This is a genomic window from Allobosea sp. NPDC055332 (genome assembly GCF_053645455.1).
Genome location: NZ_JBSHMO010000002.1, coordinates 1,311,005 through 1,531,346 on the forward strand (window position 1 = coordinate 1,311,005; position 220,342 = coordinate 1,531,346).

Consider the following 220,342-nt stretch of genomic DNA (forward strand, 5'->3'; position numbering starts at 1 on the left):
ATCAGCGCGAGCTTGCCGTTGCGGCGCGGTTCATAGGCGAGGCGGTCGAGCAGCCAGGCGAAGCGGTTCATGGCGAGATCTCCGCCGGCTTTGCGTCCGGCTCGGCCTCACCCTCGTCGCCATAGCCGACGAGATGGAGCGGCATGCCCTTGAGGCCAACCGTGCCACACCAATGCGCCAGCGCCTCGGCCTCGCCATGGGTGATCCAGATCTCGTTCGCCTCGACCTCGCGGATCGTCGCCTGCAGGTCGTCCCAGTCGGCATGGTCGGAGATGATAAGCGGCAGCTCGACGCCCTTCTGGCGGGCCCGTGCCCTGACCCGCATCCAGCCCGAGGCGAAGGCAGTGACCGGATCAGGGAAGCGGCGCGACCAGAGGTCCTGGATCGCGCTCGGCGGGCAGATGACGATCTCGCCGGCCAGTGCCTTGCGTTCCTCGGCCTTGCGCTCGCCCGGCTCGACCTTACGAATCTCGCCGAGCGGGATGCCTTCGGCCTGATAGAGCTCCGTGATCTTCTCGACCGCGCCATGGATGAAGATCGGCCGCTCGTAACCGGCCTCGCGGATCAGCGCCATCAATCGCTGCGCCTTCCCCAGCGAATAGGCGCCGACGATATGGGTGCGGTCGGGGAAGAGCCGGACGGAATCGATGAGCTTCGCGGTCTCGGCATGAGCCGGCGGATGGCGGAACACCGGCAGGCCGAAGGTCGCCTCGGTGATGAAGACATCGCAGATGACCGGCTCGAAGGGCGCGCAGGTCGGGTCGCGCTCGCGCTTGTAGTCGCCGGAGACGACGATGCGCAGCCCCCGGTGCTCGACCACGATCTGGGCGGAGCCGAGGACATGGCCGGCCGGGACGAAGCGGAAATCGACAGCACCGATGCGAACCACCTCACCGGGAGCGGCCACCTGCTGCGAGCCGGTGAAGGCCTCGCCATAGCGCAGCGCCATGATCGCCAGCGTCTCACGCGTCGCCAGAACGGCGCCATGGCCGGCGCGCGCATGGTCGGAATGGCCGTGGGTGATCAGCGCCCGCGCCACCGGGCGGACCGGGTCGATGTAGATGTCGGCCGGCGGGCAGTAGAGCCCAGCCGGGGTCGGCGTCAGCAGATCGGAAGGCTTCATCGTCTGGCCAGTGTCATCTGCCTTCGTTAAACCCGCAGCATGATCGAAAAGGGCAGCAGCGTGTACTCCGCCAGTTCCGGGGATGAACGTCTCGACCGTCGCTATGCCTGGGCCGAGGCGGCGCTCAAGGATGGCGATCCGCAGGCGGCGATCGACATCCTCGATCAAACGCTCGCCGAGAACTACGGTTTCACCGCCGCTTGGCATCTCTATGGGCTGGCCCAGGAAGCGCTCGGGCACAATGAGGAGGCCGCGACCGCCTGGCGGCAATATCTCGACCTCGACCCGAACGACCATATGGGCGCCAAGCTCGACCTCGCCCGCATCGGCGCGCTCGCAGCCGAGCAGGCGACCTCGGAGAATTTTTCGGGTGCGCTGTTCGACGGCTATGCCGAGCGTTTCGACAGCCACCTCGTCGGCACCTTGCAATACCAGGCGCCGGCGCTGCTGAAGGACGCGCTGGCGCGCCATTGCGAGAAGGCAGGCAGGCCATTCCACTTCGAGACGGTCCTAGACCTCGGCTGCGGCACCGGGTTGATGGGCGAGGCGATCCGGGCAGAGACCGAGTTCCTCGCCGGCTGCGATCTCTCGCCGCGCATGATCGCCAAGGCGCAGGCCAAGACGCGTGAGGGCGGCCGCCCGCTCTACGACAAGCTCGCTACCGCCGGCCTCACCGCCTTCCTGGCAAGCCGGCCCGACGCCTCGGCCGATCTCGTCATCGCCGCCGATGTCTTCGTCTATCTCGGCGACCTCGCCCCGTGCTTCCATCAGAGCGCGCGGGTGCTCAAGGCGGGTGGCCTCCTCGCCTTCACCGTGCAGAGCCATCAGGGCGAGGGCATCACCGTCGGCCAGGACCGGCGCTTCGCCCATGCCGAAGGCTGGGTCAGAGAGAGGCTCGTCGAGGCCGGGCTGACGCCCGTGCTGGTCGAGCCGCAGAGCACCCGCATCGATCGCGGTCAGCCAGTGCCGGGGCTGCTGATCATCGCCGAGCGTCACTGACACGCGAAGCGCGGCAGGCCCTCAGGCAGCCTCCGAACGCATGTCCCCGGCATCGACGCCGTCCACAGCCCGCAAGGCCGGGATGGCAAAATCGGTGAAGGCGCGCACGACCGGGCGCATGAAGCGCACCGAGGGAAAGGTCCAGAAGGCCTCCGTCGGCTTGACCTCGTAACCCGGCAGGATGCGGACGAGCTGCCCTGCGGCAAGTTCATCCGAAACGAGCAGCTGCTGCACCGGCCCGGCGGCGCGCCCCGACAGCAAAGTCGCGACGATCGTCTCGGCCGCATTCGTGCGCATGATCGGCCGCACCGGCACGTCGATGCTCTCGTTTCCGCGACGCAGCACCAGCACATCCCGCGGCGAGAGCAGCGTCGGCGTGGTCACGATGTCGATTTCGGAGAGGCGTGCCGACGTCTCGATCGGCCCTGACCGAGCGAGAAATTTCGGAGCGGCGACGAGGATGCGGCGCACCAGGCCGAGTCGCCTGACGATCAGCTCCTGTCCCTCTGGGCGGCCATAGCGGAGCGCGAGGTCGAAGCCTTCATGGATCAGGTCGACTGCGCGGTTCTCCAGCACCAGATCGATCGTCACGCCGGGATAGCGCTCCTGAAAGGCGAGCGCGATCGGATGCAGGTGCCTAGCGCCAATGCAGGACGGCGCCTGCACGCGCAGCAATCCTTCGATCGCCCCCATCTCGTGGCGAACGCCTTCCAGCGCCGCATCGATGGTGGAAAGCGCGCTGCGGCTGGCCTCATAGAGCGCCTTGCCCTGCACTGTGGGTCGGACCATGCGAGTCGAGCGCTCCAGCAGCCGCGCGCCGACATGCCGCTCGAGATTGCGCAGATGCTTGGTGACGGCCGGCTGCGACACCGAGAGATCGCGCGCCGCAGCGGTGACCGAACCGCGTTCGACCGTGTGCACGAAAGCCCTCAGGGCAGCGGCGATATCCATGCATAGCCATTGGTTATGAGATTTATGATCTCATAACGGATCGACGCTATCGCCGCAAATTGCTCTATCGCCTCACCTGCCCCGTCATGCGAGCCGATAGCCTGAAATGCCCATAGACCGACGCCGCCTCCTGCTCGGCAGCCCGTTCCTTTTGTCCGGCTGCGTGACGAGACCCGCCCCCCCCAACTTTCGGGCCAAGCAGCGATCAATCGCCCCGACATGGTCGAGGCCGACTACGCTTCGATCTACGCGGCCGTCGATGGCGAGCCCTTTCCGGTGCCGGCCGTCGACCTCAGCGAGATCGAACCCGAATTCCTGCGGCGTGAGGTCAGCTATCACACAGCCGAGCGCCCTGGCACGGTGGTCGTCGATCCCGGCGAACGCCACGCCTATCTCGTCGGCGAAGGCGGCCGCGCGATCCGCTACGGCATCGGCGTCGGCAAGGAAGAGGGCTTCAATTTCCACGGCGCGGCGACGATCGCGCGCAAGGCGCAATGGCCGCGCTGGACGCCGACGCCGGACATGATCCGCCGCGAGCCACAGCGCTATGGCCGCTATGCCGGCGGCCTCGCGGGTGGTGCCGGCAACCCACTCGGTCCGCGCGCACTCTATCTCTATCGCGACGGGCGCGACACGCTCTACCGGCTGCACGGCACCGTCGAGCCGTGGACGATCGGCACGATGGTCTCGTCCGGCTGCGTCCGTCTGCTCAACCAGAACATCATGGACCTCTATCGGCGCGTACCCGTCGGCAGCAGGGTCGTGGTGCTGGGATCAGGCGGCGGCACGGCCGTCTGAAAGGCAAGAGACCACTGTTCCCTTTTCGTTCGACAGAGCCTATCTCTGTCGCTCGATGGATGCGCTCTCGCCTCTTCCCCTCGCCTTCTCCGCCTGGTTCGCCAGCCGCGGCTGGAGCGTCAGGGCGCATCAGCTCGCTTTGCTGGAAGAGGCCCGGGCCGGACGCTCGACCTTGCTGGTCGCGCCGACCGGCGCCGGCAAGACGCTCGCCGGCTTCCTGCCCTCGCTGGTCGAACTGACCCAGCGCGGCGGCGAGCGCGACGGCTTGCACACGCTCTATGTCTCGCCGCTGAAGGCGCTCGCCGTCGACATCGCCCGCAATCTCGAGACGCCGATCAGGGAAATGGGGCTCGGCGTAAAGGTCGAGACCCGCACTGGCGACACCTCCCCGGCCAAGCGCGCGCGCCAGATCGAGCGGCCGCCGGATATCCTTTTGACGACGCCGGAGCAGCTCGCGCTGCTGGTCTCGCATCGCGATGCCAAGCCGTTCTTCGCTGGCTTGCGTCGTGTCGTGCTCGACGAATTGCATGCGCTCGTCACCTCCAAGCGCGGCGACTTGCTCTCGCTCGACCTCGCCCGCCTGCGTGAACTCGCTCCGCAGATGAGCGCGGTCGGCCTCTCGGCAACGGTGCGCGAGCCGGCCGACCTGCAGGCCTATCTCGGCGGTGCCGGCACGCCGTCCGGCCTCGTCACCGTCAAGGGCGGCGCGCAGGCGCAGATCGGCATCATGCACACTAAGCGGCGGCTGCCGCTGGCGGGCCATATCACCGCCCATGCCGTCGACGACATCTACGCCGCGATCCGAGCGCACAAATTGACCCTCGTCTTCGTCAACACCCGCATGCAGGCCGAGTTCATGTTCCAGGCGCTGTGGAGCGTGAACGAGGAGACGCTGCCGATCGCATTGCATCACGGCTCGCTCGATGTCGGCCAGCGCCGCAAGGTCGAAGCGGCGATGGCGGCGGGCAAGCTGAAAGCCGTGGTCTGCACGGCGACGCTCGATCTCGGCATCGACTGGGGCGATGTCGACCTCGTCATCAATGTCGGCGCGCCCAAGGGTGCAAGCCGACTGATGCAGCGCATCGGCCGCTCCAATCACCGCATGGACGAGCCCTCGCAGGCGCTGCTGGTGCCGTCGAACCGGTTCGAACTGCTGGAATGCCGCGCCGCGCTCGATGCGGTGGCGGAAGCGGCGCAGGACACGCCACCGCCTCGGATCGGCGCACTCGATGTGCTCGCCCAGCATGTGCTGGGGGTCGCTTGCTCCGACGGTTTCGAGCCCAATGCGCTCTATGAGGAGGTCCTGACAGCCTCGCCCTATGCCGATCTCGCCCGTGCCGATTTCGACGCCGTGGTCGATTTCGTCGCGACCGGCGGCTATGCGCTGAAGAGCTATGAGCGCTTCGCCAAGCTCCGGCAGAGCAAGGACGGGCTCTATCGCGCCAGCAATGCCCGCGTGATCCAGCAATACCGGATGAATGTCGGCACCATCGTCGAGTCGACCATGCTGAAGGTCCGGCTCGGGCGGGCCCGGCCGGCAAGGCCCGGCAGCCAGCCCATGCTCAGCCGCGGCGGGCGCATGCTCGGCGAGCTGGAGGAATATTTCGCCGAGACGATGACGCCGGGCGACACCTTCATCTTCGCCGGTGAGGTGCTGCGCTTCGAGGGCATCGTCGAAAACGAAGTGGTCTGCTCGCGCACCAGCGCCGGCACCGATCCGAAGATTCCCTCCTACAACGGCGGCAAGTTCCCGCTCTCGACCTTCCTCGCCGCGCGCGTGCGCGCCATCCTCGCCTCGCCGAAGGAATGGGCGAAGCTGCCGGACGAGGTCTCCTCCTGGCTACATGCGCAAAGGCTAAAATCGCGCCTGCCCAAGCCCGGTGAGCTCCTGGTCGAGACCTTTCCGCGGGCCGGTCGCTTCTTCCTCGTCGCCTACCCATTCGAGGGCCGCCTCGCCCACCAGACGCTCGGCATGCTGCTGACGCGGCGGCTGGAGCGGGCGCGCCTGAAACCGCTCGGCTTCGTCTGCAACGACTATGGCATCGCCGTCTGGACGCTCGGCGATATGGCGGCTGCGATCGCGCGCGGGGCGCTCTCGCTCGACGATCTCTTCGCGCAGGACATGCTCGGCGACGATCTCGAGGATTGGCTGGCCGAATCGGCGCTGATGAAGCGGACCTTCCGCTCCTGCGCCGTGATCGGCGGCCTGATCGAGCGCCGCTTCCCCGGCCAGGAGAAGAGCGGGCGGCAGGTGACGATCTCGACCGACCTCGTCTACGACGTATTGCGCCGGCACCAGCCCGACCATGTGCTGCTCCGCGCCGCACGCGCCGATGCCGCGACCGGCTTGCTCGACATCGGCCGCCTGGGTCAGATGCTGACACGGATCAGCGGGCGAATCGTGCATCAGCCGCTCGATCACGTCTCGCCGCTCTCAGTCTCGGTCATGCTGGAGATCGGACGGGAGGCGGTCAGTGGCGAAGCGGCCGACGAGATCCTGGCCGAGGCGGAAGCGCAGATGCTCGAAGAGGCGATGGCGTGAACCTGGCGGCGAAGGAGACGGAAGACGTGGCGGCCGAGGCGTTCATGCTCGGCCGGCTGGCTGTCGTGCCCGACCTCTCCGGCGCGCTCTATCTGCCGGACGAGCGCACGCTCGTCGTCGCCGACCTGCATCTGGAGAAGGGCTCGGCCTATGCCGCCCGCGGCGTGCTGCTGCCGCCCTATGATTCCACTGCTACGCTGCGGCTGCTCGGCGCCGCCATCCTGCGCTACCAGCCGGCGCGCGTGATCGCGCTGGGCGATTCCTTCCATGATCGCGGCGCCGAGGCGCGGATCGACGAAAGCTGCTTGGCGACTCTGCGGGCTTTCCAGGCCGGCCGCGACTGGCTCTGGATCAGCGGCAACCACGACCCCCAGATCTCGGCCGCGATGGGCGGCACGGTGCTCGACGAGCTCGATCTCCGCGGCGTCAGGCTGCGGCACGAGCCGAGTCCCTCGGGTGCGCTGCCGGAGATCGCCGGCCATCTGCATCCCGCCGCCAAGGTGCGGATGCGCGGCCGGGCGCTGCGCCGGCGCTGCTTTGCGCTGTCATCGGCGCGCTGCGTCATGCCGGCGATGGGCGCCTATGCCGGCGGGCTCAATGTCCGCGACGTTGCCTTCCGCCCGCTGTTCGGCCTCGGCTTTTGCGCCCATCTCCTCGGCGATGGCAGGCTCTTCCGCATCGACCAGCGCCTGCTGCTGCCGGATTGAAGGGCACAGATCGAACCTGTGCCCCCTCCCCGTGAAGGGAGTGCTCGACAGCCCTTCATTTTCATGTGCAGGGATATGTGCGTAACAGGTTGCGTCGGGGCGGGGCTTGTGGCATCAGGACGCCGCTTCGGAACGGCACGGCGCCTTCCGGGTCCTCGATCGACCCGAAACGCCAGCATAAGCACGGTCCTGCTGCGGTAGCTCAGTGGTAGAGCACTCCATTGGTAATGGAGAGGTCGAGAGTTCAATCCTCTCTCGCAGCACCAGCCTTTCTCATGACACCGTTATTGCTGTCCGGTAGCGCCAACCTGTCATTGGCGCTGCAAGATGGCTGCCGTTCTCAGCCGCCATACTGGGCGTCGGAGACCTTCTCCAGCCAGTCGACCACTTTGCCATCCTGCGCTTCCTGCACGGCGATATGGGTCATCGCCGTCTCAGGCCCAGCGCCATGCCAGTGTTTCTCGCCCGGCGGGAACCAGACGACATCGCCCGGCCTGATCTCCTCGACCGGCCCGCCCCAGCGCTGCACCCGGCCAAAGCCCGCGGTGACGATCAGCGTCTGGCCGAGCGGATGGGTGTGCCAGGCCGTGCGTGCCCCGGGCTCGAAGGTGACAGCGGCGCCCTGCACGCGCTCGGGCGCATGCGGATTGAACAGCGGATCGATGCGGACGGTGCCGCTGAACCAGTCGCCCGGCCCTTTCGCCGATGGCCGTGTCCCGGCGCGGATGATGTCCATGGCTGTCTCCTTCGGCCTGCAGTCGCACTGAAAGCGAGACCGACAATCTAGTCACGCCCTTGCCTGGATTGAATGGGCGGCCAGCCTCAATGGAAATCGCGGGATTTCGGCAGGATCCGGACATTGCGGGGATGGCGCGCCCGCGGGATCTGCGGGTGCTGGAACTCGTCGGCGCGGGTCAGCACGATCTCGGCGCGATGCGTCTCGGACAGGCTGAGCAGCTCGGCCGAGCGATCGACGACGCGCTTCGCCATCAGATGAACGACGCCCTCCGGGCTCTTCTGCACCCTGCCCTCGACCAGGAGCAGCCGCGCCGCCATGACCTCGCGGCGGAAGCGCTCGAAATCGCGAGCCCAGAGCACGACATTGGTGATGCCGGTCTCATCCTCCAGCGTGATGAAGATCGCATTGCCCTTGCCGGGACGCTGGCGCACCAGCACGACGCCGGCGACGCTGGCCCAGGTTCCATCGCGCGCCGCCGATATCTGCGCGCAGCTGGCGACGCGCTCGCGGGCGAAACGAGACCGCAGCAGGCCCATCGGATGGCCCTTCAGCGAGAGCCGCGCGGTCTGGTAGTCGGCGACGACATGCTCGGCGAGCGGCATCGCCGGCAGCGCCATCGCCCGCTCCGCTCCTAGCTCGCGCGCCTGTGCCGCCTCGAACAATGGCAGGGCTTCGTCGTCCGGCAGGCGGCGCACCGCCCAGAGCGCCTCGCGCCGATCCAAGCCCATTGAACGGAAGGCGTCGGCATCGGCGAGCAGGCGCATGGCGCGAGCCGGCAAGCGGGCGCGGCGAGAGAGTTCCTCGACATCGCGATAGCCTTCACTGCGGGCCTCGACGAGACGCTTCGCCCAGTCTTCCTTGAAGCCGTCGAGCTGACGCAGGCCGAGACGCAGGGCCCAGGGGCTTTTCCAGCCTGGCCTTCCCGGCTCCAGCAGATTGTCCCAGGCGCTGAAGTTCACATCGATCGGCCGCGGCTCGACGCCGCCATTCTCCTGCGCCTCCCGGACGATCTGGGCCGGGGCGTAGAAGCCCATGGGCTGCGAGTTCAGCAGCGCGGCGGCGAAGATCGCCGGGTGATGGCATTTCAGCCAGGAGGAGACATAGACCAGCTTGGCGAAGGAGGCGGCATGGCTCTCGGGGAAGCCGTAGCTGCCGAAACCCTTGATCTGCTCGAAGCAGCGCTGGGCGAATTCGCGCTCATAGCCACGCTCGACCATGCGTTCGACCATCATCGCCTCGTATTGGCCGATGGTGCCGACATTGCGGAAGGTCGCCATGGCGCGGCGCAGGCCGTTGGCCTCGGGGTCGGTGAACTCGGCTGCAGTCATCGCAAGCTGCATCGCCTGCTCCTGGAAGAGCGGCACGCCGAGGGTACGTTTCAGGACATGGTAAAGCTCGCTCCGGTCATGCGGTGGCGACGGCGAGGGGTAGCTGACCTTCTCGACCCCGGAACGCCGCTTCAGATAGGGGTGGACCATATTGCCCTGGATCGGGCCGGGGCGGACGATCGCGACCTGGATGACGAGATCGTAGAATTCCCTCGGCTTCAGCCGCGGCAGCATATTGATCTGCGCCCGGCTCTCGACCTGGAAGACGCCGAGCGACTTGCCCTCGCAGAGCATATCGTAGGTCTTCCCGTTCTTCTGCGGAATCTCGGCTAGCCCGTAATCCTCCCCCTCCTTGTCGCGCAGCAGGTCGAAAGCCTTGCGAATGCAGGTCAGCATGCCCAAAGCGAGGACATCGACCTTCATCAGCCGCAACGCATCGATATCGTCACGATCCCATTCGATGAAGGTGCGGTCCTCCATCGCGGCATTGCCGATCGGCACGGTCTCGTCGAGGCGGCCACGCATCAGCACGAAGCCGCCGACATGCTGCGAGAGATGACGGGGGAAGCCGAGCAGGCGCACGGCGAACCGCACGGCCTGCGCGATCACCGGATTATCGGGATCGAGCCCGGCCTGGCGGATCTGGTTGCGGGTGATGTCCGAGCCCCAGCTACCCCATTGCGTCGAGGCGAGGCGAGCGGTGACGTCCTCGGTCAACCCCAGCGCCTTGCCGGCCTCGCGCATGGCGCTGCGCGGCCGATAATGGATCACGGTCGCGGCGATGCCAGCGCGGTGGCGCCCGTATTTCTCATAGATCCACTGGATCACCTCCTCGCGCCGCTCATGCTCGAAATCGACGTCGATATCGGGCGGCTCACGCCGCTCTTCCGAGATGAAGCGAGCGAAGAGCAGAGTGTGCTCGTCCGGATCGACGGCGGTGATGCCGAGCGCGTAGCAGACGGCTGAATTGGCGGCCGAACCTCGTCCTTGGCAGAGGATGGCGCGGCTTTCGGCGAATTCGACGATCTGGCGGATGGTCAGGAAATAGCGGGCATAGTCGAGCTTGCCGATCAGGACGAGCTCGTCATCGACCTGCTTCTGAACCTTCTCTGGAATGCCAGTGGGGTAGCGCATCGGCAGGCGCCGGCGCACCAGCTCCTCCAGCCAGCCTTGCGGCGTCCAGCCGGGCGGAACCGGCTCGTCCGGATATTCGTATTTCAGCTCGCCAAGATCGAACGCGATGCGGCCGAAGAGATGCTGCGTCTCCTCGATCGCTTCCGGCGCTTCCTTGAAGAGCCTGGCCATCTCCTGCGGTGGCTTGAGATGGCGCTCGGCATTGGCTTCGAGCAGACGGCCGGCCTTGTCGATCGTCGTGCCCTCACGGATGCAGGTCAGCAGATCCTGCAGATCGCGCTGCTCGGGTGCATCGTAAAGCACGTCGTTGGTCGCGATCAGCGGGGTGCGGGTCGGCGCCGCGATCGTCTTCAGACGGGCGAGGCGGCGGCGATCGTCGCCACGGCGCGACATGCCGGCGGCGAGCCAGGTCGCGCCGGGCGCAGCGGCATCGAGCCGGGCGAGTATCTCGGGCAGGCCTTCGAGCCGGCGCTCGGGCATGACGATCAGCAGGAGGTCGCGAGCGTCGTTCAGGAGGCCGTCGAGGCTGAGGATGCACTCGCCCTTGGCGCCACGCAGATTGCCAGATGTCAGCAGGCGGCAGAGCCGACCCCAGCCGGCGCGGTTGGCGGGGTAGGCGACGATGTCGGGCGTGCCGTCGGCGAAGACGAGGCGGCTGCCGGTGGCGAGCTTGAAGCGCTTCGCCATCGCCTGGAGCTGAGGCAAGGTGAAGGGCAGATCGGCGAAAGACGGGTTCTCGACCCAGATATATTCGCCGGGGCTGCCGCCCTCGCGGACCTTCTCCGGGGACGGCAGGCCAACCTCACGCAGATCACGCAGCGCGCTCCAGGCCCGCACCACGCCGGCGACGGTGTTGCGGTCGGCGATGCCGAGGCCGGCCTGGCCGAGCAGCAGCGCGGTCATCACCAGGTTTGGCCCGGGCGAGGCGCCGCGCAGAAAGGAGAAGTTCGTCGCGGCGACGGGTTCGGCGTAGCTGATCATGCGAACAACCCGTGCAGATACCAGCGCGGCGCCGTCGTCTCGCGGCCATAGAGGCCGGCGCGGAAGAGCCAGAAGCGGCGTCCCTGCGCATCCTCGACGCGGTAATAATCGCGCGTATGTTCGCCGGGCCCGTCGCGCCACCAGTCCGGCGCGATCCGCTCCGGCCCCTCGGCACGAGCGATCTCGTGCAGCACGCGCCGCCAGCGGAAGCGCAAGGGCGGACCATCCGGCACCTCGGCCAGGGTCTCGACCGGCTGGGGTGGCTCGAAGAGCTGGAGCGGCCGGGCCGGCGGCTCATCCGGCTGGGCGGCGGGCCAGGGCACCTCTTCCGACTTTGCTGCGGCCGGGATCAGCGCAGCTTCGCGCTCGGGCTGATGGCTGTCCTGCGCGACGAAGCGCAGCACGCGCTCGCGCCCGAAGCGGGCGACCAGCCGGTCGACGAGATCGGCGACCGCCTCCTCCTCGACGGCGCGCCCGTCGAGGCTCGCCTGCGGCGTGCCGAGCGGCTCGCAGACCGGCACGGCGAGCCTGATCGCATCATAGCCGAAGCCGGGATCGAGCGGGTCGGCCAGGCTGTCGATGCGCTCGCGATAGAGGCGCAAAATCGCGGCGACGTCGCGCGAAGGCCGGCCGGTCTCCAGCTGAAGCCGGCGCACGGCGCCATCGCTGCGGAAGAAGCTGACCTCGAAGGCGCGCCCGCCCTCGCCGCGCGCCTCGAGCAGGCGCCCGGCCTCGCCGAGCAGGCGGGCGACGATCTCCTCAAGCCCTTCGGTATCCTGCAGCGGATCGGGGAAATGCCGCTCGACCACGCAATCGGGCGGCGGCCGCAGGGGCGTGATGCGGGCATCCTCGTGGCCGAGGATACGGCGCAGCTTCGTGACGAGCGCCTCGCCAAAACGGGCAGCAAGCGTATGCGAAGGCCGCCCGGCGAGATCGCCCAATGTCTTCAGTCCGGCACGCGACAAAGCGATCACCGTTTCGGCCGAAGCCTCCAATGCCGAGACCAGTAGCGGCAACGTCCGCTGCTCATCCTCGCCGGGGAGCGAGATGGCGCAGCGGCCGAAGCGGGAGAGGGCGCGGGCCGCTTCGGGCGTTCCGGCGATGCTGGCGAAGACGGTGAGGCCGAGCCAATCCATGCTGCGGCCGACGCGCTGGCGCAGGGCCGCCTCGCCGCCGAAGAGATGGGCGCAGCCGGTGATGTCGAGCACGAGCCCATGCGGTGGGTCGAGCGCGACGAGCGGGGTGAAGCGATCACAGAGCGCGGCGAGCCATTCGATCAGGCGCTGGTCGGCGGCCGGATCGGCTTCGACAACGGTCAACTCCGGGATGCGGGCGCGGGCATCGGCCAGGGTCAGGCCGCGGGTCAGGCCGAGCGCGACGGCGCGCGTGTCGCAATCGGCGAGGCGCAGCGCACCGCGGTCCTTCTCGACCAGGACGAGCGGGCGCTCACCCGGCCCGGCGGAGCCCCGTCGGCGCAGGCGCTCGCTCGCCAGATAGGGAAACCAGAGGGCGAGATAGCGGCGCTGCATCCCTTCTGCCTCCCTCTCTCCCGATCCTGTCCTGGAAACATCGTTCGTCACGGTTCCACTCCACACGCCACTCACGCTCACCAAGGCCGCCGCGATGGCGCAGCAGCCGTAATCCGAAGGCGGGATCGCCCGGCGCCTCCGCCTCCCGCGCCCGCGACGGCAAAGCGCGCACCTGCCAGCGCGTGCTGGCGGCGCTCGGCTGCGGCTCCGCCGCCACCCGCAGCAACAGGGTCAGGACACCGGAGGTCTCCGCCGCCAGCGCCAGGCGGCGGCTGGCGGTCAGGTCGAACTGGCGCGGCGCGCCCCAGGGCTCGATCAGGGTCGCCCCGAGCGCGGCGCAACGTGCCGCTTCCGCGCCAGCCCGCAGCGCGCCCTCGCCGTCGCGGACCCTGACCAGCAGGATCTGCGCGGGATCGAGCCCGAGTTCGGCCAGGCCCGGTGGGTGCAGGCGGCCGGCCTCGGCATCGAGGAAATCCTGCCGGACCCAGAGCACCGGCCGGGATCCGGCGGCGCGCAGGGCCAGGGCTGCGGCGAAGCCCGTGGCTGCTGGAAGATCGGCTCCGGCCGAAGCGTAGATCTCATGCAGGGCCGCGCGCGCAATGCCACCACCGAGCGGCTCGTCGAGCGAGGGCGATCCGAAGGCGACCCGCTCCACCGGCGCAAGCTCGCGCGCCAGCCCCGCCAGAGCGAGGCTCTGCCGCAAGGCAGCCAGAGAACGGGTGGGTGCATCGGCCATCGAGCATATGTTCACTTTTTGTTCCAAGCATAAAGCGACTCCAAACAGCTCTGGAGTCAAGCCCGTATCCGCTCCCGCTTGCCTGCGGGCGGCTCGCTGCTGTCATATCGGGGCAAACCGGATCACCTATCCGCTGTGCGCCGCCCGCTCCGCGGCCTCGCCTGGAGACCGCCATGAGTTCGGGACTGTTCGCCCTTCTCGACGACGTCGCCGCTTTGGCCAAGGTCGCCGCGGCCGCGCTCGACGATGCCGCCGCGCAGGCGACCAAGGCCGGCGCCAAGGCGGCTGGCATCGTCATCGACGATGCGGCGGTGACGCCACGCTATGCCGTCGGCTTCGCGGCAGAGCGCGAATTGCCGATCATCTGGAAGATCGCGCTCGGCTCGCTGAAGAACAAGCTGCTCTTCCTGCTGCCAGCGGCGCTGGTGCTGACGCTCGTCGCGCCCTGGGCGATCACACCGCTGCTGATGATCGGCGGCGCCTATCTCTGCTTCGAGGGCTTCGAGAAGGTCTACGAGCTCGTGGTGCCGCATGCGCATCACGACGAGCTCGCCGGCGAAGGCGGCACCGACATTCTCGACGCCAGGCAGCTCGAGGAGCAGAAGATCGCCGGCGCGATCAAGACCGACTTCATCCTCTCGGCCGAGATCATGGCGATCACGCTCTCCACCATCACCGCCTCCTCCTTCTGGATGCAGGCGCTGGTGCTGGCCGTGGTCGGGCTCGGCATGACCGTTCTGGTCTATGGCGTCGTCGCCCTGATCGTGAAGGCGGACGATGCTGGCGTCGCGCTGGCGCGCAGCAGCCTTCTGCCGGTCCGGCTCATCGGCCGCGGCCTCGTCACCGGCATGCCGCCCTTCCTCAAGGTGCTGAGCGCGGTCGGCACGGCGGCGATGCTCTGGGTCGGCGGCGGCATCATCATCCATGGCCTCGCCGGCTATGGGCTCGCCGGGATCGAGCATGTCATTCACGATCTCGCCATCGCGATCGGAAAGGCATGGCCGGCGCTCACGGGCCTGCTCGAATGGCTGACCACAGCCGCGGCGTCTGCTGTGGCCGGGCTCGTCATCGGCGGACTCTGCCTCGTCGGCATGCACTTCGTCGTCGAGCCGATACTGAAGGCCCGGCGCGGCAGCGGCGTGAAGCCGACTGCCCTGCCGGAAAAGCAGGGCCACTAGGCAGCAACGGGACCGCACAGCGGCGCGAAATCTGCTAGCGCTGGCAACCGGTCCGGCTCGCGGGCCGCGGTGCCCTCATGCTGCAATTCCTCGCCACCAGCACGCCTTTCTTCGCGGTGATCGCGCTCGGCGCCTTCACCGCCTGGCGCGGCCTGTTCACGGCCGATGCGGTCAGGGTGTTCAACACCTTCGCCTTCATGGTGGCGACGCCGGCGATGGTGTTGCGGGTGATGTCGCGCCAGCCGATCGCGGAGTTGTGGAACGGCGTCTTCTTCGCAGCGTTGGCGCTGATCGGAGTTGGGGTGCTCGCCCTCGCCATCTTGCTGCAGCGGCGCCTGCTCGGCCTGCCTTTTCCCAACGCCGTATCGCGAGGGCAGGCGCTGGTCGGCGGCAATTTCGCCTTTCTCGGCATCCCGCTGATGCTCGCCTTCCTCGGCGACAGCGCCGCGGCACCGATCGCGATCGGCCTGATCTGCGACACCGCCCTGATCGTGCCGCTCTCGATCGGGCTGATCGAGGCCGGGCGCGGCAAGGGCTCGCCGCTTGCGATCACGGCCAGGCTCGTCCGCGGCACGATCGTCAACCCGTTCATGCTCTCGATCATGGCCGGGATCGGCCTGTCGCTGAGCGGAATGGCGCTGCCGGAGCCGGTCGACCGGTTCCTGCTCTTCCTCGGCGCCTCGGCCGCCCCGGTCGGCGTCTTCGCGCTCGGCATCGCTGCCTTCCAATGGAGCCGTGAAGGCAAGCTGCCCTTGCGCGGCGTGCTGCCGCTGGTCGCCGGCAAGCTCATCCTGCATCCCTTGCTGACCTGGGTCGTGCTGGCGCTGGTCCTGAAGCTCGATCCGTTCTGGGTGCAGGCCGGCGTGCTCTATGCGGCACTGCCGATCGCGGCCAATGTCTTCGTCATTTCCGAACGCTTCGACACCGGCAGCCGCCCGATCGCGGCGGCGATCGTGATCTCGACAGCCGCAGCCGCCCTCACCTTTCCCCTCGCGATCTGGCTGATCTCGCCCTGATCGCCTGCCCGGAGCACCCAATGCCCAGCCAGCTCTTCCAGCCCTTCGATCTCGGCGGCTTGCACCTGTCCAACCGGATCGTGATCGCGCCGATGTGCCAGTACTCGGCCGAAGAGGGCTCGGCCACCGACTGGCACCTGATCCATCTCGGCAACCTCTCCTTGTCGGGTGCCGGGCTCCTGATCATCGAGGCGACTGCGGTCGAGGCGGAAGGGCGGATCAGCCCGGACGATCTCGGCCTGTGGAGCGATGCGAACGAAGCGGCGCTGGCACGCGTGCTCGAAGCGGTTCGCCGCCATTCCGACATGCCGATCGGCATCCAGCTCGGCCATGCCGGTCGCAAGGCCTCGGTCCATTCACCCTGGACCGGCGGCGGGCAGCGCCCGCTCGATGATCGCGGCTGGCAGACGCTCGCCCCCTCCGCCTTGCCGATGCAGGCCAAGGACCGGCCGCCGCTGCCGCTCGACGCAGCCGGGCTGAAGCGGATCCGCGAGGCCTTCGTCGCGACGGCGCGCCGGGCGGTGCGACTCGGCCTGCAGGCGATCGAGCTGCACTGCGCCCATGGCTATCTGCTGCACCAGTTCCTGTCGCCGCTGGCGAACCAGCGCGACGACGCCTATGGCGGCTCGCTGGAGAACCGGATGCGCTTCCCGCTCGAGGTCTTCGACGCCGTGCGCGAGGCGGTGCCGGCCGCGATCCCGGTCGGCGTGCGCGTCTCCGGGACCGACTGGGTCGAGGGCGGCTGGGACATCGGCCAGACCGTCACCTTCTCGGAGGCGCTGAAGGCGCGCGGCGTCAGCTTCATCCACGTCTCCAGTGGCGGCGTCTCGGCCGCGCAGACAATCGCGCTCGCGCCGGGGTATCAGGTGCCGCTGGCAAGGGCGGTGAAGGCGGCGACGGGCGTGCCGACCATCGCCGTCGGCCTGATCACCGATTACGAGCACGCCGAGGCGGTCGTCGCCGGCGGCGATGCCGACATGGTCGCGCTGGCGCGCGGCATCCTCTATGAGCCGCGCTGGCCCTGGCACGCCGCCGCCTATCTCGGCGCCAGCGTCAAGGCACCGAAACAGTATCTGCGTTCGCAGCCGAGCCGGTTCCGGACACTGTTCGAGAGCTAAGCCGGGCTCACGCCGTCATTCCGGGGCGTCGCATAGCGGCGAGCCCGGAACCCATGAACACGACGCTGTTCCAGTTCGTCATGCTCGCCCTTGTGGCGAGCATCCACGTCTTGAACCCCACCTTCGACCAGCGAAGGTGTGGATGGTCGGGACAAGCCCGACCATGACGGAGAGAGGCCTCAATCGCCCGGCTGCGCGCCCTCGTAACCCTCGATGATGACGAGATCGACCGGGCCGACCTTGGCGAGGTGCTGCACCGCCGCCTGGTACTCCGGCGACTCGTAGCAGGCGCGCGCCGTCTCGATGTCCTTGAACTCGATGACGACATTGTGCTTGCGGCCCTCGCCGCGAGCGAGCTTGTACTCGCCGCCGCGGACGATGAACTTGGCGCCGTATTTGGCGAAGGCGATCGCGTTGAGCGAGCGATAGGTGGCGTATTCCGACTCGTTCTGCACGTCGAGGCGGGCGATCCAGTAGCCTTTGGCCATAGTCAGGCCCCCTCGACCGCGATCAGGTCGATCTCGCCGGCGCCCTCGCGCAGCTTGCGCGCCTCGGCATACTCGGCCGAAAACAGATAGGCCTTGGCCGTGGCGTAGTCGGGGAATTCGAGGACGACATTGCGGGCCACGCCCACGCCCTCGCCGACCGTCATCTGGCCGCCGCGCACCAGCGGCGTGCCGCCATACTGCTTGATCGCCTCGGAGGCCTTTGCGGCGTAGACCGCCCATTGCGTCGCATTGGTCACCTTGGCGCGACCGATCACATATCCCTTGGGCATTGCCGTATCCGTATCCGATGGAAAGGAGGCGGGAGATTAGGCGGCGCCCGCGATCTCGTCCATGACCGCCGCCGCCGCTGCACGCGGGTCTGCCGCGCGGATGATGGGACGCCCGACGACGAGATGGTCGGCGCCGGCGCGGATCGCCTCGGCCGGAGTGAGCGTGCGCTTCTGGTCGCCGACGGCGCTGCCGGCAGGCCGGATGCCTGGTGTCACGATGGCCATGTCGGGGCCGATCACGCCGCGGACAATCTCGGTCTCGGCGGCAGAGCAGACGATGCCGTCGACACCGGCGGTGCGGGCCTGCTGGGCGCGCATGCGCACGAGATCGCGCACCGCGAGGCCGTAGCCTGCGTCCTTCAGGTCGCCATCGTCATAGGAAGTCAAAGCGGTGACGGCGAGCAGCTTCAGCGCCGCCTCGCCACGCCCCTCGACCGCGCCGCGCATGGTCTGCGGATAGGCGTGCACTGTGAGGAAGGTGACGCCGAGCTTGGTCAGCGATTCCACGCCCTCGGTGACGGTGTTGCCGATATCGTGCAGCTTGAGGTCGAGGAAGACCTTCTTGCCTTCGGTGACGAGCTGACGGGCAAGATCGAGCCCGCCGGCGAAGGCGAGCCGATAGCCGATCTTGTAGAAGCTCGCCCCGTCGCCCAGCGTAGAGACGATGCGGTAGGCATCCCAGACCGTCGGCACGTCGAGCGCGACGATCATGCGGTCCCGGAGATCATTGATCTTCTGCGTCATCGCCCTGCCCTCCACCTGCTATCGGGTGAAAGGCACGATTCGAGCGACCGCGCAAGGATTATCTCATTTTTGAGATAAGTCTTCTTTTCGATCTGAGTAAAAATGTGCGCCGCGGAACGCGTCACTCATCCTCGTCATGAGGCTTCGCCGCCAGGACCTGCGCAAAAACCTGAGTCCAGACCTCCGGCGGCTGGGCGCCCGACACCGCCAGCTTGCCGTCGACGATGAAGAAGGGCACCCCAGTGACGCCGACCTTCTGGGCATGCGCCTCCAGCCCGATGATCGTCTCACGCAATTCGTCATTGGCGAGCTCGTCGCGGGCCGCCTGCTCGTCGAAGCCCTGCTCGACGGCGATGGCGACCAGCGTCTCGAGGTCGCCGATATCGCGCCCGTCCTGCCAATAAGCCTTGAACAGCGCCGCGGTCATCTCGCCGCCGCGCTGCACGGTCGCGGCGGCAGCGACCAGCATATGCGCCATGCGGGTGTTGACGCTCTTCGTGACCTTCGCCCAGTTGAAGGTGACGCCGCTCTCCAGCGCCGCCTCGGACAGGCGCAGCTCGATCTCGCGGCGCTTGCCGGGGCCGAACTTGCCGTCGAGATAGGCGGTGCGATCCATACCTTCCGCCGGCATCTCCGGGTTGAGCTCATAGGGCAGCCAGGTGATGGCGACGCGCTCGGTGAGATTATGATTGGCGAGCGCCGTCTCCAATCGGGTCTTGCCGATGAAGCACCAGGGGCAGGCGATGTCGGAGACGATCGCGAGCGGCAGCTTGTCGGGAGCGGCAGGATTCAACATGGCTCAGTCCTTCGCGGATCGCCGCGACAAGGGCGTCTTCAGACCGGCGGGTAGGCGTGGAGGTCGCCATGGCGATCCTCCGCGAAGCCCTGTGCGCCGGGCGTCTCGCAGCCCGAAAGGAAGGCGGGTCCGACCGGAATCTTGCCGGCCCCGCCGGGGATGTCGAGGATATAGGTCGGCTGGCACAGGCCGGAAAGGTTGCCGCGCAGGCTTTTGACCAGCGCCTGCCCTTCGGCCAGCGACAGCCGGAAATGGCTGGTGCCCGGCGCAAGATCGGGATGGTGCAGATAATACGGCTTGACCCGGTTCTCGACGAAGGCGCGCATGAGCGCCGACAGCGTCTCGACATCGGCATTGACGCCCTTGAGCAGCACGCTCTGGCTGATCAGCACATGGTCGGCATCGGCGAGGCGCGCCAGAGCCGCCTTCGACTCCGCGGTGAACTCGCGCGGATGGTTGGCGTGGACGGCGATGTAGCTCGCCTTGCCCTGGATGCGCAGCGCGCGGGCATAATCCTCGGTGATGCACTCGGGCTGGACCATCGGCACACGCGTATGCCAGCGCACGACCTTGATGTGGGGGATCGCGGCGAGACGCTTCGCGACCTCACGCACCCGCCTTGCCGAGAGGATCAGCGGGTCGCCGCCGGTCATGATCACCTCCCAGATCTCCGGGCGGGAGGTCAGATAGGCGAGCGCCGCATCGAGCTTGTCGCCGGTCAGGGCATCGCCGCCGGGGCCGACCATCTCGCGGCGGAAGCAGAAGCGGCAATAGACCGGGCAGGCATGGACCAGCTTGAGCAGGGCCCGGTCCGGGTAGCGATGGACAACGCCCTCGACCGGCGAGTGCGCCTCGTCGCCGATCGGATCGGCGAGCTCTTCCGGCAGAGTCGTCAGCTCGGCGGGAGCGGGGATGAACTGGCGGGCGATCGGATCGGCTTCGTCAGCGGGATCGATCAGCGCTGCGATCGCCGGCGTCACCGAGACGGCATAGCGCTTCGCGACCTCGGCCAGCGCCTGCCGCCTTTCGGGCGCGACGAGACCACGCTCGACGAGGGCGTCGACCGTCTTCAGCGGCTGGCCGGGCGGCTGGTGGATCGTCATCGCCCTCCCCTGCCCGGTTCCGCGACCGGCGTCCAGAGCACATCCTCGATCCGGCGCGCGCCGGTGGCGAGCATGACGAGGCGATCGAAGCCGAGCGCGATGCCGGAGGCCGGCGGCATCTGGCCGAGCGCAGCGAGGAAATCCTCGTCGATCGGATAGCGCTCGCCATAGATGCGCTGCTTCTCGTCCATGTCGGCCTCGAAACGCCGACGCTGCTCCGCCGGGTCGGTCAGTTCGCCGAAGGCATTGGCGAGTTCGACGCCGCAGGCATAGAGCTCGAAGCGTTCGGCGACGCGGGGATCGCCGGGCTTGGGCCGGGCCAGCGCCGCTTCCGAGATCGGGTATTCGCACAGGATGGTGGCGCGGCCGCGGCCGAGCTCAGGCTCGATCTTCTCGGAGAGAATGCGGCTGAAGATGTCGGACCAGCTGTCGTCCCCGGCGAGACGGATGCCGGCAGCCTGCGCCTGCGCGGCCAGCGCCGCACGATCGGTTACACCGTCACCGGCAATGGTCGCCATCAGGTCGATGCCGGCATGGCGGGCGAAGGCCTCGTGCAAGGTCACGCGCTCGGGCTCGGCGAAGGGATCGACCTCGCTGCCGCGCCAGCGCAGCACCGTCGTGCCGGCGGCACGCGCGGCCTCGGCCAGGAGCGCCGCGCAGTCCCGCATCAACGCCTCGTAATCCTCTCTGGCGCGATACCATTCCAGCATGGTGAACTCGGGATGGTGCAGCGCCGTGCGCTCGCGATTCCGGAAGACGCGGGCGAAATCGAACAGGCGCGGCTCGCCGGCCGCCAGCAGCTTCTTAGCAGCGAATTCCGGCGAGGTGTGCAAATAATAGGGATGGCCAGCGCCGGCATCGTCGATCAGCGTCGTGGAAAAGCCGTGCAGATGCGTCTCGTTGCCAGGCGAGACTTGCAGGATCGCGGCTTCGACCTCGATGAAATCGCGCGCCTCGAACCAGCGCCGCAGTGCCGCCTTGATCCGCCCCCGCGCCAGAAGCGCAGGGCGCCGGTCGGCGTGGACGTCCGGCCGCCAGAAGGGCGGGTGGGTCTGGCTCATCACATCTCTCTGCGGCGAAAGCCGTGCAAACCGGCCTGCGCGCTTCCGTTTACGTCCCGAATGCGGTAGTGGCGCGGCACAGGAATTCGCATAGCGCGCGGATGCAGCCCGCGCCAGCCAAGGAAAATCCACGTGGTCAAGGTCATCGCCTCCTCCGTCCGCAAGGGCAACGTCCTCGAGCTCGACGGGCATCTCTGCACGGTCATCTCGGCCGAGAGCTTCTTCCCGGGCAAGGGCACGCCGACGACGCAGATCGACATGCGCCGCATCGCCGACGGGGTGAAGATGACCCAGCGCTACAAGACGACCGAGCAGGTCGAGCGCGCCTATGTCGAGGATCGCGACTTCACCTATCTCTACCAGGACGGCGAGCAATACGTCTTCATGAACCCCGAGACCTACGACCAGATCCCGGTCGACGGCGACGTGGTCGGCGACATGGCGCCCTATCTCCAGGAAGGCATGAAGGTCACGCTCTCGGTGTTCGAGGACCGGGCCGTCGCGATCGAACTGCCGCAGCGCGTCACGGTCGAGGTCGCCGAGACCGAGCCGGTGACCAAGGGCCAAACCGCCTCCTCCTCCTACAAGCCGGCGATCCTTACCAATGGCGTGCGCACCGCCGTGCCGCCGCATATCGGCGCTGGCACCCGCATCGTGGTGATGACCGCCGACGGCTCCTATGTCGAGCGCGCCAAGGACTGACGCGGACGGCCGCTGACATCGGCGGCAAAAGGCTTATATCGACGAACGCAGCGGGCCCTTTCCGGGCCCGTTTTCGTTGGTGAGGATCAGAAGACCATGCCGCTTTCCGCTTATGACGCCGTCTTTCCCGGTTTCGTGCAGACCCTGAAGGCGCTCGACGCCATCCTCGACAAGGCGGTCACCGAGGCGTCCGAGCGCAGGATCCAGGCCGAGGTGCTGCTGTCGAGCCGGCTCGCCCCGGACATGCTGTCATTCACTCGCCAAATCCAATTGATGTCGGATTTCGCCAAGAACGCTGCGGCGCGAGTGAGCGGGACCGAGAATCCGCGCTTCCCCGATGAAGAGAAGAGCTTCGAGGAGCTGAAGGCGCGCATCGCGAAAACCCTCGACTTCATCGCCTCGGTCGACAGAGAGGCGCTCGATGCCGGGCTCGCCAAGGATGTGACCTTCCCGCGCGGCCCCTCGGCCACTGTGACGATGAAGGGCGCCGACTACCTCATCCGCTTCGCCGTGCCGAACTTCTACTTCCACGCCACGACCGCCTACGACATCCTGCGCGAGAACGGCTTCCAGGTTGGCAAGCAGGATTTCCTCAAGGGCGTCTTCGACGCCTGAGGCCGACAGCGTCATGCTCGCCCTGAGGCGAGCATCTGCGTCTTGAACGCCGCTCTGCCCGAACGAAGACGTGGGTGGTCGGGACAAGCCCGACCATGACGGCAAGGAGCCTGCCCCGGAAAGTCGCCAGCCTCACAGATAGGGCGAGCAGAGCCAGAGCATCCGGTCTAGCAGGCGCAAAGGGAAGGGCCGCGAGCGCAGCCCCTTCAGCGTGACCGGGCGCGCCCGCGCGATCGCGGCATCGATGCGCTCTTCGATGCCGCGAGCGAAGCTTTCGTCGAGCACTTCGAGATCGATCTCGAAGTTCAGCCTGAGCGAGCGCGCATCAAGATTGGATGAGCCGACATAGGCCCAGGCGCCGTCGATCGCGAGCAGCTTGGAGTGGTCGAAAGAGCCGGTGGCGCGCCAGATCCTGCAGCCATCCTTCAGCACCTGGTCGAACTGCGCCCGCATGGCGCGGTCGACCAGGACGAGGTTGTTGACGTCGGGCACGACGATGTCGATGGCGACGCCGCGCCGTGCCGCCGTGACCAGCGCGCTGATCAATTCGCGATCCGGCAGGAAATAGGGCGACATGATCCGGATCGAGGTCCGCGCCACCGAGAAGGCGCCGATCAGCAGCTTGTGGTTGGTCTCCAGGCTGGCATCCGGCCCCGAGGCCACTGCGCGCATCAGGACGTGCGGTCCATTTGACGCTGCTTGAGGCGTGACCGCCCAGGCATCGCCGGCGAGCTCCTCGCCCGAGGCGAAACGCCAATCCTCGGCTGCGACGCCGAACAGATCCTCGACGACCGGGCCCTCGACGCGGAAATGCGTGTCGTGCGCAGCAGCTTCGCCGGCGAATTCGGTGGTGAAGCCCTGGCGGATGTTCATGCCGCCAGCGAAGGCGATACGCCCGTCGACGATCAGCAGCTTGCGGTGCGTGCGCAGGTTCGCATAGGGCAATCTCAGGCCGATGATGATGTTGCCATTGAAGACATCGACCGGCACGCCGCCCCTCTGCAGGTGGCCAACGATGCTCGGCACCGAATAGCGCGCGCCGACGGCATCGATCAGCACGCGCACCGCGACGCCACGCCCGTGTGCCGCGATCAGCGCATCGGCAACGCGCAGGCCGAGCGGGTCGCGATCGAAAATGTAGGTTTCGAGAATGATCGAGCGCTCAGCCGCCGCGATCGCCGCGATCATCGCGGCATAGGCCTCGTCACCGGTCCTGAGCACCGCAATGGCGTTGCCGGTCTTGAGATGGCGGAGCGTCGCCTTGTCGCCCAGGGTCTTCAGCGCGGCAAAGCGCCGGCCGACATCGCCGGCGACCTCGGCATCCGAGATCTCGAATGTCTGCGCGAGCGGATAGGCGCCGAGCTTCTGCCTGCGCTGCGAGACGATCGAGGCGCGGCGGATGCGGTTGATGCCGCCGACCGCATAGACCAGCGGACCGATGATCGGCGAGAGCACGATGACGCCGACCCAGCCAATGGCGGCGCGGACCTCGTCCTTGGTCATCGCGGCATGGCTGGCCGCGACGACCGTCAGCGCCAGCGAGACGACGCCGAGGATATGCGGCCAATAAGCCGAGAGAATCTCCCACATGGCCGCGACTATCGCATGGGTCGCGAAACCGGCAACGCGGTCAGGCGCCTAAGGACACGATCCGGTTTTCATGGAACAGCCCCTTGCAATGGCAGGATCATAATCCCATATCCGGCTCACGCGGATGTTGAGGGCGTTCCACTGCCCTCCGTCCCGTTGAAGACGGCCATGAGCCCGAAGGCAGCGACGCCGGATGTACGCGCGCCCTTCCGGACATGGCCGTTAGCGTTTCTGGGCCATCACAAGCACGCCGTGAACCCCTCTCCTGGAAGGAGAGGGGCAGGGGTGAGGTGTTCGGACTGAAAATGTTGGCGTCAGCCTGACCGCGCGGTGAGCACGCACGGCACTGGTCCAGCTGCCTACACCTCACCCTACCCTCTCCTTACAGGAGAGGGTTCCCCGCGCCTCTTTTGGCAAAGCAGCCTATCCCTGCAAGAACGGATTGGTCTTGCGCTCCTCGCCGAGCGTGCTGGCCGAACCATGGCCCGGCAGGAACTGGACGTCGTCGCCGAGCGGCAGCAGCTTGCCCTTGATCCCGCCGATCAGGTCCTTGTGGTTGCCATAGGCGAAATCGGTGCGCCCGACCGAGCCGGCGAAGATCGTGTCACCGGCGAGCAGGAAGCGCAGATCCTTCTGGAACAGCGTGACATGTCCGGGCGTATGCCCCGGCACATGCTGGACGGAAAATTCGATATCGCCAACCGAGACGGCGTCGCCCTCGGCAAGCCAGCGCGTCGGCGTCACCGCCTGCACACCGCGCATCTCGAACATCAGCCCCTGCTGCGGCAGCGCGTCGAGCAGGAACTTGTCGGCCTCGTGCGGGCCGATGATCGGCAGATTCAGGACGCCGGCGAGCTCGGTCGCGCCGCCGGCATGGTCGATATGGCCATGGGTCAGCCAGATCGCGACCGGCGTGACGCCGAGCTCCTTCAGCGCGCCGCGAATGCGCTCGACATCGCCGCCGGGATCGACGATCGCGGCTTCCTTGGTGCGTGTGCACCAGACGATCGAGCAGTTCTGCTGGAACGGCGTCACCGGCACGACGGCGATGCCGAGCGGGCTTTCGGTCTGGTCGGTCATCGCATGCCTTTCGTCAGGAGAGCCGCAGCTGTCTATCGGCGCCCGCAGCGATTGGCGAGCAGTACGCGGTAGTCGGCGAGCGACTGGTCCATCTGCGCGACGTTCTCCTCGCGCTCGCGACCGGTCTGACAGGTGGCGAAGACGGAACGCGCCTTCTGCACGAAGGCGACATGGTCACGCCAGGCGGCGCATTGCGTCGCCTGGTCGGCCGTGGCGACCTGCTGCATGCGATATTGCCGCTGGCGCATCGCCGCTTCGTTCTGGAACAGATCGCGCGTGCACGTCGCCGGAACGGGACGAGGTTGCGCCAAAACGAGCGTCGGAACCAGGGTCAGCAGGATGGCGGCAGCAGCACGAACGATCATCCGAGGTTCAGCTCCTTGAAGAAGTCGTTGCCCTTGTCGTCGATGACGATGAAGGCGGGGAAATCCTCGACCTCGATGCGCCAGACCGCCTCCATGCCGAGCTCGGGATATTCGAGCACCTCGACCTTGCGGATGCAGTCCTGGGCGAGGCGCGCCGCGGGGCCGCCGATCGAGCCGAGATAGAAGCCACCATGGGCCTTGCAGGCCTCGCGGACCTGGGCCGAGCGGTTGCCCTTGGCCAGCATCACCATCGAGCCGCCGAAGGACTGGAACTGGTCGACGAAGGAATCCATCCGGCCGGCCGTGGTCGGGCCGAAGGAGCCGGACGCGAAGCCCTCGGGCGTCTTGGCCGGGCCGGCGTAATAGACCGGGTGGTTCTTCAGATAGTCCGGCATGCCCTGGCCGTTCTCCAGCCGCTCGCGGATCTTGGCGTGGGCCGAGTCGCGGGCGACGATGATCGTCCCGGTCAGGGAGAGCCGGGTCTTCACCGGGTATTTCGTCAATGTGGCGAGAATCTCGCTCATCGGCCGGTTGAGGTCGACCTTGACGACATCGCCGCCGAGCTTGGCCTCGTCGATCTCGGGCAGGTACTTCGACGGATCGGTCTCCAGCGCCTCCAGGAAGATGCCGTCCCTGGTGATCTTGCCCTTGGCCTGACGGTCGGCCGAGCAGGAGACACCGAGCCCGATCGGCAGCGAGGCGCCATGGCGCGGCAGGCGGATGATGCGCACGTCATGGCAGAAATATTTGCCGCCGAACTGTGCGCCGACGCCGAGCGCCTGCGTCAGCTTGTGGACCTCCTCCTCCATCTCGAGGTCACGGAAGGCGTGGCCGCTGGCTGAGCCCTTCGTCGGCAGCGCGTCGAGATACTTGGTCGAGGCGAGCTTGACGGTCTTGAGGTTCTGCTCGGCCGAGGTGCCGCCGATGACGATGGCGAGGTGATAGGGCGGGCAGGCGGCGGTGCCGAGCGTCAGGATCTTCTCCTTCAGGAAGGCCATCATCCGGTCCCTGGTCAGGAGCGAGGGCGTTGCCTGGAAGAGGAAGGTCTTGTTGGCCGAGCCGCCGCCCTTGGCGACGAAGAGGAATTTGTAGGCGTCCTCGCCCTCGGCATAGATGTCGATCTGCGCCGGCAGGTTGGTCGCTGTGTTCTTCTCCTCGAACATGGAGAGCGGCGCGACCTGGGAATAGCGCAGATTGCGTTTGAGATAGGCGTCGTAGACGCCTTCGCCGAGCGCTGACTCGTCGTCGCCGTCGGTCCAGACCTTGCGGCCCTTCTTGCCCATGATGATCGCGGTGCCGGTGTCCTGGCACATCGGCAGCACGCCGCCGGCGGCGATGCCGGCGTTCTTGAGCAGGTCATAGGCGACGAAGCGATCGTTCGACGTCGCCTCGGGATCGTCGAGGATCTTGGCGAGCTGAGCGAGATGGCCCGGACGAAGCAGATGGTTGATGTCGATGAAGGCCTGCTCGGAGAGCCGCTTGATCGCCTCGCGCGAGACGCTCAGGACCTCGCGCCCAGCGACCGTCTCGACGCTGACACCCTCGCTGCCCAGCGAGCGGTAGGGCGTCTTGTCTTCGCCGAGGGGGAAGAGATCGACATGGGTATAGGCCATCGGCGGCGCTCCGCGGTTCGACGGCGCCGTGCGGGGCGCCTCTTTCGCCGCGTCATAGCCCCTCGGGGCAACGCCTCCAAGCCCAGACTGAAATCATTCCAAGTCGCGACGGCGACGCGGCCCGTTCAGGCTGCCTTGGCAGCAGTCTCCGCCAGAATGGCGTAGATCGCCGCCGGATCATGCGCGTGGCGCACCTGCTCCAGAACCGCCTGGTTGCGCAGCACGCGGGCGACGCGGGCCAGTGCCTTGAGATGGTCGGCCCCCGCCCCTTCCGGCGCGATCAGCACGAAGATGATGTCGACCGGCTGGCCGTCGAGCGCCTCAAAATCGATCGCCTTCTCGGCGCGGGCGAACAGCCCGACGAGACGGTCGATCCCGGCCATGCGGCCATGCGGGATCGCGATGCCATCACCGATGCCGGTCGAGCCGAGGCGCTCGCGCTGGAGCAGGGCTTCGAACAGCTCGCGCTCCGGCAGGCCGGTGAGGAGGGCAGCGTGCTGCGCCAGTTCCTGGAGGGCTTGTTTCTTGCTGTTGGCGCGCAACGGCGAGATCACCGCATCGGGCCGGAGAAGATCGGTCAGCGTCATAGGCCAATCCATGCATGTCCCGTGCCGGAACGCGGGCGCCGCCCGTATCCCGGCCGGCACCCGAACTCCATCAGCGGCGGGACTTCAAGAAAGAGAAGCCGGCGGATCGATCCAGCCGATATTGCCGTCGCGGCGGCGGTATACGACGTTCATGCGGCCATTGCCAGCATGGCGGAAGATAACCACAGGCGCGCCGGTCAGATCGAGCTCGGCGACCGCATCGACGACCGTCATCTGATGCAGGGATTTGGTCGATTCCGCCACGATTACCGGATTCTCGCCAGCGTGATCGGCCTCGTGCTCCTCAAGGTCGTCGTCCGGAGCGGCGATCACATAGCTGGGGATTTCCATCAGCGGCTCACGCCCATTGGCCGCAGCGGCGCGATCCTTCAGGCGGCGCTTGTAGCGGCGCAGGCGCTTCTCGATGCGCTCGGCCATCTTGTCGAGGCTGGCATAGGGATCATGCGCGGTGGCGGAGGCTTCGAGCGTGATGCCGGAGGACAGGTGCAGGACGCCATCGGTCTTGAAGGCGGTACCGTCCTTGCCGACGGTGATGTGACCTTGATAGCCGCCCTCGTAGTATTTGCTCAGCGCTGCGGCGACCCTGGTCTCGGCTTGCCCACGCAGGGCTGCGCCCACGTCGAGATTCTTGCCGGAGATTCGCAAGCTCATGGAGTGCTTCCCCTTCTTGTCGCCATGGCCAGTAGCCGACCATCCCAAGGAGGTAAGAACGGCCTCATGGGGTTGTCAATGTGCGGAACGGCGCAGTTGCACGACGGACAGGACGAGGCTGCGAGCGGCTCATGGCCCGATGGCCGTTTCACGCTGCAGCGCAAAATCGACCTGACGGAGCGCGTTCGTCAGCGCCCGGCCAGCGCCATCGCCGCCTTCTCGCGACGGCGCTCCATCGAGGAGGGAATGCGCAGCGATTCCCGGTACTTCGCCACAGTGCGGCGGGCGATGTCGATGCCGCTCTCCTTCAACCTGGTGACGATCGCGTCATCCGAGAGCACATCCTTTGGCGGCTCGTCGTCGATCATCTGCTTGATGCGGTAACGCACGGCCTCGGCCGAATGTGCCTCGCCGTAACCGGTCGCGGCGATCGCGGCGGAAAAGAAGTATTTCATCTCGAAGACCCCGCGCGAGCAGGCGAGGTATTTGTTCGAGGTGACGCGCGAGACGGTCGACTCATGCATGCCGATGGCATCCGCGACGGTCTTCAGATTGAGCGGACGCAGATGCTCGACGCCATAAGCGAAGAAGCCGTCCTGCTGACGCACGATCTCGCTGGCGACCTTGAGGATGGTGCGGGCGCGCTGCTCGAGCGAGCGCGTCAGCCAGTTCGCGGTCTGCAGGCATTCGGCGATGAAAGCCTTCTCCGTATCGCTGCGGGCCGCCTTCGAGACACGGGCGTGATAGGTCTGGTTGATCAGCACCCGCGGCAGCGTGTCGGGGTTGAGATCGACCAGCCAGGAGCCGTCCGGCGCAGCACGGATGAAGACGTCCGGCACCACCGTCTCGGCGGCCGAGCCGCCGAAGGCACGCCCGGGCTTGGGATCGAGCCGCCGGATCTCGGCGACCATGTCGGCGATATCCTCGTCATCGACGCCGCAGACGCGCTTAAGGGCAGCGTAATCGCGCCTGGCGAGGAGTGGCAGGTTGGCTACCAGGACCTGCATGGCCGGATCGTAGCGATTGCGATCGCGCAACTGGATCGCCAGGCACTCGCCGACATCGCGGGCGGCGACACCGCTGGGATCGAAGCCCTGGACGATGGCAAGGACCTGCTCGACCCTGGCGAGATCGACGCCGAGGCGCTCGGCGATATCGGGCAGCGGCTCGGTCAGATAGCCGGAATCGTCGACGCCATCGATAATGTGGCTGCCGATCAGCCGCTCCGCCGGCGCGGTGACGGCCAGATCGAGCTGGGTGCTGAGATGATCGTGCAGCGAGAGCTCGCTGGTCAGCCCGCTTTCGAAGCCCTCCGGGCCTTCATCGAAGGAGCCGCCGGAGCCGCCATAGGCGCCGCCGATGATCGGCAGGCTATCGGCTCCTTGCGTCTCCAGCCGCGCCGCCTGCGGCTGCTCGTTCTGGAAGACGTTGTCGAGCCCGGTGCCGAGCCGGCCTTCCATGCCCTCCTGAGTGTTGAGGCTCTCGGCGCGAGCATAGGTCTCTGCGTCAACGGCGAGCGGGCTTTCACCCGCACCGTTCAGTGAACCCGGCTCCGGAGCCTCGTCACTGCGCTCGAGCAGCGGGTTGCGCTCCAGTTCGCCCTCGACGAAGCTCTGCAATTCGAGATGGGAGAGCTGGAGCAGCTTGATCGCCTGCAGCAATTGCGGCGTCATCACCAGGGACTGGCCCTGGCGCAGCTCCATGCGTGGCATCATCGCCATCGCGATCCCGACTCCTTAACCTGCGGCACTTCGGCACAGTTCTTGCCTGTAGGACAGACTAGCTGTGCGGTGCAGCGGCGTCAAAGCCCGATGCGGGCTTTCGCCTCGGGAAGTTAATGCACTGCAGCATCCGTAATCCGGAACAGCTGCAGCGCCACCCCTCAGAGTCGGAAATCCTCGCCGAGATAGACACGGCGGACATCGGCATTGGCGATGATCTCGGCCGGCGAGCCCTCGGTCAGCACACGGCCGGAGTGGATGATGTAGGCGCGGTCGACCAGGCCCAGCGTCTCACGGACGTTATGGTCGGTGATCAGCACGCCGATGCCGCGATCGGTCAATTGCCGAACCAGCTCCTGGATGTCGCCGACTGCGATCGGATCGATACCGGCGAAGGGCTCGTCGAGCAGGATGAAGGAGGGCCGGCCGGCGAGCGCGCGGGCGATCTCGCAGCGGCGACGCTCGCCGCCCGAGAGCGCGATCGAGGGCGCCTTGCGCAGACGGCTGATGTTGAACTCGTCGAGCAGCTTGTCGAGCTCGCGCTCGCGCTTCTTGCGGTTAGGCTCGACCACTTCGAGCACAGCGCGGATATTGTCCTCGACCGAGAGGCCGCGGAAGATCGAGGCCTCCTGCGGCAGGTAGCCGATGCCGAGCCGGGCGCGCTGGTACATCGGCAGATTGGTGATGTCGTTCCCTTCGAGCGAGATCACGCCCAGATCGGCGCTGACCAGCCCGGTGATCATGTAGAAGATCGTGGTCTTGCCCGCGCCGTTCGGCCCAAGCAGGCCGACAGCCTCGCCATTGCGGACATAGAGCGAGGCCTCGCTGACGACGTTGCGGGCGCCATAGGTCTTGCGTAGGCCACTGACGGCAAGGATGCCGGCGCCACCGACGGCGCTCGCGATAGGACCGGGCTGCTCGTCGTCCTCGACCGCCTGCTTGCCCTTGCCGAAGAGCCCGCCAAGCCTGCTGAACAGCCCGGGACGCGCCGCGGGCGCCCTGGCCGGCCGCGTCGGATTGGGCTGCGCCTGCTGGGCAGCCTCAGGAGGAGGAGAGATGGATACCGTCACAGGAGAAAGCGCGCGCTGCTGACGTTCGACATGGGTCCGCTCTGGTATGCGAGGCGCGCCGAACTGGCAACGCCTTCTTGCAGCCGCCCCTGCCGCAAGGGAAAGCTCAATTGGTCGGCGTGGCCGCCGGCTTGGCGCCCGCCTTGTTGTCCTTGCCGTCCTTCTTGTCTTTGCCTTCCTCACCCTGGTTCGGCACGAAGAAGCCCTGGACGCGCCCTTTCGAGGTCACGTTGGCGACGCCGGTCTGGGTGTCGTAGACGAGCTGATCGCCGCGGGTGATGTTCGGGCCGTCGTTCAGGGCGACGTTGCCGGTCATGATCACTTTGTTGTTGGCGCGGTCGAAGACGGCGTTGTCCGAGGTCGCAGCCTGGGTCTTCGAGACGACGGTGACCGGGCCGGTGCATTCGATCCGCTTGATCGCACCGTCATTGCCCCCCTGCCCCTGAGCAGCAGCCGGTTGCGCGGGCTTCGGCGTGCCGCCCTGGCCACGGCCCTCGTAGAACACGGTCATCACCGAGCAACGCACGGTCGTCTCGCCTTGCACGGCGACGACGTTGCCGGAGAAGATCGCCTTGTTGTCCTTGTCGAGCACGTCGAGCTTGTTCGCGTCGATCTTGATCGGTTCCTTGCTGTCGCCGCCCATGCCGCCGAACGGCGAGCCTGGAGCGCCGCCGCGGGGCTTGGCCGGCTTGGCCGGCGCCGCGCTCGCAGCGGCTGGCGCAGCGGCAGGGGTCGAGCCGGAGCGCGCAGGCTGTTGCTGCGCCAGCGTGGCGACTGACAGGGCCGGCACGACCAGGACAGCAAGAGCGAGAGCGAAGGGTTTCATCGGTGACCTGTGGCTGACCTGCATGACTGGGTACGATGATCTCACGGCTTGGCGGCCGGGCGAAGGGCTTCGAGATTGGGCGTGCTGCCCTCGCGCTCCGGCCCGGCCAGGCTGCGCGCCGGCGCATTCTCGATCAGGACGTGGACGCGCCCCTCGAAAGTGATCAGCGCACCATTGTCCTTCACGTCGAGCGTGTCGGCGTCGATCGTGGTCGTGCCGAGATTGACCTTAACCGGCTCGCGCGAGTTGACGGTCCCGCCCTTGAAGTCGACATCGGCCGTGCGCATGCTGACATCATAGCCCGACTCGGTGCGAATCTTCACATCGTCGACCAGCTTCAGCTTTTCCTTCTGCTGGTCGAAAAGGCCGCTCCGGGCGTTGATGTTGATCCAGCCCTCCGACTTCATCAGCACGCGCGCCGTCATTTTGACCAGCTCGATCTGCGTCGGGTTGCGCACGTCCTGCAGAGCCGAGTCGGCCGTCACCTCATAAGGACTATTGTCCTTGCGATAGCCTGCGAGCTTCGGCGCTTCCATCACCACCTTGCCGCCGGACAGGCTGATCCCGCCCAGCGAGAAATTGCCGGCATGGCGCAGCGGATTGAGAAAGGGGACGATGATCAAGCCCACCACCGCGACGATCGCTCCGACCGGAATCAGGCGCCGCAACAGACGCACGAGCGCGGAATGCCGGCGAGCTGCCTGGAAGGCGCTCTGCCGCATCTGCGCCCGAATCGCCGTCGGACTGCGCGTTTCAGGAGATGTGATCGCCAAGCTCATGCCCGCCCATTGCCAGCCACCAGCGGCTTTTTCATGTCGAACCGGCGCATGTCGACAGGCAACAGCGACCGGTCCGGCGACCGCCAGACGGATGACCTAGCTCAAATACATCAACTTTATGTATGCGCGAAGATGTCGACTTCGGGCCAGCCCGCGAGATCGAGTTCGGCGCGCGTCGGCAGGAAGTCGAAACAGGCCTTGGCGAGATGCATGCGCCCCTCGCGCTCCAGCAGCACGTCGAGCTTCGCCTTCAGTGCGTGCAGATGCAGCACGTCGGAGGCGGCATAGCCGAGCTGGGCCTCGGTCAGCGTGTCGGCGCCCCAGTCCGAGGATTGCTGCTGCTTCGAGAGCTCGACGCCGAGGAGCTCGCGGACGAGATCCTTCAGCCCGTGCCGGTCGGTATAGGTGCGCACCAGCTTGGAGGCGATCTTGGTGCAGTAGACCGGCGTGGTGACGACGCCGAAGGCGTTCTCCAGCGCGGCGATGTCGAAGCGGGCGAAGTGGAAGAGCTTCAGCACACCCGCATCGGCGAGGATGCGGCAGAGATTGGCCGGCGCCGGGCCGCCCTTCGGGATCTGCACGACGTCGGCGGTGCCGTCGCCGCGGGAGAGCTGCACCACGCAGAGCCGGTCGCGCTGCGGATTGAGGCCCAGCGTCTCGGTGTCGATCGCCAGGACCGGCCCCGGCTCGAACCCATCCGGCAGATCGCCGCGGTGCAGACGAATTGTCATACCCAAAACCTCGCTCGGCAGCGCAGCTACGCCGCTCAGTCAATCTGCCACCCGCCGATCAAGCCGAATGGCCTACCTGAAAATCCGGAGAACGCTTCGCAGCTAGCGGCGCGCCCGGCCGCATTCAAGCATTTTTTCTGCAAGCATTTTCTCTGGCACTCCAACCGGTTCCGGCGCATTAACCTTTTATTCACCATAAGCTTCATTCCGGCACCCAGGCGTGCAAGGATGCGGACTCGGAGCCTGAGCATGTCCGCAATCCGTCTGTTCACCGATCTCGATGGCCGTATCGGCCTGCGCCAGTTCTGGCTCGGCAGCATCGCGCTCGCACTCTGCCTGCTGGCGATCCAATGGGGCGCGCCGCGTCTCGTGGACCGGCAGTCAGCGGCAATGGTCGTCGCCTTCGCCAACGCCTTCGCCCTGTTCCCCTGGGCAGCGCTGGCGGCCAAGCGCGCCACCGACCGGGGCGGCTCCTCGGTTTTCGGCATCATGCTGGTCTGCGCGATCGTGCTGCCGCGCGAAGTGCAGCCATTGCTCGGCTATGCCTGGGCGCCGTCGCTGATCGCGATCTCGACCATGGCCTGGCTGGTCGCTCTGGTCGATCTTGGATTGATGCCGGGCACGGGCCGCGACGCGCCGCTTGCGGAGCAAACCGGGACTGCTAAACCGGCTCGATGAGCCAGAACACGTCCGCCCCCCTCGACTTCGATCCCGCCGATCCGATCGCCCTCACCCAGGTCCTGGTGCGCTGTCCCTCGGTGACGCCCGCCGAAGGCGGCGCGCTTTCGCTGCTCGGCGCCGTGCTGAACGCCGAGGGTTTCAGTGTCGAGCGGCCAGTGTTCTCCGAGCCCGGCATGCCGGATATCGAGAACCTCTATGCCCGCATCGGCCGGGAGGGGCCGGTCCTCGTCATCGCCGGCCATACCGACGTGGTGCCGCCCGGCGACCTCGCTGCCTGGACGCGTGATCCGTTCGCGGCGAACATCGTCGACGGCGTGCTCTATGGCCGCGGCGCCTGCGACATGAAGGGCGGGCTCGCCGCCATGGCGTCAGCCGCGATCCGTTACCGCCGCGAGAACCCGGATGCGCCGGGCTCAATCGCCTTCCTGGTCACCGGGGACGAGGAAGGCCCGGCGATCAACGGCACCGTCAAGCTCCTGGCCTGGGCCGACCAGCGGGGCGAGCGCTTCGACCATTGCCTGCTCGGCGAGCCGACCAACCCGGCGGCGATGAGCGACATGATCAAGATCGGCCGGCGCGGCTCGCTGACCGGCAAGCTCACGGTCCAGGGCGTGCAGGGCCATGTCGGCTATCCGCATCTCGCCCAGAATCCGATCCGCGGCATGGTCCGGCTGCTCGCCGGGCTCGAGGCAAGCCCGCTCGACGCCGGCACCGAGCATTTCGACCCGAGCAATCTCGAGGTGACGACGCTCGATGTCGGCAACCCCGCGACAAACGTGATCCCGGCGCAGGCCAGGGCCGTATTCAACATCCGCTTCAACGATCTCTGGACGCCGGAGACGCTCGCCGCCGAGATCGAGCGCCGCCTGCGCGAGGCGGCCGGCAATGCCGTGCGCTACGAGATCAGCTTCGAGCCGACCAATGCAGTCGCCTTCCTGACCCAGCCCGGACCGTTCGTCGCGATGGTCGCGGACGCCGTCGAAGCCGAGACCGGCAAGCGCCCGGCGCTGTCGACGACCGGCGGCACCTCGGACGCCCGCTTCATCAAGAACTATTGCCCTGTGGTCGAATACGGCGTCGTCGGCCAGACCATGCACCAGATCGACGAGCGCGTCGCCACGGTTGACCTGATGATGCTGGAGCGGATCACGCATCGTTTACTGACGGATTATTTTGCCGCGGCGCAGCACGCTTGACGGAACCGGCCCCGATGCCCACAGTTTAGACGAAAGTCTAATACCGTGACGTCCGGAGGGTTGGGCCATGAGGCTTGCTGCCGACGATGTAACGCGATCGCTCGCCGCCTCCTGGCGCCTGCTGCGGGCCGACGCGAAAGCCCTGCCTGATCTCGATCTCAGCCGCGACGGGTTCTGGCGCTCCTATCTCGCGCTGGTGCTGGTCGTGCCCTCGATGATCCCGGCGCTGGCGGCGCAGCGCACGCTCGCCGGCCTCCCGAACAGCGGCGGACTGTTCGACGCTCCCGGCCTGATCGCCGCCATCGTCACGGCCGAGATCCTGGCGATCCTCGCCGTACCCGCGCTACTGGTCGGGCTCGCGCCGGGTCTTACCCGCAACCCGCGCTTCACCAGCTTCGTCATTGCCTGGAACTGGGCCGGCATCCTCTCGGCGGCTCTGATGGCGGTGCCGGCGACGGTGTTCGCGCTGGGCTGGTCGAACCCGGGCATAGCCGGCTTCCAGAGCCTCGCCTTCGCGGCGATCGTGCTCAGGCTGCGCTATTGCGTCGCCAGGGCCGCCTTCGGTGCGCAGAGCGGCGTCGCCGGCGCGATCGCCTGCGCCAGCATACTCGCTGACTACACGGTGCTGAAGACCTTCGGGCTGGCCGGGTTCTGACTTCGCCTCTGCAATCTGGCCTCAGTAATCCACGCCTGCCAGATAGAGCCCGCAGGGCGGCGCCAGCGCGGCGCATTGCGAGCGGTCGCGCGCCGCCAGCACCTTGCCGACCTTGTTCTCCGGCCAGCGCCCCATCCCGACCATCTTCAGGCAGCCGACCATGGAGCGGACCTGATGATGCAGGAAGGAGCGGGCATGGACATAGGCGACGATCTCCGCTCCCTCGCGCCGGCAGTCGAACCGGTCGAGCGTCCGCAGCGGGCTATTGGCCTGGCATTCGGCGGCGCGGAAGGTGGTGAAGTCGTGATGGCCGACCAGCGCCTTGGCGGCGCGGTCCATCGCCTCGTGGTCGAGCTTGACCGGGACATGCCAGACCCGGTTCTTGTCGAGCGCCGGCTGCGCCCGCCGGTCGAGGATGCGGTAGATGTAGTAGCGCCGCGTCGCCGAGATGCGGGCATCGAACGTATCCGGCACCGCCTCGGCGCTCAGCACCGCCACCGGCAGGCGCTTCAGCCGGGCATTGCTGGCGTCGCGCACGACATCGGTGCGCCACTCCTTGTCGAGATCGACATGGACAACCTGATGGGTGGCATGGACGCCGGCATCGGTACGCCCGGCGCAGTGCAGGCGCACGGCATGGCCGCAGAAGGCCTCGATCGCCTCCTCGACGCTCTGCTGCACCGACGGCCCGTTGAGCTGGCGCTGCCAGCCCGAGAAGGGCGTGCCGTCATATTCGATGACGAGCTTATACCGGGGCATCGCTACAGTTTCGCGCCAGCAGACAGCCTCGCGCCACGCAGGAACTCCTGAGCGCTCATCGGCCCCTTGCCGGCACGCTGGACCTGGAGCAGCTTCACCGCCCCGACCGCGCAGGCGATGGTGCCCTCGTCGTCGAGCAGCGTGCCCGGCTCGGCGGCGCCGCCGGCGCGGGCAGTGCGCAAAAGCTTCAGCCGCTCCGGCCCCTTGCCGAGGTCGACCTCGACGAAGGCACCGGGAAATGGCGAGAGCCCGCGCACCACGTCATGGACCTGCTGTGCCGGCCGGTTCCAGCTCAGCTTGGCCTCGTCATTGCCGATCTTGCTGGCATAGGTGACGCCCTCCTCCGCCTGCGGCGTGAAGCGCAGGCCGCCGCGGCCAAGCGCGGCGAGCGCCCGGACCATCAGGTCGGCGCCGAGGCCGGCGAGCCGGTCATGCATGTCGCCGGCGGTGGCGTTGCCGTCGATCGCCAGCATCTCGACCATGGCGACCGGGCCGGTATCGAGCCCCTCCTCCATCTTCATCACGCAGACGCCGGTCTCGGCATCGCCCGCCATGATGGCGCGCTGGATCGGCGCGGCGCCACGCCAGCGCGGCAGCAGTGAGGCATGCAGGTTGAGGCAGCCGAGCTCCGGCACCTCCAGGATCGCCTTGGGCAGGATCAAGCCATAGGCGACGACGACGGCGACATCAGCCTCGTGCGAGGCCATGATCTCGGCCGCCTCGGCGTTCTTCAGCGTCTTCGGCGAGAACACCGGAATGCCGAAGCGCTCGGCCGTGACCTGGACGGGAGAGGGCCGCAGTTCCATGCCGCGTCCGGCCGGCGCCGGGGCGCGGGTGTAGACGGAGACGACCTCGTGGCCTTGGCCGATGATCTCGGTCAGGGTCGGCACGGCGAAATCCGGCGTGCCCATGAAGATGACGCGCAAGCTCATACTGTAACGCCTCAGCCGTTCAGGCCGCGCTGTCCCGCTTCGCCGCCTTGGCGAAGCGCTTGGTGACGCGCTCACGCTTCAGCCGCGACAGGTAATCGATGAAGAGCACGCCGTTGAGATGGTCGATCTCGTGCTGCAGGCAGGTGGCGAGCAGGCCGTCGGCCTCGATCTCATGCGCCTTGCCGTCGAGATCGCGGTAGACGACCTTGACCCGCGCCGGCCGCTCGACCTCCTCGTAATATTCGGGGATGGAGAGGCAGCCTTCCTCGTAGACGCTGAGTTCGTCCGAGCGCCAGGTCACCTCGGGATTGATGAAGACCATCGGCTCGCGCGCCTGCTCCTCGCCTTCCTCCGCCTTCTTCGAGACGTCGAGCGTGACGAGGCGGACCGGCTCGCCAATCTGGATCGCGGCGAGGCCGATTCCCGGCGCGTCGTACATCGTCTCGAGCATGTCCTCGGCGAGCTTGCGAATCTCCGGCGTGATGTCGCCGATCGGTGCGGAAACCTTGCGCAGCATCGAGTCGGGCAGGATGACGAGGGGGCGAATGGCCATAGGGCGCTCTGGGACGGGGTTCAGGAGTTGCCGCGACATAAAGCACTTGTGTGGAAGCGGTCAAACTGTTCCGCTTTCGTTCTGGAAATGCCATCCGAATCGTGTAGGCTCGTGGGCATGAACCAGATCGCCTTCGTCCTGCTGGAGCGCCCCGTGAGCTGGGCCGAAGCTGCCTTCGGCTTCGCCGGGCTGACGCTGGTCCTGCTGATAATGGCGCTGCTCTCGTCCTGGCGCGGCTCGCGCCGGCGCGAGATGGAGGCTGCGATAGCGGCCGAGCGCGCCCGCGAAATGGACGACAAGGTCGCCGAGATGAACCGGCAGCAGGCCGAGCTCAACGGCCGGATGCAGACCATGGCCGAGATCCTCTCGACCCGGCAGGGCGACCTTGCCCGCATCATGGCCGAGCGGATGGACGGCCTGCGCCAGCAGGTCGGCGCCGGGCTGGAGCAGAACGTTCGCCAGACCAATGAAAGCCTCGGCAAGCTGCAGGAGCGCCTCGCCGTCATCGACAGCGCCCAGAAGAACCTGACCGAGCTCACCGGCGAGGTGGTGACGCTGAAGGACGTGCTCGCCAACAAGCAGGCGCGCGGCGCCTATGGCCAGGGCCGGATGGAGGCGATCATCCGCGACGGCCTACCCGCGGCGTTCTTCAGCTTCCAGCCGACGCTCTCGACCGGCAAGCGCCCGGACTGCCTGGTCACCCTGCCGGGCGACGGGCGCGGCCTCGTCATCGACGCCAAGTTCCCGCTGGAGAGCTTCACCATGCTGCGCGAGGCGCGCGGCGACGACGCCAAGAAGCAGGCCTCGGCCCGGGTCCGCGCCGATGTCGGCCAGCACGTCAAGGACATCGCCGAGCGCTATTTCCTGCCGGGCGAGACACAGGACATGGCACTGCTCTTCGTGCCGTCGGAGGCTATCTATGCCGACTTGCATGAGCATTTCGATGACGTCATCCAGAAGGCGCACCGGGCGCGCGTGATGATCGTCTCGCCCTCGCTGCTGGCGCTGGCGATTCAGCTGATGCAGTCGCTGGTGCGCGATGCCCGCATGCGCGAGGAAGCGCAGGTCATCCAGTCGGAGGTCGGCAAGCTGCTCGACGATGTCCGCCGTCTCGGCGAACGCGTCGACAAGCTCGACAATCATTTCCGCCAGGCGCAGGACGATGTCGCCCAGATCAAGACCTCGGCCGGCAAGGTCACTGGCAGGGCCGAGAGGATCGGCGCGCTTGAGTTCGACGATGCCCGCCCGAACGAACCAGCGCTGCCCTTCGCCAAAGAGGTGAGACTGAAGGCGGCGGAGTAAGAGCCGCAACCAATCTCAGCGCGGCCGGGGCAATTGCCGCTCGGCCTCGGCGATCAGGCTGTCCTGGCTGTCGGTCGGCCCTCCATGCAGCGCAGCGACGCGGCGCAGCATCCCGAACAGCTCCTCGAACTCGGCCCGGGTCAGATGAGGCCGCAGCAGGTCGCGCAGGTCGATCAGCGCGATCGTCTTCGAGGGAGACGCCTTGACGGCGTGCCGCGCCAGGACGAGGCGCTCCTCGAGGTCGGCGCCATATTCGAGCATGACGCGCATCTCGCTGCGGATCAGGTCGAGCTGCTCGGTCGTCGGCTCACCGCGCTCATGGGCGACGAGGCACATCAGCGCGACGGCGCCGTCGCGGCTTTCCGGCAGCGTCTTCAAGGCGGTGCGCCGCGCTTCGGCTTCCGACTCGGCCCGGCGCCGAGCCAACAATTCACGGCGCTTCTGCTCGCTGCCGGCACTGAGGCGCTGGCTGACATATTCCATGCCGCCGCCCCAGATCATCCAGTAGATCACGCCGGTGGTGATGGCGCCGACGATGGCTGCGAGAACCGGCATGCAAATCTCCCATTGCGGCGCCTGCAATCGGGGCGAGCAATGCAGGCCGGCTCGGTCTTGGCCCGATCAGGGCGTGTATCGCAGTTGCGGAGCCCCTTTTGTGACGAAGCCCGCCGATCCCAGCCTCGTATCGCTGCGGGCGCGGCCTATTGTCCAAATCGGGCCCGCCGCCATGGCGAGATCACATTCCGGGGTTGAGTTGCGGTCTTCCCAGACTGCGCCGGAGGCCGTGAACCTTGCTCGTTCAGATCGGAACGCTCATCGCCGCGACGAGCCTCGTGCAGCTCGCCAACGGCTTCTTCAACACGTTCCTGTCGCTGCGGCTGACAAACGAGGGCTTCGGCGCGACGCTGACCGGCCTGATACTCAGCGCCTATTTCATCGGCTTCACCATCGGCGCCGTCGGCTGCGGGCGGGTGATCCAGCGCATCGGCCATATCCGCGCCTATGCCGCCTTCGCCGGCATGGTCGTGGTCGGGACGGCGGCGATGCCGCTCTTCGTCTCGCCGCTCGGCTGGATCTTGTGCCGGATGGCGATCGGCATCGGCTGCGTCGGCCTGTTCATCACCACCGAGAGCTGGCTCAACGCCAAGGCGCCGCCCGAGCAACGCGGCCGCATCTTCTCGATCTATATGGTCGGCACGTTTCTCGCGCTGGCGGCCGGGCAGTTGCTGATAGGCAAGCTCCCGGTCGAGACCGCCGTCCCGTTCAACATCATCGTCGCGCTGTTCGCGCTGGCGCTGGTGATGGTCAGCACGACCCGCGCGGAAGCACCGGCGCTGCCGCCCGAGGCCTCGCTCCCCTATGGCGAGCTGACGCGGCAGGCGCCGATCTCGGTGATCGGCTGCGCCATAGCTGGCATGATCAGCAGCGCCTTCTATGCACTGTTCCCGGCCTGGATGGCGCGCAACGCCATTCCCCAGGAGACGATCGCGCTGTTCATGCTGGTCGCGGTGCTCGGCGGCTTCGCCTTCCAGGTTCCGGTCGGCCGTTTCTCCGATCGCGGCGATCGCCGGATCGTGCTGGCGGGGCTGGCACTCGGCTTCTCTGTGGCAGCCGTCGCGCTCGACCTCGTACCGCGCCATCTCGGCGCGGTGCTGCCGGTCGCCGCGCTGCTCGGCGGCTTCATGTCGACGCTCTACCCGGTCTGCGTCGCGCATGCGCTCGACCGCATGCCGCAGGACCGCGTCGTCGCCGTCAGCGGCCGCCTGATCCTGGTCAGCGGCATCGGTTCGGCGCTCGGCCCGATCCTCGGCGCCCAGGTGATGGCGCGGCTCGACATCAACGGCCTGCTCTATTTCATGGCCGCGATCAGCGCCCTGCTCGCCGCCCTCGCCGCGCTGCGCATACGCCAGCGCGCCGCGCCCGAACAGATGTCGGAGCGCCCCTTCGCGGTCCTCGACCCGATGACGGCGCCGATCTCGCAGGAACCCGAAGCGACGGAGGCGGATGGATCGCCGCGCCCGCTGCCGGCCTGAACCGATCGATCAGGCCCGCGTGAGATTGGCCGAGAGCTCGGGCTTCACGTTCAGCGTCTGGAAGACGACGCAATAGCGCTCGGTCAGCTTGAGGAGCGTGTCGAGCTTCTCCTGCGGCGCATCGGTCTCGACGTCGAAGGAGAGCCGGATCGCCTTGAAGCCGACGGCGGCATCCTTGGCGACGCCGAGCGTGCCGCGGAAGTCGAGATCGCCCTCGGCCCGGACCGTACCCTTCTTCAATTCGATTTCAAGCGCGGTCGCGACAGCCTTCAGCGTCACGCCGGCGCAGGCGACGAGCGCCTCGAGCAGCATGTCGCCGGAGCAGAGCTCGGCACCGGAGCCGCCAGTCGCGGGATGCAGGCCGGCAAGCGCGATCGCCCGGCCGGTCTCGACCTTGCAGGCGATGTGCTGATCATCGAGCTCGCCCCTGGCCTTGAGCGTGATCACCGCCGCATCGGGCGCCTCACGATACCTGTCCTTGAGCGGGGCCTGCAAAGCACGCAGCGCGGTGACGTCCATGATCGTGATCCTCGGGCAGAAACGGGTCGCGGCCTGTCTAGCCGCTTCAGGCCGCCGCCTCCACCTCCGGCGGGACATGCCGGCTTTCCTTTTCGAGCGCCCGGCGCAATTCGCGGCGCAGGGCGACGAAGCCGACGGATCGCTCGTCGCGCGGGCGGGCGAGCAGATTATCGAGGCTGAAGGCGACCGGGCCCGGCTGCTGCGGCAGAACGAGGATGCGGTCGGCCAGGCGCACGGCCTCCTCGACCGAGCCTGTGGCGATGACGACGGCGGGGCGCCCCTGCGTGCAGAGTTCGGGCAGGAAGGCGGCGAGCCGGCCCCGAGCCTCGGCATCGAGCGCGGCGAAAGGTTCTTCGATCAGCAGCAGACGCGGCCTGACCAGTAGCAGGCGGGCGATGGCGAGCCGCAGCAGCCCTTCGGGCAAGAGCGCTTCCGGCCGCTGCGCCGCCTGCGCAGCGAGGCCAACGCGGACCAGCACATTGGCGATCAGGCCCTCGCGCTCGAACGGCGTCGCCTTCGGCAAAGCGAAGGCGAGGTTCTCGGTGAGGCTGAGCCATGGGAAGAAGCGCGGCCGGGCGCAGAGCAGGCCGAGCTCAGCCGTCGGCACCGTCCCCTCCTCGCCTGCGAGGCCGACGAATGCGCGCAGCGCCGCCTGCCGCGTCTCGGCGGTGCCGAGCAAAGCAACGACCTGGCCAGCCGCCGGGCGCGGCAGAAAGTCGTCGGAAGAGCGGGAGAGATCGCGAAGAACGGCCGACATAACTGGCTCCTTCCATAACAAGGCGGAGGGAGCGCCGACGGCATCAAGCCATCTCGTCGTCCCGCGCTTTAGCTGCATTTGTTTCGCGCCCGCAAGCTGAGGCTCAAATCGGCGCGTGTCCTTTCATAAGGTCTGCGCGTCCGTTTTGTCAAACAGACGATCGCATTCGGCGAACTCGCCTCGTGTAAGCCGATAGCGGCATTGCAGGATGGTCGCCCCGCGCGATCGAGAAGATCGCTCGACCTGGTCGAGCAAGCGGAAACCCAGCTTGGTCAGGATACGCCCCGAGGCGGTATTGTCGGCGGCGTGGCTCGACCGAAGCGCCGACAGGCCTGCTTCTGCGAACGCGAACCGGGCGACCGCCCGCGCCGCCTCGGAGGCGAAGCCCTGCCCCCAAGCGACCTGCTCGAACCAATAGCCGAGCTCGCCCTCGCCATCAGCGATCTCGTCGATATCGACGAGCCCGATCATCCGGCCGCCCAGCATCACAGCGAAGCGATAGGCCTCCCTCGCTGCCCATTCGCGTGGGTGATCGGCGAACCAAGCCGCGATCTCGATGCGGTCAGGCGGGAACGAGGCCATCCGCAGCATGCGGGTGACGGCCCAGTCGGACTGGATCTCGAAAGCGCGCGGCGCATCCTGTGCCGTCGATGGCCGCAGTTGAAGACGCTTGGTGGTGATCATTGCGAGGCGGGAACTCGGTAAGTTCAGCGCAGGCTGGCACGAAGCACGCGCTTGCGGAACTACGTGATCACCGCCCCGCGGAGCCGCGCACGCAAGCCTCGATATTGTTGCCGTCGGGATCGAGCACGAAGGCGCCGTAGTAGTCGCCGGCGCCCTCGCGCGGGCCGGGCGGGCCGTTGTCGCGGCCGCCGGCCGAAAGCGCCGCTTGGTAGAACGCATCGACCGCTGCCTTGTCCGGCGCGATGAAGGCGATATGGGCCTGGTTCAGCCCGGCGCGCGAGCCCTCCACCCAATAGGATGGGCGGATCGTGCCGATCCAGAGATAGGGGATCGGCTCCTGCGCACTGCGACCAAACAGGAAGGATTCCGGGCCGTTGGAGGCAGTGGCGAGGCCAAGCGGCCGGGCGATCGCATCATAGAAGCGGCGCGCCTTGGCGAGGTTGGTGACGACGATGCCGGTGTGGTCGATCATGCAGGTTGAACCCGGCGCAGGCAGGCTTGTTCCTCAGCCGCGGATCACCACCACATGCCGGCGCTCTCGGCGGTCTTGTGCTGGCGCGGCTCGCTGTCGGTGAGCGAGCGGTCGAGCGTACGCAAGGCCTCGCGCTTGATCGCCTCGAAAGCGGGCGAGAGCCGGTCGCGTGGGCGGGTCAGCGGATTGTCGAGCTCGTCGAAGATGCGCCCTGGCCGCGGCTGCATCACGACGATGCGGTCGGCCAGCGTCACCGCTTCCTCGACATCGTGGGTGACCATCACCACGGTAGGCCGGCTCTCCTCCCAGAGCGCGAGGAGATGGCCATGCAGGCTGGCGCGCGTGGTGGCGTCGAGCGCCGAGAAGGGCTCGTCCATCAGCAGGAGCTTGGGCCGGGTGACCAAGGCACGGGCGATCGCGACACGCTGCTGCTGGCCGCCGGAAAGCTCGCGCGGCCAGCGCGCCTCGTAGCCGGCGAGGCCAACACGGGCGAGCGCCCCGGTGACGAGGCGCGCGCGCTCCGCCGCGGGCAGATGGCTGAGGCCGAAGCCGGCATTGTCGGCGACCGAAAGCCAGGGCAGCAAACGCGGCTCCTGGAAGATCACGCCGACATCGGCGCGCGGCTCGGTGATGGCGGCGGCGTCGAGCAGAGTGCGGCCCTCGCTCGGCCGGTCGAGCCCGGCGACGAGGCGCAGCAGCGTGGTCTTGCCGCAGCCGGAGCCGCCGACCAGCGCCAGGATCTCGCCGGCAGCAACGGAGATGTCGATGCCGGACAGCGCGCGGGTGCCGTCGGCATAGGTCTTGGAGAGATTGTCGAAGGTCAGCATCCCGCGCCCTCAGAGCCTGTCCCTGGCGGTGTCCTGCCAGGCGAGGAAGGGGCGCGTCAGTGCGAGCAGCAGGCCGTCGGCGAGCTTGCCGAGCACGGCGAAGGCAATGATCGCGGCGATGATGGTGTCGGGCCGGCCGAGTTGCTGACCGTCGACCAGAAGATAGCCGAGGCCCTCGCTCGCGCCCATGATCTCGGCGGCGACGACGAACATGAAGCCGAGGCCGAGGCCGCCACGCAGCGCCGTGAACCAGTCGGGCAGGATCGCCGGCAGCAGCACGCGCCGGACCATGGCGAGCCGGCCAAGGCGGAAGACGCGGCCGACCTCGACGATCTTGCGGTCGATCGAGAGGATCGCGGCGGCGACGCCGAGATAGACCGGGAAGAAGACGCCGACCGCGATCAGCGCCACCTTCGAGGCCTCGAAGATGCCGAACCAGAGGATGAAGAGCGGCACCCAGGCGATCGATGGGATGGCGCGCAGGGCCTGCAGCGTCGGATCGAGCAGGCCGCGCGCCAGCGGCAGCGCGCCGGTCAGGGCGCCGAGCGCGGTGCCGACGGCGGCGCCGATGCCGAACCCAGCACCGACGCGCCAGAGCGTCGCCAAGGCATGGGTCCAGAGCTCGCCGCTGACGGCGAGCTGCCAGAGCGTTTTGCCGACCACGCTGGGCGGCGGCATCAGCCGGCCATTGGCGAGACCAGCCCGGACCAGGATTTCCCAGATGATCGCGAGGACAATGGGCAGCAGGAAGCCGGCGAGGCGCAAGCCGACGCGAGAAGCCGGCCGCGCAGGCGGCGCGGCCGGCTTCTCGTCGATGGCGTCTGCAATCTCGATCGAACTCATTACGACGGGATCATGCCCGCTCAGTTGGTCGCGGCAAAGCGCTTGTCGATCAGCGCGTCGACCGTCGCCTTGACGTCGGCAGTGGCGGGCAGGACGCCGGCCTGCTGCAAGGCCAGGCCCGCGGCGAGAATGGTCTGCGCCTGCTCGGCACCGATCGTGCTGTGGGTCAGCTCGGTCCGGGTGAGCTGCCGCTCGATCACCGCGTCGGAGAGCTTGGTCGCCTCGACCAGCGCCTTCCTGACCTCGGCCGGGTTGGCGAGGGCGATGGCGCGCGCCTCCTCATAGGCCTTGAGAACCTTGCGGACGAGCTCGGGGTTCTTCTCGGAGAACTCCTCGCGGACATTCAGCACGCCCCAGGTGTTGTCGGCGGCCTTGCGGTGGAAGAGCTTGGCGCCGGCCTCAACCTCGGCGGCGGCCATCATCGGGTCGAGCCCGGCCCAGGCCTCGACATCGCCACGCTCCAGAGCGAGCCGGCCATCGGCATGCTGCAGCAGCACGAGCTTGACGTCCTTCTCCGTCAGGCCGGCCTCGGCCAGCGAACGGACGAGGAAAATATGCGGATCGGTGCCACGGGTGACGGCGACGCGCTTGCCCCTGAGATCGGCAACCTTGGTGATCTCGGTCTTGGCACCGGTGACCAAAGCGGTCCATTCCGGGCGCGAATAGACATAGATCGACTTGATCGGATTGCCGTTGATCTTGGCGATCAGCGCCGCGGCGCCGGCGGTCGAGCCGAAATCGAGCGAGCCGGCATTGAGGAATTCGAGGGCCTTGTTCGAGCCGGCCGAGAACACCCAGCGCACCTTGATGCCGTCGGCCTCCAGCGCCTTCTCGAGGATGCCGCGCTCCTTCAGCAGGAGGCTGACCGGATTGTAGGTGGCGTAGTCGACGCGGATCTCCTTCGGCGCCTGCGCCTGCGCACTGCCAAAGGCGAGCGAAGCTGCGGCAAGGCCGGCGAGCACGGCGCGGCGGGTCAGAGCTGGGATGGTCAGCATGGCGTTCCCCTTCGATCGACTTATGCGAAGGGGTGGAGGACATCAGCCTCCGGCGCCCCCGCTTTAGCTGCACTTGTTTCGCGCCCGCAAGCTGCTGGCTCAAATCGGCGCGTGTCCGATTGATAGGTTCGATCGTTCTCTTTGTCAAACAAGACGTCTATTGCTGTGAGATGCTAATTTTCACACTTTACATATGTTGAATTATGTTTCCGCGCTTGGCCCCGTTCGTGCTAGGGATCGCTGATCGCCGCGTCTGCCGAAAGTCTCGAAGAGCCTCGTTCAGTGCCGCCCTCCCCTGACAAGCCAGCACCACGCCTCACCGAGTTCATCGACAATCCCGCGGCTGCGGTTGGCAAATTGGCACGGCCGTTCGGCAAAGGGGATCGCGACGGCCTACGAAGCGCCCTGGTCAGTGCCCTGCGCGACAATCTCGAGGAAGGCCGCCAGTCGGCACGGGAGATCCTGGCCCGCACCCGCAACGGCTTGTCTTGCGCCAAGCGGTTATCCGGCGTGATGGACAGCGTGGTCGCCAGCCTGCATGCGGCGGCGACGCGGCACTTCTACCCGGTCGACAACCCGTCCGCGGGGGAGCGCATCGCCGTCGTCGCGGTCGGCGGCTATGGCCGCGGCACGCTGGCCCCGGGCTCCGACGTCGACCTGCTCTTCCTCTTCCCCGACAAGCAGACCGCCTGGGGCGAGAGCGTGGTCGAGGCGATGCTCTATCCGCTCTGGGACCTGAAGCTCAAGGTCGGCCATTCCGTGCGCTCGGTCGACGACTGCATCCGCGAGGGCCGGGCGGACATGACGATCCGCACCGCATTGCTGGAGGCACGCCTGATCTGCGGCGACGCGGCGCTGTTCGCAGAACTTCAGCGGCGCTACGGCGCCGAGATCGCCGAAGGCACCGCGCCCGCCTTCACCGAGGCCAAGCTCGCAGAGCGTGAAACCCGCGTCGCCCGCGCCGGCTCGTCGCGCTATCTGGTCGAGCCCAATGTCAAGGACGGCAAGGGCGGCCTGCGCGACCTCAACACGCTGTTCTGGATCGCCAAATACTCCTATCGCGTCGACGATTCCGCCGAGCTGGTCGAGGCCGGCCTGTTCGACGCGCGCGAATTCGCGATGTTCCAGCGCTCGGAGGAATTCCTCTGGCGGGTGCGCTGCTGGATGCATTTCATCACCGGCCGGGCCGAGGAGCGGCTCTCCTTCGACCTGCAGCGCCAGGTCGCGGCCGCGATCGGCTATGCCGGCCGCAGCGGCCAGGCGCCGGTCGAGCGCTTCATGAAGGCCTATTTCCTCGTCGCCAAGGATGTCGGCGACCTCACCGCGATCGTCTGTGCCGCGCTGGAGGCGCGCCAGCAGAAGCCGCGCGCCAGCCTGACCAGCCTGATCGGCACCTTTACCAAGCGCCGGCGCGTGCGGGCGCTCGGCCATCCCGATTTCACCCTGCAGGGCCAGCGTCTCGCCGTGATCGACGACGAGGCCTTCAAGCGCGACCCGGTCAACCTGCTGCGGCTCTACGAGATCGCCAGCCGCGACGATCTTGCCATCCATCCCGACACCAGCCGGCTGGTGACGCAGTCGCTGCGGCTCGTCACGCCGCAATTGCGGCAGGACCGCGAGGCCAACCGCATCTTCCTGGAGATCCTGACGGCACGGCGCTCGCCGGAAGCGGTGCTGCGCCGGATGAACGAATCCGGATTGCTCGGTCGCTTCATCCCGGATTTCGGCCGCGTCGTCGCGATGATGCAGTTCAACATGTATCATCACTACACGGTCGACGAGCACCTGCTCCGCTCGATCGGAATCCTCGCCGAAATCGACGGCGGCAAGCTGGAAGCCGAGCATCCCCTCGCGAATTCGATCTTCGCAACGATCACCAATCGGCGCGCGCTCTATGTCGCGCTCTTCCTGCACGACATCGCCAAGGGCCGTCCGGAAGACCATTCGATCGCCGGCGCGCGCATCGCCCGCAAGCTCTGCCCGCGGCTCGGTCTCACCGAGGCGCAGACCGAGACGGTGGTCTGGCTGATCGAGAACCATCTGGTGATGTCGACCGTCGCCCAGAGCCGCGATCTCGGCGACCCCAAGACGATCGAGAGCTTCGCAGCGATCGTGCAGACGCTGGAGCGGCTGAAGCTCTTGCTGGTGCTCACCGTCGCCGACATCAAGGCGGTCGGCCCCGGCGTCTGGAACGGCTGGAAGGGGCAATTGCTGCGCACGCTCTATTACGAGACCGAGGTCGTGCTCGCCGGCGGCCATTCCGGCATCGAGCGCAAGGCCAGGGTCGAGCGCAAGCAGGAGGCGCTGGAAGCACGCCTCGGAGACTGGACCGAGGGCGAACGGGCTGCCTATCTCGCCCGGCACTATCCCGCCTACTGGCTCAAGGTCGAGCCCGAGCGGCAGGAGCAGCATGCCCGCTTCCTGCGCGAAGCCGAGATCGCCGGCCGCACCACAGCGACGCGGGTCGAGACCGACCAGTTCCGCGGCGTGACCGAACTCACCGTGCTGGCGCCCGACCATCCGCGCCTGCTCGCCATCGTCACCGGCGCCTGTGCCGCCGCCGGCGGCAACATCGTCGACGCGCAGATCTTCACCACCACCGACGGGCTGGTGCTCGACACCATCTTCGTCTCGCGCGCCTTCGAGCGCGACGACGACGAATTGCGCCGCGCCGAGCGGATCGCCGCCGCGATCGAGCGTGCGCTCAAGGGCGAGATCAAGATCGCCGATCTCGTCGCCCAGCGCCGCGCCCCGCCGCCGCGCGGCGGAACTTTCCAGGTCGCGCCCGAGGTCATCATCGACAATGTGCTGTCGTCGCGGCACACGGTGCTGGAGGTCTCGGGTCTCGATCGGCCCGGCCTGCTCTACGATCTCACCACCGCGATCGGGAAGCTCAACCTCAACATCGCCTCGGCCCATATCGCGACCTTCGGCGAGAAGGCGGTCGACGTCTTCTACGTCACCGACCTCACCGGAGCCAAGATCACCTCGACCGGGCGGCAGCTGCTGGTCCGCCAGGCGCTGCTCGCCGTGTTCAATCTGGAGCTCGACAAGCCCGCCTCCGGCAAGACCAAAGCCTTGGCTCGTGCTTGATTTCGCCCCGCCGAAGCCCGATATCGGCGGCGAAGCCGGTGTGCCCCAGAGGTGACGCCGCAATGATGCATGACGATCAACGATTGGGATGATGGAATGACGCAGAACCCTGCGAAGGACGATCCGAAGCCGGAAACCGAGAATCAGGACGTGGCCGAGACGACTGCGAGCGAGACGCAGGCGCCCGATCCGCTCGCCCTGGTCGAAGCCGAGCGCGACGACCTCAAGGACAAGCTGCTGCGCACCCTCGCCGAGATGGAGAATCTGCGCCGGCGCACCGAGCGCGAGATCGCCGACGCCAAAGCCTATGCCGTGACCAGCTTCGCCCGCGACCTGCTCGGCTCGGCCGATAATCTGCGCCGTGCGCTCGAAAGCGTGCCGGAGACGGCCCGCGCCACCGCCGACACTGCTCTGAAGGCGGTGGTCGAGGGCGTCGAGCTGACCGAGCGCGAGCTGCTGAAGACGCTGGAGCGTCACGGCGTGCGCAAGATCGACCCGCAGGGCGAGAAGTTCGATCCGAACCTGCATCAGGCGATGTTCGAGGCGCCGGATGCTGCGATCGCCAAGGGGCTCGTCTCCAAGGTGGTGCAGACCGGCTACAAGATCGGCGAGCGCGTGCTGCGCCCGGCGCTGGTCGGCGTCTCGGCCGGCGCGCCCAAGCCCGCCACCAACGGCTCGGAGAACCCGGCCGCGGATGCCGGCGACAAGCCGGCGAACTGACCGGTGCTCGAAGCTGCGGGCGTCGTCGTCTTCGCCCTGACCGGGGCGCTCGTCGCCGCCCGCAAGCGGATGGATCCGTTCGGCTTCATCCTGCTCGCCATCGTCACTGGTGTCGGTGGCGGCACCTTGCGCGATCTCCTGCTCGACCGGCGCGTCTTCTGGATCGAGGCGCCGTCCGACGTGATGCTGTGCACGGCCGTCGCCGTGGTTGCCTGGGCGATCGCCTATGCCAAGCCCGGCATGCTCGACGGCTGGGGCGCCAAAAGCCTGCTGATCTGGGCCGACGCCGCCGGGCTTGCGCTCTTCGCCGTGGTCGGGGCGCAGAAGGGCCTGGCCGCAGGCGTTCCAATCCCCTCCGCGATCGCCTTCGGCGCGATGACCGCGACCTTTGGCGGCATCATCCGCGACCTCATCGCCGGCGACCGGCCGATGGTGCTGTGGAGCCGCGACTTCTACGTCACCGCCGCAGCCGCCGGCGCCGGGGCGACGGTCGGCCTCGCACAGATGGGCGCCGACCCACGGCTCGTCATGCTCGGTGGTATCGCCGTCGGTTTCGGCCTGCGCGCCGGCTCGATCCTGTTCGGCTGGTCGTTCCCGAGGCTGCCGGGCGACGACCCGCCCACGCCTTCAAGCTGACGGTTTGGTCACCCGCCGCAAGGTCAGGTTGATCCGCCCGGCCTGCGGCAGCAGGCTCGACGAGCCCGCGAGGATGCGGTCGATGCCGTGAAAAGCGAGCCGCGCCTCGCCGCCGAAGGCGAGCGCATCGCCCGAGGCCAGCTTCAGCGAGGCCGTCTTGCCGCCGCGGCTGGTGCCGCCGATGCGGAAAACGGCGGTGTCGCCGAGCGAGAGCGACAGCACCGGCGCATCGAACTCCTGTTCGTCGCGGTCCTGGTGCAGGCCCATCTTCGCGGTCGGCTCGTAGAAATTGACCAGGCAGGCTTCAGGCGGGTGCGGATAGCCCGCGAGCTCCTCCCAGGCGCGCAACAGCCGGGCGGGGATCGGCGGCCAGGGCGCGCCGGTCTCGGGGTGCAGCGGCTGGTAGCGATAGCCGCGCTCGTCCGAGACCCAGCCGAGGGCGCCGCAGTTCGTCATTTTGACGGAGAATAGTTTTCCGGTCTTCGGCATGCGCGGCACATAGAACGGTGCCTGCCGCGCCGCCTCGCGCAATGCGATGACCAGCGCCGCCTGCTCGGCCGGATCGAGATAACCCGGCCAATGCGTCACGCCCGGGGCGACGGCGAGCGCGGCCATCGCCGTGCTCAGAACTTGTCGAGGCCAAGCACGTCGGCCATCGAATAGAGGCCAGGTTTGCGGCCGCGGCCCCAGAGCGCGGCCTTGACCGCCCCCTGCGCGAACAGGCTGCGATCCTCGGCGACATGGGCGAGTTCGAGCCGCTCGCCGGCCCCGGCGAAGATCACCTTGTGGTCGCCGATGACGGTGCCGCCACGCAAGGCTGCGAAACCGATCGTGCCGGGCTGGCGGGCGCCGACCTGGCCGTCGCGCACCGCGACGCGGGATTCCGCGAGATCGACGGCACGCCCCTGCGCAGCCACCTCGCCGAGCAGGACGGCGGTGCCGGAGGGCGCGTCGACCTTCATGCGATGGTGCATCTCGACGATCTCGATGTCCCAGTCGGTGCCGAGCGTCGCCGCGACCTTGCGCACCAGCGCTGCCAGCAGGTTGACGCCGAGACTCATATTGCCGGAGCGAATGATCGCGGCATGGCGCGAGGCGGCTTCGAGCTTGGCCAGATGCTGCGGCTCCATGCCGGTGGTACCGGCGACATGGACGATGCGGGCCTGGGCGGCGAGGCCGGCGAAGGCGACCGTGGCCTCGGGCGTGGTGAAGTCGAGCACGCCCTCGGCCTCGACGAAGGCGGCGAGCGCATCGTCGCTGACCAGAATACCGCTGGCGGGCAGGCCGGCGAGCACAGCAGCATCCTGGCCGAGCGCAGGCGAGCCCGGCCGCTCGATCGCCGCGCAGAGCACGCAGCCCGGCGTATCGTTGATCGCTTTGACCAGCGTGCGGCCCATCCGGCCGGCAGCGCCGACGACGACGAGACGCATGTCGCTCATGGTGAAGCTCCAGATAGCCAAGGCAGGCGCCGGACGCCGACGCTAGAGATGCCTATAGGGCGCTTCTAAGCCGGCCGAAACGAAAAACGGCCGGGCAAAGCCCGGCCGCGCAGATTTCGGGTGTCGTCGCTGGCTCAGTCGACCGGCTGGATCGCCGCGACCTTCCACTCGCCGCCGCGCGAACGCACGAACGTCCAGTGCTCGGTGACCTCGCGCGGGATGGTGGCGTGGCCTTCCACGACCTTGCCGCCATTGCGCTCGACCATGGCAGTGAGCAGGCTGAAGCGCATCGCGACAGTGGCGTAGTCGTAGCCGTCCTCGCGCCAGGATTCGGCGAGGTCGCCCTGCAGCAGCTTGACGTCGGCAGCCTTCTCGATCAGCCCCTTGCGAGCGTTGTCGGCGAACTCGTCCTCGAGCGCGCCCGAAATCTCCGGCGTGGTGATCTGGCGCAGGCGCGCGACGTTCTCGTCGGAGATCGCGGCCTGAACCTCGGAGAGCAGGCGCTCGAAGGTGCCGTAATCGGCTCCCTGCAGCTCGAACTCGACCGGCTTGGTGGCAGCAGCCGCGGCAGCACCGCCACCGAGACCGCCCATGGCCGGAGCAGCCGGCTGCGGCTGATAAGCCTCACGGCCGAGCGGGCCACCGGCGCTGGCGAGCTGCGGCTCGCTGCGGCGACGGAACAGGCGCAGCGCCAGCCAGATCAGGCCACCGATCAGCGCGACCTGGAAGAGCAGGCCGAGCATGCCGGCGAGACCGCCGAAACCGGCGCCCGAGAGCAGGCCGAACAGGCCGGCGCCAAGCAGACCACCGGCGACGCCCATCATCAGGCTGCGCGCCATGGACGGGCGGGCCGCCTGCGCGGCGGCACCCGCCGCAGCGCCAGCGGCCGGCGTGGCGGCCGACGGGCCGGGCGCCTGCGTCGGGCTACGCTGGAACGAGGAGCCGGGCGCGGTCGGCGTCGGCGCGACCTGCGACTGGCTGCGCGAACCGCGGCTACCCATGCTGCGGCCGCCCGGGGCGGCCTCGGCGATGATCGGCACCAGCAGAAGAGCGCCGGCGATGAGGGCGATTGCACGGCCACGACGGGCGAGCGAAATCAGTGACATGGTTCCTCCCGGAGCCGGGATCGGCTCACTGGACCCGGAATATGGTCGGGTCGTACGACTTTCGCAAGGAGGGGGCAGCCTCCAACCTTCGGCGAACACGCCCTGACAATATTGGGTTGCCGGCTTCAATATGCTATCGTTTCCGCATCGTTACGCTGATCAGGCGAACGACAGGAGCGAGCCATGGTCCGACCCCCTCGGAGGCTACCCTGCTCTGGTGCCGCAACGCTGCTGTTGTCGGTTCTCTCTGCGACGATGCTATTACTGTCTTCGCCCCCCGCCCTGGCGCAGGAGCGGGCTGTCGCATTCGACAAGCCGCGTCTGGCGCAGGCGCCCGAGCCCTATTGCTTCTGCTGGAACGACGGCAAGAAGATCGCGGAGGGCAGCATGGCCTGCATCCGCACCACGATGGGACGACGCCTCGCCACCTGCGGCCGGGTGATCAACATGATGTCCTGGGAAGTGACCGAGAACCCCTGCCCTGAAAGCTGAGCGGTTCTGACGGCTCCAAAGGAAAAGCGCCGCAGGGCCTCTCCCGCGACGCTTCCCAATTGGCTTGTGGTCCTTCGACTTGAGACTGACTTCCCCGTCAGAACGCTCCGATCACGATCGCCAGAACCAGCGCAAATGCCGCACCCATGGCCAACCGGTCGAGACTTAGCGCGAGGTTCATGTGAACCCTCCTTTGTCATTGACCTGACATGGAAGCTAGCAGAAACAGCGGCCGCCGCAAGTGGCTGCGTCGCCGCAGCCAAGGCCACACCAGAGAAGCGTACTTAATCAGCGGTTAAAGCATTGAACTGCTTTGTGGATAGTCCCGAACAAGACCTTCTCGACAGAGGTTATTAGTATTCCAAAGTGCAGTATAAATCCTTTCCGCCACAATCAAGCCGGAGTTGTTGCAGCGCAATATTGTCCCACGCGGGACCAGCGCCCAGATCTTGCCGAGTTGTCGTCATGCCGGCATCAGGATCAGGCGTTCGAGCGCACGCGCCACGGCGATGACGCGGGCATCGTCCCCGAAACGCCCGACCAACTGGAAGGAGACCGGCAGCCCGCGCGGACCACGCATCAACGGCACGGTCAGACAGGGCGTGCCGAGCAGCGTCCAGAGCCGGTTGAACTTGGAATCGCCAGTGGAAGCGAGCGTCTCCGGCGCCTCGCCCGGAGCGGCATAGGTCAGCACCAGATCGACCTCGCCGAGCCAGCGCTCTGCGACCTGCCGTCCACGCCGGGCATTGGCGCGGGCTGCGTCGTAGTCCTGCGGCGTGGTGGCGCGGGCCTCGTCGAGATAGGCGCGCAGTTTCGGCGGCAGGTCGTCACGATGACGGGCATATTCCCAGGCGAGCGCCTGCGTCGCCTCCCAGTTCTGCAGTGGCCCATGAGCGTGAAAGGTCTCGGCGAGCTCGGCCGGCGCCGCAACGTCCAGAACGGTCGCTCCGCCCTTGCGGGCGAAATCGGCGATACGCTGCAGCGCTCCCTCGCAGGACGGCTCCGGCTTGTCGGTGAACTCCTGCCGGCAAAGGCCGAGCCTGAGCCCCTCCAGCGCAGCCTCGGGCGCGTCGAGATCGGCGCGCCCGGTCAAGGCCGCCAGAGCGAAGCCGAGATCGTCGGCGCTGGCGGCCATCAGGCCGAGCGTGTCGAGCGACCAGGAGAAGGGCTTCACTCCGACCGTCGGCAGCAGCCCATAGGACGGCTTGATCGCGGCGACCCCGCAATAGGCGGCTGGACGGATCACCGAGCCGCCGGTCTGTGTCCCTATCGCGAGCGGGACGAGACTGGCTGCAACCGCCGCCGCCGAGCCGGCGGAGGAGCCGCCTGGGCTGGCCGAGGGATCGTGCGGGTTACGGGTCGGCGCAGGATCGAGGAAGGCGAAGGCTGTGGTCTGGGTCTTGCCCGCGACGGTCGCGCCCGCCGCCTTCAGCGCCATGACGACCGGCGCATCGGCCCTGGATTGATAATCGTCATAGATTGCCGAGCCCATGCCGGTCGGCAGATCGGCGGTGTCGATGATGTCCTTGACGCCGACCGCAACGCCGGAGAGCGGCCCTTCACCTGCGGACAGTCTTTCGGGACGAGCCGCGAAGGCCCTGAGGTCGCTATCCCGCTCGTCGATTCGCCGCTCGCTGTCGGCGAGGGCTGCCTGGGCCGAGATCTCGCCATTGGCGACGCGGCGAGCGATATCACGAACCGAAAGCATGAACCTGCCCCTGGAATCCTGCGGCCGGACGACCGATGCGGCCATGCTGGCACAGGCCCCGCGCATGAAGGAAGCCAGGAACAAGCCCTTGCAAGCGGGGTATGCAGCCGGCGCGCCGCGACGGCGCGCGGCTCAATAGGTCGCGCGGCCGCCCGAAAGGTCGAAGATGCCGCCGGTCGAGAAGGAGCAGTCGTCGGAGGACAGCCAGAGCACCAGCCGGGCCAACTCCGGCACCTCGACGAAGCGCCCCATCGGGATACGCGACAGTATATCGGCGCGCCGCTCAGCCGAAATTTCTCTCGCCATCGCCGTCTCGGCAGCGGCCGGCGTCACCGCGGTGACGATGATGCCCTCCTTCGCCGTCTCCTTGGCGACGCTCTTGGTCAGCGCGATCAGCCCGGCCTTCGAGGCGGAATAGGCTGCGGCCATCGCCATGCCTTCCTTGCCCTGGATCGAGGCGATGTTGACGACATGGCCGCGCAGCGGGTGGCCATCCGGCGAGCGACGCGGCTCCTGGCGCAGCATCCGGCCTATGACGGCCCGCGTGACCAGATAGGCGCCGAACAGGTTGACCTGCAGCACGCGCTGGAAGTTCTCCGGCGTCGTCTCCCAGATCGGCCTGACCTCGCCGAGCACGCCGGCATTGTTGATCAGGATGTCGATGCGGCCATGGACCGAGATCGCGGCATCGGCCGCCGCCTCGACGGCGTTGAGATCGCGGATGTCGAGCTGGCGCTGGCTGGCCCGGCGCCCGAGCTCGGCCACGGCCTGCGCCAGGCCATCGGCATCCTGGTCCCAGAGCTCGACACTCGCGCCGGCCCCGATCAACGCATTGGCGATGCCGCGGCCGAGACCACCGGCGCCACCGGTGATCACCGCATGGCGGCCAGAGAGATCGTAACGCGCGCTCATCAGCCGGCACTCCAGGCGGTCTTGGTCCGGGTGACCTGGTGGCGGTAAAGGCCGAGCGAGAACGGACCCTCCCCGCCGAGAGCCTTGAGCTCCTCGGCGCCGAGCTCCGCCTTGGCCAGGGTGATGAAGTCCGCCTCGTCGCCCCAGCCTTCGACCAGCAGCACCCAGCGCGGCACGGCGTTGGCGACGCCGCGCACCTTCTGCTCGGCGGTCGCGACGCCGCTCGCCTGCGGATCCGACACCAGCAGATGGACGCCGGCGACGCCACGCATGGCGAGCAGATCCGGCACCAGCCCGCGCAGCAGCGCCGCCTTGTGGGCCGAAGCGATATTGTCGGGCACATCATAGCGCAGGGTCGCGATCAGCCCGCCCTGGGCCGGCCCGCTGGTGTGGCCGACACGGCAGATCGCGCGCGCCACCGAGCGGAAATGCTTCACGGCCGAGACCGTCCAGGGCGTCGGCGCGTTGACCCTGGTCGTGTAGTCCTGCCCCTTCAGCACCTCGACGGTCTGCGCCTCGTACAGATTGAAGAACTCGAGATCGGCGTCGATCGCGACATAACGACGCCCGCGCAGGAAGCCGGGGATACCGACCCGCTCCGGCATGTGCTCCTCGCCATGCCAGGCATAGAATTCCGCCCTGCCTTCCGGCGCGATGTCGTGCCAGATCGCGACCGCACCCTCACCTGCCAGGCTCATCGTCCCCTCCACCGGGCTCATCCAGCGCGGCGCGTTGACTCGGCCTCGCCTCCTCTCTATACGAAAATGAAATCCAAATTGGAAACGATTTCCAATTCTAATCGAGACAGGGTGGGAACGAGTGACGATCGCGGCGGTCGAGCGTGCATTCAAGCTGCTGGAGGCGCTGGCCGGCGAGGCCGACGGCGCCGACCTGACCGTGCTCGCCGAGCGGCTCGACCTACCGGTCAGCGCGACCCATCGGCTGCTCGCAAGCCTCGCCGAGCGCGGCTTCGTCACGCAGGACCCGCAATCGGGTGCCTATGGGCTGACGCTGAAGCTGTCGCAGCTCGCCTTCCGCAATCTCGATTTGCGCGGCCTGCCCGATGCCGGCCAGATCGTCCTCGACGCGCTCGCCCGCGCCACCCGCGAATATTGCCGCCTCGCCGTGGTCGAGGGCGAGAGCCTGACCTGGATCGCCCGTGCCCAGGGCGCCACCGCCGGGCTGCGCTACGAGCCGCCGATGGGGATGGGCATCGTCCTGCACGCCACCGCCACCGGCAAGGCCTGGCTCGCTTCGCTGCCGGAGCAGGAGGCGTTGCGCATCGTCTGCGCGCGCGGCTTCAACGCGGATGGGCGGACCGGCCCGAACGCACTGGGCGACGTCGACGCCCTGCGCCGGCACCTTGGCGAGACCCGTAGCCGGGGCTACGCGCTGGCGGTCGAGGAGGGTGAGATCGGCACCGTCGCCATGGCGACGACCTTCCGCGCCGGGCCGGATGCTAGCGCACCGGTCGCCGGCACGCTCAGCGTCGCCGGGCCATTGCCGCGCATGCACGAGGCGCGCCGGGGCGAGGTTGCGGCGGCGCTCGCCACCGCCGCACGGGAGATGGCGGCAATCTGGCCACTCAGGCGGCGGCAGATCGGCGCGCTTCCCACCGTATCGAGCGAAGCGCCCGCACGGGCGACGCCGACAGAGACATCAGCATGAGCAGCGACACCGCGACCACCACGGCCACGCCGTCAGCCTCCGGCAAAGCCGCGGCTTGGCTCTCGGCCATCGCCTGGCCGCTGGCGAGCTTTGCTGTGCTGCTCGTCGCCTGGCAGCTTCTGGTGCCGATGGCCGGCATTCCCGAATACATCCTGCCGGTGCCGAGCGCCTTCTTCGAGCGGCTCTGGCTCGATCGCGCCGACATCTTCCGCCACACGCTGGTTACGGCGAACGAGATCGTGCTCGGCTTCCTGATGGCGGCGGTGATCTCGATCCCGCTCGGTTACATCATCGTCTCGGTGAAACTGCTCGAGAAGGCGATCTATCCGGTCATCGTCTTCTTCCAGCTCGTGCCGAAGATCGCGATCGCACCGCTCTTCGTCGTCTGGTTCGGCTTCGGCCTGTTCCCGAAAGTGCTGCTGACCTTCCTGCTCTGCTTCTTCCCGACGCTGGTCGCGAGCATGACGGGCTTCAGGGCGCTGGACGAGCGCGTACTCTATCTGACCCGCTCGATGGGCGCCTCGGCCTGGCAGACCTTCCGCTATGTCCGGGTGCCGGCGGCGCTGACCTATATCTTCTCCGGGCTCAAGGTCTCGGCCGTGTTCGCGGCGACGGGCGCGATCGTCGGCGAGTTCGTCGGCGCCAATGCCGGCCTCGGCTATCTCCTGCTGCGCGGCACGAGCTTCCTCGACATGCCCTTGATCTTCGCCTGCCTGGTGGCGCTTTCGGCCGTCGGCATCCTGTTCAGCTACCTCGTCGACTGGCTCGAAATGCTGCTGATGCCCTGGCAGCGCAAAGGCTGAAGACCAAAGACGCGACCGACAATCCGGGCGAACCGGAACAACAGGGAGAACGACCATGCTGAGAAGGACATTGCTCACCGCAGCCGCGATACTGGCACTCGGTACGAGTGGCGCGCTCGCCCAGGCCGGCGGCAAGCCGATGAAGATCACCCTGAACTTCCTCGCCGCCGCGCCCAATGCCGGTTTCATGATGGCCAAGCAGATGGGCCTCTACGAGAAGGCCGGGATCAACCTGACGATCGAGGAAGGCAAGGGCTCGGGCACGACCGCGCAGATGGTCGCGACGGGCCAGACCGATGTCGGCTTCGCCGACGCGCCCGCCGCGATGCAATTGCGGACCAAGGGCGCGCCGGTGAAGATCGTCGCCCCAGTGCTGCAGACCAATGGCTTCGCCATCATAGCGCTGGAGGACAGCGGCATCGCCTCGCCCAAGGATCTCGTCGGCAAGAAGCTCGCGGTCCAGCCCGGCACGGCCCAGACGACGCTGCTCGACGCCATCCTCGCCAGCAACGGCATCGACAAGGGCAAGGTCGACGTCATCAACATCGACCCTGGCGCCTTCGTCGGTGCGCTCCTGGAGAAGAAGGTCGACGCCATCCTCGGTGGCGCCGATTTCCACTCGGTGCAGATCCGCGAGCGCGGCTTCAAGGTGCGCGACATCTTCTATCGCGATGTCGGCGTGCCGACCGTCGGGCTCTCGATCATCGCCCGCGACGACAAGATCAAGGCCGATGCCGACCTCTACAAGAAGTTCATCGAGGCAAGCCTGCAGGGCTGGGATGCCGCCCGCAAGAACCCGGACGGCGCCGCCGACGCCGTCGTCGCGCAGTTCCCCTCGGTGAAGAAGGCGCAGGTGCTGGCGCAGTTCGACGTCGTCAACAAGCTGCTCTGCGCGCCCGGCGCGACCTCGCTCGGCAAGGTGCCGGAGAAGAACTGGAGCGTGAGCTTCGACCTGCTGACGCAGTATCTCGGCCTGCCCAAGGACAAGCCGATCAGCGACTACTACACGACCGAGCTGCTGCCGGCTTCGGCACCGGCCTGCTCGTGAGCGCCATGGCCGCCAGTGCCGCCGCCTCGATCGAGGGGCGCGGCATCGTCAAGACCTTCGGCGGCTTCACCGCCGTCGACGGCCTGACGCTCGACATCAGGAGCGGCGAGTTCGTCAGCCTGATCGGCCCCTCCGGCTGCGGCAAGAGCACGTTCATGCTGATGGCGGCCGGGCTGATCCCGACCAGCGGCGGCGAGCTCCTGGTCAACGGCAGGAAGCTGACCGAGCCCTTGACCGATATCGGCATCGTCTTCCAGGACCATTTGCTGCTGGAGTTCCGGACGGCGCTCGAAAACGTCATGCTGCAGGCCGAGATCCGCAGCCTGCCACTGGCGCCGGCCAGGGAACGCGCGCTCGAGCTCTTCGCCAAGCTCGGCATCAGCCATGCCGCCGACCGCTATCCGAAGCAGCTCTCCGGCGGCATGCGCCAGCGCGTCTCGATCGCCCGCGCGCTGATCCACAATCCCTCGGTGCTGATGATGGACGAGCCTTTCGGAGCGCTCGATGCGATCACCCGCACGCAAATCCGGCACGATCTCGAAATGCTCTGGCTGGAAACGGCCAAGACCGTCGTCTTCATCACTCACTCGATCGAAGAGGCGATCGGCCTCTCCGACCGGGTGCTGGTGATGTCGCCGACACCCGGCCGGGTCGTCGACGAGATCAAGATCGAACTGCCGCGGCCGCGCCCGGCCCATCTCGGCGACTATCCGAGCTTCAACGCCTATGCGGATCGCATCCATGACGCGTTCCGGCGGTTCGGCGTGATCAAGTACTAGAGGGCAGCGCCGCCGCGCGCGGTCGCTACTGCGCCGTCATGCTCGCCCTTGTGGCGAGCATCCACGTCTTGAACACCGCATTGCTCGAACGACGACGTGGATGGTCGGGACAAGCCCGACCATGACGGAGAGGGCACTTCAACCCGGCCGCTTCGGAATCTCCAGCCCACGCTGCACCGCCGGACGCGCCAGCCCGCGCTCCAGCCATTTCGGGACGAGCTTGAGCTTGTCGTACTCGACGAGTTCACCGGCGCCGTAGAAGCCGACGAGATTGCGGACCCAGCCGAGCGTCGCGATGTCGGCGATGGTGTACTCGTCGCCCATCAGCCAGTCGCCGCCAGCGAGCCGGGTCTCGAGCACGCCGAGCAGGCGCTTGCTCTCATTGGCGTAGCGGTCGCGTGGGCGCTTGTCCTCGTATTCGCGGCCGGCGAACTTATGGAAGAAACCGACCTGACCAAACATCGGGCCGATCGCCGCCATCTGGAAGAAGACCCATTGCAGGGTCTCGTAGCGGCGCGCCGGGTCGGTAGGCAGGAACTTGCCGGCCTTGTCGGCGAGATAGACCAGGATCGCACCCGATTCGAACAGGCCGAACGGCTTTCCGCCGGGGCCGTTGGGATCGATGATCGCCGGGATCTTGCCGTTCGGGTTGAGCGAGAGGAATTCCGGCGTCCAGCTCTCGTTCTTGCCGATGTCGACCAAATGCGGCTCATAGGGGATGCCGGTCTCCTCCAGCATGATCGAGACTTTCACGCCATTGGGCGTTGGCAGCGAATAGAGCTGCAGCCGGTCGGGATGCTGGGCCGGCCAGCGCTGCGTGATCGCGAAAGCGGAGAGATCGGACATCGAGAGACTTCCTCGGATGGCGGGCGAGGCGCCGGCGTTGCCTGGCGTGCCCTGTCGGCGGGACGCCGATGGCGCGGAGCCATGACGTTGCGTCGTAAGTTGGAGTGCAGCTCCCATCGGCGCAACCGCGCGGACCTTGCGCAAACGCCAACTGGCTTACGCAGGATTCACATCTCGACGCTATGCTCGACATCGTAGTCCCCCGCGAGGACATCGCGATGACGCTCGCCCCGCTGCTTGCCGCGCCGCCCATCATGCAACTGCACGCGCTGGCAGCGCTGGTCTCGCTGGCGGCGGGCCTCACTGTCCTCGCCATGCGCAAGGGCACGGCGCGCCATCGTCTCATCGGCTGGATCTTCGTGGTCGGGATGGCTGTGACAGCGGCGAGCTCGGCTTTCATCACCAGCAATGGCCGCTACAGCGCGATCCATCTGCTCAGCGTGCTGACGATCGTGAACCTGCCCTATGCGATCATCATGCGCCGCCGAGGCAACATCGTTGCCCACCGCTCCGCCATGCTCTGGCTCTTCGCCGGACTGGTCGTGGCCGGCGCCTTCACCCTGATGCCGGGCCGCGTGATGAACAAGGTCGCCTTCGGCACCGTCGCGGCGGCAACACCTTAACGCCGCCCCGGCAGCGTTAACCCCGGCTTAACGCCGTCGGCAAAGTTAATCCCGTCGTGGCTTCCGGGACGCAGCCGGTCAACAAACCGTTCACCCAACGCCTCGTATTTGATCTGTCATGCGTCGCGTTCATCTCACTCTCATCGCGCTCGGCGTCATCGGCGCCGGCCTTGCCGGCTGCGGCAAGTTCCAGAAGCCGCAGCGCGCCGCCTGGCGTGACCAGGCCGAAGCCCAGTGCCTGGCCTCGCGCCAGGTGCAGCTCTCGGCCTATGTCAGCCTGCGCGAGAAGGCGATCGACGGCCCCGGCACCTGCGGCATGGAGAAGCCGCTGCGCGTCGCGGCCTTCGCCAATGGCAGCGTCGCCCTGACCAGCAATGCGACGCTGGCCTGCCCGGTGGTCGCGACCACCGACAAATGGTTCACCGAGGTGGTACAGCCGGCAGCGATGAACGTGCTGGGCGCGCAGGTGATCGAGATCCGCGCCGGCTCCTATTCCTGCCGCGCCATGAACAACGGCACCGGCACCAGCCGCACCTCCGAACACGCCTTCGGCAACGCCGTCGACGTGTTCTCCTTCCGGCTGAACGATAACCGCGTCGTCACCGTCAAGGATGGCTGGCGCGGCTCGCCCGAAGAGCAGGCCTTCCTGCGCGAGATCTTCGTCGGCGCCTGCGAGCATTTCTCGACGGTGCTCGGCCCCGGTGCCGACGCCTTCCACTACGACCATTTCCACATCGACCTGGCGCGCCACTCGAAAGGCCGGCACATCTGCAAGCCGGTGATCAAATACGAGCCCAACTACAACCTGCCGCCGCCGGACCCGGCGCGGCCAAACAGCATGGCGCTGCAACAGCACGAGCCGGCGACGCGCCAGGGCCTGCCGCCGCCGATGGTGGCGGGCGGGTCGGGCGGGCTGCTGCGCCAGCCGAGCGGCGGCCTGCGTCCGCCGGGCGCCGTCGATGGCGGCTACTCCGTCGCCCATCGCGCCGGCCAGGGCGGGCTGGAAAACCAGCGGCGCTATCTCGAGGAGGCGCCGCAGCAAACAAGCCCGCGCTATCAGCCGCAGCCGATGCCGAGCGACATGCGCGGGCCGTTGCAGCTGCCGGGCTCGGTGCCGCCGACCGAGGAGCTGATCGTCGGCGACGAGGAAGGCAACGGCATCCTCGACGGCGCGCAACCGGGTGAGGAGCCGCCGATCAACCCGCGCAACGACCCGTTCGCCTATCGGCCGCAAGGCCAGCAGACCGGGTCGATCCGGCGGTAAGAAAATGGCGGGGATCCGCAGAGGAACCCCGCCATCGCCTTTCAAGCTGCTTGCCTCTCAGGCCTTGGCGACCTCCCGGGCAGCCTCGTCGATCAGCCCGGCCACTTCTCCCGCCCGCGAGGCCAGGGAAGCGTGGCTGGCATCGAGCGTCAGGATGCGCCGCGGCTTCATCCGCTCGGACATGCGGTACTGGTTGTCCGGATGGATCATCCGGTCGTCGGTGGAGAGCTGGTACCAGCAAGGCTTCTTCTTCCAGGCCGGGGCCGTGATCGCATCGCCGAAGGTGCTGGCCAGCGGCGCCTTCTGGGCGACGGACATGGCGAGGGCCTCGTCGGCGCTCAGGTCCTGGCAGAAGCTCTCGTGGAACTTGTCGTAGTTGATCCAGAGATAGCCATCGCTGTCCGGCGCCAGATTGGCGATCGCAGCCGGCGGAGTCTGCTGGCTGATACCGCCGGGGCTCTCTCCGGCATCCGGCGCAAAGGCGGCGATATAGACGAGACCCGCGACATTCGGCAGGTCGCCTGCTTCGGTGATGACGGCGCCGCCATAGGAGTGGCCGACGAGCAGGACCGGCCCAGCCTGCTGCTTCACCATCTTGCGGGTGCGCTCGGCATCATCGGCGAGCGAGGTCAGCGGCATCTCGACGGCGCGCAAATCGGCATGGCCCTTGCGGACCAGTTCAACGATGACCTTGCTCCAATGAGCGGCCCCACCCCAGAAACCATGAACGAGAACGATCGTCGGCTTGGCACTCATCGCATTCTCCTCTGATCAGCCGGAGCTATGGCCCCGGGAGAAGCGCCCCATGCTACCAAAGTAGAATGCTCGGGAGAGAGCAAGCGAATCCTGAAAAGTGCCCCTGTCAGCGTGACACCAGCACTTGCCGGCACTCCGCCGGCAAGGCGTCGAGCGACATGGGCGGCTTGGGTTTCGGCTTCGGGCCGGGCTTCGGCTTGGGCGGGTTGAAGATCGCCTGGTGCTGGCGCTCGATCCAGCCGGAGAGCTCCTCGCCGCAGCCATCGCCGAAATTGGGAGGCTCCTGGCCGGCGCACCCTTCGACGCCGGGCGGGCAGCTCATCCTGATGTGGAAATGATAGTTGTGCCCCCACATCGGCCGGACCTTGCCGAGCCAGCTCCGGTCGGAGCCGGCCTCGCGGCAGAGCGCGACCTTGAGTGCCGGATTGACGAAGATGCGCTCGACGCGCGGCTCGCTCGCCGCTGCCTTGATCAGGCGGGTATGGGCCGGCGTCCAGCTCTTCGGGTCGACGTCGCGCCAGTCGGCGCGAGCCATGTTGGTCGCAGCCATGTTCTCGCGGTCGTCGCTGTCGACGCGCTTGCGCGGCATCGGGGTCAGCCAGACATCGGCGTCGAGGCCGATCTGATGCGAGGCGTGACCGGTCAGCATCGGGCCGCCGCGCGGCTGCGAGAGATCGCCGACGAGCAACCCGCTCCAGCCGGTGATCTTGGGCACCTCGCGGGCGAAGCGCTCGAGGAAGGCGATCAGCTCGGGATGGCCCCAGTTGCGGTTGCGGGCGAGGCGCATGACCTGCCAGTTCTCGCCATCGACCGGCAGAGCGGTCGCGCCCGCCAGGCAGCCCTTCGCATAAGAGCCGATGGCGCGGGCTTTCAAGGCTGAAGGCGTGGCCTTCTGGCCGAACAACGCGCGAGCCGCATCGGGGTAGGCTGCGATATTGGCGGAGCGGGTCTTCGCCTCCGCCTCGGCAGTGGACTGCGCATGCGCAGCCCCGGCTGCGGCCAGCATCGACAGGAGAATCAGGGGGACGAAGCGGCGAAGCAACTGCATGGAGGAAGAATCGCAGGCAGCCCGCCGGCAGGTCAAGCCGGAGCGCAGCGGCCGGGCTGGACGGGAACAGGCTCAGCCGGCATGTTGCAGCGCAAAGAACGGGCAGAAAGCCAGACGGATAGCGAGGAGACACCGGATGATGAACCGTTTTACCCTTGATCGCCGCACGCTGCTCGGCGGTCTCGGTGCCTCGCTCGCGCTGCCGGCCGCCGGTCACGCGCAAGGCGCCTGGCCGCAGGGGCGCACGCCGAAGCTGGTCGTGCCGTTCACGCCCGGTGGCGCCACCGACATCCTCGGCCGGCTGGTCGCCGACAAGGTCGGGCAGGCGCTGGGTGCGACCTTCGTGGTCGAGAACCGGGCCGGCGCCGGCGGCAATATCGGCGTCGAGGCGGTGGCGCGCTCCGAGCCGAACGGCGACACGCTGTTGATCGTCTCGGTCGGACTCGTCGCCAATCCGGCGCTCTACGCCAAGGTCAACTACGATCCGCTGACCGACTTCGCCCCGATCACCATGGTGGCGCTGGTGCCGAACCTGCTCGTCGTCAGCCCGACGCTGAAGGTCAAGGACACCGCCGAGCTGATCGCCTATGGCAAGGCCAATCCAGGCAAACTGACCTATGCCTCCTCCGGCGTCGGCACCTCGATCCACCTCGCCGGCGAGCTCTTCCAGAAGCTGACTGGCATCAAGATGGTGCATGTGCCCTATCGCGGCTCGGCGCAGGCGATGCAGGACCTGATCGGCGGGCGCGTCGACCTGATGTTCGACAACATCACGCCCGCGCTGCCGCAGGTCCGCGCCGGCACGGTACGCGCCTTCGGCGTCACCACGGCGCAGCGGGCGCCGACTGCCTCCGAATTCCCGCCGATCAACGATCTGGTGCCAGGCTTCGACGTCTCGTCCTGGTTCGCCCTGTTCGCGCCGGCGAAGACGCCGCAGGCGATCATCGACCGGATGCAGGCCGAGACCAAGGCCGCGATCGCCGACCCCGTCGTGCGCGGCAAGATGGACCAGCTCGCGGCCCAGCCTGTCGGCAACACGCCGGCTGAGCTCGCCGCCTTCGTCCGCTCCGAGCAGACGAAATGGGTCAGCCTGATCCGCGAGGTCGGCATCAAGGCGGAGTGACCTCAGGGAACTTACCTTTCGCGCCCGACGTTCTTGGAACGCCCGCTCGCCGATGAGTGGCGAGGCGGGCGGACGGAAGAAGGGGCGCGAGCCATGTCCACCCTGCTCATCATCATCCTGCTCATCATCCTGCTCGGCGGCGGCGGATATTATGGCCACCGCAGCTATGGCGGCGCCGGGCTCGGCGGCGTGGTCGGCCTCGTGCTGATGATCGTGATCGTCCTATGGCTGCTCGGGGCGCTCGGCGGACCCGTGGTCAGGGTCTAATGTCGCAGCCAGCGCAAGGTTAGCGCTGCGCTTCAGTTCGCCAGCTTCCAGACCAGCATGGCGGCGGCGAGATCCTCGAGCGCGGTGCCAACCGACTTGAACAAGGTGACGTCGTCGCGCTCGACTGCCGGGTCGTATTGCCCGCGGCAAAGGCCGGCCAGCGTTCCGCAAACCTGTTCCGCCGTGTAGGCGCCCGCCTTGATCGCGACGGCGACATCGCCGCCTTCGTGCAGCGCGGCTTCGGTGTCGACAAAGACGTGGGCGCGCTGCAGCGCCTCGTCATCCGCCTCGCGCATCGACAGGTTGAAGGCTCCGACCAGATCGAGATGAGCGGTGCGCTTCAGCCAGCGGCCATGGATCAGCGGCTCGCGCGACAGCGTCGCGCAGGAGATGAGATCGGCCTGCCGCGCCTCGGCTTCCAGGTTCTCCGCGACGCGCGCCTCGATGCCCTCACGCGCCAGTTCGGCGACCACTTCGGCGGCGGCATCGGGCCGGCGCGCCCAGATCGCGATGTCCTCGAAGCTGCGCACGCTGCGATGCGCCTTGATCAGGAAAGGCGAGAGCGCGCCGGCTCCGACCATCAGCATCCGCTTGGTGTCCGGACGTTCCAGCATGCGCGAGGCAAGCGCAGAAGCGGCCGCGGTACGCCACAGCGTCAGGCGCGCCCCGTCCAGCGCAGCGAGCGGCGCGCCGGTGGCACCGTCCATCAGCAGATAGGTGCCCATCACGCTCGGCAGACTGACCGCAGCGTTGCCGGGGAACACCGTAACGACCTTGGTGCCTAGGAAGGCGGGCTTCGCCTCCAGCGCGGTCCAAGCCGGCATCAGCAGCAAGGTCGCGGCCGCATCCGGGCGCTCGATCTCATGGTGATGACGCACCGGCGTGACGATGTCGCCGCGGAAGGCGGCGCCGAGCGCATCGATCAGCGCGGGGAAATTCAGCAGGCCGTCGATCTCGGCCGCGGAGAAGAAACGCATGGCGGGATCTTCAGACGCGGTTGGTCAGGGCGGGCAGCGCCGAATCCGGCACGGCGGCACGCAGCGACTGCGCCTCGTTGCGCAGCTTGTCGGCCTCGCGGCGGTTGACCCTCGCGGCCTTGCGATGCTTGCCCTGCGCCAGCCAGGAAGCGAAGCCGCCGATCAGGATGCCGACGGCGATGGCAGCGAGGATCACGGCGAAGAGCGGCAGGTCGAGCGTGAACGCCGGCGCATCGCGGCTGATCGGATCGAGCGAGACCCGGACCGGCGCGCGATTCGCCACCGAGAACAGCACCACGAGCAGTGCGACCGGAACGAGCACCAGCGCCTTGAAGAAAGCCTTCATCCCGCTCCTCCGGCCCGCTCAGGCCTTGCCGTTCAGCCGCATGCGCAGCTCCTTGCCGGTCTTGAAGACCGGCACGAACTTCTGCTCGACCTTGACGGAATCGCCCGTGCGCGGGTTGCGGCCGACGCGAGCGGCACGCTCCTTGGTCGAGAAGGCACCGAAACCGCGCAGCTCGACACGATCGCCCCGCGCCAGCGCCTTGACGACCTCATCGAGGATCGAGCCGACGATGTTCTCGATATCCCGCTGGTAGAGATGGGTGTTGCGCTCGGCGATGCGCTGGACGAGTTCTGATTTTATCATGGGCCCAATATAACCGCTTGTAACATCGTCACTTTTCGACGGCAGGCTGCCAGAGCGCCAAGGGCGCGTCAAGCCGCAGCCCGACCGGCACTTCGGCCGCGCGCGCAAGCAGCGCCGCGAGCGCCTCGAGGCCGGCGGCGCGAGCCATCGCCTCGCCCGCACTCCACAGGCCATAGGATGAGGATTCACTGCGACGGCGCCAGTCGCGAACCGGCAGATCTTTGCCGACCCCCTTCTCGCGCTCAAGCCAGGCAATCGCCTCCTGCTCGCTGCCGACCTCATCGATGAGCTTGAGCTTGACCGCCTGGCGGCCGGAGTGGACACGGCCATCGGATACGGTCGCAACCTCGGGATCGGCGAGCTTGCGGCGCTCGCCGACCAGCCGCTTGAACCAGTCGTAATTGTCGGCGATGACGCGCGCCGTTTCGGCCGCCGCCTCGGGCGAGGTCGGCTCCAGTCCACTCGGGGCGGCCTTGAGCGGGCTCGAGCGAGTAATCTCGAACTTGACGCCGATCGTGTCGAGGAGCCTCGCGACATTGGGAATCTGGGCGATCACGCCGATCGAGCCGACCATCGAAGTCTGGCGCGCGACGATGCGCTCGCTGCCGAGCGCGACGATGTAGCCGCCGGAGGCGGCCATGCCGTCCACGACCGCGACGACGGGCTTCTTGGCGGCGAGGCGGCGGACCGCATCGTAGACCGCCTCCGAGCCGGTTACCGTGCCACCAGGGCTATCAATGCTGAGCAGCACGGCGCTGGCGCGGCTCTCCTCCAGCGACTTGATCAATTCGAGCGTGCGGCGGTCACCGGAGATGAAGCCGGAAATGGTGACGCGGGCGATATGTGCCTGCGAGGTGCTACCCGGCAGGCGTCCGCTCCAGGCGAGCGCGCCGGCGAGGATCAGGGCCACGACGCCGACCAGGGCGAGCAGCCGCCACAGCGACAGCTTTCGCCGCAGGCTGCGACGATCGGCGAGCAGATCGGCATCGGACGACATGTCGGCAGCTCCGTTGGCGGGGCCCTGTGATGTAGCTCCGCGGTGTCAGAGGGGCAAGGCGGCAGTTGCCACTGCGTGAGACCGCCGCAGGTCCTGCACGATCGTTCAAGACGCCGGCGGCGATCGCTCGCAACCATCGCGCCATTGGATCGGAGAAATGTCGAGATGCCCGAGAAAGCCTATAGCGCCATCAACTTCGCCGAGAAGCTCGGCCGCATTCACAACCAGTGGCAACCGCGCGTCCTTGCCGAACTCAACGACTACCAGATCAAGATCGTGAGGATCGAGGGCGACTTCATCTGGCACGACCATCCCGAGACCGACGAGGCCTTCCTCGTGCTGGACGGCTCACTCAGGATCGAATTCCGCGACGGCTCGGTCACCGTCGGCCCCGGCGAGATGTTCGTCGTGCCCAAGGGCCAGGAGCACAAGCCCTACGCCGAAAAGGAGGTCTGCATGCTGCTCATCGAGCCGCGCGGCACGCTCAACACCGGCCATGAGGGTGGCGAGCGCACTGCGCCGAACGACCGCTGGGTCTGAGCCGGCTCAGGCCTCGGCCAGCGCCCGCTGCCGGTCGAGCGCGAGCAGGGCAAGCCCGCTCGCCACCGAACGGAAGGCATCGCCGATATGGATGCGCTGCGGGCTGAAGCGGCGATCGAACAGCGCGCGCACCGCCGGCACATAGGAGGTTCCGCCGGTCATGAACACCGCCTCGATCTTGTCGCCGTCGACGCCGGCGGCGGCGAGCGCCTCGTCGAGCGCGCCCTCGATCGCCGCGACATCCTCGGCGATCCAGCGCTCGAACAGGGGCCGCGTCACCGTACGATCGATGCGCACGCCCATCTGGTCGAAGCTGAGCTGCGCCTCCTCCTGCGAGGACAAGGCGATCTTGGTCGCCGAGACCGCGCGGTAGAGCTCGTAGCCGAGATCGTATTCGATCACCGTCATCAGATCCTCGAGCCTGCCAGGCTCGACTGCGTCGCGGATCAACGCCTTGAGCTCGGTCATGGTCTCCCTGCTCTTCATCAGCGAGAGCCGGTGCCATTGCGCGAAGGCGGCATGATAGTGCGCCGGGATCGGCAGGCGCTTGCCGAAGGAAAGATAGTCCGAGCCCTTGCCGAGCAGCGGCGAGACCGCATGCTCGATGATGCGGTAGTCGAAGGTGTCGCCGGCGACACCGACACCGGCATGGGAGAGCGGAACGGCCTGCAAGGTCCCGTTCGCACCGGGCTCGAAGCGCATGACCGAAAAGTCACTGGTGCCGCCGCCGAAATCGGCGACCAGCATGGTCTGCGGTGTCTTGAGCTCGCGCGCATACCAGTAGGCGGCGCCGAGCGGCTCATAGGCGAAGTCGACCTTGGTCATGCCGGCCTTGCCGTAGGCGGCGGAAAGGCGCGAGAGCGCCAGCGTCTCGTCCGGCCGGTCACCGGCAAAGACGACCGGGCGGCCGGAGAGGACGGCGCGCTCGCCGAGATCGTCGAGGCCGGCGGAGAGGTCGCTCAGGAAGACCGCGATCAGGTCCTCTAGGCGGAAGAGCTTGCCGAACAGCCGCGTCTCCTGGAAGGCACGGCTCGACAGATGAGTCTTCAGCGATTGCAGGAAGCGATGCTCGGTGGTCATGCCGAGCGCCATGTCGAGCGCGTCGGGGCCGCTGACATGGGTGACACGGGCATGGGGCGGCCGGCCCTCGCGCCAGAACATCAAAGCGGAGCGATACGCGTCGACGGCGCCCTGCCTGGTGGCGAAGCTGCGGGTCGTCACCGAACCATCAGGACGTGCGAGCGCGACCACGCTGTTCGTGGTGCCGAAATCGATCCCGATCGCTGCGTCCTGCATCTTCACCTCCTTCAGCCGAAACAAAAGCCCGCGCGGATTTCTCCGCGCGGGCCGATGGATTGGTCAGGCCGCAAGACGCGGCCTGATGATCACTTCTTGTCGGTCGTCGCCTTCTTGAGGGCGGCGCCCAGGATGTCGCCGAGCGAAGCACCCGAGTCGGCCGAGCCGTACTGGGCCATCGCCTCGCGCTCCTCGAACACTTCCAGGGCCTTGATCGAGACCTGGATCTTGCGGGCCTTCTTGTCGAAGAGGATGACGCGGGCATCGACCTTCTCGCCGGCCGCGAAGCGCTCGGGGCGCTGCTCGGCACGATCGCGCGCGATTTCGGCGCGCTTGATGAAGGTCGTCATGTCGGTGCCGGCGATCTTGACGTCGAGACCGCCTTCCTTGACGTCGATGATCTCGCAGGTCACGACCTGACCCTTCTTGAACTCGCCGGCATCCACGAAGGGATCGCCGCCGAGCTGCTTCAGGCCGAGCGAGATGCGCTCCTTCTCGACGTCGACATCGAGAACGACCGCCTGGAGCATGTCGCCCTTCTTGTATTCCTCGATCACCTGCTCGCCCGGACGGTTCCAGTCCAGATCCGACAGATGGATCATGCCGTCGATGTCGCCCTCGAGGCCGAGGAACAGACCGAACTCGGTCTTGTTCTTGACCTCGCCCTCGACCACCGAACCGCTCGGATGCTGCTCGGCGAAGACCTCCCACGGGTTGCGGAGGGTCTGCTTGAGGCCGAGCGAGATGCGGCGCTTGACCTGATCGACCTCGAGGATCGCGACGTCGACTTCCTGCGAGGTCGAGACGATCTTGCCGGGGTGGACGTTCTTCTTGGTCCAGGACATCTCGGAGACGTGGATCAGGCCTTCGATGCCCGGCTCCACTTCGACGAACGCGCCGTAGTCCGTGATGTTGGTGACGCGACCCTTCAGGCGGGTACCGACCGGGTAGCGGGCGGCGATGCCATCCCACGGATCGGCCAGCAGCTGCTTGATGCCCAGCGAGATGCGATGCGTCTCCTGGTTGATCTTGATGATCTTGACCTTGACCGTCTGGCCGATGGTCACGACCTCGGACGGATGGTTGACGCGGCGCCAGGCCATGTCGGTCACGTGCAGCAGGCCGTCAATGCCGCCGAGGTCGACGAACGCGCCGTACTCGGTGATGTTCTTGACGACGCCGTCGATGACCTGGCCCTCTTCGAGCGAGGCGACGAGCTCGGAGCGAGCCTCGGCGCGGGTCTCTTCGAGCACGGTGCGGCGCGAGACGACGATGTTGCCGCGGCGACGATCCATCTTGAGGATCTCGAAGGGCTGCGGCTGCCCCATCAGCGGGCCGACGTCGCGGATCGGGCGGATGTCCACCTGCGAACGCGGCAGGAAGGCGACGGCGCCGTCGAGATCGACGGTGTAGCCACCCTTGACCGTGTTGAAGATGTTGCCCATGACCTTCTCGCGGGCCTCGAACGCCTTCTCGAGCTTGACCCAGCTCTCTTCACGGCGGGCCTTGTCGCGCGAGATGACTGCTTCGCCGAGCGCGTTCTCGATCCGGTCGAGATAGACCTCGACCTCGTCGCCGACCTTGAGCTCTTCTTCCCGGCCCGGGCCGGTGAATTCCTTGAGGGCGACGCGACCTTCGGTCTTAAGACCGACGTCGATGATCGCCATGTCCTTCTCAATGGCAACGACCTTGCCCTTGATGACGGTACCTTCGAGGGCCTCGTTCCGGGTGAACGATTCCTCGAGAAGGGCGGCGAAATCCTCGCGACCCGCGCTATAGCTTTCGACAGCTGACATATGTGCTCCTGAACGCCGGCCGCGTATCCCGCGGATGTCCGGCATGGCGCCGATTGGGTTGGTGTTGCACGCCGGATCGATCCTCAGCGGTGCTCCGCTCACGGAGCTTGCCATCCCTTAAGGACGGCGGCGCCTGGCCGCAGGGGCCGATCCGCATCCGATAGACCGTTTTCCAAACACGAAACGGGAGCCGGCCATTTCGGCCGCCCCCGGCTGTGATCGATCACGGCCCTTCGGACGAGGCTGACCTAGCGATTATCGCGCCGTTCTGCAAGCGGATTGCGGCGCGAAATGCCGGTCGCGCATGCGCGCAGGGGCCTTGCGACACGTGGGAAGGCTGCCGATCTTTCGCGGCGAAGCCCGGCGCCAAGCCGGAGCGATGCAAGGGAAAAGCCCGATGTTCCCGCTTTCCATCCTCGACCTCGCCTTCATTGCCGAGGGTTCGACCGCAGCAGACGCCCTCCACAACAGCCGTGATCTCGCCCGCCACGCCGAAAGGCTCGGCTACACCCGCTTCTGGCTGGCCGAGCACCACAACATGACCGGCATCGCCAGCGCTGCGACCTCGGTCGCGATCGGCTATGTCGCCGAAGGCACCAAATCGATCCGCGTCGGCGCCGGCGGGATCATGCTGCCGAACCATTCGCCGATCGTGATCGCCGAGCAGTTCGGCACGCTGGAGACACTCTATCCCGGCCGGATCGACCTCGGGCTCGGCCGCGCGCCCGGCACCGACCAGCGCACCTGGCGCGCGCTGCGGCGCGAGGCCGACGCCTCGGAGCGCTTCCCGCAGGACGTGCTGGAATTGCAGGCGCTGCTTGGACCATTGCAGCCGGACCAGGTGATCCAGGCGGTGCCGGGCACCAACACCAATGTCCCGCTCTGGATTCTCGGCTCCAGCCTGTTCGGCTCGCAGCTCGCCGCCGTGCTCGGCCTTCCCTATGCCTTCGCCTCGCATTTCTCGCCGGACGCGCTGATGGACGCGCTTGCCGTCTATCGCGAGCGCTTCCAGTCCTCGGCCCAGCTCGACAGGCCCTATGCCATGGTCGGCTGCAACGTCATCGCGGCCGAGACCGACGCCGAGGCGCAATACCTCTTCACCTCGGTGCAGCAGCGCTTCGCCGACATGCTGCGCAACCGGCGCGGCCTCCTGCCGAAGCCGATCGACGATATCGAGACCTATTGGTCCGGACCTGAGAAGGCACAGGCGCAGCGCATGCTGGCCTGCTCCTTCGTCGGCTCGCGCGAGAGCGTGCGGGCGCAATTGCAGGCCTTCATCGAGAAGACCAAGGCGGACGAGCTGATCGTCGCCTCGGCGATCTTCGACCATGCCGCCCGCAAGCGCTCCTACGAGATCCTGGCCGAGATCCAGCCGGCGCTGGGATTGGCGGCGGTCGCCGCCTGACCGAGCCGCCGTTCAGGAGCGGCCTTCATGTTCGGCTGCGGTGAGGTTTGCCCGCAGCCGGACCATCTGCTCGCGCAAATGGCGCTGCTCTTCGGGAGCCAGCCTCGTTGCGCGCTGCATGCTGACCCGGACCGCCCTGCCTCGCTCGCGGAGCGCGCGGCCCTGAGCCGTCAGATTGAGGCGGACCTGCCGCTCGTCCTGCGGGTCGCGCTGGCGCGTCACCGCGCCCATCGCCTCCAGCCGCTTCAGCAGCGGCGTCAGCGTACTGGAATCGAGGAAGAGTTTTTCGCCGAGCTGGCCGACGGTCTGGTCGGCCAGCTCATAGAGCGCGACCAGCGCAATATATTGCGGATAGGTGATCCCGAGCTCGTCGAGCAGCGGCTTGTAGACACGGTTGAAGGCGAGATTGGTCGAGTAGACCGCGAAGCACAGGAACTCGTCGAGCCCCGGCAGCCTGTCGACGCCGGCCTGCTCAGCCGCCTGTCCTGTCTCACCAGCCATTGCACTCCTCCCGAAAAAGGATCGCTCACAGGTATTTGATGCGCGATTTGTTTTCAAGCGATTGAGCGGCGAGGCTCAATAATTTACATGTCGAGCGATTAAATCGTTCGACAAATAAATGATTGGAGCATGACATGGCCCGCATCGTTCCGTTGACCGCCGCGGCGGGCGCCCAAACTCAGGCGGAACCGACTTCGACGCTGCGCCGCCTGCTGGCTGCTGCGATGCTGGCCGCGACCGCGAGCTTTGCGATGACCTGCAGCGCCTTCACTGGCCCACGCAGCTACGGCCCCAGCCCGATCACGACATCGAACGCCCCGCCACGGCGCGGCGCGGCTCGTTCCTGACGCTCCCTCCGAGGAGATGACACGATGAACTTCGTTCTCGCCTATCTCGCCGGCGCCCTGACCATTGCCAGCCCCTGCATCCTGCCGGTCCTGCCTTTCGTGCTGACGCGCGCCGGCCAGCCTTTCCGCAGCAGCACCTTGCCGATGCTGCTCGGCATGGCGCTGGCGTTCGCAGGGGTCGCGAGCCTCGCCGCCGTCGCCGGCAATTGGGCGATTGCGCTCAATAGCCATGGCCGCAGCGTCGCCCTCGGCCTTATCGCCCTGTTCGGGCTCGCTTTGCTGTTTCCGGCGCTGGCGGCACGCCTCGCCGCGCCGCTGACCGCGCTCGGCGAGAAGCTGGCGCGTGTTGCGGGCGCCGACGGCCGCACCGATCTGCGGCCGGCCTCCTCCGCTTTGCTCGGCGTCGCCACTGGCCTGTTGTGGACGCCGTGCGCCGGGCCGGTGCTCGGCCTGATCCTCGCCGGCGCCGCTCTCGGCGGGCCGAGCCTGACCACCGCGCTCCTGCTCTTCGCCTATGCTGCCGGCGCGGCAACGGCGCTGGCTGCCGTTCTCCTGCTGGGCAACCGGCTGCTGGCAAGGGCCCGGCGCCCCGCCGCTCTCCTCGAACCCGTGAGGCGGGGCCTCGGCGTCGCGGTTGTCGCGAGCACCTTCGCCATCGCCCTGGGCTTCGACACTAGCGTCCTCACCCGCCTGTCGGCATCGACCACCGCCGCCATCGAGCAGCGCCTCCTTGAGATCGCCATGCCAGCCGCTCCAAGCCTCGTTACGACCGCGCAGGCGCAGCCGGCCGCCAAGCCGTTGTTCGGCGCCAAGCAATGGCTCGATCGCGAGCCGCTCACGGCCGAGAGCGTGCGCGGCAAGGTCGTGCTGGTGAATTTCTGGACCTATTCCTGCATCAACTGCCTACGCACGCTGCCTTACGTCCGGGCCTGGGCCGAGAAGTACCGGGATCGCGGCCTCGTCGTGGTCGGCGTGCACACGCCGGAATTCGCCTTCGAGAAGGACCCCGCCAATGTGCGCAAGGCGGTCGCGGCGCTCGGCGTGACCTATCCGGTCGCGATCGACAACGACTATGCGGTCTGGCGCGCCTTCGGCAACCAGGCCTGGCCGGCGCGCTACTTCATCGACGCGCAGGGCCGCACCCGCCATCACGAGTTCGGCGAGGGCGACTATGCCGCCTCCGAGCGGCTGATCCAGTCGCTGCTCGCCGAGGCCGGTGGCAAGGTCGAACCCGGCATCGCCAAGGTTTCGGGCGAGGGCGCGCAAGGAGCGCCCGATTTCGCCAATCTGCGTTCGCCCGAGACCTATCTCGGCCATGCCCGCAGCAGCGGCTTCGCCTCGCCGGGCGGCATCAGGGCCGACGCGCCCGCGACCTATGAAGCTGCGACCTCCCCGCGCCTGAACCAGTGGAGTCTCGCCGGCAGCTGGACCGTCGCCGGCGAGTTCGCGGCATCGCAACAGGCTGGCGGGCGAATCAACCATCGCTTCCATGCCCGCGATCTGCATCTGGTGATGGGACGCCTGCCCGGCGGCCCGCCGGTCCGCTTCCGCGTCACCATCGATGGCGCCGCGCCCGGAAGCGCCCATGGCGCCGATATCGACGCCGAGGGCTACGGCACGATCAGCGACGAGCGACTCTACCAGCTGGTCCGCCAGGACGGGCCGGTGAAGCCTCGAGACTTCAGCATCGAGTTCCTCGATCCCGGCGCCCGCGCCTACGCCTTCACCTTCGGCTGACCGGCCGCCAATCCAAAAAAAACGGGAGGAAACCATGAAGCTCTATCTCAACGAAGTCTCGTCCGCGACCGCACGGGTGCGCATCGCGCTCGCCCTGAAGGGTCTCAAGGTGGAGGAAGAACGCGTCACCATCTTCGGCGATGACGCCGCCAGCCGGACGCCGGAGTATCGCACACTCAATCCGCAAGGGCTGGTGCCGGCCCTCCTCACCGACAGTGGCTGGCTGATCACGCAGTCATTGGCGATCATCGACTATCTCGACCAGATCGCCCCGGAGCCGCCGCTGCTGCCTGCGGAGCCTGAGCAGCGAGCCTTCGCCCGCTCGGTCGCGCTCGCCATCGCCGCCGAGATTCACGCATTGCTGCCGCCACGCGTCGGCGCCCGCCTGAGGAGCCTTCCCGGTGTCGGGCCCGAGGAGATCGCGAGCTGGAACCGGCACTGGGTCAGCGAGGGGCTCTCTGCCGTCGAGGCGCTGATCGCAAGACGGCGCACCGGCTGCTTCGTCGTCGGCGACCGACCGTCCATCGCCGATATCGTGCTGTTCCCGCAGACGGTCGGCGCCATCCGCATCGGGCTCGATATCGCGCAATGGCCCAACATTGCCGAGATCGCCGGCCATTGCCGCGCCATTCCCGCTTTCGCCGAGAATGCACCGGCCTCGCCGAAGTAGCGGGCGTCAGCCGGCCCGCACCTGCGAGGGCGAGCGGCCGAAGCGCTTGCGGAAGCTGCGGTTGAAATAGGAGAGATCGCCGAAGCCGACCTCGAAGGCGACGCCGCTGATCGTGATCGCGTCGTCCTCGGCCGACATCAGCTTGAGCCAGGCGCGCTCGAGCCGGCGCTCCAGCACATAATCGGAGAAGGTGCGCCCTTCGGCGCCGAAGGCCTTCTGGATGGCGCGCGGGGTCACGCCGTAGAGCCCGGCGATCATGTCGATCGAGAGCTCGCGCCGCTCCAGCCTGGTCTCGATATCGGCCTTGATCGCGGCGAGCCGGCCGCCGCGCCGCGGCGTCGCGGTCACCGGCGGAGCACTGCGATCGGCCAGCATCACGCCGATCAGATCATGGACATGGCCGATGGCGAGATCGCGCAGCGGCGCCGAGTTGAGCGGGAAGAGGCCGCGCAGCAGCAGCGCGCCGTAATGCGCCAGCACCTGCAGGCCGCGATTGCCGCGCGGAACCGCCTGCATCAGTTCGTCAGGAGAAAGCTGTGTCAGCGCCGGCAAACGCATCGGATCGAGCGCGATCAGGTCGATGCGGCCGAGCTCGACCAGAGTGAAGCGCGTCTCCTGCGCGAGATCGACGACAGCGGCATCGCGAGCCCGCAGCGAGATGCGGCGGCCCGCCTGTTCGATCACGCAACGGCCATCGGAGGGGCGCACGAGAATATAGCGCGACTCCTGCCCGTCCCGGTGCGGCGGCCAGGTCCAGGGCGTCACCGGCGAGAAGCAGGACATCAAACCGATATCGGGTTTCGTCGTCAGCGCACTGCGGGCCGCGAAAGGCAGGGCCGTGTCGGCGCGGATATCATCGCCTTCGGGCGCGCGCCCGAAAACCTTGTGCGCCATCGCCTGGACCTCCTCGGGCGCGGCTTCGCCCGAGACCAGCCAGACCGGCGCGAAGCTCTCGGCCTCGCTGGCCTTGGCCTTCACAGACCGTGGCAGCGCGGCCACAGCCGCCTCGTCCCGCATTGGAGTTCGCTTTTGTCCTATAGCGCGTTCGCGCACGTCCAAGATGATGTTTTCGATATAACTTTAGAGATCGCTAGAACACAACGCATAGCGACCCATTCGCCGCAGAGATCAATGAATAAAACTAGTTTATTCTAGTTCTAAACTAAGATCGAAACGGCACCACAACTTCAGATCGAGTGATGTCGAGCGATACTCTCGCGCTTCGGCACCGCCCCGAGCCGACGACGACAGGTGTCTTCATGAGCAAGCGCGCTTCCCTCGCCATCAGCCTGCCGGCTCTGCTTTGCGCCTCGGCGGCGATGGCGCAGTCGACGCCCTCGCCCGTGATCGATCTCGATACGATCACCGTCACGGCGGCCCGCACCGAACGGAGCACGGCCGAGACGCCGCAATCGATCCAGGTGCTCGACCGGGCGCAGATCGAGGAGCAACTGAAGTTCAGCCCGAACGCCGCGGCCGCACTCGGCAAGCTGGTGCCCGGCTATTCGATGTCGACGCAGACGGTGTCGAGCGCCTCGGAGAATTATCGCGGCCGCGATCTTCTGGTGCTGATCGACGGCGTGCCGATGAACACGCCGCTGCGCGATGTCTCGCGCATCCTTTCGCTGATCGACCTCAACACGGTCGAGCGCATCGAGGTCGTCGCCGGCGCCTCCAGCCTGTATGGCGCCGGCGCGACCGGCGGCACGGTCAACTTCATCACCAAGACGCCGGCGGACGGCAAGCCGCGGGTGACGGTCAACACCGCCGTGCGCGGCTTCACCCAGGCGCTTGGCCGCTCGCTGGCGCCGGAAGCCTCGGTCACCGTCTCCGGCAAGATCCCGAACGGTTTCGACTACCTGATCTCCGGCAGTGCCCGCGGCGCTGGCCGCACCTATGACGGCGCCGGACGCGAATTGCCCTCGGACGGCCTGCTCGGCCAGGGCGGCGGCGACCGCTACAAGGCCGGGAACCTCCTGGCCAAGCTCGGCTATGATTTCGACGCCAGCAAGCGCATCGAACTGCAGGGCTCGCTGATCGCCTTCGACCAGGACCCGAAATACCTGACCAACTACGCCGCGCCCTTCGCCCGGCCGGACCGGACCCAGCTCTATACCGGCCAGAACGTGATCGAGGACACCAAATCGGTCTCGCTGCGCTACAGCGACAGCGACTTCGCCCTCGGCAAGCTCAGCCTGCTCGGCTACTACAACGACATCAAGAAGCGCTTCAATTACTCGACCTTCTCCTACCCCTATAACAGCCAAGTCTACTACTCCTTCAACCCGGCCTCGCCGACGAGCCCGGACAACCAGACCACGCTCTATTCGCAGCGCGGTGGCTTGAACCTAACGATCGACACGCCGCTCGATCGCATCCTACCCGGCGCCAAGTTCACCTGGGGCGGCGACCTCAGCCAGGAGAAGACCTGGCAGACCCTGACCAATGGCCAGGACGTGTTCACGCCGCTGAAGCAGACGACGAGCGCCGCCTTCGGCCAATTGCAGATTCCGATCGGCGAGCGGATCACCCTGCGCGGCGGCCTGCGCTACGAGTACTTCTCGCTGGATGTCAGCGACTATGTCCGCCCGGCCGCCTATGCGGCGGTCGCCGCCAACAACGCGCAGGGCTTCCAGAGCTTCGTGCTGCCGGCGCTCAACGTCACCGGCGGCAAGTTCGACTACAAGGCCTGGACCGGCAATCTCGGCGCGACGGTGAAGCTCTCCGAGAGCAGCGAGATCTTCGGCGGCTTCTCGCAGGGCTTCGCGCTGCCGGATGTCGGCGCCTTCACCCGCCGGGCCGGCATCTCCACCGCCTTCGCCTGCCCGGTCGCGACCCCGAACTGCCTGCCGGCGAACCGGCGCAGCATCAGCTATGCCTCGATCGCGCCGGAAGCCCAGATCGTCAACAACTACGAACTTGGCATCCGCGGCAGCCACGGCATCTTCAAGGGCTCGCTGACCGGCTTCATCAGCACCTCCAGCAAGGGCGTGACCTTCGACCAGGCCAGCAACACGATCTCGCAACAGCGGGAGCGGATCTGGGGCGTCGAGGCGACCGGCGACGTCGCGGTGACCGAGCAGCTCACCCTTGGCACCGTCCTCTCCTATCGCGAGGGCCGCTACGACACCAATGGCGACCGCAAGCTCGACAGCGCCCTGCCGAACAACCGCATCGGCTCGCCCTATCGCGGCATGCTCTATGGCAGCTATCGCTTCAGCAACGGCATGCAGCTGCGGCTCGAGGGCGAGGCCTTCTCGGATCGCGACGTCGCGACCGACCTGCGCGGCACCCGCAACAGGCTGAAGGGCGCGGCGACGATGAACGTCGCCTTCACCGCCCCGGTGCTGGAGGGCGAGGCCTATGTCGCGGTCAACAACCTGTTCGACCGCAACTACCAGAACCCGACCGCGACCTCGGTGCGCAACCTCGCCAATTATGCCTGGGGCCGCACCGTGACGCTCGGCTTCCGCAAGACCTTCTGACCATGGTCAGCCTCGACAGCGACGCCGACGGCATCGTCACCCTGCGCTTCGCGCCGCCTTATGCCGACAATGACGAGCGCGCCTATCTCGACGCGCTCGCCGAACTCGGCCGGCGGCAGGAGCCCTTCTTACTGCTCACCGTGTTTGGCGGCGGCCGCAAGCTCTCGCAGGCCGGCGAGCGCGAGCAGGCGATCTGGTTCAAGCGGACGCGGGCGCAATTCGGCACGCTCTGCGGCGCCTGCGCCATCGTGCGGCCGGGCGCGACCGAGGCGATGGCCGATGTCTTCCGCCGGCTCTGGCCCTTCCCGATCAGCCTGGAGACCGACGAGGCGGCGGCGCGCGCCTTCCTGCTGAAGCACAGGAGAGCGGCATGAGCACGAGCGAAGCGAGCATCGGCGCTGCGCCAACCAATGCGGCGCGCTACCGGCTCTTCGCCGTGCTCGGGGGCCTGTATCTCGCGCAGGCGATCCCGTCCTATCTCTTCGTCGCGGCGCTGCCGCCGATCATGCGCGAGGCCGGCGTCTCGCGCACCGCCATCGGTTACATGAGCATCCTGCTGCTGCCGCTGGTGCTTAAATTCGTCTGGGCGCCGTGGATCGACCGGATCAGGCCGTTCGCACGGGCGCACCGGGCCGGCTGGGTCTTCATCACCCAGACCGGCACGATCCTGTGCATCCTGGCGCTGATCGCGGTCGGGCCGCTCGATGTCGGCAAGATCATCGCGATCGGCTTCGTCGCGTCGCTGCTGATCTCGACGCAGGACATCGCCACCGACGGCTATGCCGCGAAATACCTGCCGGAGGCCGACCGCGCGATCGGCAACGCCATCCAGGGCGGCTCGATCGCCTTCGGCGTCGTCATCGGCGGCACGCTCGGCCTCGTCCTCCACCATTACATCGGCTGGACCGGCATGCTCGTCACCATCGCTGCGATCTCGCTCTTGCCGCTCGTCGCGGCGGCGATGATGCGCGAGGGCGATCCTACACCGGCCGAAGCCGCCAAGCGTCCCTCGATCCGCGCCTTCCTGCGCCGTCCGGAGGCGCGCCAGATTCTCTGGATCGCGCTGATCTACCGGGCGAGCGAGGGGCTGGTGAAGGCGATGGAGGGCTCCTACCTCGTCGATGCCGGCGTGCCGCTCAATCAGATCGGCTATCTCTCAGGGATATCGGCGACGACGGCGGGCCTCGCTGGTTCGGCGATCGCGGCCTGGCTGGTCAAGCGCCGGGGCATCGCCTTCGTGCTCGCGCTGCTCGGCGCGGCGCGCACGCTCTGCTTCCTGCTCTTCGCCTGCCATGCGCTCGGCGCCGTCGTCGGCGCCTGGCCGCTGTTCGGCGCGGCCGGCTTCCAGACACTGATCCGCTATATGGAGATCGTCGCGCTCTATTCGCTGTTCATGGCGGTGACGACTTCGGAGCAGCCGGGAACGGACTTCACCATCCTCGCCTGCGCGCAATTGCTGGTCTACCTCGCCGGCTCGATGCTGGCCGGCAAGCTCGCCGATACGCTGGGCTATGGCGCCCTGTTCTCCCTGGCGACCGCAATCTCGGCGGTCGCGGTGATCGCGACCGTCAGGATGATCGCAACGGCCGGAGCCATAGCACCGGAAAAGGCCGCCTGAACGCGGCTGCGGGCGCGAGCCTCACACGCCGGCCTTGGCCAGGGTCGCACGGAAGACCTTCGCCACCTTCTTGAAGCCGGCATCGGTCGGGTGAATCTCATCCGCCCAATCGGGGAGCTTCAATGTGTTCCTGACATCGGCGACGTGGACGAACGTCTTCGTGGAGTCGCCAGCGACGCGCAGCAGCATGTCGTAAAGCGCATCGATCAGGATACGGATGATCTCGCGCTGCAGGTCGACGTCGAGGATCTTCTTCGCCTTCATGGCGCTGCCGAGCCATTTGTCCTGCTTCGCCCAGATCGGATCGCGCTTGTCGCCGTCGAAGCCACCCGGGATCGCATAGTCGTAGCCGTGGATGATGATCGGCAGTGTCGCGAAATCGGCATCCTTGCGCACGGTCGCGACGACAGAGCGATAGGCCTGCTCGAGGAACTGCAGGATCTTTGACAGGCGCGCCTGGTCGATGTGCCAGGCAGCACCCTGCCCCTTCTTGTACGGCTTCAGCAGCGTCGCCAGCACCGGATTGCCCAGCTCGTCCTCTCCGATCACATCATTGCCGGCGGCGGAGAACAGGAAAGCCCGGACCTTGCGCTTCTTCATGCGCAGAAGACCGTTCTTCATGTACTCGGCATCGCCATAGACCATGTTCTGGGCGGTATCGCCGGCCGCATCCAGGCTCCAGATCAGATGGTCGCTGCCGAGCTGGTCGATGACATCCGCGAGCAGGAACGGAAATTGGAACCAGCTGTCACCCTCGGACACCAGGACCGGCAGCTTCTCGGTCTCGACCCTTTGCCGGAAGGTCTGCTCGCGCCGCCAGCGGGCGACACCGTTGGCCCAGTTCATGGCGCTCTCGATCTCGAAGCGCGCCTCGGGACCAAGCTCCACGGCCGCCGGATTGGGCCTGATGGCCGGATCGAACGGGCCGCTGTCGGCGGGCACGGCCTTGAGATAGCGGGCGATTTCATGATCCGGAACAGCCGGATCCATCAACTTGGCGCGAAACTCCTCATACGAGATTTTGGCCATGGCGCTCTTCCTTCCCCTGCGTCATATATATATCATTAATTGCACATCCTAATATCGCATAAGAATAATTGCAGAAGCATGCTTGGCCGGAAGCTGGGCTTCCCAAGCAGGGAGGGGCGCCAAATGCTGTCGAAACAGGAGCAGAAGTCCGCGCTGGAGGCTGCCTCGCGCTGGCGCGAGCGCGCAACGCCCCGCAAACGTCAGATCGAGGCGGCCGAGAAGGGCGAGTATACCAAGGCGGACACGGCCGAGCGCCTGAAGCGACGGATGGAGCGGCTGAAGGCGCTCGTCGCAGCTCGCATGCAGCGCGGCGCCGCCGCCGACGAGAGCGCTCGCGAGGCGATCTCGGTGCCGGCGCTGACGGCAGCCGATGTCACCGACGAAGCCGTGGAGCGCGTGATCGGCGAAACGCGCGACTTCCTGTCGATCGAATACTTCGAACGCGGCCTGCAAGCCGCTGCCTGCGTCGGGCGGATCATGACCAACGGCGCGATCAACGGGACCGGCTTTCTCGTCGGCCCGGGGATGGTGCTCACCAATCAGCACGTGCTCTGGGACATCGAGACGGCGAAGAGCAGCTATTTCGAGCTCGACTACGAAGCCAACACCTTTGGCACGCCGAAGATCGCGCAGGGCTATGAGCTCGATCCGGACAGCTTCTTCATGACGGACAACGACCATGACTTCGCACTCTGCGCGGTCAAAGGCACCTCGCAGAACGGCAAGGCTCTGGCCGACTATGGCCACCTCGCGCTGATCGCCGAGGAGGGCAAGATCACGATCGGCGAACCCGTCAATGTGATCCAGCATCCAAAGGGCCGCTTCAAGCAGATCGCCATCCGCAATTCACGGCTGCTCGACCTGTTCGAGGGCGCCGCCGACACGCGCTTCTTCCACTATGATGCCGACACCGAGAAGGGCTCGTCGGGCAGCCCGGTGTTCAACGATCAATGGGAGGTCGTGGCCCTGCATCACCAGTCCGTGCCGAAGACCAATCCCGACGGCAAGCTCATCGACGAGAAGGGCAAGGTGCTCAGCGCCAACGACGAGGACAGGATCGTCTGGATCGGCAATGAGGGGATCAGAACCTCCCGCCTGGTCAAGACGATCGGTGCGCTCCCGGTCGCCAACGCACGGCAGGATCAACAGCGCAAGGACCTGCTGGCGCTTTGGCTGGCGCAGAGCCCGCCGGGCTCGGAGTCGGGGGCGGCGGAATCGGCGCCGCCTCCGCCGCCGAACCCGCCGCCGGTTCCGCCATCCACGGCATCGGTCGCGTCCCGCCGCCCGCCACCGCCCGAGCCCCCGCCAGCTTCACGCGAAACGCCCACGACCGTGGCGGCCTCGATCGTGCTGCCGCTCAGGATCGATATCTCGATCGACGGCTATGCGAAGGACACATCGTCGACCGTCGGTCCCGCCGCCAATTTCATGGAATCGGCGCGCCCTGACCCGGGCGATCCGGATTATCGCCACCGGCCGGGCTATATCCGCGACTTCCTCGGCTTCAAGGCACCGCTGCCGCAGCTCGTCGACGCCCGGCACGGGCCTCTGCTTGCCGTCGGCAACGATCCGACCGGCGAGTTGAGATACCATCACTTCAGCGTGCTGATGAATGCACGGCGGCGCCTGGCCTATGTCTCCGCCTGCAATCTCGACGCCTCGGCACCATTCCAGCACAAGCGCGAAAAAGGCTCGGAAAACTGGTTCTTCGACCCACGCATCCAGCAACGGCTGCAGGCGGGCGGCGTCTATTACGCCTCCAACCCCCTCGACAGAGGCCATCTCGTCCGCCGCGACGACGCAGCCTGGGGTGCCGACGCCGCCGAGGCGAAGCTCGCCAACGACGATACCTTCCACTGGACCAATTGCTCGCCACAGCACGAGATCTTCAATCAGTCGTCGCTTGCGAAGAGCCGCGGGCTGAAGCTGTGGGGAACCCTCGAGAATGCGGTCAGCGCGCTCGCCCCCGGCTACGGCTCCAAACTGAACGTCTTCAACGGCCCGATCTTCGACGATGGCGACAAGCCGTTTGGGCAGGACTTCTTCATCCCGGCTGCGTTCTGGAAGGTGATCATCGTCAAGGGCGATGACGAGCAGCCGCACGCCCTCGCCTTCATGCTGAGCCAGGCCGAGCAGCTGAGCACGCTGGTGACCGAACGCTTCGCCCCGGCCGAGCTTGCGGACTTCGAGACCGCCCAGGTGCCCATTGCCCGGTTGACGACGTTGACGGGCCTGGATTTCGGAACCGTGGCGACATGGGACCCCTTGCGCTCCTCAGCCGGAGCGGCAGCCCCGGAATCGAATCTCCGCGCGCCGTCCGCCATCCTGCTCAAACACGAGGGATCGATCCGGTTCTGATCGCAGGCGCAAAGCGCGCCCGGCCCAAACAGACGGCGTCGGGCGCCTTCCCTACCGTCGCCCTTCATGCGAGGCTGCCGGCGAAATCGCCTGTGCCGCAAGATCGCCTGTGCCGAAGGAGAACACCATGGGTTGGGTCGTCCTTGGACTGATCGTCGTCGTCGTGGTCTGGCTGATCATGACCTATAACGGCCTGGTCGCGATGCGCCAGCGCGTCAACCAAGCCTTTGCCGACATCGACGTGCAATTGAAGCAGCGCCACGACCTGATCCCGAACCTGGTCGAGACCGTGAAAGGCTATGCCAGCCACGAGAAGGAAACCTTCGACGCGGTGATCAAGGCGCGCAACCAGGCGCAGGCCGCGAGTGGGCCGCACGACCAGGCCGTGGCCGAGCAGCAGCTCACCGGCGCGGTCGGCCGCCTGCTGGCGCTGGGCGAGGCCTATCCCGACCTGAAGGCGAGCGCGAACTTCCAGCAGCTCCAGCAGGACCTTGGCAATGTCGAGGACAAGCTGGCGGCGGCGCGGCGCTTCTTCAACAACGCCGTCAGCGAGTTCAACGCGGCGATCCAGGCCTTCCCGGCGGTATTCTTCGCGCCGCAAATGGGCTTCAGCCCGCGCGAATTCTTCGATGTCGGCGAAGAGACGCGCAAGCAGATCGAAGTCGCACCGACCGTAAAGTTCTGATCGCGCCTGTCGTAGGCGTCACAGCGGAGCTGCGGCGATGCCGGGGGAAGCCTTCGGGCTCTACACCCATCAGCGCAACAACCGGACCCGATCGATCGCCCTGATCATCGGGCTGTTCCTGATGGTCTACCTGACCGTCTGGGGCGTGATGCTGGTCGGCTACGGCTATGTCGGCGTGCCGCGCGGGCGCACGGTGCTGAACTTCGTCGGCCAGCGCTTCTGGTCCTGGCTGCCCTTCATCACGCTCGCCACCGGCGCCTGGGTCTTCATCGGCTTCAGGATCAACGTGAAGCTGATCGAGGCGGTCTCGGGCGCCGAAGGCGTGACACGCGAGGCCCAGCCAAAACTCTACCGGATGCTGGAGAACCTCTGCATCTCGCGCGGCATGGTGACGCCGAAGCTCGCCATCATCCAGAGCGACGCGCTCAACGCTTTCGCCAGCGGCGTCAACGACAAGCAGTTCACGGTGACGCTGACCACCGGCCTGATCGAGCAGCTCAACGACGCCGAGATCGAGGCGGTGATCGCCCACGAGCTGACGCATATCCGCAATGGCGACGTCAGGCTGATGGTCATCGCCGTGGTGATCGCCGGCATCATCTCCTTCGTCGGCGAGGTGCTGTTCCGCAATCTCGGGCGGGTGCGCATCTCCTCGGACGGCGACAAGAAGGGCAGCGGCTTTGCGATCATCCTCGGCTTCGCCGTGATCGCCGTCGCCTGGCTCCTCGCCGTGCTGATCCGGCTGTCGCTCTCGCGGGCCCGCGAATATCTCGCCGATGCCGGGGCGGTGGAGCTGACCAAGAACCCGGATGCGATGATCTCGGCGCTGCTCAAAATCTCCGGGCGCGCAGACATCGACAATGTCCCGTCCGGCGTCATGGACATGTGCTTCGAGAACGATCCCGACGATTTCGCCGATCTGTTCTCGACCCACCCCTCCGTCACCAAGCGGGTGCAGGCGCTGGTGCAGACAGCCGGCGGGCGCCTGCCGCCGCAGGCACCGCCCGGCCCGCCGAAGATCAGCGAAAGGCAGACCCTGCCGGAGATCGCCGAGACCTCGGCCGCACATGGACCGTGGTCGCGCCCGGCACCGCCGGCGGGCGGCTAGCGCCCGTCCTTCGCCCAGCCGAGCGCCTCTTCCAGCCGGTCGTCGCCCCAGAACAGTTCGCCGTCGCCGGTGACGAAGGTCGGCGCGCCGAAGATGCCGAGCGATTTCGCAAGCTCGGTCTCGGCCTTGAGCCGGCCCTTGACCTCCTCGCTGCGTGAGGCGGGAAACGCGGCGGCAGGATCGGCCCCGGCTTCGCGCAGGGCCGCGCTCAGCACCGCCTCCTCGGCGATATTGCGCCCTTCGCAGAATTGCGCACGGAACAGCGCCCTGGAAAAGGCCGGCAGCCAGCCGGCCTCGCGACCGGCCAGGGCGAGCCGCGCCGCGACGAGCGAATTCTGCGGGAAGACTTCGGGGCGGACGATGGCGAAGCCGTTGCGGCCGGCACGTCGCGCCACGTCGCGCCACATATAACGGCCCTTGTTCGGGTAGAGATTGAAGGGGGAGCTGGTCCAGCCCTGGGCCGCGAAGATCGGGCCCAGCAGGAACGGCCGCCAGCGCACCGCCACGCCGGCGGTATCCGCCATCTCTTCGATCCGCAGGGCGCTGAGGCAGGAATAGGTCGACGCGAACTCGTACCAGAAATCCAGAACAGGACGATTCGGCATCTGACCCCCAACCAGCAACGCATCACTCCGCCCGCATTGCGGGCGGCAACCCATCAGCGGAAGACGCCAGATCGATCAGAAGGTTCCGATTGCGTCGCCCCGAACCCTGCGATAGTGCCCGGTTACGTCCGAAATGCGGCCGGCCAGGTCGCATTCTCTACACCAGGTACGAGCCCTCGTGCCGCCATTGCAGGAAGACCAGTCATGGCCGACAAGCGCGTGAACAAGGTCGTGCTCGCCTATTCCGGCGGGCTCGACACCTCGATCATCCTGAAGTGGCTGCAGACCACCTATAATTGCGAAGTCGTGACCTTCACCGCCGATCTCGGCCAGGGCGAAGAGCTGGAGCCGGCCCGCCAGAAGGCGCTGCTGCTCGGCATCAAGCCGGAGAACATCTTCATCGAGGACCTGCGCGAGGAATTCGTGCGCGACTACGTCTTCCCGATGTTCCGGGCGAACGCCGTCTATGAGGGTGTCTATCTGCTGGGCACCTCGATCGCCCGTCCGCTGATCGCCAAGAAGCTGATAGAGATCGCCGAGAAGGTCGGCGGCGACGCGGTCTCGCATGGCGCCACCGGCAAGGGCAACGACCAGGTCCGCTTCGAATTGACCGCCTATGCGCTGAAGCCCGACGTGCACGTGATCGCGCCCTGGCGCGAATGGGATCTGCGCTCGCGCGAGCAATTGATCGCCTTCGCCGAGCAGCACCAGATTCCGATCGCCAAGGACAAGCGCGGCGAAGCGCCGTTCTCGATCGACGCCAATCTGCTGCACGTCTCCTCCGAGGGGAAGGTGCTGGAGGATCCGGCGCAGGAGGTTCCGGACTACGTCTTCTCGCGCACCGTCTCGCCGGAAGAGGCTCCGGATACCCCGACCGTGATCTCGATCGATTTCGCCAAGGGCGATGCGGTCGCGATCGACGGCGTGCAGCTTTCGCCGGCCAAGCTGCTCACCAGGCTCAACGAGCTCGGCCGCGACAACGGCATCGGCCGGCTCGACCTGGTCGAGAACCGTTTCGTCGGCATGAAGAGCCGCGGCATGTACGAGACGCCCGGCGGCACGATCCTGGCCGTCGCGCACCGCGCCATCGAATCGATCACGCTCGACCGCGGCGCCGCGCATCTCAAGGACCAGCTCATGCCGCAATATGCCGAGCTGATCTATAACGGCTTCTGGTTCTCGCCCGAGCGCGAGATGCTGCAGGCGCTGATCGACAAGAGCCAAGAGTTCGTCGCCGGCCAGGTGCGGCTGAAGCTCTACAAGGGCGGCGTCCACGTCATCGGCCGCTCCAGCCCGTATTCGCTCTACGACCAGGACCTCGTCACCTTCGAGGAAGGCGCCGTCGCCTACGATCACCGCGACGCCGCCGGCTTCATCAAGCTCAACGCGCTGCGCCTGCGCACGCTCGGCCAGCGCAAGAAGAAGCTCGGGCTCTGAGAGACCGATTTTCCGACATCACCTCGTCGTTCCGGTACTCAGGCCGAAACGGCTAGATGACTGAATGGAGATCTGATCGCGCAGGCGATCAGATCTCGATCTCCACGCCGACCTCGACAACCTGCTTGGCCGGGATATGGAAATGCGCGGCGGAACGCTCGGCGTTGCGCTGCATGAAGGCGAAGAGCGCTTCGCGCCACATCGCCATGCCCGCGATCTCCTCGCGCGGAATGACGGTCTCTCGGCCGATATAATAGGACATCCCGCCAAGATCGACGCCGGACAGAAGGCCGTGCTCGACGCCGCAGCGCAAGCCGTCGGGGATATGCGGCGTCTCCATGAAGCCGAAATGCAGGATCACACGCGTGACGCTGGGCGCGAGTTCGATCAGCTCGATCCGGTTTTCGTCGGAGACGCGCGGAATTTCCTCGAGCTTGCCGGTCACGAGCAGAATGCGCTCGTGCAGAGCGTGATTGTGGCGGACGAAGTGGGTGAGCGAGAGCGGCAGCCCGCGCGCGGCCGAGGCGAGGAAGGCGGCCGTCCCGGGCAGGCGTAGCGGCGGGTTGGTCGCCAGCATCTCCAGGAAGGCCTTTTCCGGTTCCCGCTGGCGGGCCCGCGCCGCCTCCACCAGGGCAAGGCCGCGCCGCCAGGTCAGCATGATCATCGTCAGCACCAGGGCCAGAAGCAGCGGGTACCAGCCGCCCTCATGCAGCTTCGGCAGGTTCGCCGAGAAGAAGGCGAGGTCGATCAGCAGGAAGAAGCCGTTGACCGCGATAACCAGGATCGGGTTGTAGCCCCATTTCAGCGCGATCAGCGCCGCCAGCCCGGTGGTGATCGCCATCAGCAGGGAGACCGCGATGCCGTAGGCGCCGGCGAGCGCGTCGGAAGAGCGGAACATGAAGACCGAGGTCAGCGTCGCCAGGCAGATCATCCAGTTGACGATCGGAATGTAGATCTGCCCCTTCTGGTCGTCCGCGGTGTGCTTGATGTGGATCGCCGGGAAGAGGCCGAGCTGCACGGCCTGCCGGGTCAGCGAGAACGCGCCGGTGATCACCGCCTGCGAGGCGATGACGGCGGCGGCCGTCGCGAAGAACACCATCGGATAATGCGCCCAGTCCGGCGCGAGTTGGTAGAACGGGTTGGCGATCGCCTCGGCATGGCTGAGCAGCAAGCCGCCTTGGCCGAAGTAGTTCAGCATCAGCGCCGGGAGCACCACGGTCAGCCAGGCGATGCGGATCGGCAACGGGCCGAAATGGCCCATATCCGCATACATCGCCTCACCGCCGGTCACCGCCAGGAAGGTCGCGCCCAGCACGGCGAAGCCGACAATCGGGGCGGTGTGGGTGATGAAGTAGAGCGCGTTGAACGGATTGATCGCGGAGAGGATCTCCGGCGCCATCAGAATGCCCCGGATACCGAGCAAGGCGAGAGCGATGAACCAGAGCAGCATGATCGGCCCGAACAGCTTGCCGATGAAGCCGGTGCCCTTGCTCTGCACCAGGAAGACGCCGATCAGGATCATCGCGGTCAGCGGAACGATCGCTGGCGCAAGGAACGGCGCATCGACCTTGAGGCCCTCGATCGCGCTGAGCACGGAAATCGCCGGCGTGATGGCGCCGTCGCCATAGAGCAGCGCAGCGCCGACGAGCCCGATCACGAGGACATAGGCCCGGGCCGTGCCCGGCTTGGCATGGCGCGCCTTGAGCAGTGCCAGCATCGCCATGATGCCGCCCTCGCCGCGATTGTCGGCGCGCATGATCAGCAGCGAATATTTGAGCGAGATGATCAGGATCAACGCCCACAGGATCATCGAGACACAACCGACGACGGCTCCCGGCTGCAAGGTGCCGCCGGCACTCGCGGCGCGGGCGGCCTCCTTGAGCGCATAGAGCGGGCTCGTACCGATGTCGCCGTAGACGACGCCGAGGGCGCCGAGCGTCAGGGCGGGGATGGAGCCATGGTGCTCGCCATGAGAGGGCGAACTGCTCTGTGACAGAACCCCTTGGGTCATGCGCCGCCTCCCCTTTTGCAGGAGTAGGGCATGCACCGGCAGCGACAGCAAGGCTGGAGCAGGGATTGCGATGCGGGGAAAGCCCCCGAAGAGCTCGGCAGGCCGGCGAGAAGGACTCGCCGGCCGCTTGTTATGTCGTCTTATTTCGCAAGCTTCCCGAAGGCGAAGAACTGGGTCTCGCCGGAGGAGTCGTCGACGCCGTCATTATCGGTGACGACGAAGAGGCTGCCTTCCTTGTCGACCGCCATGCCCTCGACCTTGTCGAGCCCGTAGCCGCCGAGCTTCATCAGCTCCGGCGTCAGGTCGCGCAGCAGCTTCTTCTCGACGGTCGGGATCTCCGAGGAGCCGAACGGCGCCGGCTTCAGCCCCTTCACCGAGAAGGTCGCGAGCGTCTTCACCGCCTTGGCGCCGAAGAGGTTGTCGCGCTCGATCACGGCGAAGCTGTCGTCGCCGAGATAGGTCAGTTCGGAGAGGCCCATCCAGGCGCCGGCGCCGGGCGTCGTCAGCGGGTAGTAGAGGATGCCCCAGCTCTTGGTGAAGGGCTTGTAGGAGAGGATCTTGACCTTGCCCTTGGGATCGTCCTTCCACTCGCGCTGGACGGCGATCCAGACTGTCTCGTCCTGGCCTGTGCCGGTGACGGCGACGCCCTCATAGCCCTGGTTGATCGCCTTGGCGGCGAACTCCTCCGGCAGGGCGATCTCCTCCTCGATCTCGCCCTTGGCCGAGGCGCGCAGCAAGAGGTTCTGCGTCGGCTTCTCCTTGCGCTCCGGCGCGCCTTCCGAAGCGAGCCAGAAGCCGCCGCCGGGGCGCGTCGCGATCCCCTCGAGATCATAGGAGGCCGGCTTGCCGTCCTTGGTCACGGTGATGGCGCCGGTGATCATTGCCGGCTTCTTCGTGGCGTCGATCTCGAGGATGCGCGAGGGCGTATAGGCGCTGTCGGTGACGCTGAAGAGCCGGCCCGGCAATTCGGGATGGGCGGCGAGACCCGAGAGTGCACCCCAGCCGAGCGGGGCGCCGTCGACATCGGCCGAGACGATGGTCGGGTAGGTGGCCGGGCCCTCGCTGCGCTCGTAGATCGTCACGGCCGAGCGCGGCCCGCCCTTCTCGCCAAGGTCAGCCTCGGAGGCGCTGACGAAGAGATTGCGCTGCGGGATGGCGAGCAGCCCCTCCGGCGCGATGCCGCTCGGCAAGGCCTGCAGGAAGCGCGGAGCCTTGCCCGACCCCTCGTCCTTGAAGACGAGGACGAGCGAGGCGCGCTCGAGCCCGACGAAGAACAGGCGCTCGCCATGATAGGTGCCGACCTCGATCCCCTCCGGCTCGCTGCCCTTGGCGGCCGAGCGGCGCTCGGGATAATGGCCGAGGCGGATGGCGATGTGGTCGACCATGTTGCCGGAATCGAACTCGACCGTGCCGTCCTTGCGGAAGATCGTGAAGCCGCGCGAGCCGCCCTTCCAGTCACCCTCATTGGCGGTGACGAAGCGGTCATTATCGAGCCAGCGCACCGCATCGGGCTCGCGCGGAACGCCCTTCAACTCCTCGGTCGGCTTGATCTGGCCGTCGCGGGTCTTGTCGATGGCCTTGAGGTCGACGGTGCCGGCCGGGAAATGCGCGACGAGCTTGCCGGTCTTCGTATCGACCACGGCAAGATGGTTGTTCTCCTGCAGCGTCACCACGGCGAGGCCGTCCTGGTTGACGTCGACGAATTCCGGCTCCGGATCGGTCGGCTCGACCGCGGCGATGCCGGTGAGATCGACGATCTGCCTTGTGGCGCAGTCAGCCTCGCCGTCCTTGATGCCGATGAGGGTGAGATTACCGGCTGGGAGCTGCGGCAGGTCGCCCTTGTTCAGCTTTTCATCGCGCTCGTTCTCGATGACGATGGCGAGCTTGCCCTTGTCCTTGGTCAGCGTGATCGAATCCGGCTGGCCGCCGAGCTCGCATTTGGCCGAGACCTGCTTCGTCCTGAGGTCGATGGTGGCGAGATGGCCGGCCGGTTCCTTGAAGTTGTCGCCGGAGCTGACGACGACGGCGAAGGCGCGCTCGCCGAGGATGACGACCGAGGTCGGCTCACCGCCAACCGGGATGAAGCCGGCAGGCTTGGGCGCATTGGCGGTGGTGATGTTGATCAGACCGATCGCCTTCTGCTCGGCGTCGGTATAGGCGAGCAAGGTGCCGGCCTCGTTGGCGGCGATGATCTCGGACACCGTCTTCTTCGACGGATCGCGATCAGCTGGCAGGTTCAGCGGCACCTGGAAGGTGGCGATGCGGTTGAAGTTCGGCTCGGCCAGCGCCGTGCCGCCGGCGAGGAGCGTCGCGAGAGCCGCAAGGACAAGGGGTTTGCGCATTGGGACGGTCCTGTTCCGCAGGGTGGGGAGGCAGGCCTTCCGGCTAGTGAGCACAGACGACAGTTTCGTGACAAGCCGTCGCAAAGCAAACGCCGCCGCGGGGGAGCCGCAGCGGCGTGATTGGGGAAAGAGGCTGGTCAGCGCAGCGTGGCTTCGGCTCCGGCGATATCGGAAACCGACTTCTTCAGGCCGATCACTTCGAGCTCGGTAACGACGGCGACCGCCACGGCCTGGGCCAGGACGAAGGCGATGCCGAGCGTGGTCGGCGCGAACCAGCCGGCGACCAGGATCAGCACGCTGTCGGCGACCCAGAGGATGTTGACGCCGATCACGGCGTAGATTGCGAGTCGCGGCAGGCGCGTCCGGCTGGCGAAGAACGCCAGCGCGGCAGCGCAAGGCAGCAGCACGAGGCCGGCGCCGCGCAGGAATTCCGCCGGGAAGCCGAGAAGCCCGGAGAGCGCGCCGGCGCCAACACTGAGCAGCAGGCCGGTCGCGGCGCAAGCGGCAGCGTCGAGGGCGAGGGCATTGCGCAGGAAACGCGAGGACTGGATGAAGGCCATGGCTGTTCTCCGATCGGCCGCCCTGTCGTCGGGCAGCGGTTGCTGATGGAGGCCATGCTGACGAAAGCCCGGCGGCCGGTCGATTAAGCCAGAGGTAATTGGACGACAGCCCGTCCGCGGCTAGCTTGCCTGCCATGAACAAGCACCAGCAGCCCACGATCGGGCATCTCATCCGCGACTGGCGCCAGCTGCGCCGTCTCAGCCAACTCGACCTCGCGCTCGAAGCCGAGATCTCGCAGAAGCATCTCAGCTTCGTCGAGAGCGGCCGCTCGGTCCCGAGCCGTGACATGGTCCTGCTGCTCGCCGAGCATCTCGGCGTGCCGCTGCGCGAGCGCAACGCGCTCCTGCTCGCCGCCGGTTACGCACCGGTCTATCTCGAACGCTCGCTGGAGGATCCGAGCCTCCAGGCAGCGCGCGGCGCGATCGACCTCCTGCTCAAAGGGCACGAGCCCTACCCCGCCGTCGCCGTCGACCGGCACTGGACCCTGCTCGCGGCAAACAGGATGATCGCACCGATGCTCGCGGTCGTCGAGGATGCCGACCTTCTGCGCCCCCCCGTTAACGTGCTTCGGCTCAGCCTGCATCCGCGCGGGCTCGCCCCGGCGATTGTCAATCTTACGGAGTGGCGCGGCCACCTGATCGCAAGGCTACGCCAGCAGATTCGTGCCACTGCCGATCCGCTGCTCGCCGAGCTCCTGACCGAATTGCTGAGCTATCCCGTTCCGGCTGCGCCTACGGGCAGGGGCAAAGCGCAGGAGGAGGCGGAGCCGCCGATCGTCGTGCCCCTGAAGCTGCGGCTGGGCGAGACCGTGCTGTCGCTGATCTCGACCACGACCGTGTTCGGCACGCCGGTCGACGTCACCTTGTCCGAGCTGGCGCTGGAGACCTTCTTTCCGGCCGACGAAGCGACAGGTCAGGCGCTACGGGCGATCGCGGCGAGCGTTGCGCCCGCCTCCTGATGGACGGAACCAAAGCCGGGCCGTGACGTTCTCCCATCCGAACCGGCGCCGAGGCGCCGATCACGGATCACTCTGAAAGGAAAACGTCCATGGGCAGCACGACCGACAAGATCAAGGGCATGGCCAATGAAGCCGCCGGCAACGTCAAGCAGGCCGCCGGCAAGGCGCTGAACAAGCCCGGGCTGCAGGCCGAGGGCATCGCGCAGGAGCGCAAGGGCGAGGCCCAGCAGGCTGTCGGCAAGGCCAAGGACGCGGTCAAGAAAGTGGTCGACAAGGCCTGACCTGCGGGTCGGCCTCCGATCAAACGGGACGGGCGCCGTGAGGCGCCCGTTTTTCGTCTCAGGCGGACCCGCCGAGGCCGCCGAGGAAATCCTTGACCCGGCCGAAGAAGCCGGCGGTCTCGGGATGGGTTGCGCCCGAGCTCTCGCGCTCGAACTCCATCAGCAGTTCGCGCTGGCGGGCGGTCAGCTTCTGCGGCGTCTCGACCAGGACCTGGATGTAGAGATCGCCCATCTCGCGCGAGCGCAGCACGCTCATGCCCTTGGCCTTGAGGCGGAACTGCTTGCCGGTCTGGGTGCCCTCGGGGATTTTCACCCGGGCCTTTTCACCGTTCAGCGTCGGCACCTCGATCTCGCCGCCGAGCGCAGCCGAGGTCAGGCCGATCGGCACGCGGCAGAATAGGTCGGCACCGTCGCGCTGGAAGATGGCGTGCGGCTTGATCGAGAGGAATATGTAGAGATCGCCCGCCGGGCCGCCACGCAGACCGGCCTCGCCCTCGCCGGCGAGGCGAATGCGGGTACCGTCCTCGACCCCGGCCGGGATGTTGACCGAGAGCGTGCGCTCGCGGGTGACGCGGCCAGCGCCCTGGCAGCCGGCGCAGGGATCGTCGATGATCTCGCCGCGGCCGCCGCAGGTCGGGCAGGTGCGCTCGACCGAGAAGAAGCCCTGGCTGGCGCGGACGCGGCCATGGCCACCGCAGGTCGGGCACTGTCGCGACTTCGAGCCTGCCTTGGCACCGGTGCCAGAGCAGACCTCGCAGGTCACCGACGTCGGGACGCGGATGGTCTCGTTCTTGCCGGCATAGGCCTCTTCGAGGCCGATCTCGAGATTGTAGCGCAGATCGGCGCCGCGCTCGCGCGAGTTCGCGCCGCGCGGGCCACGGCCCCGGCCTTCGCCGAAGAAGGATTCGAAGATGTCGGACATGAAGTCCGACATGTCGGCCGGTCCGCCGCCTCCGCCGCCATTGTCGAAGGCCTGGTGGCCATAGCGGTCATAGGCAGCGCGCTTCTGGCCGTCGGAGAGGACCTGATAGGCCTCGTTGATTTCCTTGAACTTGATCTCCGCCTGCTTATCGCCCGGATTCTTGTCCGGGTGATGCTGCATGGCGAGCTTGCGGAAGGAGCCCTTGAGCTCGACTTCCGTCACGGTCCGGGAGACCCCGAGGATCTCGTAATAGTCGCGCTTCGACATTCAACCAGCTGCCCCTGCGCCGCCCCGCGCTTCCTGCGCGGGCCAGCGAGTCATGTCCTGCCGACGCCATCGCCTTAATGGAATGGCCGGGTCAAGCCCGGCCATCCCGTCACGACCGATGACGAGCGCGCTTTACGCGCTCTTCTTCTTGTCGCCCTTGTCGTCGCTGACGTCCTTGAAGTCGGCGTCGATGACGTCGTCCTTCTTCGGCTCTTCGGCAGCGGCGCCTTCCGGAGCATTCGCTTCGGCCTGGCTGGCGGCATACATCGCCTCGCCGAGCTTCATCGACGCCTGCATCAGCTCGTTGGTGCGCGAGGAGATCGCCTCGGCATCCTCGCCGGTCAGCGCGGTCCGAAGCGCCTCGAGCGCGGTCTCGATCGCGCCCTTGTCGGCGGCCGAAACCTTGTCGCCATAGTCCTTCAGCGACTTCTCGGTCGAGTGCACGAGGCTCTCGCCCTGATTCTTGGCCTCGACGAGCTCGCGACGCTTCTTGTCCTCGGCTGCGTTCGCCTCGGCATCCTTGACCATCTTCTGGATCTCGGCCTCGGAGAGGCCGCCAGACGCCTGGATGCGGATCTGCTGCTCCTTGTTGGTGGCCTTGTCCTTCGCCGTCACCGAGACGATGCCGTTGGCGTCGATGTCGAAGGTCACCTCGATCTGCGGCATGCCGCGCGGGGCCGGCGGAATGCCCATCAGGTCGAACTGGCCGAGCAGCTTGTTGTCGGCCGCCATCTCGCGCTCACCCTGGAAGACCCGGATCGTCACCGCGCCCTGGTTATCCTCGGCGGTGGAGAAGACCTGGCTCTTCTTGGTCGGGATCGTGGTGTTGCGGTCGATCAGACGCGTGAACACGCCGCCCAGCGTCTCGATGCCGAGCGACAGCGGGGTCACGTCGAGCAGCAGCACGTCCTTGACGTCGCCCTGCAGCACGCCGGCCTGGATCGCGGCGCCGATGGCGACGACCTCGTCAGGGTTGACGCCCTTGTGCGGCTCCTTGCCGAAGAACTGCTTCACCACCTCCTGGACCTTCGGCATGCGGGTCATGCCGCCGACGAGGACGACCTCGTCGATCTGGCCCGCGGAAAGGCCGGCATCCTTGAGCGCCTTGCGGCAGGGCTCGATGGTGCGCTGGATCAGGTCGTCGACCAGGCTCTCGAACTTGGCGCGCGAGAGCTTGATGGCGAGGTGCTTCGGACCCGAGGCATCCGCCGTGATGTAGGGCAGGTTGATCTCGGTCTGCGCGGTGGTCGAGAGCTCGATCTTGGCCTTCTCGGCAGCTTCCTTGAGGCGCTGGAGAGCGAGCTTGTCCTTCTTCAGGTCGATGCCCTGCTCGCGCTTGAACTCATCCGCCAGGTACTCGACCAGGCGCATGTCGAAGTCCTCGCCGCCGAGGAAGGTGTCGCCATTGGTCGACTTCACCTCGAAGACGCCGTCGCCGATCTCAAGGACCGAGACGTCGAAGGTGCCGCCGCCGAGGTCATAGACCGCGATGGTGCCGGTCGACTTCTTGTCGAGGCCATAGGCGAGCGCGGCCGCGGTCGGCTCGTTGATGATGCGCAGCACCTCGAGGCCGGCGATGCGGCCGGCATCCTTGGTGGCCTGGCGCTGGGCGTCGTTGAAATAGGCGGGAACGGTGATGACCGCCTGCGTGACCGGCTGGCCGAGATAGGCCTCCGCGGTCTCCTTCATCTTCGTCAGGGTGAAGGCGGAGATCTGCGAGGGCGAGTAGTCCTTGCCGTCGGCCTCGACCCAGGCGTCGCCCGACGGAGCCTTCTTGATCTTGTAGGGGACGAGATCGATGTCCTTCTTGGTCATCGGATCGTCGAAGGTGCGCCCGATCAGGCGCTTGATGGCGAAGAAGGTGCGCTCCGGATTGGTGACCGCCTGGCGCTTCGCCGGCTGGCCAACCAGACGCTCGCCGTCATCGGTGATGGCGACGATCGAAGGCGTGGTGCGGGCGCCCTCGGAATTCTCGATGACCTTCGGCGTCGACCCTTCCATCACTGCAACGCAGGAATTGGTGGTTCCGAGGTCGATACCAATAACTTTACCCATGGATGGGATCCCTTTCGATTTAGCAGATCGCCGGAAGGCCGCGTCCAGGACGCCGTCCTCCGGCCCATGGCCCCGGATCGCCCCCACCTACCGCGGCGAGCGAACCCGGGATCTCCACGTCTGGCGGGCAAGTGACGGAACGGAGCCTTGGCTCCGGTCCGGCTTCGTCCACCGGTTACAACTAAAGATCGACCGGCCCTGCGTTTCAGCGTTCGCACATCAGTGCTCGCGCCTGGCGCAATCCGGTCCCGATGGCCTGCAAAAACCACCGCTTCGCGGCGTATATAGGGAGGGTGACGCCCTGCTTGCAAGGCGCGGAGCCGGATTAAGAATCGGCTTTGAGCGGTGTCCTGCACAGAATTCGCCGGGGCTGACCATTCCGGATAAGTGTTGCGCGCATGCTCTTGCGCAGCCGGCGTAGCCATTCCATTCAGGAAGACCTTGCGCCAACAGGAAACAGCCGTGACGACGCTTCGCCGCCCGACTGCCCATCGCCTTGCCGCCGGCACAGCGCTGGCCTGGCTCGGCCTTGTGGGCGCGGCGCTGGCGCAGCCGCTGCAACTCCCCGGCGCGCAACCCTTCAACCAGCCGGGCGCCCAGCAATCGGCGCCGGCCTCGATGGGCAGCCCGGCGACGCCGCGTCCGCGCACCATGCCGGCCATCAAGATTCCCGGCGAAGATTCGATCCTCGGCAAGACCTTGCGCCGCAATGGCGGCTTCGGCGAAGCAACGCTGGAGAAGACCGGCAGCGGTTATGGCCTGAAGCTGCGCGCCGAGGGCTTCCAGTCCGGCAACCTGGTAGAGCCCTGCGCCATCTCCTTCGGTGACGCGGCCGTGCCGGTGACATCGCTCGGCAAGCCGGCGGGGCTGGCGCGCTACAAGCTCGAAGCGCCGGCCTGCCCGATCGTCTTCGACGTGCTCGACGGTGCCTTCCTGGTAGTGGAACCGGAGCAGCCCTGCGTGATCGAAGCTGCCGCCTGCCGCATCGACCCGCGCGGCGTGTGGGGGCCGGATGCGCGCAGCCTGCCCGCTCACGCCAAGGAGATCGAAGGCGAACGCAGCAAGGCGGAGACGGCAGTCCGCGATGGCTTCCGGGCGCTTTCGGCCAAGGCAGACCTGCCGGAGCAGCGCGCCATCGCCCGCGAGCAGGCCGGATTCTCCTCGGAGCGCGAGCAGATCTGTCGCGAGTTCCAGCGCGAGGGCTCGCACGGTTTCTGCGGCGCCCGTATCACCGAGGCGCGCGCCGCATCGATCCGCTCCCGCCTCGGCCTGCCCGAGCCGAAGCCCGAGACGGCAAAACCGCGTCCGGCCACGGCGAAACGGACGTCCCCGCCCGCGGCGGCGCCCGCTCCGGCCATCCAATAGGCTCTGCTTTCAGGCAGCTTCTCCGCCTGAGACCTGCCCGGCTTCCCAGCCGAGGATGGCGCGCTTGCGCGTCAGCCCCCAATGATAGCCGGTGAGCGCACCGGACTTGCCGATGACACGGTGGCAGGGAACGACGAAGGAGATCGGGTTCTTGCCGACCGCCGCGCCGACCGCGCGGGCCGCCGAGGGCTTGCCGATATGACCGGCGACGTCGCCATAGGTGGTGGCGCAGCCGACCGGGATGCGCAGCAGCGTCTCCCAGACGCGGACCTCGAAATCGGTGCCGATCAGCACAACACGCAAGGGCGTCTGCGGCGACCAGCTGCCCGGCTCGAAGACGCGGCTGGCATAAGGCGCCGTCGCCTGCGGATCGAAGCGGTAATCCGCATGCGGCCAGCGCCGCATCATGTCGGCCAGCGCCTCGGCCCGGCCGCCGATGACCTTGCCGCCGTCGAGGCTGTTCGAAACCCAGCCGAGGCCGGCAAGGCCGCGCTCGGTCACGACGACCAGCGCCTCGCCGAAGGGCGACTGGTGGAAGCCATAGGACATGCGCAGACCCTCGCCGCCGGTCTTCCATTCACCCGGCGACATCGCCTCATGGGTGACGAAGAGGTCGTGCAGGCGGCCGGGGCCGGAGAGGCCGACCTCGAAGGAGGTGTCGAGGATGCTGGCGGAGGAGGCCAGCAGGCCCTTGGCGTTGTCGAGGGTGATCGCCTGAAGAAAGGCCTTTGGCGTCAGCCCGCACCAGCGCCGGAACAGGTGATGCACGTCGGTCGGTGTCGCGCCGGCCGCGTCGGCGATCGCCTCGATCGTCGGCTGCTGGCGCCAGTTGTTGGTGATGTAGGAGAGGATGCGACGCACCGTGTCGTAATCCGAACCGGGCGCCGCGGCCGGGAAATCGGCCTCGGAAGGCATGGCCTCGGCGGCGCGGGCGAGCACGGCGTTGGAGACGGTGATCGGTTTCATCGCAGTTCTGACGTGAGCGTTCATCTTTCCATCCTCGCGCTCTGATCTTTCATGCTCACGAAGCTAGTGATGTCAGCATGCGTCTCCCACCCGAAAGCTGACAAGCTCGTCTTCGCCGCCAGGGGTGCTTAGAACTCCACATATGACCGATTCCGCCGACGCCATCGTCTCGCTCTACCAGCGCCATGCTGCCGCCTATGATCAACAGCGCGGCCGCAGGCTGCTGGAGGCGCACTGGCTCGACCGCTTCCTGTCGCTGCTGCCGGCCAATCCCTCGGTCCTCGATATCGGCTGCGGCATGGGCGAGCCGATCGCCCGGCATCTGATCGAGCGCGGCTGCGCCGTCACCGGCATCGATTCCTCGGAATCACTGATCGCGCTGTGCCGCGGGCGCTTTCCGCAGCAGTCCTGGCAGGTCGCCGACATGCGCGAACTCGCGCTCGACCTGCGCTTCGACGGGCTGATCGCCTGGGACAGCTTCTTCCACCTGCGCCCTGACGATCAGCGGCGGATGTTCCCGCTGTTCCGAGAGCATGCAAACAACGGGGCGGCGCTGCTCTTCACCAGCGGGCCGGGCCATGGCGAGGCAATCGGCCGTTTAGAGGGCGAGCCACTCTACCATGCCAGTCTCGACCCGGCCGAGTATCGTGTGCTGCTGGCCGCGAACGGCTTTGCCGTTGTCGAGCATGTCGTCGAAGACGAGGACTGCGGCGGCCATACGATCTGGCTGGCACAGCAAGGTCGCTAAAGCCTCTCAGGCAAAGCGGCGCAGCTTCTCGCGGGTGAGACGCTGGTTGTTGCGGTACCATTCGTCGTCGGTGAAGAAGACCGGCGAGGTCTCGTCCCAGCCGCTGCAGCTATAATCGGACTGCTCGGCGAAAAAGGCGACGAACTCGTCGCGCGAGTGCCATTCGGCGATCGCCTTACCCGGATAATGGCCATCCTGGATGTCGCAGAGTTTGACCCCGCCTTCCGTGCGGATCAGCCCGTGGCCGCAGAAGTCGCGGTGGAATTCGTGGATCAGCCCCTCGCCCGGCTTGCAGCCCATCAGGCGGTCCCAGACCCGTCCCGCCAGCACCGGACCGAACAAGGCGCGATCGAGCTTGTCGCGCAGGGCAAGGCCATAGGCCCGAACCGACTCCTCGCCGCCGTTCCGGCTGGGCAAAGGGCCACGCGGACCACGGTTCGCCCGCACCGCTGCGACGATCACGACGATGATCACCGCCCATGCGATCAGAGGGATGATCGTCGCGGCCATGCTCAGGCCGGTTCGAAATCCGGGCCGCGCTTGGCCTTGGCCAGCGCCGTGCCGAGCGCCTGCGCAAAGCCCTCGCGCTCCTGCGGCGAGAGCGCGGAAGCGACCACCGTGCGCTGGCCGCGCGAAACCAAGGAGAGCTCGAGCAGGCCGTAATCCTCGTCATCCTCGCGCTCGAGCTTCGTCCAAGCGGGATTGGAACGCCAGATCCTCTCGCGGCCATGATGCGAGACTTTGCGCAGCAAGACTTCGAGCGGCGTCACGACGATGCGCTCGAAGGCGCGGGCCGCATTGAAGTTGACCTTGAAGGCGATGAAGATCGCGATGATGTCGAGGCCGAAGAAACCGGCGACCGGCCAGGCGCCGAGCACCATGAAGGGGATGGAGGCGGCGACGCTGATCAGGCAGACCAGGGTCATGACGATGCGGAAGCCGTCCTGGCCGAGCGAGCGATACGGCGTGATCGTCGCGTCGAAGACCGGCTTCTCGGCCGCTTCGGGGACGTCATCTGAATTGGGCTTGCCCAAGGTCATCCGCGAATTATAACGCCGCGATGCCCGTGCCGAACAGTCCGAAACGCCGCAGCCCGCCGCCGAAGCGGATCACGTCTCCGAAGCCGCGCAGCGCTGCCGAGGTCTACGAGATCTTCAGCCGCTTTCGGCAGGAAAGGCCCGAGCCGAAGGGCGAGCTCGACTATGTCAACGCCTTCACGCTGCTGGTCGCCGTCGTGCTCTCGGCGCAAGCCACCGACGCCGGCGTCAACAAGGCGACGAAGAAGCTGTTCGAGCTCGCCAACACGCCAGAAAAGATGCTCGCCCTCGGCGAGGATCAGGTGCGCGAGCTGATCAAGACGATCGGGCTCTACCGCAATAAGGCCAAGAACGTCATCGCTCTCTCGGAGAAGCTGATCGCCGAATTCGGCAGCGAAGTGCCGACCGCGCGCGAGGCGCTGGAGAGCCTGCCCGGCGTCGGTCGCAAGACCGCGAATGTCGTGCTCAACATCGCCTTCGGCGAGATCACCCATGCGGTCGACACCCATGTCTTCCGCGTCGCCAACCGCCTGCGCATCGCGCCCGGCAAGAACGTGCTGCAGGTCGAGCTCGGCTTGGAAAAGGCGGTGCCGGCCGAGTTCGGTCGGCACGCGCATCACTGGCTGATCCTGCACGGACGCTACACCTGCAAGGCACTGCGTCCGGCCTGCGAGACCTGCGTCGTCGCCGATCTCTGCGATTCCGCCGACAAGCGGATCGCCTGAGCCTCAGTTGATCGCGAGGCGGGCCTGCTTGATGATTCCGGCCCAGCGGCGCGACTCCGCCTCCATCATCGCCGCGAACTCCTCGGGCTTGTTGCCGATCGGCTCGGCGCCTTCGTTCTGCAGTCGCTCGCGGATGAGCGGGCTGTTGATGGTCTCGACCGTCGCCTGGCGCAGCTTCGCCGCGACCTCCTTCGGCGTGCCCTTGGGCACGACGAAGCCGTACCAGGCCGTCGCCTCATAGTCCGGCCAGCCGCTCTCGGCGACCGAAGGCACCTCCGGGAAGAGCTTGGCGCGCGCCTTGCCGGTCACTGCCAGCGCCCTGACCTTGCCGCCCTCGATCAGGCCGAGCACGGAGGGCACGGTGGTGACCATGAAGTCGCTGTTGCCGGCGAGCAGGTCGGTCAGCGCCGGTCCGGCGCCGCGATAAGGCACATGCACCGCCTCGAACTGCGCGGTCTGCGCCAGCAGGATCGTCGCGAGATGGCTGGCCGAGCCGTTGCCGGCCGAGCCATAGGTCAGCTTGCCCGGGTTCTTCTGAGCCTGGCCGACGAGCTCGGCCAGCGTCTTGTGCGGCGAATTCGGCGCGACCACCACGACGAGCGGCGCCGCCGAAATCAGCGTCAGCGGGTCGAAGGCGGTGAGCGGGTCGACCCGGACGTTCTTGAACAGATGCGGATTGACCACCATCGGGCCCTGATTGGCCATCAACACGGTGTAGCCATCCGGCGAGGCTGCGGCCGCCTGGGCGGTGGCGAGATTGCCGCCGGCCGAACCGTTGTTCTCGACCACCAGCGATTGGCCGAGTCGCTCGCCGACGCCCTGCGCGACCAGGCGCGCGATCGCGTCCGTACCGCCGCCGGCGGCATAGGGCACGAGCAGCTTCATCGGCTTGTCGGGGAAGGCAGCCTGGGCTTGCGCGAATTCAGGCAGGCAGGTGCTGGCCGCGGCGGCCGTGATCAGGCTGCAGAGATGGCGGCGCGTGATCGTCATGGGTCAGTTCTCCTCCCGTTTCCGCCCTCTCTGCAAGCGCGAGGATCGCGCTGGCGGGGACGATGACGTTTCCTTCGAAAATGCGGCGCGCGGTGCGCACCAGGCTGGCGCGGGTGACCTGACCGGACGCGTCGAGCGAAAGATCGACCTGGATGGCGCCGCTCGGATGCTCGATCGTGACCAGCGAGCCGGTCTGCGGCGAGAGCACCTCCGCTGCGACGCTGCCCGCGATGCGGCTCGCCGCGGCGACGCAGAGCGCACCCGTGACGGCATGGCTGCGATGGCAGCGATCCGGCGTGAAATAGCGCGAGGTCAGGCTGCCGCAGCGACGCGCCGGTGAGAGCACGCCGACCTTGGGGATGACGCGGCCGCTGACATCGCCAAGCCCCATGCGGCGGCCGGCCTCGCGGCGCAGCTCTTCCAGGCGCGCCAGCAGGGCGGCATTCGCATCGAGTTCGGCCGGCGTCTCATCGCCGGTAAGGCCGAGATCGCCTGCCCGCAGCAACAGCATCGGCGTGGCGTAGTCGATCAGCGTCACCGGGACGCCGTCGATCTCCTCGCGGGCAAAGGCGGTCGGCAGCAATGCGCCGGTCTTCGAGCCGATCGCTTCGAGGAACCCCAGCCTGATCGGGGCGGCCGTGCCGGCGACGCCGTCGATCGCGGTCGTTCCGTCATAGGCGACGACGCCGCCGGGCGTCTGCACGGCCGCCTCGATCAGCGCGCCGGTGTTGCGGTTGTGGATGCGCACGATCGTCTCGCCGTCGAGCGCCGGCACCAGGCCGGCCTCGATCGCAAAGGGGCCGACGGCGGAAAGCATGTTGCCACAGTTCGGGCTGAGATCGACATGAGCGCGCTCGACCGCGACCTGGGCGAAGAGATAGTCGACATCGGCATCCGGCCGGCTGGAGCGGCTGACGATCGCGACCTTGCTGGTCAGCGAATTGCCGCCACCGAGGCCATCGAGCTGGAGCATATGCGGCGAGCCCATCGCGGCGAGCAGGACGCGATCGCGCGCCGCTGGATCGCTTGGCAGGTCGCGCTCCAGGAAGAACGGGCCGCGCGAGGTTCCGCCGCGCATCAGCACGCAGGGGATGCGCAGGGCCTGAGCATGCGGAAGCTGGAAGGGAGCGGACAAGGGCGTCACCGGCGATTGCGATACCCTCTCCTCTCAAATTCGATATTCGCTGTGAAATGCAGAGATCGGCGCTATTAATGTGCCATGAGCATCAATTTCGAAGCCCTCGACCTGCGCGCCTTCATCTCGGTGGTCGAGCTCGGCGGCTTCCATCGCGCCGCGGAGGCGCTCAACATGTCGCAGCCAGCGCTGAGCCGGCGCATCCAGCGGCTGGAAAGTGCGGTCGGGGCGGCCTTGCTGGAGCGGACGACGCGCCGGGTCGCGCTGACCATGGTCGGGCGCGAGATGCTGCCGCTGGTCCGGCGCATGCTGGACGAGTTCGACACCTCGATCTTCGCGATGCGCGATCTCGGCAGCCGCCGGGCCGGGCTGATCGCGCTCGCCTGCGTGCCGACAGCCGCCTTCTACTTTCTGCCCTCGGTGATCGCGCGCTTCCAGACGCAGTACCCGAACATCCGCTTTCGCATCCTCGACCTCTCAGCCAATGACGGCTTGGAAGCGGTGGCGCGCGGCGAGGTCGAGTTCGGCATCAACCTGATCGGCGGCTCCGATGGCGAGCTCAGCTTCGAGCCGCTGATCGACGACCCCTTTGTGCTCGCCTGTCGGCATGATCATGCGCTGGCCCAGAAATCATCACTGGGCTGGGCTGATCTCGAAGGCCATCCGCTGGTCACCGTCAGCCGCAGCAGCGGCAACCGCGCCATCCTCGATGCGGCTCTGGTCAAGATCGGCGTCCGGCTCGACTGGTCCTTCGAGGTGACGCATCTGTCGACCTCGCTCGGCCTGGTCGAGGCGGGCCTCGGCATATCCGTGCTGCCGAAGCTGGCGACGCCGGGCGAGAACCATCCGATCATCGTCACGCGGCCGATCCGCGACCCGGAAGTCTCGCGCACCATCGGCGTGGTCAGGCGCCGCGGCGTCAAGCTGGCGCCGGCGGCGGAGCGCTTCCTGGAAATGCTGCTCGGAACCTGGCGCGGGCCCCTGCCCGCTCCGGGCTGAGGTCAGCCGAAGACCCAGAGGCCGGCGAGGCCGGCCGAGCCGACGATGATCCGCCACCAGGCGAAGGGTGTGAAGCCACGCTTCGAAACGAAATCGAGGAAGCTGCGCACCACGATCAGCGCCGAGATGAAGGCGGTGACGAAGCCGATGCCGATCAGGGTGAGATCGTTCGTCGTCAGCTCCTTGTAGTTTTTCAGGAGATCGTAGGCGAAGGCGCCGGCCATGGTCGGCATCGCCAGGAAGAAGGAGAACTCGGCCGCCGCCCGCTTGTCGGCACCGAGCAGCATCGCGCCGACGATGGTCGAGCCCGAGCGCGAGACGCCGGGCACCATGGCGAGGCACTGGATGAAGCCGATCTTGAGATACATCGCCAGCGGGAATTTGGTGGCGTCGTGATGCTTCACCTCGAGCTCCAGCTCGTCGACGACGAGCAGGACGAGGCCGCCGGCGATCAGCGTGCAGCAGACCAGGAAGGGGTTGAACAGCACGCCCTTGATGAAGCCGTGCGCCAGCGCGCCGATCACCGCCGCCGGCAGGAAGGCGACGAGCACGCCGAGGACGAAGCGCCGCGCAGAAGGGTCGGTCGGCAGGCGCAAGGCGATGTCGAGCAGGCGGCGGAAATAGACCAGCAGGATCGCCAGGATCGCCCCGAGCTGGACCAGGATCTCGAAGGCCTTGCCCTTGGATTCGAAGCCGAGGAAGTGCCCGAGCAGCAGCAGATGGCCGGTCGAGGACACCGGCAGGAATTCGGTCAGCCCCTCGACCACGCCGAGCACGGCGGCGACAAGAAGGTCATGCATGGGAGGGTCCTTCCGAGCCTTGCTGGTGCGACGCAACAAAGCTGCGCCGAACGCGTTAAAGCTATGGCGCAGGGTCTTTGCAAATTGGTTACCAGATCGGCAAGGATTTCCGCGCAATCCGCCACTTCACCCGGTCCCGGGTTGTTAGGCTTAGCCGGCAGGCCTATACGGGGGCGCTCTATCGCGCTGCATCACGCGCCGGCCTACCTCATCCGAACCTTCATCTGTTCCAGTAATCGATGGCCACGCTTCACCATTATTCGCTTTGCCCGCATTCGCGCTTCATCCGGCTCGCGCTCGGCGAGTTCGGCCTCGACGCCACGCTGGTCGAAGAGCGCGTCTGGGAACGGCGGCGCGAGTTCCTCGAGCTCAATCCGGCCGGGACGACGCCGGTCCTGCACGAGGATAGCGGGCTCGTCATTCCCGGCCCGGGGCCGATCGCCGAATATCTCGACGAGACCCGCGGGCTGGCGCTGGCCGAGCGGAGGCTGCTGCCGGAAGGCCCCGGCGGGCGGATCGAGGTGCGCCGGCTGCTCGACTGGTTCAACATCAAGTTCAACGAGGAAATCACCGCTCCGCTCGTGCTGGAGAAGGTGATGAAGCGCTTCATGAGCCGGGACGAGGGTGGCGGCCCGCCGGAAATGAGCGCGATCCGCGCAGCGCGCGGCAATGTGCGCTATCATCTGCGCTACATCGCCTGGCTGACGGCGAAACGGAACTGGCTCGCCGGCGACAATCTGAGCTATGCCGATCTCGCCGCGGCGGCGCATCTCTCTTGCGTCGACTATCTCGGCGACGTGCCCTGGGACGAGGATGAGGCAGCCCGCGCATGGTATGCGAGGATCAAGTCCAGACCGAGCTTCCGGCCGCTGCTGAGCGACCGGATTCCCGGAATGGCACCCTCAGCCCATTACGACGACCTGGACTTCTGAACGGCGCCAAGCTCAAGGCCGCGATCGCCGCGCGTGCACAGGCCGAAGGCTTTGCGGTGATGCGCGTCGCCAGCGTCGATGCCATCCCCGAAGCGCCGGGGCGTCTCGCCGGCTGGCTGGAGGCCGGCCATCACGGCGACATGACCTGGCTGACCGAGCGCACGGCGGAGCGCGCGGATCCTGCGATCCTGTGGCCGGCGGCACGTTCGGTCGTCATGCTCGGCATGAGCTATGCCGGCGAAGGCGACCCGCTCGCCGTGCTAGAGCAGCGTGATCGCGGCGCGATCTCGCTCTATGCCCGCCGACGCGACTATCACGACGTGATCAAGGGCAAGTTGAAGAGCATCGCCGGCGTGCTGGCGGCGCGGGCTCAGGCCGAGGTCAAGGTCTTCGTCGACACCGCCCCGGTAATGGAAAAGCCGCTGGCGCAGGCCGCCGGGCTCGGCTGGCAGGGCAAGCAGACCGTGCTGGTCTCGCGTCAGCATGGCGCCTGGCTCTTCCTCGGGGCGATCTACACCTCCGCGGAGCTGCCGCCGGACGAGCCCGAGCGCGATCATTGCGGCTCCTGCACGCGCTGCCTCGACATCTGCCCGACCAAGGCTTTTCCGGCACCCTACCAGCTCGATTCGCGCCGCTGCATCGCCTATCTCACCATCGAGCATCAGGGCCATATCGACGCCGAGTTCCGCGCGGGCATCGGCAACCGCGTCTTCGGCTGCGACGACTGTCTCGCCGTCTGCCCCTGGAACAAGTTCGCCGAAGCCTCGCACGAGACGCGCCTGGCGCTGAAGGGCGAGCTCGATGCGTTGCCGCTGGCCGACCTCGCCGCACTTGATGACGCCGCCTTCCGGACGCTGTTCACGGGGACGCCGGTCAAGCGCACCGGCCGCGACCGCTTCATCCGCAATGTCTTGATCGCAATCGGCAACAGCGATGATCCGGCACTGGCCGCAAGCGCCGAAGCCCTGCTCGACGATCCCTCGCCCCTGGTTAGGGCGATGGCGGCCTGGGCACTTTGGCAGCTCATGCCCAGCCGCGCTGCTGAACTCGCGCCGGCACGCCTCGCGCGGGAAACCGACCCCGAGGTCAGGGCCGAATGGGCTCAGCCTTCTCCGAACCAACTGGAACCTGCATGAAGCTCGTCATCTTCGGCCTCGGCTATTCCGCCGGGTTCTTCGCGCGCGCCGCTCTGGCGAAAGGCTGGGAGGTCACCGGCACGGTGCGCTCGGCCGAGAAGGCCGGTGAGCTCAGCAAGCAAGGGCTGCATACGCTGGTCTTCGGCGGCTTTGCGGTGTCGACGCCCCTGGCAAAGCTCGTCGCGGATGCAGACGCGGTACTGGTCTCGGCCCAGCCCGACGAAAACGGCGATCCGGTGCTCGGCGCGCTCGCCGACAAGCTCGCGGCGGCCGAGAAGCTTGGCTGGATCGGCTATCTCTCGACCATCGGCGTCTATGGCGACCATGGCGGCGCCTGGATCGACGAGGAGGCTGAATGCCGTCCGACCAGCAAGCGCTCGCGGCAGCGGCTGGAGATCGAGCAGGACTGGCTCGCCTTCGGCGAACGCAGCGGCAAACCGGTCCGGATCTTCCGCCTCTCCGGCATCTACGGCCCCGGCCGCAATCCCATCACCAAATTGCGGGGCGGCACCGCCAACCGGCTGATCAAACCCGGTCAGGTCTTCAACCGCATCCATGTCGACGACATCGCCGGCGTGCTGATGGCCTCGATCGAGGCGCCGCGCGCCGGCGCGATCTACAACGTCACCGATGACGAGCCGGCGCCGCCGCAGGATGTCGTCAGCTTCGCGGCGGAGGTCACCGGGCTCACCCCGCCGCCGGAAACCCCGTTCGACCCGGCAAAGCTTTCACCGATGGCAGCGAGCTTCTACGGCGAGAACAAGCGGGTCTCGAACGCACTGGTGAAGCGCGAGCTCGGCTATACCTTCCGCTATCCGGACTACCGGCAGGCGCTGCGCGACCTCGCCGCCGCGGGCGAGTGATCGCGCTCAGGCGGCGTAACGTCCGGCGTCGCCGTCGAGATAGTCGAGATAGCGCCGGTCGATCGCGGAAACCGGGAGGATGACGAGGATATCGGTGGTGCCGAACTGCTTGTCGATTACCGCACCGGAGCCGAAGCGGGCACCCAGGCGCAGATAGCCCTTCACCAGCGGCGGCAGGCATTTCAGCGCGAGCTTGGCATCGACCATGCCGGCTGGCAGCCGGTCCATCGCCACATGCCGCTGCGGCTGGGCCACGACGCGCCATTCGCCCTGGGCGGTGGCGTGGTGGTGGATGAAGCTCAAGGGCAGCGCCAGCAAGTCGGGATCGATACCGTCGAAGCTGGCGCAGCCGAACATCGCGTCGATCCGGTGATGCCGGCAATAGGCCCAGATGCCGTGCCAGAGCAGCTCGACCGTCTTCTTGGTGCGGTAGGGCTTCAGCACGCAGGAACGGCCGAGCTCCAGGAAGCGCAGATCGGGGTGGCGCGCCAGCAGCGGGGCAATGTCGAATTCGGACTGGGTATAGAAACCGCCGAGCTTGGCCACGGCCTGCTCGCGCATCAGCCGGTAGGTGCCGACGACCTTCGGCTTGATCCCGCCGAAACGGCCGCGTGCGGCATGATCTATGACGAGGAGATGATCGCAGACGGCGTCGAAGCGGTCGGCATCGCGGCGGAACATGCGCGAGATGACATCGGGCTTGGCCGACATCTCCTGATAGAAGACGCGGTAGCGCAGGCGCTGCGCCCTCCAGATCTCGCGTGGGCCACGGGCCAGCCTGACCTCGAGCGTGCCGGAGCGGCCGAGCGTGCCCGACAGGGCATCCGGCCCGGGGAAAGCGAAGCCGCCGAGCTGCTTGCCGGCCGCCAGCAGATTGGATGGCGAGAAGCGCTGCAACAGGGCCTGGCCGACCAGCTTCTGCTTTGCCGGCTGACGGAAACCCTCGAAAACATCGCGCGTCATAGACGGTCTGGCCTCTGCGATCTCGGATCGGCGCATGACAGCTCTGCGCCGACCGTCTTACGGGATCGCGACAAAACTACGTCAGTGCGATGACGAAGCCAACCGCCTGTGGATCGAAGCGCGGCTCAGGCCGACAGAATTTCGGCCGTTTGCTGCTGCGAAAGCCGATCGATCCAGCCGCGCAAGTGCTCTCGCGAGAGCGGCTTAGCCAGGCAATCATCCATGCCCGCGGCGAGCGCCTCGCGCCGGTCCTCCGCCGCCGTATTGGCGGTGACTGCAACGATCGGCAGCCGATCCAGGCCAAGCGCCTTCTCGGCCGCGCGGATTCTTCGGGCGACGGACAGCCCGTCCAGCACCGGCATACGGACATCGAGCAAGGCGAGATCGAACTCTTGCGACCGGCCGGAACGCGCCTCCTCGATCAGGCGGATGGCCTCGCCGCCATCACGCGCCCAGATCGCAATGCAGCCAAACCGCTCCAGGGTGCGGGTCAGCAGCAGCGCATTGATCTCGTTGTCTTCGGCGACGAGGACCCGCAGACCGGAGACAGGCTGTTCTGCCGACGCGCCTCCGACGGGCGTTGCCTCGGCTGCGTGCTGCAACCGCTCGACCGGGTCGAGCCGCACCTGCAGCGAACGCGCCCGAACCGGCTTGACGAGGAAGCCGCTGAAGCCGGCAGCATAAGGCGAGCCGAAGCTTCGGCGCTCGGCCGGCGCCAGCATGATCACGATATCGGCGACGCCGGCGCGACGCGCCGCAGCTGCCACCGCCTCGACCTCACCGCCCGGAAGATTGCGGTCGACCAGCACGGCGGACAGGGCCGAATCGCCGGCGAGCGCCGCCAGGGCCTGTGCGTGATCGCCGACCCGCAGAACCTGCGCACCCTTCCGTTCGAGGCAGGCGGCAATGTGGGGTCCACTGAACGGCGCCGACGACGCCACGAGGATGCGCCGACCTTGCCAATTCGGTGATGCTGGCGGCTCGATTTCGGCTGTGCCGGCTCGCAATGGCAGGGCCAGCCGGAACAATGCGCCGCCATCGGCGCGATTACCGGCTTCGATCTCACCGTCCATGGCGCGGGCGAGCCGACGTGCGATGGCGAGGCCGAGACCGGTGCCGGCCTGGTCGCGATGGCCGGCCATGCCGCCCTGCTCGAACTCCTCGAAGATCGTCGCCAGACGCTCGGCCGGAATGCCCGGCCCGGTATCGGCGATGGCGACGACGAACTGACCGGCGACAGCATCCACCTCGATGCCGACGCCGCCCGCTTGCGTGAACTTCACGGCATTGCCGACGAGATTGAGCAGGATCTGGCGCAGGCGCTCTGCATCGCCGACGAGCCGCCCCGGCAGGTCGAGCCCGAGTAAGGTGGAGATCTCGATGCCCTTGGCCTGGGCGCGCGGCGCCATCAGCTCGGTGACGTCCTCGATCAGCGCGGCGGGATCGAACGGCACGTCGGCGAGTTCGAGCTTGCCGGCCTCGACCTTGGCGAAATCGAGGATGTCGTCGACGAGCCCGAGCAGCGCCTCGCCCGAACTTCTGAGCGCCTTGACGTAGGTCGCCTGCTCCGGGTCGAGCCTGGTATCGCCGAGCAGGTCGGCCATCCCCAGGATGCCGTTGAGCGGAGTGCGGAATTCATGGCTTACGGTCGCCAGGAAGCGCGATTTGGCGGCGCTTGCCTCCTCGGCCCGGCTGCGCGCTTCCTCCAGTGCTGTTTCAGCTGCGATTCGCCCGCTGATCTCGCGGCCGACCCGCTGCAGCACGGTCTGCCCGGCAGCGACAGGGACGATCGTCTCGACCCAGGAGAGCCAGCGCTCGCCCTCTTGCGTCTCGATGCATTCGTCGACGACGCGAGCTCCCCCCGGCAGGACCTGCACTGGCCGAGCGCTGCGAACGCGCGGCTGCTCGACGCTGCCGATGGCTTCGATCTCGCTCTTGCCGATCAGCGCCGCATAGGCGGCGTTGGCGTAGATGATCCGGCCCTCGCTGCGGCGCACGATCAGATCGCCCTGCGCCTCGATCAGGCTACGATAGCGTTCCTCGCTGTCGGCAAGCACCCAGAGCCGGTCGCTCAGCTTCTCGACATCGGCCGTCAGCGCCCTCGCCTGCCGGGTCACCTGCCGACGCTCCTGCAGCAGCCGGACCGCGACGATGGCACAGGCGATCGCCGCGGCGATGGCGGTGCCGGTCAACAGGATGAGAGAGGGCGGCAACTCGATCATGCCATCCCATCTATCACGCTCCCTCTTGAGAAAGGGTTCGCCCTACCGGCGAGGATGCCGGATGGTTTGAATGGTTTCGTTAACCTTTCATCAGGCGGCAGCCCTTCATCAGGCAGCCTGCGCTGCCTGATCGATCCGCGAGCGATAGGACAGCGCCTCGGCGAGATGGATGCGCCCGAGTTGATCTTCGCCGTCGAGATCGGCGAGCGTGCGGGCGACCTTGAGCACACGATGATAGCCGCGCGCCGTCAGCCGCATCGCCTCGGCGGCACTGCGCAGGAGCGCTAGCCCGGCTGCATCCGGCCGCGCCACCTCGTCGAGCAATGCGGATGGGCAGCGGGCATTGGTCGTGCCGCCCGGCAGGCCGAGTGCCGCATAACGCGCCGATTGACGGGTACGGGCCGCAGCGACACGCGCGGCGACCTCAACCGAGCCCTCTGCCGCGGCCGGCAGGATGAGGTCGGCCGCCGTCAGCGCCGGCACGTCGATGGTGATGTCGATCCGGTCGAGCATCGGGCCGGAGATCCTGGCCTGATAGCCCGCCATGCAGCGCTCGTTCGGCTGGCGGCGGCAGGCATAGCCCGGCTCCGTCGCCTTGCCGCAGCGGCACGGGTTCATCGCGGCGATGAGCTGGAACTTCGCGGGATAGACGGTGCGATGATTGGCGCGCGAGATCAGCACCTCGCCGGTCTCCATCGGCTGGCGCAGTGCATCGAGAGCCTGCGCCTGGAACTCCGGCAACTCGTCGAGGAAGAGCACGCCGTGATGGGCGAGCGAGATCTCGCCCGGCTTCGCCTGCAGGCCGCCGCCGACCAGCGCCGCCATCGAGGCCGAATGATGCGGCGCGCGGAAAGGGCGCCGGTCGGTCAGTTCGCCGTCGGCGAGATGACCGGCGACCGAGAGCACCATCGAGACTTCCAGCAGCTCGCGCGGGTCGAGCGGCGGCAGGATCGAGGGTAGACGACTCGCCAGCATCGATTTTCCGGCGCCGGGCGGCCCGTTCATCAGGAGGTTGTGGCCACCGGCGGCGGCGATCTCGAGCACCCGCTTGGCACTCTCCTGGCCCTTGATGTCGCGCAGATCCGGCAGCGGCCCGCTCTGGCGGGCAACGGCGGGCTCGGGCCGCGCCATCACCTGCGTACCCTTGAAATGGTTGGCGAGCTGGATCAGCGAGCGGGGCGCGAGGATGTCGAGATCACGTGCCGCCCAGGCTGCTTCCGGTCCGCTCGCCGCCGGGCAGATCAGCCCCTGCCCTCGGCCATAGGCCGCGATCGCTGCCGGCAGCACGCCTGCGACCGGCGTGATCGAGCCGTCGAGGGCGAGCTCGCCGAGCACGGTGTAGCCGGCGAGCGCGTCGGCCGGGATCGCGCCGATCGCCGCCATCACGCCGAGCGCGATCGGCAGGTCATAATGGCTGCCTTCCTTGGGCAGGTCGGCTGGGGCGAGGTTGACGGTGATGCGCTTGGCCGGCAACGCCAGCCCGGAGGCGATCAGCGCGGCGCGGACCCGTTCCTTGCTCTCGCCGACCGCCTTGTCGGGCAAGCCGACCAGGATAAAGGCGACGCCACCCGGCGTGACCTGGACCTGGACGTCGACGGCGCGCGCCTCGATGCCCTCGAACGCTACCGTCGCGACCCGCGTCACCATGCAAGCGCACCCCAACCCCGCGTGCTGACGCTAACGGAAGCGCGTCAGGGTTGCAAGAACATATCAGGAACTTTCATAGGAGATAATGAAACTGGTGGGCTGCCTTTGATGGCGCCGAATCGGCGCCGTTGTCGCCCGTGCTCGGGCGCGAGACGCTTCACCGTCGCGTGACGATGCCGATCTGAGGCTTGGGCGCCGCGCCGAGCCAAAGCAGCAGGAAACCCAGCAGCAACCCGGCCGCGGCTGTCGGCACCTGCAGCACATGGACCAGCACCGGATCCCAGAGCATGGGATGGAGATTGCGCTCGACGGCGGGCTGCAACAGTCGGAAGCGCTCGCCGAAGACGGTCAGCAAGGTCTCGCCGAGCGGTGTAAAGCGCAGGAACGAATTGGCGATCGAGCGCGCCCCGTCGGTGAGCAGCGCGACGAAGCCGCCCGCGACAAGGAGATAACCCAGCATCCTGACGAGAAAGCGCAATTCGTCCCCCGATCTCCGCGACGACCGGCCCGACGCGGCCCTTTTGAGCCGCCTCACGCCGAGGAACCCGGATGTGTCCCCTGCCCTCCGATATTGCAACGACAAAGGACAATTGCGTGCAACCCTGTGCGGCTTCGGCTTTAGGCCTTGAAAGTCGCGCGCATGGACGCCATAAGCAGCGCGCCGGACAGGTGGCCGAGTGGTTGAAGGCGCACGCCTGGAAAGTGTGTATACGGGAAACCGTATCGCGGGTTCGAATCCCGCCCTGTCCGCCAGCTAGCTTCCTAGCTTCAGCCCTCAGCGCAGAACCGCTCGAAATGGCCGGTGCTTTCGGGTCTTGGACGCGTTGCGCCGTTCTCCGTTTCGCGCCGGCCGAGAAAATCTTTGCGTCCTGAGGGCTGATTCTCGGCTCAGCCTTGCGTTACTGCGGTTCCCCGCGACAACCGCAGTGGTCGAGTTTTCGTCGCGAATTGGCCCATAGCCGACTCCTCCAACGTCCGGTCCTGGCGCATTTGAGCTGCCTGTCCCGTGGTGACCAAGGCTCCAAATCAATCCGTGAAGACGACCGCCTTCTTGCCGTTAAGCAAGACGCGATCCTCCAGATGATAGCGCACCGCCCGCGCCAGCACGCGCCGCTCGATGTCGCGGCCCTTGCGGACGAGATCGTCCGGCGTGTCGCGATGGCTGATGCGCTCGACGTCCTGCTCGATGATCGGCCCTTCGTCGAGATCGGAGGTGACGTAATGCGCGGTCGCGCCGATCAGCTTCACCCCGCGCTCATGCGCCTGGTGATAGGGCTTGGCGCCCTTGAAGCCGGGCAGGAACGAGTGGTGGATGTTGATGCAGCGGCCCGCCAGCTTGGCGGACAGGCCGTCGGACAGGACCTGCATATAGCGGGCGAGCACGACGAGATCGCTGCCGGTCTCCTGGATCAGGCGCCAGAGCTCGGCCTCCTGCTCCATCTTGGTCTGCCGGTTGACCGGCATGTGATGGAAGGGCAGATCACCGAGATCGGTCGAGGCGATGTGCTCGCGGGCATGGTTCGAGACGATCCCCGTGATCTCCATCGGCAGTTCGCCGATGCGCCAGCGATAGATCAGGTCGGCCAGGCAATGGTCAAATTTCGAGACCAGCAGCAGGACGCGCTTGCGGGCAGCGGCATCGCGCAGCGAGACGCTCATCTTGAAGCGCGCCGCCAACTCGTCGACGAGGCTACGGATCTCGGCGGCGCTGCGGGCACCCTCCAGCCGGTCGAACACCACCCGCATGAAGAAGCGGCCGGTTTCGAGGTCGTCGAATTGCTGCGCGTCGCGGATGTTGCAGCCGGCTTTGGCGAGCAGGGTCGAGACGGCGGCGACGATGCCCGGCCGGTCAGGGCAGGACAGAGCAAGGATCATCGGAGAATCGGACATGTGACGGATCGGCCCGCTTGCGCGGGTCCCTGAACAATGAGGATCGGGAAAGGTCGAAGGAAGGGAGGGCGCGCGGCGCGCTGCCGTCAACCTCGGCCGCTGGCGTGGTCGATAGAGATCTGGCAGCCGAATTCGGCCGCGGAGGCGGCGAACCAGGACCAGAAGCTTCCCACCATGCTGCGCGCGACCATGATCTCGAACACGGACCCATCCGGCCCGTCAGCGAGCCGCCAGAGATGCACACCGATATGGGCGATGCTTGTCAAGGCGGTGTCGCCGACCGCGAAGGCGGCAGCATGCAGGTCGAGCATCACGCCTTTGGCCAGCACGTCACGGACCCGCGGGCCGGAGAGCCGCAGGGCAGCGCGCGCATCGCTCTGGTCGCTGACCGCGGCTTGGGCCGAGAGCACCTCCAGAAAGCCGCCAAAGCCGTCGCGCGTCTCCGTGCGCAGCAGCCACTGGTCGGGGCCGGACCAGATCACGTCATGCGCGGCATTCGAGACGATCCTCGGCGTCGACGGCAGGGCGATGCCCAGCTGCCCCTCTACGACCTGCGACGCAGCTGCTGCCCTGCCTGGCGCAGCGATCAGCGTCGCCAGGCCGAAGCCGTCGAGCAGGCTCGCGGTGACGCCAGCCGCTCCGGCCGCGCCGATCTGCCCGGCCTGCGCGATGCCGGCCCAGGCGGCGCGCGGCGCCCATGAACGCGCTGTCTCAGCCATGGAGGCGGGCTCCTTCGGGATCGACGAAGACGGGTGAGCAGATCTCGACGACGACGTCGCCATTGCGAACCGGGTCATAGGCACGGACGCGCTCGCCGATGCGGGCGGCGCCGCCCTTGATCAGGCCGAGCCCCATCCAGTGGTTCAGGTGCGGCGAGTAGGCGACCGAAGTCATGTAGCCCTCGTCATGCTCCATCGCCGCCGGCTTGCCGATGCCGATGAAATGCGCGCCGGCACGCAGGCGCTGGGAGGGATCGACAGGCTTGAAGCCGACGAAGGAGGGCCGGTCCTGCTCGACCAGGGCCTGCCGGCCCGCCATCAGCCGGCCGACGAAATCCTTCTTCGACGACATCATCTTGCTTAAGGCCAGGTCGCGCGCCGTGGTCTGGCCGTTGAGCTCGTTGCCGGCGACATGGCCCTTCTCGATGCGCATCACGCCGAGCGCCTCGGTGCCATAGGGCGTGATGCCGAAGGGCGCGCCGGCCTGCATCAGCGCCCGTACCATCGCGTCACCATAGTCGGCAGGAATCGCCAGCTCATAGGCGAGCTCGCCCGAGAAGGAGATGCGGAAGAGCCGCGCCGGGATGCCGCCGCCGACCGTGACGGAACGTGCCGCGAGATAGGGGAAGGCCTCGTTCGAGAGATCATGCTCGGGGTCGATGACACCTAGCAGGGTCTCGCGCGCCTTTGGCCCGGCGATCGCGACCTGCGCCCATTGTTCGGAGACCGAGACCATGCGGACATCGAGCTCTGGCCACAGCACCTGATGGCAGAATTCGAGATGCTGCATCACCTTGCCGGCATTGGCGGTGGTGGTGGTCATCAGGAAATGCGTCTCGCCGAGGCGCGAGGTGGTGCCGTCGTCCATGACGAAGCCGTCCTCGCGCAGCATCAGCCCGTAGCGGGCCTTGCCGACCGGGAGCGCCTTCCAGCCGTTGATGTAGACCCGCTCCAGGAATTCGGCGGCGTCAGCGCCCTGGATGTCGATCTTGCCGAGCGTCGAGACATCGCAGAGGCCGACACCGGCACGCACCGCCTTGACCTCGCGGTTGACCGTCGTCAGCCAGTCGGCCTCGCCGGGCTTCGGATAGTACTGCGCCCGCAGCCATGGCCCGGTCTCGACGAAGACGGCGCCTTGCTCCTTCGACCAGTCATGCGTCGGCGCGAGCCGGATCGGCCTGAAGTCCTTGCCGCGATGATGGCCGGTAAGCGCGCCGATCGCGACCGGCGTATAGGGCGGGCGGAAGGTGGTGGTGCCGGTCTGTGGGATCGTCCGGCCGGTCTGCTCGGCCATGATCGCGAGGCCGGAGAGATTCGAGGTCTTGCCCTGGTCGGTCGCCATGCCGAGCGTGGTGTAGCGCTTGAGATGCTCCACCGGCCGGAAGCCCTCGCGGGCGGCGAGCTCGACATCCTTGTCGGTGACGTCGTTCTGGTAGTCGACGAAGGCTTTTCCCTTGCCGCCGCTTACCCGCCAGACCGGTGAAAGTCCGTTGGTTTCGGGATCAGTCTCCAGGGTCGGTTCGACCGATTTGGCGGCCAATCCAGCCTCGACGGCTGCCTCGCTCCCCAGCCTCGCGCCGTCCTCCAGCGCCTGCGCCAGCGTGAAGCGCCCGGCGGCGCTGCCGGCGACCGCAAGTCCCGCAGGAACGGTGCCCGGCACGAAGCATTGCAGACCATCGTCCCAGGCCGGCTTGCCGTTCTGGTGCGAGGTCAGGTGCAGCGTCGGGTTCCAGCCATTGGAGACGGCGAGCAGGTCGCAGGACAACTCGCTCACCGCGCCCGAGGCGTCGCGGACCGTGACGCCGTTGAGCTGCCGCCCGCCATGCGCGGCCATCACGGCGCCGCCAGCGAAGAGCCGTGCACCGAGCTTGTCGGCGAGCGCCTTGCGCGCCGGATCGGCGGGGCGGGAATCGACGATCGCGGCGACCTTGCCGCCGGCGGCGGCGATGTCGCGCGCCGTCGTCCAGCCATCGTCGCCTGCGGTGAAGAGCACGGTTTCTCGCCCGGGCAGGACGCCATGGCGATTGACATAAGAGCGCACCGCGCCGGCCAGCATCACGCCCGGCCGGTCATTGCCCGCGAAGACGATCGGCCGCTCCAGCGCGCCGGCAGCGAGGATCGCCCGCTTGGCCTGGATGCGCCAGCCGCGCTGACGCGGCTGATACGCCGGCGGCTGCGGCAGGTGGTCGGCGACCCGCTCGACCGCGCCGTAGATGCCGTGGTCATAGAGGCCGAACACGGTGGTGCGCGGCATGATCCGCACCTCCGGCAAGCTTTCGAGTTCGGCCAGCGTCGCGGCGAGCCATTCCGAGGCCGGCTTGCCGCCGATCTCGCGCTTTTCCGCCAGGAGCCGGCCACCGAGCCGGAAATCCTCGTCGCAGAGGATGACGCGGGCGCCGCTGCGCCCGGCCGCCAGCGCGGCGGCGAGGCCGGCCGGTCCGCCGCCGATCACCAGCAGGTCGCAGAAGGCGAAGGCCTTCTCGTAATGGTCCGGATCTTCCGCTCCGGCGGCGCGGCCGAGGCCGGCGGCGCGCCGGATCAGCGGCTCGTAGAGTTTCTCCCAGAACGCGGCCGGCCACATGAAGGTCTTGTAGTAGAAGCCGGCGACCAGGGCCGGCGAGACCAGCCCGTTGATCGAGAGCAGATCGAAGGCGAGCGAAGGCCAGCGGTTCTGGCTCGCGGCGGTGAGCCCGCCGAACAATTCGACGACGGTCGCGCGGGTGTTGGGCTCCCGCCGCGCGCCGGAACGCAATTCGACCAGCGCATTCGGCTCCTCCGGCCCGGCCGAGAGGACGCCGCGCGGGCGGTGATATTTGAAGGAGCGGCCGACAAGGCGCACGCCGTTGGCGAGCAGCGCCGAGGCCAGCGTGTCGCCGGCATAGCCGCGATAGGAGGCGCCGTCGAAGCTGAAATCCAGCGGATGGCCGCGGTCGATCAGGCCGCCGGAGGCGAGGCGGAAAGGCTGGGTGCTCATGCCATCGCTCCCGCCTTGCGCGCCTTGGCCGGCTCGACCGCGGTGATCGCATGGTTGCGGGTGTCGCGGGTCACCACCAGCCAGGCGTGGCAGCCGGCACCGTGATACCAGAGCTCGCGATGGGTGCCGGCCGGATTGTCGCGCTGGTAGACATAATCGGCCATCGCGGCTTCGCTCGCAGCCATGCCCTCGGGGCGCTGCAGATCGGCGGCGCCGAGATAGCTGAATTCCTGGGCGTCGCGCGCGCCGCAATGGGGACAGGTGATGCGCATGGCTCAGGCTTCCACGATCTTCAGGACGCGATGCGCCACCACCGTCATGCTCGCCCTTGTGGCGAGCATCCACGTCTTGAACACAACCTTCGACCAGCGAAGACGTGGATGGTCGGGACAAGCCCGACCATGACGGGAATGGGGAGCGCGGCTTGTCATCTCAATGCAGGTTCGGCTGGGCGCCGGCACCCTTTTCGTCGATCACGCGCCCGGTGGCGAAGCGGTCGAGCCGATAAGCGGTGGCGACGGGATGCGGCTGGCCCGTCGCGATCAGGTGGGCGAAGCAGAAGCCGGAGGCCGGCGTCGCCTTGAAGCCGCCATAACACCAGCCGGCATTGAGATAGAGCCCGTCGACCGGCGTCGTATCGATGATCGGCGAGCCGTCCATCGACATGTCCATGACGCCGCCCCAATGGCGAAGCATGCGCACCCGGCCGAGGCCAGGCCACAGCGCCATCGCCGATTCCATCACATCCTCGATCACCGGCAGGTTGCCGCGCTGGGCGTAGGAATTGTAGCCGTCGATGTCGCCGCCGAAGACGAGGCCGCCTTTGTCGGACTGGCTGATGTAGAAATGCCCGGCACCGTAGGTGACGACGCAGTCGATGAGCGGCTTCAGCCCCTCCGAGACGAAGGCCTGCAGGACATGGGTCTCGATCGGCAGGCGCATCCCCGCCATTGCCGCGACCCGCGAGGAATTGCCGGCGACCGCCATGGCGATCTTCTTCGCCCGGATCGGCCCGCGCGAGGTTTCGACGCCGATGGCGCGCCCGCCGGACATGGTGATGCCGGTGACCTCGCAATTCTGGATCATGTCTACGCCGCGGCTGTCGGCCGCGCGGGCAAAACCCCAGGCGACGGCGTCGTGCCGGGCCGAACCGCCGCGGCGCTGCAGCAGCCCGCCCTGGATCGGGAACCGCGCATTGTCGAAATCGAGATAGGGCAGCATCGCCCGGACCTGCTCGGTGCCCAGCAGTTCGGCATCGACGCCGGCGAGCCGCATCGCATTGCCGCGCCGGGCGAAGGCGTCGCGCTGGGCATCGGAATGGTAGAGGTTCAAGACGCCGCGCTGGCTGACCATGGCGTTGTAGTTCAGGTCCTGCTCCAGCCCCTCCCAGAGCTTCATCGAGAGCTCGTAGAACGGGGTGTTGCCCGGCAGCAGGTAGTTCGAGCGGATGATCGTGGTGTTGCGCCCGACATTGCCGGAGCCGAGATAGCCCTTCTCCAGTACCGCGACATTGGTGATGCGATGCCGGCTGGCGAGGTAATGCGCCGTCGCCAGGCCATGGCCGCCGCCGCCGATGATGATGACGTCGTATTCGGGCTTCGGCGCAGGATCGCGCCAGGCCGGCGTCCAGCCCTTGTGGCCCTGCAGGGTCTGCGACAGCAGCGAGAAGATGGAATAGCGCATCGACGGGTCCGGGCGGTCTTGTCATCAGGAGATTGACCGACATAGGCTCGCCGACATGCTTGTTAGCGACACAGGATTGTCTGATTGCGACGATAGCGCGCCGACCCATGTCGGCTTCCTGCTGATCCCTGACTTCGCGCTATTGCCCTACGCTTCGGCGATCGAGCCGCTGCGCGCCGCCAACCGGCTCTCGGGTCGGCGCCTCTATCGCTGGAGCCATGTCTCGATCGACGGCGCCGCGGCCTCTGCCTCGAATGGCGTCGCCATCGCCGCCGATGCCAGCGTCGGCGCCGATCTCAGGCTCGACTATCTCTTCGTCTGCGCCGGCGGTAATCCGGCGCTGTTCCATCACCAGCCTACCTTCGCCTGGCTGCGCCAGCTCGCGCGGCGCGGAGTCAAGATCGGCGGCGTCTCCGGCGGTCCCTATCTGCTGGCGCGCGCCAACCTGCTCTCCGGCTATCGCTTCACCATCCACTGGGAGCACGCACCGGCCTTCCTCGAGGAATATCCCGATCTCGACCTGAGGCGCTCGCTCTACGAGATCGATCGCGACCGGCTGACCTGCAGCGGTGGCACTGCGCCGCTCGACATGCTGCACGGGGTGATCGCGCGCGAGCATGGCAGCGAGCTCGCGCTCGCCGTCAGCGAATGGTTCCTGCAGACCCATGTCCGGGAAGGGGCGGGGCCGCAGCGCATGCCGCTTCGCGAGCGGCTCGGCATCGCCCATGCGCCCTTGCTGCGCGTGATCGCCCGGATGGAGCAGACCATCGAGACCCCTGAGCCGCGGGAGGAGCTCGCTCGCCTCGCCAATGTCTCGCTGCGCCAGCTCGAACGCCTGTTCCGCCAGCATCTCGGCCGTTCGCTCGGCGAGCACTATCTGGGCCTGAGGCTCGATCGGGCGCGCGACCTCTTGCGCCAGACCAGCCTCTCGATCCTGGAGACGGCGCTCGCCTGCGGCTTCGCCAGCGCCAGCCATTTCTCGCGCAGCTATCGCGAACGCTTCGGCCACCCACCGCGGGCCGAGCGATTGCAGGAGGCCCGTCCGGCTCGACGCTGAGAGTCAAGAAAGTGTCGCACTGCGTCAAATCTGTGCGCCGATCCGCCGGAAGCTAGGGCTTCATAATAAGACAAGGGGATCGCGACCGATGAAACGATTGACCGCCCTGGCGTTTGCACTCGCCGCCACGTTTGCCGCCGTGCCGGCTTTCGCTCAGGACACGCTCGCCAAGATCAAGGAAAAGGGTGTCCTCACTGTCGGCGTCAAGAACGACTACAAGCCCTGGGGCTTCCTCGATCCGTCAGGCAAGATCGTCGGCCTCGAAATCGATCTCGCCCAGGAGGTCGCGAGCAAGATCGGCGTGAAGCTCGAGATGGTGCCGGTGATCGCCGCCAACCGCATCGAGTTCCTGCGCCAGGGCCGCATCGACATGATCCTGGCGACGCTCGGCGACACGCAGGACCGGCGCAAGCAGATCGGCATGATCGAGCCGAACTACTACGCCGGCGCCACCAATGTGCTCGCGCCCAAGAGCGCCGGCCTGAAGAAGTGGGAAGACCTAAAGGGCCGCAAGGTCTGCGCCGTGCAGGGCGCCTATTACAACCGCCGCGTCTCGCAGATCTATGCGCCGGAGATGGTGGTGTTCCCCTCGGTGCCCGACGCGCTCAACGCGCTGCAGGGCAACAACTGCGTCGCCTTCCTGTTCGACGACACGCTGATCGTTTCGACGCTGTCGGGCGGCGACCCGAAATGGGCGAATTACGAGATGCCGCTGACCTCGGAGGACCCGCAGCTCTGGGCGATCGGCGTGCGCCTGGATGATCTCGACGGCGCCTTTGGCAAGCTGGTCAAGGACATGTCGGTCGACTGGCACAAGAGCGGCAAGCTGCTGGCGCTCGAGACCAAATGGGGCATCAAGCAGAGCCCCTATCTGATCGAGACCAACAAGAAGCTGAAGGGCGGCTCGTAGCTGCGGCGCGTCATTCTCGGGCTTGCCCCGAGAATCTCATGACCAGAGTTTTCTGGTTTCCGGGATGGTCGGGCCAAGCCCGACCATGACGCTCCAAGTCATCCCGAGATGTCGGACATGATCGCCGCATTCTTCGAGCGCCTGAACGATACTCACGGCCTCAATTTCTCGATCTTCTATGATGCCTTCGACCGCTCGCGCTTCCTGACCGGGCTGTGGACGACAAGCTATATCTGCGTCGTCTCCATCCTGGCCTCGCTCGCGATCGGTTTGCTCGGCGTCTGGATCGCCGGCAGCCAGTCGCGGCTCGGCCGGCTCCTGGTGCGGGGTTACGTTCAGTTCTTCCGCAACACGCCGCCTTTGGTGCAGCTCTCCTTCTTCTATTTCGCGGTCGGCGGAATGCTGCCAACCGTCTCGGACGGTTTTGGCGGGCAGTCGCCGCTCGTCAGCGGCACCGGCTGGGCGATCATCGCCTTCTCGCTCTTCGCCGGCGCCTTCAACGTCGAGATATTCCGCGCCGGCATCGAGGCGGTGCCGGAGACGATGGTCGAGGCGGCGGAATCGCTCGGCTACACCCGCTTTCAGCTCTGGCGCCAGATCGTGCTGCCGCTCGCCTTCCGCATCTGCCTGCCGGCGCTCAACAACAACCTCGTCAACCTCGTGAAGACCACGACGCTCGCCTACGCCATCGGCGTGCCCGAATTGCTCTATGCGGCGTCGCAGATCTGGTCCGAGGTCTTCAACGTCCGCGAGATGATGAACGTGCTGCTCGTCGTCTATGTGCTGCTCGTCGCGGTGCTGGTCTGGGTGATGCACCGTTGGGAGCGGGCCATGCGCATTCCCGGTTACATGCCATGAAGACCGCCGCAACCGATCTCCCGGTCCTGAAGCCGTTCCGCGCCCCATCGATCGCGCCGAGCGGGCTCGCCGCGCCAGCTTTGCTCAGCGCTGGCCTCGTCGCCGGCGTCGTCATCGTCTTCGCTGCCTCGCTCGCGGTGGCGCAGGCGGCGGCTCCTGCCGCGCGCGATGGCGCAGTCACCATCCTCTTGCGCTGGGCGCCGCTGATCTTCCAGGGCTTCCTGTTCAACCTCTTGATCAGCGTGCTCTCCATGGCGCTCGGCACCGCGGTCGGCGTGCTCTTCGGCATCGGCCAGGTCTCGCCTTCGGCCGCTTTGCGCCAGCCGTCATGGGCGGCGACGCAGTTCTTCCGCAACGCGCCCTGGCTCGTGCTGCTGTTCTACGCGATGTTCCTCCTGCCCTTCGAGATCAGGCTCGGGCCGGTCAGCATCGCCTTTCCGGCCTGGGTCAAGGCAATCATCGGCCTTGCGCTGCCGGTCGCGGCCAATGTCTCGGAGATCGTGCGCGGCGGCATCCGCTCGATTCCGTCGGGCCAGTGGGAATCGGCCGAGGCGCTCGCCTTCACCCGCCGCCAGACGATGTGGATGATCATCCTGCCGCAGGCGATCAAGCGCATGCTGCCGCCCTGGATGAACCTCTACGCCATCCTGACCATGGCGACGACGCTGATCTCGGTGGTCGGCATCCAGGACGGGCTCACCATAACCCGCGCCGCCCTCGTCGCCGAGAGCCGGCCCGAGCTGATGCTGCCGATGTACCTGCTGCTGCTGATGATGTTCTTCGCCTACTGCTACCCGATCGCGCGCCTGACCATGGCGCTCGAGCGCCGCTTCAACGTGAAGGGATGACCATGGCTGCCAAGCATGAACTCGGCGAGCCGGTCGTCGTCGTCGAGGGCGTCGAGAAGGCCTTCGGCGCCTTCGTCGTGCTCAAGGATGTCAGCCTCACCATCCGCCGCGGCGAGACCGTCTGCATCATCGGCCCGTCCGGCTCCGGCAAGTCGACGCTGCTGCGCTGCATCAACGCGCTGGTGCCGATCAGCCAGGGCTCGATCACTGTGGCCGGCCGCCAGGTCAACGACCCTGCGTTGGACAAGCTGGCGCTGCGCCGCGACGTCGGCATCGTCTTCCAGCAATACAATCTCTTCCCGCACAAGACGGCGCTGCAGAACGTGATGATGGCGCCGATCCATGTGCTGAAGCAGGACCCTGCCGAAGTCGGGGAGCGGGCGAGGCGCCTGCTTGCCAAGGTCGGCCTGTCGCACAAGCACGACGCCTATCCGGGTGAGCTCTCCGGCGGCCAGCAGCAGCGCGTCGCCATCGCGCGTTCGCTGGCGATGAACCCGAAGGTCATGCTCTTCGACGAGGTCACCGCCGCGCTCGATCCCGAGACCAAGAAGGAGGTGCTCGTCACCATCCGCGATCTCGCGGCCGAGGGCATGACCTGCATCCTCGTCACCCATGAGATGGGTTTTGCGCGCGAGGTTGCCGATCACGTCTATTTCACCGATGGCGGCGTCATCGTCGAGCATGCAGCCCCGGCCGAATTCTTCGGCGCGCCGCGCGAGGCGCGCACCCGCGCCTTCCTCGAACAGGTGCTCTGAGCCGACAAGGCCTGCGGCCGGGATGTCGCGTCCCGGCCGGTCGATGTCGCAAACCGGCCGGCTCCGCCAGGCGTCGGCGCCAAGAATGAACCCAGTCATTCGAAAGCGCAGCCCATGACCGTCCCGGCCTCCGATCCCAAATCCGTCACCGGCAAGCCGCTCGCCATCGCCGAGAGTGTCGATGTCCTCGTCGTAGGCGGCGGTCCCGCCGGTCTGGAGGCCGCGATCGGCGCCGCCGCCCGCGGCCTCAATGTGCTGCTGGTCGACGAGAACCCGGTCCCGTTCAGGGCGATGGGCGACGATGTCCCGCTGCATTTCGGCCAGGGCATGGCGGCCAGCGCCCGCAACCGTAACGCCATGATGGAGGCCTTCGTCGCCTCCGAGCCGCGGATCGCCGAGGCGTTCGAGGCCGGCGTCGATCTCCGCCTCGGCACGGCCTGCTGGGGGCTCTACGCCAACGGCCCGGCGCTCGGCTGGATGCCGGGCCTCGTCGCCGGCCTCGCCGGCGAGGAGAGCAGCATTCTCGTCCAGGCACAGCACGTCATCCTTGCCTGCGGGCGCCGCGACATGGGCCTCGGCTTCCCGGGCTGGGAGAAACCCGGCGTGATGGGCGCCACCGCCGCGCTCAACCTGGCGACTCGCTATGACGCCTTCGGCCCGCGCAAGGCCGTGATCCTCGGTTCGAGCACCGAGGCGCTGACCACCGCGCTCGCTTTGCGCGACGCTGGTGTCACCATCGCCGCCATCGTCGAGCAGGCGGCCGAGCCGATCGGCGACGCGGAACTGCTGGCGAAGCTCCGTGCGGCCGGCACCGAGATCCTGACCAGCCATGTCGTGCGCGAGGCGACCGGCCGCGACAGCGTCGAAGCGGCTCTGGTCGCGAGACTGGACGGGGGAGACCGGCCAGCCGGCGAAGAACGCGCCATCGCCAGCGACGGCATCGTGCTGGCGGTCGGCGCGACGCCAGTCATCGACCTGATCGATGCCGCCGGCTGCAAGGTCGCGTTCCAGGCCGAGCGCGGTGGCTACGCGCCCGTGCTCGACACGAGCCAGCGCACGAGCCTCGCCAATGTCTACGCCGTCGGCGACTGCGCCGGAATCTGGGCGAGCAAGACGCGCGACCGCACCATCGCCGAGGCGGAGGCCGCCCGCGCCGTCGCGGCACTCGGGGAAAACACTGCCAGCGAGGAAGCTGCAGCGCTGCCCGCGCCGGATTACGACATCTCCGCCTATCGCCTCGCCTGGGTCCGGGCCAGCGTCATCGAGGCACGCGCCGAGTTCCATGTCTGCCAATGCGAGGAGGTGACGGCGCGCGAGATCCTCGAAGTCCGTCCGCCGCGCTATCTCGACTGGCAGAATGAGCGCCGCAACGATCGCTCGCTCTCGGCGCTGCTGGGCGAGGGCCCGCCCAATCCCGATCAGGTCAAGCGCCTGACCCGCGCCGGCATGGGCCCCTGCCAGGGTCGCCGCTGCCGCGAGCAGGTCGCAGCCTTGCTGGCGCTCGGTGCGGCACAGCCGCTCTCGGCGATCCCGCTCGCCGGCTATCGCGCCCCTGTCAGGCCGATGCCGCTGGCGATGACCGCCCTTGTCCCCGAGGCGCCCGAACAGGCCGAGCACTGGGACACCTGGTTCGGCATGCACGCGCAATGGGTGCCGTTCTGGGAGGTGCCGGCGCGCTACAGCGTCGCGACGAACGACGCGACCGGTCCCGTCGCGAGCGAGTGAGGCCGAAAGCTATGAGCGAGATCAAGGGAGCTTCCGTCGTCATCGTCGGCGGCGGCGTCACCGGCCTCTCCGCCGGCTGGTGGCTGGCGCGCGACGGCGTCGACGTGCTGGTGCTGGAGAAGGGGCTGATCGGCTGGGAGGCCTCCGGCCGCAATGGCGGCGGCTGCTCGCACCACCACTCGCCGCTCTTCGCCGAGGAGCAGCGGCTCTGGCCGATCATGGATGAGCTGCTCGGCTATCCCACCGAGTTCAGGGGCGAGCGTGTTCGCCTCGCCGCGAGCGAGCAGCAGATGGCGCTCTATGGCCGCGCGCTGCGCAATGCCGCGCGGCAGGGCTTCGAATCCGAAATGCTCGACGTCAAGCAGGCGAAGGAACTCGTGCCGCTGGCGGGCGATACCGTCGTCGGCGGCTATCACTACAAGTTCGGCGGCCACGCTAACCCGCATCGCACGCTGCAGGGCTATGCCTGGGCGATGCAGGACCATGGCGGGCGCATCCTGCAGCACACCACCGTCACCGGCTTCCGCAGCGAGGGCGGCCGCGTCATCGCGGTCGAGACCGACCGCGGTTCGATCGGTTGCGAGAGCCTCGTGCTCGCCGCCGGCCCCCAGACCGGCCGGCTCTCCGCCATGCTCGGACAGGAGGTGCCGGTGCAGTCCGCCCGCTGCGAGATGATCGTGACCGAGCCGCTGCCGCTGATGCCGCTCGGCGGTGTCGACGGCTGCGGGCTTTACGGCCGCCAGACACTGCGCGGCAATCTCGCCTATGGCGGCGGGCCACATGAGTGGCTGGCGATGGCGGAGGAGGGCACGCCGGCGAAGCCCACCACGCCGCTGATGCTGCATATGGGCAAGCGCCTCGCGCAATTGCTGCCCAGGGCGGCGCACGCCCGCATCATCCGGTCCTGGGCCGGCGTGATCGAGAACACGCCGGATGGCCGCCCGGTGATCGACCGCCTAGCTTCGCAGGCAAACGTCGTGGTCGCGACGCTGTCGAGCGTCGGCTTCGGCCTGTCGCCCGCGAGTGGCCGGGCGATCCGCGATCTCGTCATCGACGGCGCCTGCGGCTTCGCCGACCTGTCGAGTTTCAAGCTGGCGCGTTTCGCCGAGCTGGAGCCGAACTGGCGCGAGCTCCAGGGCTGGCAAGTGACAGCCGCAACCGAGGCGCTGGCGGCGTAGAGGAGAGCGCGGGGAACCCTCTCCTGGAAGGAGAGGGCAGGGTGAGGTGTTGGCCATTCGACCAGCTCCGCGAGCGCTCACCGCGTGGTCAGGTTCAAGCCAACGATTCCGCTCCGAACACCTCACCCCTACCCCTCTCCTTCCAGGAGAGGGGATCCCGCGCTTGTCTCAGTTGAAGGGCTCGTTGACTTACAGCGCGATCGTCACATCCGAACGCGGCCGCGAGGAGCATGCGAGGATATAGCCTTGCGTCTCCTCCTCCGGCGTGATGCCGCCCTGGTGCTGCATCTCGACCGAGCCCTCGACGAGAGCGACCCGGCAGGTGCCGCACATCCCCGCGGTGCAGCCGCAGGGGATGATGATGGTCTGGCGCGTCGCAGCCTGCAGCAGCGTCTCGCCGGGCCGGGCGGTGAACTGCTTGTCGCCGAGCCTGACCGCGTAGCCCCCCGCCGGCACATCGACCGGTACCAGGGGTGGAGCCACAGGTGCGATCGCTCCGAAATGCTCGACATGGAAGTGGTCGCGCCCCCCGCCCTCGGCCGCGTGGATCAGCCGTGCCTCGTCCATGAAGCCGGCGGGGCCGCAGCAGAAGACCTCGCGGCGCCCGTAATCCGGCAGCGCGACAGAAATCAGCCGCCGACCAAGCCGGCCGGCGAAGCCGAACCAGCCCGGCTCGGGCCGGCTGACAAGCATCGCGACCTTGAGATTGGGCATCCGTTCCTGCAACTCAGCGAGCTCGCGGGCGAAGAGGATGTCACGTGGCGTCCGCACCGCGTGAAGCCAATGCGCGTCGATCTCCGGCGCGCTCGTCGCAAGATGGCGCAGCATTGCCATAAGGGGGCTCGCCCCCGAGCCGGCCGAGACCAGGGCGAGCCTGCCGGTCGTGCGGCTGTCGATGGTGAAGCGGCCCCTGGGCAAGCGGCCTTCCAGCTGCGTGCCGACCGTCAGCGCATCGTGTAGCCAGCGGGTGACGCGGCCCTTGGCATGCGCCTTGATCGTCATCGCAATCGTGCCCGACGCATCCGGCGCCGAGGCGAGCGAGAAGGTGCGGAACAGCGTCTCGCCGTCGATCGCGAGCTTCAGCGTCATCGACTGCCCCGCGGCATAGCTGGGCACGCCGCCGTCGGGCCGGAAGACGAAGGTCTTCACGTCATGCGTCTCGTCGCGGATCTCGACGACGGTCAGCGTGAGCAGCTCGGCCGATGGCGCGATCGCCGCCGGAGCTTCAAGGACATCCGTGCTCATTCCGCGGCGATCCTGAATGGTGCGGGCTCGCCGGCATAGGCCGCCATCTTGCCGGCATACCAGTTGGTGAAGTTGGTCAGCATGAATTCGGTGGGGGCATAGGGGCCGGGCTGGTAGCCCATCGAGCGGATGCCGGCATGGTTGACCGCCGCGAGCTCGGCATCCTGCGCATTGGTCGCGATCCAGACCTCGGTCAGCCGCTCGATGTCGTAGTCGACACCCTCGACCGCATCCTCATGCACCAGCCAGGTCGTGCGCACCGCGGTCTTGTCCTGGGAGAGCGGCAGCACCCTGAAATGCAAGATGTGATCGGCGAGGAAGTGGTTCCAGTTGTTCGGCACCCGGAACATCCGGACTGAGCCGAGATCGGGCTCGGTGAAGTCGGCGAGCAGTTTCCGGCAGGCCGGCCCGCCATCCATCGTGAACGACAGCGCCCCCTCATGGAATGGCAGGCGGATGCAGCGGAACTCCTGCCCGCCATCGACCGGCGCGTGCGGCAGGCTCAGCGCATCCCATTTCGCCGTCTTGCGGTCCATCAGCCCCTTGAACTCGGCCGGTCCGCCCGGATCGTTAGGCAGCGTGAACTCGACCAGCGTCACCAGCAGCTCCGGATGGTTGCCGGCGCAGTGGTAGCATTCGCGATTGTTCTCGATGACGAGCTTCCAGTTGGCGTCCTCGATCAGGGTCATCTCGAAGGCGACCTTGGTCCGCTCCGGCATATGCGGCGCGATATACGGCGTCACCGCCTCGCGATAGCGCGTCAGGTCGGGCGGGCTCTCGGCGAGGCAGATATAGACCATGCCGCAGATCACCTCGACATGGACGGGCTTCAGCCCATGCGCCGAACGGTCGAAATCGGCCGGCATCTGGCGGGCGTTGAGCAGCGAGCCGTCGAGCTCGTAGACCCATTGGTGATAGGGGCAGACGAGCCGGTTGGCGCGCCCCTTCTCGTGGCCGCAGATGCGCGAGCCGCGATGGCGGCAGCTGTTATGGAAGGCGCGCACTTGCCCGTCCCGGTCGCGCAGCACCACGACCGGATTCTCGCCGACGGTCAGCGTCAGGTAGTCGCCCGGCTTCCTGATCTCGCAGGCATTGCAGGCGAACAGCCAGTCGGTCTCGAACACGGCCTTGATGTCGGTCTCGTGCATCCCCGGATCGACATAGAAGGCCTGCGGCAGGCTGTAGCTCTCGCGTCGCTCGGCGAGGAGCTGGCGGATGCGGTCGCGATCGATCATCGGCTGAAGACCCTGCGGATGGATGCCGCGATCTTGCGCCGCTCGAGGGTAACGGGGCCGGAGCATTCCGACCTCGCCGGCAAGCTTTGCGACGACGGCATGTCGCTTTCATTGCAATAATGTCGGAAAGCCGATTTCCTTCGAACGGCTCCAGGCCTGATCATCGCGGGAGGAGACGAAGCATGCGCGAGGCACCGGCCGGCACCCAGACCGTCACCCTTTTGCTCGTCGAGGGGTTTGCGATGATGAGCGTGGCCGCGGCGATCGAGCCGCTGCGCTCGCTCAACCGGCTGATCGATCGCGAGGCCTGGCGCTGGCGGCTGGCGAGCCTCGACGGCCGTGTCCTCGCTGCCTCGAACGGCATCCCGATCCCGACCGAGCCGGCCGAGACCGCCTTGCCCGGCTCGCATTACTTCCTGGTCTGCGGCGGCCTGCGCATCCAGTCGGTCGACGAGCGGCGCTATCTCGCCATCCTGCGCAAGGCGGTGCGCAGCGGCGTTCGGGTCGGTTCGCTTTCGACCGGCACCTATCTGCTGGCGCGCGCCGGCCTGCTCGACGGCTATCGCTCGACGATCCATTGGGAGAACCGCCCCGCCTTCCAGGAGGAGTTCCCCGACCTCGTCTGCACCGACAAGCTCTATGAAATTGACCGCGACCGCCTGACCTGCTCCGGCGGCTCGGCCGCGATGGATCTGATGCTGCACCTGATCACCGAGCGCCATGGCGCCGATCTCGCGCGCCGCGTCGCAAACCAGTTCCACCATGATCGCATCCGCGACGAGCGCGACAACCAGAGCGGCGGCCGGCTGGAGCGGATGTCGAGCCTGCCGCCGGCGGTGCGCAGCGCGGTGCGCCTGATGCAGCGCCATGTCGAGGACACGATCTCGATCGCCGAGATCGCCGAGAAGATCGGGATGAGCCCGCGCCAGCTCGAGCGGCTGTTCCTACGCTATCTGCAGAGCTCGCCGGCGCGCTATTACCTCACCCTGCGCATCGACCGGGCGCGGGAGCTGCTGCTCTATTCAGACCGTCCGGTCCTGGAGGTCGCGATCGCGGCCGGCTTCACCTCGACCTCGCATTTCGCCCACTGGTTCAAGAAGCTGCAGGGCGTGCGGCCAAGCCAATTGCGTGGGCGGCCCGTCACCGACGAGGCGGTGGCTTCGACAGCCTGAGCACGGCAGGTCGCAAGCGCGACATGCGATGTCGCTTTCCCGGCCCGAGGCTGGAACGGTTCTGATCGACACTTTCGCTGCAAGACGGATAACCGTCGGCGGGGAGCGGCTGTGGACACGATCGCCTTCATCATGGCGAATCTTCCGGTGATCGGGCAGCGCATGCTCGAGCATGTCTCACTGGTCGCCGTCTCTGTCGGCGTCGCGATCCTGACCGGTGTGCCGACCGGCATCGCCATCACCCAGAGCAAGCGCGCCGCCGATCTCGTCCTCTACATCGCCTCGATCATCATCACGATCCCCTCGATCGCGCTGTTCGGCATCCTGATCCCGCTGCTCTCGACCATCGGCCACGGCATCGGCTACCTGCCGGCGGTGATCGCGCTGATCCTCTATGCGCAGCTGCCGATCATCCGGAATACCTACACGGCGATCATGAATGTCGACCCGGCTTTGCGCGAGGCGGCGCGCGGCATGGGAATGACCACGCTGGAGCGATTGCGCCGGGTCGAGCTGCCGCTGGCGCTGCCGGTGATCCTGAACGGGGTCCGCAGCGCCGTGGTGCTGAACATCGCGATTGCCGCGATCGCGACCTATATCGGTGCCGGCGGGCTCGGCACCTTCATCTCGCGCGGCATCTCGCAGACCGACATCCGCCAGCTCCTGACCGGGGCTCTTGCCGTCAGCCTGCTCGCGATCATCGCCGATTACGGCCTGCTCTTCGCGCAGCGCCTGCTCACCTCGCCGGGATTGAGGCTGAAATGATCCGTCTCGAGCAGGTCTCCAAGCATTTCGGCACGATGATCGCCGTCGACCGCATCGACATGGAGGTGCCGGCCGGCGCCGTCTGCGTCCTGCTCGGCCCATCCGGCTGCGGCAAGACCACGACGATGAAGATGATCAACCGGCTGATCCCGCCGACCTCGGGCAAGATCTATGTCGACGGCAAGGATACCGCCGCTGTCGACGAGGTCACGCTGCGCCGCTCGATCGGCTACGTCATCCAGCAGATCGGCCTGTTCCCCAACATGACGATCGAGGAGAACATCTGCGTCGTGCCGGACCTGCTCGGCTGGCCGGCGGCGAAGTCGCGCAAGCGCGCCGCCGAATTGCTCGACATGGTCAATCTCGACCCGTCTGTCTTCCTGAAGCGCTATCCCAAGCAGCTCTCCGGCGGCCAGCAGCAGCGGGTCGGCGTGGTGCGCGCGCTCGCCGCCGATCCGCCGGTGCTGCTGATGGACGAGCCCTTCGGCGCGATCGACCCGATCAACCGCGAGGTGATCCAGGACGAGTTCATGAAGCTCCAGGCGGAGCTGAAGAAGACCATCGTCTTCGTCAGCCACGACATCGACGAGGCCGTGAAGATGGCGAGCCGCATCGCGATCTTCCGCGACGGCAAGCTGATCCAGTACGACACGCCCGACAACATCCTCGCCCATCCGATCGATGCCTTCGTCTCCGAATTCGTCGGCTCCGACCGGACCTTGAAGCGGCTGCGGCTAATCAAGGTCGCCGACGCGATGATGGCCGAGCCTCCGCGCGTGCGCGCCGAGGACACGCTCGACACCGCCGTCAGGCTGATGGAGGAGCACGGCCATGTCTCGATCGTGATGGTCGGCCCACGCGGCCGAGCCCGCGGCGTGGTGCGGCTGGAGGAGGCGCGCGAGCGCAAGGGCACGGTCGGCGAGCACCAGGAGCCGCTGCCCGGCGTCGTCAACATTCGCGACGACCTGCGCACCGCCGTCTCGCAGATGTTCACCCACGGTGTGACCTGGCTCGCCTGCGTCGACGATGACGGCTTCTACAAGGGCTATGTCACCCAGAAGAGCATCACCCAGGTGCTCGGCGCGACCTATCGGGAAAGCTGAGATGGCGCGCGGCGGCCTGGCAGGAACGCTTCGCTGGCTCGTCGTCTTCGGCGCCTTCGCGCTCGGCGCCTGGTTGCAGGCGCGCGGCACGATCCCTGCGATCCTGAGCCATTCGAAGGATGTCACCTATCTCATCCGCCAGCACCTCGCGCTCGCGGCCACCTCTGGCGCGATCGCGCTTGTCGTCGGAATCCCGCTCGGCATCCTGCTGACGCGTCCGCGCTTCGAGATCTTCGCCGACGCGGTGACGCAGATCGTCAATCTCGGCACCACCATCCCGACGCTCGCACTCCTTGCGATCGCGATGTCCTTCCTCGGCATCGGCTCGCCGCCTGCCATCTTCGCACTGTTCGTGCTGACTCTGCTGCCGATCGTGCTCAACACCATCGCCGGGCTGCGCTCGGTGCCGCAGCATCTGATCGAGGCGGCGCGCGGCATGGGCATGACGCCGGGCCAGATCCTGCGGCGGGTCGAACTGCCCAACGCCGTCTTCGTCATCCTCGCCGGCGTGCGCACCGCCTTCGCCATCAATATCGGCACGGTGCCGCTCGCCTTCCTGATCGGCGGCGGCGGCCTCGGCGAACTCATCTTCACCGGCATCGACCTGATGGAGCCCAGCATGCTGCTGGCGGGCGCGATCCCGACGGCGCTGCTTGCCGTGCTCGTCGATTTCCTGATCGGCCAGATCCAGTTCTGGCTGATCCCGAAAGGCGTCAACCCGCTGCGCTGAGCAGCGGTCCAATCAACCAGAACAGGGGAGTACGACCATGCACAAGCGCAGTTTCCTGAGGCTCGTTTCCGCCGCCTTGGCCTTCGCCGCCCTGCCGCTTGCCGCGCAGGCCCAGACCGTCGTCGTCGGCGGCAAGAACTTCACCGAGCAGCAGATCATGTCGGAGATGACGACGCAGCTGCTCAAGGCCAAGGGCTTCACCGTCGACAAGCGCTCGGGCCTCGGCACCGCGCCCCTGCGCCAAGCCCAGGAAGCCGGGCAGATCGATGTCTACTGGGAGTATACCGGCACCTCGCTGATCACCTTCAACAAGGTCGCCGACAAGATGGATGCGGCCGCGACCTATGCGAAGGTCAAGGAGCTCGACGCCGCCAAGGGCCTCGTCTGGCTGAACCCATCCAAGGCCAACAACAGCTACGCGCTCGCCATGCGCAGAAAGGACGCCGAGGCCAAGGGTATCAAGTCGCTGTCCGACCTTGCCGGCAAGGTCAAGGGTGGCCAGGCGATGAAGTTCGGCTGCAACGCCGAATTCTATGCCCGCCCCGACGGTCTCAACCCGTTGCAGGCTGCTTACGGCTTCGAGTTCGGGCGCGAGAACATCATCCGTATGGATCCCGGCCTGATCTATCAGGCGCTGCGCGACTCTCAGGTCGAGATCGGCCTGGTCTTCGCCACCGACGGGCGCGTGCCGGCCTTCGATTTCGTGATCCTGGCCGACGACAAGGGCTATTTCCCGACCTATGCGATGACGCCGGTCATCCGCAAGGAGACGCTCGACAAGAACCCCAAGCTCGCCGAGATCCTGAACGGGCTCTCCGCCAGGCTCGACGATACGACGATGGCCAAGCTCAACGCCTCGGTCGATGTCGACAAGAGGAGCATCGAGGAGGTCGCCGCCGGCTTCCTCAAGGCGCAGTCGCTGGTCTGAGCCACCCCTGACCAGGGCCGGAGGTGCATTGTGCCTCCGGTCTTCCCGCGAGGCTTACATGTCATCGCTGAAGGTCGCGGTCGCCCAGATCCAGTGCGAGCCGGCCGATCTCTCCGCAAACCTTGCCACGCACCTTGACGCCATCGACACGGCGCGTCGCGAGGGCGTCGAGCTGCTGCTGTTCCCCGAGCTGTCGTTGACCGACTATCTCGCCGCGCCCGATTGCGAGGCGCTGGCTCTGAGACAGGACGCCCACCTGCTCGCGCGCCTCGCCGAGGCGGCTGATGGCATCACGGTCTCAGCCGGCTTCATCGAGCGCGGCGAACAGGGCCGCTTCTTCAACAGTCAGGGCCTCTTCCGCGACGGCAAGCTGCTCGCGATCCACCGCAAGCTCAATCTGCCGGGTTACGGTGCCCTGCGCGAGGACCGCGTGTATTCGCGGGGCAGTGATCTTTCTTCGGCCGAGCTCGCATCGGGCTGGCGTGCCGCCACGCTGATCTGCGCCGACGCCTGGAACCCGGCGCTGCCCTGGCTCACCGCGCTCGGCGGCGCCAACCTTCTACTGCTGTCGGCAGCCTCGGCGCTCGCAGCGGTCGGCGACGGATTCGACAATCCTCGCGGCTGGGCGATCAACCTCGCCCATAGCGCGATGACGTATGGCCTGCCGACGCTCTTCGCCAATCACTGCGGCAGGCGCGGTGGCGCGGCATTCTGGGGTGGATCGCGCATCCTCGATGCGTCCGGCCATGAGCTGGCGCGGGCGGGAGAAGTGCCGGAACTCATCATGGCGGAGCTGTCGCAAGTCGATGGCGAAGCGGCCCGGCAGCGTCTGCCGACTGCCCGCGACAGCGACCCCGCTCTGGTCGGTGGGTTGCTGCGCCGCCTGATCTCGAACAGCGAAAGCCTGCGCTCATGACCGGTCCGATCGACTTCATCCACGGCCTGAGTTTCGCGCAGCTGCCGCCGGAGGTCGTCCATCAGGCGCGCCGCTGCCTGCTCGATCTGGTCGGTGTCGCGATCAGCGGGCGGCAAACGCAATTGTCCCGCATCGCGCATGATTTCGCGGTCGATCATCTCGGCGCCGGACGAAAGGGCGCGCGCCTGCTCTTCGACGGGCGTCGGGCGAGCGCCGCCGGCGCGGCCTTCGCCGGGGCCACGACGATCGATTCCTTCGATGCCCATGACGGTCACGCTTTGACCAAGGGCCATGCCGGCGTCGCGATCCTGCCGACGCTGCTCGCGGTCGCCGATGCCGAGGGACTGCTCGATGATGGAGGTCTCGATGGCGAGGCGCTGCTGACCTGCCTCGTTCTCGGCTACGAGATCGCGACGCGCGCGGGCATCGCCCTGCATGCCAGCGCCTGCGACTATCACACTTCAGGAGCCTGGAACGCGCTCGGCTGTGCCGCGATCGCCGCCCGCCTGCTCGACCTCGATCGCGAGCGCACCCGCCACGCGCTCGGCATCGCCGAGTATCACGGTCCGCGCAGCCAGATGATGCGCTGCATCGACCATCCGACCATGGTCAAAGATGGCTCGGGCTGGGGCGCGTTGGCCGGCGTCAGCGCCGCCTATTTGGCCAAGGACGGCTTCACCGGCGCGCCGGCGATTACCATGGAGGCGCCGGATCAAGCAGCGATCTGGGCGGACCTCGGCGAGCGTTGGCTGATCCTCGACCAGTATTTCAAGCCTTGGCCAGTCTGCCGCTGGGCACAGCCGGCGATCGAGGCTGCGAGTCGCCTCCTGTCCGAGCACGCTATTGCGGCATCCGACATCGAACGGATCGAGGTCGAGACCTTCCATGAGGCGGTGCGCCTGGGCGCGCAGCTCCCAGCGACGACCGAGGCCGCGCAATATGCCATCGGCTTCCCGCTGGCCGCTTACATCGTTCGCGGCCGGCTCGGAGCTGATGAGATCGGCGCCGATGGATTAGGCGATCCCGCTATCCGCGACATGCTGCGGCGTATTCGGCTCGTCGAAAGCCCCGAATTCTCTCGACGTTTTCCCGTGGAGAGGCTGGCGCGGCTACGTATTGTCATGAAGTCGGGCCGAGTCGCAGCGTCCGGAGCCGTGACCGCTCGCGGAGATCGGAAGCACCCCCTGTCTGATGTCGCCATGCTCTCGAAGTTCAATTCCGCTGCCGCCGTACTCGGCAGGGAGCGCAGCGCGACGCTCGGCGAAAACTGCATGACGCTCGCCGAAAGTTGCAAGACAGAACACATAAGCAGCAGTCTGTTTGCGCCGATTTGAATCGGAGCCGTCGCACGGCCGCTGCTTCAGCATCTGCGAATGTCCGCTTGCAGGCCGTCCGCCAACGTCCGCTTCTGGCGCTAGGCAGACTCAGGACATGCGGCAGTTCGCTTTCGCATTTGGCGGAAAGACTATTCAGTCTTGGGATGGCTGCTCGGATCCAAGGACACGGACACCGACGCTGTCCCGCGCCTGAACGATACGGTGCGCGAAGCAATTTGCTCCACGACCCAGTCCTCAACGGCAGTGCCCACCGACACTCGTCGAACTTCAGCTGTCTGGCCATTCCGCTCGATCAGGGCAATCGGCGGCGCACTTCCCGCAATGATAATCCCGGTCACTCGCCACTGTAGTGGCCGATTCTCCGAGTCAGATAGCGCCGGCGCGACGCTGGCCGCAGGCAGCGCCGTCTTCGTAACCTGCGGGGCGGGGACAATGAAGTTCCGGGCGAATAGTGGGTTTTGCGGAGCCAGAAAAGCTGTGCGAAGCGGTTGAGCCGCAGCCGCCGAAACGGTGGCCTGCCCGGATCGGATCGCTTCCTCGCTGAATGGCCAGAACGCGACCGCCAGCATGGCGGCTGCGAGAGTACCGTTCAAGGCAACGAGGCCGAGCACCGGAGAGCCGGGCCGCTTAAGGCCTGGGATTTTGATCATCGACGATAGCTCGCCCGTTCACTGTGACCTGCAGCATCCTCGACTCGGTCGGGACAGCTTGTGGCGTTGCCAGCCTTACATCGACGCGATCGATCAACATTGCCGGCGGCAGCCGCTCCAGGTTGAACAACCAGCGTTCCAGCTCGCGCGCAGACAATTGGATCGTCGAGCTAAAGGCACTGATATCAAAACGTTCGGCCTGACGGCGCTCCAGAAGCTGCAGCTGGGCGATTTGACCAGAGCCCGTGCCGGATTGCTCCAGCCGTTGGCGCAAGGCCGTAGCTAGCGGCCTTTGCGGCGACGGCTGAATGAAGGGCATCGTTGTAGGATCGTTCTCGGACTTCAACTGGGTGCGCAAGGTCCTCGCCTGGATCAGGCGCTGCGTAACCGAGTCGAAATCGGAGCGCTCGGACGCAATTTCCAACGCCTTGAAGCCAATTCCCAGCACGGCAACCAAGATCAGAAGACCGCTGCCGAGCCATGGACCGGCCCGGAGAATCTCTTTCGCCGATGGCAAGGAGAAGCGGTTCATTGCGGCTTCGCCGAAACGAGAACCGCCGTGATCGTTGCTTGGTCTTGCGACCCGCGCTCGATGGCGACCTTCTCGATGCCAGCCTTGCCAACGAGCGCGACACGCGCGGTCTCCGCCAAATCCGAGGGCACAACCAGGCGCAAGGCGCCGCGTTCGACTGTGAGCGCACGTGGAGCGACGGATGGCGGAAGCGTCTCCGCGAGCAGCAATACCACGTCCCCTAATGTTCGATCGGCCTGGTCGGTGACGAAACGGCGAGCATCCTGGAATTTGCGCAGCTGAGCGATCTCGTCGCCGATCTGGCGCAGTTGGGAGATGGTCTGAAATCGGCTCTGCTGAAGGCGCTGCAGCTCCGCCTCCTGGCGCCAGTTGATGACAAGCCAGAGGCAAAAGAACAGAAGCACCGCCGTTAGCGACAGCAGCCGCACACGCTGTCGCCGACGGATCAGCGCATCGGTCGTTGCCTTGTCGATCACCGACAGCCAGGCGCGGTCGCCAAGCGCAACGGCCGTCAGCGGGATGCCACGAGCAGCCAGCGTGTCGATGATCGGCTGCACCTGCGAACGCAGCACATAGCGCAGATCGAGATCGAAGGTTGGGCCGCTAGTCTGCCCCGCACGATGCGCGACCAGGACCTCATCTGCTGAGAAGGGGCTCCACTGCGACAGGTTATGCTCGATCGCCTGATCAAGATGTCGCCGCAGCCGCTCCGGCAGGCTCAAGGTCTGTGTAAGCACATCGTGGATTGGCAGTTCGAGCACGTTGAGCGCCGGCTTGGGCGGTACAGTGCGGGAAGCGTCGGCGGCGGTCGAGGCTAAATCCTGGGGGCCGATGAACGAGAGTTCCTCGCTCAAGAGTGCTGTTTCAGGGGACGGGCTCAACCAGCCTCGCAGCGAAGACCAAGCCGCGGCCGCTATCTGGCGCGGCTGCCACCGCGCCGCCATCCGCAAGACCGTGCTGATAGGGCCCGCTGCCATTACTGACCCGCCGTCCTGAGGCATTGTTCCGTTAGGCAGAAGGCGAGTGGTTGGGGACTTAAACGATAAACGAGCTCTACCTCAGACGGCCGCGCTGCGAATTTGGCGATAAGCCGCAACGCGCGGGGCATGGCATCTCGCCGCTCCCAACGCTCCAACCAGCGCTCTTCCTCGTCTCGCGACGGCGCTCCGAAATACGAAAAGCGTAAGCTTGCATGAGCGAATGCAAAGCCATCGTGGCGGTTGGCATCCGCTCGTTCGAGCGACAATGTCGAGGTGCTACCACTGCTGTCGACGCGGACGCTGATCGGCCTGACGGAATCCGCCAAAAGCGCTTCAGGGCCTGCGGAAACGAGGGTAAATCCCGCCGCTGTGCCCGAGAAGCTCGGTTGGTATCGCTCGATCGAAGACACCGCCAACCTATCGAGGAGTGATCGCAAGGTGCGGTCGGTATCCAGCAGGAATGTGGTTCGAGCCGCGGTATCGCGCACGCCCTCATAGGTCCGCATCGCCAGGAATATCGCAGCTGTTGCCGCCACTCCGACGAAAGCGGTCACAGCGAGCGCGACCAGAGTGTCGAGCAACGAAAAGCCGGCCTCTCTGCAATGATCGAGGTCGCTCATCGCGCGATGGCCGGTGCGATCGGGACCTCAAGCATGACAAATGGCGCCGCGGATTCACGCTCACGCGCGATAAAGCGAGCCTGCAAACCCTGCCCGGGTGGCTTTGAGGTGCCTGCAAGCCCCAGCTCGAACTCCCAGGTAAAATTAGCCTGGATACCGCGGTGCTGTTGAGCCACAGGGCGCAGGTCGAGCCCTATGCGCGCAATCAATGCTTCGGCCGTCTTGATCGCGAGCAGTCTACGCTCGGTGTTGGCGACCCGATCGGCCCATGTCGAAAATGCCGTCAACGCAACACCGATCACGCCAGCGCTGATCGCGAGCGCCACGGTCGCTTCGAAGCTGGTAAAGCCATCTCGCCGCGTGATTGCTTCACTGAGCATTCTGGAACCGGCCATTCTGCCAGCCGAGCACGGCTTTTGCGGAAAAGGAGCCTTTGGTCAGCCAGAATTCTGCACCGCTGGATGAGCCATCGGGAAAGAAGGCGATGGCAGCTTGGGGGCCCTGCCCCACTTCCTTCGCCGTTACGACGCGCAGCGAGGTACCTGCAGGCATTTCCATCCGCCGGGAAAGGGCGACGATGCTCAAGGCGCTCTGCACCAAATCGATTGTCAGCACGGTGGCACTGCCGGAATTGATCGCTTCCGCGCGAGCGAGCGCGGCCATCTGGCGAAGGGTCGAGAGCCCTTGATCCAGAGCCGAGCGCTGCGCGGTTGACTGCAGCGCGATACCGAATCCGGCGCTTGTGATCGCCACCAATGCGAGCGTTACGAGGACTTCAAGGATCGTGAAGCCATCCCGCTCAACCAGCAGCGGAGCTGGTCGCCGGTCTGAGTTGGAGATGCAATGATCGGCAGTTGTCACAGCAGGTCAGCGTTCTCGCCGCTCCCCCCAGGCGCTCCATCGGCTCCGAGCGACCGAACACGAAACTCGCCATTCTCAGCCGCGCGGCCATACTGGTAAGGCCGCCCCCAGGGATCTGTCAGCGCCTTCTCGGTCTTGAGATATGGTCCGCGCCATCCCTCGAGATTTCCCGGCCGCTCGAGCAACGCCTTCAGCCCCTCCTCCTCGTTCGGGTAACGGCCGAGATCCAGGCGCAAGAGATCGAGCGCGGCCGTCAGCTCGCGAATCTGCAGCTTGGCCGTATCAGACTTGGCACGGCCGAGCAGACCGAAGAGCTGGATCGAGCCCAGGGTTGCAAGCAGCCCGACAATCACCAGAGCAACGAGGACCTCGAGGATCGTCATGCCGCGTTCATCGCCAAGCGCGCGCAAAAGCGCCCGTTTGGCCTGCGATCGATCCAACATGCAGCAAGGCCCCCATCTCAATCGCTGCTAAGATTCTGCGTTAGCTGCATCAATACAATGACGACAGCTCAAGCCGTTGTGGATATCCGCGGTTGTGAGCGCAGCATCGTTCCACCTCGTGGTACTGACTGGAGCTGAGGGTCCACCGAGGCAGGCTGGATGGCCATTAATGTCATTGAGCCGGCACTGCATGCGGTGATCCTTGGATGCCTTGGATGGGCCTCCTGGATCGATATGCGGTCGTTGAAGCTGCCGGACAGTCTGACGGCCACCATCGCTGTTGCGGCGCTTCTTCTGGCTGTTTTGTTTTCTCGGACATCTCTGGCTTCTGCCGTTCTCGGCATGTTTCTCGCCGGAGGGCTGACGTTGATATGCGCCATTGTGGCGAGCCGGCGGGCTGGGATGCAGGCCATGGGCGGCGGGGACATCAAGTTCGCCGCGGCCATCGGTGCATGGGTTGGCGCCTTCGATGTCTCCTGGATGCTGCTCGGCGCGGCGCTGATCGGCCTTATCGTCTTTGCCCTGAGAGCGGTGGCCGGAGCCGACAGCGGGAAGCGGATCATCCCGTTCGGACCTTGCCTTGCCATCGCGGGCTCGGCCGTCGCGATCATCGCCCCAAGTCAATTGCTGCAACGATTTGTGGCAGGGGCAGTCCAGCTTTGACTAGCCCGGCCACCTCCCCTGACATCGCAATGACGGCCGATCTCCGAAGCGAGGTCGTGTCGCGCTTCACCGAGCGGTCAAGGCTCGACCGCCAGAATCTCGACCGGGCGGCCCGGGTAGCGGAGCGCTCGGGCGAGAAGATCGATGTCGTCTTGAACAAGCTGGGACTTGTGAGCGACGAGATCTTCGTCGAAGTCTGGTCAGAGGCTGCAGGGGTCACGCCCTTTTCCGGCGATGTCTCCGCACTTCGCATCGATACGGCAGGTCTTACGCGCGCCTTCATCGAACGATCCGGCGCCATCCCGCTGGGACGCGAAGCCGGTGTTCTGACGCTCGGCGTCACCGACCCGCTCGATGAGTTCTCGCCGCGTGCGATCGGCACGAAGCTGAGATGCGAGGTACAGCGGGTCGTCATCAGTCCAACTGCGCTGGTAACCCTTCTTCGAGGCCTGCCCGCTGCGTCTTTCGACGATGGTGGCGAGACCGCCAATACCGACGCCATCGCGACCGATGTCGAACGACTATCCGACATCACCAGCGACGCGCCGATCATCCGCCTGGTCAATCAGATCATCGAAGCCGGCTTGGCGCTCAAAGCCTCCGACATCCATATCAGCGCGACCCGCCATGGCGCTCGGTTGCGGTACCGGGTGGACGGTCTCCTGCGCGACCAGCCCGCACCGCCCGCGAGTGCGATACCGGCCATCCTGTCGCGGCTGAAGATCATGGCGGGCCTGGATATCGCCGAGCGGCGCGTTCCGCAGGACGGCCGGATCAGAACGACGTGGCAAGGTCGCGAAATCGACCTGCGGCTTGCCACCATGCCGCATGTCGACGCCGAGGGGGCGATCCTCAGGGTTCTCGACCGCACGACCACGCTGCTCGAACTCGACGCGCTCGATTTCACCGCGACGACTGCGGATGGCATCAAGAGATTTCTCGGCCAACCACAGGGCATGCTGCTCGTCACCGGTCCGACAGGCTCGGGGAAAACCACGACCCTCTACGCCGCGCTCAATCACCTCTCGGGCCCCAGCCGCAACATCATTTCGATCGAAGACCCGGTTGAAGTCTTCCTGAGGGGCGTCAACCAGGTCCAGGTCAACCGCGCGGTCGGCCTCGATTTCTCGCGAGCCTTGCGCGCTGCGCTGCGACAGGATCCCGACATCGTCATGGTCGGCGAAATCCGCGACCGCGAAACCGCGACGATCGCGATCCAGGCTGCGCTGACGGGGCATCTCGTGCTGGCCACGCTGCACACCAACGATGCCGTCTCGGCGATAACCCGCCTGGTCGATATGGGCGTCGAACCCTTCCTCGTCGCTGCAACGGTCAGTGCCGTCCTGGCACAGCGGCTGCTGCGCAAGACCTGCCCGGTCTGCCATGGCATCACCGCCGCACCGACTTCGGAATCGCCAAAGCGCTTTCAATGCCTGGGCTGCGAAGACACCGGCTTTGCGGGCAGAACCACGATTGCCGAATTGCTGGAAGTGACACCGGACATCCGCAACCTCATCGGACGTGGAGCCGCCGAGCGGGACATTCTGGCTGCCGCGGTCACATCCGGCTTCGTCTCGCTGGCGCAAGATGGCTACGCGAAAGCCGAGCGAGGCATTACGACTCGCAGCGAGGTCATTCGTGTCATCGGACATGCCGAATGACGATGTACCGGTATGAACTGCTCACCAGCAGCCATGCGGTCGAGACCGGAACGATTGAGGCTTCGTCGCCCGATGAGGCCCGCCGTGCTCTGGCGGCCGGGGGCAAGCTGATCCTCGCTCTTCGGGAGGACTCCAGCAGGAGCAGACTCTGGGAGCGGCTGAACCAGGACATTTCGGCACAGCGGCCGATCGACCTGCCTATGCGGGCGGCTCTGTTGGAAGAATGGGGCCAGTTGTTCGATGCAGGCTTGCCGATTGCCGAGGCCGTCTCGATCACTGCGGCGAGCGCACCGCCAAAGTTGAAGCCGAAGCTGACGATGATCGTCGAAGCGCTGCGCCGCGGCTCCGGCCTTGCTGGTGCGCTCGAGCAGCTCGGCCCGGCATTCCCGTCGCGCGAGATCGCGATGATCCGCGCCAGCGAAGCCTCCGGCACGCTCGCTGCGACTGTGCAGAAACTGGCGGCCGAGTCGAGCGAGCGCGTGCGGTCCCGCCGAGAGGTGCTCAACGCCTTCGCCTATCCCGTCTTCACCGTGCTCGCGGCCATAGTCGTCGTCGTGATCCTGCTGGTGACGATCGTGCCGGCGCTCGAACAGTTCATCGAAGGGCGAGCCGGCGCGGAGCTGCCATGGGCGAGCGTCGCCGTCATGGCGCTGAGCCGTCTCCTGCGCGAGCACGGCTGGGCCATCCTGATCATTTTGGCGCTCGCGGGCGCTGCCTTCTGGGCTCTCCTCGTCGCCTTGCCAGGCGCAAAACGTGCGGTGGAGATGGCCAGCCTGCGCCTGCCCCTCATCGGCCGGGCGAGCCAGGCCTTCGAGCTCGCAGCCTATCTCCGCTCCCTCGGCACGCTGGCTCAGCAGGGCATGCCGACAGGGCCGGCCATGGCGCTCGCCAGCGAAGCCTTCGGACGACGCGGCCTGCGCGAGCGGGCCGAGCGGGCAAGAATGCTGGTGATGCAGGGCAAGCCGATTTCGGAGGCCTTGAACGCCAGTGGCTGCTGCCCGCCGGAGACCTTGCGCTTCGTGACGGTCGGCGAAAGGACCGGCCGCCTGGCTGCAATGCTGCTGCAGGCCGCAGTTGTCGAAGAAGGCCTCGGACGGCGCAGGATGGATGCGTTCTCGCGCGCCCTCGGTCCGGCGCTGACGATCGCGGTCGGCCTGCTGGTCGGCGTGATCGCCTATACGATGATGTCGACGATACTCGCAATCAACAATCTGGTCGGACTATGAGCCACAGCGTCGAGGCTCAGCCCTCTGCCATGGACGGCGGTTTTGCGTTACTGCTGGCGCTGGCCCTACTCGCGACCTTGTCGGGCTCCGTCCTCCTGATCCAGTCGATCGGCTTTGCGACGGCGAGCGATGCGGCCATCGAGATCCGTCAAGGCTCGGCCCGCCTCGTTCTCGACGCCGCCATGCGCACCCAGATTGAGCGGATCTTTCTGTACGAGACCGTCGATCCCGATGGTGTTCCTCGCACGACCGCTGCGCCGGCGGGTTCGTTCAGCTTCCAGCTCGGCTTCGAGGACGGCAAGGTCGATGTGAACAGCGCGCCGCCGGAGCTCATCAAACTTGCGCTTCAGGCTGCGGGCACTGATCTCGGCACCATCGAGGCGGTGCTGGCAACCGTGGCGGAGTTGCGCAGGCAGCGCGCGGCAGTGGCCGATCCGCTGCAAATCTTTCCGACTGGCGCCCGGCTCGAAGCTCGCACGGCCAAAGAGCAGGCGCGCTTCCTGACGACGTTTTCAGGCTCCCGCGGGGTCAATCTGACGGTATCCGAGCGCGAGTTCCTCGATCAGGCCGCGCCGGGCAGCGCCGCCGCTCTCGCTCCAGGAGGATCAACTGCTGCGCGAACAGCTCCCGGCTCCTGGCAGGGCTGGTTGACCTCGACGCGCACGACGATCGCGCTCACTGGTACCTATCGACACAATGATGGCTGGACGATGCGGCGGAAGGCGGTCTTTCGCATCGATCGCGGGCGCCAGGCCGTCCAGTTTCTGGCCTGGCGTACGATCTGACGCTCCATCGGCCAGGGGCCCTGCCCTGCTCCTCTAACGATAGAGCGCCGCCCCCGCGCCGCTCATCCGCGCCTTGATCTCGCGCGTCACGGCCTGTGCGTCGATCGTGTTGGCCATGATCGTCGGGCGGATGATCACGAGGAGCTCCGTCCGGTTCCGCTCCAGCGCCGCATTCGAGGTGAAGGCGGCGCCGAGCACCGGGATGTCCTTCAGGAAGGGCACGCCGCTCTTGCCGGTCTCGCGCCGGCTGGAGATCAGGCCGCCGAGCGCGATCTCGGTGCCGCTCTGGACTGCGACCTGGCTGTTGATCTTGCGCTGGCGGATCGTCGGTGAATCGATCGAGGAGGTCGTGGTGCGCACGACGTCGCTGACCTCCTGCGAGATGTCGAGCACGACGGTGCCGCTCGCATTCACCCGCGGCGTCACCGCCAGGATGATGCCGGTATCCTTGAGCTCGATATTGTTGACCACCGGCGCATCGGGGTTCGTCACGCCCTGGGCGGAGCGCGTCGCGATCGGCACCTGATCGCCGACCTTGAGATTGGCGGTCTGGTTGTCGAGGACGGTCACGGCCGGCGAGGAGATGACTTCGAGATCGGTGATCTGCTCGAGCGCGCTGACCACCACCTTGGCGTTGGGAATCTGCCATGTGTAGTTGAAGCCGGGGAAGGTCTCCCCCGTCGAGCCGCTATTGCTGTCGGTCAGGATCGCGCGATGGTTCCCGCTCTCGAAATACCAGCGCACGCCGTGCCGGAGCGCATCGTTCAGGCGCACCTCGGCGATGGTCGCCTCGATCAGCACTTGCGTCAGCACGACGTCGAGCCGCCGGATCGCGGCTTCGACGCGCCGGAATTCGTCCGGCTTGGCCATGACGACGATCGAGTTGGTCGCCGCATCCGCCCGGATCTGGACGTCCTGACGGCCGGTATCCGCCTGCGCACCCATGGGGCCCTGCGCAGCGGCCGGAATTTCGGCTTCAGGCAATTGCATCGCGGCGGGCTGGACCGTGGCTGCTGCGCCCGCGGCTGATGCCGAAGAGCCCGCAGAGTTTGTCGAAGCCGAAGTCGGCGTCAGCTTCGGCGCCACCGCAGCGCCACCCTGTTGTCCACCCGACGAGAACATGCCGCCGAGGACCTGGGCGATCTCGGTCGCGCGGCGATGCTGCACGGGATAGACGAACATGCGGCGCCCGTCGCTGCGGTCCGGCTGGTCGAGCCGCCGGACCCAGGCCCGGGCCCGGTTGAGTCCTTCGATGTTGCGGCTGATCACCAGCACCGCATTCATGCGCTGGATCGGCAGAACCTTGACCGAGGAGCCGAAGGCCTGGCCCATCTCGCTGGCGACCGCGGTCGCGCTGCCGTCCTTCAGCGGCAGCAGCACCAGCGACTGGCCCTGCATCTCGTCGACATCGAGCGAGCCCAGCACCTGCTCGACCGCATCGACATCGGCGGGCGAGCCGGCAACCACCAAGTTGCGGCCCTGGACGCCGATGCTGGAACCGGCGCTGAGGAAGGGCTGCAGCGCGGCGCGCGCCTGCTCGCCATTGATGTGGCGCAGCGGCAACGTGCGCACGCCCTCCGAGCGAGAGCCCTGCCCCGCCCCCTCGCGCCCGCTGGCACGGCTGACCCGGAAGATGTCACCATCCTGCAGCAGCACGGCGCCGTTCGCCTGCAGGGCGTTCTTGACCAGGGTCAGGGCTGCGCTGCGCGAGACCGGCTTGGCGGTGCGGATCGTCACCTTGCCGGTGACCTGCGGGTCGATCACCGCCGTCACCTTCAGGATCTCGTCGAAGACGACGCGCACGAACTCCTGGGTATCGGCGTTGACGAAGTTGAGCGTGACGTCCGGCCCTTCCAGCACCGCCTCGGCCGAGCGCCCGCGCGGATTGCGCACAGTGCCGGTGCTCTGGGCAAGATCGGAGTAGCCGGCGCGGCGATCGAGACTGCGGCCGCCATCGGCGACGACGCTGAGATCGCCGCGCTGCGGCAGGCCGGCGGTGACATCACCGCCGCGATCCCCGAGCAGGCCGAAGCCGGTGCCGGCGGAGTCGGGCTTGCGAGCGCTGTCGCCCGCGCAAGCCGACATCATGCTCGCCGCAAGACAGATTGCGACGCTGTGCCTCGACCGCCTCAACTCACGCCACCCAGAAAGCCAGAATTGCAACCTGAAGGGACTGTCGGCGACCTCGCTGATCGGAACAAGGCGGCTTAGGGAGTTATCCGCAGGGAAGAGCTACAGGCCGTTAGCGTCGGCGCAGGCCGATGCTGGTGGCATTGCCATTGGCGTTGTAGGCGATCACATGAGAGCCGGCCGCCGCCGCATGCGGGCGCACAGCATCAGGCTGTTGCGCTGGATCTGTATGGCCCGCCCCTGCCGTCGCGGTGATTTTATGGGCGTCGTAGCTGATCGTCCGGATGCGCGCGCTATCCCCGGCATTGGTTCCATTTTGGGCAGCCGAGCGCGTCACCAAAAGCTGGCGGCACCACTGCAACATGGCGCCCCAGCGCTACTCGCTCGACTACAGCCGTCATCCCCGAGGCTCTTGTGACCGCCATTGTCACGCAGGGGGCCGCAGCCCAAACCGACCGCGCTCCGGGGCAGGCGCCGGGCGCCGCCATCCAATGACAATTGAGCTGGATCTTCCGACGGGCTGCAAGCTTCAGTAATTTTAAATAGTTATTTTGTAGAAATCTATTATAAGAAGATGTTACATTTCTCCGTCCCCACTAAAAGAAGCTTTTCCCGCTAATTCCCTTTCTACCACATTCCTCAGATCGCGTGCAAGCTTAGGGATAAGTCTCCACGTTCCGTCAATCTCCACCTCATCGATAGAGATATGACCATTTAATTCCTCTTTTCTAAATCTACTACCATACAACTCCTTCATAATTTTGAATAACTCAATATATTCTTCACTATTCTTTGATTTAGGCGCCAGTTCATCCCAATCAATATGAGGCGCATCGAAAATATCCTCGAAAGTCTCTTCTATCGAAAATCCTTTAATAAACCAATCTGTATACAACTTAGATTCATCTGAAATATCAGATAGCGCGTCGATAAGCTCTTCGGCAGGAGTTTTATGTAAATCGCTCATTGCCCGAACGCCTTGTTAAAATTAAACTCTCTCGCATCAATATGCGATTCAAAAGACTGCCTGTCAGCGGGCGCCCCATTAACATCACGAAAGCTTCCTTTATTGTGAGCTTTCACATTGTCCCGCTGCTGCCCAGGCGCAGCCCTTGGATCGGTGGAAGCACGAGAAGTACGAACATGTCGATCGGGGTTCATGGGATCGGTGTATTGAACTCCAGTTTTAGTTTCTTTGCTCTTCCAATTGGAAGGGATACCTAGCCTCTCTCGATCCAATGGATCCTCGGGATCCGGTGGCGCAGCTTCGGGCTTTTGCCCTGCAGTTGCGGTAGTTTGCTTATTTCCCTCCTCCTCGACCTTTTCGGCGTTGAGGACCTGCTCTCCAACTGTCACTGCCCGGCCGGCGGTGGCGGCTGCTCGCGCGGCAGCGGCGGCCGCAGTCCTGGCTGCCTGCTTGCCAGCGAAGTGCGCGGCGATGCGCGCGCCTACCACTACGCCGACAACCACGGCGGGAGCGATGGAGTACTCGGCCGACGGGGCGCCTGCACCAGCCAGCGCTGCTGATGTTCCATCTCGCTCGCTGCTGCGCCCAGCGGTGCTTCTTCCTCCGCCATCATTATCATTGCTTGAATCGCGGTTGCCGCCATCCTGCCCCTCGGACTGATGCCCGGACGGATCGCTCTTGTTAACCGGATCATTCTCCGAATAGCTGTAGCGGTTGGTACCAACCCCTGGCTGCCAGGGGTCGAACCAGTCCGGCGAGATGAAGCGCGCCAGCAGCGGCTCGTAATAGCGGGCGTTGAGGTAGATCAGCCCGGTCTCGTCGTCGCGGGTCTCGCCGATATAGCCCTTGGTTTCGTTGTCGTTGGCGCCAGGCCCGGTCGGCGCGCCCGCGAGATCGCCGAAGGCCTGGTAGTGCTGGCGCTTGCTGTAATTGCCGGTCGGTCCGGTGGTGACCCGGACCGAGGCGAGATGGTCACGGTGCAGCCAGGCGCTGACCGTGCCGACCCGGCGCGCATCGGCATGGACATGCTTGCGCCAGGCTCCGGCGACCGGCGCGCCCGCAGTCGTGCCGTCAGCCAGCGGCACCTCGAGATCGGCGCCGAGATAGAGCATGGTGCGCAAGGCAGCGCCCGCCCCGCTCGTCTTCTTCAAGCGCCGCCCGTCCGGGCCATAGATCAATTGCGTCGTGGCGCCGTTGACCGTGATGGTGACCGGGCGGTTCTCGCCGTCATAGGTGAAGACCCGCGACAGCCCCGGCCTGGTGATGCTGGTGGCATTGCCGTTGGCATCATAGGCGATCGCATGAGTGCCCGCCGCGGTCGCCGCGTGCGGGCGAACCGCGCCCGCTCCTTGCGCCGGATAGGTGTAGCTGCCGACGCCGGTCATGCTGGTGATGTTGTGAGCGGCGTCGTAGGCGATCGTCCGGCTGAGCGCGCTGCTCTCGGCATTGGTCGCCTGCTTCAGACGATCGAGCTCGTCATAAGCGTAGGTCCAGCTCTCCTCGGGGTGGCCATCCACCGCCACCGTCAGGATGCGCCCGATTATGTCACGGGTGTAAACCACCTCCATCAGCGAGCCGATAGTGGTGAAGTGCTTGATCTCGGCGAGCCAGCCCTTCATGCCGGCATAGGTGTTCAACGTCGTCACGCCATTGGCGTAGACGGCACGCTCGACCTGGCCCTTGGCGTTGTAGGTGATCGAGTTGATCAAGCCGGGGATCGAGGTGAGCTGGCCGGCCGCGTCATAGGTATAGGTGACGCCGAACCGCATGGTGCGGTTGAGCAGTCCGTCCCCCACCCGGTCATTGTCCGGATAGTATTTGGTGAAAAGCCGGCCGAGCACGTCGCGCACGAACACGGTCGCATGCGCCCGCCCGTCGACAGTCTGGGTGCGTTTCGCCTCCAGCCCGTTCTTGTCCCAGTTGACGGCGAAGCTAGCCGCCGCATTGGTCTGCGTCGTCAGCTTGCCGATATTGTAGGAGCCCGGCCGGACCTCGTCATAGACCATCGTCGTGGTCTCGGCTCCGGCCGTGCCATAACGCGTCACCTTGCTGGTCGGGCGGTTGATCCCATCATAGGTGAGGCGCGTCACCTGGCCGAGCGCATCAGTCTGCGTCAGCAGGTTGCCGGCCTTGTCATGGCTGAAGAGCCAGGTGCCGTGATTGGGATCGGCGGCGACGGTGCGGCGGGAAAGCTGATCGTATTGGTAGTTGAATTGGTTGCCTGCCGGGTCGGTCACGCGCTTGACGCGATCGAGACCATCCCAGAGGCGGGTGACCCGCGAGGGGGCGCCTGAGAGGAAACGCTCCTCGGCGCCGATGCGCTCGAAGGCATCGCTGTGGACGCTGCTGGTGCGGCCGAGCTCGTCGACCGTCGTCACCTTGCTGAAGCGCAAGGGCGACGAATCATAGCTTCGCGTCACCGTCGAGGGGCCGGAGCCGAGCGGCGTCGGGATCGCGGCATTGTAGACCAGAATCTCGCGATCGAGCAGGTCGTAATAATGGGTCGTATAGTAGACCGAGCTGCCCGTCGTGTCCCAATTGGCGAAGTAGGGATCATAAACCACCGCCGGCGATCCCCGGCGGTTATAGACGACGTTCTCGCTGTTGATCTGCTGCGACGCGTCCTTGCCATTGCTGGCGACGAAGCGCACCCGCCCGAAGCCGTCGAGATAGGTCTTGGCGAAGGCCTCGTTGACCTCATCCTTGGCGTTTCCGCGTTCCCAGATGTGCTGCAGGGTTGGAGACCCCAAGCTGACATAGGAGAACGCCTTCCAGCGCCCGCTCGGCTCGGTCACCTGGGCCGGCCGGCAGAGCGTGTCATAGGTGTAGGTCGTCTTGAGGTTGTTGAGGTCGGTCGTGCTCGACGGCGCACCGCAGCGGTGGTCCCAGACCGTGCTGATGCTCTGGTTCAGCGGATTGGTCCGTGTCACCGGCCGCAGCTTATAGGCCGTGTCGAAAGCGAAGGTCGTCAGCTTGTTGTTCGGATCGGTCTCGCCGGTGCGATTGCCATAGGCATCGTAGGTGAAGAAGGTGTCGGCGCCGTTCGAGGCGTCGAGCATCTGGATGATCCGGCTCGGCGTCGCCCGATCCGGGGTCGAAACATAGCTCGGCCCGTAGAGCGTGTAGCTGTCCGCCAGCAATCCGCTGGTATCCGAGACGCGACGCCGATAGGGCTTGTCGACGATATAGGCGCTGGTGTTGTGCGAATAGTCAGTCGCAACGACGCGCTCGTCGCCGCTCACATCGGCATCGCCGTACTCGCTGAGCACCGTGACGTTCTTGAAGATGTCGAAGGCCCGGATCGTCAGCTTGCGGCGCGTGCCGCTGACGAAATACTCGATCTGCTCGCTCTGGGTGTTCAGCGATGTGTAGGGCGCCGCCGTCGGATTGACGGTGTAGTACTCGCGCCGCTCGCGGTAGAGGCCACCCGCCGTGTCGCGGTGTCTGAGGGTCTCGATCAGGCCGGCCGAAGCGCGATCCTGACGGAAGACATATTCGCGGACCGGACAGGCGCTGTCGCCGTCGTTACAGGGCAGTGTCGCGGTGACATAGCGGAAGCCGAGGAAGCGCCGCTCCGGCACATCCCAGAAGCCGCCGCCATAACTGAAGGCGGTCGTCGCCACCGAATGGGCGGCCGCGCCGAGGCCGTCATTGGTGGTGACCGACGTCACCACCTGCAGAACCGACGGCAAATAGCTGTTCGAGTAGGCCGTGGAGAGCCCGTAGCTGATGCTGGTCTGTGCCCCGAAGCTGCCCGCAACCCCCGTCATGAGATCGGCGGCCGCGCCTTGGACCAGATAGATCGGCCCGGTGATTTGATGCTGCCCGCTTCCAAACAGGAGTGCCGTGGCCCGGACCACGTCGGTCTTGCCGTCGCCATTGACGTCGGCAAGCTGTGCCGGCCCGGTGAACGGCGTGGCATAGTCGACGAAGCTGTTGTTGCCGCGTGACAGCAGCACCCGGCTTGGCAGAAACGGGACCTCGCTCGAAGCCACCAGATCGGCGCGCCCGTCGCCATCGATATCGCCGACCTGGATGCTGACGGCGGTGCCGTAGAGATCGGGCAGGAAGCCGGTCCAGTCCTGCTCGATGAAGCCGTTGCCGGTCGAGACCAGGACCACGATCTTCACCATCCAGGCGCTTCCGGTGAAAACCGCCTCCGGACGGGCGATGTCGGCTTTGCCGTCACCGTTGAAATCGCCGACATGCAACCCTTTATCGGGGATGTAGAACGAGGAGGTGCTCGACGTGACCGGCGAGGTGGCGAAGCTGCTGCCGGTCGACAGGAGCAATGTGACAGAGCCACCGACGAACTGGGCGACATCGGTCTTGCCGTCGCCGTTGAAATCGCCAAGGCGCGTCAAATAGCTCCCGCCCGACATGCCTCCTTGTGTGTAATGCGGGATGCCGCCGAAGCCTGTGGCTTGGGTCCAGCCGCTCGCGGCGAGATAGACCACTCCGTTGACCAGAAGATCGGCCTTGCCGTCCCCGTCGAAGTCGCCAACGGCGATCGGCTGAGGCCCGCCTCCCGCGGGAGGCGCCGTTATCATGCTGAGGGTGGGCAGTGTGGAGCCGCCACCACCACAAGGAAACGAACATCCGCCTCCCAGCCCAATGGTCTGGGCGAGCACCTGGCCCAACCGATAGCTGTAGATCATGGCGTGCACGACGGGCTGAGGATAAGGATCATTATCCCCGCCCGAGGGAACCATGGTGGTGTAGCGCGCGATGCCGAGGATATCGACGGCACCATCGCCATCGAAATCACCACTCAGCCATTGCATGTCGGCATTGCAAGGTACCATCAGTACCGGAGTGGAGGCGCTATAAGCGGCGAACCCCGTACCGTTCGACGCGGACAATTTGGCCGACATCGGGGTGGGAGCGAAAATGCCGTCGTAGCCGCACACGGATGGGCCCAACGCGGCCTGCGAGCCGTCGGCGACCACGACATCGGTCTTGCTATCGCCGTTGAAGTCCCCCGTCAGCGTCGATACGGCAGCCGTGTTTGGGCCAAGGCCGCCACCGGGACTGCCGCCGCCAGGAGCGGTGCCGCCGGCATCCGCGATCGCGAACGACACATCGCTGTAGGCGAAGCTCGTCGCCGGTAGTGCTGTGCCACCGGTCACCTCATTGCTCGCGCCGAGCGTGGCGTCATGGCCGAACTCGCGCACCGAAGCCAGCCGCGACAGCTGCGTCGACGCGCTCTCTGCGTGATTCAGCTGATAGGCGCGCTGGCGCTGGTCGCCGCTCCAGACATCGATGGTGCGCAGCCGATAAAACGCGGTCGAAACCGTCGCCCCGCTGGCGGAAGTGATCCACTGCTGGGTCGGCCGCTGGTCGTAGTAGAAGTAGATTGCACCGCCGCCAGCGCTTGAATCCTGGTTGCGGTAGGTGATCGAGGTGACGATGCAATAGCTTAGTGAGTGGCAGTAATAACGGTAGTCCAGCTTGTTGTTATAAGTGTCATAGACAGCGGAGAGCAGATAGCGGGTGTAGTAGGTGAGATAGCCTCCGGTCGGATCCGTGACATCACCGGGCCCTTGCGTGCCCGAGACCGACAAGGCCGGATCGATCACCGCGCGATACTGGTAGCGCGTGCCGTCGCGGGCCGTCACCTCCCAGGTGTTGCTCGCCGTATCGAGTTTGATCCGCTGATAGTTCTCGACACGGGTCGCGTGCGTGCCACCGCTGGCGCAGCCCGCCGCACCGCTCGAGCCGGCGCAAGCGACCAGTTCCTCGCCATCAAGTGTGAAGGTGTCGCTGCCATCGAAGCGCGGCGCGCCGCGGCCCGCTGTGACCCGCAGGATCTCCGACAGGCCACCCAGCGACCAGCCGACACCGATCTCGCCCGGATTCGAGCCGCCGGCCCGCAGGCCGCGGTTCGAATCATAAGCCAGCCTCAGCTTCGGCTCGAGCCCGCGGAAGGCTGGCACCTTGATCGGCAGGCTATAGGTGTAGCTGCCATTGTAGGCTGCATCCGGCGGGCGCACCGTTTTGGGATCCGTCGCGCCGTCCGGCGTGGCATTGCCGGTCTGCGTTCCACCGCCGCCGCTCGTCGATTGCACGGAATTGGCGCTGGCTTCGGTGGAGAGCGCTTTGGCAGCCCCCGCCTCCCCGGCCTTGCGTTGCCCGGCATCGGCAGAGCGGGCTTCCGAGGCTGGCGCGGCAAGCGCCTCAACGCGAGCGGGCGGCGTCTGGCCAGCGAACGGATCCGCCTTCCAGTCGGCGGGCGGCTTCGCCTCCGCCGTATAGCCGGCTTGCGGGGCTGCACCCGAACGCGTCTGAAGCTCGGCCGCTGGCGGTGGCGGCAAGACAACCTGAGGGAGAGCGGGCGCGCCTTGCGCATAGGCCTGGGCGATCGGCGTGACCGCAATCGCGAAACTCAAACCGCTGACGACAACGCCATAAGCAATATCTTTGAACATAACCCTGCCGCGCGCCAATTTAGCCATGACACCGCCTCGCAACGTCTCGTAATCAATTTTCTGAAGATATCGCTCGCCAGAGCATTGCTAGCCTTGAAAGCCAGAGCCGCACGCCATGCTCTTTCAATGCAGTCAAAACTCAAGATACATCAGCTCACGCATGATGTTTCTGCGAGCGTGTAAAGCGCTCGCACTTGATTCGCTGCAATTCAGAAAGATGTAACGGCCGCTAAGGCCTGGCGATTCGCGCCCGTTCCTAGTCCGGGTGATCGATTGATTCGGGCAATGACTGCGCGATGCTGCATGGAGAGCAATAGGCAATCCGGCTCATCCAATCCCCCAAGCGCATAATTCTGCCTCAAAGCCTCAACTCGCGGTTGAGGTGCTGCATCGAACTGTGATTGAATGCGCCTGTCAAGCTCAACCGCTGCGATCACGGCACGGGCCGAGCTGGCCGCCCGATTGGGTGCCCAAAAAGCTACAGTCAGATGCAGGGGATAAAGTCGCCATGACCACGTCCGGCGAGAACACAAGCTCGGCCCAGTCCTCACCTGACGGGCTCCTGGCGATTTCGCGCCTGCCGTCGGGGCAGCAGAATACGCCGAGCGGCCTGCTGCTTCAGCCTGGCGGAACGGGTCAGGTCAGCAGCTACTCGATCGTTTTTGATGTGTATGTGCCGGCAAGCAGCGCGCAGAGCGGCCAATTCTCATTCTTCCAGGCCAACTCGCAGAACAATGACGATGCCGAGATTTCCGGACAGGTCAGCGGTGACCGCTACGGGGTCGGCACCGGCGGCGAACATTACGGTTTCGCACAGCTCGATGCCTGGAACCGCATTGGCGTCACCGTCCAGACGAATGCCGATGGCACCGTAACGGTAATGACCTACATCAACGGCGACCTGGCCGCTGAGCAGATCGTTCCCAGCACAGAAGCAGCGAAGTTCGTCATCGACAGGGCTGCGGGGTTTTTCATTTTCACGGACAATGACGGCGAGGACTCCCCCGGCTACGCCAGCAATGTCCTATTCGTTGAAACTGTCCTGAGCAGTGAGACCATGGCCGCGCTCGGCGGCACGCAGGCAAACGGCATCCTCCCTGACGCCGTGATAGACGATTACCTGCAGTTCAATGCGACGGAGTTTCGCTTTGATGCGAACTCACTGACGCCGGCCTTCGGCCAAGGCAGCCTGAGCGGCCAAGGAATCACGCCCCAGACCACGACAGCGAGCCAAGCCGGCATTCCTGATGCCAGTGTCGTGCCGGTCGACAACGCGCCGACCACGGCAGCTGATACCGGCTCGGTCAACGAGAATCAGAGCGCCGTTTTTGACCTTCTTGCCAATGACAGCGATCCCAACAGCAGCGCGCTGACCTTGGTCGGCTTCAGTGTCACTGGCGTCAACGGCTTCAACCTCGGCAATGACCAGGCTGAAGCTGCCTTCACGATCGTCAACAACAAGCTCGTTGCCAATCCCGGCTCGGCCTTTGCCGCGCTCGAGGATGGCCAGAGCGCCCGCGTCCTGATCAGCTATGTCGTCCGCAATGCCCAGGGTGAGGAAGCGGTCGGCACCGCGGTTGTCACGGTCAACGGCTACTCGCTCTATCGCCGGCTTACCGGCACTTCGGGCAACGACATCCTCGTTGGCACCAGCGGCAAGGATTGGGTCGAGGCCGGAGCCGGCAACGACCAGGTCACCGCCGGCGACGACGATGACATCGTCGAAGGCGGCGCAGGCGATGACGTTCTCGATGGCGGCGCCGGAGCTGACATACTGAAGGGCGGAGCAGGCAATGACCGCCTGATCGGCGGGACCGGCGTCAACACGCTCAACGGTGGCGATGGCGTCGACACTGCGGTGTTTTCGGGCAATCGCGTTCACTACGAAGTCACGTTCAAAAGTGCGGCCGACGAATTCAACCTCCTCGACAGGCGCAGCACCTTGGCCGATCGGGCTGAGCTGACGGCTGTCGAAAAGCTCGAGTTTGCCGATCAAACCGTGACGTCCCAGGACCTCAGCGGCTATCTCAACATTCACCGGACCTACACTGGTCCGGCCGATACCAGCGCAGGGGCGAAGACGGTGCTCCGCTGGAATACTGCGGGCAGTGGCGTTGAGGTGGAGATCAAGAGCACCAACAGCTCGGGGTACCAGACTAGCGGCACTACCATCCATGCCAACGGCAGCAAGACCATCCAGCTCTGGGATCGCGCGAATACACAGAACTGGTCGACCTATATAGACCGCCTCGATGCGCAGAACCGTCGGTATAGCCAGGAAGGCACCTATGACGCAGGCGGCAAATGGCTGACCTCCTGGGATGTCGCCAATTCCTATAATTGGTCGACCTATACAGACTATTATAATGCCAATAATATTCGCTATCAGCAGAATGGCGACTATGACGATAATCGTAAATGGTATACCTATTGGGACGCAACAAATACAAACACATATTCGACTTTTACGGACTATTACGATGCCGCTGGCCGCCGCACGAGTCAGGACGGTTACTATGATAATGGCGGGCGCTGGATTTATACGTGGGACCAGGCAGGTAGTTATAATTGGTGGGAGGTGTTGGACATTTACAACGCGGCTGGTCAGCGCACGAACCAGAATGGCACTTACGACAATGGTATTAAATGGTATTATACATGGGATGTCTCTGGATCATATTCATGGTCTCAAATTCTTGAACTATACGACGCCTATGGCCGCCACACTAGCAGCCATGTGAACAATGACGACGGAACTAAATATGATTATTTTTTAGACGCTGCCAATGCAGATTCATGGAGTTCTTATTATAATTATTATAACACCTATGGAAGCATCTATCAAAAGCTGACTTATTTTGATAGCGGCGACCGCATGGAGGAAAATTGGGATCCGCAGAATCAATACTTCTGGGAATATAGCTATTGGTATTATAATTCGGCTGGATATCTCATAAACGCATATGCAATCCTGGATGGTGGTGGCGTCTCTTATGGTGTCGGCCCGGTTGCCCTGGATCTCAACGGCGACGGCGTCGATTTGATCGCGTTCGGCCAATCGACTGCGGGGTTCGATTGGGATGGCGATGGTACGCGTCAGCAAACTGCCTGGGTCGGGCCGCAGGACGGCTTCTTGGCTATCGACCTCGCTGCTGACGGCAGCGCCGGGCCTGACGGCGTCATCGATCAGCGGAAGGAACTTGCCTTCACCGATTGGGCAGCCGGCACCAAGAGCGATCTGGAAGGGTTGCGGATCGCCTTCGACAGCAATGGCGACGGCGTGCTCGACAATCGCGATGCGCGCTGGAGCGAGTTCCGAATCTGGCAGGACCTCAATCAAGACGGAAAAACCGACGCCGGCGAGCTGAAAACCCTCGACGAATGGGGGATTTCCTCGATCTCGTTGACCGGCGACCGCGGCGACACCTCTATTCGGTCGGACGGTTCACATGTCAGCGGAACGATCGACTACACGCGGGACGACGGCACGTCAGGCAAGGGCGGCGACGTCTCATTGACGATCGAAGTCTCCGATATGGTTGGTGGTGCTGGTGACGATATCTTGACCGGTGGACGCGGCGATAATCGCCTCACCGGCGGCAGTGGCAGCGACGTCTTCGTCTTCGCCTCCGGCTTCGGCAAGGACACGATTACCGACTTCGTCGCCGGCTCCGGCGCGACCGACGTGATCCAGATCGACGATGCGGTGTTCGCCGATCTGTCGGCGGTGCTGGCGGCGGCGACGCAGGTGGGAGCCGATACGGTGATCACCTATGACGCCAACAACATGATCACCCTGAAGAACGTCACCAAGGCCAATCTCCACGCCGATGATTTCCAGTTCGTCTGAGGCTGATCAACCGATGGCTAGCGGGCTTGAATCCCGCTAGCCTGACTTCACCTTTCATATGCGTGAGCTTCTGCGTTGAGCCGTCCCGTTTCGCCTTTTGTGCTGCGCGACATCCAAGACAAGAGCACCGAGCCGATTGAGCGTTGCATCGCCGTTGAGGACCAGATGAAGCGGATCGAGATCCGCAGCCTCAGCTCGAGCTTCGTCGGCCAGCTCGCCATCAAACGAACAGCGGCGTGATCACGCCGTTGATCGTGTGATGCTGATCGTGCTGGCAGAGGCCAGTCTACGGGTTGAAACGCGGATCAACCCGCCCGATATCGAGCTTCCTGCGCTTCCCACGCCGCCGGAAGCGCAATGCCTTTGGCGAGATCCGAAGCCGTGATTGGCAGCTTGAGCACACCGGCTACGCAGCCTTCGATTAGATGTGGCTTCAGGAGCGCCAACGGGAGCAGCTGCGCCACATAGCGCTCGCTAACTTGTTCGCGCTCGGCGATCTCGCGCATGGACGCAGCGCGGCCACTGACGAGCTCGTCGTACCAAGTCGCCGCACGCGCGAGCGCTTTGACGATTGCCTTATCCAGCGCCGCGCTCGTCGTGTGCGGCAGCCAGGCGGTGGCGCCCGTCAGTTCCTCGATGCTAGCGCCTTCCGTGCGCTTCAGCAGCGCGATCACCCCGGCGAGCTTGGTCCCGGACCGCGGCGCTCGCCGCCAGCTATATTTGACCTATAATAATGATTTTATTGGCATTTTTGCCAAACGCCGGTTATTAACCCCAATGATCGCCCAACGGTGAGCTTGGTGTTCGCACAAGCTCCAGCCAGATCAACTGCCAAGAATGTGCCGTTGCACGTAGGGGTTAGCATCTGCCTCGCGCCGATAACTGACTATGGCAACGTGCCCGGAAGCTGACATTCCTGGAGCTTTTCCTCATCCTTACTGCTTTTGCGCGCCCAGCCAGCGAAGGAACGCAGTCGCCATCCGGCTCGGCCTGCGGACCACGGCGGCATAGCTTCCCACTGGCGCGCGGATAGCCGGGCAAAGCCAGAGCAATCTGCCTTGCGCCAGCATCGGCTCGACGAAAGCAGCGTTGGCCTGCGCGACACCAAGGCCGGACAGGCAGGCATCGATTGCAGCCTCGTCTGTATCGAAGGCCATGCAGCCGCCCGCCGGGCGGAAGTCCGTGCCGGCTGCATCGCACCAGCGGTGCCAGGCCCAGCCGTCGATGGTGTCGAGCAGGATCGGCAATTTCAGGACGGCCTCTGCGGAGACCGGCGTTTCGCCCGGTGTGAGCAGCCCGGGCGAGCAGACCGGAATCGTCTCATCGACCAGAAAGACCTGCCCGCCCTCCTCGGCCCTCTCACCCCGGCTGTATCGGATGTCGATATCCGCATCCCCCTTCGCTGAATGGATCGAGCGGATATGGAGATCGACCTCGGGATCGCTCTGGCGAAAGCTCTCGATCCGCGGGATCAGCCAGCGCTGGGTCATCGTGATCGGCGCCTGGATCGTCAGCCTCTGCCGACCAGCGGCAAGCTCCTGAATGCCGGTTCGGACCTGCGCAAGCGCCTTGTCGACATGGCCGAGGAAGGCGCGGCCTGCTTCGGTCAGCTCGATCGCATTATGCCGGCGGCGGAACAGCTCGACGCCCAGTGCCTGCTCCAGCGCCTTGACCTGCCGGCTCGCCGCCCCTGGCGTTACGTGCAGTTCCTCGGCTGCTAGCGTCAGGCTGCCACGCCGCGCCGCCGCCTCGAACACGACGAGCGCATTGAGCGAAGGAAATCTGAACTGCCCGGCGTGAGTTTTCTGCATGCAGGATTGATATCGTTTCGATTGCACGGCCGCGTGGCCTCGTCACTCTTGAAGGAATGCAAAATTCCGCGATCCGGGCAATCCGAGCTGCCGGATGCCAAGCGGATACGGGCGATATCGCGCCAACAGGAGTGCCTCCGATGACGGTCCGGCCGATCTCGTCTGAACCCGCCAACCTGATGGAAAAGATCGACCGGATCGACCTGCGCATTCTTTCGGAGCTGCAGAAGGCTGGGCGTATCACCAACTACAAGCTCTCCGAGCTCGTCGGCATCTCCGCAAGCCCATGCCATAAGCGGGTCAAGCGGCTCGAACGTATGGGCCTGATCAGCGGCTACCGTGCCAGGATCGCCTGGGCGCGACTCTACCCGAACGTCAAGATCTTCGCCTTCGTCACCCTGAAGAACCACGGCGCCTCCGATTTCCAGATCTTCGAGCGCCATATCCGGTCCAACCCGCTGGTGACCGGCTGCTTCGGTCTCTGCGGCAGCTATGACTACATGCTGCGCTTCGATTGCATCGACCTGATCGCCTATGAGGCGGCGAGCAGCGCGCTGCTCGCCGGTGACGTGCCGCTCGCGCGCTTCGACAGCTTTGTCGTGCTGCGCGAGATCAAGGACGAGCAGCCGGCTCCGGCCGAGATCAATCCGCCCCTGCGCCGCGCCGCCTGACACGCCAATATCAGGCCGCCGCTGTTGCGCGCTCGAAGCGATAGGGGTCGAAAGCCTCGATCTGTGTCGCGGTGCGGCCGGCGAGCGCCAGCTCGCAGACCACGGCACCGGTTCCCGGCCCGAGCTGAAAACCGTGCCCAGAGAAGCCGAAGGCGTGGATCAGGTTGGGAACGGTCCGGCTCAATCCGAGATAGGGCATCGAATCCGATGTCTTGCCCTCGATGCCCGACCAGGTCCGCAAGATCGATCGCCCCCGCAGCAACGGCACGACATCCATCGCGATGCGAGCGGCGTCGAAAGCGTTCTGCGGCAGGAACTGGGCCCGGCCGGTCTCGAGATCGGCGCGCCCGGGCCCGCGGCCGAACAGGACATTCCCGCGCTTGACCTGGCGAACATAGAAGTAGCGGCCGGCAACCGGGTAGTCGACGGTCGACGTGATCCGGCGCGCGAAGGGCTCGCTCACCACCATCTGCGGCGCCATTACGTCCAGCGTGAACTGTTCGCCAAGCTGAGCTGCGATCCGGCCGGCCCAGGCGCCGGCGGCGTTGACCAGGATTCGCGCCTCGACGAGCAAGCCATCGCCCGCCTCGATCCTGAAGCGGCTACCGCTGTGAACGACGTGGCGCACCGGACATTGCTCACGGATGTCGGCGCCGAGCTTGCGCGCCGCCAAGGCGAAATTCGGCGCGGCGAGGCGCGGATTGGCCGCGCCGTCGGCGGCGACGAAACAGGCACCGATGACCCGCCGACCGATCCATGGGAAGCGCTCGGCGACGGCATTGCCGCCGATGAGCTCGCACTCCAGCCCGTAGCCGCGGGCCATGTTCGCCCAGCCCTCGACCGTTGCCATATGCTCGCGCCGGTCGCAGATCTCGACATGGCCGGTGAACTCGACCTCGCAGTCGTCGCCGACCAGCGCCTCGATCTGCCGCCATTCGCGGCTGGCGCGCAGGCTCAGCGGCAGCTCGCCTTCGGCCCGGCCATTTGTCCGCAAGCCGCCGAAATTGACTCCGCTGGCCTGGGAGCCGACGGCTCCGCGCTCCAGCAGCACCACGCGAGCGCCGCGGCGGGCCAGATAATAGGCGGCGCAGACACCGGAAATGCCGCCGCCGACGATCGCCACATCGGTCTCGATCCGCTCCGTCATCGCACCGGTTCCACTTCGTCGGTCGTCATCCAGTCGTGGATCGCCGGAGCAGCCCGGTCGGCCGCGGCGGCATAGGGCAGCGGCTTGACCGGCGCCTGGCCGCGCAGGCGCCCGACCGTATCGAGCGGGCGATTTGAGGTCGCAGCGAGCAACTCGGCGAGGATTGCGCCGCAGACCCGGCCCTGGCAGCGGCCCATGCCGGGACGGGCCAGCGCCTTGAGCCGGTTGATCTCCCGGGGGGCATGCCGGCGGATCGTGGCCCGGACATCGCCGAAGGTGACGTTTTCGCAGCGGCATAGAATGGTCTCGTCCGGCTGCTCGGCGATCCAGCCGGCCGGATAGGCGAAAGCGCGGTCGAGCCCGGTCCGGAAGGCAGCCAGCCGTGACAGTTCCTTGCCGATCTGCTTGAGACGCAACCGGTCGACGGCCTGGCCAAGATCCGCCAGCAAGGCGAGCGCCGCTCGCTCGCCGGCGAGTTCGGCGACATCGGCCCCGCCGATCGCGACCCCGTCTCCGGCGACATAGACGCGCTCGGCCGCGCGGCCTTCGCCGTCATGGGCCAGCAGCCATTGCCGCTTGGCCGGATCGAAGACGGTATGGCCGCCGGCGAGCTCGGCGAGTTGAAGCTCGGGATTGAGACCAAAGCCGAGGCCGACCGCGTCACAGGCCAGCTCGCCTTCCTTGCCTGTCGCATCGCGGAAACGCAGGCCGGCGACGGCTGCTTCTCCGTCGATCGCGAGCGGGCGCGCGCCTTCATGGATCGGCACCCCACGCTGCGTCAGATAGCGCCGGTAGACCAGTCCTCGCAGTAGCAGGCGTGGAGCCAAGGCGAGCCGCGGCAATGCCCGTGCCTTGTCGGCAAAGCGAGCCGAATCGAGGACGGCGACGACGTTGGCGCCCGCCTTGGCGTATTGGTAGGCGACGAGGTAGAGCAGCGGCCCTGTGCCGACGAAGACGACGGCCCGGCCGATCGCACAGCATTGATGCTTGAGCGCGATCTGGGCGCCACCCAGGGTGAAGACGCCGGGCAGGGTCCAGCCAGGGATCGGCAGGATGCGGTCCATCGCGCCGGTGGCGAGGATCAGCCGGTCGAAAGGCAGGACCTCGATGCCGCCGGGACCATATGTGTAGATCTGGCGATCGAGAATATTCCAGACCGCGGTTTCGGCCTTCAGCGCGATACGGTCCGCAAGTGCATCGAAGGCGGCGTGCAACCGCCGTGCCTTGTCGCTGTCATCGCCATAAAGCGTCCTGGCATCGCGGCTGAATCCGGATGGCTGGCGGCGGTAGATCTGGCCGCCGCTGGTCGGGGCTTCGCTGATGACCGTGACGTCGCTGCAGCCGGCCCGGCAGAGCGTCTCGGCCGCACGCGTCCCGGCCGGGCCGTTGCCGATGATGACGATCTTCTCCCCGGTCGTCATGGGCGCTCCTGGGTCAGGACCCGCTGGCCGGCCTGGACATAGGTGGTGCAAGCCCGGCGACGCTCCCCGCCTTCGAGCGAGACCCAGCAGTCCTGGCAGGCGCCCATATTGCAGAAGCCGGCGCGTGGCCCGTCACCGAACTCGGAAACGCGCAGCTGTCGGCCGTGCAGCAGCAGCGCGGTCAGCACCGTGTCGCCTGCGAGGCATGACACCGCCTCTCCGTCGATGTGAATGAGGACGGGCGCGCGGCTCGTCTCACCCAATCGCACGAATTGTCCCGCTCTACTCGCCGTCATCGCCATGCACCGAACCTCACTATGGAGACGGTACCTTCGGAGTCCGGCGAAGCTGTTCTCCATCGGGCTGGCGCAGGCCGCGCTTCTGTCGAATTCGCGAAGGCCGGGACAGGACCTGTCACGACGCCAGCTCTGCAGCCGGGCGCGTCAGGGCCGCCACGGCTCGCCACAACTCCGCTTGTGAAGCCGTGATCGCGCCGATGCGGTCGCGCAGTTCGACTTCATCCCTGTCGAGGACAACGAGAGCGAGCTCGATCATGCGGCCCGTTTCCTCCGGAGCCGCTGCTCCGGCCGAGCGGCGCGCAGTGACGGATTGAGTCGGATCGATGGCCCGTGCCAGCTGGTCGGTCGAAAGCGTGACCGGCCGGCCGAGCACTGTTTCAGCCGCATGGCTGACGTCCTCCGGGGACAAGGCCGTCGGCGCGATGCCGGCAGCCAGCGCTGCGCGCACCAACTCGGCGACGACGTGGTGCGCCTGCCGGAATGACAGCCATGCCTCACGGACGAGGCAGTCGGCGATATCGGTCGCCGTCGAGAAGCCGGCCGCGGCGCGGACGCTCATGGTCCCGATCTCGGGCTCAACCGCCTCCGTTACGATGCGGGCGACCGTCAGCGCATTGCGGGTGAGCCGCAGCGCCGGCCAGAGCGGCGCCAGAGCGGATCGGCCAGTGTCGCCGGCGTGGCTGAAATGCCCGCCTTTGACGATGGCGAAGCTCGCGACCACTCCGCCCAGGACCTCTCCGGCGCTCGCCTTCAGATATTCGATCGCGATCGGGTTCTTCTTCTGGGGCATGATGCTGGAGGTGCCCACGATCCGGTCCGGGAACGAGATCAGCGCGAACTCCTGCGTGCCCCAGACATAGAGGTCCTGGGCGAAACGTCCCCAGGTCGAGGCCAGACTCAGCATGGCCGCGGAGAGGTCATGGGCGTAATCACGCGAGGTGACCGCGTCCTGCGCATGCAGCATGACCGCCTCGAAGCCGAGCAGCGCGGCCAGTCGAGCGCGATCGATCGGGACCGAGGTGCCGGCCAGCGCGCAGGCGCCGAGCGGACACAGGTCGATGGCGCCGTAGGCATCGAGCAGTCGCTGCGTGTCGCGCGCCAGCGCCTCGGCGACTCCGGCAAGATAGAAGCCGAAGGTGATCGGCTGTGCCGGCTGGAGATGGGTATAGCCAGGCATCACCGTCGCGGCATGGTCCTGCGCGCGTTCGAGCAAAGCCCGCCGCAGCGCGATGCAGCAGCCGGCCAGGTCTAGCGCGACCCGCCGCGCCGTCAGCCGGTCGAGCGTGGCGTTTATGTCGTTGCGGCTGCGGCCGAGATGCAGGCGGCCGCCCGCCTCGGCGCCGGCCTGCTGCATCAGCGCCGCCTCGAAGTTGAAATAGCCGTCCTCGCGGGCAGGATCGCATTCGATCGCTTCGGCACCGGCCTCCCGCAGCGCGATCAGCGCTGCGGCGAGCGATGTTGCATCTCCTTCATCGATCAGCCCCACCTCCCGCAGCATCACCAGATGGGCTGCGTTGACGGCGCAGAGGTCCTCAATGCCGAGAGCGAGTTCACGCTCGATCCGCGGCCGGAACACCAGCTCCTGGATCTCGGGCGCGAGCGGTTCAGACAGCCGTGGCGTCACCTTCGACATCGGCCGGCTCATGCCTCGAAGGGTGTACCGTCATGGCGAACGAAGCGGCGCCCGCGACCATCGGGAACCTGCAGAAGATCGTCGTCCGGATAGGTCGAGACGTTCTCGTCGGCGATGGTGCCGACCTCAATGAAGACGAGCGGTGCGGTTCCACGGTTGACGATCTGATGGCCTATCGCCTGCCCGGCGGGGAAGCCGGCGGACTGGCCGGGTTTCAGGACTTCCTCGCCCGCATCCGTGACCAGGGTCGCCTCGCCATCGAGCACGAGCACGTATTCGTCCTCATGGCTCTGCCAGACCCGGAGGGATGAGGCCGCTCCCGGCGGCAGCTCGACATGGACGACCGACAATCTGCGCAGACCCGCCTGCAATCCGAGCCGGCGCTTGCGTCGGCCGCGGACCGGCTCCTGCAGGTGCGCCGGATAGGTCGAGCGGGTGTCGGGCTCGATGGTGCGGGGATCGATGACGCGGGTGGTGCTGGACATGACGTATTCCTGTTTGGCGCAGCCGTGCCGAAGCACCGGATGCAGAAGACGGTAACGGCGACCTGAGAGACGAGATTTCCTGCTGGCCCGCTCGATGACAGGAATTGCGCGATCGCGAGCCCGCTGGTGGCACAAGCTGTCAGCTCAGCGGATCGAGCCGAGGAAGGCTGCGAGCCTTTCGGTCTGCGGCCGGGCGAGAAGCTCCCGTGAGGCACCGGCCTCCGCGATCTGCCCGCTCTGGAAGAACACCGTCCTGTCGGAAACCTCACGCGCGAAACCCATTTCGTGGGTGACGATCAGCATGGTCTGGCCGTCCTGGGCCAGGCCGCGGATGACGGCGAGGACCTCGCCCACCAGCTCGGGATCGAGCGCCGAAGTCGGCTCGTCGAAGAGCAGCAACTCGGGCTCGACTGCGAGCGCCCGGGCGATGGCGACGCGCTGCTGCTGGCCGCCGGAGAGCTGCGATGGATAGGCATCCCGCTTGTCGAGCAACCCGACCCTGGCGAGCAGCGCCAGTGCTTTTTCACGAGCCGCGGGCTGCGCCACGCCCTGGACATGGACCGGCACCTTCATGACGTTTTCCAGCACCGTCCAATGCGACCAGAGATTGAACTGCTGGAAAACCATCGCCGAGCGCCGACGCAACCGCTCGACGCCGCGCACCTGCGCGACCGTCCGCGGCCCGGCCTGAATGACCTCGCCGTCGAACCGGATCTCGCCGGCGTCGGGCCGTTCGAGGAAGTTGAGGCAGCGCAGGAAGGTGCTTTTGCCCGAACCGCTCGCGCCGATGATGGCGACGACCTCGCTGCGGCGCGCCGTAAAACTGACACCCGCCAAGGCTGGGAAGCTGCCAAAGCTCTTGCGCAAGCCGACGGCTTCGATGATCGGGGCGCTGCCGGCAGCCGGGCCATCCATGGTTTCGCAGGCCCCGGTCATTCGGCGATGTAGGCCGTCTTGGTCTGGGTGAAGAACTCGAAGGCTCCCAGCCCCATCTCCTTTGGACCGTGGGCGGAGGCGCCGCGGCCGCCGAACGGCACGTGATAGTCAGAGCCGACGGTCGGCAGGTTGACCATCGCCATGCCGGCCTCGATGTCGCGGATGAAGGCGCGCGCCTTGGCATGGGAGCGGGTGAAGAGGCCGGCGCTCAGGCCGTAGGGCGTGGCGTTGGCAACAGCCATGGCTTCGTCGAAATCACCGACCCGCAATACCGAGGCGACGGGGCCGAATATCTCCTCGCGATTGATCCGCTGGTCCATCGTCCCGGCAAGGAAGATCGCGGGCTCCAGATAGTAGCCCTGCGTGCGCGCCTCGAGCACGCGGCCGCCGAAGGCCAGCTCGGTGCCCTCCGCGCCGGCGCCGGCAAGATAATCCCGCACCCGCTGGCGCTGCGCTTCGCTGACCAACGGCCCGATATCTGTCGTCGTGTCGAGCGCGTGGCCGATCCGCAACGCCCTGGTGCGCGCGATCAGACGCTCGACGAAGGCATCGTGGATCCCGTCCTCGACGATGAGGCGGCTGCATGCCGTGCAACGCTGCCCGGTCGAGTAGAAGGCGCCGCGCACCGCGGCGTCGACGGCCTTGTCGAGATCGGCATCGGCGAGCACGATCAGCGGGTTCTTACCGCCGAGCTCCATCTGCAGGCGCGCGCCGCGCGATGCGACCGCGGCCGCGATTTTCCGGCCGGTCGCGGTCGAGCCGGTGAAGCTGACCGCGTCGACCTCATTGTCGGCGATCAGCGCGCCGCCGACCTCGCCGCCCCCCATCACCAGCTGAAACACGCCGGGCAGAAGCCCTACATCGTGAATGATGGCCGCCAAGGCCGAGGCGGTGGCGCAGGTCAGCTCCGATGGCTTGAGCACCACGCAATTGCCATAGGCGAGCGCCGGCGCGGTCTTCCAGGCCGGGATCGAAAACGGAAAGTTCCAGGGCGTCACCAGCGCAACGACGCCGACCGGCTCGCGCCGAATGTCGACATCGACGCCGGGCCGCGTCGAGCGCAGAGAAGCACCAGCGAGACGCACGGCTTCGCCGGCGAAATACTTGAAGGTCTGGCTCGCCTTGACGATCTCGGCCTGCGCCTCGGGCACGGTCTTGCCCTCCTCACGCGCGAGCAGGCTTGCCAGCGCCGCGCTGCGCCGCATGATCTCGTCGCCGATGCGGTCGAGCAGCTCGAAGCGCAGCTGTGGCGGAGTTTTCCGCCATGTCGGCTGGGCCCGCCGCGCCGCTGCAATTGCCTCCGCGACATCTTCCGGCCCTGCGACACATGCCTCCGCGACGATCTCGCTGGTGTCGGAGGGGTTCTCGCGGACGAGGCGCGTATCCGAGCCGCGCCAGCGTCCATCGACATAGTTCTGCAAGGGCTCGGACAAGGCTGGCTCCACAAAGGTTCGTGCATCCACCTGCACACCCCGCCAGTGTCCGTGGCCAAGCCGGACATAAAACGTCGTTTCCGCCGCGGTGCCGGACATCTTTCGTCCCGCTTCACAGGCCTTTGGACGATTGTTTCGCCGGCGGCTCCCTAGTCTTGGCGATGTGGCTGCGGGCTTCGGAACCCTTGGCCCAAGGCGATGACAATCACGATCAGAGCGCCAAGAATGGGGAACGACATGCGACGGAACAGCCGTATCGGCCTATTGGTGTCCGCGGCCGTCCTGGCCGGGCTGAGCTGTGCCTCGGCACAGGAGAAGAAGGCGAGGCTCGCCACCGACGGCAATTACCCGCCGTTCAATTTCACCGACCCGTCCGGCAAGGTCGTCGGCTTCGAGGTCGATCTCGCCGGCGAACTCTGCAAGCGCGCGAAGCTCTCCTGCGACTGGGTCACGCAGAGCTTCGACGGCATGATCCCGGGGCTGAATGCGAGCCGCTTCGATGCGATCATGGCGTCGCTCTCGATCACAGAGAAGCGGGCCGAGTCGATCGACTTCTCGCTGCCCTACTATGCCGGGCCGACCCAGTTCGTTGCTGCGGCCGGCAGTGCGATCAGCAGGATGGAGCCCGGCAAGGGCCAGACGCTCGACCTGCGCGAGATGACCGAGGACAAGAAGAAGACCCTCGCGGAGATCGCAGCGGCGCTCGCCAAGGCGACGGTCGGCGTCGAGCGCGCCTCGACCCATGCCACCTTCATGCAGCAGCTCTTCCCCGAGGTGAAGGTCCGCATCTACGACAAGGAAGAGAGCCTTTATCTCGACCTCGTCAGCGGGCGGATCGACATGGTGGTGAGCGGCTTCAGCCCGATCCGCAGCTTCATCGAGCGCCAGAAGAAGGAAAACCGCGACTTCGTCGTCTTCGGACCGGCATTGCGCGGCGGGGCGCTCGGCAAGGGCATCGCGCTCGGCTTCCGCAAGAACGAGAAGGAACTGCGCGAGCTGTTCGACCGCGCGATCGCCGAGGCGACGCAGGACGGCACCGTGACCAGCCTCACCCAGAAATGGATGGGCTTCGACGGCGCCGTCCGCCCGGTCGCGGCCAATCCATGAGCCTCATCGAGCTCCTGGCGTTCGGGCCGGGCGGATGGGGCAGCCAGATCCTGCGCGGCACGGCGATGACGCTGCTCATCGCCGTGCTGGGTTTCCTCGGCGGCAGTCTCGTCGGCATCCTGCTCGCGGGCGCGCGCCTGACCGGCCATCCGCTGCTCGCCTGGCCGGCGCTGGTCTACACCACCGTCGTTCGCGGCGTGCCGGAACTCCTGGTTCTCTATCTGCTCTTCTTTGGCGGCGGCGAGCTGTTCCGCCTGATCGGAACCGTCATGGGTTATGGCGGGACCAGTTCCGCCGATGCGTTCGGCGCCGGTGTCGCCGCCATCGCGCTGATCTCCGGCGCCTACAGCGCCGAGGTGTTCCGCGGCGCGATCCGTGCCATCCCGCCGGGCCAGGCCGAGGCGGCCCGTGCTTTTGGCATGCGGCGGCTCCAGCTCTTTCGCCTGATTCTGCTGCCGCAGCTGCTGCGCTACGCACTGCCGTCGCTGGGCAATGTCTGGCAGCTCACCTTGAAGGACACGGCGCTGATCTCCGTGACCGGGCTCGTCGAGCTGATGCGGATCACCGATATCGCCGCCGGCTCGACCCGCATGCCCTTCCTGTTCTACTCGGTCGCGATTCTGATCTTCCTCGGCCTCACCGGCCTGTCGAATCTCGCCTTCGAACGGGCCGAGCGCCATTTCGAGCGCGGCGCGACGCGCGGGCGGCCGGCATGAGACCGGAGTTGATCCTCGAAGCCTTGCCGGCGCTGCTGGCGGCCGTGCCACTGACGCTGCAGCTTGCCGTGACGGCGACATTCGCCGGCTTCTTCCTGGCCGTCCTGATCGCGCTCGCCCGCCTTTCCGGCAATCGCCTCCTATCCGTGCTCGCCTATGCCTATGTCTACGCGATCCGCGGCACGCCGCTGCTGCTGCAGATCTTCTTCATCTATTTTGGCCTGGCGCAGCTCGACAGTATCCGCCAGTCCAGCCTGTGGCCGCTCTTTCGCGACGAGCATTTCTGCGCCCTGCTGGCGCTGGCGCTCAACACCGGCGCTTATGGCAGCGAGATCATCCGCGGCGGTCTGCAGGCGGTCGGCAAGGGCCAGGTCGAGGCGGCAAAATCGCTCGGCCTCTCGACCTGGCTGCGCTTCCGCCTCGTCGTCTTCCCGCAGGCGGTGCGCCAGATGCTGCCGGCCTATGGCAACGAGCTGATCCTGATGGTGAAGGCGACCTCGCTCGCCAGCACCGTCACCATCATGGAAATCACCGGCAAGGCGCGCGCGCTCGCTTCCGAGACCTACGCTCCGATCGAGATCTTCCTCGCCGCCGGCGCGATCTACCTTGCCCTCAACCTCATCCTGACCTCGGCCGTACACGCGCTGGAGGCAAGGCTCGCGAGCCGTGGCGGCTTCGCCATGGCCGGCTGACTTCGGAGACATCATGCTGATCGATACCTTCACGCTCGAACGAACCCAGTCGCTCTGGGAGAACACCGTCGCCTACAACCTGACCGAAAGCGGCCTGCACCCGTTCACGATCCGCGAGCTCCTCGGCAAGGACGAGATCGAGGCGCTGCTCGACCTGCCACTGGGCTATGGCCACACCGAGGGCGAGCCGGATCTGCGCACCGCGATCGCCGCGCTCCATCCCGGCGCGAGCCCCGAGCAGGTGCTGGTCACGACCGGCTCCTCGGAAGCCAACCTCGTCACGCTGCTCAGCCTGCTCGAAGCCGGTGACGAGATCGTCTTCGTCACACCCAACTTCATGCAGATCCACGGTCTGGCGCGAGCCTTGGGAGCGAATGTCCGCCAGGTCCCGCTGCGCCTCGGGCAGGGGCGCTGGCGGCTCGACCTCGACGAGGTCGTGGCCGCGATCGGCCCGCGCACCAGGCTGATCTCGCTGTGCAACCCCAATAACCCGACCGGAGCCGTGCTGAGTGCGGAGGAGCGGCTGGGCCTGGCTGAGATCGCGAGCCGGCACGGCGTCACGCTCCATGCCGACGAAATCTATCGCGGCGCCGAGCTCGCGGGCGACGAGACCGCGACGCTGTTCGGTGCCTCGCCCGACGTGGTGGTCACCGGCGGCATGGCCAAGGCTATGGCGCTCGCTGGCCTCAGGCTCGGCTGGCTGGTCGCACCTGAGAAGCTGGTCGGCGAGGCGATGCGGCGTCAGGATTACACCACGATCGGCAGCAATGTGCTTGGCCAGCGCTTGGCGCTGCACGCCTTGCAGCCGGCACGCCGCGCAAGCATCATCGCCCGCAACCGCGTCCTGCTCCGGCGCAACCTCGACAAGCTCGCAAGCTGGATCAAAGCGCGCGCCAGCATCTTCGCCTGGGTTCCGCCGGAAGCGGGCGCCATGGCGTTCCTGCGCTACGACCTGCCGATCAGTTCGGACGACTTCTCGCGCGAGCTGCGGGAGACCCAGAGCGTCTTCGTCGTCGCCGGTAGCTGGTTCGGCATGGAAAGCCATCTGCGCCTCGGCATCGGCGTCGATCCCGAGCATTTCGCAGCTGCCCTCGAATGCATCGACCGGTTCCTGCAGCAGCGCTTCGGGATCGCTGCCCCCACACGCTGACGCTGTCCTGGCCGGCGGCCCTCAGCCGCTGGCCAGCTCCGCGCAAACCGCCTTTGCCAGAGCGATGTCCTGCGCAGCCACGCCGGTCAGGTCGGCGATGCTGATCTGATCCTCGTTGCTACGCCCCCGCGCAGGGTTGGTGATGACCTCGCCAAGTTCGACAAGATTGCCAGCCAGGAGATAGCCAGCTGCGATCGCATGATGGGCCTCGCCGCGCAGCAGACTTTGCGAGCGGCTATCGACCACGACGCGATCGGCACGCGCCAGCAGGTCCGCCGCAAGCTCGGCCTTGCCTGGCGTATCCGAGCCGACGGCGGTGATGTGTGTTCCTGGGCGGACATGGCCGGCGAGCAGATAAGGTTCCTCCGCCGCCGTGGTCGTGACGATCAGATTGGCAGCCGCCGCCAGAGTCTCGACGGAGGAAGCCACGTCCGTCTCGAAGCCAAGCAGCGCGAGATCGGCGGCGCACCCTGCGGCCTTGCGCGGATCGCGCGCCCAGACCAAGGCGCGCCGACAGTCGGTGACCGCACGCAGGTGCTGTGCCTGCAGGCGCGCCTGAACGCCGGAGCCACAGATGCCGATGCAACTGACGGCGTTCGGCGCGAGATATTTTGCTGCGACGGCCCCGGCCGCGGCCGTGCGGACATTGGTCAGATGGCCTTCATCGAGCAGGATTTGCAACAGCAGGCCGGTCTTCGCGCTGAAGACCAGCACGACTCCACCGAAGGGCGGCAAATCTAGGGCACCGTTCCGCGGGAACCCTGTCGCGAGCTTGACCACGAAGACATCGTCGCCCCGGATTGCACCGTATTTGACGTGCATTTCGCCTGGCGGATCGTCGAGCAGCAATTCGCCGACCGGCGGCACGGTGACCTCGTCGCGCGAATAAGCAGCGAAGGCTCTTTCCATAACCGCGACCAGATCGATCTTGCCGAGGGCCCTGCGGATGTCGGCCAGGTGAACGATCTCGGTCATGATCCGATCCATTTATCTAATCGACCGGGCCGGGGCTCCGGCAACGATGCGTTCGGCGAGCATAATGCCCGCCCGATTCCAGCAATTGCTCTCGCTTCCGGCCCGGGGGAGAAATTCTGTTCTCGAATGGTGCGGCCAAGCAATTTTCTTGTTCAGCTCACTCAGGGCGGTCGCAAGCGGTCGGCTTCTCGGCCATGACGATCGCGGTGGTGATCGGCGTGATGTGCCGGACCAGAATTTTTCGGTCAGCGTGGCTACCCGATCCTGCAGCGCGACGTGCGCGACACGCCACGCTTGCCGACTGGCATCGAAATCCCGCGCAGCGCCCAGACCGAAGCGAGCTGCGCGTGATTTAGTTGCCTGTCACATATGGGCCTTGGCCTTCGATTGATGCTGGCGTGCGATCAGATTCAGCGCATTAAGCGTCACCTGGGCTGCGAGTAGCGCTGACATGCCGCCGACGTCATGTGGCGGGCTGACGGTGTTGATATTGACGCCGACGAGGTTGAGCCCGGCGCAGGCCTCCAGCACTGCGAGGCCCTCGCGCGAGGTCGCCCCGCCCCAGGTCGGCGTGCAGACGCCCGGCGCGACCGACGGGTCGAAGAAATCCATGTCGTAGGAGAGATAGACCGGCCGGTCGCCGATATGCGCGCGGATCTCGGCGAAGACCTTGGCGATGCCGCGCTCCAGCAGCTCGGCGAGCGGGATCACGTTGTAGCCGAGGCTGCGCCCGTATTCGCCAACGCCGGGCAGCATCGTCGTGCCGCGCATGCCGACTTGGTAGGAGCGGGTCGGATCGACCAAGCCTTCCTCGGCGGCGCGCCCGAAGGCCGTCGCTGTATTGTAGCCCTCGATCGGATAGGCGTCGGTATGGGCGTCGATATGGACGGTGACGAGATCGGGATAGACCCGGTGCAGCGCCCGCATCTCCGGCAGGGCGATGGCGCCGTCGCCGCCGAGCGTCACCGCGACGGCTCGCGTCTCGGCAATGGCGCCGACCGCCGCCTCGATCGCGACATAGGAGGCTTCGAGATCGCCGGGGCTGACCTTGGCATCACCGACATCGACCACGCCGAGCGCCTCCAGCGGGTTGATGCCGTTGACGAAATCGAAAGCGCGCAGCAGCAGCGATTGCTCCCGGATCGCGGACGGCCCGAGCCGCGAGCCGACGCGCTGCGGATGCGTCCCGCAATCGAAAGGCAGGCCGAGGACCACGACCTTGGCGTCGCCGATCTCGGTGCGGTGCGGGACGCCCATGAAGGTCTGGGCGAGCGAAAACGGCGCCGTTGTCATCAGTCTACCTGTGTTCTGGTCGGAGAGGCAGGGGCGGGCGGCGTCATGCCGCCCGTCGGGATCGGGCTCAGGAGGCGATTGCGTCCATGTAGCGGGCGAGGATCGTGGCGTAGTGCTGGGCGTACCACTCGTTGTCGACGGCGACCTGGCGCGCGAAGTTCTCCGGCGAGCCGCAGTCCAGCGCCTTCATCTCGGCCGGCACCATGTCGGCGGCGGCCGGGTTCACCGGCCCGTTGCCGACGCGCTTGAACAGCTCGACCTGGCTCTTCGGATCCTGCGCCGAGGCGATGAACTTCCAGGCCCCGGCCTTGGCCGGGTTGCCCTTCGGCACGATCCAGGCGCCCGGGAAGAGGATGCCGTCCTCGAAGGTGAACTTGATGTGGTCGCCGACCTCCTTGGCGAGCAGCATCGAGCGTGTGTGCCACAGATTGCCCATCACGACCTCCTGGTTGCGGAAGAGCTGCTGGCTCTCCGCGCCGGTGGCCCAGAAGATCGTGTGCGGCTTGATCTCCTTGATCTTGGCGAGCGCCCGGTCGACATCGATCGGGTAGATCTTGTCGCGGCTGACGCCGTCGGCCAGCAGCGCCGCCTCCAGCATGCCCTCGATATTGTTACGCAGCGTGCGCTTGCCGGGGAACTCCTTGACGTTCCAGAAGTCCTTCCAGTTCTTCGGTGCCGGCCCTTTCAGGGCCTTTGCGTCGTAGGTCAGCACGAAGGAATAGAGATAGGCGCCGACGCCCCAGTCCGAGCGATGCGCGGCGCGGACCTTGTCCTGCGCGACGATCGACCAGTCGACCTTCTCCAGCAGGCTCTGGCGGCCGAGCTCGATCGAGGCCGGGACGGTGCGATCGCAGACATCCCAGGTCACGGCGCCGCTCTCGACCATCGCCTTGATCTTGCCGGAGCTTGGCCCCGAGCCGTTGATGAGCGCCTTCGCGCCGGGATTGGCAGCATTGAAGGGCTGCGCCCAGATCGCGTCATAGGCCGGCACGGCATCCCCGCCCCAGTTGACGACGACGATCTCGCCGGTCTGGGCGTGGGCCGGCGTCAGGCGCAGGCCGGCCGGGATGGCTCCGAGCATCGCCAGCGCCTGCAGGAAGCGGCGGCGATGCACGCGCTTGCCCTCGGTCTCCCGGCGCAGGATCGCCAGGCAGTCGTCACGAAATTCCTGATGCTCTCTGGTCATGCCGGTCTCCCCTCTGTTGTCAGGCTTTTGCGGAGGCGCTGCGCAGCGTCGAAATCGCGACGGCGGCGAAGGTCAGGACGATCATCACCGTGCCGAGCGCGGCGATGGCCGGGTCAATATTGTCGGCGAGCCCCTCCCAGATCCGGCGAGGCAGGGTGGTGACCGCGCGGCTGGTGACGAAGAGCGCGACGATGGTCTCGTCCCAGGAGGTGATGAAGGCGAAGGCGGCGCCGGCGACGATGCCGGCCCGGATCTGCGGCAGCACGACCCAGCCCATCGCCTGCCGCGCATTGGCGCCGAGGCTGCGCGCCGCCTGCTCCAGCCGCGGATCGACATTGGCCAGCGTGCCGGCGACGGTGAGCACCACGAAGGGCAGCCCCTTCATCGCGTGGATCAGGATGAGGCCGAGATAGGTGTCGAGCAGGCCTAGCGCGGCCCAGGCGCGGTAGAAGGCGACGGCATGCACGATTGGCGGCACGATGATCGGGGCCAGCAGCAAGAGGCGCAGGCGACGGGCGAGCGGAGCGCCCAGCCGCCAGGCCCCGACCGCGAAGGCGACGCCGAGCACGGTCGCGAGCACCGTCGCGCCGATGCCGACGACGAGGCTGTCGACGATGCTCTTGGTCCAGCGGCCGTCGGTCGCCAGGCTGCCATAATGGCGAAACGAGATCGCATTGGTCGGCAGCGAGAGATAGCGCTCCGGCGTCAGCGAGATCGGGATGACGACGAGGATCGGCAGCAGCAGGAACGAGGCGGCGAGCCAGGCGACGATCCGGTTGAGCGACATGCCGTTGCGGCTCGAGGGGACGCTGAGCGCTGCCATGGCTATTTCCTCAGCGCCTGTTCGACGTCCATGAAGCGGCTGAGCCACATCACGAGCAGGAGCACGGCGCCGAGCAACACGGTCGCCAGCATCGCCGCCAGCCCCCAGCGCAGCGTCTCGGAGATCTGCACGCTGATGAACTCGGCGACCATGATCGTCCGCCCGCCGCCCAGGATGGCCGGGGTGATGTAGAAGCCGAGCGAGAAGATCATCACGATCACGCCCGCGCCGATCAGGCCGGGCAGGCTCAGCGGCAGGAAGACCCAGCGGAAGGCTTGGCCCGGTGTCGCCCCGAGCGCGCGCGCCGCCGGCACCAGCCGGTCGTCGATGCCGCGCAGGCTCGTATAGAGCGGCAGGATCGCATAGGGCAGCATGTAGTGGACCATGCCGATGATCACGCCGAGCTCGTTGCGCACGAGGCTAAGCGGGCTCTCGATCAGCCCGGTCGACATCAGGATCGAATTGACCAACCCCTTCGACTGCAGCAGCGCGACCCAGGCGAAGGCCCGGATGAGGGCGCTGATCCAGAAGCTCGCCACGACGATGCCGAGCAGAATCTGGCGCTCGCGCGGCCCGCATTGCAGCAAGGCATAGGCGACGACATAGCCGATCCCGAGCGCGAGGACGGTGGTGATCGCCCCGATCCGTAGCGTGGTCCAGAGCACGCGCTGGACGGCGCCGTTATTGACGAGCTCGGCGTAGTTGGCGAGGCCGGGCTTGGGCACGGTGAAGCTCAGCACCAGCACGTTCAGCACCGGTACGAGGTAGAACAGCGCCAGGAAGACGCAAGGCGCCAGCAGCATCAGCCAATAGAGCCGCTCGCTTCCCCCGGTGCTGGTGGTGGCAGTCGCGCTCACGGCGAGGCTTCCTTGCCGCGCACCAGGATTGCCGCGTCCGGCGCCCAGGAGGCGACGATCTCCTCGCCTTGAGCAAAGCTGCGCTGCCCGGCCGGAACTATCGCCAGCAGCGTCTCGCCATCCGTCAGCCGGACCTCGACCTCGATGGAGGAGCCAAGATAGGTGATGTCGCCGACCCTGCCGCGCACCGTGCAAGGCGCGGCCTCGGCGCCAGCTGTCGGCGCCGCCAGCTTGATCTTCTCCGGCCGGAGCGCGGCGACCGCCGCATCGCCGACGCGCGCCGCGATACCGTTCCCGGCCACCGTCGCGGCGAAGCCCGGCATATGGATTTCGACCTGCCCGCCATAGGCTGAAGCGACCTTGCCGCGCAGGAAATTGCTCTTGCCGAGGAAGCCCGCGACGAACTCGGTGGCCGGCCGCTCGTAGAGCTCGGCCGGCGGGGCGATCTGGAGGATGCGGCCGCGATCGAGGATGACGATGCGATCCGACATCGTCAGCGCCTCCTCCTGGTCATGCGTGACATAGATGAAGGTCGAGCCGACCTCTCGGTGGATCGACCGGAACTCGGTCTGGAATTCCTTGCGCAGCGCCTTGTCGAGCGCGCTCAGCGGCTCGTCGAGCAGCAGCAGCTCCGGCGCGAAGACGAGCGAGCGAGCAAGCGCCACGCGCTGCTGCTGCCCGCCCGACAATTGGCGGGGATAGCGATGGGCGAAGGCCTGCAGCTTCGCCATCTCCAGAGCGGCCATGATCTTCGGCCGGGCCGCATCACCGGTGATGCCGCGCGCCCTCAAGGGGAAGGCGACATTGTCGTAGACGGTGAGATGCGGGAACAGCGCGTAGCCCTGGAACACCACCCCGAAATTGCGCCGCTCGGGTGGGAGTGCGGTCACGTCGCGGCCGTCGAGCAGCATGCGCCCGCTGCTCGGGGCGATGAAGCCGGCGATACTCATCAGGATCGTCGTCTTGCCCGAGCCGGAAGGACCAAGCAGCGTGATGAACTCGCCAGCCTTGATCGTCAGATCGGTCGGTTCGAGCGCGACGAAATCGCCATAGCGCTTCTCGACCTTGTCGAGGACAAGCGAGTCTTTCACCGATGCGGTCCCATTCCCCATGCCGTTCAGGCTTGGCTTCATGGTCGCGCTTTCCCAGCTTACGTCAAAAACGAAATGAGCTAAAAGATATAAATCTAAGTTATATCTTTTGGCAGGGACAGGGCTTGGACACACGGCATCTGGAGGCTTTCCGCTCGGTGATCGAGACCGGATCGATGAGCGCCGCAGCGACCTTGCTGGCGAAGTCGCAGCCGGCGATCAGCAACCTGATCACGCGGCTGGAGGATGAGCTCGGGGTCGCGCTGTTCGAGAGGAAGAAAGGAAAGCTCCAGGTCACGCCCGAGGCAATGCTGTTCTACGAGGAGGCGCGGCGGACACTCGGTGTGCTCGAACGCACGCGCCAGGTGGCGCGGGATCTGAAGAGCCTGCGCTCGGGAACGCTGTCGCTGGCGAGCCAGCCAGGTCTCGCCACCTACGTCCTGCCGCCGATCATCGCACGCCTGCTGGAGCGCTGGCCCGACGGCACGGTACGCTTCATCACCCGATCGTCGCCTACCGTCCGCGATCTCGGCCGCATTGAGGCGTTCGACATCGGCTTTGCGGAGCTGCCGATCGAAAGCCCCGCCTCGGTCATCGAGACGATCGAGGTACCTTGCGTCTGCATGCTGCCGGCGAGCCATCCTCTGGCGGCCGAACCCGTCATCACGCCGCGCCATCTCAACGACGTTCCCTTCATCTCGCTCTATGCCGACCATTTCCTGCACGAGGCGATCGAGCGCGCCTTTGCCGAGCACTCGGCGCGGTTGCGAATGGCTGTGCATGTCGAGTTCTTCGGCACGGCCTGCGCGCTCGTCATGGAGGGCGTCGGCGTGACCATCGTCGACGTCATCACCAGCCTGCATTTCCAGAAGGTCGGGCTCGTCGCGCGGCCCTTCGCGCCGCGCCTGTCCTATCGCTATGCGATGTTCCAGCCGGCGCCGCGGCCGCTCTCGCGCATCGCTCGCGAATTCGTCGAGGCCTTCCGCGAGCACAATGCCGCGCTGATCCGCGAGCACAGCCCCTACGGCGACTGAAGCCGGCGCGGCGGCGGGTTTGTCATCGTAACCTACGATAACAAGGACGGCGCGCTATCGTGCTGCTCGAAAGATCTTGCCCGGGTTCATGACCCCTGCGGGGTCCAGGAGGGCCTTGATGCTGGCCATCAGCCTGATCGTGTCCCCGCGTCGGAGCTGGCGCACTCCGCATCTGCAGCGTACTCAGCATCCGTCGTGGATTCAGTGGGTGTTCTCGCTGGACTCATGCTGTAGCGACAGCGCCAACAAATGGTGCGGCCCAGTGCCGGTTTCGCAAGCTCGGCGTCCTCATACTCGAGCTGCCTCGGCCGGATCGGCGTGACGGCCATCGACTCCGGATTGGAGCCCGGCCGGCAATGATGTAACGTATTGCGAAAGGTTGTGCGGCTCGGCCGCGGGCATGCGGATAGGGTCGCCTTCAGAGTTCGAAGGAGAACCTTCGATGCTGCGTTGGACCTTGCTGGCCTCGTTGATGCTCGCGGCCCTGCCTCTCCCAGCCCTAGCGGTCGGCGATCCCGCAGCGGGCGAGAAGGTTTTCCAGAAGTGCCGCGCCTGCCACCAGATCGGGGAGACGGCCAAGAACGCCATCGGGCCGAAACTGAACGGTCTTCTCGGCCGGCCGGCGGGCTCGATCGAGGGCTACAGCTACTCGCCCGCCAACAAGAACTCCGGCATCACCTGGGATGAGCCCACCTTCCGCGATTACATCAAGGCACCGCAGGTGAAGATCCCGAGCACCAAGATGGTGTTTCCGGGCCTCAAGTCGGATCAGGAGATCGACGATATCGTCGCCTTCCTCAAGCAATTTGACGCGGACGGAAAGAAAAAATAGCCGGATCGGCGCACGATTTCAGCCGTGACGGCGCCGACTTGCGACACGGGATCGATTGACAACTCCCGCGAGCAGGATGACAACATGAAACAGTGGGCTGAAGGCTTGAAGATCCTGCAGCCCGGCTGAGAGTTTTTGCGTCAACTGCGACGCACGGTCGTCCTGGCGAACCCAAGGTTCGGCGATGGCGAACAGGGAACAAAACTTGCAGCTCGAAGGTGCGCTCGCCCGAGCCTGCGCCCCGGAGCGGTCATGTGCCGCAAGCGATGTCGTTGGCCAAGTCCGTTTTAAGCTTCAGGCCCGATTCATCTCGGGCCGCAACACTGTTCTCATAGCGAAAATGAGTTCGTTGACGTAAGGCACGGCGCAAGACATGCGCCGCGGCATAGTCTGGTTCCTGTTCACGCCGCCCTCGGCAAGGATGAATGAGGGATGGGTATCGCGGTCGTCCTGGCTTTGATCGTGATCGGCTCGGTGGTGTTCCACTTCCTGAGCCCGTGGTGGTGGACGCCGATCGCCTCCAACTGGCGCTATATCGACGACACCATCATCATCACGTTCTGGATCACCGGCGTCGTCTTCGCGGCCGTCGTGCTGTTCATGGCCTATTGCGTCCTCCGCTTCCGGCATCGCGAGGGCAATCGCGCCGCCTACGAACCCGAGAACAAGCGGCTGGAATGGTGGCTCGCGATCGGGACGGGTGTCGGCGTCGCCGCCATGCTCGCGCCCGGCCTCGTCGTCTGGCACCAGTTCGTCACGGTTCCAAAGGACGCGACCACGGTCGAGGTCGTCGGCCAGCAATGGCAATGGGCCTACCGGCTGCCCGGCGCCGATGGCAGGCTCGGCGCCTCCGATATCGCCCATGTCACCCCGGAGAATCCGCTCGGCGTCGATCCCAAGGACCCGTACGGGCAGGACGACGTCGTCATCCAGGGCGACAACCTCCATCTCCAGCTCGGCAAGCCGGTCAGGATGCTGCTGCGCGCGGTCGACGTCCTGCACAATTTCTATGTACCGGAGTTCCGCGCCAAGATGGACATGATCCCCGGCAGCGTAACCTATTACTGGTTCACGCCGACGCGGGCCGGCACCTTCGACGTGCTGTGCGCCGAGCTCTGCGGCACCGGTCACACCTTCATGCGCGGCAATGTCGTGGTCGAGCCGGAGGGCAACTACCAGGCCTGGCTGCAGCAACAAAAGACCTTCGTCCAGCTTCAGGCACCTGCCCGGGCGGAGGCGAGGAACTAGGGACCGATACAGGGCGAGGCCCGGCATAGGGACTTCGCCCGCGACGAGTGGGAGATGGTCCGATGGTCGACGTGATGCACGGCGCCTCCGAACCGCTACCGGCGGCCGAAGTCGACGATGTCGAGCTGTATCACCCGAAGAGCTGGATCACGACGTACGTCTTCTCGCAGGATGCCAAGGTCATCGCCATCCAGTACTCCATGGTGGCGCTGGCGATCGGGCTGGTCGCTCTGGTCCTGTCCTGGCTGATGCGGCTGCAGCTAGGCTTCCCGGGGACATTCTCGTTCATCGACCCCGATCGCTACTACCAGTTCATCACCATGCACGGGATGATCATGGTGATCTATCTGCTGACCGCCCTGTTTCTCGGCGGCTTCGGCAACTACCTGATCCCGCTGATGCTCGGCGCCCGGGACATGGTGTTCCCCTATGTGAACATGCTGAGCTTCTGGATCTATTTCCTCGCCGTGCTGGTGCTCGTCGCCGGCTTCTTCCTGCCGGGCGGACCGACTGGGGCGGGATGGACGCTCTACCCGCCGCAGGCGATCCTCGCCAATACGCCCGGCCAGCAATGGGGCATCCTCGTGATGCTCGTCTCGCTGATCCTGTTCATCATCGGCTTTACCATGGGCGGGCTGAACTACGTCGTGACCGTGCTGCAGGGACGGGCCCGCGGCATGACCCTGATGCGCATGCCACTGACGATCTGGGGCATCTTCACGGCCACCGTCATGGCGCTGCTCGCCTTTCCCGCGCTCTTCGTCGGCGCCGTGATGATGCTGCTCGACCGGCTGATCGGCACGAGCTTCTTCATGCCGGCGATCGTCGCGATGGGCGAGCGGCTGGCCCACAAGGGCGGCAGCCCGATCCTGTTCCAGCATCTGTTCTGGTTCTTCGGCCATCCCGAGGTCTACATCGTCGCGCTGCCGGCCTTCGGCATCGTCTCCGACCTGATCAGCACCCATGCCCGCAAGAACATCTTCGGCTACCGCATGATGGTCTGGGCGCTGGTGGCGATCGGCGCGCTCAGCTTCGTCGTCTGGGCTCACCACATGTATGTCAGCGGCATGCACCCGGCCTTCGGCTTCTTCTTCGCCACGACGACGCTGATCATCGCGATCCCGACCGCGATCAAGGTCTATAACTGGGTGCTGACGCTCTGGCGTGGCGACATCCACTTCACCGTGCCGATGCTGTTCGCGCTCGGCTTCATCGTCACCTTCGTGAATGGCGGGCTCACCGGCCTGTTCCTAGGCAATGTCGTCGTCGACGTGCCGCTCTCCGACACGATGTTCGTCGTCGCCCATTTTCATATGGTGATGGGCGTCGCGCCGATCCTCGTGATCTTCGGGGCGATCTACCATTGGTATCCGAAGGTCACCGGGCGGATGCTCGACGACAGGCTTGGGAAGCTGCATTTCTGGGTCACCTTCCTCGGGGCCTACCTGATCTTCTTCCCGATGCACTATATCGGGCTGATGGGTGTGCCCCGCCGCTATCACGAGATCAGCGGGATGGCCTTCGTCCCGCCCTCGGCAGCGACGCTGAACGAGTTCATCACGATCGTCGCCCTGATCGTCGGCGCTGCCCAGCTCGTCTTCCTGTTCAACCTCGTCTGGAGTGTCAGGCACGGCCGGCCGGCCGGCGGCAATCCCTGGCGCGCGACCACGCTGGAGTGGCAGACGCCGCAGACGCCGCCAGCGCATGGCAACTGGGGCAAGACCCTGCCGGTGGTCTATCGCTGGGCCTATGATTACAGCGTGCCGGGCGCTGCCGAGGATTTCCTGCCGCAGAACCAGCCGCCGACCCCGCGGACCGCGTGACGAGGTGCCGCCATGATCGTGGTCGTCCTCTTCATGGTCCTGATGGCAGCCCTCGCCGGCTGGTGGCTGTCGCGCCAGGGTCTGGCCGACAAGCCATGGCTCGAGGTCGGGGTGGGCGTCGAGGCCGGCGGTGCGAAGCTGCCGCCTTCCCCGACGGCGAAGGTCGGCCTCGGCGCCTTTCTCGTCGTGGCCGGCTCGCTGTTCTCGCTGCTGGTCAGCGCCTATTCCATGCGGATGGACATGGCGGACTGGCGCGCGCTGCCGATGCCGACGGTCCTGTGGTTCAGCACGGGACTGCTGATCCTCGCAAGCATCGCGCTGCACATGGCGGTGATCGCCGCGCATTGCGACGAACTCGGTCACGTCCGCTCGAGCATCCTTGCAGCAGGCGTGTGCTCGCTCGCCTTCCTCACAACTCAGCTGCTGGCATGGCGCGAGCTTGCCGCCTCCGGCTATTTCACTGCTGCCAATCCCGCCAGCGCCTTCTTCTACCTGCTCGCCGCAGTCCACGGCCTGCACATGCTCGGCGGGCTCGTGGCGCTTTGCCGAACCGGCGTCAGAGCGTTCGCCCTATCGGCGACGAGCCCTCCGCAGGCAGTTGGCGAGCTTACGCTCAGCGTCGAGCTCTGCGCGCTCTACTGGCACTTCCTGCTGCTGGTCTGGCTCGTCCTGTTCAGCATGCTCATGCGCTGGACCGATGATCTCATCGCGATCTGCCGGGGATTGCTGGCCTAGAGGCTCCAAACGAGGTCGGAACGATGAATGAGGTCGCGCCGCATACCCTGAACCCCAAGATCGGTCGTGCGCCCGGCTGGCAAGGGATCGTGGCGGATTGGTCGTCCGATCAGCGGGCCTTCAAGAACGTCTCCTGGGGGAAGGCCATGATGTGGATCTTCCTGCTCAGCGACACCTTCATCTTCGGCACCTTCCTGATCTCCTACATGACGGTCAGGATGTCGACGACCGTGCCCTGGCCCAATCCGAGCGAGGTCTTTGCGCTCGAGATCGGCGGCCACCACCTGCCGCTGATCCTGATCGCCATCATGACCTTCGTCCTGATCAGCAGCAGCGGCACGATGGCTATGGCGGTCAATTTCGGCTATCGCCGCGACCGCAGGAAGACCGCGATCCTGATGCTGCTGACGGCGGTGCTCGGCGCGACCTTCGTCGGCATGCAGGCCTTCGAATGGTCGAAGCTGATTTCGGAAGGCGTCCGCCCCTGGGGCAATCCCTGGGGTGCAGAGCAGTTCGGCTCCAGCTTCTTCATGATCACCGGCTTCCACGGCACCCATGTCACGATCGGCGTGATCTTCCTGATCATCATCGCCCGCAAGGTCTGGCGCGGCGACTTCGACGATGGGCGACGCGGTTTCTTCACGAGCCGCAAGGGACATTACGAAGTCGTCGAGATCACCGGACTCTACTGGCACTTCGTCGATCTCGTCTGGGTCTTCATCTTCGCGCTGTTCTATCTCTGGTGAGGTCGCCATGGCACAGCCCATAGCTCACAGCGACGCGCAGCAGCATCCGATCAGGCTTTATCTCGTGGTCTGGTGCTGGCTCTTCGTCCTCAGCCTGTGTTCCTACCTGGTCGATTATTTCCACCTCACCGGCTATCTCAGATGGTCGCTGATCCTGATCTTCATGGCGCTCAAGGCCGGGCTGATCGTCGCCGTCTTCATGCATATGGCCTGGGAGCGATTGGCCCTGGCCTATGCGATCCTCGCCCCGCCGCTGGCGCTCCTGGTTTTCGTCGGCATCATGGTCTTCGAATCGAACTACACGCTCTTCACCCGGCTGGCGTACTTCGTCGCCGGTCCATGACAGGTGATCTGGAGGCGCAATCCAGTAAAGGGAGACGCTCATGAGAACCTATTACTTGTTCCAGGCGGTGAACTCCCCCGACCTGCGCGGCTTCGCCGATGAACCTGCCGGCGCCAGCCTGCCTGCGGACCTCGGGCCGTGGATGCTTGCGCAACAGATCCGGCCGAATGAGGAATGGAGCCTCGCCATCAGCAGGGCGGTCGTGGCAGCCGGCCTCATCGAGAATGGCTTCTACCTCTGGGGCCCCGCGGAGCGACCGGCACCACACCTGATCATCGAAAGCGATCGCGTCGAAGGGACCGCCGTGTTCGACAGCAAGAACGATCAGATCGGCACGATCAAGCGGCTGCTGATCGAGAAGGTCAGCGGCCGCGTTTCCTTCGTCGACGTGACGTTCGGAGGATTTCTCGGCATTGGCAGCCACCACGTGACGATCCCCTGGGAAAAGCTCACCTACGACAAGGAGCTCGAGGGCTATCGCACCGACATCACCGAGGCCCAGGTCCGAGGTGCCGCGGTCCTGTATGGGGACAAGGGCGCTTTGCCAGACCAGAAACGTCAGCAGGACATGAGTGACTACTGGAATGACGCCCCCAGGTGACCGATCCGAAGCGGCTCCGAGGCCCCCTCCAATGCACGAGCTAACGTGGATGCATCACTGAGCGAGCGGACTGATCCTGTTTCTGATCGTCCTGACGAGACTCAGCGCCGCCATCTCCGATGATTTCGGATTGCCGGTGAGGGGCTTGTTCTCGATCACGAGATTCAGGCGGCCGAAGGCGCCGCGAACGCTCAGGCGATGGCAATTCGCAGCGATGCCGGGATCGGCGACGAGCTCGACGCGGGTCCTGTCGAGGCCGATGCCGGCAAGTGCCGTGATCACGGCGACATTGGCATTTTGCGGAAAACGGATGGCTGCCTCGCGCGCCGAACCGGAGAAGAAGGTGAGCGGTGCGAGGAGCTCGTCGAGCGCCACCATTTCTTCGGCCGGCGTGCCGCGCCAGGCTGCCGGCGGCTTGACGATGCTGTGGACGACCTCGTCGAGTGGCAGCGCCGATGCTGCCGCGATGGCATCGATCCCGCCGAGGGCACCTGGCGGCAGGATGAGCTGGCTGCCGCAGGCCTCTGCGCTCGCCAGCAAGCGCTCAAGCAGCGCGGCGTCGGTCAGTGCGCTGGCCGATGCGATCGCGAAGGCCGGCGCGGAGCGCAGTGCAGCCTCGCCCCAGATCGCGACCGCATCCCGGCCCGCCGCCTCGACGATGAGGTCGAGCTGCAGGCCGGCAAGCTGTCCGGGGTCGGTGACAAGGACCGCACCAGAGGGAATATCCTGCGCCCGTGCGGTCGAGCGGGCCCCGACGGCGACGATGGCGATATCGCCAGCACTCGGCGAGTTCGACAGTAGCGCGGCGACACGCCGGCTGATCGCGCCCCAGCCGATGAGCGCGATGCGAAGCGGTCTGCGGGAGCGGATCGTCATTGCTGAGCTGCCGTCCACAGGGCCAGATCGAGCAGCGCGCCGCCGTTGAGCCCGTCGAGCATGCTGAAATGATGGCCCGGGCAGATCAACGGCTCGGGCGCTTGCCAGGCAGTCGCGAGCGTCGCCGATTGCCGTTTGAACGCCTCGCTCTCGCCCTCGCCCACGGCGAAGGCGAGGCGAGCATTGCCCGGGCGCAGCCGGCCGAGCGGGCTGAGCCGCGCAACTCGCTCGCCATCGTCCAGCCCGAGCAGCCGCCCGATCGGCAGGTGCCCAATCGGCTTGAGATCATAGAGGCCAGAGAGCAATAGCGCCGAGGCAACCGGCGGCGCTGCGGGGTCGCACAGCGCCATCGCCGCGAGGTGGCCACCCGCTGAATGGCCGCTGATGTGCAGTTGCGCGGGATCAAGCCCGAGCGCCTCGGCCTCGCGCACGAGAAAGCTCAGCGCCGCTACGGTCTGGGCGATGCTCGCCTCCAGCGGAGTGTCAGGCGCCAGCCCGTAATTCGGCTGCGCGACCGCGAAACCGGCATCGAGCAGCCCCTGCGAGAACTGCGCGTGCTGGACTTTGTCAGAAGCCTGCCAGTAGCCGCCATGGATGAAGACGAAGATCGGAGCGCGCTCCACACCAGCCGGGCGATAGAGATCGAGCGTCTCGAAGCGGCCCGGGCCATAGGCGAGATCGAGCCCGCCATGGCCGGCGCGAAAGGCCGCGCCCTCGCGGCTCCATTGCCGGAACAGCGCGGTCATGTCGGCCTGCAGGCGCGGGCTGTATTGCCGGCCGAGCTCACGTAGCGGATAGCCCTCGACCGCGACGTCGGGCAGTGGCTGCGGCGACGCAAAGCGGACGCGGATCGTGAGACCGGGCTCGGTTCCGGGCCGCAGACGGATCGGTGGCCGGAAGCCGGCGAAGGCCTCGCGATAGGCCAGCTCGACCGTGTGGCGCGAGAGATGGAAGGCGGCGGGATCGGCGCTCTCCCAGTCCATGCCGGTGAGGTGATGCGGGCCCAAGCCGGCGGCGACCAGGCCGGCGAGGATCTCGCTCAGCGTGTCGCGCAAGGCCTCGACCGGGTCGCCCGCGATGCTACGCGCAACGATCTCATTGTCAGACGCCGACATAGCGATGCACCAGCTCCGCATTGGCCACGAGGTCGCTGCTGGAACCGGACCAGACCGTGCGCCCCTTCTCGATGATGTAATGCCGGTCGGCGAGGCGCTTCAGCACGGCGATGTTCTTGTCGATCAGCAGGATCGACTGGCCTTGCACCTTCAGCGCCTCGATGCAGCGCCAGATCTCGGCCCGGATCACCGGCGCCAGCCCTTCGGTCGCTTCGTCGAGGATGAGGAGTTTGGGATTGGTCATCAGAGCCCGGCCGACCGCCAGCATCTGCTGCTCGCCGCCCGAGAGGGTGCGAGCCGACTGTCCCGCGCGCTCCTGAAGGCGCGGGAACAGGGCGTAGACACGCTCCAGCGTCCAGGGCGAAGCGCGCCCGAGCCGGTTGGCGGCGGTGGCGACGAGGTTCTCGCGCACGGTGAGCGTCGGAAAGACCTGCCGCCCCTCCGGCACGAGGCCGATGCCGCAGCGCGCGATCGCCTCCGGCGTGTTGCCCTTGAGCGCGCGGCCGTCGAAGCTGATCTCGCCGCCTTTCGGCGACAGCAACCCCATCAGCGAGCGCACCGTCGTGGTCTTGCCCATGCCGTTGCGGCCGAGCAGGGTGACGACCTCGCCCTCGCCGATGTCGAGGCCGACATCGAACAGCACCTGGCTCGCGCCATAGGCCGATTGCAGGTTGCGCACGCTCAGCATCAGGCGTCCCCCTCGCCGAGATAGGCGGTGCGCACATCCGGGTTGTCGCGGATCTCCTGGGCCGTACCGGTCGCGATGATGCGGCCATAGACCAGCACCGAGATCCGGTCGGCGAGCGCGAAGACGGCGTCCATGTCGTGCTCGACCAGCAGCATGGTGACGCGGCCTTTCAGGCCGGACAGCATCGCGACCATCTGCTCGCTCTCGGCATGGCCGAGACCCGCCATCGGCTCGTCGAGCAGGAGCAGACGCGGCTCGCAGGCGAGAGCGATGGCGAATTCGAGCTGCTTCTGCTCGCCATGAGAGAGATCGGCGACCTTGACCTCGGCGCGGTGAGCGAGGCCCGCAGTCGTCAGATGCTCGCGAGCGCGCTGGCGCAAGCCCTTGTCGCGGCGTGCGTCGGCGAAGAAGCGGAAGCTGTGCCCCTGCCGCGCCTGCACGGCGAGCGCGACATTGTCGAGCATGCTGAAATCGGGCAGCAGCTGGTTGATCTGGAAGGTACGGGCAAGGCCGCGCTGGACACGCTGCGGTGTGGCGAGTGCATCGATCGGCTCGCCTTCCAGCCTGATCTCGCCTTCGTCATGACTGAGCTCGCCGAAGAGCTGGGTCAATAGCGTCGTCTTGCCGGCGCCATTGGGCCCGATCAGCGCGTGGATCTCGCCCTCGACGATGTCGAGGTCGACATTGTCGGTGGCAATCAGCCCGCCGAAGCGCTTGCGCAGGCCGCGGACGGAGAGAAGCGGCTGGGTCATCACTCGCTCCTGCCGAGGCCGAGTCGACTGAACAGCCCGTTGAGCCCGCCTTGCGTGAAGAGGACGACGAGCAGCAGGATCGGGCCGAGGACGAGCTGCCAATGCTCGGTAAGGGAAGTCAGCACCGTCTCCAGGATGACGAGGGCAGCGGCGCCGAAGAGCGGGCCGAGCAAGGTGCCGACGCCGCCGAGGATGACCATGATCATCAGCTCACCCGACTTGGTCCAGTGCAGCATGTCGGGGCTGACGAAGCGCAGATAATTCGCCATCAGCGCCCCGGCGAGACCGGTGCCCATGCCAGAGATGACGAAGGCGGCGAGCTTGTAGCGATAGGGCGCGATGCCGATCGCCGCCATGCGCCGCTCGTTCTGGCGGATGCCGGCGAGCACCATGCCGAAGCGCGAGCCGACAATGCGCCAGAGCGCGAGGAAGACCAGCGTCGCGACGGCAAGGCAGATGAAATAGAAGGTGATGTCGTCGCGAGTGTTGAGGCCGAGGAGCTCGTTGCGGCGCCGGATCGTCATGCCGTCATCGCCGCCATAGGCCTTGAGCGAGACGAACAGGAAGAACAGCATCTGCGCGAAGGCGAGCGTGATCATGATGAACTGCACGCCGCTGGTGCGCAGGCACAGCGCGCCGATCAGCAAGGCGAGCAGGCCGCCGACCAGGATCGCGGCCGGCAGCGTGATTAGCAGCTGGCTCGTGCCCGGGATCAGGCCAAGGAAGAGGCTGTCGTCGACGTAATTGCGGTAGAGGATGCCGACGACATAGCCACCGACGCCGAAGAAGGCCGCGTGCCCAAACGAGACCATCCCTCCGAAACCGAGCGCCAGGTTCAGGCTGGCGGCGGCGATCGCATAGATCAGCACGCGGGTCGCCAGCGGCACCAAAGCAGGCTGGCCGAGCGCCTGGACGAGGAAGGGCAGCGCGATCAGCCCGAGAGCCAAGGCGAGCAGCATCAGCGCGCGGCCGGTGCTCGGCGCAGGGGAGCCGGTGTGGGTGATGGCGTCCTCAGACATTGGCGGGGAACAGTCCCTTGGGCCGCACCAGCAGCACCACGGCCATCAGCATGTAGATGCCCATCGAAGCCAGGCCGGCGCCGAGCGCATCGGCCTCGGAGCCGGCCATGACCTGGCGCAGCAGGCCGGGCAGGAAGGCGCGCAGCACAGTGTCGACGAGGCCGACCAGCAGCGCCCCGAAGAAGGCGCCGCGGATCGAGCCGACGCCGCCAATCACCACCACGACGAAGGTCATGATCAGGATCTGCTCGCCCATGCCGACCTGGACGGCGAGGATCGGCCCGGCCATCAATCCGGCGAGGCCGGCGAGCAAAGCCCCTAGCCCGAAGACGGCGGTGTAGAGCAGGCGGATATCGACGCCGAGCGCCCGGACCATCTCGCGATGGGTGGCGCCGGCCCTGACCAGCATGCCGATGCGCGTGCAGTTGATCAGGAGATAGAGCCCGAGCGCGACGAGAAGGCCAACGGCGATGATGATCAGCCGGTAGATCGGATAGGTCAGCCCGGGCATCAGCTCGACCGAGCCATTCAGCACTGACGGCACCGAAACGAAGAGCGGCTGGCGCCCGAACAGGATCGTCACGCTCTGGTTGAAGATCAGGATCAGCGCGAAGGTCGCCAGCACCTGGTCGAGATGATCGCGGGCATAAAGCCGGCGCAGCACGAAGAGCTCCATCGCCATGCCGACCAGGGCAGCAGCCGCAAGGCCCGCCAGGATGGCGAGAAAGACCGAGCCGGTCTGCGCCGCGGCGAAGGCAGCGGCATAGGCGCCGACCATGTAGAGCGAGCCATGAGCGAGGTTGATCACGCCCATGATGCCGAAGATCAGCGTCAGCCCGGCGGCGAGCAGGAACAGCATCACGCCGAACTGCAGGCCGTTGAGCAATTGTTCGAGAATGAGAGTCATTGCTGGTCACGTCCGGCTGGCGACGGGATGGGCAGGCAGCAGCCCATCCCGTCGATGCGGGAGCTTATCGGCGGTTCAGAGCTTGCAATCCTTGGCGTAGGCGTCGCCATGGTTGCTCAGCACCTTGCCCGAGGTCTTCAGCACCGGGGTGCCGTCGGCGCCCTTCTCGACCTTCAGCGCATACCAGTCCTGGAGCGGGTGCTGGTTGGTGCCGAACTTGAAGGCGCCGCGGACCGACTGGAAATCGGCCTTGGCGAGCGCCTTGCGCAGCGCCGGCACGTCGGCCTTGCCGCCGGTCGCCTTCAGCGCCGAGGCGATGGCGAGCGCGGTGTCGTAGCCTTGGCTGGCGTAGTAGGTCGGCACGCGGTTGTAGGCCTTGGTGAAGGCCTCGACGAAGGCCTTGTTCGAGGCGTTGTCGAAGTCGGTGTTCCAGTGCGCGGTGACGCTGAGCCCGAGGGCAGCGTCGCCGACGGCCTTCAGCGTGGTCGCGTCGAGCGAGGGCTCGGCCAGCACCATCGGGGTTTTACCGAGCAGGCCGGCCTGCTGGTACTGGCGCAGGAAGGCGATGCCGAGCCCGCCCGGGTGGAACTGGAACACCACGTCAGGATTGGCCGCGCGGATCTGCGCCATCTCCGGGGCGAAGTCGGTCTGGTCGAGCCGGGTGTAGACCTCGCCGACGACCTCGCCCTTGAACAGGCGCTTGAAGCCAGCGAGCGCATCCTTGCCGGCCTGGTAGTTCGGCGCGAGGATGAAGGCTTTCTTGTAGCCGAGATTGGTAGCGTGCTGGCCGGCGCTCTCATGCAGGCTGTCGTTCTGCCAGGAGACGACGAAATAGTTTTCGTTGCACTCCTTGCCGGCAAAGTTCGATGGCGCCGCATTGGGGCTGACATAGAGCGCCCCGGCATCGACGATATCGGGCACGGTCGCGCCGGCGACGTTCGAGAAGACGATGCCGGTCATGATCTTGATGCCGTCGGTCTTCAGCATCTTCTCGGCGATCTGCTTGCCCTGGCCGGGCTTCAGCGCATCGTCCTCGACGACGAGCTCGACCGGCGCACCGCCGAGCTTGCCGCCGTTCATGTCGATGGCGAGCTTGAAGGCGTCGCGGATGTCCTGGCCGAGATAGCCGCCCGGTCCGGACAGCGTCGTGACCATACCGATCTTGACCGGCGCCTGCTGGGCCAGCGCCGGCATGGCGACGGCGGCTGCCAGCATCACTCCGAGGTATCCTGATTTACGGTGCTGCATGGTTCCCCTCCTCCGATCATTCGCGTCGGATTGTCAGAAATTATTTTAAGCTTAAAACAAATTCCGATCGACGCGCAAGCGCCGCAATGGCGCCGGACGGGCCGGCGCCTTCGTCATCTTTCAGAGCGCGACCCAGCCGGCCGGCGGCTTGCGGCCGGGATGGACAGCCCCGCACTGTTTGCAGGTGCGGGCCTTCTCGTCGGCGAAGAAGGCTTCGTAGAGCGGCGGCAGGTCCTTCACGAGGTCCCCGACCTTGAGCTCGATGCGATGCACCAGGCCGTTGCATTCGAAGCAGTACCATTCGAAGCCGTCGACCTGGTCGGCATGGCGCGCCGGCTCAACCACGAGCCCGATCGAACCTTCTTGCGGGCGCTGCGGCGAGTGGCGCACATGCGGCGGCAACAGGAAGACGTCGCCCTCGCGGATCGTGACGTCGTAATGCTTCCCGTCATCGACCAGCTTGAGCATCATGTCGCCCTTGAGCTGGTAGAAGAACTCCTCCACCGGGTCGTCATGGAAATCGGCGCGCTGGTTCGGCCCGCCGACGACCATCACGGTCATCTGGCCGTCGGAGAACACCTTCTTGTTGCCGACCGGCGGCTTCAGCAGGTGCTCGTTCTCCGCGATCCACTTCTTGAAGTTGAAAGCTTTCAGCCGTCCTTCGGTCGCCATATCCGTCTCTCCCGTTTGTCCCGTCCTGCCTAGATTTAGCCGGCTTTCGCCAGGGGCCGTCCGGCCGCGAGCTTGAGCCCGCAGCTCTCGAAAGCCGCACGCGTCGCTGCCTTCTCGGCTTCGGTCAGCTCCAGCAGCGGCGCGCGTACGCGTCCGCCAACCTGCCCGAGCAGTTCCTGCCAGTATTTCTGGTGCGCATGCGGCTTCTCGGCCGGCCGCGTCGTGCGCAGCGCCTCGCGCACCGGGTTCAGGCTGTCGCGGATGGCGTGGGCCTTATCGACCTCGCCGGCGAAGGCGAGATCGGTGTACTCACGCATGCGCCGATCGGCCGCCGTCTGGATCAGATAGGGCGGCGAGGAGCAGAGATAGACCTGCCAGCCGAGCTCGATGATGTTGTCGAGCCATTCCTCCTCGGAGGCCGTGCTGATCAGGATGCGGTCGCCCGCGAGCCGGGTCAGCTCGGCATACATGGCGCGCGGCACGCTGTACTTGATCGCGACGACGTTCTCGATATCGGCGAGGCGATTGCAAAGCTGCGGGCTCATCAGATAGCCCGAATCCGGGTGGCTCCAGAGCGCGATGCCGATGTCGACCTGTTCGGCGATGGTCCGATAGTACTCGTACAGCGTCTCGTCCTGCGCCTTGAAGAAGTGGAGCAGCGGCGCGTGCACGACGATGTAATCGGCGCCGACCTTCTGGGCATGCTTGGCGAGGTCGATGACGACGTCCATGTTCTGGTCGGAGCAGGACATGATCGTCTGCCCGCGTCCGGCCGTAGCCTCGACCGCGAGCTCGAAGCTCTTCTTGCGCTCCTCGACCGACATCGCGAAGAACTCGCCCTGCTTGCCGGCGATGAACAGGCCGTCGATGCCGAGATCCTCGGTCCAGTGCCGGACATTCTCGCGGAAACCGTCCTCGTCTATGGCGAGCGACTGGGTAAAGGGCGTCAGCGCCGCCGCCCAGATGCCCTTCATATTGGCGCGGGTGTAAGCCTTCGCGTCCTTCCTGGCGTATTTCATGCGGCTGCCTCCCTGTCGCCCGCCGCTCAGATCGCCATGCGGTGCGAAACGGTCTTGATGGTCGTGTAGTGCGCGAGCCCCTCGGCGCCGCCCTCGCGGCCATAGCCACTGTCCTTGACCCCGCCGAACGGCACCTCGGCGACCGAGGCCTCCAACGTGTTGATCGAGACGTTGCCAGCCTCGATCTCGTCGGCGAGACGATCGGCCCGGCTGGCGGAATGGGTGAAGGCATAGGCGGCAAGGCCGAAGGGCAGGCCGTTCGCCTTGGCGATCGCATCGTCCAGCGTCGACACCGGGTTGATCACCGCGAGCGGCCCGAACGGCTCTTCGCGCATGACCCTGGCATCGTCAGGCACATCGGCGAGCACGGTCACCGGGAAGAAATAGCCGCGATTGCCGATGCGCTCGCCGCCGGCGAGCACCCGTGCGCCCTTGGCCTTGGCGTCAGCGACCAGCAGCTCCATCGCCTCGATGCGGCGGTGATTGGCGACGGGCCCCATCTGTGTGCCCGCATCAAGGCCGTTGCCGACCACGACCGAGCGCGCCTTCTCGGCAAAGGTCCTGGCGAAAGCCTCGTAGATCGGCTCCTGCACGAAGAAGCGCGTCGGCGAGGTGCAGACCTGGCCGGCATTGCGCGACTTGCGGATCGCCGAGGCCGTCGCCGCTGCGACCGGATCGACATCGTCGCAGACGATCACCGGAGCATGGCCACCGAGCTCCATCAGCACCGGCTTCATATGGTCGGCGGCGATCCGCGTCAGATGCTTGCCGACCGCGGTCGAGCCGGTGAAGGCAATCAGCCGGGTCTGCTCCTGCGGGATCAGATAGGAGGAGATGTCGGCAGGGATACCGAAGACGAGGTTGAACACGCCAGGCGGCAGGCCGGCATCGTGCAAAGCACGGGCGATATGGAGCGCACCCGCCGGGGTCTCCTCGGCTGCCTTCAGGATGATCGAGCAGCCCGCCGCCAGCGCCCCGGCGATCTTGCGCGCCGGCTGGCTCATCGGGAAATTCCAGGGCGAGAACGCCGCGACCATGCCGATCGGCTGGTGCATCACGACGTATTTGATGCCGGGCTCGCTCGGGATGACCCGGCCATAGGTGCGCTGCCCTTCCGCCGCATCCCATTCGAAGAACTCGCAGCCGCGGATCACCTCGAGCTGCGCCTGGGCGAAGGGCTTGCCGTGCTCGAGCGTGATCGCATGGGCGATCTCGTCGATGCGGGCGCGCATCAGCGCCGCGGCCTTGAGCATGACCTCGCCACGAACCCGCGGCGCTGTCCGGCTCCAAACCCTGAAGCCGTCTTTGGCCGCGGCCAGCGCATCGTCGAGATCGGCGCGGCTCGCGACTGGGACGGCACCGATCACGCTCTCATCGGCCGGGTTGAGCACCGGCAGGCTGTCGGAGGTCTTGCGCCAGGCTCCGCCGATATAAAGCTTGAGGTCGGGATAGGCGGTCATGAAAAGCCTCGATCGGAGCGGCGCTCGGCGTGATGTCGAGGCATGATGGCCATAGCCATGACCATATGGAATTCAGCTTATTTGTCTGAATTCAGATGATCTGCTTATAAATACAACCATGGCGGTCACGCTCCGACAGATCCAGGCCTTCCTTGCCGTCGCCGAGCTCGGCACCTTCACCAAGGCTGCCGAGCGCTTGCACATGGCGCAGCCGGCGCTCTCGCAATTGGTGCGCGAGCTGGAGCATGAACTCGGCATCCGCCTGTTCGACCGCACGACGCGCCGGGTCGAATTGACCGAGGGTGGCCGGGAGTTCCAGGGCGCATCGGCCAAGATCGTCCATGATCTCGACCTCGCCATCCAGAACGCCAACGACCTCGCCGAGCGCCGCCGTGGCAAGATCACGGTCGCCGCGCCGCCATTGCTGGCTGCGGCGATCCTGCCCGAGGCGATCGCGGAGATGCGCGAGCGCTTTCCCGGCGTGCAGGTCGCGGTGCTCGACGCTCGCACCGACACGATCATCGAGGCCGTCAGGACGAACCGAGCCGATTGCGGCCTGGGCACATTCGCCGCAGTCGAGGACGGCATCGAGCGCATCCCGATGGCGCGCGACCAGCTGATGCTGTTCTGCAGCCCCGGCAGCCGCTTCGCCGATACGAGCGTCGACTGGCTGGACTTGCAGGGGGAACCACTGATCACGCTGACGCGTGACAGCGGCATCCGCCTCCTGGTCGAGGTCGCCTATGAGACCGTCGGCATCGCGCTCGTGCCGGCCTATGAGGTCGCGCAGATCACCACAGCGCTCGCTTTGGTCGAGGCGCGGCTCGGCGTCGCCGTGCTTCCGACCTATGCACGCGCCGCGGCGCCGCATCGCAGGGTTCTCGCCCGGCCGCTGTCGAACCCGGCGATCGCGCGGGACATCGTGCTGATCAGGCCGAGCGGCCGCTCGGTCTCGCCCGCGCTCGCGGCCTTCGAGACGATATTGCGGCGTTACGCTCGCCGCCTCGCACCAACCGATGCCGATTGAATGCGATGACGGGGCGACGGCATTCAGGCTGCACAAGGCTTCTGCGCCGGATGTCCGCTTCCCGGCTGTGAACCGATGGCCGCTATCGGCGCTTTGGAAGCATTCGGCTCGGACCCGCATTAATCCGCCTCATCCGAGCGCTTCTGCAGATGACGCAGATACGCGCAAAACATGTCGGCAAGCGCGTCGGCATAGGCGTGGATTTCAGCATCGGTTCTCGATGTTTCAGAGAACTCCTTGCCGACGGCGCTCATCGTCTTGGTGATGAGATCACCGACCAGCGCGCGTTCACTGGCCGTAGCGGCCGGCAGCGTCGTGTCCATGAACCCTTTGAACAGGCGGGCACCCGCCGCACGTGCCTCCCGCGCCTCAGGGGCATTGCGGTAGAGCGGAGCCGCATCGTTCAGTGCCACGCGCACGGCAGCTTCATCGCATTCGGAGCGGATGAAGGCATGAACCAGCGTACGCAGGCGGGTGAGCGGAGACTTCGTGGTATCGCCGAGGATGCCGGCCAGCATCGCATGGGTCTGCCGCCATTCGTCGCTCTGGAGTCGGAACAGGATGGCAGCCTTGTTCGGAAAGTACTGATACAGCGAGCCGACACTGACTCCGGCCTTCTCAGCGACACGCGCCGTGGTGAAGCGCTGCGCGCCCTCCTGCGCCAGAACCTGAATGGCAGCCTCCAGAATGGATGAAACCAGCTCCGCCGAGCGGGCCTGCTTCGGCGCTTTTCGCGAGGAAATCCGGGAGGTTGGCTGATTGGCCACGTCGCGCTCCGACAATGCGAATATGAAACGCGACGAATTATTCGTATTTTCCGTTCCGAGGCAAGGACCTGCCTTTCTCGGATCGGAGCAATCTCATGACGACCCTGACCACAGCGCCGCTCGCGCCCCTTCTTGACCGCCTGTTCGAGCAGGCGAATGCAGCGCCCAGCTCTGCGTTTGCAGGCTTCTCGCGCGAGGAGCGCGAGCGCCTCATGGGCAGCAAGACCGAATATCTCGAGCTCTATGGCCGCCTGAAGGATCTCTGGCTCCCGGTTTCGCAGGAAACAGGCCTGCTGCTCTACATTCTTGCCCGAAACAGCCGGGCCCGGACGATCATCGAATTCGGCACCTCCTTCGGCATCTCGACACTGCATCTCGCCGCCGCTCTGCGCGACAATGGCGGAGGACGCCTGATCACCACCGAATTCGAGCCCTCGAAAGTAGCGCAGGCGCGCAAGCACCTCACCGCCGGCGGTCTCGCCGACCTCGTCGAGATCCGGGAGGGCGACGCGCTGAAGACGCTCGCTGCTGACCTGCCCGAACAGGTCGATCTGTTGCTGCTCGACGGTGCCAAGCCGCTCTATCCCGACATCCTCGATCTGGTCGAAGGCAGGCTTCGCCCCGGTTCGCTCATCGTCGCCGACAATGCCGATGACAGCCCGGAGTACCTGACGCGGGTCCGCGCACCCGCCAGCGGCTACCTGTCCGTCCCCTTCGCCGAGGACGTCGAATTGTCGATGCGGATCGGCTGATCCGCATCCCCTAGGCGACTGCCCAGCGCCTCCTCATTCAGAGATCTGAAAATGACCGATACGGATCGGCCTGATCTGGCCTATCGCCGCGTGCTTGCCCTGACAGCCGCGCTGTTCCTCTCCTATCTGACCGTCGCCATGTCGTTGCCGGCCGTGCCAGTCCATGTCGTGCAGGGGCTGGGTTTCGACAATGCCTATGGCGGCCTGGCGGTCGGCATCGCTTTCCTGTCGACGATCCTGACGCGCGGCCGTGCCGGCTCCTGGGCCGACAGGCTCGGCGGCAAACCGTGCATGCAGCGCGGCCTGGTTCTTTACGCCGCAGCAGGGGTGATCTGCCTTGCAGCCAGTTGGACGGGATTTTCTGCGACCGGGAGCTATGCCGTCCTGATCGCCGGGCGCCTGCTGCTCGGCCTCGGCGAGAGCGTGGCGATGGTCGGGATGATCGGCTGGGCCATCGGCCTGATGGGCCAGGCCCGTTCGGGCCTTGTGATCTCCCTCGTCGGAATGGGCATGTACGGCGCCTTCGCGGCCGGCGGGCCGCTGGGACTCGCTTTGCTCGATCGGTTCGGCTTCGGCGGCCTGATGCTCGTCTGCACGATCCTGCCGCTCGCCGGGCTGGTCGCCATCCATTGGCTGCCCGGTGTGGCGCCGCATCCCGGGCAACGGCAGTCCTTCTGGGCGATCATCGGCAAGATCTGGCGCCCGGGAATGGCGGTCGGCCTGCAGGGCGTCGGCTTTGCGGCATTGGGGGCTTTTTTCTCGCTCTATCTGCTGAACAAGGGGTGGGCGCATGCGGGCCTCGGCCTTACATTTTTCGGCGTCGGCTTCGTTGTCATGCGACTTCTCTGCGGACACCTCCCGGACCGGATCGGCGGACGGCCTGTCGCGATCGCGTCGCTCATCGTTGAGGCCTGCGGCCAGTATCTCCTCTGGCTCGCGCCCGGACCTTACGCGGCGCTGGCGGGTGCCCTGCTGACGGGGCTCGGTTGTTCGATGGTGTTCCCGGCCATGGGCTCGGAGGTGGTCAAGCGGGTTCCGCCTCATATGCGCGGAACCGCGGTCGGTGGCTTCGCGGCCTTCCAGGACCTCGCCTATGGCGCGACCGGACCGCTTGCCGGCGCGCTCGCCGACCGAACAGGCTATGCCTCGATTTTCCTGATCGGTGGCCTTGCCGCGACACTGGGGCTGTTGCTGGTCATGTCAGATCGGCGGGCGTCCAGTACGGAGAAACCATAGACCCGCGCTTCCTGCGGCAGCGCTCAGTTTCTCGGCGTGGTCAGATAGGCCCACATCCGATCCAGGATGGCGCCCGACCAGGTCGCGCGCTGGGCGGCTTCCGCCTCGCTGAGAACGGCTCCGGTCTCGGCGATGCCGGCGGCCCTGGCCTCGAACTCGACCCGCGCGGCATCCTCGAGATACCAGGTCAGCACGACCGCCTCCTCGAGGCTGCCGCCTGCCGTCACCGCGCCGTTGCCGCGCATGACGATGGCGCGGGCCGCGCCGATCTGCTCGGCGAGGGCAGCGGCCTGCTCGTCATTGCGCAGCAATTGCGGATCGTCCCAGAGCGGCGGACGCGGCGCGAAATAGCTGCCGAAGCCGTGTCGTGGCTGCGGCGTAATCCGGGCCGTGCCGAGCGTCATCACCCGCTGCGGCATCGAGCGGACGACGCCGCCGACTTCCGGCCGCCTGCGATAGATCTCGCGGTGGATGCGGACCTCGCCGAGCACGCGCTCCGGCAGTGGCCCGTCGAGCGGGACGACGCTGCAGGCATCCTCGTCCGCGACGAGCCCGAGCGGCTTGGCCGGCGAGACCAGGAAATGGCCCTCGTCGAGGCGCATGCTGCAATGGCCATAGGCGTGGACGAGGCCATGACGCGCCAGCGCGCGTCCGGCCTGCCGGACCAGCTCCTCCTGGGCGGCGCTCGGCCGCGGCGATGAAGAACTCACTTGTTGAATTCAGCGATGTTGGGCTTGGCGCCCCATTTGCAGAAGCCCTTCGGCTCGAACATGTACTGGCGCTCGCGCCAGAGCAGCTCGTCCGCGATCTCGCGCACGCCGCTCGAATACTCGAAGACCATGCCGTCCGGCCCCTCGAAATAGAGGAATTTGGCCGAGGAGGTCGGATGCCGACCGGGGCCGAAGACCATGCGCACCTGCCGGTCCTTGAGGAACTGGTGCGAGCGCATGATGTCGTCGCCGGTCTCGACCTGGTGGTTGATGTGCTGGATGCCGGGTTTCGCCGAAGGGAAGAGCGCGATCGTGTGATGGACTTCGTCGATGCGCAGCAGCGGCGCATCGCCGATCCGGTCGGAAACCTGGGCATTGGTGACCTTGGTCCAGAACGCCTCGTCGCGTGCGAGATCGCTGGAGCAGAGGCCGACATGGCTGAAGCCGGTGATCCCCGCGTCGCGCGCGCCATGATAGCGCCGCCCGCTATAGCCCGGCCGCCAGGCGAGCTCGATCGGGTTGCCGGTCGGATCACGGAAGGCGATGAAGTCGTGGACCTTGCGCAGCGCCGCCTCCGAGGCGGTACCGCGCCGGACGGGATGGCCGAGCGCTTCGAGCTGCGCTGCGGCTTCATCGAGATGGAATTGTTCTTCGACTTCGAAGCACACGACCTGATCGCCCGGATCGCCCTCGAAATAGCAGAGCGTGTGCTCGCGCTCATCCGATTTGAAGTAGACCGAGCCCTTGGCGCGCTCGGCAACGTCGAGCCCGAGATATTCGGTGGCGAAATGCGTCGCGCCCTCGAGATCGCGGGTCCCGAGCCGGACATAGGAGACATCGGCAAGCTTGATCATGGATCGCTCCTTGCTGCCGGTTCAAAGCCGGCGAAGACGCTTCACTGATATTCGGGAACCTGGGTATCGCTGCCCCAGGCGCAGAAGGATTCGCGCTTGCGCGGGAACTGCCTGGCCCGGCGCGGGGCGGCGAGCCTCTCGCCCTCAGCGACATAGGAGAAGTTGACGCCGTCGGGACCGGCGACGCTCAGGAAGAGCTGCTGCGAGGCGGTGCGCCTTCCGGGGCCGTCGACAATGCGCGCCTGCGCACCGCGCAGGTGGTAGGCGTTCTGCATGACGAGATCGACATCCTCGACGCCGAACTCGACGGAGAGGATGCCCTTATCCTGCGAGGGATGCACGGCGATACGGTGATGCGCCTCGTCGAAGCGGATATAGGCGGCCTCGCCGACCCAGTCGCTGACCTTGCCGCCGAGCAGCCTGGTCCAGACCTGCTGGTCGGAAGCGTCGGGCGCACCGCGCAAGGCGATCGCCTCCAACCCGGTGATGCCGGCATCGCGCGGGCCGTGATAGCGCCAGCCCGATTCCAGCGGCCGGACCACCAGTTCGATATCGTAGCCGGCCGCCATCCGGAACGAGACGAACTGCCGGACCTTTCTGATGGCGCAGCCGTCGGCATCGCCGCGCGTGGTGGCGAAACCCGCGCCCTGCAGCACCTTCTCGGCATGGGCCAGCGCATCGGGATCGCGCACCTCGAAGCCGATCGCCTGGCCGGCATCGAGCCCGTCGACATAGACCAGTGTGTGGTCGCGATAGTCGGAACGGAAATAGGCTGAAGTCTCGGTGCGGTCGACGAGTTGCAGGCCAAGGATGCGCCCGGCGAAGTCGGCCGCGCCCTTCAGGTCGGCGGTGCCGAGCCGGACATAGCGCAATTGCTCGATGGTGATCGCGTCGCTCATAGCCCGAGATGCTCTTTCTGGAGGTCCTTGTCGGCCATCAACCTGTCGGACAGCCCGTCGAAGACGACGCGGCCATGGTCGAGGACCAGTGCCCGTTCGGCCAGCTTCAGCGCCATGGCGAGGTTCTGCTCGGCGATCAGCAGGGTGTAGCCCTCGCCGCGCAGGCGCCCGACCGTGCCGATGATGACCTCTTCGATCGCCCGTGGCGAGAGCCCCTCGCTCGGCTCATCGAGCACGATCAGGTCGGCCTGCGTCAGCAGGGCGCGCGCAATCGCCAGCAATTGCCGCTCGCCGCCGCTGAGCGCGCCGCTGGAGAAGGAGCGCCGCTCGGCGAGGCGCGGGAAGTCCTCGTAGATGCGCTCCTTGACCCAGCGCCGGTTCGGCTGCTTGCGCGACCACAGCGCCGCCATGGTCAGGTTCTCGTCGACCGTCAGGTTGGCGTAGACGCCGCGGCCCTGCGGCACCAGCGCGACGCCGAGCCGGGCGATCCGATGCCCCGGCCAGCCAGCGACCTCCTGCCCCTTGATCGCGATGCGGCCGGTGACCTGCGGCTCCAGCCCGAACAGGGCCGAGCAGAGCGTGCTCTTGCCGGCACCGTTGCGGCCGAGCAGCGCCACCGCCTCGCCCTGCGCCAGCGAGAAGTCGACGCCGTGCAGGACGCGCACGCCACCATAGCCGGCATCGAGCCCGGCGACCTCGAGATAGGTAGCGGGGGCCGCCTGTTGCTGTGGCTGAACCGACATCATGCGGCCTCCCCGAGCGAGGCGCCGAGATAGGCGGCCTGCGCACCCTCATGTGCCTTGATCGCCTCCGGCGTGTCGCAAGCGATCAACCGGCCGAGATCGAGCACGGCGACGCGGTCGCAGACGCCGAAGACGATGTCGAGATCATGCGCGATCAGGATGGTCGAGAGGTCCTCGCCGAGCGTACGAACAACCTCGATCAGGTGCTCGCCTTCCGCCCGCGAGAGACCGGCGGTCGGCTCGTCGAGCAGGAGCACCCGCGGGCGCATCGCCAGCGAGACCAGCACGTCGACGATGCGCTGCTCGCCATAGGACAGGCCAGCGACCGGCAACTCCGCCCGATCGCGCAACTGGGCGCGCGTGAGCAATTCATCGGCGGCTTCGTCCGCTGCGGCCACCGCCTTGCGGCTGCCGAACCAGCCATAGCCTTCGCCAGCCCGCGAGCGTGCGGCGAGGGCAAGGTTCTCGCGGACGCTGAGCTCCGGGAAAGCCATGCTTTTCTGGAAGGTGCGCACCAGCCCAGCGCGGACGCGCACATCAGGCTTTGCCCTGGTGATGTCCTCGCCGGCGAAGGCGACGCGGCCATGATCCGGGATCAGGAAGCCGGTGACGATGTTGAACAGGGTCGTCTTGCCGGCGCCGTTGGGGCCGATCAGGCCAAGGCATTCGCCCTGGCCGAGCGTGACGGAGACGTCGCTCAGCACCTTGAGCCCGCCGAACGACTTGGCGACGCCCTCGATCGCGAGAGCGGGAACGGCGTTCGCGCTCATGAGCGGCCCTCCGCATCCTTCCGCCGCCCGACCGCGGCCTTCAGCCCGGCGACGACCCCCTTCGGCATGATCATCACGGTCAGCACGAAGACGAGGCCGACGACCAATTGCCAGCGATCGGTATAGGACGAGACATAGGTCTGGATGCCCAGATAGATCGCCGAGCCGATGAAGGCGCCATAGAGCGAGCCGACGCCGCCGATCACCAGCATGATGATCATCATCGCCGACATCGTCCAATGCACGGCGTTGGGGCCGACATACTGGTTGACGAAGGGATAGAGCGCCCCGGCCGCGCCGGCGATGGCACCGGAGGCAAGCAGCGCCATCAGGCGGATGCGCGGGATCGAATAGCCGAGCGCGCTCATCCGAAGCTGGCGCTCGCGCGTGCCGAGCAGGGCCCGGCCGATCGGCGCATCGACGAAGGAGCGGGCAGCGAGATAAGCGGCGAGCGCCAGCACCAGCGCGGCAAGATAGAGCGCGACGCCGTTGTTGAGTGGGATCGTGGCGAAGCCGGTGTGCAAGGTCAGCACCGGGAAGCCGCGCAGGCCGTCGGCGCCGCCGGTGACCTCGCGCCAGTGGAACACCACCTCCCAGACGATCTGACCGACGATCAGGCTGAGGATCAGGAAGAACAGGGCGATGGTACGCATCACCACGACACCCATCAGCAGCGCCGACGCCATGCCGGTGGCGATGCCGACCGCGAGCATGACGACGATATCGGCGCCGAGCGTCTGCGCCGCGATCGCCGCGGCATAAGCCGCGCCGCCGAAGAAGACGGCATGGCCGAGCGAGACCAGCCCGCCGAAGCCGACCAAGAGGTCGAGACTGAGCACGGCGGTGCCGATGATCAGGATCTCGGCGAGGAAGCGCAGCTGGTAGTCACCGGCAAACAGCAGGGGAATGGCGGCTGCGAGCGCGAGCAGCGCAAGCTTCGCAGTCATCGGCAGGCTGCGCCGCTCACTGGCGGGGGACGCCTTCATGCGGCCGGTCCCGTCGGCGATCAAGCTCATACCTGCCTCACCTTCCTGGCGACCAGGCCTTCGGGCAGCGCGACCAGCAGCGCAGCCATGACGGCAAGGGCGACGACGTTCGAGAATTCCGGCACCCAGACCTTGGAGAAGGTCATGGCGAAGCCGAGCAGCAGCGCGCTCAGCACGGTGCCGCGGAAGGTGCCGAGCCCGCCGGCGACGACGACGATCAGCGCCAGGATCAGCACCTCCTCGTCGAGGCCGGGGTAGGCGGAGAGGATGCCGGCCCCGAGCGCGCCGGAAATGCCGCCGAGGCCGGCTGAGATTACCAGCACAGCCGTGAAGATCCGGCGGGTGTCGAGGCCAAGCGTCTCGACGAAGCCACGATCGGTGACGCAGGCCCTGACCACCGCGCCCCAGATGGTGCGGTCGATCACGTACCAGAGCGCGAAGGCCAGCGCCGCGCCAAAGCCGATGATGAAGAGCCGGTAGATCGGGAACGGCATGTCCATGATGAAGACGACGCCGCGCAGCGCGTCCGGGATCTCCGCCGAGAGGATCTGCGCGCCGAAACCCCAACGCATCAGATCGGCGAAGATCACCGAGAGGCCGTAGGTCAGCAGCACCTGCATCAGATGGGTGCGCGCATAGAACTGCCGAAACGGGAAGCGCTCCAGCAGGAAACCCGCAAGGCCGGCCGCCAGGAAGGCGACCGGGAAGGCGAGCCACCAGGGCGCGCCCGAGGCCAGCCAGTAGACGCCGACATAGGCGCCGAGCAGGAAGAAGGAGCCGTGGGTCAGGTTGACGAAGTTCATCAGGTTGAGCACCACCGACAGGCCGAGCCCGGTCAGCAGCAGCAGCATCGAGAACGACAGCGCGTTCAGGCTCTGGACGGCGTAGAAGCCCACGGAAAAGCTCCTTCGTAGACCTTAGGCCACCGGGCCCGGATCGCGCACGGCCTTGTAGGTGTGGATCACCTGGTTGACCGGGCCGCCGGTGCCTTCCTTGATCTCGTTGACGTAGATGTCGAGGATCGCCTGGTTGTTGCGGGGATCGAACGGCATCGGCCCAAACACGGTCTCGACCTCCTTGGCGAGCAGCGCCTCCTTGACCTTCTCCTTGTTGGAGAGATCGCCCTGGACGCGCTCGACCGCCGCCTTGATCACCTGGCCGGTGACATAGCCGGCGGTGCCCATCTCGCCGGGCATGGCGTTGCGGGCGGCCTGATAGGCTTTGGTGAAGGCAGCCGAGCTCGGCGCCGTCGGCGACTGGTTGCAGGTGTTGAGCCCGCCGAGCGCCGCTTCCTTCACGGCGGAGACGACGTCCTCCTGGTCGAACAGCGCGCCGCTGCCGATCAGCTTGACCTTGCCGTGCAAACGGTACTCGCGCATCTGGCGCAGGAAGCGCACCGCATCCGAGCCGGCGAAGAACGAGAAGATGAACTCCGGCCGCTCGGCGGCGATGGTCGTCAACAGCGGCCCGAAATCGGTGGTGCCGAGCGGCGCCCAGAGCTGCTTGCCGACCTTGCCGCCCTGCTGCTGATAGCTCGCGACGAAGTCACCGACGGATTCGCGGCCGGCGGCATAATCGGCAGCGATGGTCAGGCAGCCGGACTTGCCGAGCTTCTCGAAGGCCCATTGGCCGGCGGTGTGGCCGAGCATCCAGTTGGTCTTGGTCGGCCGGAAGACGAAGGGGCTCGCCGCCTTGCGGGCAAGGTCATTGGCCGAGCCGGCCGAGATGAAGGTCAGCGCCTTGGCCTCGGTCACCACGTCACGGACGGCGAGCGCCACCGCTGAGGAGATCACGCCGGAGACGATGTCGACATTGTCCTGTCCGAGCAGCTTGCGGAACTTGCGCACGCCCTCGTCGGGCTTGGCCTGATCGTCCTCGACGATCAGCTCGACCGCGCGGCCGGCGAGCTTGCCGCCATTCTCGGCCAGGAACATCTGCATGCCGGCGCGCATGCTCTCGCCGAGCGCCGTGAACGGCCCCGACAGCGAGGTCACCATGCCGATCTTCAGCGGCTTGTTGGCGCTCTGCGCTAAGGCCGGCGCGCCGATCGCGCCTGATAGGGCGGTGGCGCCTGCAGTCGCGAGGAAGCTGCGGCGGGACAGCGGAAAGCGCTCGGTCATGGGACGTCCTCCAACGGGGCGATCTTGGTGCCACTCGATTGGCCGGCATCCGATCAGAACGGGTTTAGCCTGTCAATATTATTTCGAAATTTTTTTGACACCGAGAACTCGTTTTTGCGCGATCTCTTATAGAGAATTCCCTGAATTATAGGAATTAAAGAGATTCTGACCGTGCTCGATCGGTATCGTCGGGATTGTAATTTCGAAATTCAATGGTAGAGAGGGTTATCGACAACGGGAGCTGCGTGCTTCGGAATGTCCTCTTCCGACAAGACCCTGGCCGACCGGACCTACCGCCAATTGCGCGGCGATATCGTCAATGGCCGCCTCGCGGCCGGCAGCAAGCTGAAGCTCGAAGGCCTGGCGCAGGACTATGCCGTCGGCATGTCACCGCTGCGCGAGGCTCTCGCCCGGCTGATGGGCGACCTGCTTGTCGTCTCGGAAGGCCAGCGTGGCTTCTGGGTCGCGTCGCTCTCGCTCGACGAGCTCGACGACGTCTCGCGCGTTCGCGCCCTGATCGAGACCGAGGCGCTCAACGCCGCGATCCGCAATGGCGATGCGCAATGGGAGCGCGAGGTCACGGCGGCGTTCGAAGCGCTGGCGGCGGTCGAGGAGCATCTGCCCCACACCAGCGAGGCGCTGCCGCCGGAGCAGCTCGAGATCTGGGAAGCACGCAATCGCGCTTTTCATGCCGCGCTCGTCTCGGCCGCCGGCTCGCCGATGCTGATCAAGTTGCGCGACCTGCTTTATCAGCAGTCGGAGCGCTATCGCCGCGTCTCGCTCAACGTCTCGCGCGGCTGGCGCAACGTTCATGACGAGCATCGCGCCATCTACGATGCGACCATGCAGCGTAATGCGTTGCGGGCGTGCCGGATGATTGAGCTGCATCTAGCCCGCACTGCCGAAGAAGTCCGCAAGGCGATGGCTGCGCTGAGCCGCGACGACGATGTCTCCGGAGACAAGGCATGAGCGGCTTCGATCTGAACGGCCAGACCATTCTGGTCACCGGTGCAGCCGGCGGCATCGGCGCGGTGACGGCGCAGGTGCTGGCGAGCCTTGGCGCCGAGCTCGTGCTCACCGACCGCGTCTCCTGCGCCGGGACCATCGCCGGGCTCGGCGCGCAGGCCGGCGCCGCACGCGAGATCGTCGTCGACCTGCTCGACGACGAGGCGCCGCGGCGCCTGGCCGAACAGGCCGGGCCCATCAATGCGGCCGTCCTCGGCGCTGGCATCTATCGCCCGCTCGACTGGGATGCGGATGGCTGGGAAGAGATCGCGGAGACCACGCTGTCGCTCAACCTGATGGCGCCGATGCGGCTGGCGCGCGAACTCGTTCCCGCCATGGCGGCGCGCGGTGGTGGCCGGGTCGTCCTCGTCGGCTCGATCGTCGCGGCGACCGGCGGCTCTTTCCCGGGCGTCGGCCCGCATTACGCGGCGTCGAAGGGCGGCCTGCATACGCTCGTGCGCTGGCTCGCGGCCCGTTTCGGCGGGCAGGGCGTGCTCATCAACGGCGTTGCGCCGGGGATCACCGACACGGCCATGGTCGGTGTCCACGACCTTTCGGCGACGCTAGCGAAGCATCCGCTCGGCCGGGCCGCCCGGCCGGAGGAGATCGCCTGGCCGATCGCCTTCCTCTGCTCACCGGCGGCGAGCTTCGTCTCCGGCGCCATCCTCGACGTGAACGGCGGCGCGATGATGCGCCCATGACGACATAACCAGACCGGGAGTGAGACGATGAACAGCGCCGTTCCGCGCTACCAGAGCGCTGCCGCCAGCGCCGAGACCGCCCGCCTGTCGCATTTCATCGACGGGCGCTTCGTGCCGGCCGGCCGCAGCAGCTTCGAGAACCGCCATCCGGCCACGGGCGAAGTGATCAATCTCGTGCCGGAGGCCGACTCGGCTGCGGTCGACGATGCGGTCAAGGCGGCCAAGCGCGCGCTCAGGGGTCCTTGGGGCCGGATGAGTGAGCAGCAGCGTTCGGCCATCCTGCGCAAGGTCGCCGACGGGATCATGGCCCGCTTCGATGACTTCCTCGCGGCCGAGGTGCTCGACACCGGCAAGCCGAAGAGCCTCGCCTCGCATATCGACATTCCGCGCGGTGCCGCGAACTTCAACGTCTTCGCCGACCAGGTGCTGACGCTCTCGACCGAGACCTTCCGCATGGCGACGCCGGACGGCGCCGGTGCGCTGAACTATGCGATCCGCGGGCCGCGCGGCGTCATCGCCGTGGTCTGCCCGTGGAACCTGCCGCTGCTGCTGATGACCTGGAAGGTCGCGCCGGCGCTCGCCTGCGGCAACACCGTCGTGGTCAAGCCCTCCGAGGAGACGCCGACGACGGCGACCATGCTCGGCGAGATCATGAACGAGGCCGGCGTGCCGCCCGGTGTCTACAATGTCGTGCACGGCTTCGGCGCGGACAGCGCCGGCGAGTACCTGACCAGCCACCCTGATGTCGACGGCATCACCTTCACCGGCGAGACCCGAACGGGCGAAGCGATCATGCGGGCGGCGTCCAGGGGCGTCCGTCCGGTCTCGCTCGAGCTCGGCGGCAAGAACGCCTCGCTGGTCTTCGCCGATTGCGACATGGACAAGGCGATCGAGGGCGTGACCCGCGCCGTCTTTGCCAATTGTGGCCAGGTCTGCTTGGGCACTGAGCGCGTCTATGTCGAGCGGCCGATCTTCGAGCAGTTCACGCAGCGGCTGAAGCGGGCGGCGCAGAAGCTGACGCCCGGCAACCCGTTCGAGGCCGCGACCACGCTCGGCCCGCTGATCAGCCAGGTCCATCGCGACAAGGTGCTGTCCTACTACGCCAAGGCGAAGGCGGAGGGTGCCGAGATCGTCACCGGCGGCGGCGTGCCCGAGCTGGCGGCCCCGTATTCCGCCGGCTCCTTCGTCGAGCCGACGATCTGGACGGGCCTCTCCGAGGATTCGGCGGTGATGCGCGAGGAGATCTTCGGGCCCTGCTGCAACATCGTGCCCTTCGACGAGGAAGACGCCGTCATCGCGCTGGCGAACGACAGCCCCTACGGCCTCGCCACTTCGATCTGGACCGAGAACCTGACGCGGGCCCATCGCGTCGCGGCTCAGGTCGAGGTCGGCATTACCTGGGTGAACTCCTGGTTCCTGCGCGATCTGCGCACGCCCTTCGGCGGCTCGAAGCAGTCCGGCATCGGCCGTGAGGGCGGCGTGCACTCGATGGAATTCTACACCGAGCTGCGCAACGTCTGCATCAAGCTCTGACGGATCCCGCTTTCTCTCGACATCCGGCGGCCGCCCACAGCGACCGCCGTCTCTGCCATCGCGACACAGGACACAAACCATGCTGACCGAAGCCCAGCGCGCGCAGGTGGTGCGCTCCCTGCTCGAGAGCCATCGCACCAAGAAGCAGGGCGAGCGGCCCTCGCAGATGTTCCCGGAGATCGAGATCGCCGATTCCTATGCGATTTCCTCGGCGGTGGCGCAGGAGCGGGTCAAGGCCGGCGCCCGCATCATCGGCCACAAGATCGGCCTGACCTCGAAGGCGATGCAGGCCTCCTCGAAGATCGACGAGCCTGATTACGGCTATCTCTTCGACGACCTTCTCCTGAACGATGGTGCCAAGGTCAAGTTCGAGAATTTCTGCGTGCCGCGCGTCGAGCCGGAATTGACCTTCATCCTGAAGGAGCCGCTGAAGGGGCCGGGCATCGGGCTGATCGATGTGCTCCGGGCGACAGAGTACGTCGTGCCCTCGATCGAGATCATCGATGCGCGCGTGACGGAGCCGCGCAAGATCTTCGATACCGTCGCCGACAATGGTGCCGCTGCCGGCATCGTGCTCGGCGGCCGGCCGGTGCGGCCGGAGGATGTCGATCTGCGCCGGGTCGGCGCGATCTTCTACCGCAACTCCGAGATCGAGGAGACCGGCCTCGCCGCCGGCGTGCTCGGCCACCCGGCGATGGCGATCGCCTGGCTCGCCAACAAGCTCGCCCCCTTCGACATCACCTTGCAGCCGGGCGACCTGATGCTGTCGGGCTCCTTCACACGGCCGGTTTGGGCGGCTAAGGGCGATACTCTGCACGCCGATTTCGGGCCGCTCGGCAGCGTCTCCGTGCAGTTCGTCTGAAGGAGCTTCCGATGGATCTGCCCCGCAACGCCTTCAAGGCCGCGCTCGCCCGCGGCGAGCTCCAGATTGGGCTGTGGAGCAGCCTGTGCAGTCCGATCGTCGCCGAGATCATCGGCCAGAGCGGCTTCGACTGGATCCTGGTCGACACCGAGCACTCGCCGAACGAGCCGCCGAACGTGCTCGCCCAGCTCCAGGCGATGCAGCTCGGTACCGCAACGCCGATCGTGCGCCCGGCCTGGAACGATCCGGTGCTGCTGAAGCGCCTGCTCGACATCGGCGCGCAGGCGGTGCTGGTGCCCTTCGTGCAGAATGCGCAGGAGGCGGCCAAGGCCGTCGCCGCCTGCCGTTATCCGCCGGCCGGCATCCGCGGCATCACCGGAAGCGGGCGCGGCAGCCGCTATGGCCGTGTGCCTGATTATCTCAAGCGCGCCGATGCGGAGATCTGCGTGCTCGTGCAGGTCGAGACCGGCGAGGCGCTGGCGCAGATCGAGGCGATCGCCTCGGTCGACGGAGTCGACGGCGTCTTCATCGGCCCGGCCGACCTCTCGGCCTCGCTCGGCCATATCGGCAATCCCGGCCATCCCGAAGTGCAAGCCGCGATCAAGGGCGCGGTCGATCGCCTGGCGGCAGTCGGCAAGCCGGCCGGTATCCTGACGCCGTCGGAGGCCGATGCCCGCCGCTACATCGATTGGGGCTATCGTTTCGTCGCGGTCGGCTCGGATCTCGGCCTGCTGACCAAGCACGCCGACGCCCTGGCCAAAACGTTCCGTTGAAACGCGCAGGCCAGCACGGGATTTCTGCGTTGGCCGAAGCGGCGCCTCTGATCGGATGTCCGCCCTTCACAGGGCAGTTCTGACATGGCGCGCCGGCCATCGAGCTCGGGACGAGGCCGAGCGCGGTTCGCAATCTAGTGCGCGAGACCACGCTTCGAGGCCTATCGGCTCAAAGGTCTTGGAGCTTCAACATCCCAGGCATCAGCCCGCAGATCGTCGACGCCGGCGAGCAGGTTGCGCTTTTCGATCTTGTTGGAAACGGTTCGCGGGAAATTCTCGACATAGGCGTAGAAGCGCGGGACCTTGAAGGCAGCCAGGCCCTTGCGGGCATGCGCCAGGATCGACTCGGGCGGCAGGTCGGCCGGCGAAAGGCCGGGTTTGAGCTGCACGTAGATTTTGACCTCTTCACCTCGCTTGATGTCCGGCACCGGCACCGCCGCGCAATCCTCCACTTGCGGCAGTTCGCGGATCACCGCTTCGACCTCGCGCGCGGCGATATTCTCCGAGGAACGGCGGATCATGTCCTTGAGGCGACCGACGAGCCAGAGAAAGCCGTTCTCGTCAGCTTCGAACAGATCACCGGTCCGGAACCAGCGAAGGCCGCCGTCATCCGCGTCGCGGAATGCCTCCGCGTCGGCGTCGGGGCGGTTCCAGTAGCCCTTGAGCAGCCCGCGCCCGCGCACCCAGAGCTCGCCGCGCTGGCCGGGTGGCACCACCTTGCCCGCCTCGTCACGGATCGTGGTTTCGCGGAACGGCCCGTCGATTCCGACGGAGCCGGAATCGTACATCGCCTCGAAGCTCGCCGGCATCAGCGTGCCGAGGCCGATCTCGGTCATGCCGAAGCCTTCGCGCGCCCTGACGCCGAAGCGCCGCTTGAAGGCCCGGCAGGTTTCGCCGTCCCAGCCGAAGCTGGCGACCTGCTTCAGTGCTGTCGCTCCATCATCGGACGCCTCGGGCTGGCGCGTCATCAGGATCGGGAACTGGCACCACTCGATGCCGTATTGCTTCACCCAGCCGATGAAACGCGAGGAGGAGAGCTGCGGGGCGATGAACAGCGTGCCGCCGAGCACCATCGTCTTCAACAGGTGCCATTGCGGGTCCATGTAGAAGAATGGCTGAGCCGTCATCAGCCGCGACACCGGCTCTCCATCCCATCCAGCCGCCCCCTGCGCCAGCACCATCCAGTAATCATGGCTGAGCATGCAGCCCTTGGGGAAACCCGTGGTGCCGGAGGTGTACTGGATGTTCATCAGGTCGTCCGGGACGATGCCGGGATCGGCAGGCGAAGCATCCAAGGCGTTGGCGACGAGCGCGTCGAGATCGATCATGCCCGATCCCGCCTTACCGTCGGGCACGAGGGTTCGGGCTACTGGCGGCAGCCGGTCGCGGTCCTCGACCGCCGCGAGCGTATCGAGATAGGCAGGGTCGATGATCAGCGCCGCCGCGCCGGAATCGCCGGTGACATAGGCGATCTCGCGCGGTGTGTAGCGGGTGTTGACCGGCACATGGATCGCTCCGAGCTTGGCCAGCGCCAGAAACAGAATGGGGTAGAGGATCCGGTTCGGCAGCATGACCGCGACCCGCTCCCCCTTGCCGATGCCGAGGCCGGCGAGTGCGTTCGCGATCTGGTTGGAGGCCCGGTCCGCCTGCGCATAGGTCGCGGTCTCGCCTCGATCGAACACATTGAGGAAAGGCTTGTCGCCGAGCTCGGCGGCACGCTTGCGGCAGAATTCTCCAATCGTGGCGGTGAGAAAGCTGGCCTCGAGCGCCTTGATGCGGGCCTTTTCCGCCGCGAGCTCGGCAACGCTGATCTTCGTCGTCATCGCCCGGCCTATTGCTGGTCGTCGTTCTTGCGGAAGAAGCCGGTGCCGGCGCCGGGGCCGTCATAGGCGACGCGCTGGAAGCGGAAGAGCGTACCGGCGTAGTCGGTCGCCTGCTCGCGCGGCATGTCCATCGCCCGATTGTAGGCTTCGAGTTCGACCTGCACGGCGACCGGCGGATGCTTCGCGATCGCCTCCGCCATCGCCAGCGCTTCGGATGCCAGTCGTTCCGGCGGAACGACCCTGTTGATCAGGTGGACGGACAGCGCCTTGGCCGCGTCGATCCGCTCGCCGAGCAGCAGCATTTCCATCGCCACCGCCTGCGGGACGATGCGGCCCAGGCGCGTCATCGCTCCGGCGCCGCCCATGCCATAGGCGATCTCGGGAAAGCCGAATTGCGCGCGCTCCGTCGCGATCCTGAGCTCGGTCAGCAGCAGCAGATAGATCAGGCCCTGACCGAGGCAGTAGCGGTCGACCGCGCCGATGATCGGCTTCACGCGGCGCAGACGCATGACGTCCTGCTCCCAGCCCGGGCGCGTCAGCCCGGTGCGCTCATCGTGACAATGTGGGGAGAGATGGGCCTCCAAAGCCTCCTGCGGGGTGAGTTCCGGCAGCACGGTGCGGATATCGTCGCCGGCGCAGAAGCTCCCGCCGGCCGAGCCCGTCAGGATGCCGACCCGCATAGCTGGGTCGCGATTGAAGTCGACCAGCGCGTCGTGAAGCTCGCGGTGCATCGCCGGGGTGAAGACGTTCACCTTGCCATTGTCGATGGTGAAGGTGGCGATGGCACCGGCCTTGGAATAGCTGAGCGGCATGGGGATCCTCAGGAAGCGGGACGCAGGCGCGCGGCGAGCAGCACGAGCGCGCTCATCACGAGCAGGACGAGGGTGGAGACCGCCGCCAGCAGCGGCGAAAAGCGCAGTGTCGCCTCGTCCCACATCAGCTTGGGCAGCGTCGACTGCAGCCCGCCGGAGGCGAAGAGCGCAACGTTGAGCTCGTCGAGCGAGATCACGAAGGCAAAGAGCGCTGCCGAGACGATCCCCCCGGCGATCAGCGGCAGCGTCACGCGACGCGCCGTCGCCAGCGGCGAGGCTCCGAGCGAGGCCGCGGCCTGATCGAGGCGCCGGTCATAGGTCTTGAGCACGGCCGTGACGGCAATGAAGACATAAGGCAGGGCGATCACTGCATGGCCGATGACCAATCCGGCGACTGTGCCGACGAGGCCGAGCCGGGCATAGACGTAGAACAGCGCGACCGCGATCACCATGCGCGGCACCAGCAGCGGCGCGATCATCGCGGCGAAGGCCGCGCTCGCTCCGCCACCCTTGAGGCGCTGGAAGGCCAGGGCAGCTGGCACCGCCACGACAAGGCAGAGCCCCGTGGTCAGCAGCGCGACAATGAAAGAGCGACCGGCAGCGTCGAGCCAGACCGGCAACGAGAAGACCTCCCGGTACCAGCGCAGTTCGATGCCGGACGGAGGCCAGGACAGGAATTCCTGCCCCGAGAAGGAGACCGGCAGCAGCAGCAACAGCGGCACGACGAGGAACAGGATCGCGAGGATGGCGAGCGCCTTCGTCCCGGCACCGCCCTCCCCCGGCCGCGGCGGGGCCAGACGCAAGCTCTCCGCCAGCCATGCTGCGAGGTCTCCCAGCGCTCCGCAGACCCGGCGACCGATGCCGCTCCCGGCCGATGCGCCACGGCCGGCCTCGCCTGACAGCGTCGAGAGGCCGACGGCCTTGTCGAACAGCACGAAGAGGACGAGTGCGGTGGCGAGAAGGAGCAGGCAGAGAATGGCGGCAAAGGGCCAGTTCACCAATTCCATCACCTGCTGGATGACGAGCTGCGTGATCATCGTCTCGCGCGCGCTGCCGAGCAGGGCCGGCGCCATGAAGAAGCCGAGCGCCGTGATAAAGACCAGCAGCGCCGAAGCCGTGACGCCCGGCATGGACAGCGGCAAGTAGATGCGGAAGAAGGCTTGCACCGGCCGCGCGCCGAGCGTGCCAGCAGCGACCATCAGGCCGCGGTCGATCCGCTCCATCACGCCGACCATGGTGAGGATCGCGAACGGCACTAGCACGTTGGTCATACCGATCACGACCGCGGCCCAGCCATAGAGCAGGTCCAGTGGCCGGTCGCTCAAGCCCGCCGCGACAAGCCCGCCATTGACCGGGCCCTGCCGTCCCAGGATCACGATCCAGGCGAAGGTGCGCACGAGAAAGCTCGACCAGAATGGCAGCAGGACGAACAGCGCCCAGGTCGACTTGCGCCGGGGGTCGGCGTTCGCGAGCACATAGGCCACGGGATAGCCGATGAGCACGCTGAACAGCGTCACCCACAGCGAGATCTTCACCGTCGTGACCATCACCTGCACATAGGTGCCGGCTGCCCACATCCTGCCGGCATGTTCCAGCGTCAATGCGCCGTCACGGTCGAGAAAGCCCTGGGCCAGGAACCCGCCGATCGGCGCGACGAAGAACAGGCCGAGCAGCAGGACGGCCGGCGCGAAGAGCAGGAGATGCCGGCCGGGACGCGTCACGACACACGCTCCGTCAACGGCACGACGTCTTCCGGGGCAACCGTCAGCGCGACGTCGGCCCCTATTTCGACAGTCCTGCCGCCGCCGAGGACGGTCATGGTGAGCTGGGCAGCACGATCACCTGCGATCGACAGACGCCGCACCGCCCCGAGATCAATGACGTCCACCACCTTGCCTTGCAGCTGTGCGACGTCCGACGTCCCGGCGAAGCGCAGCCTTTCAGGCCGGATCAGGACGGTGACCGACTGTCCTTCCGCAGGCAGGCGATCAGCATGGGCCGTCGCCAGTAGCTCTTTACCGATCCTGATATGCCCACCGGCGACAATGCCGTCGAGCAGGTTGCTCTCGCCAACGAAGCCCGCGGCGAAGCGCGTGCGCGGCCGCTCGTAGAGAGTAGCCGGCGTGTCGATCTGCTCGACCCGCGCCTCGTTCATCAGGCAGACGCGGTCGGAGAGCAGCATCGCCTCGTCCTGATCATGCGTGACGTAGACGATGGTCTTCTTCAGCTCGGCGTGGAGCTTGCGGATCTCGAGCTTGAGCTCGTCGCGAAGCTTCTTGTCGAGAGCGCCCAGCGGCTCGTCCATCAGCACGAGCTGCGGGTCGAAAACGATGGCGCGCGCGAAGGCGACGCGTTGCTGCTGCCCGCCGGAAAGCTCTCGTGGCAAGCGTCCGGCAAGATGGCCGAGCCGCACCAGCTCGAGCGCACGGCCGACAGCGCTCTTGAGCTCGCTCTCCGGGCGTTTGCGCATACGCAAGGGAAAGGCGACGTTCTCGAAGACGCTGAGATGTGGAAACAGTGCATAGTTCTGGAAGACGACGCCGATCTCGCGCCGATAGGCCGGCCTGCGGGTGATCTCCTCTCCATCCAGCAGTATCTCGCCGCCGGAGGTCTCGGTGAGACCGGCGATCATCATCAGCAGCGTCGTCTTGCCCGAGCCGGATGGTCCCAGCAGGGTCAGGAACTCGCCGGCAGCGACCTGTAAACTGGTCGGACTCAGGGCGATCGCCTCGCCATAGCGCTTGGCTACGTCGCGAATATCGAGCTTTGGATGGGTCAAAGGATCAGCCTTGGCGCAGGCGGGCGACATTGCTCGGTCGCCCGCGGCATGAACGGTCGGATATCGGCTTTGCGATTCAGCCGACGACCCATTTGGTGAAGCGCTC

At 66.5% G+C, this 220,342-nt stretch carries 214 protein-coding genes, 2 tRNA genes and 1 pseudogene (2 of these 217 cut by a window edge); 90 read left to right on the top strand and 127 right to left on the bottom strand.

Features of this window, described 5'->3' with window-relative positions:
- Together ACWIGM_RS14870 and ACWIGM_RS14875 are read right to left on the bottom strand one after the other, a co-directional pair.
- Positions 1-71 carry the 5' end (the start) of a cisplatin damage response ATP-dependent DNA ligase gene (locus tag ACWIGM_RS14870; protein ID WP_454026687.1) on the bottom strand. It extends 1,564 nt beyond the left edge of the window, so only the first 71 of its 1,635 coding nucleotides appear in the window; it begins with the start codon at positions 69-71; the stop codon falls past the left edge of the window.
- Positions 68-1,123 (bottom strand): ligase-associated DNA damage response exonuclease, encoded by a 1,056-nt coding sequence (locus tag ACWIGM_RS14875; protein WP_454026688.1) that lies wholly within the window; start codon positions 1,121-1,123, stop codon positions 68-70. The genes ACWIGM_RS14870 and ACWIGM_RS14875 overlap by 4 nt, the downstream gene beginning before the upstream one ends.
- Before the next feature lie 60 nt (positions 1,124-1,183).
- Here ACWIGM_RS14875 and ACWIGM_RS14880 point away from each other — a divergent pair, with 60 nt between their 5' ends.
- Positions 1,184-2,122, top strand: a complete 939-nt coding sequence (locus ACWIGM_RS14880) for a methyltransferase (protein WP_454026689.1) — start codon at positions 1,184-1,186, stop codon at positions 2,120-2,122.
- Positions 2,123-2,143: 21 nt separating this feature from the next.
- On the opposite strand, the gene ACWIGM_RS14885 is transcribed toward ACWIGM_RS14880, so the two are convergent.
- On the bottom strand, positions 2,144-3,073 hold the full coding sequence (locus ACWIGM_RS14885; RefSeq protein ID WP_454026690.1) for a LysR family transcriptional regulator: 930 nt from the start codon (positions 3,071-3,073) through the stop codon (positions 2,144-2,146).
- Positions 3,074-3,292: 219 nt separating this feature from the next.
- On the opposite strand from ACWIGM_RS14885, the gene ACWIGM_RS14890 reads away from it, so the two are divergent.
- From ACWIGM_RS14890 to ACWIGM_RS14905, 4 genes are all read left to right on the top strand, one after another.
- The gene (locus ACWIGM_RS14890) at positions 3,293-3,871 is read left to right on the top strand and encodes a L,D-transpeptidase (RefSeq protein ID WP_454026691.1); all 579 of its coding nucleotides are present in this window, start codon (positions 3,293-3,295) and stop codon (positions 3,869-3,871) included.
- 55 nt (positions 3,872-3,926) lie between these two features.
- Positions 3,927-6,413, top strand: coding sequence for a ligase-associated DNA damage response DEXH box helicase (locus ACWIGM_RS14895; RefSeq protein ID WP_454026692.1), 2,487 nt, complete (start codon positions 3,927-3,929; stop codon positions 6,411-6,413).
- The gene (gene pdeM, locus ACWIGM_RS14900; protein ID WP_454026693.1) at positions 6,410-7,120 is read left to right on the top strand and encodes a ligase-associated DNA damage response endonuclease PdeM; all 711 of its coding nucleotides are present in this window, start codon (positions 6,410-6,412) and stop codon (positions 7,118-7,120) included. The genes ACWIGM_RS14895 and pdeM overlap by 4 nt, the downstream gene beginning before the upstream one ends.
- 191 nt (positions 7,121-7,311) lie before the next feature.
- A tRNA-Thr gene (locus tag ACWIGM_RS14905) sits at positions 7,312-7,386 on the top strand.
- A 74-nt stretch (positions 7,387-7,460) separates the two neighbouring features.
- On the opposite strand, the gene ACWIGM_RS14910 is transcribed toward ACWIGM_RS14905, so the two are convergent.
- The 4 genes from ACWIGM_RS14910 to ACWIGM_RS14925 all read right to left on the bottom strand — a co-directional run bounded on the left by ACWIGM_RS14910 (position 7,461) and on the right by ACWIGM_RS14925 (position 13,567).
- The gene (locus tag ACWIGM_RS14910) at positions 7,461-7,856 is read right to left on the bottom strand and encodes a (R)-mandelonitrile lyase (RefSeq protein ID WP_454026694.1); all 396 of its coding nucleotides are present in this window, start codon (positions 7,854-7,856) and stop codon (positions 7,461-7,463) included.
- Positions 7,857-7,942: 86 nt separating this feature from the next.
- Positions 7,943-11,302, bottom strand: a complete 3,360-nt coding sequence (locus ACWIGM_RS14915) for an error-prone DNA polymerase (RefSeq protein ID WP_454026695.1) — start codon at positions 11,300-11,302, stop codon at positions 7,943-7,945.
- A complete protein-coding gene (locus tag ACWIGM_RS14920; protein WP_454026696.1) occupies positions 11,299-12,831 on the bottom strand; it encodes a Y-family DNA polymerase in 1,533 nt (510 codons plus the stop codon). The genes ACWIGM_RS14915 and ACWIGM_RS14920 overlap by 4 nt, the downstream gene beginning before the upstream one ends.
- The gene (locus ACWIGM_RS14925) at positions 12,749-13,567 is read right to left on the bottom strand and encodes an ImuA family protein (protein WP_454026697.1); all 819 of its coding nucleotides are present in this window, start codon (positions 13,565-13,567) and stop codon (positions 12,749-12,751) included. The genes ACWIGM_RS14920 and ACWIGM_RS14925 overlap by 83 nt, the downstream gene beginning before the upstream one ends.
- Positions 13,568-13,740: 173 nt before the next feature.
- Between ACWIGM_RS14925 and ACWIGM_RS14930 the strand changes: the two genes are divergently transcribed.
- The 3 genes from ACWIGM_RS14930 to ACWIGM_RS14940 all read left to right on the top strand — a co-directional run bounded on the left by ACWIGM_RS14930 (position 13,741) and on the right by ACWIGM_RS14940 (position 16,879).
- Positions 13,741-14,745 (top strand): DUF808 domain-containing protein, encoded by a 1,005-nt coding sequence (locus tag ACWIGM_RS14930; RefSeq protein ID WP_454026698.1) that lies wholly within the window; start codon positions 13,741-13,743, stop codon positions 14,743-14,745.
- A 77-nt stretch (positions 14,746-14,822) separates the two neighbouring features.
- Positions 14,823-15,761, top strand: coding sequence for an AEC family transporter (locus tag ACWIGM_RS14935; protein WP_454026699.1), 939 nt, complete (start codon positions 14,823-14,825; stop codon positions 15,759-15,761).
- A gap of 20 nt (positions 15,762-15,781) precedes the next feature.
- Positions 15,782-16,879: an NADH:flavin oxidoreductase/NADH oxidase gene (locus ACWIGM_RS14940; RefSeq protein ID WP_454026700.1), complete on the top strand. Its 1,098-nt coding sequence runs from the start codon at positions 15,782-15,784 to the stop codon at positions 16,877-16,879.
- 179 nt (positions 16,880-17,058) lie between these two features.
- On the opposite strand, the gene ACWIGM_RS14945 is transcribed toward ACWIGM_RS14940, so the two are convergent.
- From ACWIGM_RS14945 to epmA, 6 genes are all read right to left on the bottom strand, one after another.
- Positions 17,059-17,367, bottom strand: a complete 309-nt coding sequence (locus ACWIGM_RS14945) for a DUF1330 domain-containing protein (protein WP_284172982.1) — start codon at positions 17,365-17,367, stop codon at positions 17,059-17,061.
- 2 nt (positions 17,368-17,369) lie between these two features.
- Entirely contained in the window at positions 17,370-17,657 is a 288-nt protein-coding gene (locus tag ACWIGM_RS14950; protein ID WP_092155005.1) for a DUF1330 domain-containing protein, read from the bottom strand.
- Between the two features lie 36 nt (positions 17,658-17,693).
- Positions 17,694-18,401, bottom strand: coding sequence for an orotidine-5'-phosphate decarboxylase (pyrF, locus tag ACWIGM_RS14955; protein WP_454026701.1), 708 nt, complete (start codon positions 18,399-18,401; stop codon positions 17,694-17,696).
- A gap of 121 nt (positions 18,402-18,522) precedes the next feature.
- Positions 18,523-19,197, bottom strand: coding sequence for a DsbA family oxidoreductase (locus ACWIGM_RS14960; protein WP_454026702.1), 675 nt, complete (start codon positions 19,195-19,197; stop codon positions 18,523-18,525).
- Positions 19,198-19,235: 38 nt separating this feature from the next.
- Entirely contained in the window at positions 19,236-20,300 is a 1,065-nt protein-coding gene (locus tag ACWIGM_RS14965; protein WP_454026703.1) for a lysine-2,3-aminomutase-like protein, read from the bottom strand.
- A complete protein-coding gene (gene epmA, locus ACWIGM_RS14970; RefSeq protein WP_454026704.1) occupies positions 20,297-21,361 on the bottom strand; it encodes an EF-P lysine aminoacylase EpmA in 1,065 nt (354 codons plus the stop codon). Before epmA ends, ACWIGM_RS14965 begins: the two co-directional genes overlap by 4 nt.
- 132 nt (positions 21,362-21,493) lie before the next feature.
- On the opposite strand from epmA, the gene efp reads away from it, so the two are divergent.
- Together efp and ACWIGM_RS14980 are read left to right on the top strand one after the other, a co-directional pair.
- Positions 21,494-22,063, top strand: a complete 570-nt coding sequence (gene efp, locus ACWIGM_RS14975) for an elongation factor P (RefSeq protein ID WP_454026705.1) — start codon at positions 21,494-21,496, stop codon at positions 22,061-22,063.
- A 96-nt stretch (positions 22,064-22,159) separates the two neighbouring features.
- A complete protein-coding gene (locus ACWIGM_RS14980; protein ID WP_454026706.1) occupies positions 22,160-22,678 on the top strand; it encodes a DUF1993 domain-containing protein in 519 nt (172 codons plus the stop codon).
- A 132-nt stretch (positions 22,679-22,810) separates the two neighbouring features.
- Here ACWIGM_RS14980 and ACWIGM_RS14985 read toward each other — a convergent pair whose 3' ends face one another.
- From ACWIGM_RS14985 to ACWIGM_RS15035, 11 genes are all read right to left on the bottom strand, one after another.
- Complete coding sequence (locus tag ACWIGM_RS14985) at positions 22,811-24,268, bottom strand: phospholipase D-like domain-containing protein (protein WP_454026707.1); 1,458 nt, start codon at positions 24,266-24,268, stop codon at positions 22,811-22,813.
- Positions 24,269-24,691: 423 nt separating this feature from the next.
- The gene (locus tag ACWIGM_RS14990) at positions 24,692-25,348 is read right to left on the bottom strand and encodes an MBL fold metallo-hydrolase (protein WP_454026708.1); all 657 of its coding nucleotides are present in this window, start codon (positions 25,346-25,348) and stop codon (positions 24,692-24,694) included.
- Between the two features lie 32 nt (positions 25,349-25,380).
- Positions 25,381-25,713 (bottom strand): hypothetical protein, encoded by a 333-nt coding sequence (locus ACWIGM_RS14995; RefSeq protein ID WP_454026709.1) that lies wholly within the window; start codon positions 25,711-25,713, stop codon positions 25,381-25,383.
- Entirely contained in the window at positions 25,710-27,326 is a 1,617-nt protein-coding gene (locus tag ACWIGM_RS15000) for a fumarate hydratase (protein WP_454026710.1), read from the bottom strand. The genes ACWIGM_RS14995 and ACWIGM_RS15000 overlap by 4 nt, the downstream gene beginning before the upstream one ends.
- Before the next feature lie 125 nt (positions 27,327-27,451).
- Complete coding sequence (ptsN, locus tag ACWIGM_RS15005; RefSeq protein WP_091833628.1) at positions 27,452-27,913, bottom strand: PTS IIA-like nitrogen regulatory protein PtsN; 462 nt, start codon at positions 27,911-27,913, stop codon at positions 27,452-27,454.
- Between the two features lie 84 nt (positions 27,914-27,997).
- Positions 27,998-28,585 carry a ribosome hibernation-promoting factor, HPF/YfiA family gene (hpf, locus tag ACWIGM_RS15010; protein ID WP_454026711.1) on the bottom strand — a complete coding sequence of 196 codons (588 nt, stop codon included), beginning with the start codon at positions 28,583-28,585 and terminating at the stop codon, positions 27,998-28,000.
- A gap of 188 nt (positions 28,586-28,773) precedes the next feature.
- Positions 28,774-30,306: an RNA polymerase factor sigma-54 gene (rpoN, locus tag ACWIGM_RS15015; RefSeq protein WP_454026712.1), complete on the bottom strand. Its 1,533-nt coding sequence runs from the start codon at positions 30,304-30,306 to the stop codon at positions 28,774-28,776.
- A 161-nt stretch (positions 30,307-30,467) separates the two neighbouring features.
- Positions 30,468-31,283, bottom strand: a complete 816-nt coding sequence (gene lptB / locus ACWIGM_RS15020; RefSeq protein ID WP_454027009.1) for an LPS export ABC transporter ATP-binding protein — start codon at positions 31,281-31,283, stop codon at positions 30,468-30,470.
- 199 nt (positions 31,284-31,482) lie between these two features.
- Entirely contained in the window at positions 31,483-32,202 is a 720-nt protein-coding gene (locus ACWIGM_RS15025; RefSeq protein WP_454026713.1) for an LptA/OstA family protein, read from the bottom strand.
- Between the two features lie 41 nt (positions 32,203-32,243).
- Positions 32,244-32,924, bottom strand: coding sequence for a lipopolysaccharide-assembly, LptC-related protein (locus ACWIGM_RS15030; protein WP_454026714.1), 681 nt, complete (start codon positions 32,922-32,924; stop codon positions 32,244-32,246).
- 173 nt (positions 32,925-33,097) lie between these two features.
- Positions 33,098-33,712, bottom strand: coding sequence for a ribonuclease D (locus tag ACWIGM_RS15035; RefSeq protein ID WP_454026715.1), 615 nt, complete (start codon positions 33,710-33,712; stop codon positions 33,098-33,100).
- Positions 33,713-33,961: 249 nt separating this feature from the next.
- On the opposite strand from ACWIGM_RS15035, the gene ACWIGM_RS15040 reads away from it, so the two are divergent.
- From ACWIGM_RS15040 to ACWIGM_RS15050, 3 genes are all read left to right on the top strand, one after another.
- A complete protein-coding gene (locus tag ACWIGM_RS15040; protein ID WP_454026716.1) occupies positions 33,962-34,390 on the top strand; it encodes a DUF805 domain-containing protein in 429 nt (142 codons plus the stop codon).
- Entirely contained in the window at positions 34,387-35,589 is a 1,203-nt protein-coding gene (gene dapE, locus ACWIGM_RS15045; RefSeq protein WP_454026717.1) for a succinyl-diaminopimelate desuccinylase, read from the top strand. Before ACWIGM_RS15040 ends, dapE begins: the two co-directional genes overlap by 4 nt.
- A 67-nt stretch (positions 35,590-35,656) precedes the next feature.
- Complete coding sequence (locus ACWIGM_RS15050) at positions 35,657-36,244, top strand: hypothetical protein (RefSeq protein WP_454026718.1); 588 nt, start codon at positions 35,657-35,659, stop codon at positions 36,242-36,244.
- Positions 36,245-36,265: 21 nt separating this feature from the next.
- On the opposite strand, the gene truA is transcribed toward ACWIGM_RS15050, so the two are convergent.
- Genes truA through def form a run of 3 tightly spaced genes read right to left on the bottom strand, consistent with a single transcriptional unit; the run spans position 36,266 to position 38,488 of the window.
- Positions 36,266-37,003, bottom strand: coding sequence for a tRNA pseudouridine(38-40) synthase TruA (truA, locus tag ACWIGM_RS15055; protein ID WP_454026719.1), 738 nt, complete (start codon positions 37,001-37,003; stop codon positions 36,266-36,268).
- A 2-nt stretch (positions 37,004-37,005) separates the two neighbouring features.
- A complete protein-coding gene (fmt, locus tag ACWIGM_RS15060; RefSeq protein ID WP_454026720.1) occupies positions 37,006-37,935 on the bottom strand; it encodes a methionyl-tRNA formyltransferase in 930 nt (309 codons plus the stop codon).
- A 19-nt stretch (positions 37,936-37,954) separates the two neighbouring features.
- Positions 37,955-38,488: a peptide deformylase gene (gene def / locus ACWIGM_RS15065; RefSeq protein ID WP_454026721.1), complete on the bottom strand. Its 534-nt coding sequence runs from the start codon at positions 38,486-38,488 to the stop codon at positions 37,955-37,957.
- 117 nt (positions 38,489-38,605) lie between these two features.
- On the opposite strand from def, the gene ACWIGM_RS15070 reads away from it, so the two are divergent.
- Positions 38,606-39,790: a DNA recombination protein RmuC gene (locus ACWIGM_RS15070; protein ID WP_454026722.1), complete on the top strand. Its 1,185-nt coding sequence runs from the start codon at positions 38,606-38,608 to the stop codon at positions 39,788-39,790.
- 15 nt (positions 39,791-39,805) lie between these two features.
- On the opposite strand, the gene ACWIGM_RS15075 is transcribed toward ACWIGM_RS15070, so the two are convergent.
- Complete coding sequence (locus tag ACWIGM_RS15075) at positions 39,806-40,345, bottom strand: hypothetical protein (RefSeq protein ID WP_454026723.1); 540 nt, start codon at positions 40,343-40,345, stop codon at positions 39,806-39,808.
- A gap of 236 nt (positions 40,346-40,581) precedes the next feature.
- Here ACWIGM_RS15075 and ACWIGM_RS15080 point away from each other — a divergent pair, with 236 nt between their 5' ends.
- Positions 40,582-41,823, top strand: coding sequence for an MFS transporter (locus ACWIGM_RS15080; RefSeq protein WP_454026724.1), 1,242 nt, complete (start codon positions 40,582-40,584; stop codon positions 41,821-41,823).
- A 9-nt stretch (positions 41,824-41,832) separates the two neighbouring features.
- On the opposite strand, the gene ACWIGM_RS15085 is transcribed toward ACWIGM_RS15080, so the two are convergent.
- The 7 genes from ACWIGM_RS15085 to ACWIGM_RS15115 all read right to left on the bottom strand — a co-directional run bounded on the left by ACWIGM_RS15085 (position 41,833) and on the right by ACWIGM_RS15115 (position 46,920).
- Positions 41,833-42,342: an OsmC family protein gene (locus ACWIGM_RS15085; RefSeq protein WP_454026725.1), complete on the bottom strand. Its 510-nt coding sequence runs from the start codon at positions 42,340-42,342 to the stop codon at positions 41,833-41,835.
- A 46-nt stretch (positions 42,343-42,388) separates the two neighbouring features.
- The gene (locus tag ACWIGM_RS15090) at positions 42,389-43,099 is read right to left on the bottom strand and encodes a hypothetical protein (RefSeq protein WP_454026726.1); all 711 of its coding nucleotides are present in this window, start codon (positions 43,097-43,099) and stop codon (positions 42,389-42,391) included.
- A gap of 123 nt (positions 43,100-43,222) precedes the next feature.
- Positions 43,223-43,783: a GNAT family N-acetyltransferase gene (locus ACWIGM_RS15095; RefSeq protein WP_454026727.1), complete on the bottom strand. Its 561-nt coding sequence runs from the start codon at positions 43,781-43,783 to the stop codon at positions 43,223-43,225.
- 67 nt (positions 43,784-43,850) lie between these two features.
- Complete coding sequence (locus ACWIGM_RS15100; protein ID WP_454026728.1) at positions 43,851-44,255, bottom strand: VOC family protein; 405 nt, start codon at positions 44,253-44,255, stop codon at positions 43,851-43,853.
- A 44-nt stretch (positions 44,256-44,299) separates the two neighbouring features.
- Positions 44,300-45,082: an ABC transporter ATP-binding protein gene (locus ACWIGM_RS15105; RefSeq protein ID WP_454026729.1), complete on the bottom strand. Its 783-nt coding sequence runs from the start codon at positions 45,080-45,082 to the stop codon at positions 44,300-44,302.
- A 9-nt stretch (positions 45,083-45,091) separates the two neighbouring features.
- Complete coding sequence (locus ACWIGM_RS15110) at positions 45,092-45,925, bottom strand: ABC transporter permease (RefSeq protein WP_454026730.1); 834 nt, start codon at positions 45,923-45,925, stop codon at positions 45,092-45,094.
- A 20-nt stretch (positions 45,926-45,945) separates the two neighbouring features.
- A complete protein-coding gene (locus ACWIGM_RS15115; RefSeq protein WP_454026731.1) occupies positions 45,946-46,920 on the bottom strand; it encodes an aliphatic sulfonate ABC transporter substrate-binding protein in 975 nt (324 codons plus the stop codon).
- A 327-nt stretch (positions 46,921-47,247) separates the two neighbouring features.
- Here ACWIGM_RS15115 and ACWIGM_RS15120 point away from each other — a divergent pair, with 327 nt between their 5' ends.
- The 3 genes from ACWIGM_RS15120 (at position 47,248) to ACWIGM_RS15130 (ending at position 51,369) form a co-directional block, all read left to right on the top strand.
- Positions 47,248-50,013, top strand: coding sequence for a [protein-PII] uridylyltransferase (locus ACWIGM_RS15120; RefSeq protein WP_454027010.1), 2,766 nt, complete (start codon positions 47,248-47,250; stop codon positions 50,011-50,013).
- A gap of 96 nt (positions 50,014-50,109) precedes the next feature.
- Entirely contained in the window at positions 50,110-50,733 is a 624-nt protein-coding gene (gene grpE / locus ACWIGM_RS15125; protein WP_454026732.1) for a nucleotide exchange factor GrpE, read from the top strand.
- A gap of 3 nt (positions 50,734-50,736) precedes the next feature.
- Positions 50,737-51,369: a trimeric intracellular cation channel family protein gene (locus ACWIGM_RS15130; protein WP_454026733.1), complete on the top strand. Its 633-nt coding sequence runs from the start codon at positions 50,737-50,739 to the stop codon at positions 51,367-51,369.
- On the opposite strand, the gene ACWIGM_RS15135 is transcribed toward ACWIGM_RS15130, so the two are convergent.
- From ACWIGM_RS15135 to ACWIGM_RS15145, 3 genes are all read right to left on the bottom strand, one after another.
- On the bottom strand, positions 51,361-51,984 hold the full coding sequence (locus ACWIGM_RS15135) for an alpha-ketoglutarate-dependent dioxygenase AlkB family protein (RefSeq protein ID WP_454026734.1): 624 nt from the start codon (positions 51,982-51,984) through the stop codon (positions 51,361-51,363). The two genes, ACWIGM_RS15130 and ACWIGM_RS15135, sit on opposite strands and share 9 nt — an antisense overlap.
- An 8-nt stretch (positions 51,985-51,992) precedes the next feature.
- Complete coding sequence (dapB, locus tag ACWIGM_RS15140) at positions 51,993-52,799, bottom strand: 4-hydroxy-tetrahydrodipicolinate reductase (protein WP_454027011.1); 807 nt, start codon at positions 52,797-52,799, stop codon at positions 51,993-51,995.
- 143 nt (positions 52,800-52,942) lie between these two features.
- Positions 52,943-53,914 (bottom strand): TIM44-like domain-containing protein, encoded by a 972-nt coding sequence (locus ACWIGM_RS15145; protein WP_454026735.1) that lies wholly within the window; start codon positions 53,912-53,914, stop codon positions 52,943-52,945.
- A gap of 255 nt (positions 53,915-54,169) precedes the next feature.
- On the opposite strand from ACWIGM_RS15145, the gene ACWIGM_RS15150 reads away from it, so the two are divergent.
- A complete protein-coding gene (locus ACWIGM_RS15150; protein ID WP_454026736.1) occupies positions 54,170-54,406 on the top strand; it encodes a hypothetical protein in 237 nt (78 codons plus the stop codon).
- Between the two features lie 463 nt (positions 54,407-54,869).
- On the opposite strand, the gene ACWIGM_RS15155 is transcribed toward ACWIGM_RS15150, so the two are convergent.
- The 3 genes from ACWIGM_RS15155 to ACWIGM_RS15165 form a co-directional block, all read right to left on the bottom strand.
- Positions 54,870-56,114: an amidase gene (locus ACWIGM_RS15155; RefSeq protein ID WP_454026737.1), complete on the bottom strand. Its 1,245-nt coding sequence runs from the start codon at positions 56,112-56,114 to the stop codon at positions 54,870-54,872.
- A gap of 132 nt (positions 56,115-56,246) precedes the next feature.
- On the bottom strand, positions 56,247-57,026 hold the full coding sequence (locus ACWIGM_RS15160; RefSeq protein ID WP_454026738.1) for an SDR family NAD(P)-dependent oxidoreductase: 780 nt from the start codon (positions 57,024-57,026) through the stop codon (positions 56,247-56,249).
- Positions 57,026-57,724 (bottom strand): hypothetical protein, encoded by a 699-nt coding sequence (locus ACWIGM_RS15165; RefSeq protein ID WP_454026739.1) that lies wholly within the window; start codon positions 57,722-57,724, stop codon positions 57,026-57,028. The genes ACWIGM_RS15160 and ACWIGM_RS15165 overlap by 1 nt, the downstream gene beginning before the upstream one ends.
- Positions 57,725-57,845: 121 nt before the next feature.
- Here ACWIGM_RS15165 and ACWIGM_RS15170 point away from each other — a divergent pair, with 121 nt between their 5' ends.
- From ACWIGM_RS15170 to ACWIGM_RS15185, 4 genes are read left to right on the top strand one after another with little or no spacing between them, the layout of a single operon-like run.
- Positions 57,846-58,694, top strand: coding sequence for an IclR family transcriptional regulator (locus tag ACWIGM_RS15170; RefSeq protein ID WP_454026740.1), 849 nt, complete (start codon positions 57,846-57,848; stop codon positions 58,692-58,694).
- Positions 58,691-59,497, top strand: a complete 807-nt coding sequence (locus tag ACWIGM_RS15175) for an ABC transporter permease (protein WP_454026741.1) — start codon at positions 58,691-58,693, stop codon at positions 59,495-59,497. Before ACWIGM_RS15170 ends, ACWIGM_RS15175 begins: the two co-directional genes overlap by 4 nt.
- Before the next feature lie 55 nt (positions 59,498-59,552).
- Positions 59,553-60,545, top strand: coding sequence for an ABC transporter substrate-binding protein (locus ACWIGM_RS15180; protein ID WP_454026742.1), 993 nt, complete (start codon positions 59,553-59,555; stop codon positions 60,543-60,545).
- Between the two features lie 5 nt (positions 60,546-60,550).
- Positions 60,551-61,324 carry an ABC transporter ATP-binding protein gene (locus ACWIGM_RS15185; RefSeq protein ID WP_454026743.1) on the top strand — a complete coding sequence of 258 codons (774 nt, stop codon included), beginning with the start codon at positions 60,551-60,553 and terminating at the stop codon, positions 61,322-61,324.
- A gap of 138 nt (positions 61,325-61,462) precedes the next feature.
- Here ACWIGM_RS15185 and ACWIGM_RS15190 read toward each other — a convergent pair whose 3' ends face one another.
- Positions 61,463-62,170, bottom strand: coding sequence for a glutathione S-transferase N-terminal domain-containing protein (locus tag ACWIGM_RS15190; RefSeq protein ID WP_454026744.1), 708 nt, complete (start codon positions 62,168-62,170; stop codon positions 61,463-61,465).
- Positions 62,171-62,352: 182 nt separating this feature from the next.
- On the opposite strand from ACWIGM_RS15190, the gene ACWIGM_RS15195 reads away from it, so the two are divergent.
- Complete coding sequence (locus ACWIGM_RS15195) at positions 62,353-62,793, top strand: DUF2306 domain-containing protein (RefSeq protein WP_454026745.1); 441 nt, start codon at positions 62,353-62,355, stop codon at positions 62,791-62,793.
- A 118-nt stretch (positions 62,794-62,911) separates the two neighbouring features.
- Entirely contained in the window at positions 62,912-64,057 is a 1,146-nt protein-coding gene (locus ACWIGM_RS15200) for an extensin-like domain-containing protein (RefSeq protein ID WP_454026746.1), read from the top strand.
- A 57-nt stretch (positions 64,058-64,114) separates the two neighbouring features.
- Here the strand turns inward: ACWIGM_RS15200 and ACWIGM_RS15205 are convergent, their stop codons facing one another.
- Both ACWIGM_RS15205 and mepA read right to left on the bottom strand, forming a co-directional pair.
- A complete protein-coding gene (locus ACWIGM_RS15205) occupies positions 64,115-64,813 on the bottom strand; it encodes an alpha/beta hydrolase (protein WP_454026747.1) in 699 nt (232 codons plus the stop codon).
- Between the two features lie 106 nt (positions 64,814-64,919).
- The gene (gene mepA, locus ACWIGM_RS15210) at positions 64,920-65,861 is read right to left on the bottom strand and encodes a penicillin-insensitive murein endopeptidase (RefSeq protein WP_454026748.1); all 942 of its coding nucleotides are present in this window, start codon (positions 65,859-65,861) and stop codon (positions 64,920-64,922) included.
- 136 nt (positions 65,862-65,997) lie between these two features.
- Between mepA and ACWIGM_RS15215 the strand changes: the two genes are divergently transcribed.
- Positions 65,998-66,984: a Bug family tripartite tricarboxylate transporter substrate binding protein gene (locus ACWIGM_RS15215; RefSeq protein ID WP_454026749.1), complete on the top strand. Its 987-nt coding sequence runs from the start codon at positions 65,998-66,000 to the stop codon at positions 66,982-66,984.
- Between the two features lie 93 nt (positions 66,985-67,077).
- On the top strand, positions 67,078-67,251 hold the full coding sequence (locus ACWIGM_RS15220; protein ID WP_454026750.1) for a DUF3309 family protein: 174 nt from the start codon (positions 67,078-67,080) through the stop codon (positions 67,249-67,251).
- A 32-nt stretch (positions 67,252-67,283) separates the two neighbouring features.
- On the opposite strand, the gene lhpI is transcribed toward ACWIGM_RS15220, so the two are convergent.
- From lhpI to sppA, 4 genes are read right to left on the bottom strand one after another with little or no spacing between them, the layout of a single operon-like run.
- Entirely contained in the window at positions 67,284-68,228 is a 945-nt protein-coding gene (gene lhpI / locus ACWIGM_RS15225; RefSeq protein WP_454026751.1) for a bifunctional Delta(1)-pyrroline-2-carboxylate/Delta(1)-piperideine-2-carboxylate reductase, read from the bottom strand.
- Between the two features lie 10 nt (positions 68,229-68,238).
- Positions 68,239-68,574, bottom strand: coding sequence for a LapA family protein (locus ACWIGM_RS15230; RefSeq protein ID WP_454026752.1), 336 nt, complete (start codon positions 68,572-68,574; stop codon positions 68,239-68,241).
- 18 nt (positions 68,575-68,592) lie between these two features.
- The gene (gene ihfB / locus ACWIGM_RS15235) at positions 68,593-68,877 is read right to left on the bottom strand and encodes an integration host factor subunit beta (protein WP_092155113.1); all 285 of its coding nucleotides are present in this window, start codon (positions 68,875-68,877) and stop codon (positions 68,593-68,595) included.
- A 28-nt stretch (positions 68,878-68,905) separates the two neighbouring features.
- Positions 68,906-69,874: a signal peptide peptidase SppA gene (sppA, locus tag ACWIGM_RS15240; protein WP_454026753.1), complete on the bottom strand. Its 969-nt coding sequence runs from the start codon at positions 69,872-69,874 to the stop codon at positions 68,906-68,908.
- 165 nt (positions 69,875-70,039) lie between these two features.
- Here sppA and ACWIGM_RS15245 point away from each other — a divergent pair, with 165 nt between their 5' ends.
- A complete protein-coding gene (locus ACWIGM_RS15245; protein WP_454026754.1) occupies positions 70,040-70,414 on the top strand; it encodes a cupin domain-containing protein in 375 nt (124 codons plus the stop codon).
- A gap of 6 nt (positions 70,415-70,420) precedes the next feature.
- On the opposite strand, the gene ACWIGM_RS15250 is transcribed toward ACWIGM_RS15245, so the two are convergent.
- Together ACWIGM_RS15250 and rpsA are read right to left on the bottom strand one after the other, a co-directional pair.
- Entirely contained in the window at positions 70,421-71,710 is a 1,290-nt protein-coding gene (locus ACWIGM_RS15250) for an Hsp70 family protein (RefSeq protein ID WP_454026755.1), read from the bottom strand.
- Between the two features lie 89 nt (positions 71,711-71,799).
- Positions 71,800-73,506: a 30S ribosomal protein S1 gene (gene rpsA / locus ACWIGM_RS15255; protein ID WP_454026756.1), complete on the bottom strand. Its 1,707-nt coding sequence runs from the start codon at positions 73,504-73,506 to the stop codon at positions 71,800-71,802.
- A 397-nt stretch (positions 73,507-73,903) separates the two neighbouring features.
- On the opposite strand from rpsA, the gene ACWIGM_RS15260 reads away from it, so the two are divergent.
- Positions 73,904-74,911 (top strand): LLM class flavin-dependent oxidoreductase, encoded by a 1,008-nt coding sequence (locus ACWIGM_RS15260; protein WP_454026757.1) that lies wholly within the window; start codon positions 73,904-73,906, stop codon positions 74,909-74,911.
- A 12-nt stretch (positions 74,912-74,923) separates the two neighbouring features.
- Here the strand turns inward: ACWIGM_RS15260 and ACWIGM_RS15265 are convergent, their stop codons facing one another.
- A complete protein-coding gene (locus tag ACWIGM_RS15265; protein ID WP_454026758.1) occupies positions 74,924-75,412 on the bottom strand; it encodes a MarR family winged helix-turn-helix transcriptional regulator in 489 nt (162 codons plus the stop codon).
- Positions 75,413-75,546: 134 nt separating this feature from the next.
- Here ACWIGM_RS15265 and ACWIGM_RS15270 point away from each other — a divergent pair, with 134 nt between their 5' ends.
- From ACWIGM_RS15270 to maiA, 3 genes are read left to right on the top strand one after another with little or no spacing between them, the layout of a single operon-like run.
- Positions 75,547-75,759, top strand: a complete 213-nt coding sequence (locus tag ACWIGM_RS15270; RefSeq protein WP_454026759.1) for a hypothetical protein — start codon at positions 75,547-75,549, stop codon at positions 75,757-75,759.
- A gap of 24 nt (positions 75,760-75,783) precedes the next feature.
- Positions 75,784-77,496, top strand: coding sequence for a cytochrome c biogenesis protein DipZ (locus tag ACWIGM_RS15275; RefSeq protein ID WP_454026760.1), 1,713 nt, complete (start codon positions 75,784-75,786; stop codon positions 77,494-77,496).
- 34 nt (positions 77,497-77,530) lie between these two features.
- Complete coding sequence (gene maiA / locus ACWIGM_RS15280) at positions 77,531-78,166, top strand: maleylacetoacetate isomerase (RefSeq protein WP_454026761.1); 636 nt, start codon at positions 77,531-77,533, stop codon at positions 78,164-78,166.
- A gap of 6 nt (positions 78,167-78,172) precedes the next feature.
- Here maiA and ACWIGM_RS15285 read toward each other — a convergent pair whose 3' ends face one another.
- Positions 78,173-79,165: a helix-turn-helix transcriptional regulator gene (locus ACWIGM_RS15285; protein WP_454026762.1), complete on the bottom strand. Its 993-nt coding sequence runs from the start codon at positions 79,163-79,165 to the stop codon at positions 78,173-78,175.
- A 200-nt stretch (positions 79,166-79,365) separates the two neighbouring features.
- On the opposite strand from ACWIGM_RS15285, the gene ACWIGM_RS15290 reads away from it, so the two are divergent.
- The 3 genes from ACWIGM_RS15290 to ACWIGM_RS15300 are packed head-to-tail and all read left to right on the top strand — an operon-like array spanning position 79,366 to position 83,269.
- A complete protein-coding gene (locus tag ACWIGM_RS15290) occupies positions 79,366-81,651 on the top strand; it encodes a TonB-dependent receptor (protein WP_454026763.1) in 2,286 nt (761 codons plus the stop codon).
- Between the two features lie 2 nt (positions 81,652-81,653).
- Positions 81,654-82,025: a hypothetical protein gene (locus ACWIGM_RS15295; protein WP_454026764.1), complete on the top strand. Its 372-nt coding sequence runs from the start codon at positions 81,654-81,656 to the stop codon at positions 82,023-82,025.
- Positions 82,022-83,269 carry an MFS transporter gene (locus ACWIGM_RS15300; protein WP_454026765.1) on the top strand — a complete coding sequence of 416 codons (1,248 nt, stop codon included), beginning with the start codon at positions 82,022-82,024 and terminating at the stop codon, positions 83,267-83,269. Before ACWIGM_RS15295 ends, ACWIGM_RS15300 begins: the two co-directional genes overlap by 4 nt.
- A gap of 21 nt (positions 83,270-83,290) precedes the next feature.
- On the opposite strand, the gene ACWIGM_RS15305 is transcribed toward ACWIGM_RS15300, so the two are convergent.
- Entirely contained in the window at positions 83,291-84,298 is a 1,008-nt protein-coding gene (locus tag ACWIGM_RS15305) for a hypothetical protein (protein ID WP_454026766.1), read from the bottom strand.
- Between the two features lie 123 nt (positions 84,299-84,421).
- On the opposite strand from ACWIGM_RS15305, the gene ACWIGM_RS15310 reads away from it, so the two are divergent.
- The 3 genes from ACWIGM_RS15310 to ACWIGM_RS15320 all read left to right on the top strand — a co-directional run bounded on the left by ACWIGM_RS15310 (position 84,422) and on the right by ACWIGM_RS15320 (position 88,449).
- Positions 84,422-86,656, top strand: a complete 2,235-nt coding sequence (locus ACWIGM_RS15310) for a DNA/RNA non-specific endonuclease (RefSeq protein ID WP_454026767.1) — start codon at positions 84,422-84,424, stop codon at positions 86,654-86,656.
- A gap of 127 nt (positions 86,657-86,783) precedes the next feature.
- A complete protein-coding gene (locus ACWIGM_RS15315; RefSeq protein ID WP_454026768.1) occupies positions 86,784-87,341 on the top strand; it encodes a LemA family protein in 558 nt (185 codons plus the stop codon).
- Between the two features lie 37 nt (positions 87,342-87,378).
- Positions 87,379-88,449 (top strand): M48 family metallopeptidase, encoded by a 1,071-nt coding sequence (locus ACWIGM_RS15320; protein ID WP_454026769.1) that lies wholly within the window; start codon positions 87,379-87,381, stop codon positions 88,447-88,449.
- Here the strand turns inward: ACWIGM_RS15320 and ACWIGM_RS15325 are convergent.
- Positions 88,446-89,054 carry a 2-hydroxychromene-2-carboxylate isomerase gene (locus ACWIGM_RS15325; protein WP_454026770.1) on the bottom strand — a complete coding sequence of 203 codons (609 nt, stop codon included), beginning with the start codon at positions 89,052-89,054 and terminating at the stop codon, positions 88,446-88,448. The two genes, ACWIGM_RS15320 and ACWIGM_RS15325, sit on opposite strands and share 4 nt — an antisense overlap.
- Positions 89,055-89,258: 204 nt before the next feature.
- Here ACWIGM_RS15325 and ACWIGM_RS15330 point away from each other — a divergent pair, with 204 nt between their 5' ends.
- Complete coding sequence (locus ACWIGM_RS15330; protein ID WP_454026771.1) at positions 89,259-90,491, top strand: argininosuccinate synthase; 1,233 nt, start codon at positions 89,259-89,261, stop codon at positions 90,489-90,491.
- Between the two features lie 88 nt (positions 90,492-90,579).
- On the opposite strand, the gene ACWIGM_RS15335 is transcribed toward ACWIGM_RS15330, so the two are convergent.
- From ACWIGM_RS15335 to ACWIGM_RS15345, 3 genes are all read right to left on the bottom strand, one after another.
- Positions 90,580-92,433 (bottom strand): potassium transporter Kup, encoded by a 1,854-nt coding sequence (locus tag ACWIGM_RS15335; protein WP_454027012.1) that lies wholly within the window; start codon positions 92,431-92,433, stop codon positions 90,580-90,582.
- Positions 92,434-92,642: 209 nt separating this feature from the next.
- Positions 92,643-94,844 (bottom strand): esterase-like activity of phytase family protein, encoded by a 2,202-nt coding sequence (locus tag ACWIGM_RS15340; protein WP_454026772.1) that lies wholly within the window; start codon positions 94,842-94,844, stop codon positions 92,643-92,645.
- Positions 94,845-94,981: 137 nt separating this feature from the next.
- Complete coding sequence (locus ACWIGM_RS15345) at positions 94,982-95,404, bottom strand: hypothetical protein (protein WP_454026773.1); 423 nt, start codon at positions 95,402-95,404, stop codon at positions 94,982-94,984.
- A gap of 134 nt (positions 95,405-95,538) precedes the next feature.
- On the opposite strand from ACWIGM_RS15345, the gene ACWIGM_RS15350 reads away from it, so the two are divergent.
- The gene (locus tag ACWIGM_RS15350) at positions 95,539-96,363 is read left to right on the top strand and encodes a helix-turn-helix domain-containing protein (RefSeq protein ID WP_454026774.1); all 825 of its coding nucleotides are present in this window, start codon (positions 95,539-95,541) and stop codon (positions 96,361-96,363) included.
- A gap of 89 nt (positions 96,364-96,452) precedes the next feature.
- Complete coding sequence (locus ACWIGM_RS15355; RefSeq protein WP_454026775.1) at positions 96,453-96,644, top strand: CsbD family protein; 192 nt, start codon at positions 96,453-96,455, stop codon at positions 96,642-96,644.
- Between the two features lie 58 nt (positions 96,645-96,702).
- Here the strand turns inward: ACWIGM_RS15355 and dnaJ are convergent, their stop codons facing one another.
- Both dnaJ and dnaK read right to left on the bottom strand, forming a co-directional pair.
- The gene (gene dnaJ / locus ACWIGM_RS15360; RefSeq protein WP_454026776.1) at positions 96,703-97,833 is read right to left on the bottom strand and encodes a molecular chaperone DnaJ; all 1,131 of its coding nucleotides are present in this window, start codon (positions 97,831-97,833) and stop codon (positions 96,703-96,705) included.
- A 132-nt stretch (positions 97,834-97,965) separates the two neighbouring features.
- Positions 97,966-99,888, bottom strand: a complete 1,923-nt coding sequence (dnaK, locus tag ACWIGM_RS15365) for a molecular chaperone DnaK (protein WP_454026777.1) — start codon at positions 99,886-99,888, stop codon at positions 97,966-97,968.
- Between the two features lie 462 nt (positions 99,889-100,350).
- Between dnaK and ACWIGM_RS15370 the strand changes: the two genes are divergently transcribed.
- Positions 100,351-101,253: a hypothetical protein gene (locus ACWIGM_RS15370; protein WP_454026778.1), complete on the top strand. Its 903-nt coding sequence runs from the start codon at positions 100,351-100,353 to the stop codon at positions 101,251-101,253.
- A 9-nt stretch (positions 101,254-101,262) separates the two neighbouring features.
- On the opposite strand, the gene ACWIGM_RS15375 is transcribed toward ACWIGM_RS15370, so the two are convergent.
- A complete protein-coding gene (locus ACWIGM_RS15375; protein WP_454027013.1) occupies positions 101,263-102,168 on the bottom strand; it encodes a methylated-DNA--[protein]-cysteine S-methyltransferase in 906 nt (301 codons plus the stop codon).
- Between the two features lie 193 nt (positions 102,169-102,361).
- Between ACWIGM_RS15375 and ACWIGM_RS15380 the strand changes: the two genes are divergently transcribed.
- On the top strand, positions 102,362-102,967 hold the full coding sequence (locus tag ACWIGM_RS15380) for a class I SAM-dependent DNA methyltransferase (protein ID WP_454026779.1): 606 nt from the start codon (positions 102,362-102,364) through the stop codon (positions 102,965-102,967).
- Positions 102,968-102,973: 6 nt separating this feature from the next.
- On the opposite strand, the gene ACWIGM_RS15385 is transcribed toward ACWIGM_RS15380, so the two are convergent.
- Together ACWIGM_RS15385 and ACWIGM_RS15390 are read right to left on the bottom strand one after the other, a co-directional pair.
- A complete protein-coding gene (locus ACWIGM_RS15385) occupies positions 102,974-103,477 on the bottom strand; it encodes a hypothetical protein (RefSeq protein ID WP_454026780.1) in 504 nt (167 codons plus the stop codon).
- Positions 103,478-103,479: 2 nt separating this feature from the next.
- Entirely contained in the window at positions 103,480-104,007 is a 528-nt protein-coding gene (locus ACWIGM_RS15390) for a DUF2244 domain-containing protein (RefSeq protein ID WP_454026781.1), read from the bottom strand.
- A gap of 20 nt (positions 104,008-104,027) precedes the next feature.
- Here ACWIGM_RS15390 and nth point away from each other — a divergent pair, with 20 nt between their 5' ends.
- Complete coding sequence (nth, locus tag ACWIGM_RS15395; RefSeq protein ID WP_454026782.1) at positions 104,028-104,729, top strand: endonuclease III; 702 nt, start codon at positions 104,028-104,030, stop codon at positions 104,727-104,729.
- A gap of 3 nt (positions 104,730-104,732) precedes the next feature.
- On the opposite strand, the gene ACWIGM_RS15400 is transcribed toward nth, so the two are convergent.
- Positions 104,733-105,719, bottom strand: a complete 987-nt coding sequence (locus ACWIGM_RS15400) for a Bug family tripartite tricarboxylate transporter substrate binding protein (protein WP_454026783.1) — start codon at positions 105,717-105,719, stop codon at positions 104,733-104,735.
- Entirely contained in the window at positions 105,652-106,854 is a 1,203-nt protein-coding gene (locus tag ACWIGM_RS15405) for a 4-oxalomesaconate tautomerase (RefSeq protein ID WP_454026784.1), read from the bottom strand. Before ACWIGM_RS15405 ends, ACWIGM_RS15400 begins: the two co-directional genes overlap by 68 nt.
- 84 nt (positions 106,855-106,938) lie before the next feature.
- Between ACWIGM_RS15405 and ACWIGM_RS15410 the strand changes: the two genes are divergently transcribed.
- Entirely contained in the window at positions 106,939-107,853 is a 915-nt protein-coding gene (locus ACWIGM_RS15410) for a LysR family transcriptional regulator (RefSeq protein WP_454026785.1), read from the top strand.
- Between the two features lie 2 nt (positions 107,854-107,855).
- On the opposite strand, the gene ACWIGM_RS15415 is transcribed toward ACWIGM_RS15410, so the two are convergent.
- The gene (locus ACWIGM_RS15415) at positions 107,856-108,653 is read right to left on the bottom strand and encodes an undecaprenyl-diphosphate phosphatase (protein ID WP_454026786.1); all 798 of its coding nucleotides are present in this window, start codon (positions 108,651-108,653) and stop codon (positions 107,856-107,858) included.
- Positions 108,654-108,892: 239 nt separating this feature from the next.
- Between ACWIGM_RS15415 and ACWIGM_RS15420 the strand changes: the two genes are divergently transcribed.
- The 3 genes from ACWIGM_RS15420 to ACWIGM_RS15430 are packed head-to-tail and all read left to right on the top strand — an operon-like array spanning position 108,893 to position 111,584.
- Positions 108,893-109,585, top strand: a complete 693-nt coding sequence (locus ACWIGM_RS15420; protein WP_454026787.1) for a glutathione S-transferase family protein — start codon at positions 108,893-108,895, stop codon at positions 109,583-109,585.
- The gene (queG, locus tag ACWIGM_RS15425) at positions 109,483-110,721 is read left to right on the top strand and encodes a tRNA epoxyqueuosine(34) reductase QueG (protein ID WP_454026788.1); all 1,239 of its coding nucleotides are present in this window, start codon (positions 109,483-109,485) and stop codon (positions 110,719-110,721) included. Before ACWIGM_RS15420 ends, queG begins: the two co-directional genes overlap by 103 nt.
- Positions 110,718-111,584 (top strand): SDR family oxidoreductase, encoded by an 867-nt coding sequence (locus ACWIGM_RS15430; protein ID WP_454026789.1) that lies wholly within the window; start codon positions 110,718-110,720, stop codon positions 111,582-111,584. The genes queG and ACWIGM_RS15430 overlap by 4 nt, the downstream gene beginning before the upstream one ends.
- 6 nt (positions 111,585-111,590) lie before the next feature.
- On the opposite strand, the gene olsB is transcribed toward ACWIGM_RS15430, so the two are convergent.
- From olsB to ACWIGM_RS15450, 4 genes are all read right to left on the bottom strand, one after another.
- Positions 111,591-112,547, bottom strand: coding sequence for a l-ornithine N(alpha)-acyltransferase (gene olsB, locus ACWIGM_RS15435; protein ID WP_454026790.1), 957 nt, complete (start codon positions 112,545-112,547; stop codon positions 111,591-111,593).
- 125 nt (positions 112,548-112,672) lie between these two features.
- Complete coding sequence (locus tag ACWIGM_RS15440) at positions 112,673-114,769, bottom strand: response regulator (RefSeq protein ID WP_454026791.1); 2,097 nt, start codon at positions 114,767-114,769, stop codon at positions 112,673-112,675.
- 108 nt (positions 114,770-114,877) lie between these two features.
- A complete protein-coding gene (locus ACWIGM_RS15445; protein ID WP_454026792.1) occupies positions 114,878-116,416 on the bottom strand; it encodes a YifB family Mg chelatase-like AAA ATPase in 1,539 nt (512 codons plus the stop codon).
- Between the two features lie 157 nt (positions 116,417-116,573).
- Positions 116,574-116,894 (bottom strand): hypothetical protein, encoded by a 321-nt coding sequence (locus ACWIGM_RS15450; protein WP_454026793.1) that lies wholly within the window; start codon positions 116,892-116,894, stop codon positions 116,574-116,576.
- 185 nt (positions 116,895-117,079) lie between these two features.
- Here ACWIGM_RS15450 and ACWIGM_RS15455 point away from each other — a divergent pair.
- Positions 117,080-117,169 (top strand) — tRNA-Ser (locus ACWIGM_RS15455).
- A 273-nt stretch (positions 117,170-117,442) separates the two neighbouring features.
- Here the strand turns inward: ACWIGM_RS15455 and purU are convergent.
- The 5 genes from purU to ACWIGM_RS15480 all read right to left on the bottom strand — a co-directional run bounded on the left by purU (position 117,443) and on the right by ACWIGM_RS15480 (position 123,682).
- Positions 117,443-118,306, bottom strand: coding sequence for a formyltetrahydrofolate deformylase (purU, locus tag ACWIGM_RS15460; RefSeq protein WP_454026794.1), 864 nt, complete (start codon positions 118,304-118,306; stop codon positions 117,443-117,445).
- 86 nt (positions 118,307-118,392) lie between these two features.
- Entirely contained in the window at positions 118,393-119,025 is a 633-nt protein-coding gene (locus ACWIGM_RS15465) for a sarcosine oxidase subunit gamma (RefSeq protein WP_454026795.1), read from the bottom strand.
- Positions 119,018-121,999 carry a sarcosine oxidase subunit alpha family protein gene (locus ACWIGM_RS15470; protein ID WP_454026796.1) on the bottom strand — a complete coding sequence of 994 codons (2,982 nt, stop codon included), beginning with the start codon at positions 121,997-121,999 and terminating at the stop codon, positions 119,018-119,020. Before ACWIGM_RS15470 ends, ACWIGM_RS15465 begins: the two co-directional genes overlap by 8 nt.
- Positions 121,996-122,271, bottom strand: coding sequence for a sarcosine oxidase subunit delta (locus tag ACWIGM_RS15475; RefSeq protein ID WP_454026797.1), 276 nt, complete (start codon positions 122,269-122,271; stop codon positions 121,996-121,998). Before ACWIGM_RS15475 ends, ACWIGM_RS15470 begins: the two co-directional genes overlap by 4 nt.
- A gap of 160 nt (positions 122,272-122,431) precedes the next feature.
- Positions 122,432-123,682, bottom strand: coding sequence for a sarcosine oxidase subunit beta family protein (locus tag ACWIGM_RS15480; protein ID WP_454026798.1), 1,251 nt, complete (start codon positions 123,680-123,682; stop codon positions 122,432-122,434).
- Positions 123,683-123,737: 55 nt separating this feature from the next.
- Between ACWIGM_RS15480 and ACWIGM_RS15485 the strand changes: the two genes are divergently transcribed.
- The 7 genes from ACWIGM_RS15485 (at position 123,738) to ACWIGM_RS15515 (ending at position 131,013) form a co-directional block, all read left to right on the top strand.
- Positions 123,738-124,739 carry a GlxA family transcriptional regulator gene (locus ACWIGM_RS15485; RefSeq protein ID WP_454026799.1) on the top strand — a complete coding sequence of 334 codons (1,002 nt, stop codon included), beginning with the start codon at positions 123,738-123,740 and terminating at the stop codon, positions 124,737-124,739.
- 88 nt (positions 124,740-124,827) lie between these two features.
- Positions 124,828-125,649, top strand: coding sequence for a transporter substrate-binding domain-containing protein (locus ACWIGM_RS15490; protein ID WP_454026800.1), 822 nt, complete (start codon positions 124,828-124,830; stop codon positions 125,647-125,649).
- Between the two features lie 108 nt (positions 125,650-125,757).
- Positions 125,758-126,507: an amino acid ABC transporter permease gene (locus tag ACWIGM_RS15495; RefSeq protein WP_454026801.1), complete on the top strand. Its 750-nt coding sequence runs from the start codon at positions 125,758-125,760 to the stop codon at positions 126,505-126,507.
- Positions 126,504-127,355, top strand: coding sequence for an amino acid ABC transporter permease (locus ACWIGM_RS15500; RefSeq protein WP_454026802.1), 852 nt, complete (start codon positions 126,504-126,506; stop codon positions 127,353-127,355). The genes ACWIGM_RS15495 and ACWIGM_RS15500 overlap by 4 nt, the downstream gene beginning before the upstream one ends.
- A gap of 2 nt (positions 127,356-127,357) precedes the next feature.
- Complete coding sequence (locus tag ACWIGM_RS15505) at positions 127,358-128,110, top strand: amino acid ABC transporter ATP-binding protein (protein ID WP_454026803.1); 753 nt, start codon at positions 127,358-127,360, stop codon at positions 128,108-128,110.
- A gap of 114 nt (positions 128,111-128,224) precedes the next feature.
- The gene (locus ACWIGM_RS15510; protein ID WP_454026804.1) at positions 128,225-129,835 is read left to right on the top strand and encodes an FAD-dependent oxidoreductase; all 1,611 of its coding nucleotides are present in this window, start codon (positions 128,225-128,227) and stop codon (positions 129,833-129,835) included.
- Positions 129,836-129,846: 11 nt separating this feature from the next.
- Positions 129,847-131,013, top strand: coding sequence for an NAD(P)/FAD-dependent oxidoreductase (locus tag ACWIGM_RS15515; protein ID WP_454026805.1), 1,167 nt, complete (start codon positions 129,847-129,849; stop codon positions 131,011-131,013).
- Between the two features lie 189 nt (positions 131,014-131,202).
- Here ACWIGM_RS15515 and ACWIGM_RS15520 read toward each other — a convergent pair whose 3' ends face one another.
- Together ACWIGM_RS15520 and ACWIGM_RS15525 are read right to left on the bottom strand one after the other, a co-directional pair.
- Positions 131,203-132,258, bottom strand: coding sequence for an FAD-binding oxidoreductase (locus ACWIGM_RS15520; protein ID WP_454026806.1), 1,056 nt, complete (start codon positions 132,256-132,258; stop codon positions 131,203-131,205).
- A complete protein-coding gene (locus ACWIGM_RS15525) occupies positions 132,255-133,493 on the bottom strand; it encodes an aromatic ring-hydroxylating oxygenase subunit alpha (protein ID WP_454026807.1) in 1,239 nt (412 codons plus the stop codon). Before ACWIGM_RS15525 ends, ACWIGM_RS15520 begins: the two co-directional genes overlap by 4 nt.
- 182 nt (positions 133,494-133,675) lie before the next feature.
- On the opposite strand from ACWIGM_RS15525, the gene ACWIGM_RS15530 reads away from it, so the two are divergent.
- The 7 genes from ACWIGM_RS15530 (at position 133,676) to ACWIGM_RS15560 (ending at position 140,441) form a co-directional block, all read left to right on the top strand.
- Positions 133,676-134,665 carry a GlxA family transcriptional regulator gene (locus tag ACWIGM_RS15530; protein WP_454026808.1) on the top strand — a complete coding sequence of 330 codons (990 nt, stop codon included), beginning with the start codon at positions 133,676-133,678 and terminating at the stop codon, positions 134,663-134,665.
- A gap of 111 nt (positions 134,666-134,776) precedes the next feature.
- Positions 134,777-135,430 (top strand): ABC transporter permease, encoded by a 654-nt coding sequence (locus ACWIGM_RS15535; protein ID WP_454026809.1) that lies wholly within the window; start codon positions 134,777-134,779, stop codon positions 135,428-135,430.
- The gene (locus ACWIGM_RS15540; RefSeq protein ID WP_454026810.1) at positions 135,427-136,533 is read left to right on the top strand and encodes an ABC transporter ATP-binding protein; all 1,107 of its coding nucleotides are present in this window, start codon (positions 135,427-135,429) and stop codon (positions 136,531-136,533) included. Before ACWIGM_RS15535 ends, ACWIGM_RS15540 begins: the two co-directional genes overlap by 4 nt.
- A 1-nt stretch (position 136,534) precedes the next feature.
- On the top strand, positions 136,535-137,263 hold the full coding sequence (locus ACWIGM_RS15545) for an ABC transporter permease (RefSeq protein ID WP_454026811.1): 729 nt from the start codon (positions 136,535-136,537) through the stop codon (positions 137,261-137,263).
- A gap of 37 nt (positions 137,264-137,300) precedes the next feature.
- The gene (locus ACWIGM_RS15550) at positions 137,301-138,191 is read left to right on the top strand and encodes a glycine betaine ABC transporter substrate-binding protein (RefSeq protein WP_454026812.1); all 891 of its coding nucleotides are present in this window, start codon (positions 137,301-137,303) and stop codon (positions 138,189-138,191) included.
- Positions 138,192-138,249: 58 nt separating this feature from the next.
- Positions 138,250-139,107 carry a nitrilase-related carbon-nitrogen hydrolase gene (locus ACWIGM_RS15555; protein WP_454026813.1) on the top strand — a complete coding sequence of 286 codons (858 nt, stop codon included), beginning with the start codon at positions 138,250-138,252 and terminating at the stop codon, positions 139,105-139,107.
- On the top strand, positions 139,104-140,441 hold the full coding sequence (locus tag ACWIGM_RS15560; protein ID WP_454026814.1) for an MmgE/PrpD family protein: 1,338 nt from the start codon (positions 139,104-139,106) through the stop codon (positions 140,439-140,441). Before ACWIGM_RS15555 ends, ACWIGM_RS15560 begins: the two co-directional genes overlap by 4 nt.
- Positions 140,442-140,572: 131 nt before the next feature.
- Here ACWIGM_RS15560 and ACWIGM_RS15565 read toward each other — a convergent pair whose 3' ends face one another.
- From ACWIGM_RS15565 to gspG, 7 genes are all read right to left on the bottom strand, one after another.
- Positions 140,573-141,094: a hypothetical protein gene (locus tag ACWIGM_RS15565; protein WP_454027021.1), complete on the bottom strand. Its 522-nt coding sequence runs from the start codon at positions 141,092-141,094 to the stop codon at positions 140,573-140,575.
- A complete protein-coding gene (locus ACWIGM_RS15570) occupies positions 141,072-141,626 on the bottom strand; it encodes a GspMb/PilO family protein (RefSeq protein WP_454026815.1) in 555 nt (184 codons plus the stop codon). The genes ACWIGM_RS15565 and ACWIGM_RS15570 overlap by 23 nt, the downstream gene beginning before the upstream one ends.
- On the bottom strand, positions 141,623-142,480 hold the full coding sequence (locus tag ACWIGM_RS15575; protein WP_454026816.1) for a hypothetical protein: 858 nt from the start codon (positions 142,478-142,480) through the stop codon (positions 141,623-141,625). The genes ACWIGM_RS15570 and ACWIGM_RS15575 overlap by 4 nt, the downstream gene beginning before the upstream one ends.
- A 122-nt stretch (positions 142,481-142,602) precedes the next feature.
- The gene (locus ACWIGM_RS15580; protein WP_454026817.1) at positions 142,603-143,226 is read right to left on the bottom strand and encodes a PulJ/GspJ family protein; all 624 of its coding nucleotides are present in this window, start codon (positions 143,224-143,226) and stop codon (positions 142,603-142,605) included.
- Entirely contained in the window at positions 143,223-143,621 is a 399-nt protein-coding gene (locus tag ACWIGM_RS15585) for a hypothetical protein (RefSeq protein WP_454026818.1), read from the bottom strand. Before ACWIGM_RS15585 ends, ACWIGM_RS15580 begins: the two co-directional genes overlap by 4 nt.
- Positions 143,596-144,087: a pilus assembly FimT family protein gene (locus ACWIGM_RS15590; RefSeq protein ID WP_454026819.1), complete on the bottom strand. Its 492-nt coding sequence runs from the start codon at positions 144,085-144,087 to the stop codon at positions 143,596-143,598. The genes ACWIGM_RS15585 and ACWIGM_RS15590 overlap by 26 nt, the downstream gene beginning before the upstream one ends.
- A complete protein-coding gene (gene gspG, locus ACWIGM_RS15595; protein ID WP_454026820.1) occupies positions 144,084-144,530 on the bottom strand; it encodes a type II secretion system major pseudopilin GspG in 447 nt (148 codons plus the stop codon). The genes ACWIGM_RS15590 and gspG overlap by 4 nt, the downstream gene beginning before the upstream one ends.
- Positions 144,531-144,689: 159 nt before the next feature.
- On the opposite strand from gspG, the gene ACWIGM_RS15600 reads away from it, so the two are divergent.
- Genes ACWIGM_RS15600 through ACWIGM_RS15615 form a run of 4 tightly spaced genes read left to right on the top strand, consistent with a single transcriptional unit; the run spans position 144,690 to position 148,865 of the window.
- On the top strand, positions 144,690-145,193 hold the full coding sequence (locus ACWIGM_RS15600; RefSeq protein WP_454026821.1) for a prepilin peptidase: 504 nt from the start codon (positions 144,690-144,692) through the stop codon (positions 145,191-145,193).
- Positions 145,194-145,222: 29 nt separating this feature from the next.
- Positions 145,223-146,854, top strand: a complete 1,632-nt coding sequence (locus ACWIGM_RS15605) for a GspE/PulE family protein (protein WP_454026822.1) — start codon at positions 145,223-145,225, stop codon at positions 146,852-146,854.
- Positions 146,851-148,080, top strand: coding sequence for a type II secretion system F family protein (locus ACWIGM_RS15610; RefSeq protein WP_454026823.1), 1,230 nt, complete (start codon positions 146,851-146,853; stop codon positions 148,078-148,080). Before ACWIGM_RS15605 ends, ACWIGM_RS15610 begins: the two co-directional genes overlap by 4 nt.
- Positions 148,077-148,865, top strand: a complete 789-nt coding sequence (locus tag ACWIGM_RS15615) for a hypothetical protein (protein WP_454026824.1) — start codon at positions 148,077-148,079, stop codon at positions 148,863-148,865. Before ACWIGM_RS15610 ends, ACWIGM_RS15615 begins: the two co-directional genes overlap by 4 nt.
- Positions 148,866-148,898: 33 nt before the next feature.
- Here the strand turns inward: ACWIGM_RS15615 and gspD are convergent, their stop codons facing one another.
- The 4 genes from gspD to ACWIGM_RS15635 all read right to left on the bottom strand — a co-directional run bounded on the left by gspD (position 148,899) and on the right by ACWIGM_RS15635 (position 158,390).
- A complete protein-coding gene (gene gspD / locus ACWIGM_RS15620; protein ID WP_454026825.1) occupies positions 148,899-150,950 on the bottom strand; it encodes a type II secretion system secretin GspD in 2,052 nt (683 codons plus the stop codon).
- A 157-nt stretch (positions 150,951-151,107) separates the two neighbouring features.
- Positions 151,108-151,359, bottom strand: coding sequence for a hypothetical protein (locus tag ACWIGM_RS15625; RefSeq protein WP_454026826.1), 252 nt, complete (start codon positions 151,357-151,359; stop codon positions 151,108-151,110).
- Between the two features lie 213 nt (positions 151,360-151,572).
- Entirely contained in the window at positions 151,573-151,962 is a 390-nt protein-coding gene (locus tag ACWIGM_RS15630) for a hypothetical protein (RefSeq protein WP_454026827.1), read from the bottom strand.
- Positions 151,959-158,390, bottom strand: coding sequence for an FG-GAP-like repeat-containing protein (locus tag ACWIGM_RS15635; RefSeq protein ID WP_454026828.1), 6,432 nt, complete (start codon positions 158,388-158,390; stop codon positions 151,959-151,961). The genes ACWIGM_RS15630 and ACWIGM_RS15635 overlap by 4 nt, the downstream gene beginning before the upstream one ends.
- Positions 158,391-158,898: 508 nt before the next feature.
- Between ACWIGM_RS15635 and ACWIGM_RS15640 the strand changes: the two genes are divergently transcribed.
- Both ACWIGM_RS15640 and ACWIGM_RS15645 read left to right on the top strand, forming a co-directional pair.
- The gene (locus ACWIGM_RS15640; RefSeq protein ID WP_454026829.1) at positions 158,899-162,240 is read left to right on the top strand and encodes a calcium-binding protein; all 3,342 of its coding nucleotides are present in this window, start codon (positions 158,899-158,901) and stop codon (positions 162,238-162,240) included.
- A 75-nt stretch (positions 162,241-162,315) separates the two neighbouring features.
- Entirely contained in the window at positions 162,316-162,480 is a 165-nt protein-coding gene (locus ACWIGM_RS15645; protein ID WP_454026830.1) for a hypothetical protein, read from the top strand.
- A 65-nt stretch (positions 162,481-162,545) separates the two neighbouring features.
- Here the strand turns inward: ACWIGM_RS15645 and ACWIGM_RS15650 are convergent.
- A pseudogene (locus ACWIGM_RS15650) lies at positions 162,546-162,932 on the bottom strand (DUF3489 domain-containing protein); the annotation flags it as partial.
- Positions 162,933-163,175: 243 nt separating this feature from the next.
- The gene (locus ACWIGM_RS15655; protein WP_454026831.1) at positions 163,176-164,051 is read right to left on the bottom strand and encodes a LysR substrate-binding domain-containing protein; all 876 of its coding nucleotides are present in this window, start codon (positions 164,049-164,051) and stop codon (positions 163,176-163,178) included.
- A 140-nt stretch (positions 164,052-164,191) separates the two neighbouring features.
- On the opposite strand from ACWIGM_RS15655, the gene ACWIGM_RS15660 reads away from it, so the two are divergent.
- Positions 164,192-164,722 carry an Lrp/AsnC family transcriptional regulator gene (locus ACWIGM_RS15660; RefSeq protein WP_454026832.1) on the top strand — a complete coding sequence of 177 codons (531 nt, stop codon included), beginning with the start codon at positions 164,192-164,194 and terminating at the stop codon, positions 164,720-164,722.
- A gap of 10 nt (positions 164,723-164,732) precedes the next feature.
- Here ACWIGM_RS15660 and ACWIGM_RS15665 read toward each other — a convergent pair whose 3' ends face one another.
- From ACWIGM_RS15665 to ACWIGM_RS15695, 7 genes are all read right to left on the bottom strand, one after another.
- Entirely contained in the window at positions 164,733-165,869 is a 1,137-nt protein-coding gene (locus ACWIGM_RS15665; RefSeq protein ID WP_454026833.1) for an NAD(P)/FAD-dependent oxidoreductase, read from the bottom strand.
- On the bottom strand, positions 165,866-167,290 hold the full coding sequence (locus tag ACWIGM_RS15670) for an FAD-dependent oxidoreductase (RefSeq protein WP_454026834.1): 1,425 nt from the start codon (positions 167,288-167,290) through the stop codon (positions 165,866-165,868). Before ACWIGM_RS15670 ends, ACWIGM_RS15665 begins: the two co-directional genes overlap by 4 nt.
- The gene (locus ACWIGM_RS15675; RefSeq protein ID WP_454027014.1) at positions 167,287-167,559 is read right to left on the bottom strand and encodes a (2Fe-2S)-binding protein; all 273 of its coding nucleotides are present in this window, start codon (positions 167,557-167,559) and stop codon (positions 167,287-167,289) included. The genes ACWIGM_RS15670 and ACWIGM_RS15675 overlap by 4 nt, the downstream gene beginning before the upstream one ends.
- A 145-nt stretch (positions 167,560-167,704) precedes the next feature.
- A complete protein-coding gene (gene argH / locus ACWIGM_RS15680; RefSeq protein ID WP_454026835.1) occupies positions 167,705-169,222 on the bottom strand; it encodes an argininosuccinate lyase in 1,518 nt (505 codons plus the stop codon).
- Between the two features lie 8 nt (positions 169,223-169,230).
- Entirely contained in the window at positions 169,231-169,707 is a 477-nt protein-coding gene (locus ACWIGM_RS15685; protein WP_454026836.1) for a cupin domain-containing protein, read from the bottom strand.
- Positions 169,708-169,851: 144 nt separating this feature from the next.
- Complete coding sequence (locus tag ACWIGM_RS15690; RefSeq protein WP_454026837.1) at positions 169,852-170,622, bottom strand: amino acid ABC transporter ATP-binding protein; 771 nt, start codon at positions 170,620-170,622, stop codon at positions 169,852-169,854.
- 17 nt (positions 170,623-170,639) lie between these two features.
- A complete protein-coding gene (locus tag ACWIGM_RS15695; protein ID WP_454026838.1) occupies positions 170,640-172,076 on the bottom strand; it encodes an aldehyde dehydrogenase family protein in 1,437 nt (478 codons plus the stop codon).
- Positions 172,077-172,313: 237 nt separating this feature from the next.
- On the opposite strand from ACWIGM_RS15695, the gene ACWIGM_RS15700 reads away from it, so the two are divergent.
- From ACWIGM_RS15700 to ACWIGM_RS15715, 4 genes are read left to right on the top strand one after another with little or no spacing between them, the layout of a single operon-like run.
- Positions 172,314-173,183 (top strand): transporter substrate-binding domain-containing protein, encoded by an 870-nt coding sequence (locus tag ACWIGM_RS15700; RefSeq protein WP_454026839.1) that lies wholly within the window; start codon positions 172,314-172,316, stop codon positions 173,181-173,183.
- The gene (locus ACWIGM_RS15705) at positions 173,180-173,899 is read left to right on the top strand and encodes an ABC transporter permease (RefSeq protein ID WP_454026840.1); all 720 of its coding nucleotides are present in this window, start codon (positions 173,180-173,182) and stop codon (positions 173,897-173,899) included. Before ACWIGM_RS15700 ends, ACWIGM_RS15705 begins: the two co-directional genes overlap by 4 nt.
- On the top strand, positions 173,896-174,591 hold the full coding sequence (locus ACWIGM_RS15710) for an ABC transporter permease (protein ID WP_454026841.1): 696 nt from the start codon (positions 173,896-173,898) through the stop codon (positions 174,589-174,591). Before ACWIGM_RS15705 ends, ACWIGM_RS15710 begins: the two co-directional genes overlap by 4 nt.
- A gap of 13 nt (positions 174,592-174,604) precedes the next feature.
- Positions 174,605-175,741, top strand: a complete 1,137-nt coding sequence (locus ACWIGM_RS15715; protein WP_454026842.1) for an aminotransferase class I/II-fold pyridoxal phosphate-dependent enzyme — start codon at positions 174,605-174,607, stop codon at positions 175,739-175,741.
- A 21-nt stretch (positions 175,742-175,762) separates the two neighbouring features.
- Here the strand turns inward: ACWIGM_RS15715 and ACWIGM_RS15720 are convergent, their stop codons facing one another.
- The 6 genes from ACWIGM_RS15720 to ACWIGM_RS15745 all read right to left on the bottom strand — a co-directional run bounded on the left by ACWIGM_RS15720 (position 175,763) and on the right by ACWIGM_RS15745 (position 181,966).
- Positions 175,763-176,728 carry a Rossmann-fold NAD(P)-binding domain-containing protein gene (locus ACWIGM_RS15720; RefSeq protein ID WP_454026843.1) on the bottom strand — a complete coding sequence of 322 codons (966 nt, stop codon included), beginning with the start codon at positions 176,726-176,728 and terminating at the stop codon, positions 175,763-175,765.
- Positions 176,729-177,079: 351 nt separating this feature from the next.
- Positions 177,080-178,009 carry an arginase family protein gene (locus ACWIGM_RS15725; protein ID WP_454026844.1) on the bottom strand — a complete coding sequence of 310 codons (930 nt, stop codon included), beginning with the start codon at positions 178,007-178,009 and terminating at the stop codon, positions 177,080-177,082.
- 67 nt (positions 178,010-178,076) lie between these two features.
- Positions 178,077-179,195, bottom strand: coding sequence for an ABC transporter substrate-binding protein (locus tag ACWIGM_RS15730; protein WP_454026845.1), 1,119 nt, complete (start codon positions 179,193-179,195; stop codon positions 178,077-178,079).
- A gap of 19 nt (positions 179,196-179,214) precedes the next feature.
- The gene (locus tag ACWIGM_RS15735; RefSeq protein ID WP_454026846.1) at positions 179,215-180,018 is read right to left on the bottom strand and encodes an ABC transporter permease; all 804 of its coding nucleotides are present in this window, start codon (positions 180,016-180,018) and stop codon (positions 179,215-179,217) included.
- 2 nt (positions 180,019-180,020) lie between these two features.
- Complete coding sequence (locus ACWIGM_RS15740) at positions 180,021-180,875, bottom strand: ABC transporter permease (protein WP_454026847.1); 855 nt, start codon at positions 180,873-180,875, stop codon at positions 180,021-180,023.
- Entirely contained in the window at positions 180,872-181,966 is a 1,095-nt protein-coding gene (locus ACWIGM_RS15745; RefSeq protein WP_454026848.1) for an ABC transporter ATP-binding protein, read from the bottom strand. The genes ACWIGM_RS15740 and ACWIGM_RS15745 overlap by 4 nt, the downstream gene beginning before the upstream one ends.
- Before the next feature lie 125 nt (positions 181,967-182,091).
- On the opposite strand from ACWIGM_RS15745, the gene ACWIGM_RS15750 reads away from it, so the two are divergent.
- Positions 182,092-183,000 carry a LysR substrate-binding domain-containing protein gene (locus ACWIGM_RS15750; protein ID WP_454026849.1) on the top strand — a complete coding sequence of 303 codons (909 nt, stop codon included), beginning with the start codon at positions 182,092-182,094 and terminating at the stop codon, positions 182,998-183,000.
- A gap of 54 nt (positions 183,001-183,054) precedes the next feature.
- On the opposite strand, the gene ACWIGM_RS15755 is transcribed toward ACWIGM_RS15750, so the two are convergent.
- Entirely contained in the window at positions 183,055-183,165 is a 111-nt protein-coding gene (locus tag ACWIGM_RS15755) for an FAD-linked oxidase C-terminal domain-containing protein (RefSeq protein WP_454026850.1), read from the bottom strand.
- A gap of 307 nt (positions 183,166-183,472) precedes the next feature.
- Between ACWIGM_RS15755 and ACWIGM_RS15760 the strand changes: the two genes are divergently transcribed.
- The 7 genes from ACWIGM_RS15760 to ACWIGM_RS15790 all read left to right on the top strand — a co-directional run bounded on the left by ACWIGM_RS15760 (position 183,473) and on the right by ACWIGM_RS15790 (position 189,328).
- Positions 183,473-183,832 carry a c-type cytochrome gene (locus ACWIGM_RS15760; protein ID WP_454027015.1) on the top strand — a complete coding sequence of 120 codons (360 nt, stop codon included), beginning with the start codon at positions 183,473-183,475 and terminating at the stop codon, positions 183,830-183,832.
- A gap of 432 nt (positions 183,833-184,264) precedes the next feature.
- Positions 184,265-185,080, top strand: a complete 816-nt coding sequence (locus ACWIGM_RS15765; RefSeq protein ID WP_454026851.1) for a cytochrome c oxidase subunit II — start codon at positions 184,265-184,267, stop codon at positions 185,078-185,080.
- Positions 185,081-185,142: 62 nt separating this feature from the next.
- Positions 185,143-186,903, top strand: coding sequence for a cytochrome c oxidase subunit I (gene ctaD, locus ACWIGM_RS15770; RefSeq protein WP_454026852.1), 1,761 nt, complete (start codon positions 185,143-185,145; stop codon positions 186,901-186,903).
- A 12-nt stretch (positions 186,904-186,915) separates the two neighbouring features.
- Complete coding sequence (locus ACWIGM_RS15775; protein WP_454026853.1) at positions 186,916-187,638, top strand: cytochrome c oxidase subunit 3; 723 nt, start codon at positions 186,916-186,918, stop codon at positions 187,636-187,638.
- Between the two features lie 23 nt (positions 187,639-187,661).
- Positions 187,662-188,384 carry a heme-copper oxidase subunit III family protein gene (locus ACWIGM_RS15780; protein ID WP_454026854.1) on the top strand — a complete coding sequence of 241 codons (723 nt, stop codon included), beginning with the start codon at positions 187,662-187,664 and terminating at the stop codon, positions 188,382-188,384.
- Between the two features lie 7 nt (positions 188,385-188,391).
- A complete protein-coding gene (locus ACWIGM_RS15785; protein WP_454026855.1) occupies positions 188,392-188,727 on the top strand; it encodes a cytochrome C oxidase subunit IV family protein in 336 nt (111 codons plus the stop codon).
- 40 nt (positions 188,728-188,767) lie between these two features.
- On the top strand, positions 188,768-189,328 hold the full coding sequence (locus ACWIGM_RS15790) for a PRC-barrel domain-containing protein (RefSeq protein WP_454026856.1): 561 nt from the start codon (positions 188,768-188,770) through the stop codon (positions 189,326-189,328).
- A 54-nt stretch (positions 189,329-189,382) separates the two neighbouring features.
- Here the strand turns inward: ACWIGM_RS15790 and ACWIGM_RS15795 are convergent, their stop codons facing one another.
- The 10 genes from ACWIGM_RS15795 to ACWIGM_RS15840 form a co-directional block, all read right to left on the bottom strand.
- Complete coding sequence (locus ACWIGM_RS15795) at positions 189,383-190,204, bottom strand: aspartate dehydrogenase (protein WP_454026857.1); 822 nt, start codon at positions 190,202-190,204, stop codon at positions 189,383-189,385.
- Complete coding sequence (locus ACWIGM_RS15800) at positions 190,201-191,319, bottom strand: alpha/beta hydrolase (protein WP_454026858.1); 1,119 nt, start codon at positions 191,317-191,319, stop codon at positions 190,201-190,203. The genes ACWIGM_RS15795 and ACWIGM_RS15800 overlap by 4 nt, the downstream gene beginning before the upstream one ends.
- Positions 191,306-192,007: an ABC transporter ATP-binding protein gene (locus tag ACWIGM_RS15805; protein WP_454026859.1), complete on the bottom strand. Its 702-nt coding sequence runs from the start codon at positions 192,005-192,007 to the stop codon at positions 191,306-191,308. Before ACWIGM_RS15805 ends, ACWIGM_RS15800 begins: the two co-directional genes overlap by 14 nt.
- Complete coding sequence (locus tag ACWIGM_RS15810) at positions 192,007-192,759, bottom strand: ABC transporter ATP-binding protein (protein ID WP_454026860.1); 753 nt, start codon at positions 192,757-192,759, stop codon at positions 192,007-192,009. Before ACWIGM_RS15810 ends, ACWIGM_RS15805 begins: the two co-directional genes overlap by 1 nt.
- Entirely contained in the window at positions 192,759-193,718 is a 960-nt protein-coding gene (locus ACWIGM_RS15815) for a branched-chain amino acid ABC transporter permease (RefSeq protein WP_454027016.1), read from the bottom strand. The genes ACWIGM_RS15810 and ACWIGM_RS15815 overlap by 1 nt, the downstream gene beginning before the upstream one ends.
- 52 nt (positions 193,719-193,770) lie before the next feature.
- The gene (locus ACWIGM_RS15820; RefSeq protein WP_454026861.1) at positions 193,771-194,685 is read right to left on the bottom strand and encodes a branched-chain amino acid ABC transporter permease; all 915 of its coding nucleotides are present in this window, start codon (positions 194,683-194,685) and stop codon (positions 193,771-193,773) included.
- A 75-nt stretch (positions 194,686-194,760) separates the two neighbouring features.
- Positions 194,761-195,900, bottom strand: coding sequence for an ABC transporter substrate-binding protein (locus tag ACWIGM_RS15825; RefSeq protein ID WP_454026862.1), 1,140 nt, complete (start codon positions 195,898-195,900; stop codon positions 194,761-194,763).
- Between the two features lie 153 nt (positions 195,901-196,053).
- On the bottom strand, positions 196,054-196,605 hold the full coding sequence (locus ACWIGM_RS15830) for a 3-hydroxyanthranilate 3,4-dioxygenase (RefSeq protein ID WP_454026863.1): 552 nt from the start codon (positions 196,603-196,605) through the stop codon (positions 196,054-196,056).
- A 35-nt stretch (positions 196,606-196,640) separates the two neighbouring features.
- A complete protein-coding gene (locus ACWIGM_RS15835) occupies positions 196,641-197,624 on the bottom strand; it encodes a dihydrodipicolinate synthase family protein (protein ID WP_454026864.1) in 984 nt (327 codons plus the stop codon).
- Between the two features lie 26 nt (positions 197,625-197,650).
- Entirely contained in the window at positions 197,651-199,084 is a 1,434-nt protein-coding gene (locus tag ACWIGM_RS15840; RefSeq protein ID WP_454026865.1) for an NAD-dependent succinate-semialdehyde dehydrogenase, read from the bottom strand.
- A gap of 118 nt (positions 199,085-199,202) precedes the next feature.
- Here ACWIGM_RS15840 and ACWIGM_RS15845 point away from each other — a divergent pair, with 118 nt between their 5' ends.
- On the top strand, positions 199,203-200,111 hold the full coding sequence (locus ACWIGM_RS15845) for a LysR family transcriptional regulator (RefSeq protein ID WP_454026866.1): 909 nt from the start codon (positions 199,203-199,205) through the stop codon (positions 200,109-200,111).
- Between the two features lie 119 nt (positions 200,112-200,230).
- Here the strand turns inward: ACWIGM_RS15845 and ACWIGM_RS15850 are convergent, their stop codons facing one another.
- Positions 200,231-200,878, bottom strand: a complete 648-nt coding sequence (locus ACWIGM_RS15850) for a TetR/AcrR family transcriptional regulator (protein WP_454026867.1) — start codon at positions 200,876-200,878, stop codon at positions 200,231-200,233.
- A gap of 95 nt (positions 200,879-200,973) precedes the next feature.
- Here ACWIGM_RS15850 and ACWIGM_RS15855 point away from each other — a divergent pair, with 95 nt between their 5' ends.
- Together ACWIGM_RS15855 and ACWIGM_RS15860 are read left to right on the top strand one after the other, a co-directional pair.
- Positions 200,974-201,630, top strand: a complete 657-nt coding sequence (locus ACWIGM_RS15855) for an O-methyltransferase (RefSeq protein ID WP_454026868.1) — start codon at positions 200,974-200,976, stop codon at positions 201,628-201,630.
- 51 nt (positions 201,631-201,681) lie between these two features.
- A complete protein-coding gene (locus ACWIGM_RS15860) occupies positions 201,682-202,866 on the top strand; it encodes an MFS transporter (protein ID WP_454026869.1) in 1,185 nt (394 codons plus the stop codon).
- A 23-nt stretch (positions 202,867-202,889) separates the two neighbouring features.
- Here ACWIGM_RS15860 and ACWIGM_RS15865 read toward each other — a convergent pair whose 3' ends face one another.
- Genes ACWIGM_RS15865 through ACWIGM_RS15900 form a run of 8 tightly spaced genes read right to left on the bottom strand, consistent with a single transcriptional unit; the run spans position 202,890 to position 209,948 of the window.
- A complete protein-coding gene (locus tag ACWIGM_RS15865; RefSeq protein WP_454026870.1) occupies positions 202,890-203,576 on the bottom strand; it encodes a class II aldolase/adducin family protein in 687 nt (228 codons plus the stop codon).
- The gene (locus ACWIGM_RS15870) at positions 203,573-204,430 is read right to left on the bottom strand and encodes a VOC family protein (RefSeq protein WP_454026871.1); all 858 of its coding nucleotides are present in this window, start codon (positions 204,428-204,430) and stop codon (positions 203,573-203,575) included. The genes ACWIGM_RS15865 and ACWIGM_RS15870 overlap by 4 nt, the downstream gene beginning before the upstream one ends.
- Positions 204,431-204,471: 41 nt before the next feature.
- Positions 204,472-205,329 carry a VOC family protein gene (locus ACWIGM_RS15875; protein WP_454026872.1) on the bottom strand — a complete coding sequence of 286 codons (858 nt, stop codon included), beginning with the start codon at positions 205,327-205,329 and terminating at the stop codon, positions 204,472-204,474.
- The gene (locus ACWIGM_RS15880) at positions 205,326-206,072 is read right to left on the bottom strand and encodes an ABC transporter ATP-binding protein (protein WP_454026873.1); all 747 of its coding nucleotides are present in this window, start codon (positions 206,070-206,072) and stop codon (positions 205,326-205,328) included. The genes ACWIGM_RS15875 and ACWIGM_RS15880 overlap by 4 nt, the downstream gene beginning before the upstream one ends.
- Positions 206,072-206,842, bottom strand: a complete 771-nt coding sequence (locus ACWIGM_RS15885; protein ID WP_454026874.1) for an ABC transporter ATP-binding protein — start codon at positions 206,840-206,842, stop codon at positions 206,072-206,074. The genes ACWIGM_RS15880 and ACWIGM_RS15885 overlap by 1 nt, the downstream gene beginning before the upstream one ends.
- On the bottom strand, positions 206,839-207,858 hold the full coding sequence (locus ACWIGM_RS15890) for a branched-chain amino acid ABC transporter permease (protein WP_454026875.1): 1,020 nt from the start codon (positions 207,856-207,858) through the stop codon (positions 206,839-206,841). Before ACWIGM_RS15890 ends, ACWIGM_RS15885 begins: the two co-directional genes overlap by 4 nt.
- A complete protein-coding gene (locus ACWIGM_RS15895; RefSeq protein WP_454026876.1) occupies positions 207,855-208,724 on the bottom strand; it encodes a branched-chain amino acid ABC transporter permease in 870 nt (289 codons plus the stop codon). The genes ACWIGM_RS15890 and ACWIGM_RS15895 overlap by 4 nt, the downstream gene beginning before the upstream one ends.
- Positions 208,725-208,745: 21 nt before the next feature.
- On the bottom strand, positions 208,746-209,948 hold the full coding sequence (locus tag ACWIGM_RS15900) for an ABC transporter substrate-binding protein (protein ID WP_454026877.1): 1,203 nt from the start codon (positions 209,946-209,948) through the stop codon (positions 208,746-208,748).
- 255 nt (positions 209,949-210,203) lie between these two features.
- On the opposite strand from ACWIGM_RS15900, the gene ACWIGM_RS15905 reads away from it, so the two are divergent.
- From ACWIGM_RS15905 to ACWIGM_RS15925, 5 genes are all read left to right on the top strand, one after another.
- Positions 210,204-210,917: a GntR family transcriptional regulator gene (locus ACWIGM_RS15905; protein WP_454026878.1), complete on the top strand. Its 714-nt coding sequence runs from the start codon at positions 210,204-210,206 to the stop codon at positions 210,915-210,917.
- The gene (locus tag ACWIGM_RS15910) at positions 210,914-211,654 is read left to right on the top strand and encodes an SDR family NAD(P)-dependent oxidoreductase (protein WP_454026879.1); all 741 of its coding nucleotides are present in this window, start codon (positions 210,914-210,916) and stop codon (positions 211,652-211,654) included. Before ACWIGM_RS15905 ends, ACWIGM_RS15910 begins: the two co-directional genes overlap by 4 nt.
- A gap of 27 nt (positions 211,655-211,681) precedes the next feature.
- Complete coding sequence (locus tag ACWIGM_RS15915) at positions 211,682-213,187, top strand: 2-hydroxymuconic semialdehyde dehydrogenase (RefSeq protein ID WP_454026880.1); 1,506 nt, start codon at positions 211,682-211,684, stop codon at positions 213,185-213,187.
- 79 nt (positions 213,188-213,266) lie between these two features.
- A complete protein-coding gene (locus ACWIGM_RS15920; protein ID WP_454026881.1) occupies positions 213,267-214,049 on the top strand; it encodes a fumarylacetoacetate hydrolase family protein in 783 nt (260 codons plus the stop codon).
- Positions 214,050-214,060: 11 nt separating this feature from the next.
- On the top strand, positions 214,061-214,822 hold the full coding sequence (locus tag ACWIGM_RS15925; protein ID WP_454026882.1) for an HpcH/HpaI aldolase family protein: 762 nt from the start codon (positions 214,061-214,063) through the stop codon (positions 214,820-214,822).
- Between the two features lie 161 nt (positions 214,823-214,983).
- On the opposite strand, the gene ACWIGM_RS15930 is transcribed toward ACWIGM_RS15925, so the two are convergent.
- The 5 genes from ACWIGM_RS15930 to ACWIGM_RS15950 form a co-directional block, all read right to left on the bottom strand.
- Positions 214,984-216,645, bottom strand: coding sequence for a class I adenylate-forming enzyme family protein (locus ACWIGM_RS15930; RefSeq protein WP_454026883.1), 1,662 nt, complete (start codon positions 216,643-216,645; stop codon positions 214,984-214,986).
- A gap of 8 nt (positions 216,646-216,653) precedes the next feature.
- Positions 216,654-217,457 carry an enoyl-CoA hydratase/isomerase family protein gene (locus ACWIGM_RS15935; RefSeq protein ID WP_454026884.1) on the bottom strand — a complete coding sequence of 268 codons (804 nt, stop codon included), beginning with the start codon at positions 217,455-217,457 and terminating at the stop codon, positions 216,654-216,656.
- A gap of 8 nt (positions 217,458-217,465) precedes the next feature.
- Complete coding sequence (locus ACWIGM_RS15940; protein WP_454026885.1) at positions 217,466-219,178, bottom strand: ABC transporter permease subunit; 1,713 nt, start codon at positions 219,176-219,178, stop codon at positions 217,466-217,468.
- Entirely contained in the window at positions 219,175-220,236 is a 1,062-nt protein-coding gene (locus ACWIGM_RS15945; RefSeq protein WP_454026886.1) for an ABC transporter ATP-binding protein, read from the bottom strand. Before ACWIGM_RS15945 ends, ACWIGM_RS15940 begins: the two co-directional genes overlap by 4 nt.
- Before the next feature lie 76 nt (positions 220,237-220,312).
- Positions 220,313-220,342: the final stretch of an ABC transporter substrate-binding protein gene (locus ACWIGM_RS15950; protein WP_454026887.1), read on the bottom strand. It continues 1,029 nt past the right edge of the window; 30 of the gene's 1,059 nt are visible here — the last part of the coding sequence; its start codon lies off the right edge, out of view; it ends in the stop codon at positions 220,313-220,315.

Excerpts from the sequence above, each read along its gene's own strand:
- ACWIGM_RS14875 (WP_454026688.1), bottom strand. The coding sequence starts at position 1,123 with ATGAAGCCTTCCGATCTGCTGACGCCGACCCCGGCTGGGCTCTACTGC.
- ACWIGM_RS14885 (WP_454026690.1), bottom strand. The coding sequence starts at position 3,073 with ATGGATATCGCCGCTGCCCTGAGGGCTTTCGTGCACACGGTCGAACGC.
- ACWIGM_RS14890 (WP_454026691.1), top strand. The coding sequence starts at position 3,293 with ATGGTCGAGGCCGACTACGCTTCGATCTACGCGGCCGTCGATGGCGAG.
- ACWIGM_RS14895 (WP_454026692.1), top strand. The coding sequence starts at position 3,927 with ATGGATGCGCTCTCGCCTCTTCCCCTCGCCTTCTCCGCCTGGTTCGCC.
- ACWIGM_RS14910 (WP_454026694.1), bottom strand. The coding sequence starts at position 7,856 with ATGGACATCATCCGCGCCGGGACACGGCCATCGGCGAAAGGGCCGGGC.
- ACWIGM_RS14915 (WP_454026695.1), bottom strand. The coding sequence starts at position 11,302 with ATGATCAGCTACGCCGAACCCGTCGCCGCGACGAACTTCTCCTTTCTG.
- ACWIGM_RS14920 (WP_454026696.1), bottom strand. The coding sequence starts at position 12,831 with ATGCAGCGCCGCTATCTCGCCCTCTGGTTTCCCTATCTGGCGAGCGAG.
- ACWIGM_RS14925 (WP_454026697.1), bottom strand. The coding sequence starts at position 13,567 with ATGGCCGATGCACCCACCCGTTCTCTGGCTGCCTTGCGGCAGAGCCTC.
- ACWIGM_RS14930 (WP_454026698.1), top strand. The coding sequence starts at position 13,741 with ATGAGTTCGGGACTGTTCGCCCTTCTCGACGACGTCGCCGCTTTGGCC.
- ACWIGM_RS14935 (WP_454026699.1), top strand. The coding sequence starts at position 14,823 with ATGCTGCAATTCCTCGCCACCAGCACGCCTTTCTTCGCGGTGATCGCG.
- ACWIGM_RS14940 (WP_454026700.1), top strand. The coding sequence starts at position 15,782 with ATGCCCAGCCAGCTCTTCCAGCCCTTCGATCTCGGCGGCTTGCACCTG.
- ACWIGM_RS14945 (WP_284172982.1), bottom strand. The coding sequence starts at position 17,367 with ATGGCCAAAGGCTACTGGATCGCCCGCCTCGACGTGCAGAACGAGTCG.
- ACWIGM_RS14950 (WP_092155005.1), bottom strand. The coding sequence starts at position 17,657 with ATGCCCAAGGGATATGTGATCGGTCGCGCCAAGGTGACCAATGCGACG.
- pyrF (WP_454026701.1), bottom strand. The coding sequence starts at position 18,401 with ATGACGCAGAAGATCAATGATCTCCGGGACCGCATGATCGTCGCGCTC.
- ACWIGM_RS14960 (WP_454026702.1), bottom strand. The coding sequence starts at position 19,197 with ATGTTGAATCCTGCCGCTCCCGACAAGCTGCCGCTCGCGATCGTCTCC.
- ACWIGM_RS14965 (WP_454026703.1), bottom strand. The coding sequence starts at position 20,300 with ATGACGATCCACCAGCCGCCCGGCCAGCCGCTGAAGACGGTCGACGCC.
- epmA (WP_454026704.1), bottom strand. The coding sequence starts at position 21,361 with ATGAGCCAGACCCACCCGCCCTTCTGGCGGCCGGACGTCCACGCCGAC.
- ACWIGM_RS14980 (WP_454026706.1), top strand. The coding sequence starts at position 22,160 with ATGCCGCTTTCCGCTTATGACGCCGTCTTTCCCGGTTTCGTGCAGACC.
- ACWIGM_RS14985 (WP_454026707.1), bottom strand. The coding sequence starts at position 24,268 with ATGTGGGAGATTCTCTCGGCTTATTGGCCGCATATCCTCGGCGTCGTC.
- ACWIGM_RS14990 (WP_454026708.1), bottom strand. The coding sequence starts at position 25,348 with ATGACCGACCAGACCGAAAGCCCGCTCGGCATCGCCGTCGTGCCGGTG.
- ACWIGM_RS14995 (WP_454026709.1), bottom strand. The coding sequence starts at position 25,713 with ATGATCGTTCGTGCTGCTGCCGCCATCCTGCTGACCCTGGTTCCGACG.
- ACWIGM_RS15000 (WP_454026710.1), bottom strand. The coding sequence starts at position 27,326 with ATGGCCTATACCCATGTCGATCTCTTCCCCCTCGGCGAAGACAAGACG.
- ptsN (WP_091833628.1), bottom strand. The coding sequence starts at position 27,913 with ATGACGCTGACCGATCTTCTCCGGCCCGATGCGGTGATCTCGCCGTTG.
- hpf (WP_454026711.1), bottom strand. The coding sequence starts at position 28,585 with ATGAGCTTGCGAATCTCCGGCAAGAATCTCGACGTGGGCGCAGCCCTG.
- rpoN (WP_454026712.1), bottom strand. The coding sequence starts at position 30,306 with ATGGCGATGATGCCACGCATGGAGCTGCGCCAGGGCCAGTCCCTGGTG.
- ACWIGM_RS15025 (WP_454026713.1), bottom strand. The coding sequence starts at position 32,202 with ATGAAACCCTTCGCTCTCGCTCTTGCTGTCCTGGTCGTGCCGGCCCTG.
- ACWIGM_RS15030 (WP_454026714.1), bottom strand. The coding sequence starts at position 32,924 with ATGCGGCAGAGCGCCTTCCAGGCAGCTCGCCGGCATTCCGCGCTCGTG.
- ACWIGM_RS15035 (WP_454026715.1), bottom strand. The coding sequence starts at position 33,712 with ATGACAATTCGTCTGCACCGCGGCGATCTGCCGGATGGGTTCGAGCCG.
- ACWIGM_RS15040 (WP_454026716.1), top strand. The coding sequence starts at position 33,962 with ATGTCCGCAATCCGTCTGTTCACCGATCTCGATGGCCGTATCGGCCTG.
- dapE (WP_454026717.1), top strand. The coding sequence starts at position 34,387 with ATGAGCCAGAACACGTCCGCCCCCCTCGACTTCGATCCCGCCGATCCG.
- ACWIGM_RS15050 (WP_454026718.1), top strand. The coding sequence starts at position 35,657 with ATGAGGCTTGCTGCCGACGATGTAACGCGATCGCTCGCCGCCTCCTGG.
- truA (WP_454026719.1), bottom strand. The coding sequence starts at position 37,003 with ATGCCCCGGTATAAGCTCGTCATCGAATATGACGGCACGCCCTTCTCG.
- fmt (WP_454026720.1), bottom strand. The coding sequence starts at position 37,935 with ATGAGCTTGCGCGTCATCTTCATGGGCACGCCGGATTTCGCCGTGCCG.
- def (WP_454026721.1), bottom strand. The coding sequence starts at position 38,488 with ATGGCCATTCGCCCCCTCGTCATCCTGCCCGACTCGATGCTGCGCAAG.
- ACWIGM_RS15070 (WP_454026722.1), top strand. The coding sequence starts at position 38,606 with ATGAACCAGATCGCCTTCGTCCTGCTGGAGCGCCCCGTGAGCTGGGCC.
- ACWIGM_RS15075 (WP_454026723.1), bottom strand. The coding sequence starts at position 40,345 with ATGCCGGTTCTCGCAGCCATCGTCGGCGCCATCACCACCGGCGTGATC.
- ACWIGM_RS15085 (WP_454026725.1), bottom strand. The coding sequence starts at position 42,342 with ATGGACGTCACCGCGCTGCGTGCTTTGCAGGCCCCGCTCAAGGACAGG.
- ACWIGM_RS15090 (WP_454026726.1), bottom strand. The coding sequence starts at position 43,099 with ATGTCGGCCGTTCTTCGCGATCTCTCCCGCTCTTCCGACGACTTTCTG.
- ACWIGM_RS15095 (WP_454026727.1), bottom strand. The coding sequence starts at position 43,783 with ATGATCACCACCAAGCGTCTTCAACTGCGGCCATCGACGGCACAGGAT.
- ACWIGM_RS15100 (WP_454026728.1), bottom strand. The coding sequence starts at position 44,255 with ATGATCGACCACACCGGCATCGTCGTCACCAACCTCGCCAAGGCGCGC.
- ACWIGM_RS15105 (WP_454026729.1), bottom strand. The coding sequence starts at position 45,082 with ATGCTGACCTTCGACAATCTCTCCAAGACCTATGCCGACGGCACCCGC.
- ACWIGM_RS15110 (WP_454026730.1), bottom strand. The coding sequence starts at position 45,925 with ATGAGTTCGATCGAGATTGCAGACGCCATCGACGAGAAGCCGGCCGCG.
- ACWIGM_RS15115 (WP_454026731.1), bottom strand. The coding sequence starts at position 46,920 with ATGCTGACCATCCCAGCTCTGACCCGCCGCGCCGTGCTCGCCGGCCTT.
- grpE (WP_454026732.1), top strand. The coding sequence starts at position 50,110 with ATGACGCAGAACCCTGCGAAGGACGATCCGAAGCCGGAAACCGAGAAT.
- ACWIGM_RS15135 (WP_454026734.1), bottom strand. The coding sequence starts at position 51,984 with ATGGCCGCGCTCGCCGTCGCCCCGGGCGTGACGCATTGGCCGGGTTAT.
- dapB (WP_454027011.1), bottom strand. The coding sequence starts at position 52,799 with ATGCGTCTCGTCGTCGTCGGCGCTGCCGGCCGGATGGGCCGCACGCTG.
- ACWIGM_RS15145 (WP_454026735.1), bottom strand. The coding sequence starts at position 53,914 with ATGTCACTGATTTCGCTCGCCCGTCGTGGCCGTGCAATCGCCCTCATC.
- ACWIGM_RS15150 (WP_454026736.1), top strand. The coding sequence starts at position 54,170 with ATGCTATTACTGTCTTCGCCCCCCGCCCTGGCGCAGGAGCGGGCTGTC.
- ACWIGM_RS15155 (WP_454026737.1), bottom strand. The coding sequence starts at position 56,114 with ATGCTTTCGGTTCGTGATATCGCTCGCCGCGTCGCCAATGGCGAGATC.
- ACWIGM_RS15160 (WP_454026738.1), bottom strand. The coding sequence starts at position 57,026 with ATGAGCGCGCGTTACGATCTCTCTGGCCGCCATGCGGTGATCACCGGT.
- ACWIGM_RS15165 (WP_454026739.1), bottom strand. The coding sequence starts at position 57,724 with ATGAGCCTGGCAGGTGAGGGTGCGGTCGCGATCTGGCACGACATCGCG.
- ACWIGM_RS15175 (WP_454026741.1), top strand. The coding sequence starts at position 58,691 with ATGAGCAGCGACACCGCGACCACCACGGCCACGCCGTCAGCCTCCGGC.
- ACWIGM_RS15180 (WP_454026742.1), top strand. The coding sequence starts at position 59,553 with ATGCTGAGAAGGACATTGCTCACCGCAGCCGCGATACTGGCACTCGGT.
- ACWIGM_RS15185 (WP_454026743.1), top strand. The coding sequence starts at position 60,551 with ATGGCCGCCAGTGCCGCCGCCTCGATCGAGGGGCGCGGCATCGTCAAG.
- ACWIGM_RS15190 (WP_454026744.1), bottom strand. The coding sequence starts at position 62,170 with ATGTCCGATCTCTCCGCTTTCGCGATCACGCAGCGCTGGCCGGCCCAG.
- ACWIGM_RS15195 (WP_454026745.1), top strand. The coding sequence starts at position 62,353 with ATGCTCGACATCGTAGTCCCCCGCGAGGACATCGCGATGACGCTCGCC.
- ACWIGM_RS15200 (WP_454026746.1), top strand. The coding sequence starts at position 62,912 with ATGCGTCGCGTTCATCTCACTCTCATCGCGCTCGGCGTCATCGGCGCC.
- ACWIGM_RS15205 (WP_454026747.1), bottom strand. The coding sequence starts at position 64,813 with ATGAGTGCCAAGCCGACGATCGTTCTCGTTCATGGTTTCTGGGGTGGG.
- mepA (WP_454026748.1), bottom strand. The coding sequence starts at position 65,861 with ATGCAGTTGCTTCGCCGCTTCGTCCCCCTGATTCTCCTGTCGATGCTG.
- ACWIGM_RS15215 (WP_454026749.1), top strand. The coding sequence starts at position 65,998 with ATGATGAACCGTTTTACCCTTGATCGCCGCACGCTGCTCGGCGGTCTC.
- ACWIGM_RS15220 (WP_454026750.1), top strand. The coding sequence starts at position 67,078 with ATGTCCACCCTGCTCATCATCATCCTGCTCATCATCCTGCTCGGCGGC.
- lhpI (WP_454026751.1), bottom strand. The coding sequence starts at position 68,228 with ATGCGTTTCTTCTCCGCGGCCGAGATCGACGGCCTGCTGAATTTCCCC.
- ACWIGM_RS15230 (WP_454026752.1), bottom strand. The coding sequence starts at position 68,574 with ATGAAGGCTTTCTTCAAGGCGCTGGTGCTCGTTCCGGTCGCACTGCTC.
- ihfB (WP_092155113.1), bottom strand. The coding sequence starts at position 68,877 with ATGATAAAATCAGAACTCGTCCAGCGCATCGCCGAGCGCAACACCCAT.
- sppA (WP_454026753.1), bottom strand. The coding sequence starts at position 69,874 with ATGTCGTCCGATGCCGATCTGCTCGCCGATCGTCGCAGCCTGCGGCGA.
- ACWIGM_RS15245 (WP_454026754.1), top strand. The coding sequence starts at position 70,040 with ATGCCCGAGAAAGCCTATAGCGCCATCAACTTCGCCGAGAAGCTCGGC.
- ACWIGM_RS15250 (WP_454026755.1), bottom strand. The coding sequence starts at position 71,710 with ATGCAGGACGCAGCGATCGGGATCGATTTCGGCACCACGAACAGCGTG.
- rpsA (WP_454026756.1), bottom strand. The coding sequence starts at position 73,506 with ATGTCAGCTGTCGAAAGCTATAGCGCGGGTCGCGAGGATTTCGCCGCC.
- ACWIGM_RS15260 (WP_454026757.1), top strand. The coding sequence starts at position 73,904 with ATGTTCCCGCTTTCCATCCTCGACCTCGCCTTCATTGCCGAGGGTTCG.
- ACWIGM_RS15265 (WP_454026758.1), bottom strand. The coding sequence starts at position 75,412 with ATGGCTGGTGAGACAGGACAGGCGGCTGAGCAGGCCGGCGTCGACAGG.
- ACWIGM_RS15270 (WP_454026759.1), top strand. The coding sequence starts at position 75,547 with ATGGCCCGCATCGTTCCGTTGACCGCCGCGGCGGGCGCCCAAACTCAG.
- ACWIGM_RS15275 (WP_454026760.1), top strand. The coding sequence starts at position 75,784 with ATGAACTTCGTTCTCGCCTATCTCGCCGGCGCCCTGACCATTGCCAGC.
- maiA (WP_454026761.1), top strand. The coding sequence starts at position 77,531 with ATGAAGCTCTATCTCAACGAAGTCTCGTCCGCGACCGCACGGGTGCGC.
- ACWIGM_RS15290 (WP_454026763.1), top strand. The coding sequence starts at position 79,366 with ATGTCGAGCGATACTCTCGCGCTTCGGCACCGCCCCGAGCCGACGACG.
- ACWIGM_RS15295 (WP_454026764.1), top strand. The coding sequence starts at position 81,654 with ATGGTCAGCCTCGACAGCGACGCCGACGGCATCGTCACCCTGCGCTTC.
- ACWIGM_RS15300 (WP_454026765.1), top strand. The coding sequence starts at position 82,022 with ATGAGCACGAGCGAAGCGAGCATCGGCGCTGCGCCAACCAATGCGGCG.
- ACWIGM_RS15305 (WP_454026766.1), bottom strand. The coding sequence starts at position 84,298 with ATGGCCAAAATCTCGTATGAGGAGTTTCGCGCCAAGTTGATGGATCCG.
- ACWIGM_RS15310 (WP_454026767.1), top strand. The coding sequence starts at position 84,422 with ATGCTGTCGAAACAGGAGCAGAAGTCCGCGCTGGAGGCTGCCTCGCGC.
- ACWIGM_RS15315 (WP_454026768.1), top strand. The coding sequence starts at position 86,784 with ATGGGTTGGGTCGTCCTTGGACTGATCGTCGTCGTCGTGGTCTGGCTG.
- ACWIGM_RS15320 (WP_454026769.1), top strand. The coding sequence starts at position 87,379 with ATGCCGGGGGAAGCCTTCGGGCTCTACACCCATCAGCGCAACAACCGG.
- ACWIGM_RS15325 (WP_454026770.1), bottom strand. The coding sequence starts at position 89,054 with ATGCCGAATCGTCCTGTTCTGGATTTCTGGTACGAGTTCGCGTCGACC.
- ACWIGM_RS15330 (WP_454026771.1), top strand. The coding sequence starts at position 89,259 with ATGGCCGACAAGCGCGTGAACAAGGTCGTGCTCGCCTATTCCGGCGGG.
- ACWIGM_RS15340 (WP_454026772.1), bottom strand. The coding sequence starts at position 94,844 with ATGCGCAAACCCCTTGTCCTTGCGGCTCTCGCGACGCTCCTCGCCGGC.
- ACWIGM_RS15345 (WP_454026773.1), bottom strand. The coding sequence starts at position 95,404 with ATGGCCTTCATCCAGTCCTCGCGTTTCCTGCGCAATGCCCTCGCCCTC.
- ACWIGM_RS15350 (WP_454026774.1), top strand. The coding sequence starts at position 95,539 with ATGAACAAGCACCAGCAGCCCACGATCGGGCATCTCATCCGCGACTGG.
- ACWIGM_RS15355 (WP_454026775.1), top strand. The coding sequence starts at position 96,453 with ATGGGCAGCACGACCGACAAGATCAAGGGCATGGCCAATGAAGCCGCC.
- dnaJ (WP_454026776.1), bottom strand. The coding sequence starts at position 97,833 with ATGTCGAAGCGCGACTATTACGAGATCCTCGGGGTCTCCCGGACCGTG.
- dnaK (WP_454026777.1), bottom strand. The coding sequence starts at position 99,888 with ATGGGTAAAGTTATTGGTATCGACCTCGGAACCACCAATTCCTGCGTT.
- ACWIGM_RS15375 (WP_454027013.1), bottom strand. The coding sequence starts at position 102,168 with ATGCCTTCCGAGGCCGATTTCCCGGCCGCGGCGCCCGGTTCGGATTAC.
- ACWIGM_RS15380 (WP_454026779.1), top strand. The coding sequence starts at position 102,362 with ATGACCGATTCCGCCGACGCCATCGTCTCGCTCTACCAGCGCCATGCT.
- ACWIGM_RS15385 (WP_454026780.1), bottom strand. The coding sequence starts at position 103,477 with ATGGCCGCGACGATCATCCCTCTGATCGCATGGGCGGTGATCATCGTC.
- ACWIGM_RS15390 (WP_454026781.1), bottom strand. The coding sequence starts at position 104,007 with ATGACCTTGGGCAAGCCCAATTCAGATGACGTCCCCGAAGCGGCCGAG.
- nth (WP_454026782.1), top strand. The coding sequence starts at position 104,028 with ATGCCCGTGCCGAACAGTCCGAAACGCCGCAGCCCGCCGCCGAAGCGG.
- ACWIGM_RS15400 (WP_454026783.1), bottom strand. The coding sequence starts at position 105,719 with ATGACGATCACGCGCCGCCATCTCTGCAGCCTGATCACGGCCGCCGCG.
- ACWIGM_RS15410 (WP_454026785.1), top strand. The coding sequence starts at position 106,939 with ATGAGCATCAATTTCGAAGCCCTCGACCTGCGCGCCTTCATCTCGGTG.
- ACWIGM_RS15415 (WP_454026786.1), bottom strand. The coding sequence starts at position 108,653 with ATGCATGACCTTCTTGTCGCCGCCGTGCTCGGCGTGGTCGAGGGGCTG.
- ACWIGM_RS15420 (WP_454026787.1), top strand. The coding sequence starts at position 108,893 with ATGGCCACGCTTCACCATTATTCGCTTTGCCCGCATTCGCGCTTCATC.
- queG (WP_454026788.1), top strand. The coding sequence starts at position 109,483 with ATGGTATGCGAGGATCAAGTCCAGACCGAGCTTCCGGCCGCTGCTGAG.
- ACWIGM_RS15430 (WP_454026789.1), top strand. The coding sequence starts at position 110,718 with ATGAAGCTCGTCATCTTCGGCCTCGGCTATTCCGCCGGGTTCTTCGCG.
- olsB (WP_454026790.1), bottom strand. The coding sequence starts at position 112,547 with ATGACGCGCGATGTTTTCGAGGGTTTCCGTCAGCCGGCAAAGCAGAAG.
- ACWIGM_RS15440 (WP_454026791.1), bottom strand. The coding sequence starts at position 114,769 with ATGATCGAGTTGCCGCCCTCTCTCATCCTGTTGACCGGCACCGCCATC.
- ACWIGM_RS15445 (WP_454026792.1), bottom strand. The coding sequence starts at position 116,416 with ATGGTGACGCGGGTCGCGACGGTAGCGTTCGAGGGCATCGAGGCGCGC.
- purU (WP_454026794.1), bottom strand. The coding sequence starts at position 118,306 with ATGTCCGATTCTCCGATGATCCTTGCTCTGTCCTGCCCTGACCGGCCG.
- ACWIGM_RS15465 (WP_454026795.1), bottom strand. The coding sequence starts at position 119,025 with ATGGCTGAGACAGCGCGTTCATGGGCGCCGCGCGCCGCCTGGGCCGGC.
- ACWIGM_RS15470 (WP_454026796.1), bottom strand. The coding sequence starts at position 121,999 with ATGAGCACCCAGCCTTTCCGCCTCGCCTCCGGCGGCCTGATCGACCGC.
- ACWIGM_RS15475 (WP_454026797.1), bottom strand. The coding sequence starts at position 122,271 with ATGCGCATCACCTGTCCCCATTGCGGCGCGCGCGACGCCCAGGAATTC.
- ACWIGM_RS15480 (WP_454026798.1), bottom strand. The coding sequence starts at position 123,682 with ATGCGCTATTCCATCTTCTCGCTGCTGTCGCAGACCCTGCAGGGCCAC.
- ACWIGM_RS15485 (WP_454026799.1), top strand. The coding sequence starts at position 123,738 with ATGCTTGTTAGCGACACAGGATTGTCTGATTGCGACGATAGCGCGCCG.
- ACWIGM_RS15490 (WP_454026800.1), top strand. The coding sequence starts at position 124,828 with ATGAAACGATTGACCGCCCTGGCGTTTGCACTCGCCGCCACGTTTGCC.
- ACWIGM_RS15495 (WP_454026801.1), top strand. The coding sequence starts at position 125,758 with ATGTCGGACATGATCGCCGCATTCTTCGAGCGCCTGAACGATACTCAC.
- ACWIGM_RS15500 (WP_454026802.1), top strand. The coding sequence starts at position 126,504 with ATGAAGACCGCCGCAACCGATCTCCCGGTCCTGAAGCCGTTCCGCGCC.
- ACWIGM_RS15505 (WP_454026803.1), top strand. The coding sequence starts at position 127,358 with ATGGCTGCCAAGCATGAACTCGGCGAGCCGGTCGTCGTCGTCGAGGGC.
- ACWIGM_RS15510 (WP_454026804.1), top strand. The coding sequence starts at position 128,225 with ATGACCGTCCCGGCCTCCGATCCCAAATCCGTCACCGGCAAGCCGCTC.
- ACWIGM_RS15515 (WP_454026805.1), top strand. The coding sequence starts at position 129,847 with ATGAGCGAGATCAAGGGAGCTTCCGTCGTCATCGTCGGCGGCGGCGTC.
- ACWIGM_RS15520 (WP_454026806.1), bottom strand. The coding sequence starts at position 132,258 with ATGAGCACGGATGTCCTTGAAGCTCCGGCGGCGATCGCGCCATCGGCC.
- ACWIGM_RS15525 (WP_454026807.1), bottom strand. The coding sequence starts at position 133,493 with ATGATCGATCGCGACCGCATCCGCCAGCTCCTCGCCGAGCGACGCGAG.
- ACWIGM_RS15530 (WP_454026808.1), top strand. The coding sequence starts at position 133,676 with ATGCGCGAGGCACCGGCCGGCACCCAGACCGTCACCCTTTTGCTCGTC.
- ACWIGM_RS15540 (WP_454026810.1), top strand. The coding sequence starts at position 135,427 with ATGATCCGTCTCGAGCAGGTCTCCAAGCATTTCGGCACGATGATCGCC.
- ACWIGM_RS15545 (WP_454026811.1), top strand. The coding sequence starts at position 136,535 with ATGGCGCGCGGCGGCCTGGCAGGAACGCTTCGCTGGCTCGTCGTCTTC.
- ACWIGM_RS15550 (WP_454026812.1), top strand. The coding sequence starts at position 137,301 with ATGCACAAGCGCAGTTTCCTGAGGCTCGTTTCCGCCGCCTTGGCCTTC.
- ACWIGM_RS15555 (WP_454026813.1), top strand. The coding sequence starts at position 138,250 with ATGTCATCGCTGAAGGTCGCGGTCGCCCAGATCCAGTGCGAGCCGGCC.
- ACWIGM_RS15560 (WP_454026814.1), top strand. The coding sequence starts at position 139,104 with ATGACCGGTCCGATCGACTTCATCCACGGCCTGAGTTTCGCGCAGCTG.
- ACWIGM_RS15565 (WP_454027021.1), bottom strand. The coding sequence starts at position 141,094 with ATGATCAAAATCCCAGGCCTTAAGCGGCCCGGCTCTCCGGTGCTCGGC.
- ACWIGM_RS15570 (WP_454026815.1), bottom strand. The coding sequence starts at position 141,626 with ATGAACCGCTTCTCCTTGCCATCGGCGAAAGAGATTCTCCGGGCCGGT.
- ACWIGM_RS15580 (WP_454026817.1), bottom strand. The coding sequence starts at position 143,226 with ATGAGCGACCTCGATCATTGCAGAGAGGCCGGCTTTTCGTTGCTCGAC.
- ACWIGM_RS15585 (WP_454026818.1), bottom strand. The coding sequence starts at position 143,621 with ATGGCCGGTTCCAGAATGCTCAGTGAAGCAATCACGCGGCGAGATGGC.
- gspG (WP_454026820.1), bottom strand. The coding sequence starts at position 144,530 with ATGTTGGATCGATCGCAGGCCAAACGGGCGCTTTTGCGCGCGCTTGGC.
- ACWIGM_RS15600 (WP_454026821.1), top strand. The coding sequence starts at position 144,690 with ATGGCCATTAATGTCATTGAGCCGGCACTGCATGCGGTGATCCTTGGA.
- ACWIGM_RS15605 (WP_454026822.1), top strand. The coding sequence starts at position 145,223 with ATGACGGCCGATCTCCGAAGCGAGGTCGTGTCGCGCTTCACCGAGCGG.
- ACWIGM_RS15610 (WP_454026823.1), top strand. The coding sequence starts at position 146,851 with ATGACGATGTACCGGTATGAACTGCTCACCAGCAGCCATGCGGTCGAG.
- ACWIGM_RS15615 (WP_454026824.1), top strand. The coding sequence starts at position 148,077 with ATGAGCCACAGCGTCGAGGCTCAGCCCTCTGCCATGGACGGCGGTTTT.
- gspD (WP_454026825.1), bottom strand. The coding sequence starts at position 150,950 with ATGTCGGCTTGCGCGGGCGACAGCGCTCGCAAGCCCGACTCCGCCGGC.
- ACWIGM_RS15625 (WP_454026826.1), bottom strand. The coding sequence starts at position 151,359 with ATGTTGCAGTGGTGCCGCCAGCTTTTGGTGACGCGCTCGGCTGCCCAA.
- ACWIGM_RS15630 (WP_454026827.1), bottom strand. The coding sequence starts at position 151,962 with ATGAGCGATTTACATAAAACTCCTGCCGAAGAGCTTATCGACGCGCTA.
- ACWIGM_RS15635 (WP_454026828.1), bottom strand. The coding sequence starts at position 158,390 with ATGTTCAAAGATATTGCTTATGGCGTTGTCGTCAGCGGTTTGAGTTTC.
- ACWIGM_RS15640 (WP_454026829.1), top strand. The coding sequence starts at position 158,899 with ATGACCACGTCCGGCGAGAACACAAGCTCGGCCCAGTCCTCACCTGAC.
- ACWIGM_RS15655 (WP_454026831.1), bottom strand. The coding sequence starts at position 164,051 with ATGCAGAAAACTCACGCCGGGCAGTTCAGATTTCCTTCGCTCAATGCG.
- ACWIGM_RS15660 (WP_454026832.1), top strand. The coding sequence starts at position 164,192 with ATGACGGTCCGGCCGATCTCGTCTGAACCCGCCAACCTGATGGAAAAG.
- ACWIGM_RS15665 (WP_454026833.1), bottom strand. The coding sequence starts at position 165,869 with ATGACGGAGCGGATCGAGACCGATGTGGCGATCGTCGGCGGCGGCATT.
- ACWIGM_RS15670 (WP_454026834.1), bottom strand. The coding sequence starts at position 167,290 with ATGACGACCGGGGAGAAGATCGTCATCATCGGCAACGGCCCGGCCGGG.
- argH (WP_454026835.1), bottom strand. The coding sequence starts at position 169,222 with ATGTCGAAGGTGACGCCACGGCTGTCTGAACCGCTCGCGCCCGAGATC.
- ACWIGM_RS15685 (WP_454026836.1), bottom strand. The coding sequence starts at position 169,707 with ATGTCCAGCACCACCCGCGTCATCGATCCCCGCACCATCGAGCCCGAC.
- ACWIGM_RS15690 (WP_454026837.1), bottom strand. The coding sequence starts at position 170,622 with ATGGATGGCCCGGCTGCCGGCAGCGCCCCGATCATCGAAGCCGTCGGC.
- ACWIGM_RS15700 (WP_454026839.1), top strand. The coding sequence starts at position 172,314 with ATGCGACGGAACAGCCGTATCGGCCTATTGGTGTCCGCGGCCGTCCTG.
- ACWIGM_RS15705 (WP_454026840.1), top strand. The coding sequence starts at position 173,180 with ATGAGCCTCATCGAGCTCCTGGCGTTCGGGCCGGGCGGATGGGGCAGC.
- ACWIGM_RS15710 (WP_454026841.1), top strand. The coding sequence starts at position 173,896 with ATGAGACCGGAGTTGATCCTCGAAGCCTTGCCGGCGCTGCTGGCGGCC.
- ACWIGM_RS15715 (WP_454026842.1), top strand. The coding sequence starts at position 174,605 with ATGCTGATCGATACCTTCACGCTCGAACGAACCCAGTCGCTCTGGGAG.
- ACWIGM_RS15720 (WP_454026843.1), bottom strand. The coding sequence starts at position 176,728 with ATGGATCGGATCATGACCGAGATCGTTCACCTGGCCGACATCCGCAGG.
- ACWIGM_RS15725 (WP_454026844.1), bottom strand. The coding sequence starts at position 178,009 with ATGACAACGGCGCCGTTTTCGCTCGCCCAGACCTTCATGGGCGTCCCG.
- ACWIGM_RS15730 (WP_454026845.1), bottom strand. The coding sequence starts at position 179,195 with ATGACCAGAGAGCATCAGGAATTTCGTGACGACTGCCTGGCGATCCTG.
- ACWIGM_RS15735 (WP_454026846.1), bottom strand. The coding sequence starts at position 180,018 with ATGGCAGCGCTCAGCGTCCCCTCGAGCCGCAACGGCATGTCGCTCAAC.
- ACWIGM_RS15760 (WP_454027015.1), top strand. The coding sequence starts at position 183,473 with ATGCTCGCGGCCCTGCCTCTCCCAGCCCTAGCGGTCGGCGATCCCGCA.
- ACWIGM_RS15765 (WP_454026851.1), top strand. The coding sequence starts at position 184,265 with ATGGGTATCGCGGTCGTCCTGGCTTTGATCGTGATCGGCTCGGTGGTG.
- ctaD (WP_454026852.1), top strand. The coding sequence starts at position 185,143 with ATGGTCGACGTGATGCACGGCGCCTCCGAACCGCTACCGGCGGCCGAA.
- ACWIGM_RS15775 (WP_454026853.1), top strand. The coding sequence starts at position 186,916 with ATGATCGTGGTCGTCCTCTTCATGGTCCTGATGGCAGCCCTCGCCGGC.
- ACWIGM_RS15780 (WP_454026854.1), top strand. The coding sequence starts at position 187,662 with ATGAATGAGGTCGCGCCGCATACCCTGAACCCCAAGATCGGTCGTGCG.
- ACWIGM_RS15785 (WP_454026855.1), top strand. The coding sequence starts at position 188,392 with ATGGCACAGCCCATAGCTCACAGCGACGCGCAGCAGCATCCGATCAGG.
- ACWIGM_RS15790 (WP_454026856.1), top strand. The coding sequence starts at position 188,768 with ATGAGAACCTATTACTTGTTCCAGGCGGTGAACTCCCCCGACCTGCGC.
- ACWIGM_RS15795 (WP_454026857.1), bottom strand. The coding sequence starts at position 190,204 with ATGACGATCCGCTCCCGCAGACCGCTTCGCATCGCGCTCATCGGCTGG.
- ACWIGM_RS15800 (WP_454026858.1), bottom strand. The coding sequence starts at position 191,319 with ATGTCGGCGTCTGACAATGAGATCGTTGCGCGTAGCATCGCGGGCGAC.
- ACWIGM_RS15805 (WP_454026859.1), bottom strand. The coding sequence starts at position 192,007 with ATGCTGAGCGTGCGCAACCTGCAATCGGCCTATGGCGCGAGCCAGGTG.
- ACWIGM_RS15810 (WP_454026860.1), bottom strand. The coding sequence starts at position 192,759 with ATGACCCAGCCGCTTCTCTCCGTCCGCGGCCTGCGCAAGCGCTTCGGC.
- ACWIGM_RS15815 (WP_454027016.1), bottom strand. The coding sequence starts at position 193,718 with ATGCTGCTCGCCTTGGCTCTCGGGCTGATCGCGCTGCCCTTCCTCGTC.
- ACWIGM_RS15820 (WP_454026861.1), bottom strand. The coding sequence starts at position 194,685 with ATGACTCTCATTCTCGAACAATTGCTCAACGGCCTGCAGTTCGGCGTG.
- ACWIGM_RS15825 (WP_454026862.1), bottom strand. The coding sequence starts at position 195,900 with ATGCTGGCAGCCGCCGTCGCCATGCCGGCGCTGGCCCAGCAGGCGCCG.
- ACWIGM_RS15830 (WP_454026863.1), bottom strand. The coding sequence starts at position 196,605 with ATGGCGACCGAAGGACGGCTGAAAGCTTTCAACTTCAAGAAGTGGATC.
- ACWIGM_RS15835 (WP_454026864.1), bottom strand. The coding sequence starts at position 197,624 with ATGAAATACGCCAGGAAGGACGCGAAGGCTTACACCCGCGCCAATATG.
- ACWIGM_RS15840 (WP_454026865.1), bottom strand. The coding sequence starts at position 199,084 with ATGACCGCCTATCCCGACCTCAAGCTTTATATCGGCGGAGCCTGGCGC.
- ACWIGM_RS15845 (WP_454026866.1), top strand. The coding sequence starts at position 199,203 with ATGGCGGTCACGCTCCGACAGATCCAGGCCTTCCTTGCCGTCGCCGAG.
- ACWIGM_RS15855 (WP_454026868.1), top strand. The coding sequence starts at position 200,974 with ATGACGACCCTGACCACAGCGCCGCTCGCGCCCCTTCTTGACCGCCTG.
- ACWIGM_RS15860 (WP_454026869.1), top strand. The coding sequence starts at position 201,682 with ATGACCGATACGGATCGGCCTGATCTGGCCTATCGCCGCGTGCTTGCC.
- ACWIGM_RS15870 (WP_454026871.1), bottom strand. The coding sequence starts at position 204,430 with ATGATCAAGCTTGCCGATGTCTCCTATGTCCGGCTCGGGACCCGCGAT.
- ACWIGM_RS15875 (WP_454026872.1), bottom strand. The coding sequence starts at position 205,329 with ATGAGCGACGCGATCACCATCGAGCAATTGCGCTATGTCCGGCTCGGC.
- ACWIGM_RS15880 (WP_454026873.1), bottom strand. The coding sequence starts at position 206,072 with ATGTCGGTTCAGCCACAGCAACAGGCGGCCCCCGCTACCTATCTCGAG.
- ACWIGM_RS15885 (WP_454026874.1), bottom strand. The coding sequence starts at position 206,842 with ATGAGCGCGAACGCCGTTCCCGCTCTCGCGATCGAGGGCGTCGCCAAG.
- ACWIGM_RS15890 (WP_454026875.1), bottom strand. The coding sequence starts at position 207,858 with ATGAGCTTGATCGCCGACGGGACCGGCCGCATGAAGGCGTCCCCCGCC.
- ACWIGM_RS15900 (WP_454026877.1), bottom strand. The coding sequence starts at position 209,948 with ATGACCGAGCGCTTTCCGCTGTCCCGCCGCAGCTTCCTCGCGACTGCA.
- ACWIGM_RS15905 (WP_454026878.1), top strand. The coding sequence starts at position 210,204 with ATGTCCTCTTCCGACAAGACCCTGGCCGACCGGACCTACCGCCAATTG.
- ACWIGM_RS15910 (WP_454026879.1), top strand. The coding sequence starts at position 210,914 with ATGAGCGGCTTCGATCTGAACGGCCAGACCATTCTGGTCACCGGTGCA.
- ACWIGM_RS15915 (WP_454026880.1), top strand. The coding sequence starts at position 211,682 with ATGAACAGCGCCGTTCCGCGCTACCAGAGCGCTGCCGCCAGCGCCGAG.
- ACWIGM_RS15920 (WP_454026881.1), top strand. The coding sequence starts at position 213,267 with ATGCTGACCGAAGCCCAGCGCGCGCAGGTGGTGCGCTCCCTGCTCGAG.
- ACWIGM_RS15925 (WP_454026882.1), top strand. The coding sequence starts at position 214,061 with ATGGATCTGCCCCGCAACGCCTTCAAGGCCGCGCTCGCCCGCGGCGAG.
- ACWIGM_RS15930 (WP_454026883.1), bottom strand. The coding sequence starts at position 216,645 with ATGACGACGAAGATCAGCGTTGCCGAGCTCGCGGCGGAAAAGGCCCGC.
- ACWIGM_RS15935 (WP_454026884.1), bottom strand. The coding sequence starts at position 217,457 with ATGCCGCTCAGCTATTCCAAGGCCGGTGCCATCGCCACCTTCACCATC.